Below are 195,308 nucleotides of genomic sequence, written 5' to 3' on the forward strand. Positions count from 1 at the left end.
CGATATCCGTGCCTGGATCGACACCTGGAACGACAACCCCAAGCCTTACGTCTGGACTAAGACCGCCGACCAGATCCTGGCAAGCATCGCCAACTACTGCAACCGAATTAATGACTCAGGACACTAGCCGGGCACCCTCGGCCGGGGCGTGGGGCTGCAGCCTGCCGTCGTGCATCAGATGCGTGACCGGGGCACCGCAGCGCAATATCGCGACGTCGGCGACGAGGCGCCGGTGACAACGCCACCAGACCGCCTCGCTGCACATGATCGCGGTGCGCTGCCGGTCGGCTTGCCCGAGCAGTTCGGCCAGGGCGGCGCCGAATTCCTCGCTGCGGGTGTAGGCGGCGTAGGCGGCGAACTGGGCGACGCGCCACCAGGTGTCGACGGTCTCGGTATCGGAGCCCAGACGCCGACGGCCGCCCAGTCGTGGCTCCCAGCGGTAGTTCAGTCCCGCCGCGGGGGCCCAGGTCTGCATCGCGGCGCGCTCGACATCGGGATTGTGCCGGCTGGCCGGGAAGCGGCGGATGTCGACGAGCATCCGCACCCCGGCGCCGTCGAGTAGCTCAATCAGCCCGTCACGCCGCAGCGTGCCGTGGCCGACGGTGAGAAGCCCGGTCATGCCGGGCGGTGCTCGACCGGATCGATGTCGGCGGACACCGCGCGTAGCGCCGGCAGTGGTGAGGCCATGCGCCGACGCTAGCGCGTGGGTCACGGGGCGGCTGAGCCGCCGAGGATGAAGGGGCGACTGAGCCGCCGAGGACGACGGGGGGCGGGCGTCAGTAGCGCAGGCGGTCCCCGGCGACGCGGACGTCGGCCCGGGCGTCCGGGTGGGCGATCGCGTGGATCGGGTGGGTCAGCACTGGATGCCGGCAGTGCGGGCACGATGCCTGAGCGCGGTTGGCCGAGCTGAAGGTCAGATGCCGACACTCGCTACATCGCACGACGTAGAACGCGCCGATCCAGTTGGCCAGCCCCAGGAAGATCGCCAGCGTCGTCAAGGTCGCGAGCACCGTGATGAGAACGATGGTGAGCACCGTATAAACCGTCATGACCTACCTCCAACAAAGACGTCTGACGGGTGCCTTTCACGGTACGCCTGGCCCGGCGTGAATCCGGCGGAATCGGAGGCGAATCCGCCGCTCAGGCCTTCCTGGCCCGCTTGTAGACCTTCTCGAGTTCTTTGCCCCGCAGGCCGTTGAGTTCCGCCTTGCGCACCTTGTGAACCACCAGTGGGCACCGCTTGCACCGCGGTTTGCTGCGGCAGCATTTCTTCTTGGGCTTGACGCCGGCGAGCTTGGTGGCTTTCACGTGACGGGAATCTCTCGTTTTCGCGATCGGTGCACTGCACTGCGACAATCACCGGCGTGAATTCTCGTCCGGACTTTCGCAACGTCGCCATTGTGGCCCACGTCGACCACGGCAAGACCACCCTGGTCGACGCCATGCTGCGGCAGTCCGGTGCGCTGAGCCACCGCGGCGATGACGCGATCGAACGCCTGATGGATTCCGGTGACCTGGAAAAGGAAAAGGGAATCACCATCCTGGCGAAGAACACGGCCGTCCACCGGCACCATCCCGACGGCAGCATGACGGTCATCAACGTCATCGACACCCCCGGTCACGCCGATTTCGGCGGTGAGGTCGAACGCGGCCTGTCCATGGTCGACGGCGTCGTGCTGCTCGTCGATGCCTCCGAGGGGCCCCTGCCGCAGACCCGTTTCGTGCTGCGCAAGGCACTGGCCGCGCACCTGCCCGTCATCCTGGTCGTCAACAAGACCGACCGCCCCGACGCACGCATCGCGGAGGTCGTCGAGGAAAGCCACGACCTGCTGCTCGACGTCGCCTCCGATCTCGACGAGGAAGCTCAGGCCGCCGCGGAGAAGGCTCTCGACCTGCCCACGCTGTACGCCTCGGGCCGCGCCGGCATTGCCAGCACCACAGCGCCGGCCAACGGGGAGAACCCCGACGGTGAGAACCTTGACCCGCTGTTCGACGTGCTGCTCGAGCACATCCCGCCGCCGCAGGGCGATCCCGAGGCGCCGCTGCAGGCCCTCGTCACCAACCTTGATGCGTCGGCCTTCCTCGGCCGCCTCGCGCTGATCCGCATCTACAAGGGCCGCATCAAAAAGGGCCAGCAGGTCGCGTGGATGCGCGATGTCGACGGCCATCCCGTCATCACGAACGCCAAGATCACCGAACTGCTCGTCACCGAAGGTGTGGAACGCACGCCCACCGACGAGGCCTTCGCCGGTGACATCGTCGCCGTCGCCGGCATCCCGGAGATCATGATCGGCGACACGCTCGCCGACCCGGACCACGCGCACGCACTGCCGCGTATCACCGTCGACGAGCCCGCGATCTCGGTGACGATCGGCACCAACACCTCGCCGCTGGCGGGCAAGATCTCCGGTCACAAGCTCACCGCCCGCATGGTCAAGAACCGCCTCGATGCCGAGCTGGTCGGCAACGTGTCCATCAAGGTCGTCGACATCGGCCGCCCCGACGCGTGGGAGGTGCAGGGGCGAGGTGAGCTCGCGCTGGCCATCCTCGTCGAGCAGATGCGCCGCGAAGGATTCGAGCTGACCGTCGGTAAGCCGCAGGTGGTCACCCAGACCATCGACGGCAAGCTGCACGAGCCGTTCGAAGCGCTGACCATCGACAGCCCGGAGGAACACCTCGGCGCCATCACCCAGCTGATGGCCGCGCGCAAGGGCCGCATGGAGCAGATGACCAACCATGCCGCCGGTTGGGTGCGGATGGACTTCATCGTGCCCAGCCGTGGCCTGATCGGGTTCCGCACGGACTTCCTGACGCTGACCCGCGGCACCGGCATCGCCAACGCGGTGTTCGACGGATACCGGCCCTGGGCGGGTGAGATCCGGGCCCGCCACACCGGGTCGCTGGTGTCCGACCGCAGCGGCCAGATCACGCCCTTCGCCATGATCCAGCTCGCCGACCGAGGCCAGTTCTTCGTCGAACCGGGCCAGGAGACCTACGAAGGCCAGGTCGTCGGGATCAACCCGCGCGCCGAGGATCTCGACATCAACATCACCCGCGAGAAAAAGCTGACGAACATGCGGTCCTCCACGGCCGACGTGATCGAGACGCTGGCCCGCCCGCTGGAGCTCGACCTGGAGAAGGCGATGGAGTTCTGCGCCGAGGATGAGTGCGTCGAGGTCACCCCCGAGATCGTGCGCGTGCGCAAGGTCGAGCTGACGGCATCGCTGCGGGCCCGGGCCAAGGCGCGCGCCAAAGCGCAGGCAAACAGCTGACCCCGGTGGACCGTCCGCCCCTGGCTACCCTGTAGAGCATGCTGACGACCCTGCGACGCGTCAGCGCCGGTGTCAGCGCGATCGGCATGACGTTGGCCCTGGTCAGCGGCTGTACGGTGAGTCCGCCGCCGGCGCCGCAGAGCACCGACACCACCGAGGTGACCCCTCCGCCGCCGATGAAGGCGACCCAGATCATCGTGGCGATCGATTCGATCGGGCCGGGCTTCAACTCTCATCTGCTCTCCGACCAGTCTCCGGTCAACGCCGCGATCAGTTCGCTCGTGCTGCCCAGTTCGTTCCGCCCGATACCCGATTCCCGGACCCCGACGGGTTCGCGCTGGGAGATGGACACCTCGCTGCTCGAATCAGCGGAGGTCACCAGTGAGAACCCGTTCACGGTCACCTACAAGATCCGGCCCGAGGCGCAGTGGACCGACAACGCCCCGATCGGCGCCGACGACTACTGGTATCTGTGGCGGCAGATGGTGAGCCAGCCCGGCACCGCCGACCCGGCCGGCTACGACCTCATCACCGGTGTGCAGTCGGTCGAAGGCGGCAAGACGGCCGTGGTGACGTTCTCCCAGCCCTACCCGGCGTGGCGCGAGCTGTTCAACGACATCCTGCCCGCCCACATCGTCAAGGACGTGCCCGGCGGGTTCGCCGCGGGGCTGGCCCAGACGCTCCCGGTGACCGGCGGGCAGTTCCGGGTCGACACCATCGACCCGCAGCGCGATGAGATCCTCCTGGCACGCAACGACCGCTACTGGGGCAAACCCGCCACTCCGGATCTGATCCTCTTCCGTCGCGGCGGTGCACCGGCCGCACTGGCCGATTCGATCCGCAACGGCGACACACAGGTCGCCCAGGTTCACGGCGGATCGGCGGTGTTCGCGCAGCTTTCGGCGATCCCGGATGTGCGCACCGCGCGGATCGTGACCCCGCGGGTCATGCACCTGACGCTGCGGGCGCAGCAGCCCATGCTCACCGACCCGCTGGTCCGCAAAGCCGTACTGGGCCTGCTGGACGTCGACCTGCTCGCCGCCGTCGGCGCCGGCGACGACAACACCGTGACACTGGCCCAGGCCCAGGTGCGCTCACCCTCGGACCCCGGCTACGTCCCGACCGCACCGAAGGCGATGACGCGCGAGGAGGCGATCGCGCTGCTCTCCGAGGCCGGCTACCAGATCGAATCGGCTCCGGCGCCCGAGCCGCTCGAGCCGCCTGCGCCGGCTCCGCCGGACAACAACCGCGGTCAACTCACCAAGGACGGTCAGCCGCTGACGCTGGTCCTCGGTGTCGCCGCCAACGACCCGACGTCAGTCGCCGTCGCCAACACCGCCGCCGACCAGCTGCGCAATGTCGGCATCGCCGCATCGGTGTCGGCGCTGGACCCGGTCACCCTGTACGGCGATGCGCTGGTGGACAACAGGGTCGATGCCGTGATCGGCTGGCACCCGGCCGGGGGAGACCTCGCGACCTCGCTGGCCTCGCGTTACGGATGCCCGGCGCTGGAGGCCACCCCGGTGCCGACCACCCCGGGAGCGCCGGCACCCACCTCGGAGACACCGGAGACACCGGATCCGTCACCGACGGGCACGGCCCCGGCACCGATCGGCACCACCCCGGGGCCGACCGGCACGATCCCGACGCAGACCCCGACGCAGACTCCGACCCAGGCCTCCGACACCGACCGGCTCGTGCAGGCACCCAGCAACATCACCGGCATCTGCGACCACAGCATCCAGCCGAGGATCGACGCTGCGCTGCGCGGTGACGCCGACATCGCCGACGTGATCGCCGAGGTCGAGCCGAGGCTGTGGGAGATGGCCACGGTGCTGCCGATCCTGCAGGACACCACGATCGTCGCCGCCGGCCCGAGCGTGCAGCACGTCAGCCTGACCGGCGCGGTCCCCGTCGGCATCGTCGGCGACGCCGGCAACTGGGTCAAACTTCCGCAATAGCCGCGGGCTCATTTCGCCGACGCAGCACCGCGAGGACGTACGCCGCGTAGGCGCCGACAGCGAACACCAGCAGCAGCCACAGCGGGGGACGGGCGAGCTCCCAGACGAACAACGCCGCGAACAACGGCGAGCGCTGCGTGATCGCCAGCACGCCCGCCGCGCAGCTCAACGACACGACCGCCACCGGCAACTGCGTTCCCGTCCACTGGTTCACCGCCAGCGCCACCAGCGAGCCGGCGGCCGCGCCGGTGGCCAGCGCGGGCGTGAGCAGACCGCCGACGGCGCCCGCACGCAGGAACAGCGTCGTCAACAACGGTTTGAGCAGCAGGATCAGAGCCGCCGAGGTCACCGTCAGCCCGGTGTTCATGCTGACCTCCAGGATGCTGCGGCCGTTGCCGGGTAACTCGGGAAGCCAGATCGAGCAGACGCCGGTCAGCAGGCCGGCCGCGGCGATTCCTGGAATCACCTTCCAGGACTTCAGTTTCAGCGTGGGGGCGGCGTGCATCAGCCGGTCGAACGCCAGGCCCGCCGCCACCGCCACCGGAGCCATCGCCAACGCCAGAAACCCGAGCAGATAGGACAGGCGGGCATCAGGCCAGGACAGCGGATGCTCCAGGTGGGTCACGGGCGCGGCGACCAGGACGGCGATGCTCGACGTGATCAGCGCGGTGCCCAGCGCGCGCGGATGCCAGGTGCGCAGCACGATGCCGGCCGCGAAAATCGCCCCGCCCAACGGCACGCTGTACACCGCGCCCAGCCCCGCGCCGGCCGCGCACGCCAGCAGGATCTTCCGGTCCGCCGCGGTGAGCGCGAGCCGGGAGACGGCGGTGTCACTCCACGCGGAGGCGAGCTGCCGCGGCGCACCCTCACGGCCCAGCGAGGCCCCGGAACCGACCAGCAGCACCTGCAGCCCTGCGTCAGCCGTCGCCGTCAGCGCAGCCCTGTCCCGGCGGCGCCGCAACGCCCACCACCCGCAACCGGCCAGGGCGCCGCCCAGCATCGGGCCGACGGCGCGGCGAATGTGGTTGCTGCCCTCGATACCGCTGAGCAGGGTGCCGAAGCTGTAGTGGTAGGTGAGGTACTCCACCGCGTGCAGCAGCAGCGTCGTGGCTGCGCCGGCCATCCCCGCGATCACACCGACGACGACAACGGCGCACCCGAACTGCACGGCGCGGCGGTTCACGAGCCGAATGTATGACAGGCCCGGCAACCGCGACGGCGAACGGGTTGGCAAGCTGGACCGAATGGAGACCCCGCGCCTGCTGTTCGTCCACGCCCACCCCGACGACGAGACCCTCGCCACGGGGGCGACGATCGCGCACTACGTCGGTCGCGGTGCGCAGGTGCAGGTGATCACGTGCACCCTCGGGGAGGAGGGGGAGGTCATCGGTGACCAGTGGGCGGGGCTGGCGGTCGACCGCGCCGACCAACTCGGTGGCTACCGGATCGGTGAGCTCACCGCCGCGCTGGCCGAACTCGGCGTCGACCGGCCGCGCTATCTGGGTGGGGCCGGTCGTTGGCGGGACTCGGGCATGGAGGGCACACCGGCCCGGCAGCAGCAACGGTTCGTCGACGGCGACGTCGCCGAACAGACCGCCGCGCTGGCCGCCGCGATCGACGAATTGCGCCCGCACGTCGTCGTCACCTACGACCCGAACGGCGGCTACGGACATCCGGACCACATCCACGTCCACCGGATCACGACGGCGGCGGTGGAGGCCGCGGCGTGGACTGTGCCGAAGCTCTACTGGACGGTGACGTCGGCGTCGGCGCTGACCGCCGGACTGGCCGCCCTCGGCGACGTGCCGGCCGGATGGATCCGGGTGTCCGCCGATGACCTGCCGCTGGTCGGCTACCCGGACGACGAGATCGACGCGGCCGTGGAACTGAGCGCACACACGCCGGCGCGGATCGCCGCGCTGCGGGCGCACGCGACGCAGGTCAGCGTCGCACCGGACGGGCGTGCGTTCGCGCTGTCGAACAACATCGCGCTGCCGGTCGACTCCACCGAGTACTACAAGCTGGCGGCGGGAACGGCCGGTGACCGTGACCACCGCGGCTGGGAGACGGACCTGCTTTCCGGGCTGTCCCTCGGTTGACGCCGCGTTGCGCGGGGTAAGCTGCCCGCAACCCAGCGCGCGGAAGGGAAGCACATGGACCCGGATCTGGATCCCAACCTGCAGCATTGGCAGGATCGTCTCGACAGCTTCCAATGGGTGGTCGGCTCGCTGGTTTCGGTGCTCGACAGCATCCCGACCTGAGGGCGCCGGCCTCGCCGGCCCCGGGCCGGCTTCGCGTGGTTGTCCTGGTGTTACTCGCCCTCGACGGCGTGCTCTCGGCCTTGATGGCCGTCTTCTTCCTTCCGCTGCGCATCGGTGGGGTCCCGTTCCCGGTCAGCGCGCTGCTCAGTGGACTGCTCAACGTCGCGCTGGTGTGGGCCGGGCTGCAGTGGACGACGGCGCCACGGCTGGCCGCTCTGCCCCTGTGGACCTGGCTTGCCACCGTATTCCTGTGCATGGCCGTCCGGCCCGGCGACGACATCGTCTTCGGCGGGACCGGGATCATGGAGTTCGGCACCGTCTTACTGGTCGTGCTCGGGGCGCTGCCGGCGGCGTGGTTGTTGACCAGGCACCCGCCCTCGGCGGGGGCGGGCACCGCCGGCCGCTCGGGGTGACTACTGTGATCCCTATGTCACGCGGACTGCGGACACATGGTGTTTCAGAGAGTGAGACGCGAGGATGATCCGCGACAATGCCGGGGTTATAGGGAAGTGGCTCTGAACACCCAGCGCGGTTCTGATCTGCCCAGCCCGATGGTTCCCCCGAAGGCCGGCGCGCCCAGCCCTGCCGCGTTGCGGCGGGTATTGAGGCGGGCCCGTGACGGGGTGGCTTTCAACGTCGACGAGGCCGCGATCGCGATGACCGCGCGTGGTGAGGATCTTGCTGACCTGTGCGCGTCGGCGGCGCGGGTGCGCGATGCCGGTTTGGATGCCGCCGGACGGCGGGGCGCGACGGGCCGGCTGCCGGTCAGTTATTCGCGCAAGGTGTTCATCCCGGTCACGCATCTGTGCCGGGACAAATGCCACTACTGCACGTTCGTCACCGTGCCCGGCAGGCTGCGCGCCGAGGGCCGGGGCATGTTCATGGAGCCCGACGAGATCCTCGACGTCGCCCGTCGCGGTGCCGAGTTGGGCTGCAAGGAAGCGCTTTTCACGCTCGGGGATCGCCCCGAGGACCGCTGGGACGAGGCGCGGCAGTGGCTCGACGAGCGCGGTTATGACTCGACGCTGGACTACGTGCGCGCGATGGCGATCCGGGTGCTGGAGGAGACCGGGCTGCTGCCGCACCTGAATCCGGGCGTGATGTCGTGGTCGGAGCTGTCCCGGCTCAAGCCGGTGGCCCTGTCGATGGGCATGATGCTGGAAACCACCTCGCGACGGCTGTTCGAGACCCGCGGGCTGGCGCATTACGGCAGCCCGGACAAGGATCCCGCGGTGAGGCTGCGCGCGCTGGACGACGCGGGACGGCTGTCGATTCCGTTCACCACCGGGCTCCTGGTGGGTATCGGTGAGACGCTGACCGAACGCGCCGAGACCGTGCACGCGATTCGCCGCTCGCACAAGGAGTTCGGCCACGTCCAGGAAGTGATCGTGCAGAACTTCCGGGCCAAGGACCACACCGTCATGGCGTCGGTCCCGGACGCCGGACTGGAGGATTTCCTGGCGACCCTCGCGGTCACCCGGCTGGTGATGGGCCCGAAGGTGCGCATCCAGGCCCCGCCGAATCTGGTGTCGCGGCAGGAGTGTCTGGCGCTGATCGGCGCCGGCGTCGACGACTGGGGCGGGGTGTCGCCGCTGACCCCCGATCACGTCAACCCCGAACGGCCCTGGCCCGCGCTCGACGAATTGGCCGAGGTGACCGCCGAGGCCGGATTCGATCTGGTGCAACGCCTGACCGCGCAGCCGCAGTACGTGCAGGCCGGAGCGGCGTGGATCGACCCGCGGGTGATGGGACACGTGGCGGCACTGGCCGATGCCGACACCGGGTACGCCCTCGACGTCAATCCGGCGGGTCGGCCCTGGCAGGAACCCGATGAGGCCACCGAGTCGCTCGGCCGTACCGATCTGCACTCGGCGATCGACACCGAGGGCCGGCGCACCGAGACCCGGTCGGATCTGGGCAGCGCATTCGGTGACTGGGAGTCGATCCGGGCGAAGGTCTCCGAGCTGGCTTCCCGGGCGCCCGAGCGGATCGACACCGATGTGCTGGCCGCGCTGCGCTCGGCCGAGCGGGACCCGGCAGGCTGCTCCGACGACGAGTATCTGGCGCTTGCGACGGCTGACGGTCCTGCCCTGGAAGCCGTTACCGCGCTGGCAGATTCGCTGCGACGCGACACGGTCGGTGACGACGTGACATTCGTGGTCAACCGCAACATCAACTTCACCAACATCTGCTACACCGGCTGCCGGTTCTGCGCGTTCGCCCAGCGCAAAGGCGACGCGGACGCGTACTCGCTGTCGGTCGACGAGGTCGCCGACCGCGCGTGGGAGGCCCACGTCGCCGGTGCCACCGAGGTCTGCATGCAGGGGGGCATCGACCCGGAGCTGCCGGTCACCGGCTACGCCGATCTGGTCCGGGCGGTCAAGAAGCGCGTGCCGTCGATGCACGTGCACGCGTTCTCGCCGATGGAGATCGCCAACGGGGTCACCAAGAGCGGACTGTCGATCCGGGAGTGGCTGACCAGCCTGCGCGAAGCCGGCCTGGACACCATCCCCGGCACGGCCGCCGAGATCCTCGACGACGAGGTGCGCTGGGTGCTCACCAAGGGCAAGCTGCCGACGTCGATGTGGATCGAGGTCGTCACCACCGCGCACCAGGTCGGTCTGCGGTCGAGCTCGACGATGATGTACGGCCACGTCGACACCCCGCGGCACTGGGTCGGACATCTGAATGTGTTGCGCGACATCCAGGACCGCACCGGCGGTTTCACGGAGTTCGTTCCGCTGCCGTTTGTGCACCAGTCCTCGCCGCTGTACCTGGCAGGCGGTGCGCGGCCGGGGCCCACCCATCGGGACAACCGTGCGGTGCACGCCTTGGCGCGGATCATGTTGCACGGCAGGATCTCTCACATCCAGACCAGCTGGGTCAAGCTCGGCGTCGAGCGCACGCAGGTGATGCTGCGCGGCGGCGCCAACGATCTCGGCGGCACCCTGATGGAGGAGACGATCTCGCGGATGGCCGGTTCTGAGAACGGCTCGGCCAAGAGCGTCGCCGAACTGGTCGCGATCGCCGAGGGCATCGGCCGCCCGGCCCGCCAGCGCAGCACCGACTACACCCCTCTCGCCGCCTGAGAGCGCGGCACTCGGCCCCCGGCACTCAGTAACGCGGGCGCACGCTCGGGGACATGCGCGCGGTGACACGTCGGGCTGGTAGGACGGAACCATGAAGCTGCGACGGGTGATCAAGGACGGCAGGCTGGAGTTGCAGTTGCTTGCGGCCGACGGCTCCTGGGTGCGCGCCGAGGGCCCGTCGCCGTTCGGCGGACGCGTGTTCGACGCCGAATGGGAGACGGTCGCCGCCCAGCGCCACCATGAGCTTTCCGGGCACGTCCTGCCCTTTCAGCCGGCGTCCTTCCGCGACTTCATGCTCTACGAACACCACGCGATCGATGCGGCCCGCGGATTGGTGCGCCGCTTCCATCCGGGGCAGGCCCGTGCCGCCGGGGTGATCGAGAAGCTGACACGGAAGCCGTTCCCGCTGTTCAAGCCGAAGCCGCTGTTCTACCGGCAGCCGATCTACTACATGTCCAACCACCTGAGCTTCGTGCCCTCCGGTACGCCCGTGGCGTTCCCGTCCTACTCGGCCGCGCTGGACTTCGAACTCGAGCTCGGTTTCGTGCTCGGGGCGCCGCTGCACAACGCGACCCCGCAGGAGGCCCTCGACGCGATCGGCGCCTTCGTCGTCGTCAACGACTTCTCCGCTCGGGACGTCCAGCGCAGCGAAATGGCCAGCGGGCTGGGGCCCCAGAAGGCCAAGCATTTCGCGTCGTCGATGTCGGCCGTGGCGGTGACCGCCGATGAGATCCTGCCGCTCATCGATTCGCTCACCGGAGCGGTGTCAGTCAACGGAACCAGGATCGGCACGGTCAGCACCCGCGGCATACAGTGGTCGATCGGCGAACTGCTCGCTCATGCCTCTCGCGATGAAAGACTCTATCCGGGTGAGCTTTTCGCGACCGGCACGCTGCCCGGGGGAAGCGGCATGGAAACCGGCCGCTGGTTGCGGCCGGGCGACCGGTTGACCCTGACGATCGATCAGATCGGCGACATCAGCCACCGGATCGAGGAGTGAACGCTCAGGTGATACCCACTGCGGCAGTGGGTATCACCCTTCTGGCCTCAGGCCTGCCTGGCGGCCTCGATCTCGAGGGTGATGATCACCTTGTCGCCGACGACCGCGCCGCCGGTCTCCAGCGGCATGTCGATGTCGATGCCGAAGTCCTTGCGGTTGAGCACGGCTGACGCCTCGAATCCGGCGACCTCGCCGTTGCCCATGCCGGGGTTCACGCCGTTGAACTCAAGCGTCAGCGAGATCGGGCGCGTGGATCCCTTGAGGGTGAAATCGCCGTCGAGGACATAGTTCTCGCCGTCGGGGCGGACAGCGGTGGAGACGAAGGTCGCCGTCGGGTACTTGTCGGTGTCGAAGAAGTCGGCGGACTTGAGGTGGGCGTCGCGCTGCTCGTTGCGGGTGTTGACCGAGTCGACGGCGATCTCTGCGCGCACCGACGGGATGCCGTCCTCGCCGACGGTGATCGCGCCGCTGAACGTGTCGAACGACCCCCTGACCTTGCTGACCATGAGATGGCGCACCGAGAAGTTGATCGACGAGTGGACCGGGTCAATGGTCCAGGTTCCGGCGGGCAGTGCGGTGGTAGCGGTAGTGGTCATGGGTGTCTCTTTCCTCGAAGTGGGTCGGTGTGGTCCGACGCGTACATCCGAGTTAAGCGGACTATGGTCCGAATTCATTCCCGCACGCCCGGCACGCCGGCCCGAATCTTCGGAGTCCGCCGCGGCGTGGGGTACTAGGCGAGCGGTATCTGCGACGTTTAGTATCAGTAACCACGCGCAACCCCTACCCGGGGCGGCGAGTAAGTTAGGGCACACTGAGACAGGTGTCCAACAACCGGCAGGGATACTTGCTGAGTTGGCCGCGGCTCGGCTGAGCCCTGCCTAGACAGCAGCCCCACTGGACAGGTAGTTCGAGAGGACTAGGAGTAGTTCGTGACGTACGTCATTGCTGAGCCCTGCGTCGACGTCAAAGACAAGGCGTGCATCGAGGAGTGCCCTGTCGACTGCATCTATGAGGGCGCACGCATGCTGTACATCCACCCGGATGAGTGCGTCGACTGCGGCGCCTGCGAGCCGGTGTGCCCCGTCGAGGCCATCTACTACGAGGACGACGTCCCGGATCAGTGGAGCGGCTACACCCAGATCAACGCCGACTTCTTCGCCGAGCTGGGCTCGCCGGGCGGCGCCTCGAAGGTCGGTCAGACCGACAACGATCCCCCAGCCGTCAAGGACCTGCCCCCGCGGGGCGAGGACTGAGCGACGTCCGTGTCTGCCCGCCGGCCACGGAAGTCGGCGTCCCTGCCCGTCTTCCCGTGGGACACCCTGGCTGACGCGACAGCGACCGCCCGGGCACATCCCGGCGGGATCGTCGACCTGTCCGTCGGGACCCCGGTCGATCCGGTCGCGCCGGTCATCCGCGACGCGCTGGCCGCAGCGAGCGCGTCGCCGGGATATCCGACGACGCATGGCACCCCGGCGCTCCGCGGGGCCGCGGTGTCCGCGCTGGAGCGCAGGTACGGGATCACCGGGCTCTCGCCGGTGGCGGTACTTCCGGCGATCGGGACCAAGGAACTGATCGCGTGGTTGCCCACGACGCTCGGCCTCAGCGCCGGCGACATCGTGGTGGTGCCCGAGCTGGCCTACCCCACCTACGAGGTGGGCGGGTTGCTGGCCGGTGCGGCGGTGGTCCGCGCGGACTCCCTGACCCAGCTGGGCCCGTTGGTGCCCGCGCTGGTGTATCTGAACTCGCCGAGCAACCCGACCGGCCAGATCCTCGGGATCGACCATCTGCGCAAGATCGTCGGGTGGGCTCGGGAACGGGGAGTGCTGATCGCCTCCGACGAGTGCTACCTCGGCCTCGGCTGGGACGCCGAGCCGGTCTCGGTGCTGCACCCGCAGGTCTGCGACGGCGACCACACCGGGTTGCTGGCCGTGCACTCGCTGTCGAAGACGTCGTCGCTGGCCGGTTACCGGGCGGGTTTCGTCGCCGGTGACCCGGCGGTGGTGGCCGAATTGCTGGCGGTGCGCAAGCACGCCGGCCTGATGGTGCCGACGCCGATCCAGGCGGCGATGGTGGCCGCGCTCGACGACGACGCCCATGAGCTGGAGCAGCGCGCGCGTTACCGGCGCCGCCGCGATGCGCTGCTGCCCGCGCTGCGGTCCGCCGGATTCACCGTCGACCATTCCGAGGGCGGGCTGTATCTGTGGGCCACCCGCGGCGAGCCGTGCCGCGACACCGTGGCGTGGCTGGCGGGCAAGGGCATCCTCGTCGCGCCCGGCGAGTTCTACGGGCCGCGCGGTGCCCGACACGTACGGGTGGCGCTGACCGCCACCGACGAGCGCATCGCCGCCGCCGTCGAGCGGCTCGGTTCTGCGGCCGGATCGTAGACCGAGCCTGAGGCCGGCGCGTCAGATCAGGCGCACACCGCCTCGGGTGAGTCGGGCCCTATCCGTGCGAGTTCGTATCGATCCGCGTTGGCAGCGGCGCGGCCGAACGTTCCGTCGCGCGCAGGCCCAGGGCCAGCACCAGCCGCTCGTCGGGGTCGTTCAGCGAGGTGCGCAGCAGTTTCTCCACCCGGCGGATGCGGTAGCGCACCGTGTTCGGGTGCACGTGTAAGCACGCGGCGACGACGGCGATGTCGCCGAAGCCGTCCAGGTAAGCCTGCAGCGTCGAGGCCATCAGTGGATCCTCGGCCCGCAGCCGCCGCACCCGCGGGTCCACCAGCCGGCCCTGGGTCGCGATGTGCGACACGATTTCGTCGAGCAGCACCGTCGGACGCGCCTGCTCCAGTGAGGTGACCAGACCGAATGCGCCGGGGTGTCTTTCGGCGCTGTCGAGCACTCGGTCGACCTCGGCCCGGACGGTCGCCGCGGCGGCCAGCCCCGGCAGCGGGGCGGTGACCGCACGCACCTGGAATCCGAGTTCTCGCGCCAGCGTGGACACCACGCCGTGCGCCCACGACGACAGCACCTCCGTGGCCCGCAGTTCGGGGAACAGCACGTACACTCGGTCGCCGGCCGCCGCCACCTGGGCATCTGGACGAAAAGCACTGGCGCTCAACGCCAGAACGTCCGTGGGCGGCGGTCCGCCGTGGCGGTGGAACCCGACCAGCGCGGCGCGTCCGTCGGCGGGGATGCCGAGCTCGCGGGCCAGCGCGGCGACGTCGTCGACGGCACCGCCTGCCACGCCGAGCAGCTGGTGCACACGCGCCGTGTGCTGGGACGGGGTCGCCGCCAGCCGCGACATGATCCGCGCCGCCAGCACCGCGCCGCCGCGCAGGATCTCCTCGGCGTCGTCGGCCCACGGGGCGGACCCCTGCTGCAGCCAGATGGTCCCCGCGAACCGCGGCGAGTGCGCCGGGTCGGCGGGCAGGTGGATGCCGGCGGCCAGCCGCGGCCTCAGGCCGAGCTCTGGACGTTCGGCGACGCGGACCACGTCGGGACCCGACCGCAACGCGTCGAAAATGCCCCACTGCCCGATCCATTCGAGATGCTCGGGCGGTCCGGCACGGCCGAGGATCGTCAGCCGGCGCAACTCGTCGGCTTCGTCGCTGGCCGAGTAGGCCAGCATGTGGCTGTCGGCGTCCTCGATGCAGACCATGCCCCGGGTCCGGTCGGCGATGGACTGTGCGAGGCCGAACAGGTCGGTGCTCGAGTCGCGCAGCGGGTCGCCGCGATCTCCGTGGTGTTCCAGGGCGTGGTTGACCAGACGGTACAGATGCTCCCAGCGGGCACAGGGGTCGACGGTGACGACGGCGGTGCCGAGCGCGGCCGCGCGGGCCACCGCCGCAGGGGTCGGCTCCTTGACGAAGATCGCGACCGGCCGGTCGGCATGCTGTTCCAGCCAGCACAGCGCCTCGGTGTCGGACACCCCGAGCAGGAAGAACAGGTCGGCCGATCCCGGGCCGACGGCCAGCCCCAACCTGATGTCGTCGGCGTCGACGAGCGCGACCGAGCTCACGGGCATGTCCAACCCGCGCGGTGCCTCGATCAGCGTGACCATGGTCCGATCCAGCGCCAGCAGCAGCTGGCCGAGGCCGAGACCTGCGAGCGTGGACACCATCGCCGCTCCTTTGTCCGATATCACCATCGAGTGTCCCACCGGTTGTCCATTCGGCCATCGATTTCGTGGGTGGAGTGGACCAGTCTCACGTCATGAACCCCATCACCGCCATCACCGATGTGCCGATGCCGGCCAACGAGCCGGTGCACAACTACGCCCCCGGATCCCCGGAACGTCATCGACTGGAGGACGCGCTGTCCGACCTCGCGGCGGAGCCGGTCGATCTGCCCCATGTCATCGGCGGGGAGCGCCGGATGGGTGCCGGCGCCACCATCGAGGTGGTCCAGCCCCACCGGCACGCCGAGCGTCTCGGCCTGTTGACCAACGCCGAGCACGCCGACGCCGAGGCCGCCGTCGAGGCGGCTGTCGCTGCCAAACCCGGATGGGAGGCCACCCCGTTCGACGAACGCGCCGCGGTGTTCCTGCGCGCGGCGGACCTGCTCGCGGGCCCGTGGCGGGAGAAGATCGCCGCCGCCACCATGCTCGGGCAGTCCAAGACCGCCTACCAGGCCGAGATCGACGCGCCGTGTGAACTCGTCGACTTCTGGAGGTTCAACGTCGCGTTCGCGCGGCAGATCCTGGCCCAGCAGCCGGTCAGCTCAACCGGGGTGTGGAACCGCACCGACTACCGGCCGCTGGAGGGCTTCGTCTACGCGATCACACCGTTCAACTTCACCGCGATCGCGGGCAACCTGCCGACCGCGCCCGCGCTGATGGGCAACACCGTGGTGTGGAAACCGTCGCCGACCCAGACGTTCGCGGCCTACCTGGTCATGGAGTTGCTCGAGGCAGCGGGTCTGCCGCCCGGTGTGGTCAACATGCTCACCGGGGACGGCAAGGCGGTGTCGGAGGTGCTGCTGGCCGACCGGAGGCTGGCCGGAATCCACTTCACCGGATCCACCGCGACATTTCAGCACCTGTGGCGCGAAGTCGGCGCCCACATCGAGCGGTACGACTCCTACCCGCGGTTGGTCGGCGAGACCGGGGGCAAGGACTTCGTCGTCGCGCACACCTCGGCGCAGCCGGAAGTGTTGCGCACAGCGCTGATCCGGGGTGCGTTCGACTACCAGGGACAGAAGTGTTCGGCCGCATCGCGGGCCTACATCGCGCGGTCGGTGTGGCAGAAGATGGGCGACGATTTCCTCGACGTCACCGAGTCGCTGCGCTACGGCGACATCACCGATTTGACCAACTTCGGCGGCGCGCTGATCGACGAACGCGCGTTCGCCAAGAACGTCGCCGCGATCGAACGGGCCAAGGACGCGGCCGGGGTCACCATCGCGGTGGGCGGCGAATACGACGACAGCGAAGGGTTTTTCGTGCAGCCGACGGTGCTGCTGTCCGACGACCCGGCCGACGAAGCGTTCAGCACCGAATACTTCGGCCCACTGCTGGCCGTGCACGTCTACCCCGACGAGGACTACGAGCGCATCCTCGACGTCATCGACACCACCGCCCGCTACGCGTTGACCGGCGCCGTGATCGCCGACGACCGCGCCGCGGTGCTCGCCGCCGAACAACGTCTGCGGCACACGGCGGGCAACTTCTACGTCAACGACAAACCGACCGGCGCGGTCGTCGGCCAGCAGCCGTTCGGCGGGTCGCGGGCCTCCGGAACCAACGACAAGGCCGGGTCCCCGCTCAACCTGCTGCGGTGGACCTCCGCGCGCTCGATCAAGGAGACGTTCGTGCCGCCGACCGACCACACCTACCCGCACATGGAGGCATGACCCATGGGCGTGTTCGACACCGTCGCCCGGCCGGTGATCCTGGCGGCGTCGCGTCGAGACGGGCTGCGGCGCGCCGCCGAGCGGATGCCGGTGACGCGAGAGGTGGTGCGCCGCTTCGTGCCGGGGGAGAGCCTCACCGATGCCATGACATCGGTGCGGCAGCTCCGCGAGTCAGGGCGGTTGGTGTCGATCGACCACCTCGGCGAGGACGTCGTCGACGCCGACACTGCCGGCGCGACCGTGACCGCGTACCGCGAGCTGATCGACGCATTGGATGCCCATGGTGAGACCGCCGCCGACATACGGCCGCTGGAGGTCTCGCTGAAACTGTCGGCGCTGGGCCAGGCGCTGCCGCGTGACGGCGACAAGATCGCGCTGGAGAACGCGCGCGCCATCTGCGAACGTGCGGCGCGCGCGGGGGTTTGGGTGACCGTCGACGCCGAGGACCACACGACCACCGATTCGACGCTGTCGATCGTGCGCGAGCTTCGGGTGGACTTCGACTGGGTGGGCACGGTGCTGCAGGCCTATCTCAGGCGCTCGCGGGCCGACTGCGCCGAATTCGCGGCCTCAGGAGCCCGAATCCGGTTGTGCAAGGGTGCCTACGACGAGCCGGCGTCGGTCGCGTTCCGGGACCGCGACGACGTCACCGACTCTTACCTACAGTGTCTGCGGATCCTGATGGCGGGCAACGGGTATCCGATGGTGGCCTCGCATGACCCTGAGGTCATCGGCGCGGTCCCCGGGCTGGCGCGCGAATTCGGCCGCGGCACAGACCGGTTCGAATACCAGATGCTGTACGGCATCCGCGATGGCGAGCAGCGCCGAATCGCCGAGTCCGGCAGCGCGATCCGGGTCTATGTGCCGTTCGGAACACAGTGGTACGGCTACTTCGTGCGGCGGTTGGCCGAACGGCCGGCCAACCTCGCGTTCTTCGTTCGCGCGCTGGTGGATTGACGCACTCAGGCGGGGTATGCGGCGACCGGCATGATCACCGTGCCCTTGCAGATGCCTTCCAGGATCTCGGTGCGCCACGTTCCGTACATCGTGCCGTCGGCGGTCGGGGCGTAGAACACCAGCGACCGGGCGGCGGCGTACTCACGCGGCACATCCGCGCCGCGGAAGCACTCCCACTGCCAGTTGTAGTTGAACACCCACTGCCGGCCGTCCCACGTGTACCGCGGCGGTTGGGGGATCGTCGGGTTCGACGGAGTCGGGCCGTCGGACGCGACCGCGACACACGTGCCCGCGCACGACGTGCTGAACGTGTACTGACCGCTGAAGTCGGGTTCGGGCTGGCGCGCCGCGATACTGGTGCCGAGCTTCTCGGACGCGAACGTCACCACCGTGTACCTGCCGCTCCAGTCGGGTGTCGCGGCGTCGGCGGTGGTCTCGGCGCACATGCACGCAGCCGCGACGAAAGTCGCGGAGGCAAGAGCACTACGCGCACGTCGCGCCGGCATGGCTCCCTCGCAGTCTGGTGGGTCTGGCAACACGAACGTAATTGCCCCACCCGTCAAGGTGCCTGATCGACACGGCCTGTTCGGGCACGGTTGGATCACGGCTTGGTATCGGCTTCCGTGTGCGAATGGCGTTCGCGCAGCCGGTATTCGGATGGTCAGTGACCACGCAGCAGCATCAGGGTCCAGGCTGCCAGGGTCTGGGCGTCGGTGATGATCCCGTCACGCATCATCTGCTCGACCTCGGCGCGAGCGAACCATGCACTGCGCATGTCCTGCTCCTCGTGCTCGCGCTCGTGCGGCCCCTCGCTGATACCGGTCGCCAGAAAGATCCGGCCCCGCTGGCTGCTCATCCCCGGTGCCACGTCCAGCAGCCCGATCTCGGTCATCGTCGACGCGACCAGGCCGGTCTCCTCGCGCAACTCCCGCGCGGCGAGCTCGGCGCCGTCGAGCTCGGCCTGCCCGGGGGCGGTGCCCTGCGGGAACTCCCACCGGCGCAACCCGATCGGGTAGCGGAACTGCTCGACGAGGTGGAAGCGGTCCCCGTCGCGCGGGATCACCAGCGCATAGGTCGGCTTGTCCACGACCGCGTAGATGCCGGCGCTGCCGTCGGCTCTGCAGATCTCGTCCTCGCGGATGGTCAACCAGTTGTTGCGGTACACCTCACGCGTGCCCAATGCCCGGATCGAATCCACCGCACCAGTATGACCACCCCCGGGGAGTAGCCTCGGTTCCTGTGTTGCTGGCGTCCTTGAATCCTGCGGCCGTGGCGGCGGGGGCAGATCTCGGTGATGCGGTGCGCATCGACGGGGTGTCGTTGAGTCGAAGCGACCTCGTGGGCGCGGCGACGTCGGTGGCCGAACGCGTCGCGGGCGCATCCCGTGTCGCGGTGCTGGCCACCCCGACCGCCGCGGCGGTGCTGGCGGTCACCGGCTGCCTGATCGCCGGGGTGCCCGTCGTACCGGTTCCCGCAGATGTGGGCGCCGCCGAGCGGCGTCACATCCTGGCCGACTCGGGTGCGCAGGCCTGGCTGGGCGATCTGCCCGGCGAGACAGACGGTCTGCCGCACATCCCGGTGCGGCTGCACGCCCGGTCCTGGCACCGTTATGCCGAGCCGCCGCCGGACGCGCCCGCGCTGATCATCTACACCTCGGGCACCACCGGTCTGCCCAAGGGGGTGGTGGTCAGCCGCCGCGCCATCGCCGCGGACATCGACATGCTCGCCCAAGCCTGGGAGTGGACGCCGCAGGACACTCTGGTGCACGGCCTGCCGCTGTACCACGTGCATGGTCTCGTGTTGGGACTGCTGGGATCCCTGCGGATCGGAAACCGGTTCGTGCACACCGGAAAGCCGAAACCGCAGGCTTACGCCCACGCGGTGGGCGAGCTTGGCGGGACGCTCTTGTTCGGGGTGCCGACGGTGTGGTCGCGCATCGTCGAGGACGGCGCCGCGGCACGGGCGCTGACGCCGGCCCGGCTGCTGGTGTCCGGCAGCGCGGCGTTGCCGGTCCCGGTGTTCGAGGGGCTCGCCGCGTTGAGCGGACACCGCGCCATCGAGCGCTACGGCAGCACCGAGACCCTGATCACGCTCAGCACGCTGGTCGCCGGGGAGCGCAGGCCTGGCTGGGTCGGGTTGCCGCTGGCGGGGGTGTCGACGCGGCTGGTCGCCGAGGACGGCACGGAACTGCCCCGCGACGGAGAGGCGATCGGGCAGCTGCTGGTGCAGAGCCCGACGCTGTTCGACGGCTACCTCAACCGCGCCGACGCCACCGCCGAGGTGCTCGGTGAGGACCGCTGGTACCGCACCGGCGATGTCGCGGTGATCGGTGCGGACGGTATGCACCGTATCGTCGGCCGCGAATCGGTTGACCTGATCAAGAGCGGCGGCTTCCGGATCGGGGCAGGGGAGATCGAGACCGTGCTGTTGGCACATCCCGACGTGCGCGAGGCCGCGGTGATCGGCGCGCCCGACGAGGACCTCGGACAGCGCATCGTCGCGTTCGTCGTCGGCGACGCCCGTCCCGACACGCTGATCGAGTATGTGGCGCAGCAACTCTCGGTTCATAAGCGGCCCCGCGAGGTACGGGTCGTGGACAGCCTGCCCCGCAACGCGATGGGAAAGCTGCTGAAGAAGGAATTGGCGCAATGGGTTTGAGGTTCAGCGAGGTCTGTGTCGACGCCAACGACGTGCGGGCACTGGCGGCCTGGTGGTCACAGGTGCTGGGCTGGCCGGCCGAGGGCACCGACGACGGTGACGTCGTGCTGCGGGCACCGGGCGGCGTCGGGCCGGACTGGTTGTTTCTCGAGGTGCCCGAGGGCAAGGCCGTCAAGAACCGCATTCATTTCGACTTCACCCCCGACGACCAGGACGCCGAGGTGGAGCGGGTGATCGCCCTCGGCGCTCGCCGGGTCGACATCGGCCAGGGCGAGCAGAGCTGGGTGGTGCTGGCCGACCCCGAAGGCAACGAGTTCTGCATCTTGGCGGCCGACGGGTGACCCGGCCCGCACGGCACGTTCCCGGGGCGCCTGCGACCCCGCGAGCGTGCGTGTCGGCGGCCGACACGCGGGCACAATCGGCGACTACACGCACGCTCGTCGCCACCCTCGGGGTGCTCGCCGTCGCACTGCTGTCGGGGTGCGGCCAGTCGCCGGACGTGATGCTGGTGCAGACCAGCATCGTGGTGCCGCCGGCGCCGCCACCGCCGGCACCGCCACCTGTCGAGCCGCTCACGATCGGCCCGGCGGCCGTCGACACCACCGGCGGCTGGCTCGCGGACGGAACCATGCTGTCACCGTTCGACACCGCCAATCCGATACTGTCGCAGCTGGATCCGGCTCTGCTGGCGGCAGTGCAAGAAGCGGCCAGGGCGGCGGAGGCCGACGGCGTGCAACTCGAAGTGACCTCCGGCTGGCGCTCCAAGGGCTTCCAGCAACGGTTGTTCGACGACGCCGTCCTGACCTACGGCAGCGCGCAGCGGGCCGCCGAATTCGTCGCCACCCCGGAAGTCTCCAAACATGTTGTGGGCCAGGCCGTCGACATCGGTCCGGCCGAGGCCGACCGCTGGATGATCGCCAACGGTCCGCGATTCGGGTTGTGTCAGATCTACGCCAACGAGATATGGCACTTCGAGCTCGTCGCGGACGACCAGGGGAACTGCCCGCCACTGAAACCGAACGCGGCCGGCTGAGAGCTAGGGCCGCGACGGAAAAGCCCTGCGCGACACCAGCGCCACCGCGAGTCCGGCCCCGATCAATGCGGCGCCGGCCCACGGTAGCGAGGACAGCCCCGTCGTCGCGAGCAGACCCGCCCCGATCGCCGATCCGCCCGCGATGCCCGCGTTGGCCGTCGCGTTGATCCAGGCGCCGGCACGTTCGGGAGCCACCGCCCCGGTGCGCACCGCACACGACTGGTAGATCGACGGGACCCCACCGAAAGCGGTGCTCCACACCGCGATCAGAGCCAGTGCCACCCCCACCGCAGACCACGGCCCCGCCAGAGCCGCCACCGCGACCGCGATGGTCGCGAGCAGCGCGAGCGTGGTCCGCCGCGGGTTCCGGTCCAGGCCCCGCCCCGCGTACCACAACCCGAGCAGGCCGCAGACGCCGCACATCAACAGGACCGGTCCCACCAGCGTCGGCCGCACTCCGCCGGCCATGAGTATCACGCTGATGAACGTGTACACGGTGAACTGTCCGAGAAACACCAGCATGTTCGACATCGCCACCGCGGCCAGCCGGCGCCTGCCTCCCGGCTGCGCCGCCGCCCCGGCCGCATCGTGGTCCACCGCGGGCAACACGCGGCTCAGCGCGAGGAATGTGAGTACCGACAGCACGGCCAGTACGACGAACGGCACGCGCCACCCGGCCGCGGTGCCCAGCGACGTCAGCACCGGTACTCCGAGCACCAACCCCACCGATGCGCCGCTGCCCGCCAGCGCGAGCGCCCTGCCGACGTGCGCACCGGACACCAGTCGCGGCGCGTACCCGATCACCAACGAGAAGAACAGAGCGTGCGTCACCCCGCCGACCGTGCGTCCCGCCGCGACGACGGCGAACGCGGGCGCGGCTGCGACCACCGCGTTGCTGATCGCGTAACCGGCCACGGTCGCCAGCAGCAGCGGCTTTCGGGCGAACCGCGACGTGATGGCGGTCAGCGGCACCGCCAGGGCGGCCACCATGACGGCATAGAGGCCGACCAGCAGCCCGGTCGCCGATTCGGACACCTGGAACGCGTCGGCCATCCGGGGGAGCAGGCCCACGGGCAGCATCTCGGTCGTCACCGCCAGGCACGACGCCGCCGCCAGCGACAGCAGGCCGGTGAGGTTCGTACGCAGGCCGGCGGTGCGCGGTGCGGTCAAGGTCACCGACGCAAATATACTCGGCTATCGAGTTTAATCAACTGCAATACTGTTCGGCGATGTCCGACGATCCCCGCCACGCCGCACACCTGCGGTGGGTCGGCGCCGCCCAGCTGCTGGGGGTGGTTCGTGCCGAACCCGGCATCACCCGCGCCGCCGCCGCGCAGCGCCTCGGGATCAGCAGCGGCGGTGCCACCGATCTGGTGGCGCGGTTGAGGCAGGCGCGGCTCCTCGACGAGGCGCCGGCACCCGCACAGGGCCGCGGCAGGCCGACGACGCTGCTGGTCCCGCATCCCGAGGGCCCGCTGGTGCTGGCGGCGGACCTGAGGGCCACCGACTGGCGGCTCGCGCTGGCCGGCCTCGACGGCGCCCCCAGGATCGTGGCCGGCGGGGCCTACGAGGATCCGGGCCTCGATGTCGCCCTCGCGACACTGACCGACGCCATCGGTGCGGTTTATCGACGAAAAGCCAAGCAGCTCAGTGCATTAGCGGTGTCGGTCGCCGGCACGGTGAGCGACGCGAAGCTGGTCCAGTTCACCCCGAGGGGCCGGCGCGACGTGGACTTGTCGCTGCTGACGAGCACGCTTCCGCGCCGCGCGGACGTGCCGATGCTGCTGGGCAACGACGCCACGCTGGCGGGTCTGGCCGAGGCCCGCACGGGGGCGGCCAGGGCGGCGGGCACGTCGCTGCATCTGATCGTCGCGACCGGTATCGGCGGCACGCTCGTCGTCAACGGCGAGCCGATGTCCGGCGCCCACGGTGCTGCTGGGGAGTACGGCCACATCCCGTTCGGCGACCCCGCACTGGCCTGCCCGTGCGGCGCGCGCGGCTGCTGGGACCTGACCGTGGACGGGCGCGCGCTGGCCCGGTACCGGGGCGACCCACCGCCCGACGATCCGGTCGACTACGTGCACCGCCTGCTCGGGCGCCCCGGCGACGACGTGGCCACCCGGCAGGCGTTCGAAGCCGTCGCGGCGTCACTAGGCCGCGGTATCGGCGGTCTGGTGAACCTGCACGACCCGGACGTGATCACCTTGGGCGGTGTCGGCGCGCTGCTGCGGGGAGCGGCGGCGGAGACCTTCGAGGCCGCCTACCTCGAAGGCCTGATGGCCTACCGTCAGGACGCCCCGCCCCCGGTGCGCGACGCGGAGCACGGTGAGGAGGGGTCACTGCGCGGTGCGGTGATCATGGCGATGGATCACGTCACCGCGCCCGCGGGACTGGCGGATTGGGCGCAGCGCCAGTCGATGTGAGCGTGCGTGAACTTCGTGAATCACCCGGCGTGTCGCTCGCAGGCGCGCACGCTCGCGCCACGGGGCGGCGCGCGCAGAACGGAGGGTCAGTTGGCGTGCAGCGCCTCGTTGAGCGTGATGCCCGTGCCGTCGCGCTTGACCACCTCGACGGCGCCGGTCACCGAATTGCGGCGGAACAGCAGGTTGTCGGCGCCGGAGAGTTCGCGGGCCTTGACCGTCTCGCCGTCTGATGTGGTGACCTTGGTGCCCGCGGTGACGTACAGGCCCGCCTCGATGACGCAGTCGTCGCCGAGGGAGATGCCCAGACCGGCGTTGGCGCCGAGCAGGCAGCGCTTGCCCACCGAGATCACCTGGGTGCCCCCGCCCGACAGCGTGCCCATGATCGACGCGCCGCCGCCGATGTCGGAGCCGTCGTCGACGACCACGCCCGCCGAGATCCGGCCCTCGACCATCGAACTGCCCAGCGTGCCCGAGTTGAAGTTGACGAAGCCCTCATGCATCACCGTGGTGCCGGGCGCCAGATGCGCGCCCAGGCGGACCCGGTCGGCATCGGCGATGCGGACCCCGGAGGGCAGCACGTAATCGACCATGCGGGGGAACTTGTCGACGCCGTAGACCGCGACCTGTCCACGCCGGCGCAGCCGGGCCCGCACCATCTCGAACCCGTCGACCGCGCAGGGTCCTTGACTGGTCCACACCACATTGGTGAGCACCCCGAACAGTCCGTCGGCGTTCAGCCCGTGCGGGGCGACCAGGCGGTGCGAGAGCAGGTGCAGGCGCAGGTACGCGTCGTAGGCATCGACAGCCTTGTCCGCCAGCGACCCGATCACCGTGCGGACGACGACGATGTCGACGTCGCGGTCCTCGTCGCGACCGGCGAGCGCCGCGAGCTCCTCGGGCACCTCGGCCACCGAGAGGCGCACCGTGCCGGGCTCGCCGTCGGAGGTCAGTTCAGAGGTCAGTTCGGAGGTCAGTTCCGGGGCGGGGAACCACGTGTCGAGAACCGATCCGTCGGCCGCGATGGTCGCCACGCCCACACCGGATGCTCCAGAAGCAGAAGTCACGGTGCTTCAGGTTACCGGTGGGCCTAGCATCGCTTCACAGGGTCCCGACCAGGTCAGGAGGCGAGCCACGACCGTCGATGTGACGCTGCGTCAACTGCGCTACTTCGCTGTTCTGGGCCAGGAGCTGAACTACCGGCGGGCCGCCGAGAAGCTGTTCATCACCCAGCCGGCGCTCTCGACCGCGATCAAGCAACTCGAGCACCAGTTCGGGGTCGTGCTGTTTCACCGCAACACCCGGGAAGTGGCCCTGACCGATCTGGGCGCGGCATGGCTGCCCCAGGTGCAGCAGGCGCTGTCCGGCGTGGACGCCGTCGTCGAGAACCTGATCATGCTGTCGGGCACCCGGCGGGGGGTGCTGCGGGTCGGCTACCTCATCGGCACCGGCGCCGACCTCTTGTTCCGGCTCGTCCGCCACTTCGAGGCCGCCTACCCCGACGTCACCGTCGAGCCTATCGAGTTCGATTTCGCCGACCCGACGGCCGGGCTGGCCGATGGCAGCACCGAGGTCGCCATCATTCGGCCCCCGGTCGACCTGCCCGAGCATCGGATGCTGATTCTCGACTCCGAGTCGTGGGTGGCCTGCCTGCCGCGCGATCACCGCCTCGCCGAACGTGCCGAGATCGAGATCGCCGAGCTGCTCGACGATCCGATCGTCTGCGCTCCGCTGACCGCGGGCACCTGGCGCGATTACTGGCTGGCGATGGACGTCCGCGGCAACCGGCCGCCGACCATCGCCGCCGTGGCGGCCACCTACGAGGCCGAGACCACAGCCATCGCCCGTGGGCTCGGTATCAGTTTCACCACCTCGTCGGTTGCCCGGTTCTACGACCGGCCCGGCATCGTCTACGTGCCGATCTCCGACCGGCCACCAAGTCACACCGCATTCGCGTGGAATCCCGCCGACCTGACCCCGCAGGCTGATGCGCTGGTCAGACACGTGCGCTCGGAATGGAGTTTCGGGGACTCCGATGCAGGTCAGGGGCCGCCGACCACCACTGATAACCCCAGGTTATGAGCAGATCAAAACTGCGAACTTCCGGTGTCCGCGCGGCGGCGGTTTTCTGTCTGCAGGTGTTCTTCCCGATGGCTTGACCTGGAGCGACCATGACCGATGCGATATCCCCACCCACTCATTCACAGCAGCGCCCCTGCACGCTGAGCGCCGAGGACGCCAAACTCGCCGAACTGGGCTACGACCAGAAGCTGGACCGTTCGGTGGGCACGCTGGCCTCGTTCGCGATCGGATTCGCGACCATCAGCGCCACCACGGCCGTGTTCACCGGCTTCGGCGCCGGCTACTTCACCGCGGGAGCGCCGTTCGTGTGGACGCTGCTGCTGGCAGGCGCGGTATTCGCGTTGTGGGCGTTCATCGCCGCCGACCTCACCGCAAAGCTGCCGCTGGCGGGCTACTCGTATCAGTGGATCAGTCGGATCAACGGTCCCGATCTGGCGTGGTTCACCGGCTTCATCGCCCTGATGGGTTGGGTCTGCGGCATGACCGGGGTCGGCTTCATCCTGTCCGGATACCTCGGCGGTCTGCTCGGCTGGAGCATGACGCAGACCACGCAGATCCTGCTCGCCATCGCGGTGGTGTTCGTCTGCGTGCTGATCAACATCTACGGTGTCCGGTTCGCCACCATGGTCAACAACATCGGCGTCAGCCTGGAGTTGGTGATCACCGTCGGCGCGACCGCACTGGTCGCGATCATCGCGTTCAGCGCACCGGAGAACCACCAGCCGATCTCGTCGCTGTTCACCGGTGGGGAGTCCGGTGACAAGGATTCCTACCTGCTGGCGTGGCTCGCGGCGGCACTCGGTCCGTTCTTCGGCCTCATCGGTGTGGAGTCCGGCGCCGACGTCGCCGAGGAAACCAAGGATGCGCGCCGCGTCGTGCCCAGGACGATGTTCTACGCCCTGGTCACCTCGATCGTCATCGAGTTCCTGATGTACGTCGTGTACGTGCTGGCCATCAAGGATCCTGCCGCGGTGCAGGCCAATTCGGCTGCGCCCATCGAGGAGATCATCACCCAGCAGGCCGGTCCCGCGGTGACCAAGGTCATCGTCGCGATCGCGCTGACGAACATCCTGGCGTGCCTGCTGGCCAACATCCTGGTCGCCACCCGGCTGACCTACTCGATGGCCCGCGACAACATGCTGCCGTTCTCCCATGTGTGGCGCCACGTGTCGACCAAGAGCAAGGCGCCGACCTACGCAGTCATCGGATTGGGTTGTCTGTCCACAGTTCTGCTGCTGTCCGCGCTGGTCAACGAGAAGGCGTTCAACTACATCATCGGCATCGCGTCACTGCTGTTCTTCTTCGTCTACATCCTGCAGACCATCGGCCTGCTGGTCGGCTACCGGCGCGGAACGATCCCCGCGGCCGAACCCGGCACCTTCGACCTCGGCAGATTCCGGCTGCCGCTCTACGTCACGGCGCTGGTGGTGTTCCTCGCCGTGGCGGTGGCCCTGCTGTTCCTGCCCCAATTCACCACGAACAAATGGGTTTTCCTCGGCATCGTCGTGATTGCCGCCGCTTGGTGGGCCACCGGCCTGAAGTCACGGCTGAGCCGCGGGGACGCCGGCGCCGATTACGCCAAGACTCACAGCGTGTGATCGCCGATCCCTGCACTGCGCTTCCACTCTCAACCCCCGATTCAATCCCCGATCCTGCGAAAGGACCGTCCCATGAGCGTCGACACCGGAACCTCCAATCTCGTCGCCGTCGAACCCGGTGCCATCAGAGAGGACACCCCACCGGGGTCGGTGATTCAGTACAGCGACTACGAACTCGATTACTCCAGCCCGTTCGCCGGAGGGGTGGCCTGGATCGAAGGCGAGTATCTGCCGGCCGAGGACGCCAAGATCTCGATCTTCGACACCGGGTTCGGGCACTCCGATCTCACGTACACCGTCGCGCACGTGTGGCACGGCAACATCTTCCGGCTCGGTGACCACCTGGACCGGCTGCTCGACGGAGCGCGCAAGCTGCGCCTGGACGCCGGTTACACCAAGGACGAACTGGCCGATATCACCAAGCGGTGCGTGTCGATGTCGCAGCTGCGCGAGTCCTTTGTCAACCTGACCGTCACCCGCGGCTACGGTAAGCGCAAGGGCGAGAAGGACCTATCCAAGCTGACCCACCAGGTGTACATCTACGCGATCCCGTACCTGTGGGCGTTCCCGCCCGCCGAGCAGATCTTCGGCACCACTGCCATCGTGCCGCGTCATGTCCGCCGGGCCGGGCGCAACACTGTCGACCCGACCATCAAGAACTACCAGTGGGGCGATCTGACCGCGGCCAGCTTCGAGGCCAAGGACCGCGGGGCGCGGACCGCAATCCTGCTCGACTCGGACAACTGCGTCGCCGAGGGGCCCGGCTTCAACGTCTGCGTCGTCAAGGACGGCAAGCTGGCGTCGCCGTCGCGAAATGCGTTGCCGGGCATTACCCGCAAAACCGTCTTCGAGATCGCCGACGCCATGGGGATCGAGGCCACGCTGCGTGATGTCACTAGCCACGAACTGTACGACGCCGACGAGATGATGGCGGTCACCACGGCGGGCGGCGTGACGCCGATCAACACCCTCGACGGCGTCGCGGTCGGCGACGGGAAGCCCGGCCCGGTGACGGTGGCGATCCGGGACCGCTTCTGGGCGCTGATGGACGAGCCGGGGCCCCTGATCGAGCCGATTCGGTACTGAGGGTGCCGGTGAGCGGCGGTGCGACGGGTTAACGTGGTCGTGTGCTGGACCTACACGGTGACCCGATCGCGTTGACGGCCGCGCTGGTCGACATCCCGAGCGAATCGCGCCACGAGAAGCGCATCGCCGACGAGATCGAGCAGGCGCTGCGCGAGCAGACCACCGGCTTCGAGATCGTCCGCAACGGTGACGCGGTCCTGGCCCGCACCGACTTCGGCCGCCCGTCCCGCGTGCTGCTGGCCGGGCACACCGACACCGTGCCCGCCGCCGGCAATCTGCCGAGCCGGCTGGCCGACGGAGTGCTGCACGGTTGCGGAACCTCGGACATGAAATCCGGCGACGCGGTGTTCCTGCATCTGGCCGCCACCGTCACCGAACCGGTTCACGACATCACGCTGGTCATGTACGACTGCGAGGAGATCGAGGCCTCCGCCAACGGGCTCGGCCGCATCGAACGCGAGCTGCCCGAGTGGCTGGCGGCCGACGTCGCGATCCTCGGCGAACCGTCGGGCGGCTTCATCGAGGCCGGCTGCCAGGGCACCCTGCGGGTGATCGTCAGCGCCACCGGCACCCGCGCCCACTCGGCCCGATCGTGGCTGGGGGACAATGCGATCCACAAACTCGGTGCGGTTCTGGCCCGCTTGGAGTCGTACCCGGCCCGCAGTGTCGACATCGACGGCTGCGTCTACCGCGAGGGACTGTCGGCGGTGCGCATCGACGGCGGGGTCGCCGGAAACGTCATCCCGGACGCGGCGAGCGTGACGGTCAACTTCCGGTTCGCTCCGGACCGCAGCGTCGAGCAGGCCTATGCCCACGTGTGCGAGGTGTTCGACGGGCTCGGCGTCGCAACCGAACTCACCGACTCCGCCGCCGGTGCGCTGCCGGGGTTGACGCGGCCCGCGGCTGCGGCACTCGTCGAGGCGGCCGGCGGCCGGGTGCGCGCCAAGTACGGCTGGACCGACGTGTCGCGGTTCGCGGCGCTGGGCATCCCGGCGGTCAACTACGGTCCCGGCGACCCGAATGTGGCGCACCGCGTCGACGAGCGCGTCGAGGTCGAGCAGATCACCACGGTGACGGACATGCTGAGGCGTTACTTAATCGGTTGACGGTGCCGCTAGCCTGGAAGCCATGCTGGGAGAAGACATCACCGGGTAGTACCCGGACGGGTCCCCTTTTTCGGTAGGCGTCACGCCGCGACCGTCGCCAGGCGTTACGCCCCAACGAGAGCATTCCCGCATGTCTTCTGTTGTGTGCAACCACCTTTCCTACTCCTGGCCCGACGGCACCAGCCAGTTCACCGACCTGACGCTCACCGTCGGTGCGGGCCGCACCGGGCTCGTCGCTGCCAACGGCGCCGGCAAGAGCACCCTGCTGCGGCTCATCGCCGGAGAACTGACTCCCACCGTCGGCGCCGTGACCGTCGACGGCGTGATCGGTTATCTGCCCCAGACCCTGCCGCTGCTCGACGACCGCAGCGTGGCCGAGATGCTCGGTGTCGCAGCGGTGATCGACGCATTGAACGCGCTGGCAGCAGGGGACCCGAGCACCCGCCACTTCGCGGTGATCGGCGACGACTGGGACATCGAGGAACGCACCCGGGTCCAGCTCGACCGGCTCGGTCTCGGGCGCATCGGTCTGAACCGGCCGCTGGGCTCGCTCTCCGGTGGTGAGGTCGTCAGCCTCGGCCTGGCGCGGGAGTTGTTGCGCCGCCCCGATGTGCTGCTCCTCGACGAACCGACGAACAACCTCGACGCCGACGCGCGGCACCGGCTCTACGACGCGCTCGACGATTTCACCGGGTGTCTGCTGGTGGTCAGCCACGACCGGGTGCTACTGGACCGGATGGACCGCATCGCCGAGCTCTACCGCGGCGAGGTGACCGTCTACGGCGGCGGCTTCACCGCGTATCGGGATGCGCTCGGGGACGCCCAGCGGGCGGCCCAGGGTGCGGTCCGCAACGCCGAGCTGATACTCAAACGCGAAAAACAGCACCGGCAACAGGCCAGGGAACGGGCCGACCGGCGCGCAGGCACCGCGGCCCGCACCCTCTCCGACGCCGGCCTGCCGAAGATCGTCGCCGGCGCCCGCAAGCGCCGCGCGCAGGAGTCTGCCGGCCGCTCCGACGAGGTGCACGCACGGCGGATCGACGACGCCCAGAGTCGGCTCGACGACGCCGAACGCACCCTGCGTGAGGACGAGGCACTGATGCTTGCGTTGCCTGCGACGCTGGTGCCGGCGGGCCGGAACATCGCTCGGCTCAACGGGATCCGGGTGTGTAGCGGTGGTCGCGACGTGCTCGGCGGTGTCGATCTGGCGGTGCGGGGTCCGGAGCGGATCGCGCTGACCGGACCCAACGGCGCAGGCAAAACCACGTTGCTGCGGAGTCTGCTCGGCGAGATCGCGCCCGACGCGGGCACCGTGGACGTCGCCGAGGGACGGGTCGCCTATCTGTCGCAGCGGTTGGATCTGCTCGACGAGGACCGGTCGGTCGCGCAGAACCTGGCCGCGTTCGCGCCCGGTCTGTCCGTCACCCGCCGTCATCATCTGTTGGCGCAGTTCCTCTTTCGTGGTGGCGTTGTCGACCTGCCGGTCGGCGCGCTGTCAGGAGGGGAGCGGCTGCGGGCGACGCTGGCGTGTGTGCTGTTCGCCGAACCTGCACCGCACCTGCTGCTCCTCGACGAACCGACCAACAACCTGGACCTGGTCAGCTCCGGGCAGCTGGAGAGTGCGTTGGCCGCCTATCGGGGCGCGTTCATCGTCGTCAGTCACGACGCGTCGTTCGTCGACGCGATCGGTGTGGATCGCGTACTTCGCCTGGCCCACGGCGTGCTGACCGAGATCTAACCGACGGCCGGCCGGGTGGGCGCTGGACGCGGTGGCGGCGCGGGCTGCGGAGCGGCACCGAACCCCGGAGGCGTCGCCGGCGCGGCGTCGCCGGCGACCTCACCGTCCCGGTCGGCCCGACGTTCGTCTTCCGGGTCCTGCTCGGCGCGGTCCGCGTCCCGGCCGGGGTCGGCCACCTCCGGCGCGCCGGGAACTTCCGGTGCGTCGGAAACGGCCCCCGCGCCGGGGACACCCGTGGCCGCCGAAGCTTGACCGGCCTGCGCGAAACCCTGTGCGAGGCCCTGGGTGAGCAGCTGCGGTAGTTGCGCGAACGGTTGAGCCAGCGCCGCGATCGGAGCCGCCAGTTGCTGGCCCACCTGACCGAGCTGGCCGAGTTGACCGACCGCCTGCCCGAGCGGGTCCGCCGCACCCCCGGCGGTACCGGCCGGGCCTGCCCCGCGCTCGGAGCGCGACATGTGGTCGGCGGCAGCACGGATCGCCTCCGCTCCGCGCTTGTCGCCCCGTTCGTAGGCCAGGGCCGCCTGCCGGAGCAGCTCGGAGATGGTGTCCCCGGCGGCCTGGGTGGTTGACATGGTGCCCGACCTGCTGCTGAGCGCCCCGGCCAGGGCCGTGTCGACCGCTGCGGCGATGCTGCCGTGGGACTGCGCGACTGCGGCCGGCCCGGGTGACCCGGCGACCAGGGAGCCCAGGCCGTCGGCCACGTTTCGGTGGACCTCGCCCAGCGAACGCACTCCACGGGTGTCCACCGACAACGGTTCGGTCATCGCGCGCCTCCAGATCGATCGCATCTGATTCTAAGAGCGCGCGTCAGGGGGGCCGGTCGGCAATATCGGCGCGGTCAGGCCGGGCCGGTGGGCGCGGCCAGCGCCGCCCGGCCGAACGCGCAGTCGAGCTCACCGCACAGCCGCGACAGGGTGTCCGCGGCCCGCGGGTCGCCCAGTTGCCGCGCGTCGGCCGCGGCCCGCAGCGCGACTGCCTGCTGTCCGCCACGCTCGGCGGCCTTCACGGCTTCGCGCGCAGCCGTCACGGCACCGTGCGCGTCGTGCCGCGCCGCAGTGGTCCAGGCCCGCGCCAGCGCCAGCTCGGGGGCGAACAGCATCGACTTCAACCCGTGCCGGGACTCGGCGCGCGCCAGCGCTTTTCCGGCCTCGACGGTCTGGCCGAGCCGGCCGAGCGCCTGCGCCAACAGCATCCATGCCAACGGACCCCACGAGTACCCGGTGGGGGCGAGCGTCGCTGCGGCCTCGCGGAGCAGCGGCACCGCGAGCGCGAGTTCCCCACGGGCGATCAACGCATCGCCGATCAGCACCTCACCTATCGCGCGGGCGGGTTGCCTGCGCTGGGCGAAATCGGTAATCCGCTGGGCCAATTCGAGCGCAAGGTCCGGCTCGCCGGTCATCAGCAGCGCCGTGGTCTGACCCAGCCCGCTGGTGAACCGCAGCAGACCCGGCTGCCCGGCGGCCAGTGCCTGCTCGGCGAGCACGTCGACGTCGGAGAATCTGCCCATCCGCGCCGAGCTGAGCGCCGCCGCCGACGCCGCCCATCCGACCGCCGTCTCGTCGGCATCAGGTGATGACAGCACCTCACCGGTGAGTTCGACTGCACGACTGAGGTTTCCGGCGTTCATCGCGAACGTCGCCGACAGCGCGTCAAGAGTCACGCGGGCCGCCGGTGAGCTCACCTTTTCGCGGGTGGCGCGCAGGAACGCGGTCGCGCGTTCCGGCTCGGACAGCATCCAGAACCGATTCGCCGCCGTCGGCAGCGCCCACGCCATCAGCTGGTCCTCGCTCAGCGCCGCCGGGTCGATCTCGGCCAGTACCGCATCGGCCTCCCGGCCGCGGCCCTGCCAGGCCAGCGCATATCCGAGCGTCAGGCGGCTGCTCAGATCCGGCGCCCTGTCCAACACCGCGCGGCCCAGCCGCTCGCACAGCTCAAGATCACCCAGCCGCAACGCATCCCGTGCCGCGGCGGACAGATCCGGCAGCGGCAGCGGACGGTCGCTGTCCAGCGCCAGCACGGCCAGGCGCAGCCGGCCCACCACGCCGATACAGCCGGTCGAGATCTGCGCGACCATCGCGGTCCGCAGCCGGCGCAGGTCGGGGCCGCCGAGTGCGTCACGGATCGCGTCGAGGAACAGCGGATGCGCCGGGCGCAGCTCGTCGTCCTCGACGACCACCGCGCCGGAGCGCAACGCATCGTCCACGGTGTCGAGGTCGGTCAGCGCCTCGGCGTCGGCTCGGCTCAGCGGATCCGACACGGCGAGGAACTCCAGGATGCGATGCGCACCGGCCGGCACCGCCGCGACGAACTCATCGATCCGCGTCATCAACCGGCCGTCGTCGTGGCCCGGCGGCTCCACGTCGACCCGCGCGACCAGGCCGTCCCGCCACAACGCCGCGATCTCGGCGGGCACCCCGACCCCGCCGGCGGTGGCGGTCAGCAGCAGCCGCGCCGTCCGACCGGCCGCGAGCTGGTACACCAGCGTCGCGGACAACGGGTCCAGCAGGTGCGCGTCGTCGACGACGATCAGGCGGCCGTCGCCGAGTGCGTCCCCGGCGGTCCGCAGAACCGTTGTGGTGGTGCCCGTCTCGGGGACTTCGAGCAGCCTCTCGAACGCCGCGAACGGGACGGACCGGCGCGACGCCGTCGCCCGCACCCGGTCGACCCGGGGGAAGTCGGCGCCCAGCCGGTCGGCGGCGTTGCGCGCCAACGTCGTCTTGCCGACGCCGGCGGGGCCGATCAGCACCGCCCCGGCGCGGGTCCGCACGCCGGCTTCGAGCTGCTCGAGAGCGGGTTCGGGCGGCGCGGTCACCCATCCGAGAGGCTGCGGCACATCGCGGAGTCTATGTGGCTAAGTTGGTGCTGTGTCCCGAGATCAAGATCGTGAGTGGGCTGTCTGCGTCTACTGCGCCTCGGGTCCGACGCACCCGGATCTGTTGGAGTTGGCGCGCACGGTCGGAGAGGGGATCGCCGAGCGCGGGTGGACGTTGGTCTCCGGCGGAGGCAACGTCTCGGCGATGGGCGCGGTGGCGACCGCGGCCCGCTCACGCGGCGGCTACACCGTCGGTGTCATCCCGAAGCGCCTGGTGCACCGGGAGGTCGCCGACACCGAGGCCGATGAACTCGTCGTCACCGACACCATGCGGGAACGCAAACAGGTCATGGAGGACCGCGCCGACGCGTTCCTCGCCCTGCCCGGAGGCATCGGCACGCTGGAGGAATTCTTCGAAGCCTGGACAGCGGGCTATTTGGGTATGCACACCAAACCGATCGTGATGCTCGACACTCTCGGGCACTACGACGGGCTGTTGGCCTGGTTGCGCGGGCTGGTCGGAAGCGGCTACGTCGCCGAGGACGCGATGCGGTGCCTCACCGTCGTCGACGACGTCGAAGCCGCTCTGTCCGCGTGTGCGCCCGGCTAAGTTGACCCACACATCGACGACGGAGGAAGAGCAGCAACTATGACGAACAGGTCGGGGACCCGGAGCAGCGTGGGGCTGCTCGACATCGCCAAGCAGGTACCAGGTCTGCTCATGGACACGCCGACCATCGTGCGTGGCGTCGTGACCGGGTTCGGGGCCCGCCCCAGTGCCAAGACGTCGATCGGCAAGGTCTTCCAGGACCGCGCCGCCCAGAACGCCAACAACGTGTTCCTGAGATTCGAAGACCGCGAGATCACCTACGGCGAGGCCAACGAGACCGTCAACCGGTACGCCGCCGTGCTGGCGGCGCGCGGGGTCGGCCACGGCGACGTCGTCGGCATCATGATGCGAAACTCGCCGGAGCCGGTGCTGCTGATGTTGGCCGCGGTCAAATGCGGTGCGATCTCCGGGATGCTCAACTACCACCAGCGCGACGAGGTGCTCAAGCACAGCCTGGGCCTGCTGTCGGCCTCGGTGGTCGTCGCCGAGACCGACTTCATCGAGCACATCACCGAATCCGGTGCCGACACCGACGGGGTGATCACTCTCGACGAGCTCAAGAAGCTGGCCGAGACCGCGCCGACCACCAACCCCGCCACCACCTCTGCCGTGCTGGCCAAGGACAAGGCGTTCTACATCTTCACCTCCGGCACCACCGGCATGCCGAAGGCCAGCGTGATGACGCACTACCGCTGGCTGCGCGCGCTGGCCGGCTTCGGCGGGCTCGGCATGCGCCTCAACAGCAACGACACGCTGTACTGCTGCCTGCCGCTCTACCACAACAACGCGTTGACGGTCGCACTGTCATCGGTGCTCAACTCCGGAGCGACGCTGGCGCTGGGCAAGTCGTTCTCGGCGTCGAAGTTCTGGGACGACGTGATCCGCTACGACGCCACCGCCTTCGTCTATATCGGCGAGATCTGCACCTATCTGCTCAACCAGCCCGAAAAGCCCACCGACCGCCAGCACAAAGTGCGGGTCATCTGCGGAAACGGTCTGCGGCCCGCCATCTGGGACGCGTTCACCGAGCGCTTCGGCATCAAGCGGGTCTGTGAGTTCTACGCCGCCAGCGAGGGCAACACCGCGTTCGTCAACGTCCTCAACATCGACAAGACCACCGGGATCTGCCCGTCCCCGATCGCGTTCGTCGAGTACGACGAGCACACCGGCGAACCGGTGCGTGGCGAGGACGGCCGGGTGCGCAAGGTCAAGAAGGGTGAACCCGGCCTGCTGCTGTCGAAGGTGAGCAACTTCCAGCCGTTCGACGGCTACACCGACGAGAAGGAGTCGGAGAAGAAGCTCGTCCGTGACGCGTTCAAGGAAGGCGACGTGTGGTTCAACACCGGCGACCTGATGCGCGCACAGGGCCTCGGGCATGCGGCGTTCACCGACCGGCTCGGTGACACGTTCCGCTGGAAGGGCGAGAACGTGGCCACGACCGAAGTGGAGGCGGCGGTGGCCACGCACCATCAGGTCGAGGAGTGCACCGTCTTCGGCGTCGAGGTGCCCGACACCGGCGGCCGGGCCGGGATGGTCGCGATCCAGCTCAAGGAGGGCCACGAGTTCGACGGCAAGGCGCTGGCCAAGACGGTGTACGAGAAGCTTCCCGGCTACGCGGTGCCGCTGTTCGTGCGAGTGGTGGAGGAGCTGGCGCACACCTCGACCTTCAAGAGCCAGAAGGGCGACCTGCGCAAGGAGGGCTACGGCGGCTCCAGCGGCGAGGGCGACGACGACGACGTCAAGGTCGACGATCCGCTGTACGTGCTGTCCGGCCGCGAGGAAGGCTACGTCGAGTTCTACGAGGAGTACCTGACCGAGGTGAAGGAGGGCAAGAAGCCCAAGTAGCCCGCGAGGGGTGATCACGCTGGAAAAGCGGGTCGGCGCGCGAAACGTAGCCTGAAGGCGTGCAGTCGACGTTTCTGGGACACCCCGTGGCCGGGGATCGCGCGCTGATCATGGCGATCGTCAACCGCACGCCGGACTCGTTCTACGACCGCGGCGCGACGTTCACCGATGAAGCCGCCAAGGAAGCCGCCCACCGCGTGGTCGCCGACGGCGCCGACATCGTCGACGTCGGCGGGGTCAAGGCGGGTCCCGGCGCGACGGTGGACGTCGACGAGGAGATCGCCCGCGTCGTGCCGTTCATCGAGTGGCTGCGGGCCGAGTTCCCCGACCAGGTGATCAGTGTCGACACCTGGCGCGCCGAGGTCGCCAAGCAGGCGTGCGCGGCCGGCGCGGACCTGATCAACGACACCTGGGGCGGGGCGGACCCCGCGCTGGCCGGCGTGGCCGCCGAGTTCGGCGCCGGATTGGTCTGCTCACACACCGGCGGCGCCGTGCCGCGGACCCGTCCGTTCCGGGTGAACTACGGCCTGACCGAGCGGGGAGTCGTCGACGACGTCATCGCCGAGGTGACGGCGGCGGCCGAACGGGCGGTCGCGCTCGGGGTGCGCCGGGACCGGATCGTCATCGATCCGACCCACGATTTCGGCAAGAACACTTACCACGGTCTTAGTTTGTTGCGTCATGTGAAAGACCTTGTAAACACTGGATGGCCGGTCCTGATGGCCCTGAGTAACAAGGATTTCGTCGGGGAAACTCTGGGTGTGGGTTTGACCGAACGCCTTGAGGGCACCCTGGCGGCCACCGCTCTCGCGGCGGCCGACGGGGCGCGGCTCTTTCGGGTGCACGAGGTCGGACCCACACGTCGGGTACTTGAGATGGTTGCGTCGATCAAGGGCGCCCGTCAGCCGAAACGCACGGTGAGGGGACTGGCATGACTGTGTTGTCTGATCGCGTCAACGATCTGGAAACGTTCGGTGTCGCCGACCATCGCTGGCTCAGCGAGCGCAGCTGGTGTCGGCCGAGCTGGACGGTGGCCGAACTGGAGGCCGCCAAGAAGGGCCGCACCGTGTCGGTGGTGCTGCCCGCGCTCAACGAGGAAGAGACGGTCGCCGGCGTCGTCGAGACCATCACCCCGCTGCTGGGCGGGCTGGTCGACGAGCTGATCGTGCTCGACTCCGGGTCCACCGACGACACCGAGATCCGGGCCGTCGCCGCCGGGGCCCGGGTGGTCGGCCGCGAGGTTGCCCTGCCCGAGGTCGCCCCGCAGCCCGGCAAGGGCGAGGTGCTGTGGCGGTCGCTGGCCGCGACGACGGGTGACATCATCGCCTTCGTCGACTCCGACCTGCTCGACCCCGATCCGATGTTCGTGCCCAAGCTGCTGGGCCCGCTACTCACCGCCGACGGCGTGCACCTGGTCAAAGGGTTCTACCGGCGCCCGCTGAAGGTCAGCGGGCGCGAGGACGCCAACGGCGGCGGCAGGGTCACCGAACTGGTGGCGCGCCCGCTGCTGGCCGCGCTACGCCCCGAGTTGATGTGCCTGTACCAGCCTCTGGGCGGGGAGTACGCCGGAACCCGGGAGCTGCTCACGGCGGTACCGTTCGCGCCCGGCTACGGCGTCGAGATCGGGTTGCTGGTCGACACCTACGACCGGCTGGGTCTGGACGGAATCGCCCAGGTCAATCTCGGCGTGCGGACACACCGCAACCGGCCGCTGACCGAGCTCGCGTCGATGAGCCGGCAGGTGATCGCCACGCTGCTGTCCCGGTGCGGGATCCCGGACTCCGGGGTTGGGCTCACCCAGTTCTTCGCCGACGGCGAGGACTACGCCCCGCGCACGTCGACGGTCTCGCTGACCGACCGGCCGCCGATGATCACGCTGCGCCCGCGGTAGCACTTCCCGCCGATGGCCGGGGCGTCCTGACCGGTCGATGTCGGCGCCATCCGGCAGTATCGAGGGGTGACTCTCGTTCTGCTGTACCTCGTCGTGCTGGTGCTCGTCGGGATCGTCCTGTTCGCCATCGGCAGTGTGCTGTTCGGTCGCGGCGAGACGCTGCCGCCGCTGCCGCAGGCCACCACCGCCACGGTGCTGCCCGCATCGGGCGTCACCGGTGCCGATGTGGACGCCGTGAAGTTCAGCCAGGCGCTGCGCGGCTACAAAACCAGCGAAGTCGACTGGGTGCTGGATCGACTGGCCCGTGAGCTCGACATGCTCCGCGGCGAGCTCACCACGTTGCGCGCCGCCCACGGTCTTGACGAGGCCGCCCACGGTCCCGAAGACGACCACGCGGTGTCGTCGCAGCGCGCCCGGGATGACGCGTGACCTCCGCGGCCGCCGATCCGCTGATCAGGTGCGGGTGGATCGACCGGTCACGGCTGTCGCCGGCCGATTATGAGCTGTATCGCGACTACCACGACACCGAGTGGGGTCGTCCCCTGCGCGACTCGGCGGCACTGTTCGAACGGGTCAGCCTCGAAGCGTTCCAGAGCGGGTTGTCCTGGCTGATCATCCTGCGCAAGCGGGACAACTTCCGCGCCGCCTTCGACGGGTTCGACGTCGAGCGGATCGCCCGCTACTCCGACCGGGACGTCGAGCGGTTGATGGCCGATCCCGGCATCGTGCGCAACCGTGCCAAGATCGACGCCACCATCGCCAACGCGCGAGTGGCCGCGGATATGGCCGACGCCGGCGAGGACCTCGGCGAGCTGCTGTGGTCCTTCGCGCCGGCCGACCGGGGGGCGCGGGCCCGGCCGGCGAGCATGTCCGAGATCGCCGCCGTCACCCCGGAATCGAAGGCGATGGCCAAAGAACTCAAGAAACGGGGGTTCCGGTTCGTCGGGCCGACGACGGCGTACGCGCTGATGCAGGCCACCGGGATGGTGGACGACCATGTCGACAACTGCTGGGTACCGCGCATCGGCGAAGGGCAGTGACCGTCGTGTCCGGGCAGCGGGAAGCCGTGGCGCGCGCACCGCGGTTGTGGTGGCGGCCATCCGCGCCAGGGAGTCAGCGCGCGAGGACCGCCTGTTCACCGACCCGTTCGGCGGTAGCACGCTCCCGCCGCGCCCGCAGATGTGCCGGGGGCGCCGCGCGGCTACTTGCTCAGGGCGGTCAAGAAGGACCGGGCCGGGGCACGATCCCCCTCATCACGGCAGCTATAGCCGGGTCTTCGCACACGAGCAGCCTCGGATAGGGAACAATAGAGCCCTGTAGCAGTTCAGAGCCGGGTGCTATCAGAGCACGTCGAAGGTGCGGGCCCGGCTCACGGACAGACCGGGCCCTGACGGGCACGCCCATGTGGAGGGAGCACTCGATGGCGGCGATGAAGCCCCGGACCGGAGACGGTCCACTGGAAGCAACCAAGGAGGGGCGAGGCATCGTGATGCGAGTACCACTGGAAGGCGGTGGCCGGCTCGTCGTGGAGCTCACTCCCGAAGAGGCCGCCGCGCTGGGCGACGAACTCAAGGGCGTGACAAGCTAGCCCGCTGTGTCCGCTAGACGGAGACCCTGCGGTAGATCTGCAGGGTCTCCTCGGCGATACGCGCCCAGGAGAACTCCTCGATGCACCGTTGGCGACCGGCGACCCCGTAGCGCCGCGCGCGGTCCGGGTCGTTGACCAGGGAGTTGACCGCTTCGGCCAGGCCGCGTTCGAACGACGCGGTGTCGTCGGGGTCGTAGTGCACGAGCAGGCCCGTCTTTTCGTGCGCCACCACCTCGGGAATCCCTCCGACGTCGGACGCCACCACCGCCGTCGCGCACGCCATCGCCTCGAGGTTGACGATGCCGAGCGGCTCGTAGACCGAGGGGCAGACGAACACGGTTGCCGCCGACAGGATTTCGCGAATCTTGGGGGTCGGCAGCATCTCCCGCACCCAGAACACCCCGGTGCGGGCGCGGGACAGTTCCTGCACCGCCGACGCGACCTCCTCGGCGATCTCCGGGGTGTCCGGAGCGCCCGCACACAGCACCAACTGCACGTCCGGCTCGAAGCGGTGCGCTGCCGCCACCAGATGCGCCACTCCCTTTTGCCGGGTGATCCTGCCGACGAACGCAACGATCGGCCGTTGCAGGTCGACACCGAGTTCAGCAAGCACCGATTCGTCGGGGTCCGGCTCGGCGGGATACCAGACCTCGGTGTCGATACCGTTACGCACCACGTGCACCCGGTCCGGGTCCAGCGCCGGATAGGTGCGTAGCACGTCCTGCCGCATCCCTGAACTGACCGCGATGACCGCGTCGGCGGCCTCCACTGCGGTCTTCTCCACCCACAACGAGATGCGGTAGCCGCCGCCGAGCTGCTCGGCTTTCCACGGCCGCATCGGTTCCAGAGAGTGCGCGGTGAGCACGTGCGGGACGTCGTAGAGCAGCGCGGCCAGGTGCCCGGCCATCCCGGTGTACCAGGTGTGCGAGTGCACGATGGTGGCCGCCGACGCGGCGTTGACCATGTTCAGGTCAGCCGACAGCGTGGCCAGCGCCGGGTTGGCTCCGGACAGCGCGGGATCGGGCTGCGCCACCGTGACCCCGGCCCGCGAAGCGCCCATACAGTGCACATCGACCTCGCACAGGTGGCGTAACTGGGCCACCAGTTCCGTGACGTGGACACCAGCACCGCCGTATACCTCGGGCGGATACTCCCGAGTCATCATCGCCACCCGCATCCTGTGACCGTATCCAACTTCGGAACCGGCCGCGCCGCATACCCAATTGTCTTGACGGACAGCCCGAGAAGCCGTCCGGGGCGGTATGCCGGCGCCACGCCCGGCGTGGCAATGACGGGAATGGGTGGCCGCGGTCTCCACGTGCGGATAGGTTGGCAGCATGAGGGAAGCGCCACATGTGTTGGGCATCGTCCTCGCCGGCGGAGAAGGCAAGCGTCTCTACCCGTTGACAGCCGATCGCGCCAAGCCCGCCGTCCCGTTCGGGGGCGGCTACCGGCTCATCGATTTCGTGCTCTCCAACCTCGTCAACGCCCGCTACTTGCGGATCTGCGTGCTGACTCAGTACAAGTCACATTCGCTGGACCGTCACATCTCGCAGAACTGGCGGCTGTCCGGGCTCGCCGGTGAATACATCACCCCGGTTCCGGCCCAGCAGCGGCTCGGCCCGCGCTGGTACACCGGTTCGGCGGATGCGATCTATCAGTCGATGAACCTGATCTACGACGAGGATCCGGACTACATCGTGATCTTCGGCGCCGACCACGTCTATCGGATGGACCCCGAGCAGATGGTCCAGCAGCACATCGAGAGCGGTGCGGGTGCCACCGTCGCGGGCATCCGGGTGCCGCGGGCCGAGGCCAGCGCGTTCGGCTGCATCGACGCCGACGACTCGGGGCGCATCCGCGGGTTCATCGAGAAGCCGGCCGATCCGCCGGGCACCCCCGACGATCCCGAGCAGACCTTCGTGTCGATGGGCAACTACATCTTCACCACCAAGGTGCTCATCGACGCGATCCGGGCGGACGCCGAGGACGACGACTCCGACCACGACATGGGCGGCGACATCATCCCCCTGCTGGTCGCCGACGGGATGGCCGCGGTGTACGACTTCAACGACAACGAGGTGCCCGGCGCCACCGAGCGCGATCACGGATACTGGCGCGACGTCGGAACCCTCGATGCGTTCTACGACGCGCACATGGACCTGGTGTCGGTGCATCCGGTGTTCAACCTCTACAACAAGCGCTGGCCGATCCGGGGCGGCGCCGAGAACCTCGCACCGGCGAAGTTCGTCAACGGCGGGTCCGCGCAGGAATCCGTGGTCGGCGCCGGCAGCATCATTTCGGCTGCGTCCGTGCGTAATTCGGTGCTGTCGTCCAATGTCGTCATCGACGACGGCGCGATCGTCGAAGGCAGCGTGCTGCACCCCGGGGTGCGCATCGGACGGGGAGCTGTCGTGCGCCACGCGATCCTGGACAAGAACGTGGTGGTCGGCCCAGGGGAGATGGTCGGGGTGGACCTCGACAAGGACCGCGAACGGTTCTCGATCAGCGCCGGCGGAGTGGTCGCGGTCGGTAAGGGCGTCTGGATCTGACCGCCGGTCAACCGGCCGGGACGCGGCGGGCGCGGTCGGACGCCGGCCACACGTAGGGCAGGTCGTCGGGCACGTCGGGGAACAGTGGCCGGTAGTGCGCCCAATCCTTGCGCACCAGCGCCGACCGATGGCTGAGGTGAAACGCGTCGTCCCCGAGCCAGGGCGGAAGCTCGCGAGCGGCGGCGAGTTCGTCGTACGGGCGGATCTGCGAGAGCCCCGTCCCGGCGGTGAGGTCACTGACCAGTGTCGCCGCGCATGTGTCACCGCGCCCCGATGCAGACCACACGGCGCACATCTGGAGCCCGTACCGGACCAGGGCCTCCTCGTAACCGGCCCACATCGCGGCGGCGGGATGGTGACGCCAGCCGTAGCCGCGACCGTCAGCGCCCGCAGAATCTGGATGGTCTCCACTCGCTGTTTGCCCAGCCGGCGGGCGTCCAGTACACGGGCCGAGTCGGCGAAGCCCGGATACGGCAGGAACGTCTGCATGGCGACGGGGTACCCAGTGGCGCGCGGTTCAGGTGGCGCGCGGGGAGCGACGGCGCCGGATCAACCGCACGGCGGCCCACGCCAGCGCGACGGTGATCACCAGGACGAGGATGGGGACCAGGATCGCGACGAAGGCCAGCCCGATGCTGATCACGTCCTCGGTGGTGCTCAGCACGGGTGCAGCGACCCCGCCCGTCGCGACGTTGGCCGCGGGCCGCACCGTCGACTTGGTCAGCGACACCGCCAAGGCCACCACTGCTCCGACCGCGACCGGGATCCACTGACCGGATTGGGCGAACGCTCCCGGGTCGGTGACCGCCGTCGTCTGGGCCGCGGTGCCGGAACCGAACACGATGCCGCCCGCGGTGGGACGGACGAACGTCTGCACGGTGTCGTTGACGGTGTCGAGCGCGGGCACCTTGTCGGCGACGATCTCGACGGCCAGCAGCACCGCGACGATCGTCATCACCCAGCCGTTCTCCAGCCAGGCCCAGCCCGCGGGCAGCGTGACCAGGTCGGTGAACCGCGCAAGCAGCCCGAGCGCGAGCAGCGGGATGTAGGCGTTCAGTCCCGCCGCCGTGGCCAGGCCGAACCCGGTGAGCAGCTCCATCCGATCAGTATGCGGCGATCGCCACATCCCGGGGACCAGCCGGTAACGCACCCGCTGGGGTCTCCTCGTCGAGGATGCGTGCCACCACCAGCCCGTACAGGCCGGTCGACGCCAGCGGCGGACCGGCTTGCACCCGCACGGTCACGGCCGCGTAGTGGTTCTGCACGATCACCAGCGCAGCCGCCCCCAGCCCGGCGGCCACCATGACGTTGCTGACGACAACCAGCCACACCGGCACCGACGACCAGCCGAACCGGTGATCCAGCGCCGACATCGCGAAGGTCACAGCGACAAGCGCCGTCGTCGCGGTGATGATGACCCGCTGGGCGGGCCGGGTCTCCGCGGCGAAGAACACCGCACCGACACCCTCGACGCGAGCGCTTGTGCGATCAGCTCCACGGTCGGCCTCCCGCCGATTTCAGACCGCGTCGCGGTTCCGGTACAGTCCGGCTGCGATCACCGCCAAAGCCGCTCCCACGCAGCACATCACGATCCAAGCGAGGGTGGGAACCTCGTTCGGGTAGGTGGTGTGGCCCACCGGCGAGAGGTCGAGCAGCCAGTCGGGCAGCCGCAGCAGTGCGCCGAGGTACAACGCGGCCACGACGAAAGTCACGGCCAGCCAGGCGGTCCAGGCCTGACGGAGCGCGACCGACAGCGCGGCGACGCCGGCCAGCACCGCCAGGGCCGGCACGAACGCCAGCCCGGCCACGGTGAGCCTGAGCACCGTGACGGGCTCACCGAGGGTCAGTCCGGCGCCGAGGCCGTTGCCCATGCCTGCGAAGAACATCAACACCGTCGCGCCGAGCACCGCCGAGGCCACCGCGCTCAACAACCACCGCTCTCGCGAAACCGCTCCTGCCAGAACCGCTTCGCCCAGACCGGACTGCTCGTCGCCGTACACGCGCAACACCGCGGACACCACGTAGGCGGCCGCAGCGGCGGCGAGGAACTGCGACATCGTCGTGTAGACCCCGTCCACTCCCTGGTCCGAGACGATCGCGGCGATCAGCTCGTTGTCCCGGGCGGCATCCAGCAGCGAGTCCGTCATCGAACCGAAGGCCAAGCCCGCGGCGAACAGGCCGACCGACCATCCGATCGTCTGACCGCGCTGCAAACGCAGGTGCAGCGCGAGCAGGCCCCGTACCGGCCGGGCGCCGGGGCGTTCACTCCTCGACGCGATCGTGCCTTCGTCGTACTGGCGGCGCGCCTCCAGCCCCGCCGCCGCGGCGATCAGGATCAGCGCCAGCAGTAGCAGCGGAATCAACGGCCACCAACGCAACTCGACGAAGGCCCGCATCTGCTGGGCCCACGCGATGGGCGAGACCCAGCTCAGAGGGCTGCCCGCCGGGTCGATGACATCGCCCACGCCGCGGATGAGCGCGGCCGCGGCGAGGACGGCCATGGCGGCTCCCGTTGCGGCCCGCGCCGACCGCCACATCTGCGCGGTGACTGCGGCGACGGCGCCGAACAGTGTGGCGACCGCGGTGACCCCGAGACACATTGCGGCGGAGTTCACCACGTCGAAGCCGTTGGCGGCCGTGGCCGCGGTCATCGTCGCGGCGAGAACGACGTTGACGGCCGCCACCACCGCCAGTGCCGCGGTGGTGCGCGCGTAGCGGCCGACGGCCGAGGACAGCACCAGTTCTGCTGTGCCGCTTTCCTCCTCGGCCCGGGTATGCCGAATTACCGTGAGCACGGCCAGGATCGACGTGGCAATGATCAGTGTGAGCATCAGTTCGTTGGCCACCATCGCACCGAGCTCGGTCTCTTTGACACCGAACATCGGCCCGCCCAGCATCATCCCGGCGGGGGTCTTCAGCAGGTCCACCCTGGCCTGGCGCTGAATCTCCTCAGGGTAGGCCAGCTCGATGGTGCCGGGGGAGTAGGCCATCATCGCGGTCAGGGCCACGATCCACACGGACAACCGGATGCGGTCACGCCGCAGCGCGAGGCCGACCAGCCGGGCGGTGCCCGTCCACGGTGAGCTCGACGTCCCGGAGGCGTGCCGTGGACCTCCGAAGCGCAACTCGACGGCGGTGCTCATCGCCCGGCCCCCTGATACTCGCGGAGGAACAGGTCCTCCAGCGAGGTCGGTGCGACGGTCAGCTCGTCGATGCCGAGGCTGCTGAGATCGGCCATGGCGCGGTCGAGATCACCACGGTCGACCGAGAACCGCAGATCCCCGTCGTCGGTGCGCAGGTCGTGGATATAGGGCGCACGTTCCAGTCGGCTGCGGTCCCCCCGGGTGCGTGCGGTGACGGTGGTGCGCATCAGATATCGCAGGTCTGCCAGTGCTCCGGACCGCACGGTCCGCCCGGCGCGCACGATGGTCACTGTGTCACAGAGCTTCTCGACCTCGGCCAGGATGTGGCTGGACAGCAGGACCGCTGCGCCCTGGCCGGCGACCTCGCGCACGCACTGCTGAAAAGCCTGTTCCATCAGCGGGTCCAGGCCCGAGGTCGGCTCATCCAGCACGAACAGTTCACTGCGGGTGCTGAACGCAGCGATGATCGCGACCTTCTGACGGTTGCCCTTGGAGTACGTGCGGGCCTTCTTGTGCGGGTCGAGTTCGAAGCGTTCGATGAGTTCGTCACGACGCGCCCGGTCCACGGTGTCCGCACCCCGCAGCCCGGCCAGGAAGTCGATGGCCTGCATCCCGGTCAGGTTGGGCCACAGAGTGACATCGCCAGGCACATAGGCGATCCGGCGATGCAAAGCGACCGCGTCGTGCCACGGATCACCGCCCAGCAGCGAGACCGTGCCGCCGTCGGCCCGCAGCAGCCCGAGCAGCACCCGGATGGTGGTGGACTTGCCGGAGCCGTTGGGGCCGAGGAATCCGGCGACGGTGCCGGGAGCGACGGTGAGGTCGAGTCCGTCCAGAGCCTTGGTGCGGCCGAAGGACTTTCGCAATCCCTGGATGTCTACGGCCGGTGTGCGGTCAGTCATCGTGCGCTCCTTCGGTGAATCCGATGCCTCGCTGCCGTTGAGCGAGGAACGCGTCGTACATGATGGAGTCGGCCATCAGACCGTTGGTGTAGAGCTCCAGGGCGGGCAGCACCATGTCCTCGCTGTAGTCGCGCAGCACCGCCCGCAGGTCTGTCGGGTCGTCGTGTAACTGCAGGTAGAGCAGGAAGCCGCCGCCGGCGGCCATCGCCAGGAATCGCGCCCTGCCCAACGGATCCGCGCTCGGCTTGACGGTGCCGGCCCGCACCCCCTCCTCGATGTACTGCTCGGCATTGTCGATCATGGTGCGCCAGAACGCTTTTGCCAGATCGCCACCGGACTGCATGCTGCGTACCAGGTAGGCCATCAGCGGGGCGTACTCCTCGATCTCGGCCATCTGGGCTAACCACGTCGCCGGATCGGAGGACTGGATCGTCTCGGTCTTGCTGGCCCGCACGGTCTCGGTGACGAAGTCGTCGCACGCCTTGCGCAGGCCCTCCTTGGAGCCGAAGTGATGGATCACCAGGCCGGGGCTGACACCTGCGGCCGCCGCGATCGCCCGCACGCTCACCCCGAAGCCATCGCGGCCGAAAAGGTCGACCGCGGCGTCGCGGATCCGCGCCACCGCGGTCAGATCATCTGCTGAACGCATGTTCAGTACATTAAACGCTCGTTCAGTAGGCGGTCAAGGATCAGACCCGTCAAGGATTCGTCAAGAAGCGCCGGAATAGCCGTTCCTGGTCACTCATACCGGAGGCCTGAGTGCAGCCGGCAACGCTATTCCGCGGGGGCGGGGAGTGGAAAGGGAAAAGCCTTAGTCCCGGGCAGCCACGAGCAGGCCGTCGCCGAGCGGGATGAGCACCGGCGTCAGCCGGTCGTCCTCGGCGATCAAACGGGCCGCCTCGCGCACCGCGGCGACCTCGCTGTCCTTGGCCGAGGCGTCACCGGCCCGGCCGCCGAGCGCGGAGCGGTGCACGACGATCGCGCCGCCGGGGCGCAGCAGTCGCACGCCTTCGGTGACGAAGTGGGGCTGGTCGGCCGGTGTGGCGTCGATGAACACCAGGTCGTAGGACTCGTCGGCCAGCCGGGTCAGCACCTCCTGGGCGCGGCCGCTGATCAGCCTGGTCCGGCCCGGGCCCACCCCTGCCTCGGTGAACGCCTGCTTGGCGATGCGCTGGTGCTCGGGTTCGACGTCGATGGTGGTGAGCACGCCGTCCTCGCGCATGCCCGAGAGCAACCACAGGCCGCTCACGCCGGCGCCGGTGCCGACCTCGACGACCGCGCGCGCTCCGGTCAGCTTCGCGAGCACACACAGCAGCGCGCCGACGGCGGGGGTCACCGCGCCGGCGCCGATGTCGACTGCGCGCTCACGGGCCGCGGCGACGATGTCGTCCTCAGAGATCGAGTGTTCGGCGTGGTTGACGATCGCTTCCGCCCGACGGGCCCGCGCGGTGGAATCGCCGGACTCGGCGCCGGGCTCGTCGGTGCTGGCCATGCCCGCAGCGTAGAGCCAAGTCCGCGTGGTCCGCGTGTGCGACACGCCCGGCCCGCGACGCCGGGAGCGTCTGTCGGGCAGGTCGGTTTCCGCTGGTCGAAAACGGGTAGCGATGTTTCTCAGGAAAAGTTCAGTTTGCTCATATGCCCGCCACACCAGCACAGGAGACGGTGATCGCATGACAGACGGCGCATTCAGCGCACGCACCGACTCCTCGCGTGCCGGGAACAAGGTCCCGGCACGTGTTGTTGTCGACAACGAGCAGCCGTCAACCGGGGGCCGCTCTCCGCACGACCTGGAGGTTCCGACGACCATCACACACGGCCCTGTCTCCGCTCCTGTGGCCGCTCCGGTGACCATGGCGCATCTGGAGCAGTTCACCGATGCCGAGTGGGTGGAACCGGCCGATGAGTTGACCGGCACGGCGGTGTTCGACGCCACCGGCGACAAGACCGCGATGCCGAGCTGGGATGAACTCGTCCGCCAGCACGCCGACCGGGTGTACCGCCTGGCCTACCGGCTCTCCGGCAACCAGCACGACGCCGAGGACCTGACCCAGGAGACGTTCATCCGCGTCTTCCGTTCGGTGCAGAACTATCAGCCGGGCACGTTCGAGGGCTGGCTGCACAGAATCACCACCAACCTGTTCCTCGACATGGTGCGCCGCCGCGGCCGGATCCGGATGGAGGCGCTGCCCGAGGACTACGACCGGGTGCCCGCCGACGAGCCCAACCCCGAGCAGATCTACCACGACTCCCGGCTGGGGCCGGACCTGCAGGCCGCACTCGACTCGTTGGCTCCGGAGTTCCGCGCCGCCGTTGTCCTGTGCGACATCGAGGGGCTGTCCTACGAGGAGATCGGCGCGACGCTCGGTGTCAAACTGGGCACCGTCCGCAGTCGTATCCACCGGGGCCGGCAGGCTCTGCGCGAGTATCTGGCCCGGCACGCCGAGGCCGGCGCCGCACAGGACGCCGCCAGGTCTGCCTGACATTCGGGCGATGCCGCCCAGCGCGCCGCGCTACATTCGAGGGCATAGTCGGCAGCACGCCCCACACGACGCCGAGCGGAGAGGAGTCAGGTGGTATTCGATCCTGGACATGCGTTCCGCCGGGCGTTCTCCTGGCTTCCGACTCAGCTCGCCTCGCAGACCGGTGATCCGGTTGGCCCACGCCAGTTCGGTTCGACAGAGCATCTGTCGATCGAGGCGATCGCGGCGTTCGTCGACGGCGAGCTGCGCATGTCGGCGCACCTGAGAGCCGCTCACCACCTGTCGTTGTGCCAGGAGTGCGCGCTGGAGGTCGATGCGCAGCGGCAGGCGCGCGAGGCGTTGCGCGAGTCACGCCCGGTCGCGATCCCGAGTGATCTGCTGGGTCTGCTGTCCCAGATTCCCCACCGCACTCCGGTCGAGAGGCCGCAGCCGGTGGAGCACCCGCAGTTGGCTGACGGCACCCAGCGTTCCCGCCGTAAGCGCCGGTAGGGTAGAAGCGAAAAATCGACCGCGATCGCTGACACGTCGCCGCGGGCGTCGGAAGGCTGCAGCGGGGTACGAAAGGGCGATGTACGGGTGACCAATCTGGACCAGACCGGTCGGGAACGCCTCGAGCCGCGGCCGGTGTCGCGTCCGCCGGTCGATCCGGCGGCTCAGCGTGCATTCGGCAGGCCCGCCGGGGTGAACGGTTCGTTCCTCGGCGCTGACAAGCATCGTGATCAGGGTGAGTACACTCCCACGGATCAGGCGCCGGATCCGGTGCTGGCCGAGGCTTTCGGCCGCCCCCACCCCGGCGGGGATTCGTTGCAGCGTCATCCCACCGACGCCGGCGCGCTGGAGGCCGAACGGGACGGCGATGACGACGGCGTCGACGATCCCTGGCGTAATCCGGGGGCGCCGGTGGCGCTGGGCACCCCGGCGCTGCCCCCGACCGGGTCCGCGCAGGCCACCGCCCCGATGGGCAAGCTCGGCGTGCGGGACGTGCTGTTCGGCGGCAAGGTGTCCTACACCGCGCTCGTCGTGCTCGGCATCGCGGCGCTGCTCATCGGTGTGGCCGGCGGCTGGGTGGGACGCACCACCGCCGAGGTGGTCTCGGCGTTCACCACGTCGAAGGTCACGCTGGAGACCAGCAGTTCCGGCGAGGGCGAGCCCGAGGGGCAGTTCGCCGAAGTAGCTGCGGCGGTGGCTGATTCGGTGGTGACGATCGAGGCGACCAGCGACCGAGAGGGATCGCAGGGTTCCGGCGTCGTCATCGACGGGCGCGGATACATCGTCACCAACAACCACGTGATCTCCGAGGCCGCCACCAACCCCAGCGAGTTCAAGATGTCGGTGGTGTTCAACGACGGCTCCGAGGTGCCCGCGAACCTGGTGGGTCGCGACCCGAAGACCGATCTGGCGGTGCTCAAGGTCGACAACGTCGACAACCTGTCGGTGGCCCGGATGGGTGACTCCGAGAAGTTGCGCGTCGGCGAAGAGGTGATCGCCGCGGGCGCCCCGCTAGGACTGAGGAGCACTGTCACGCACGGCATCATCAGCGCGCTGCATCGACCGGTCCCGCTGTCGGGTGACGGCTCGGACACCGACACGGTCATCGACGGCGTGCAGACCGACGCGTCGATCAACCACGGCAACTCCGGCGGTCCGCTGATCAACATGCGGTCTGAGGTCATCGGCATCAACACCGCAGGCAAGTCGCTGTCCGACAGCGCCAGCGGCCTGGGGTTCGCGATCCCTGTCAACGAGGTCAAGCAGGTCGTCGAGACGCTGATCAAGAACGGCAAGATCGCCCATCCCACACTCGGGCTGACCGCACGGTCGGTCAGCAACGACGTGGCCAAGGGGGCGCAGATCGCCGATGTCTCCCCGAACAGCCCGGCCGAGCGCGCGGGCATCCTGGAGAACGACGTGGTCGTCAAGGTCGGTGACCGCAAGGTCGCCGACGCCGACGAGTTCATCGTTGCGGTGCGTCAGCTCAAGATCGGCGAACCGGCACCCATCGAGGTACTCCGGGAGGGGCGCCCGGTCACGCTGACGGTGACGCCCAACGGCGACGACAGCACGTAGAGCCATGTTCGCGAACGTAGGCTGGGGCGAGATGCTGGTCCTGGTGATCGCCGGTCTGGTGATCCTCGGGCCGGAACGGCTGCCCGGCGCCATCCGCTGGACCGCGGACGCGGTGCGTCAGGTGCGTGACTATGTCACCGGTGCGACCACGCAGCTGCGTCAGGAACTGGGCTCGGACTTCGACGACCTGCGGGAGCCGTTGTCGGAGTTGCAGAAGCTGCGCGGCATGACGCCGCGCGCGGCGTTGACCAAGCATCTTCTCGACGGCGACGACTCGATCCTCACCGGCAAATTCGACCAGAACGGCAGGCCGACCGGCCCGCCGGAGAAGCCCCAGTCGGGCCCCGGTCCCGCGGCCGCGGCCCACGATGTCCGCGAGCCCGGCGCTCAGCCGTCATCAGGTGCGCCGACGCCAGGTGCGGCGACCCCGGGCGCGCCGTCTTCGGGTGGGACGGAGTCGCTTGCGACGCCGTTCGATCCCGACGCGACCTGATCGCCGCTGCGGAAACCTGGGCGAAACCGCGTTCCACGCGGTCCGGCCGCCCCGAAGGCCGCGTGGAATGCGGTTTCGGCGAACGGGGCCGGGGCGGCTAGCGGCCGGCGGGATCCAGTCCCAGCGACATCCCGGCCAGTCCACGCTTGCGGCTGGACAGTGCGTCGGCGATCTTGCGCAGTTCCTGACCGGCGGCGGAGTCGGGTGCGCTGAGAACCAGCGGCACGCCCGAGTCGCCGGCGGTCACCAGCGCCGGATCCAACGGCACTTGGCCCAGCAGCGGCACGTCGGCGCCGACGGCGCGGGACAGGCTCTCCGCGACGTGGCGGCCGCCACCCTCGCCGAACATCTTGATGACGGGGCCGTCGACCATGTTCTCCACCACGCCGGCGATGCGCTGACGGGTCTGCAGCGCGATCGCGCCGGCCCGTTCGGCCACCTCGGCGGCGGCCAGCTGCGGGGTGGTGACCACCAGGATCTCGGCGCCGGGGATCAGCTGAGCGACCGAGATCGCGATGTCTCCGGTGCCTGGAGGCAGATCGAGCAGCAGGACGTCCAGGTCGCCCCAGTAGACGTCGGCGAGGAACTGCTGCAGCGCGCGGTGCAGCATCGGTCCGCGCCACACCACGGGGGTGTTGCCCTGGGTGAACATCGCGATCGAGATGACCCGCACGTCATGGGAGACGGGTGGCAGGATCATCGAGTCGACCTGGGTGGGCCGATCGGTGGTGCCCATCATCCGAGGCACGGAATGCCCGTAGATGTCGGCGTCGAGCAGCCCGACCGACAACCCACGGGCGGCCATCGCGGCAGCCAGATTCACAGTGACACTGGACTTTCCGACACCGCCCTTACCGGACGCGACCGCGTAGACCCGGGTCAGCGATCCAGGTTGGGCGAATGGGATCACGGGTTCGCGGGAGTCACCGCGCAGTTGCCTGCGCAGTTCAGCCCGCTGCTCGTCGTTCATCACGTCGAGAGTGACCTTCACCGCGCCGGTGCCGGGGACGTCGCGCACCGCGCGGGTGACGCGGTCCGAGATCTCGGTCTTCTTCGGGCACGCCGCGGTGGTCAGGTAGATCTCGACGTGAACCGAGGAGTCGGGGTCGACCGTGACGTTCTTGACCATGCCCACTTCGGTGATCGGCCGCCGGAGTTCGGGGTCGATCACCTTGGCCAGCGCGGAACGGACCGCCGCTTCCAGGTCAGTCGGTGTAGATGTCATCACCGGCGAGTCTAGGCGCCGGACGGCCGGGCCCCCGAATGCGGGCGCCGGCGGTGCTCAGCCCACCGGGCCGGGCGCGGGTCCGGGTGCCGGACCGGGTGCCGGACCAGGCGCGGTCGGCATGTCGGGCACGGCGGCGGCCGGCGGCGCCGCCGGAGCGGGCGGCAGGCCGAACGGAGCCGCGGGCGCCGGGGCGGGTGCGGGGGGCGCCGCGGGCGGGAGGTCTTTGATGCAGAACACCGCGCACTCGGGCGCTCGCTGCTGTTGCTGCTGAATCCACGGCGGCACCCATGCCGGCGGCGGTGGGGCCACCGGTTCGGGCAACGCCTGCGGCGCCGGTCCGGGCAGCGGGCCGAGGCTTTGGCCCGGCACGAAGCCCGGCACGTTCTGGTTGATCTGGCTGGCCACATCGGTGCGGCTCATCAGGGGGATCAATGCCAGCGGATCGTTGGCGGGCAGGCCGGTCGCGTTGAGCGGAAGGCCCGGGCCGATGCCCTCTCGCCGGTCGAGGTGGCTGTTGGTGGTGGCCGCGGTGCTCAGCTCGGGAACCTCACCGGTGATCGGCGGTAGGTCGACCGGAACGACGCCGGTCGCGTATGCCGCGGCCCAGCTCAGCACGTTCTGGGCGTAGGCCATCGAGTTGTTGTAGCGCAGGATCGCGGCGATGACGTCGGGCTGATTGCGCAGGTTCATGTTGCCGCTGCACAGGTAGCGGGCCGCGGCCAGTGAGGCGTCGTACAGATTCTGGACGTCGGCCTTACCGTCGCCGTCACCATCGGAGGCATACCGTGACCACGTTCCGGGCAGGAACTGCATCGGCCCCATGGCCCGGGCGTAGATCACGCGATCGGCCGACCGGCTCTGCACGATGACCTCGTTGCCGGGCAGTGTGCCGTCCAGCGCGGGCCCGTAAATCGGCCGCACCGCGGTGCCGCGGGCGTCGGTGGCGCCGCCGTAGGCGTGCATCGACTCGATGCGCCCGATGCCGGCCAGCAAGTTCCAGCTCAGCCCGCAGCCGGGGTAGGCCGCCGCCATCATGGTCTCGGCGTTGCGGTAGGCGGCCAGCGCCGTCGACGGAATGCGAAGTGTGCCAGGCGAAGTGACGACCAGTGGCGGCGGGGGAGCCGACGAGCTGTTGGCCACGGTGCGCAACGGGGCCGGGGTCTTGGTGACAGCGACGACCGACGGGCCGGAACGGTCCGGTGCCGACGGGGCGACCGCGGCCAGTGGCATCACCGCCGAGTCGCGGCCGGGCTGGGTCGCCTGGGGAGCAGACGCGCCGACGGCTCCGGCGAGCACCAGTGGTGTGAGTACCGCGGCGACGCCGAATGCCGGCATCCGGACGAACTGCCCCGCGCGCCGCCGGGCCGCTGTGAGGGCCGATCCTCCCCCTATGTGCACTCGACCGTCCTAGCTGTCAGATCACCTGTGAATCAAGTCACCATACCTATTGGGCAACGTCGGTGTTACAGCAATGGGCGTGAGTGTCTCAGCCGGATTTCTTGGTCCTGCGTTCACCTGCGTCCTGTTTGCCGCTCTCGGGTCTGCCGGCGTCGGCGCGGGCGTGCAGATCCTGGATCAGCTCGCGGATCTCCTCCAGTTCGCGGCGCAGGTAGTCGCGGGTGGCGACCTCGCCGACGGCCAACCGCAGCGCCGCGAGCTCGCGGGCCAGGAACTCGGTGTCGGCCTTGGTCTGTTCGGCGCGTCGGCGATCCTCCTCCAGAGCGACCCGGTCGCGGTTCTCCTGGCGGTTCTGGGCGAGCAGGATCAGCGGCGCCGCATAAGCCGCCTGGGTGGAGAAGGCCAGGTTGAGGAGGATGAACGGGTACGGGTCCCATTGCCAGGCGAACGCGCCGAGGTTGAGCAGGATCCACACGATCACGACGATGGTCTGGATCGCGAGATAGCGGCCGGTGCCCAGGAACCGGGCGATCCGTTCGCTGAACCGGCCCACGGCCTCGACGTCCAGCCGGGGCGCCAGGCTCCGCGAGATCCTGGGGGTGTCCAGGCGCTGACGCGACGATGCGTCGCTCATGTGGCCTTCTCGGCGGTCACGATCACGGGCTCGGCCTCTCGTTCACGCCAGTCGTCGGGCAGCAGATGGTCCAGGACGTCGTCGACCGACACGGCCCCCAGCAGGTGGTTCTCCTCGTCCACCACCGGGCCGCACACCAGGTTGTAGGCCGCGAAATACCGGGTCACCGCGCCGAGCGAGTCCTCCGGGCCCAGCGTCGGCAGATCGGTGTCGATGATGCCGCTGACCAGCGCGGCGGGCGGCTCGCGGAGCAGCCGCTGGAGGTGCACGCACCCCAGGTAGCGTCCGGTCGGGGTGGCGGTCGGCGGCCGCACCACGAACACCAACGACGCCAGCGCCGGGGTCAGATCCGGGTCGCGGACCCGCGCCAGCGCCTCGGCGACGGTGGTGTCCGGGGCGAGTGCCACCGGTTCGGAGGTCATCAGACCGCCCGCGGTGTTCGGTGAGTGGCTCAGCAGCCGACGGACGTCCTCGGAGTCCTCCGGATCCATCCGGCGCAGGAACTGTTCGGCGTCGGCGGGCGTCATCGTGCCCAACAGATCGGCGGCGTCGTCGGGGTCCATCGCCTCGAGCACGTCGGCCGCCCGGTCGGTCTTGAGTTGGCGGAGCAGGGCCACCTGCTGGTCCACCGGCAGTTCCTGCAGCACATCGGCGAGGCGCTCGTCGTCGAAGGCGTTGATCACCTCGTAGCGCCGCTTGGCGGGCAGTTCCCGGATCGCGTCGGCCACCTCGACGGCGCGCTGGCCCTCGAACTGCTCCAGCAGCTGGGCCACTCCCTGATCGGGCATCGCCAGACCGGACGGGGTGAGGCCCTGCACGTTCTGCCATTCGACGGTGTAGACGTTGCTCCGCCGGCCCAGCCGGCGCTGCTGGCGCACCGCGACCTTGGTGACCATCCAGTCGCGGGTGCGGGTCTGTTCGATGGCGAGGTCGACGACCACCACGTCCACCCCGGCCAGTTCCGGCAGGTCCGGATCGTCGACGCGGACCCGGGTCTCGATCACCTGCCCGAGCACCAGCACCTCACCGGGCCGCTGGGAGAAGCGCCGCAGCGAGACGTTACCCGTCGACAGTGTGACCGCGCCCGGCTCGATGGCCGTGACGCGCAAAATCGGCACGAAAATTCTTCTGCGGGTGAGCAATTCGATGACGAGGCCGAGCACACGGGGTTGTTGGCGTACGACGCTGATGCCGACGACCACGTCACGGACACGGCCGATGGATTCGCCGTCGGGTCCGAGTACGACCATGCCCGCGAGACGAGCCGCATAGACCCTGTTGACCGACGCCATGGTTGTAAAGGGTAGAGAGTGTTGTTGTGGAAAACCGGTATCGACCCCGTCGGACGTGCCTGTCCGTGCCGGGCAGCAGCGCGAAGATGATCCAGAAGGCCAAGACCCTTCCCGCCGATCAGGTGTTCCTCGACCTTGAGGACGCCGTCGCCCCGGAGGCCAAGGCGCAGGCGCGCGAGCAGGTTGCCGCGGCGCTGGCCGAGCCGGGGTGGTCCGGAGCGCTGCGCGGGGTGCGCGTCAACGACTGGACCACCCCGTGGACGCATGCCGACATCATCGAGGTGGTCGCCAGGGCTGGGACCGCGCTGGACGTCGTGGTGCTGCCCAAGGTGACCGACGTGTCACACGTGTACGCCCTCGATCTCCTGCTCGGCCAGCTGGAGGCCACGCACGATCTGCCATTGGGGCACATCGGTATCGAGGCCCAGATCGAGGACGCCAAGGGGCTGACGAACGTCGACCTCATCGCCGCGGCACCCCGGGTCCAGGCCCTGGTGCTCGGTCCCGCTGATCTGATGGCGAGCCTGAACATGCGGACTCTGGAAGTCGGGGAGCAGCCCGAAGGGTACGGCGAGGGCGACGCCTATCACCACGTGTTGATGCGGATCCTGGTGGCGGCACGCGCCAACGGCATCGCCGCCATCGACGGCCCGTATCTGAAGGTGCGGGACGTCGAAGCGTTCCGGCGGGTCGCGGGCCGCTCGGCGGCGCTGGGCTACGACGGCAAGTGGGTGCTGCATCCCGACCAGATCGAGGCGGGCAACGAAATCTACAGCCCCCGTCAGGAGGCCTACGACCATGCCGAATTGATCCTGGAAGCCTACGAGTGGCACACCTCGAAGGCCGGCGGCGCCAGGGGAGCGGCGATGCTCGGCGACGAGATGATCGACGAGGCCAGCCGCAAGATGGCGCTGGTGATCGCGGGCAAGGGCAGGGCCGCGGGTATGCAGCGCAAGGGCGAGAGGTTCCAGCCGCCGAGCTAAGTGGTCCCGCGGGTCAGGAGCCCGAGCCGATGATGGCCAGGGTGGCGATGCCGCTGATCAGAAGGGTGAGCACACCGACGACGATGCCGGCGATCGCCAGCCCGTTGCCGTCCTGGTGGGTCTGCTTGATCTGGCCCATCGCCACGATGCCGAGCACGATCCCGACGATGGACCCCAGGCAACAGAACAGGCCGACGCACGAGGCCACCAGGGAGCCGATCGCCATGGTGTTGGTGCCCTGCGGGGGCGGCGGCCCGTAACCGAACTCGGCCCCGGTCCACCCGCCGGCGGGCGGATATCCGCCGGGTACGGCGCCGTACGGCGGCGGCGGGTAGGACGGGCCACCGAAATCCGGGGGCGGGTATCCCGGTGGGGCGTAGCCGGGGCCCGGGTAGGGCGCGGGCGGGCCGGCGTCGGGGTAGGGCGGCGGGTAACCGGCGGGCGGCGGATAGTCCGGCGCCGCGAACCCCCCGGGCGGCGGGTAGCCGGTGGTCGGCGTGTACGCCGGAGGCTGGTCGTACCCCGAGACCGGCGGCGGGTTGTATGCCGGCGGGTAGTTCTGCGGCTGCTCGGCCGCGGTGCCCTGGGTGTGCTCGATCGGAGGCGCTTCATAACCGGCCGAGGAAGGTTCGGACCCTCCCGTGGGGGAGTCGGACGATTCGCTACGGCCTGCGTCGTTGTCCGAATTTGTCATGCTGATCAACCTAGCCTAGCCGTGGGAAACCCGAGGTGAGCGCCGCGGCGGCACCTTCCGGGGGTGCCGCTCGTTGATCAGGGGACTAGCGTTACGTGGGCGTAGCGAAGGAGTGACGAGATGACCAGCCCGTTTCAGCCAGGACAGAATCCCGCTGCGGCGCCCGGCGGCCCGGCCACGGGACGTGGTCGCCCGGTAGGCCTTCCGACCCCGCCCAAGGGTTGGCCGATCGGTTCGTATCCCACCTATGCGGAGGCGCAGCGCGCCGTGGACTACCTGTCCGACCAAGAGTTTCCGGTCCAGCAGGTCACCATCGTCGGCGTGGACCTGATGCAGGTCGAGCGCGTCACAGGACGGTTGACGTGGCCGAAGGTGCTCGGCGGCGGGGTGCTCACCGGCGCCTGGCTGGGCCTGTTCATCGGTTTGATTCTCGGGTTCTTCAGCCCCAACCCGTGGAGTGCGCTCGTCACCGGGTTGATCGCCGGTGTGTTCTTCGGCCTGATCACCTCGGCGATCCCGTATGCGATGGCGCGCGGGACAAGAGATTTCAGTTCGACGCTGCAGCTGGTGGCCGGACGCTACGACGTGCTCTGCGACCCGCAGAACGCCGAGCGCGGCCGGGATCTGCTCGCCCGCCTGACCATCTGACTCCTGCGTCGTGCACCGCGGCGGCCTGCGGTGACGATGTTGCACTCGGCGACGCGTTGGCCCTAGTTTTGCCCCGCGGGACAATCCCGTCGCAGGGGCGGGTATCGGTGTGATGCCCGGGCCCGTGCGGTGAGAGGGAGCCGATGGCTGAGATCGTTTTGGACGGGGTGACCAAGAGTTACCCCGACGGCACGGCGGCTGTGCGCGACCTGTCGATCACGGTCGCCGACGGCGAATTCGTGATCCTGGTCGGGCCGTCGGGTTGCGGTAAGTCCACCACGCTCAACATGATCGCCGGACTCGAAGAGATCACCTCCGGCGAGTTGCGTATCGACGGTGAGCGGGTCAACGAGCGGTCGGTCAAAGACCGCGACATCGCGATGGTGTTCCAGTCGTATGCTCTCTACCCGCACATGACGGTGGGCGAGAACATCGCGTTCCCGCTGACCCTGGCCAAGCTGAACAGGTACGAGATCGCGCAGAAGGTCGAGCAGACGGCGAAAACCCTTGACCTGACTGCCGTGCTGGACCGTAAGCCGAGCCAGCTCTCGGGGGGTCAGCGCCAGCGGGTCGCGATGGGGCGCGCCATCGTGCGGAATCCCAAGGCCTTCCTGCTGGACGAGCCGTTGTCGAATCTCGATGCGAAGCTGAGGGGGCAGATGCGCACCGAGATCGCGCGTCTGCAGAAGCGGCTCGGGACGACGACGCTCTATGTGACCCATGACCAGACCGAGGCCATGACGCTCGGTGACCGGGTGGTGGTGATGTCGAGTGGCGCTGTGCAGCAGATCGGCACCCCCGAGGAGTTGTACCGCTCACCTGTCAACCTTTTCGTGGCCGGGTTCATCGGTTCCCCGGCGATGAACTTCTTCCCGGCCGCGCTGACCGAGCTCGGTATCCGGTTGCCTTTCGGTGAGATCCCGTTGACCGGAGCCGTCTACGAGCGGCTCAGGGATCACCGCTTCGCCGATGACCTGATCGCGGGGATCCGTCCAGAACACCTCGAGGACGCGGCCGTCATCGACGCCTATGCCAAGATCGGCGCCCTGGTGTTCGAGGTCACCGTCGAGATGGTGGAGACGCTGGGCGCCGACAAGTACGTCTACTTCGGGGTAGACGGCCCCGCGGCGCAGGCGGTGCAGCTGGCCGAGGTCGCCGCGGAGTCGGCGGCCGGTGAGAACGAGTTCGTCGCACGGTTTCCGGTGCATTCGGCGGCCAAGCCCGGGTCGACCGTGCAGCTGGCGTTGAATCCGGCCAACGTGCAGCTGTTCGATCCCCGTACCGGAAGCAACCTGTCCCTGCCGGAAGTGCGCGCATGACCGAGGTTCTCGACCTGGTTCGTGCGCATGTGCGGGATCACTTCGCCCGCAACGGCATCACCGCCGAGCCGGGCATTACCAGCGTCACCTTCCTGGGCACCGAACGCATCGACGTGCTGCGCTTCGCCGGGCCGGGAGATGCTGCGGTGCAGTATGTTTCGCTGGGGTGCTCGCGGCATCCGATGGTCGACCCGACCGACATGGTGGCCGATCCGGTGCAGGGTCCCCGTGCGGAGGTCGTGGTCGCGTTGCGTGGCCCCTCGCCTGCCGGGTTGTCGCGCTCGGTCGCGATCGTCGCGGCGGCCCCCGCGGTCGAGGGTCTGGTTCTGGCGCCCGACGCGCTGGTCGACCTCGAGACGCCGCTGTGGGAAGGCGCGCCGTTCACGGCGTTTCTGTTGGGCCACAGCGATATCGACGACGTCGTGTTGCCCGAGCCGTTGTCGCCGGTGACGCTGCTCTCGGCGGTGCCGATCACTCCGACGGAGGCGGCGTGGGTGCGACTCAAGGGTGCGGACGCGATGAGGGAGGCGTGGGTGCAGGACGGGGTCGATCCGACGGACCCACGGCGGCGAGCCGCCAATCCAACCTGAGCGGCGAGCCGCCAATCCAACCTGAGCGGCGAGCCGCCCCTGATTCGGCCGAGATTGCAGTCAGCGCGGGATCACCGCGAGATTCTGCGCGTGGAATGCGATTTCGGCGAGAATCAGAGCCAGTTGTTGCGCCGGAAGTTGCGGTACAGCAGCACGCACACCGTGGTCATCACCAGCAGGATCATCGGATAGCCGAATTCCCAGTGCAATTCAGGCATCGCGTCGAAGTTCATGCCGTAGATGCCTGCCATCGCGGTGGGTACGGCGGCGATGGCGACCCAGGCCGAGATCTTGCGCATGTCGACGTTCTGCTGCATCGCGACTTTACCGAGCGCGGCCTGCACCATCGAGCTCAGCATCTCGTCGAAGCTGGCGATGCGGTCGGCGGCTTTGATGGTGTGGTCGAGGACGTCGCGCATGTAGCGGCGGATCTCGGCGTCGACCAGATCGGCGTGGTCGCTGCCGATGCTCTGCAGATCGGTGGCCAGCGGGCTGACGGCCCGCCGCAGTTCGACGACCTCACGTTTGAGCAGGTAGATGCTCTCGATGTCGGTGCGCGCCTGCGGCGAGAAGATGTCCTCTTCCATGGCGTCGATGTCGTTCTCGATCAGATCGGTCACGTCGAGGTAGGTGTCGACGACCTGATCGGCGATCGCGTGCATCACCGCGTGCGGGCCGAGCCTCAGATTCGCCGGTGAGCTCTCCAGGCGTTTGCGCACCCCCGCGAGCCCGCCGTGTTCACCGTGGCGCACGGTGACGACGTAGTCCTTGCCGACGAAGATCATGACCTCGCCGGTCTCGACGATCTCGCGGGCCTTGGCCATCGAGTCGTGCTCGACATAGGTGACGGTCTTGAGGACCAAAAACAGCATGTCGTCGTAGCGCTCGAGTTTCGGGCGCTGGTGGGCGTGTACGGCGTCCTCGACGGCCAGTTCGTGCAGGCCGAAGACGTCGGCGACGGTCTGCATCTGTTGTTCGTCGGGTTCGTGCAGACCGATCCAGACGAAGGCCGCTTTCCCTTCGGCTTCGAGTTCGTGCACCTTGGCCAGCGCCGCGGCGTGGGTGTACTTGCCGGGCAACCGTTGGCCTTCGGAGTAGACGCCGCAGTCGACCATCGCCTGCGAAACCGGGAGGTGGATTCGCCTCGCGTCCGGACCGTCCTGACCTGCACCGCGCGCCGTGCCGGTAGGACGGCCCATCGACGGCGGCAACGCACGGAACGCCGGCATGTGCGACCTCCCCTCGTCAGGGCGCAGGGCTCGGACCTGCCCTTCGGGCACCGGCGAGAATCGTACGCGCCGGTCTGCGCCGTCGTTCTCACCGCGGGGGAACCCGTTCCGGTGAGTTCACGGGGTGGACTACCCTGACGCCCGTGTCGGAATCAGTGGGATCGGTCGAGCGCACGCCGCAGGTCGTCATCGAGGACAGCGAGATCTTCGAGGCTCACGAGGGCGGCAAGCTCTCGGTCGAACTGAAGTCGCCGCTGGACACCCAGCGGGCGCTGTCGATCGCATACACCCCGGGTGTGGCCCAGGTCAGCCGGGCGATCGCGGCGGACAAGACGCTGGCCGCGAAGTACACGTGGGCGAACCGGCTGGTCGCGGTCGTCAGTGACGGCAGCGCGGTGCTGGGGCTCGGGGACATCGGTGCGGCGGCGTCGCTGCCGGTGATGGAGGGCAAGAGCGCCCTGTTCAAGACGTTCGGCGGGCTGGACTCGATCCCGATCGTGCTGGACACCAACGATCCCGACGAGATCGTCGAGACGCTGATCCGGCTGCGGCCCAGCTTCGGCGCGGTGAATCTGGAGGACATCTCCGCCCCGCGCTGTTTCGAGATCGAGCGGCGTGTCATCGAGGCCCTGGATTGCCCGGTGATGCACGACGACCAGCACGGCACCGCGATCGTGGTGCTCGCCGCGCTGCACGGTGCGGCGAAGGTGCTCGACCGCGACATGAATACGCTGCGCGTGGTGATCTCCGGTGCCGGCGCCGCCGGGGTGGCGTGCGCGAACATTCTGCTGGCCAAGGGCATCGCCGACGTCACGGTGCTCGATTCCAAGGGGATCGTCCACACCGGCCGTGATGACCTGAACCCGTTCAAGGCCGCGCTTGCCGAGCGCACCAACCCGGCCGGCCGTACCGGGGGGATCGCCGAGGCGCTCGACGGCGCCGACATGTTCCTTGGTCTGTCGGCGGGTCTGGTCCCGGAGAACATCATCGCGACGATGGCGCCCAACGGGATCGTGTTCGCACTGTCGAATCCCGATCCCGAGATCCATCCGGACGCAGCCCGCAAATACGCGGCCGTGGTGGCGACCGGCCGCAGCGATTTCCCGAACCAGATCAACAACGTGCTGGCTTTCCCCGGGGTGTTCCGTGGGGCGCTGGATGCCGGCGCCCGGCGCATCACCGAGAAGATGAAGGTCGCTGCGGCCGAGGCGATCTTCTCGGTCGTCGGCGACGATCTCGCCGTCGACCATATCGTCCCGAGCGCGCTGGATCCGCGGGTGGGCCCCGCGGTGGCCGCCGCGGTTGCCGCCGCCTCTGAGGACTAGTCGACTGAGCCGCAACAGTTTTCGGGGCCCCTTGCTGCGGCTGGCGGCCGTGGTGATGGCCGGTGGGATACTGGCCGGGTGCGGTGGCCAGTCGTCGCCCCCGTCGATCCCGGTCGGCTCGCCGGCCGATCCGGAATCGCAGCTGATCGCCCACCTGTATGCGGCGGCGCTGCGTTATTACGGGAACCCGGCACACGTGACGGTGGCCGATGACCCGCTCGAATCGCTCGACCGGGACGAGGTGCAGGTGGCTCCCGGGTTCACCGGAACGCTGCTGGCGCGGTTCGCGCCCGACTCCGCGGCGCGGTCGGATGTGCAGGTCTACCGCACTCTGTTGTCGGTGCTGCCCGAGGGGGTCGCCGCCGGTGACTACACCACCTCGGCCGAGGACAAGCCGGCCGTGGCGGTCACCGAACAGACGGCGGACGACTGGGGCGGTCGCGACGTCGGCGCGATGGCCCGCCGCTGCGAGGGAATCTCGCTCGGCGCGGTCGCCGCGGTGCCGCACCCGTCGACGGTGGGGACGTGCTCCTTGGCACCGGCGCGGTCCTTCGCCGACGACGACGCCATGTTCGCCGCGCTCCGGGCCGGGCAGATCGACGCGGCGTGGACGACGACGGCGGCTCCCGATGTGCCCTCGCAGGTCGTGGTGCTGTCGGACAAGACGGCGTTGATCCGCGCCGAGAACCTGGTCCCGCTGTATCGGCGCAACGAGCTGACCGAGTCTCAGGTGCTGGCACTCAACGAGATCGCCGGTGTGCTGGACACCGGTTCGCTGGCGGACATGCGACGCATGGTCGCCGAGGGCACCGAGCCGGGTCTGGTGGCCGGGCAGTGGCTCGACGCCCACCCACTCGGCATCGGCAACTGAGCCTGGCCCTCACCGCGACCGTGCGTGTCTGCGGCGGACACGCCGTCGAGATCAGGCACTTTCCGCACGCTCGTCGCGCCGGCTCCGCACGCTCGAGAGGGCGAGCGGGCTACTTCGTCTTCGGTGTCAGCCGGGCCACGGCCTTGGGGAACAGGCTCTGGTATCCGGCGCCGACGACGCGGATGACGATCTCGAACATCTTCGCGTCGTTGCCCACCAAAATGCGGGCCTTGTTCTTGCGCACGCCGTCGAGGATGATCTTGGCGGCTTTCTCCGGGGTCGTGCTGGCGAGTTTCTTGTCGAAGGTCTTGGCCAGTTCCTCGGCGTCGAGCCCCTCGGCGGCGGTGGCGTTGCGTGCGATCGCGGTCTTGATGCCGCCGGGGTGCACACACGACACCTTGACCGGATGTCCGGCCAGTGCCATCTCCTGACGCAGTGCTTCGGTGAAGCCGCGAACGGCGAACTTCGCGGAGTTGTACGCCGCCTGGCCGGGCACCGAGAACAGGCCGAAGACGCTCGAGACGTTGACGACGTGTCCGTCGCCGGAGGCGATCAGGTGCGGCAGGAACGCCTTGGTGCCGTTGACCACACCCCAGTAGTCGACGTCCATCACCCGTTCCATGTCCTTGAACTGGCTGACCTCGATGTCGCCGGTGAACGCGATGCCGGCGTTGTTGTAGATCTGGTTGACCTTGCCGAAGTGCTCGGCGACGCTGTCGGCGTAGAGCAGGAACGCTTCGCGTTCGCTCACATTGAGGCGGTCGGCCTTCACCTGGGCGCCGATCGCCTTGAGCCGCTCCTCGGTGACCGCCAGGCCCTCGGTGTCGACGTCGCTGATCGCCACGTGCGCGCCGGAGCGCCCCAGTTCGATCGCCAGCGCCTGACCGATACCCGATCCGGCGCCGGTCACGACGACGACCTTTCCGGCAAAGCCCTCCATGTCAACTCCCTCGTGGTGTTCTACGCGTGTTGAGTTGGTGCGAGCTTACCGGTACCGCGGGTACCGATGCGGAATGGGTCACGGCGGTAATGACCGGAGCCGTCGCGACGACAGTCCGGGTATGAAGTTGACCTACCCGGCCGTCGCAGCGCTGTGCGCGTCGGCCGCCGCGGCCGCGACGCTCACCGCGGCCCCGGTCCACGCCGACACCGCGAACGACGTCTTCCTGTCGACGTTGCAGAACTACCGCCTCGGCGACATCGATCCGGCCACCGCGATGCGAGTCGGCCAGTCGGTGTGCCCGATGCTCGCCGAACCGGGGCAGAACGCGGCGAATGTGGCGGCCGACGTCGCCGACGCGCTCGGGCGCCCGCTGGGGCCCGCGACCATGTTCACCGGCTTGGCCATTCAGATCTTCTGCCCGCGCGCGGTCAATGCGCTCACCGACGGTGTGCCGTTCTCGTTCTTCCGCTGAGAGAACATCGGCGGCCCGTCCGGCCGCGCCCGCAGCCGACCGTGACCGTGCGCAAAGTGCGCACGATCCACGGCGTGTCGGCTGCAAACACGCACGCTCGCCGGAAGAAGCGCGCCGGGGCAGGAGGCGGCCCTCGGTCCTTACGCGAACGCTTCGTCGATGATCTCCTGCTGCTCGACTGCGTGCACCTTCGACGAACCCGACGACGGCGCCGACATCGCGCGCCGTGAGATCCGCTTGATGCCGGCGAACTTCTCCGGCAGCACCTCGGGCAGCGTCAACCCCAGCGTCGGCCAGGCGCCCTGGTTGGCAGGCTCCTCCTGCACCCAGAACTTCTCCTCGATGTTCGGGTACCGGTCCAGAGTCTCGGCCAGCCGTCGCTTCGGCAGTGGTGCCAGCTGCTCCAGGCGCACGATCGCCACGTCGTCGCGCTCCTGCTTGGCCTTGCGGGCCGCCAGCTCGTAGTACAGCTTTCCGCTGGTCAGCAGCAGCCGCTTGACCTTCGACCGGTCGCCGGTGCCCTCGGTGTAGGTGGGCTCCTCCAGCACCGACCGGAACTTGGCCTCGGTGAAGTCCCGCAGGTCGCTGACGGCGGCCTTGTTACGCAGCATCGACTTCGGCGTGAACACGATCAGCGGGCGGCGGATCCCGTCCAGGCCGTGGCGGCGCAGCAGGTGGAAGTAGTTCGCCGGTGTCGAGGGCACCGCGATCGTCATCGACCCTTCGGCCCACAGCTGCAGGAACCGCTCGATGCGGCCCGACGTGTGGTCAGGTCCCTGGCCCTCGTGGCCGTGCGGCAGGAGCAGCACCACGTCGGAGAGCTGGCCCCACTTGGCCTCGCCGGAGGAGATGAACTCGTCGATGATCGACTGCGCACCGTTGACGAAGTCGCCGAACTGGGCCTCCCACAGCACCAGCGCGTCGGGGTTGCCGACGGAGTAGCCGTACTCGAAACCGACGGCCGCGTACTCCGACAGCGCCGAGTCGTAGACCATGAACCGGCCGCCCGTCGGGTTGCCGTCGGCATCGACGGTCAGCAGCTCCAGCGGCGTGAACTCCCGGCCGGTCTTGCGGTCGATGATCACCGAGTGACGCTGGGTGAACGTGCCGCGCCGCGTGTCCTGGCCGGTCAGCCGGATGGTCTTGCCCTCGGCCAGGAACGAGCCCAGCGCCAGCAGCTCGGCGAACGCCCAGTCGACCTTGCCCTCGTAGGCCATCTCCCGGCGCTTCTCCAGCACCGGCTTGACGCGCGGATGCACGTTGAAGTCGTCGCCGAACGCCAGGTGCGCGTCACCGATGCGGGCCAGCAGGGACTTGTCGACGGCCGTGGTCATGCCGGCGGGCACCATCTGGTCGGACTCCACGGACTCACTCGGAGCGATCGTGTGTTTCTCCAGCTCACGGACCTCGTTGAACACCCGCTCGAGCTGGCCCTGGTAGTCGCGCAGCGCGTCTTCGGCTTCCTTCATCGAGATGTCGCCGCGGCCGATCAGCGCCTCGGTGTAGGACTTGCGGACACCGCGCTTGGTGTCGATCACGTCGTACATGTTCGGCTGGGTCATCGACGGGTCGTCGCCCTCGTTGTGGCCACGCCTGCGGTAGCACAACATGTCGATGACGACGTCCTTCTTGAACTTCTGCCGGAAATCGACGGCCAGCTTGGCCACCCACACCGCGGCTTCGGGGTCGTCGCCGTTGACGTGGAAGATCGGCGCGCCGATCATCTTCGCGACGTCCGTGCAGTACTCCGAGGAGCGGGAGTCGCTCGGCGAGGTGGTGAAGCCGATCTGGTTGTTGACGATGATGTGGAGCGTGCCGCCGGTGCGGTAGCCGCGTAGCAGCGCCAGGTTCAGCGTCTCGGCGACCACGCCCTGCCCGGCGAACGCGGCGTCGCCGTGCAGCATCATCGGCACGACCGAGAACTGCTCGGTGCCGTCGACCTCCTCGCCGACGTTCATCAGGTCCTGCTTGGCGCGGACGATGCCCTCCAGCACCGGGGCGACGGCTTCGAGGTGGCTGGGGTTGGCCACCAGCGAGACGTCGATGTCGTTGTCTCCGAACATCTGGATGTAGGTGCCGTTGGCGCCGAGGTGGTACTTCACATCGCCGGAGCCGTGCGCCTGCGACGGGTTCAGGTTGCCCTCGAACTCGGTGAAGATCTGGGAGTACGGCTTGCCGACGATGTTGGCCAGCACGTTGAGCCGGCCGCGGTGCGGCATCCCGATCACGACCTCGTCGAGTCCGTGCTCGGCACACTGGTCGATGGCCGCATCCATCATCGGGATGACGGTTTCGGCGCCCTCTAGCGAGAACCGTTTCTGCCCAACGTATTTGGTCTGCAGGAAGGTCTCGAACGCCTCGGCGGCGTTGAGCTTGCTCAGGATGTACTTCTGCTCGGCAACCGTCGGCTTCTCGTGCTTGACCTCGATGCGCTCCTGCAACCACTGCTGCTGCTCGGGCTCGAGGATGTGGGTGTACTCCACGCCGATGTGGCGGCAGTAGGCGTCCCGCAGCAGGCCGAGGATGTCGCGCAGCTTCTTGTGGGTCGCCCCGGCGAAGCCGTTCACCTTGAACTCGCGGTCGAGGTCCCACAGGGTCAGGCCGTGAGTGTTGACGTCGAGGTCGGGGTGGCTGCGGAATCGGGTCTTGTCCAGCCGCAGCGGGTCGATGTCGGCCATCAGGTGGCCGCGGTTGCGGTAGGCCGCGATCAGCTCGATGACGCGGGCGTTCTTGTCCTCGATGGAGTCCGGGTTGTCGATACGCCAGCGGACGGGCTCGTAGGGGATGCCCAGAGCGCGGAAGATCTCGTCGTAGAACTCGTCGTCGAGCAGCAGCTGGTGGATCGTGCGCAGGAAGTCGCCCGATTCGGCGCCCTGGATGATGCGGTGGTCGTAGGTCGACGTCAGCGTCATCAGCTTGCCGACGCCCAGCTCGGCGATGCGCTCCTCGCTCGCGCCCTGGAACTCGGCCGGGTACTCCATCGCGCCCGCGCCGATGATCGCACCCTGGCCCTGCATCAGGCGCGGCACCGAGTGCACGGTGCCGATGGTGCCGGGGTTGGTCAGCGAAATCGTCACGCCCGCAAAGTCTTCGGCGGTGAGCTTGCCGTCGCGGGCACGCCGCACGACGTCCTCGTAGGCGGCGATGAACTGCCCGAAGTGCATATTCTCGGTGTTCTTGATCGCGGCGACGACCAGGGAGCGCTTACCGTCCTTGCCCTGCAGGTCGATGGCCAGGCCCAGGTTGGTGTGCGCGGGTGTGACGGCAGTCGGCTTGCCGTCGGTCTCGGCGAAATGCCGATTCATGTTCGGGAACTTCTTGACCGCCTGCACGATCGCGTAGCCCAGCAGGTGGGTGAACGAGATCTTGCCGCCGCGCGTGCGCTTGAGGTGGTTGTTGATGACGATGCGGTTGTCGATCATCGCCTTGGCCGGGATGGCGCGCACGCTCGTCGCGGTCGGGACCTCCAGCGAGGCGGACATGTTCTTGGCCACGGCCGCGGCGGCGCCGCGCAGGACCTGGGTCTCGTCGTCCCCGGAGGTGGCCGCGGCCTTGGGCTTCGGCGCGGGCGAGGATTTGGCGTCGGACTTGTCGGTCCGGTCGGTCCTGTCGGTCCCGGTGCCCGACTTCGCGGGGGCTTTGTCCGTGGGTTTGGTGTCGCTCTTGGCGGGGGTCTTGTCCGCGGGTTTGGTCTTCGCTTTGTCGCTGGGCTTGGGTGTGTCGGTCCTGGTCGGCTGCCGACCGTTGGCGGTTTCCGGCGCCGGAGCCGGCGCGGGCTCCGGGGGAGCGGTCGGCCTGCCGTTGCTGCCGACAGACGACCCGCTTCCGCCGGGGGCGGGAGCGTCGTGCATGGGCTCGGGAGAGTAGTCGACGAGGAACTCGTGCCAACTCGGGTCAACCGATGACGGATCCTCGCGGAACTTGCGGTACATCTCTTCGACCAACCACTCGTTCTGACCGAATGGTGAAGGTGAGCTCACGGCTGCTTTTCGCCTCAATTCTTCGCTTCGGGCCAGCACCCCGCGGCAGCCGGCCACCCCTTTTCGACCCGGTGTGCGGTTACCCGCGTTTCAGCCGCCTCAAGGCTAGCGCTTCCGTCACCGACCCGACCAGGCAACGTACTTATGGTCATTGCGGTCACGCAGCGAGGACCGGCTGCGGCGAGTCGGATGCCCGCCGGGGCGCGCTACGAACGTTGTGGGGGCAGCAGATGCAGCAGGGAGGGCCAGCGGGTCGGCGGCTCGCCGAACGCCTTGTGCGCGTTGCCGACGATCCTCTTGCCCATCAACCGGTTGCCGACACCGCCGACGACGGCGCCGATCCCGACGGGCAGCATCTTGCCGAACGCCAACGCGCCGCGCTTGAGCGTGTAGCGCTTGACGAAATACCGCAGCAGCCGTGAGTTCAGCGTGGACAGGGCAGGCAGCGGCAGCGTCGCAGCGCCGTCGGACACCCACGCTCCGCTGGTGCGACGCGGACCGATGAGGTCGGCCACCGCGCGCTTGCTGTCCTCGCCGACGAGCACCGACAGCACGAGCGCGCGGCGGCGCTCGCGGTGTTCGGCGGGGATGCCGTGCACCTCGGCGACGGCGAGCACATACAGCGCCGTCGCCTCGAGGAAGACCACGGTCTCGCCGGCCACGGCCGACATCGCGACCAAGGTGCCGATGCCGGGATACGCGGCGGCGGACCCGACCGCCGCGCCGCTGGCCGTCACCGTCTCCATGTACTGCTTGTCCAGCCTGGCGATGATCTCGGCGGGGCCGGCTCCGCGATCGCTGTGCCGCAACCTCTCCACGTAGGCCTTGACGGCCGGCCCCTGCACGCGGGCTCCGCGCTCGATGATCTGGGAGAGCGCCTTGGCGGCGACGCCCGGATCCTCGTCGACGACCGCGGGCGGATTCTTGGCTCGTGACTTGGCACTCATGGGTGCGTCCTCCCTGTGAACCTGATCTCAGGCTAACGCGTAGACAACGAACGGCGACGGCGGCCACGTGCCCGGATGTGATCGCGGTCTCGGTCGGCGATCCGGGGAAGAAATTATTGGGAAGTGTCGCTAACCAAACAGTGGCAATATCCCCGGACGTGGATGTGAGGCAAACCGTGCTCGAAGCTCCGCCGAACCGCACCCGGATGATCGTGGTGCTCGGACTACTCGTGGCGTTGGGCCCGCTGACCATCGACATGTATCTGCCGGCCCTGCCGAGGATCGGTGAGGAGCTCTCGGTGTCCTCGTCGGTCACCCAGCTCACGCTGACCGGCACACTGGCGGGCCTGGCGATCGGGCAGCTGGTCATCGGTCCGCTGTCGGACTCGCTGGGCCGCCGCAGGCCGCTGTTCGCCGGCATCGTGGTGCACATGGCCGCCTCGCTGCTGTGCCTGTTCGCGACCAACATCACCGTGCTCGGCATCGCCCGCGGACTGCAGGGCATGGGTGCCGCGGCCGGCATGGTGGTCGCGATCGCGGTCGTCGGTGACCTCTACAAGGACAACGCCGCCGCGACGGTCATGTCGAGGTTGATGCTGGTGCTGGGTGTCGCGCCGGTGCTGGCGCCGTCGCTGGGCGCCGCGGTACTGCTGCACGGCTCGTGGCACTGGGTGTTCGCCGCGCTCGTGGTCATCGCCGGCGCGCTGCTGGTGATGGCGGTGCTGGGGTTGCCCGAGACACTTCCGGTCGACCACCGCCGTCCGCTCAAGGTGCGCGGCATCGCGATGACGTACCTGGAACTGCTCCGCGACGTGCGGTTCGTGATCCTGATGATGGTCGGCGCGCTGGGCATGTCGGGCCTGTTCGCCTACATCGCCGGTGCCTCGTTCGTGCTGCAGGGCCGGTTCGGCCTGGGACAGACCGCGTTCGCGCTGGTGTTCGGCGCCGGTGCGATCGCGCTGATCGGCACCACCCAGTGCAACGTCGTACTGCTCAAAAGGTTCACCCCGCAGCAGATCATGCTGTGGGCGCTGGTCGCGGCTTCGGTGTCCGGCGCGGTGTTCGTCGCGCTGGCCGCCGCGCACGTCGGCGGGCTGTTCGGTTTCGTGATCCCCGTGTGGGCCATCCTGGCCGCGATGGGCCTGGTGATCCCGAACGCGCCCGCAGTCGCTCTGATGCGCCACCCCGATGCCGCGGGCACCGCCGCAGCGCTGCTCGGCGCCGTGCAGTTCGGGATGGGAGCGGCGATCGCGCCGGTGGTCGGGGTGCTGGGCAACGACGAGCTCGCGATGGCCGTCGTGATGGCCGCCGGTGTCCTCGTCGCATTGACCGCGCTGCTGCTGACCGGCGTGCACCGCAACCCGTCACCGGCCGCCGTCACCGAGGAGGCGGTCGCCGAGTCCGCCTGAGCGCGCGGGCGTCCGCGCGCTGACTTGTCGGGGCTTCCGCCGGACCGTAGCGTCAGGCGCGACGATCATCTCCCCCCGAGTGAATTCTGGCTGACTGCACCATGTTCGAAACCGTGACGCCGCGTGCCAGGGGTGCCAACCCCTGGCACGCGTTGTGGGCACTGCTGGTCGGGTTCTTCATGATCCTGGTCGACGCGACGATCGTGCCCGTCGCCAATCCGGCGATCATGGCCCAGTTGAACGTCGACTACGACGCGGTGATCTGGGTGACCAGCGCCTACCTGCTGGCCTACGCCGTGCCGCTGCTGGTCGCCGGCCGGCTCGGGGACCGGTACGGGCCCAAGACCATGTACCTGCTCGGTCTGGCGGTGTTCACGGTCGCATCGCTGTGGTGCGGGCTTTCGGACAGCATCGCCATGCTGGTCGCCGCCCGGGTGCTACAGGGCGTGGGCGCGGCGCTGCTCACCCCGCAGACACTGACGGTGATCACCCGCACCTTCCCGGCGCACAACCGCGGCGTGGCGATGAGCGTGTGGGGCGCCACCGCCGGAGTCGCGACGCTGGCCGGACCGCTGGCCGGCGGGGTGCTGGTGGACACGCTGGGCTGGCAGTGGATCTTCATCGTCAACGTGCCGGTGGGCATCGTGGGCTTGGCCCTGGCGGTGTATCTGGTGCCGTCGCTGCCGACTCAGCGCCGGCAGCGCCTCGATCTGCCCGGGGTGGTGCTGTCCGGGGTCGGCATGTTCCTGATCGTGTTCGCGCTGCAGGAAGGCCAGGCCCACCACTGGGCCGCCTGGATCTGGGCCACCGTCGCCGTCGGTGTCGCGGTGATGGTGGTGTTCGTGTACTGGCAGTCGATCAACACCGGCGAACCGCTGATACCGCTGATCATCTTCCGGGACCGGAACTTCTCGATGTCCAACCTCGGGGTGGCGACGATCGGGTTCGTCGCCACCGGGATGATCCTGCCGCTGATGTTCTACGCGCAGGCGGTATGTGGCCTGACCCCGACGCAGGCGGCGGTGCTGACCGCGCCGATGGCCGTCGCGACCGGTGTGCTGGCGCCGGTGGTGGGCCGCATCGTCGACCGGGCCCATCCGCGCTCGGTGGTCGGGTTCGGCTTCTCCCTGATGGCGATCGGCCTGACGTGGCTGTCCATCGAGATGACGCCCACCACCCCGATCTGGCGGCTGGTGCTGCCGCTGACGGCGATGGGCGTGGCGATGGCGTTCATCTGGTCGCCGCTGGCGGCGACGGCGACCAGGAATCTGCCCCCGCAGCTGGCCGGTGCCGGTTCCGGTGTCTACAACACCACCCGGCAGGTGGGTTCGGTGCTGGGCAGTGCGGGCATGGCGGCGCTGATGGCCTCCGAGCTGTCGGCCAAGCTCCCGGGCGGCGCAGGCGGGCCCCCGCAGGGTGAGGGCCAGGTGGCGCGGTTGCCCGAGTTCCTGCACGCGCCGTTCGCCGCGGCGATGTCGCAGTCGATGCTGCTGCCGGCGTTCGTCGCGCTCTTCGGCGTCGTCGCGGCGCTGTTCCTGATGGACCTGATCCGGTCGGTGTCGCAGGCCGCTGCCGAGTCCGTCACCGAACCGGACCCGCAGTCCGATCCGGGCCCGGGGTACGACCCGGACCACGAGCTGTATTGGGCCGACGGCGAAGACGACTACATCGAGTACGAGGTGCCCTGGGAGGAGCGCAGCGGTGTGGTGGCCGACACCGACGTGCTGCGCCCGGTTGCCATTCCCGATCCGGACCGGGAATGGCGCAGCATCCTCGATCAGCTGATGGTCGACGACGAGCCGGACCGTAATGGCCGCAACGGCTTTCATCTTCCACACGACGGCGACGGCGACGGGGCGAGCGGCGCGCGGGGCAAGCACGCGCGCGGCTAGCCGCTCATCAGTCCGATCAGCTGTTCGTTGGTCTTGCGCAGCGCCACGGCGAGGGCGCCCAGCGCCTTGTCGCGCACCCGTTCCTTGCCCGGCGGGAACACCGGGAACAGGTCGCGCGCGGCGTTGAGGCGCGCCGACTTCAACCACTCCATCAGATCCTGGTCGTGCAACCAGCGCAACTGAGCGGCGTTGTCGGCCAACGTGTGCCGAAGCCAGTCGATCGGCGCGTCGGGGTGCGGGACCGGCACACACAACTCGTTGCGGGTGGCGTCGTCGGGGTAGGCGGCCTCTACGTGGGCGATGAACGCCGAGCTGAACACCTGCTGGCAGCTGCGCACGCTCTGCAGTGTGATGTGGTCGCCGTCGAACACCGGCACCGACGGAGGCCGGGGCAGCCCCTGGGTCGTGCAGTCCACATACAACGAGGGTGCGGGCACCGTCACCGTGCCCTCGCGCAACCGGATGTGGTCGTGGTCGACGTGATCGATGTGGCCGAGACGCACCACATCGCCGATTAGGCGCAGGTGCTCCAGTTCGCGTTCCGACACGATCGCGCAGTGGTACATGGTGGGGGTTATCGCGGGGTCGAGACGCAGCAGGATCCGGGCGTCCTCGAGCCCGGCGAAAAGATCGTCGAGCGAGCCCGCGTCGGCGATCACCTGCATCCGCACCGCGACGGAGTCGCGCAGCGCCTTGACGAACCGCGGCCCCGGCTGGATGTTGGCCCGGTTCAGCAGCCACGACTCGCGGGGCCTGACCCAGCGCACCTGCTCGGGTGGTACCCCGTTGCGCAGCAGCCACAGGCAGCAGTCCATCCCGGTCTTGCCGCCACCCACGATCGTGAAGTGCTCGTGGGCCGGCGCGCGGCGCGGCAGGTCGTTGGGGGCGGCCACGTCGATTCCGTCGGCGGCCGAGAACGGCGCCGCGCGCATCGACTGCACGACGGTCAGCAGATAGGTGGCGTCGACGGTCCGGCGCCGCACCGTCACGCGGCGCTGTTCTCCGTCGAGGGTGCGGAAGGTGTTGTCGCCCAGATACCGCGCCATCGGAAAGTAGGTGAGCCGTCCGGTGGGCAGCATGTGGTTGCGCATCACCTGGTCGTAGTAGGCGCACACCTCGTGGCCGGTGGCCAGTTCGAAGAAGCCCTCGTTCAGACCGCTGCGGTCCACCTCGTCCTCGTTGCCCAGCGACTGTGAGTTCACGCCGTAGTAGGCCGACGGCTGGTGCAGCCGCACGAACGGATATACCGAGTTCCAGTGCCCGCCGGGCTGGTGGTTCTCGTCGACGAGCGCGATCGTCGCGTCCGTCTCGCTCAGCAGTGTGTCGACGAACGCCATCCCCATGGCGCCCGCCCCTACGACAAGGTAATCAGCCTCGATCCCGGCCATCCTGTGCCAAGGTACCGGTCAGGAGAACAGCACCGCGGGATTCAGATAGCCGGTGGGGTCGAAGGCGGCCTTGACCGCGCGCATCGCGGCGATGTCCGCCTCGGTCCGCGCCATCGCCAGATAGTCGCGCTTACGGGTCCCCACGCCGTGTTCGGAGCTGACGTTGCCGCCGTGACGGGCGATCAGCGCCATCATCGCCGAGTACAGGTCGCGCTCCCGGTCATCGTGGAGGTTGCAGCGCACGATGTTCAGGTGCAGGTTGCCCTCGCCGATGTGGCCGAACAGCACCGGGATGGCCTCGGGCGCATGCTCGGCGATCAGGGCTGCGGCCTCGTCGGCGAACCCGCGGATAGCTGAAAGCGGAAGCGACACATCGAACTTCAGGGGCGGACCGTAGACGCCGAGCACCTCGGCCACGGCCTCGCGGACCTGCCACAGCCGCTGCTGGGCATTCGTGTCGACCCCGACGGCCGGCTCGTCGGCCAGCTCGGCGTCCTCCAGCGCGTCGGCCAGCCGGTCGGTGAGATCGGTGACGCCGGCCAGTTCGATCAGCAACTGCCACGCGCCAAGGACCGGCGCGGCGACCCCGGCATGCTCGGCGGTCAGCGCGCTGGCTCTGGCGTCGATCAGCTCCAGCGCGGCGATCCCCTCCATGTCGCGGAACACCCGGCCCGTCGCGATCAGGGCCTCCAGGTCGTCGAAACCGCAGATCGCGGTGACGCGCTGCCGGGGTGTCGGGTGCAACCGCAGGTCCAGCGCGGTGATCACCCCGAGCGTGCCCTCGGCGCCGACGAACAGCGACGCCAGGTCGTAGCCGGTGTTGTCGCTGCGGACCTGGCTGTGCCGGTGCACCACGGTGCCGTCGGGAAGCACCACGTCGAGCCCGAGGACCTGTTCACCCATGTTGCCGTAGCAGACCGTGCGCAGTCCCCCGGCGTTGGTGGAGGCCATCCCCCCGACGGTGGCCGAATCCCGCGCGGCGAGATCGACGCCGAACACCAAGCCCGCCGTCCCGGCCGCGCGCTGCACCTCGGCCAGTGTCACCCCCGCGCCGACGCGGACCCGGCGCTCGAGGACGTCGACCTCGCCGATGTCGCGCAACCGCTCGGTCGAGAGCAGCACGTCGTCGTGTTCGGGCACCGTGCCGGCGACCAACGAGGTGCGTCCGCCCTGCACGGTCACGCTCACACCGGCGTCGCGGCACGCCCGCAGCACGGCGGCCACCTCGTCGGTGGAACCCGGACGCACCAGCAGCGACGCCCGGCCCCGGTACCGCCCGGTGTGGTCGACGCTGCGTCCGGCGAGCACGTCGGGATCGGTGCTCACGTGGGTGGCCCCGACGATCGCGGTGAGCCGGTCGGACAGCGCTTCGGTCACTCCGTGGGTGTATCACATGCCGACAGCGACAGGAACGCGCCCAACTCGCTGAGGCGTTCCGGCGTGCCGGGCAGATATTCGGTGAGGTGGCGCGAGCGCACGATCACGGCAAGGTATTTCGCGCGGCTGACCGCGACGTTGAGGCGATTCCTGTTGAGCAGGAAGGCGATCCCGCGGGGCACGTCGTCCACCGAGGAGGCGGTCATCGACATGAACACCACCGGGGCCTGCTGACCCTGGAACTTGTCGACGGTCCCCGCCCGTACCTCGGTGAGCCCCACCGCATCGAGGTGGCGGCGGACCAGCGTCACCTGCGCGTTGTACGGAGTGACGACGAGGATGTCGCGCTGGGCCAGCGGCCCGGCGCCGTCCTCGTCGGACCATTCGGTACCGAGCAGTCCGGTGATCTCGGCGACGATGGCGGCGGCTTCCTCCGGGCTCTCGGTCGCGTTGCCGAGGTGGTCCAGGGCCAGTGTCCGCACACCCGGCGCGACGCCGGCCAGGCGGCGCGCGGCGGTGACGCTCTCCGCCGACAGCAGCCGTCCGTCGTAGGACAGCCGGGACACGGCCCGGCACACACCGGGATGCATGCGGTAGGAGCGGTCCAGGAAATAGCCCCGCTCGGGCGGCAGGGTGTGGTGGCCGTCGACCAGCCAGCCCAGCGCCGATCCGTCGACTGGTTCGGGATGGGTGCCCTGGCTGACTTGCGGGAGTTGCTGCGGGTCGCCGAGCAGCAGCACGTTGCGCGCCGACTGCGCCACCGCGACGGTGTTGGCCAGGCTGAATTGCCCGGCCTCCTCGATCACCAGCAGATCGAGGCTGTCGCGGGCGATCTTGGCGGCGTTGGCGAAATCCCACGCGGTGCCGCCGACGACGCAGCCGTCCTGGCACAGGAACTGCGCGTAGTCGTCGCGGTCCAGTGCGGTCCACCCGGTGGTGACGGTGTGCAGTTTCTTGCCGACCCGGGCGCCGTCCACGCCGGCCTTCATCACGTCGCCGAACAAGTTCTCCACCACCGCATGCGACTGCGCCACCACCCCGACCCGCCAGCCGTGCCGGTCGACCAGGGTCGCGATCACCTTGCCGGAGGTGTGCGTCTTGCCGGTGCCGGGCGGGCCGTGCACGGCCAGGTACGACGAGTCCAGGTCCAGCAGTGCTGCGGTGATGTCCGCGACGGCATCACCGGTGCGCGGCAGTGCCGAGCCGCTGCGCATCCGGGGCGGCCGGCGCAGCAGGATGTCGGTGAGTGCGTCGGCGGGCAGGTTCGGCAATCCGGCGGCCACCAGTTCCGCGGTCCGGGCGATCGAGTCCTGCAGCTGGGTGGTGCCGATCGGCGGTCCTGGGGTCAGCGCGAACGGCACCTGCGTGAACACCTCGCCGTTCTTGGGCTGCCGCTCGACGACGAGGACCTCGGTCGGCGCTTCCGGGTCGTCGCATTCGGTGACCTTCACCGCGCCGAACGCACGCCGGTCCGGGTCGTCGGACAGCCCGGCCGGCGACGGTGGGTCGTACAGCGCGTACATCTCTGCGGCGATCTCGCCGGCCGCGATCTCGCCGAACAACCGGACGTGCCGCTGCGGCTTGCGCGCCCTCGGCGGCGTGTGCCAGTCGGCAACGATCTCGTGGCGATCGGCGATGAAAACCCCGCTGTCGTCCGCCCATTCGTCGACCGGATTGTTCACCCGGTCGAAGTGCGCCCACCAGAACGGCTTGTCTTCGCGCTTGTGGAAACCCTTGGCAGCGGCGACCATCGCGACCGCGGCCTGCGCCGGGCTGCGGACCTCGATGCCGTCGCCGGCGAACTTGAGCAGTGTGCGCTCGACCCGGTCGGGCGCGGAGTCCGCGGCTTCGCGGCTGCCGGTGGTGGCCGACACCGGCGTCGGCCCCCGTGGCGGCACGCCCGACTCGATGGCGCGGGCCATCAGCCAGTCCCGGAGGCGCCGTGTCGAGCGGCAGTCGTAGCGGTTGTACTCCTCGATCTCCTTGAGCACGGTGGCGGCCTCGTCGGTGCGGCCCTCGTCGCGCAGCTCGCAGTAGCGGGCGTACTCGGTGATCGAGGCGGTGGCATTGGTGACCTCGCCGTCGCGCAGCTCGTTGCCCATGTAGAGCGGCTCCAACGACTTGATGCTGTAGTTCTCGGTGCCCACCCGGATGGTCTTGCGCACCAAGGGGTACAGGTCGACGAGCACACCGTCGCGCAGCAGTTCGTCGATCTCGCGCTCACCTTCGCCGTAACGCCCCGCCAGCCGCAGCAGCGTGCTCTTCTCGTAGGCGGCGTAGTGGTAGATGTGCATACCCGGGTGGCGGCGTCTTCGCTTGCGCACCATGGCGAGGAAATCCTTGAGCGCCTGACGTTCGTCGGGGCGGTTGTGCGCCCAGAACGGATGGAACTCGTCGTTGACCGTCAGCACGCCCCACAGGTACTCAAGCCCCCACTCACGGCCGTCGCCGGTCCACAGCGGGTCGCCCTCGAAATCGAAGAACAGGTCACCCCGGTCGACGTCGGGCAGCACCATCAGCGGCTGCGCGTCGACCAGTTCATACGGCGGCTTGCCGTCCACCCGGTCGGCGAGCTGAAGCCGGGCTTGCGCCGTCAGCGCCGTAACGGTACGAGCGGACAGCTCGGGCACCGGGCCGCGGTGGGCGGCCAGTTCCCGCATGGTGGTGATGTCCGCGTCGAGCAGCCGGGCCCGCTGGCTGACCCGCATTCCGGCGACGAGCAGCAGATCGTCGTGTGCGCGCACCTGCGGCTCACATTCGGAGCACCGGAAGCAGGCCCGGATGTGTTGGTCCTGCCAGCTCACCGGCCGCCCGCCGGACAGGTGGTCGTCGAGCAGCCGCTGCAGCGCGTCCCGCCGCGGCCGGTAGACCGGCAGCAGCTCGTCGACCGGGTAGCTGACGGTGGTGCCGTCGCCGAGCACCAGGTCTACTTCGTCGGCGACGGGAACGCCTGCGGCGGTGAGGGTTTCGGCGTAGGCTGCCATCTGCAGCAGCGCCTCGACCTTGACCGAGCGGGCCAGTTTGGTGTCGCGCAGGCGGTAACGCGGCCGGCCGGGGGTCCTGCCGGGGCCTTGCGGGTCCTCCAGGATCAAAAAGTCGGCGAACCCGACAAACCGGCCATCGAACATCGCGGCCTGATAGATGACCGGTGCCCGGCGTTCGATCGCCTGTCTGGTCTGCTCGGCGGCGGCCGTCAGTCCGGCGACCGTGTACTTGGGCCTGCCGATGATCGCGACGTCGGCCTCGTGCCGGAGGGCATCGAGGTGGCGCTGTTCGTGCTCGTCGCCGAGAGTTGCGGTGCGAGCCAGCAATTCGTCGTCGCCGGACACGGCGGGACCCCATCCCAGCCGCGCGTCGAACGAACGAAGCAGCGCGTACTCACAACGCGCCGCGGCGGCGAGGTCGGAGGCGCTGTAGACGACTCGGACCTCGTCAGCGTCGGTGGCGACGAACACGCAGTCACTGTAGGTGACGCCTCCGACAGCTCGCGGTCCCGCGAAACCGCCACCACGGTAGCGCGCGGCACCGATTCACTACGCTGTGTGCGCTTTCGCGAAACAGCCGCGACAAGCTAGCCGGGCGTGTTGCCGATCAGCTCGACCCCGCTGCCGTTCCACCGAAACTTCACCACGCTGTCCAGCCCGGGCACCCCGCCGGAGTACTTCAGCGCGACGGTGTCACCGGTGCTCTGGGTGGAGTCCAGGCCGTTGAACCCGTAGGTGTCGGGCACCCCGGTCGGGATGAACTTGCCTTGGTGGAACAGCAGCGCGCGGGTGTTCGGGTTCTCCGCGTTGGTGTTGGCTTTGATGATCACCGCGGACAGCTGCGCGCACTCGTTGTAGTTGCCCGCCAACGGCTCGGGGCTCCAGCCCTGGCTGCTGCGCGAGTCGCGTGGCAGCTCGTTGACAGCCCTGGCGATCTCGGGTGCGGCCAGATCGGTCGCGCACGGATCGTCGGCGGGCGCCGGGCCCGGCGGCGGACCGGACGGGGCCGGCGCAGCGGTCGTCGACACCGCGGCGGACGCTCCGGCGCTGGGCTCAGGAGTCTTGGAGACCGTGGAATCCCCGGAGCTGCAGGCGGTGGCGGTCAGCACTGCTGCCCCCAGCAGGAGGGAGCCGATGGTCGCCGCCCTTTTCACAGTTGCGCACCGTACCGGGCCGGGCCCGGGTGCAGGGGAAGGCGCGCAGGGGCGGGAACACCTCGCGACAAGCACTAGACTTCCACCACGATGACGTCGACGAATGCGGAGCCAGAGCCCGCGGACCTGACCTTTGCCGACCTGCGGATACACCCTTCGGTGCTGCAGGCGGTCGCCGACGTCGGCTATGAATCGCCTTCGCCGATCCAGGCGGCCACCATCCCGGCGATGCTGGAAGGGTCCGATGTCGTCGGGCTGGCCCAGACCGGGACGGGCAAGACCGCGGCGTTCGCGATCCCGATCCTGTCCAAGATCGACACCGACAGCCGCCATACCCAGGCCTTGGTCCTGGCCCCCACCCGTGAGCTCGCGCTGCAGGTCGCCGAGGCTTTCGGCCGGTACGGAGCTCACCTGCGGGTCAACGTGCTGCCGGTCTACGGCGGGTCGTCCTACGTGCCGCAGCTGGCGGGTCTCAAGCGCGGCGCCCAGGTCGTCGTGGGCACCCCGGGCCGAGTGATCGACCACCTGGAGAAGGGGAGTCTGGACCTTTCGCACCTGGACTATCTGGTGCTCGACGAGGCCGACGAGATGCTGCAGATGGGCTTCGCCGAGGACGTGGAGCGCATCCTCGCCGACACCCCCGAGTACAAGCAGGTCGCCCTGTTCTCGGCGACGATGCCACCGGCGATCAAGAAGATCACCGCCAAGTATCTGCACGACCCGGTCGAGGTGACGGTCAAGTCGAAGACGCAGACCGCCGAGAACATCACGCAGCGGTACTTCCTGGTGTCGTATCCGCGCAAGATGGACGCGCTGACCCGCCTGCTGGAGACCGAGCAGGGCGACGCGATGATCGTGTTCGTTCGCACCAAGCAGGCCACCGAGGAGGTGGCCGAGAAGCTGAGGGCCCGCGGTTTCGCGGCGGCGGCCATCAACGGCGACATCCCGCAAGCGGTCCGCGAGCGGACCATCTCGCAGCTCAAAGATGGGACCATCGACATCCTGGTCGCCACCGACGTCGCGGCCCGCGGCCTCGACGTCGAACGCATCTCGCATGTGGTGAACTTCGACATCCCGCACGACCCGGAGTCCTATGTGCACCGTATCGGGCGCACCGGACGCGCGGGCAGGTCAGGCACCGCGCTGCTGTTCGTGACGCCGCGGGAACGGCACCTGCTCGGCGCGATCGAGCGGGTGACCCGGCAGAAGCTCGTCGAGTCCGAGCTCCCGTCGGTGGAGGATGTCAACGAGAAGCGGGTCGCGAAGTTCCGTGACTCGATCACCGACGCGCTGGACAAGCCGGGCATCGACCTGTTCCGCACGCTGATCGAGGGCTACGAGCGCGATCACGACGTCCCGATGGCCGACATCGCCGCGGCGCTGGCCCTGCAGAGCCGTGACGGGGCGGAGTTCCTGATGACAGAACCCCCGCCGGAGAAGCGGCGAGAACGACGCGAGCGCGACGGTGAGGATCGGGCACCGCGTAAACCGCGCGAGCGGCGCAGCGACCTGGCGACGTACCGGATCGCGGTCGGCAAGCGGCACAAGGTCGCCCCGGGAGCGATCGTCGGAGCGATCGCCAACGAGGGCGGTCTGCACCGTAGCGATTTCGGGCACATCACCATCAACGTCGACCACTCGCTGGTCGAACTGCCGGCCAAACTGTCGCCCAAGACGCTGAAAGCGCTGGAGAACACCAGGATCCAAGGTCAGCTGATCAGTCTCCAACCCGACCGCGGGCCGAAACCGCATCGGGGGAAGCCCAAGTCCAAGTGACCCTGTCCGACCGGGACCGCCTGTCCCTCGGCGACGACGACGTCGGTGGGCTGGAGTCGGTCACGACGACCGGGCGCGTCGCGTCCCTGACGGGAATCCGCGCGGTCGCCGCGCTGCTGGTGGTGCTCACCCACGCGGCCTACACGACGGGCAAGTACCCGCAGGGCTTTGTGGGCCTCGTGTATTCGCGCATGGAGATCGGGGTGCCGATCTTCTTCGTGCTGTCGGGCTTCCTATTGTTCCTGCCCTGGGTGAAGGCGGCACACGCCGGTGATGCGCCTCCGTCGGTGCGCCGCTACGCCTGGCACCGAGTTCGGCGGATCATGCCCGCCTACGTCGTCACCGTCCTGGCCGCGTACCTGGTCTATCACTTCCGCACGGCGGGCCCGAATCCCGGACACACCTGGGAGGGCCTGTTCCGCAACCTCACCCTGACCCAGATCTACACCGACAACTATCTGTATTCCTTTCTGCATCAAGGCCTTACCCAGATGTGGAGTCTGGCCGTCGAGGTCGCGTTCTACGTGGCGCTCCCGGTGCTGGCCTACCTGCTGCTGGTGGTGCTGTGCCGGCGGCGGTGGCGTCCGGTCCTGTTGCTGACCGGCCTCGCGGCACTGGCTCTGGTGTCGCCGGCGTGGATGTGGTTGGTGCACAGCACGACGTTCCTGCCCGACGGGGCCAAACTGTGGCTGCCCGGATACCTGGCGTGGTTCGTCGGCGGCATGGTGTTGGCGGCGCTGCAGCCGTTGGGGGTCCGGGCTTACGCGCTGGCGTGTGTGCCGCTGGCGTTGATCTGCTACCTGATCGCGTCGACCCCGATCGCCGGTGAACCCACGACCTCGCCGGCGGAGCTGCGGGAGGCCTTGGCCAAGACGGTGTTCTACGCCGTGATCGCCACTCTGGTGGTGGCACCGCTGGCGCTGACCGACCGGGGCTGGTACCCGCGCCTGATGGCCAGCCGGCCGATGGTGTTCCTCGGTGAGATCTCCTACGAGATCTTCCTGATCCACCTCGTCACCATGGAACTGGTCATGGTGGAGATCCTGCGCTACCCGATCTACACCGGGTCGGTGTGGTTGCTGTTCTTCGGCACGCTCGCGGTGACGATCCCGCCGGCGTGGCTGTTGCACCGTTTCACCCGCGTCCGGTCTTGAGGAAGGGCCGGGCTCACCGATCAAGTTAGGTTACGCTTACCTGACACAGGGATCGAGGGGTGATGAGTCCATGACGGACACCAGGAAGTCGCGCGGATTCGCGGGCGCGGTGCTCAAGCTGTTGCGCGCCGGGGACTATGAGCTCACGGTCACCGGGCGGACCCAGGTCAGCCCGCATTACCTGCGGCTGAGTTTCCAGGCCGGCGGCCTGCTCACGGACCGTGCGCTGCACCCGACGATGTGGGTCCGGATGTGGTTCTCCGACGGCGACAAGCTGCATCAGCGGGGGTACACCCTGGTCAACCCCGATCCGCAGCACGACACCGTCGACGTCGAGTTCGCGCTGCACGACGGCGTCGCATCCCGCTGGGCCGAACAGGCCCAGCCGGGCGACACCATCGAGGTCACCGTGCTGGGCAGCAACTTCGCGCTGCCCGACCCGCGCCCGGCCGGCTATGTGATCGTCGGCGACACCGCGTCGCTGCCGGCGGTCAACTCGCTGCTCGACGCGATCGGCGACGCGCCCGCCCAGATCTTCCTGGAGGCTGCGCACGACGACGACCGGCAGCTCCCGGTGCGGCGCAGCGCCGACGTGACGTGGGTGGACCGCAAGAACGACGGCGAGGCGCTGGTGTCGGCGGTGGCCGCCTCGGCGTTCGACGCCTCCGACCGCTTCGGCTGGGTGGCCTGCGACAACCGCACCACCCGAGCGGTGGCCAAGCTGCTGCGGGAGGACTACAAGATTGCGCGCAAATCCATCAAGGCGCAGGCCTACTGGGTGGCGTGAGCTGTCGATGACCAGCTGGTGACGGCCTGTCGGCGAAGACGTCAATACCGGGCGTCGGCCGCGCTGACGCTGCGGAGAACCCAAGAAGCGTGGTTCCAGGACGGAGGGCAGCCTTGTCCGATTCAGTAGCGGATCCGGTGCGGCGGGACATCCTGCCGATCCCGGATCCCCAACATGTCGGATTGACGACATACGACGCCAAGGATCCGGACACCACCTATCCGCCGATCACGACGCTGCGGCCGCCCGAAGGCGCGCCCAATGTGCTGATCGTCCTGCTGGATGACGTCGGATTCGGCGCAAGCTCGGCGTTCGGTGGGCCGTGCCAGACCCCGACCGCCGAGCGGTTGGCGGCGAACGGTCTCAAGCTCAACAGGTTCCACACCACCGCTTTGTGTTCTCCGACGCGTCAGGCCCTGCTCACGGGTCGCAATCACCACTCCGTCGGCATGGGTGGTGTCACCGAGATCGCCACGTCGGCGCCGGGCTACTCCAGTATCCGGCCCAAGGACAAGGCTCCGGTGGCGGAAACACTTCGGCTCAATGGCTATTCGACCAGTCAGTTCGGCAAGTGCCACGAGGTGCCGGTTTGGGAGGTGTCGCCGGTCGGGCCGTTCCACCAGTGGCCGACCGGATCAGGGTTCGAGCACTTCTACGGGTTCATCGGGGGAGAGGCCAACCAGTACTACCCCGGACTGTACGAAGGCACCAAGCCGGTCGAACCCGAGAAGACTCCAGAACAGGGTTACACCCTCACCGAGGACCTGGCCGATCGCGCGATCACTTGGGTGCGCCAGCAGCAGGCGCTCACACCGGACAAGCCGTTCTTCATGTACTTCGCCCCCGGCGCCACGCACGCTCCGCACCACGTACCCCGGCAATGGTCCGACAAGTACAAGGGGAAATTCGACGACGGCTGGGACGTGTTGCGGGAGAACATGCTCGTCAACCAGAAAGCGCTCGGCGTCGTCCCCGACGACGCGGTGTTGACTGCGCGCCACGACGAGATACCCGCGTGGGACGACATGCCCGCCGAGCTCAAACCGGTGCTCGCGCGGCAGATGGAAATCTACGCCGGCTTCCTCGAACAGACTGACCACGAGGTCGGCCGGCTGATCCACGCGATCGACGAACTCGGCGCGCTCGACAACACGCTGATCTACTACATCATCGGTGACAACGGGGCCTCGGCCGAGGGCACGCCGAACGGCTGCTTCAACGAGATGTGCACCCTCAACGGGCTGGCCGGCATCGAGACGCCGGAGTTCCTGTTGTCGAAGATCGACGACTTCGGCACACCCGACGCCTACAACCACTACGCCGTCGGTTGGGCGCATGCGTTGTGCGGACCGTATCAATGGACCAAGCAGGTGGCGTCGCACTGGGGCGGCACCCGCAACGGGACCATCGTGGTTTGGCCGAACGGGATTGCGGCCAAGGGAGAGACCCGAGATCAGTTCCACCATGTGATCGACGTGGTGCCGACGATCCTTGAGGCCGCAAAACTCCCGGCGCCGACAGTGGTGAACAGCATCCAGCAGGCCCCGCTCGAGGGGGTCAGCATGATGTCCACGCTGCGGGATCGCGACGCCGCGGAGACGCACACCGTGCAGTATTTCGAGATGTTCGGCAACCGCGGGATCTACCACAAGGGCTGGACAGCGGTGACCAAGCACCGGACCCCGTGGATGGCCGACCAGCCGTCGCTCGACGAGGACATCTGGGAGCTCTACGCTCCGCAAGACTGGACCCAGGCACACGACCTGGCAGCGGAGCAACCGGAGAGACTTGCCGCGCTGCAACGTCTTTGGCTGATCGAAGCTGTCAAGTACAACGTCGTGCCTCTGGACGACCGGTCGTTCGAACGGTTCAATCCGGACATCGCCGGGCGCCCACAGTTGATCAAGGGCACGACCCAGACGCTGTTCTCCGGAATGCGGCTGCTGGAGAACTGCGTACTGAACATCAAGAACAAGTCGCATGCGGTAACCGCGGTGATCTCCGTGCCGGACGGAGGGGCCGAAGGTGTCATCGTCAGTCAGGGTGGCGGCGTGGGCGGTTGGTGCATGTACGCCCACGAGAAGCGGCTGAAGTACTGCTACAACTTTTTCGGTATCGAGTACTTCTACGTGACCGCGGACAGTCCCATTCCGCCGGGCCGGCATCACGTCGGATTCGAGTTCGTCTACGACGGAGGAGGTCTCGGTAAGGGCGGAAGCGTCACCCTCTACTGCGACGAAAAGCCGGTCGGGAGCGGACGAGTCGAGCGGACCGAGCCCTTGGCGTTCTCGGCCGACGAGGCCTGTGATGTCGGCTCCGACACCGGCTCACCGACGTCCCCGGATTATGGCCCGCAGGGTAATGGATTCAACGGTCGCATCGATTGGGTGAAGATCGACATCGGCCCGGACAGCCACGACCATCTCATCACCGCCCAGGACAGGTTCACCATCTCGATGGCGCGGCAATAGCCGGATTCACTGCGTGGCCTGAGCCGGCAGCACGATCGGCACCACGAACTCCTCGAGCATGCTGCGCTCGTCGGCCTCATCGCGGCCGGGGAACACCAGCAGCGACGTCATCACGCGCACCAGCCACCGCGCCCGGTGCGCGACCAGATGTGATTCGTCGGGCCCGAGCGAGATCACGAACGCCTCGGTGAGTGCTTTGATCACCTCGGACTGTTCGGCCATCTCTCCGCCGATGGGGCGCTGGGCGGTGGCGAACCACGATGCCAGAGCTGGACTCTGGCGTACGTTCTGCAGCGAGGCCAGCATGCCCTCGATCAGCCGTTCCCGCGGATCGGTGAAGGACATGACGTGGTCGGTCATCTCGCGGTAGAGCCGGTAGGCCTCACGGTGTACGTAGGCGGTGTAGAGCGCCTCGCGATTTTCGAAGTAGCGATACAGCGTGGCTCGGGAACATCCTGCCGCCGAGGCGATTTCATGCATACCGACCGTGGCTGCCGGTTGTTCGGCGAACAGTTCGCCGGCCGCGTCCAGGATGCGGTCGGCGGCCACCTCGGTGCGGCGGGCCGCCAGCCAGTCTCCAGCCATCAGCCCGTTACCGTGAACGGCACCGACAGGGGCCGTCGGACGTAAGAACCGCCGGCCCAGGTGATCCCAGACTCGTCGACCTCGAACTCCGGGATTCGGGTCAGCAACTCGGTCAGCGCCACCCGCGACTGCATCCGCGCCGCGGCGGCGCCCAGGCAATGGTGTGCCCCATGGCTAAAGGTCAGGATGTTGCGGGGCCGGCGGGTGACGTCGAGTTCACCGGCGTCGTCGCCGTACTGGCGTTCGTCGCGGTTGCCCGACCCGTACAGGAACATCACCCGACGGCCTTCCGGAATCGTGACGTCGCCGATCGTGACCTCACGCGTCACCGTGCGGCCCAGCATCTGTACCGGGGAGGTCAGCCGGAGGAACTCGTCGATGGCGTCGGGGATCAGGGTGGGGTCGCCGCTGAGCAGGGCGCGCTGGTCGGGGCGCTGGTGCAGCAGTTGCACCGATCCGCCCAGCATGCCGGTGGTGGTGTCGTTGCCGCCGGTGACCATCGTGAACGTGAACGCCAGAATCGACAGCACCCCGGAGATGTCGCCGTCGGAGCCGACACCGGCGGCCACCAGATGCGACACCGTGTCGTCCTCGGGGTCGGTGCGGCGCCGTTCGATGAGTGCGGTGAAATAGGCCATCATCTCGCCGAGTGCGTCCCCGACCGTCTCCAGCGCTCCAGCAAGACCGCCCACGCTGGTGTTGGCCGCCACGATGGCGTCGGTCCAGCCGTCGAACTTGGCCCGATCCTCGTCCGGCACACCGAGATAGTGGGCGACGACCATCGACGGCAGCGGCTTGAACAGCTCGGCGACGATGTCTCCACCGCCGTTGGCCTTGAGGCGTTCGATCCGTTCGACGACGTACGCGCGGACCTTGGGCTCGACCGCCTCGACCTGGCGCGGAGTGAAGCCCCGCGCAACCAGCTTGCGGAACTCGGTGTGCACCGGCGGATCCTGCATCACCATCGGCGGGTTGTCGGCCAGCCCGATCAGGTCCAGCTCGCCGTAGTTGACGGTCAGCCCGAGCGCCGAGGAGAACGTCTGGTGGTCGCGGGCGGCGGCCCAGATGTCGGCATGCCGGGACAGGACGTAATAGTCACCCGGTTCGGCAGCGTCCAGGCGGTCCTGCGGGACGACGTGGTGCACCGGGTCGCGATCGCGCAGCGCCCGGTACATCGGCCATGGATTCTGCCAGCTGTCCGCGTCGGCGAGCACGAACCGGGCAGGGGAGTTCTGAGACAAAGTCGCAGTCATGTCTTATGGGTACGACAATTGCCAGTGAATGTCAACTATCGCCGGCGTATCCGATCGCGTCGGTGTGGCGCGGCGCGGCGACGGAAATGCGTCGACGTCTCAGATCGCCGCGCCGGGGTTGAGGATGCCGTCGGGATCCAACGCCTGCTTGATGCGGCGGTTGAGCTCCATCACCTCGGGGCCGAGCTGACCGGCCAGCCACGGCCGCTTCAACCTGCCCACGCCATGCTCGCCGGTGATCGTGCCGCCCAGGCTGACCGCCAGATCCATGATCTCGCCGAACGCCTGCTGGGCCCGCTGCTCCATGGCCGCGTCGCTGGGGTCGAACACGATCAGCGGGTGGGTGTTGCCGTCGCCGGCGTGCGCGATCACCGAGATCATCAGGTCGTGCACGCCCGCGATCTTCTCGATGCCGCCGACCAACTCGGCCAGTGCCGGCAGTGGGACGCCGACATCCTCCAGCAGCAGCGTGCCCTTGGCCTCGACCGCCGGGATCGCGAACCGCCGGGCGACGACGAACGCCTCACCCTCGTCCGGGTCCGACGTCGAAAACACTTCCTTGGCACCGTGTTTGGTGAAGACCTCGGCCATGAACTCGGCGTCCTGCGCGCCGGAGGGTCCGCGGTCGTCGCTGGCGGCGACCATCATCGCCGCCGCGTCACGGTCCAGCCCCATCTTGAGCTTGTCCTCGACGGCGTTGATCGCCGCCGAGTCCATGAACTCCAGCATCGACGGCCGGATCCTGCCCGTGATGGTGACCACAGCGTCGGCGGCGTCCTCGACCGAGTCGAACGTCGCCACCACCGTGCAGGCGCCGCTCTGGGCGGGCAGCAGTTTGAGGGTCACCTCGGTGACAACGCCGAGCGTGCCTTCACTGCCGACGAACAACTTCGTCAGTGATAGTCCGGCAACGTCTTTGAGGCGGGGCCCGCCGAGCCGCAGGGCCGTGCCGTCGGCCAGCACCACCTGCAGGCCGAGCACGTAGTCGGTGGTCACCCCGTACTTCACACAACACAGCCCACCGGCGTTGGTGGCGATGTTGCCGCCGATGCTGCAGATCTCGAACGACGACGGGTCCGGCGGGTACCACAGCCCGTACTCGGCGACGGCCTTCTTCACCTCGGCGTTGAGCAGCCCGGGCTGGGCGACCGCAGTCCGGGTGACGGGATCGACGGTGATGTCACGCATCCTCTCGGTGGACAACACAATGCCGCCGTCGAGAGCCGTTGCGCCGCCGGACAATCCGGTGCCCATACCGCGCGGGACCACCGCGATCCGGTGGGCGGTGGCCCACCGCAGCACGGCCTGGACCTCCTCGGTGCGCCGGGGCCGCACCACCGCCAGCGGGGTACCCGCGCCCGGGTCGGCGGCGCGGTCCTGGCGGTAGGACTGCAGAATGTCGGGATCGGTCACGACCGTGCCCTCGGGCAGTTCGGCGATCAGGCTTGCCAGCGGTTGCACAGCCGCCAGTGTAGGTCTGCCCCGGACGCGGCCACGGCAAAGTCAGGCAATGCCCGAATCCGGTCTGGGCTCCAGATCCAGCTCGCGCAACGCCGGCAGGAACACCGCCACGACGCCGAGCGCCAGCATCGGCAACGACAGCGCGAGGAACGTGGTGTGCAGACCGGCCGCGTCGGCCAGCGGACCCGCCAGGATCAGCCCCAGCGGTCCGGCCGCGTAGGCCAGCGATCCCATCACCCCGACCACGCGGCCGCGCAGGTGTTGCGGGGCGCGGGTCTGCATCACGTAGTTGTAGATCGGTGCGATCGGGCCGTAGACGAACCCGACGACCGCGCACAGCACCAGGATCACCGGCAGCGGCGGCAGGAACGCGATCACGGTCATGGCCGCTCCCAGCGTCAGCACCGCGGCCAGCATCACGGTGCGCCGCCGCAGGTAGCGCGACATCACCGCATAGCCGAGGGCCCCGACGAGCCCACCGACGCTCAGCGCCATCAGCACCCACCCCAGTTGTGCGGGTTCATTGCGGTCTGTGAAGTACTTCGGGAACAGCACGCTCTCCATCGGCATGTACAGGCCGGTCGCCGCGAGGTCCACGAAGGCCAGCGTGCGCAAGACCTTGTTCTCCCACACGAAGCGCAGACCCTCGACGATGCCGGCCCACACCCCACCGGACATCGCCGACGGGTCGGGCCGCCCGGCGCCTTCCAGCTTCAGCGCGGCGATCGCGAGGATCGACAGCACGAATGCCCCCGCGGTCACCCACATCGTGTCGATGCCGCCGAGGGTGGCGATCAGCAGTCCGCCGATGCCGGGCCCGACGATGTAGGCCAGGTTGAACACCGCCTCGAAGACGCTGTTGGCGTGGTCGAGCGTCCACCCGGCGCGCCGCGCCGCCTCGGGGAGCATCGTCTCGCGGGCCGTCATCCCGGCGGGGTCGAAGAGCGCACCGAGCGCGGCGAGCGCCGCCAGCACCCCGACGTTGACGGCGTCGGCGCCGAACAGCAGCGCCAGCACCGGCACGGCGGCCACCGACACCGCCGACAGCGCGTCGGAGATCATCGACACCCGCCGGCGGCCGAGGTAGTCGACCGCCGCCCCGGCCAGCAGGGTAGCGGCCAGCAGCGGCAGCGTCCCCGCCATCGCGACGATCGACGCGTCGAGCGCAGAACCGGTGCGCTGCAACACCAGCCACGGGAACGCCACGATCGAGATGCCGTTGCCCGCGCCGGCCATCAGCGCCGCGAACAGGATCAGCAGCAGCGGGCCGCGCCTACTGGGCGCTCGGGTGGGCGTCATGGGTTATCGCCGGGAATCTAACAGCGCCGCGCCCCGCCGGCCACGGAATTTACTGCAGAAGGCTCGGTTTCGCGGCTACCACGTCGCCTCGACGTTGGTGGCGATCTGTTCGGCGATCCGCACCGCGGAGTCACCCGGATCGGCGCTGCACGTGTTGACGTCGACGATCACGTTGTTGCGGTGCACCAGCGCCCGCCCGCACCCCCAGCCCGGCGCCGCGGCGTCCTGCTGCATCGCCACGGTGCTCAACGTGCGCTCGCGCACGGTGATCTGACCGACCTTCCACTGCGTGCCGCTCTGGGTGTGGGTGTACTCATGGCAGGCCGGCCACTGCCGGACCGAGGCGTCGAAAAACTCGGCGGCCTTCTCCAGGTACGGGAAGAGCACCACCGACTGCTTGACGTAGTTCTTCCACGTGCTCTCGGCGCTGCCGTCGTTGAGGCTCTGATCGCGCTCGGCCTGGAACCCGCTGGCGGCGTAGACCCCCCACTCGGCCGCGCCGTCTACGGCGAGGCATTCCGGCGGCGACATGATCGCGCTGTGGTCGGCCATCGTCGCGCGTGACTCCGTCACCGTCATCGCCGGCACGCCCATCGCGGCGGCGGCGTCCTGCGGGCTGAGCAGCAGACCGCCCAGCTCGCGTTCGACCAGCGGCCGCGGAATCATTGTGCGGGTCGGGGTGGCCGACTCCGCGCTGCTAATCGTGTTCGCGCATCCGGTGACCACGATGCAGATGCCCAGGATCGCCGCTTTCGCCCGTCGCATAGTGTCCCCCAATCGAAACGCTGCGCGACCAATGGTGCGGGAGTGGCGATCGCCCGCGTGTGAGGGAAGCGGTGTTTCGTGATAACGATGAACGGTGCTTTCTGGTAACGAATGACGCGGCCGGGTAACGAATGATGCGTCCCTCGCAGCAACGGCTGCCGCACCCGCGCACCGGCGAACTGTTCACCTCGCCGGTGCGGCCGGGCAGCGGCTGGCCGGGTGACCCCGCGACGCGACGGACCGCGGTGGCGGCCACGCCGGCCGATGTGGCGGCGATCGCGGAGGCGGCCACAAGCCTCAAGCAGGTCGACGCCGGGATCTCGGTGTGCCGGGCCTGCCCGCGGCTGGTGCGTTGGCGGGAGGAGGTCGCCGTCGAGAAGCGCAGATCGTATGCCGACGAGCCGTACTGGGGACGGCCGGCGACGGGACTGGGGCCGGCGCGGCCCCGCATCTTCGTCGTCGGTCTCGCCCCGGCCGCGCACGGGGCCAACCGGACCGGGCGGGTGTTCACCGGGGATCGCTCTGGCGACTTCCTGTTCGCCTCGCTGTACCGCAGTGGTCTGGCCAACCAGCCGACGGCCACCGACAGCGGGGACGGGCTGGAGCTCATCGACGTCCGCGTGGCGGCCGCCGTACGGTGCGCGCCGCCGGGCAACGCGCCGGCTCCGGCCGAGCGCAGCACGTGCGCGCCGTGGCTGGACGCCGAGTGGCGGCTGGCCGGCGCCGGCGTGGGGGTGATCGTCGCGCTGGGCGGGTTCGCATGGCAGGCGGCGCTGGCGATGCTGCGCCGGGCGGGCGCGTCGGCCGGAACACCCGCGCCGAAGTTCGGGCACGGCGCCACGGCCGCGGTCCGGACGCCCCACGGGGACGTCACGCTGCTGGGCTGCTATCACCCCAGCCAGCAGAACACCTTCACCGGCCGGCTGACCCCAGAGATGATGGACGACATCTTCGCCACCGCCCGTGAGATATCGGCGTGACCGTCCTCGCTCAGCGACCCTCGCTCAGCGACAGAGTCCACGTCGAAATTCCGCCGGAAACCAGGGACGGAAACAGGGAACGGACCGGTACCGCGGGGCGTTGAATTGGGAATGCGGCTCTCAGTTCTCGACCTCGTACCCGTGCGCTCGGACCAGAGCACCTCCGACGCGATCGCCGCGTCGACGCTGCTGGCCCAGACCGCCGACCGGCTGGGATACACCCGCTACTGGGTCGCCGAACACCACAACATGCCATCGGTCGCGGCCACCAGCCCTCCGGTGCTGATCGCCCACCTGGCCGCGCACACGTCGACGGTGCGACTGGGTTCCGGCGGCGTGATGCTGCCCAACCACGCGCCGCTGGCGGTCGCCGAACAGTTCGCCCTGTTGGAAGCGGCCCACCCCGGACGCATCGACCTCGGCATCGGACGGGCCCCGGGCTCGGATCCGGTGACGTCGCTGGCGCTGCGCGGGGCGGCCGGCCGCGACGAACGCGACATCGAGGCGTTCCCCGAGTACCTCGACGACGTGGCCGCGCTGATGAGCAGCGAGGGAGTACGGGTGTCGCTGCCGCGCGACCTGATGCGCGACAACTACATCCTCAAGGCCACTCCTGCCGCGGTCACCGAACCGCGGCTGTGGCTACTGGGTTCGTCGATGTACTCCGCGCGTCTGGCCGCCGCCAAGGGTCTGCCGTACGTGTTCGCACACCACTTCGCCGACCATGGCACCGAGGAGGCGATGCAGTACTACCGCGACAACTTCCGGCCCAGCGAGCTGACTCCGGAGCCGGTCACGTTCCTGACGGTCAACGCCGTCGTCGCCGAAACCCGGGACGAGGCCATGCGCTTGATGCTGCCCAACCTGCAGATGATGGCGCGGCTTCGGACAGGGCAGCCGCTGGTGCCGATCGACCTCGTCGAGGACGCCGAAGCCCGGGACGTCGATCCGCGGGCCCGCGCCGTCATGGACGCCGGGCTGCGTCAGGCCGTGGTGGGCTCGCCCGCCGAGGCGGCCGGCCAGGTGCACGAGCTGGCTGAGAAGTTCGGCGTCGACGAGGTGATGGTGCATCCGGTGGCGTCGGCGTACCGCGGGGTCGACCCGGCGACCGCGCCGGCGCGCGAGACCACGCTGGAACTGCTGGCCAGGGAGATCTTTTAGCTCTTCGGTGTGAGCCGGACCAGCGGGATGCTGCGCGAGGTCCGTTTCTGATAGCCCTCGTAGCGGTTCGAGTTCCCGTCGTTGACCATCTTCCACAGCCGCGGATAGTCCGGATCGCCGGCGAGCACCGGGGTGGCGGTCACGGCCAAACGCCTTGGTCCGATGTTGATCTCGATATCCGGGTCAGCCTTCAGGTTGTGATACCAGCCGGGGGACTTCGGGTCACCGCCTTTGGAGGCGACGACGTAGTAGCTTGCGCCGTCGGGGAAGTACGACAGCGTGTTGGTGCGCGGCTTACCGGTCTTGGCGCCCACGGTGTGCAGCAGCAGCGACGGCGCAACGCCGGGCAGCGGGATGCGATGGCCTATGCGCCCGCCGGTGCTCTTGTACAGCTTGTCGTGCAGCATCAGCAGCCGAGTGCCGATGTTCTGTTCCACCCACTGCGCAATGCCCATGGGTCATTCTTTCTCGGCGGCATCGAGTTGCGCCAGTGCTTCGCGCAGCAGCCGTCCGGTCTCCTCGCGGTCGGGGTCGCGGCGTATCAGCATGCCCTTGGCGAACTTCACCTTGTCGCCGTCGCGCCGCGGCACCACGTGCAGGTGGACATGGAACACCGTCTGGAACGCGGCCTTGCCGTCGTTGACGGCGATGTTGTTGCCGTCTGCGTGCAGTCCCGACGCGCGGGCCGCCTTCGCGATGCGCTGACCCAACGTCGCCATTGCGGCCAGCGTCTGAGGCGGGGTGTCGGTCAGATCGGCGGTGTGCGCCTTCGGGAACACCAGTGTGTGTCCGCGGGTGAACGGCCGGATGTCGAGGATGGCGAGAAAGTCGTCGTCCTCGTGGATGCGGATGGCGGGGGCCTCACCGGCGACGATGGCGCAGAAGACGCAGGACATCCCGTGAGGTTAACGCCTACCCGTGCCGTGTGGCTCGATCGTTGAGGCGGCGGTCGCGCTCGTCGGCGGACATGTCCTCGATGCGGACCACGTCGGTGATCTGGCGCCAGGCGTCCAGTTTGCGGTCGAAGGACATGGTCTGCGCCGGGCTGGTCGACGGCAGCCGGCGGTAGCGCAGGGTGTCCCGCGCGCCGACGAGCCGGCCGTAGTTCTTCTCGGCGGCGGCGCCGTTGAAGTACACGTGGGTGATTTCGGGGTGCGCGGCGTAGAACCCGTCGAAGTCGTTGGGCGCCATGCTGTCCGGCTCGACGGCCGAGTCGAGGCTGCCGATCCTGCGGCAGTGCTTGAGCACATCCCACACCGCGACCCCGGCACCCGTCAGCGTGGCAACGCGGTGCTCGTACGGGCTTGCGGGGTCGAATCCGAACAGCTCGCCCATGATGGGCCAGAACGCATTGCGCGTGTAGGCGTAGTAGCGCTGCGCCTGCAGTGACGCGACACCGGGCATGTTGCCCAGAACCAGGATGCGGGCACCGGCCGCGGCGAGCGGCGGGAAGCTCTGCAGCGTCGGGGAGGTCATGTGCCCGACTATGCCGTATACCTTGGGCGGGTGGCCGAACACCTCGATCTGGAGACATCCGGGCTGCTCGATGGGCTCGAAGGCGCCGCGCGGGCCGAGCGTGCGGAGTTGATCCGCTGGCTGGCCGAACGCGGGGTCGGCCTCGACCAGATCCGCGGTAACCCGGCGCCCATGCTGCTGGCGTCGCGGCGCGTCATCGGTGACGACGGCCGGTACGTGTCGGCGCGGCAGGCCGCGTCGCAGGCCGGCGTCGACCTGGTGTTGTTCGAGCGGATTCAGCGCGCCATGGGACTGCCGCGAGTGGACGATCCCGACGCCGAGGTGTTTCTGCGTGCCGATGCCGAGGCGGCGAAGTTCACCCGTGATTTCCTCGACGTCGGGATCGATCCCGATGAGCTGGTGCAGATCACCAGGCTCCTCGGCGACGGGTTGTCCCGGGCGGCCGAGGCGATGCGCCATGCCGCGTTGGCCGCCGTGATACGCCCGGGCGCCACCGAATTGGAGATCGCACAGGCGTCCGAGAGCCTCGTGGCGAACGTGGCGCCACTGCTCGGTCCGATGATCCAGGAGGTCCTTCTGCTGCAGCTGCGCCACGCGATCGAGACCGAGGCCGTCAACGCGACCGAACGTGCTGAGGGACAACATCTGCCGGGTGCGCGGCTGGTGACGATCGGGTTCGCCGACCTGGTCGGGTTCACCAGGCTGGGCGAGGCGGTTCAGCCTGAGGAGCTGGAGCACCTGTCGCAGCGCCTGGCGGACATGACGCGCGAATTCGCGCTTGCCCCGGTGCGATTCGTGAAGACGATCGGTGACGAGGTGATGCTGGTCAGCCCGGAGCCGGCGCCGCTGCTGGAGACGATGCTGCGCCTGGTCGAGGAGACCGAGGACGAGGACGACTTCCCGCGGTTGCGTGCCGGTGTCGCGACCGGCATGGCGGTCAGCCGCGCCGGGGACTGGTTCGGCAGCCCGGTCAACCTCGCCGCCCGGGTCACCGGTGCGGCGCGGCCGGGGTCGGTACTGGTGGCCGAATCGGCCCGGGAAGCGATCGGCGACGACGAGCGGTTCACCTGGTCGTTCGCCGGGGCCAAGCACTTGAAGGGGATCAAATCGGATGTGAAAGCCTTCCGGGTACGTCGGCAGAGCTCTGAGAAACGCTGAAAACTCTTCTGCCACTTTGGTTTCTCTGGTCACGTGGCGGCATGGATCTGTCGGTGGTTCGAACTAGTGTTCGAGGTATGGAGTTGGTGTCGGAGGCGGTGGGGGCGATCGTCGAGCAGATCGGTGTGCTGTCCAAGGCCGCCGATGAGCTCTCGCACCGCGAGTTGGTCGGGCTGCTGGCCGAGCTGACCACGGTGTTGCGCAGCGTGCCGGCGCTCGAGCACAAGGTGTTGGCCCGGTTGATCGAGGAGACCGAGCCGCATCGGCTCGGGGAAGGATCGTGGAAGGGCGTTCTGACCACCTCGCTGCGGGTCAGTGGCGCCGAAGCGGGGCGGCGGTTGCGGCGGGCCAAAATGCTGGGGCCGCGGCGGGCGATGACGGGCCAGCCTCTTGCGCCGGTGTGGGAAGCCACCGCCGCCGCCCAGGCTCAGGGCTTGCTGGATGAGGAGCACATCACGGTGATCGCGAGGTTTCACCAGAAGCTGCCCGCCTGGGTGGATGTGGACACCCGCGCCGCCGCCGATGCCCAGCTGGCCGCCCTGGGCTCGGGTCTGGGCCCTGACGAGCTCGATGCGGCCGCGGGGCGGTTATTGATGATGATCGATCAGGACGGCCCCGAACCCGCCGACGACGAGGTGGCCCGGAAACGGTGGGTCAAGGTCGGCAAGCAGCAGCGTGACGGGTTTCGCAAGATCAGCGGCTACCTCGACGCCGAACTGGGCGCCTACCTGGAGGCCACCCTGGCCAAAGAGGCCGCCCCCGGGGCCAACATGCCCGACCAACAGCCGGGCGAGGATGGGGCACCGGAGACCGCGTGTGGCGATACCCGCACCGAAGGGCAGCGCAATCACGACGGCCTCAAAGCCCTGCTGCGCCGCACCCTGGAATCCGGGACGCTCGGCAGCCACAACGGCCTCCCGGTGACCGTCGTCAACGTACGGGTTTTACGTTGTAAATATCACCTGGTCAGATCGACCGGACGATTGCCTCGTAATGGCGGACCCGGCCGCGCCCGTCATAGATCGGGGTGAACGGGGTCTCGAATCGCATCTGTCGGTCGCCAATGGACACCGCGAGACACTTCTCCTTCGCCACCGCGGCAAACGATCGAGGTAGCAACACTCGGTAGACCGACATGAAGATCAGACGACCGCCGAAGTCTTCGGCCTTCCCGTTGATCGTCTCGGTCACCACGACGCCGTGAAACGTCTCGGTGTGCGCCTGGCCGTCACGGGTGTAGTTGACGGTGATCTTGTCGCGCCCGATCACTGCGCCCGCACCCGGTAGCGGTTGAGCACGATCTGTTCGGCGAGGTTCCAGCCCTGCCATCCACCGCGCAGCGACACGCTTCCGTAGTCGGTAGCGATCTGCTCGGGATTGGCGACGAGACGCGCTGTGGCGGTGACGATCACCGCGGCGATGTCCTCGGCCGGGTCAGCGCCGACGAAACCACGGCCCCGCGTGTAGGAACGGGCCAACGCCGTGATGATGGCGGCGTGGTCCCCGGCCTGAGCCATCAGGGCGGTGTCGTCACTGGCTCCGAGGAATGCGGCCACGTCGGCACCTGTCACGGCGGCCATCGGCGGTATCCTTTCGGTTGAGAACCCCCGCCAAGCTGTTCATGTTGCCCAAGCAACCCTTGCGGGGGTTTTCTGCTGTCTCGGTCGATCAGGCTTCGGTCAGCAGGGTCACGGCCTCGTCGTGCAGCAGCGCGGTGTCCCAGCGGCTCACCACACGGATACCGATGGAGTCGTAGTCGCCCCAGGTCTGGTCAAGAACCTTGACCTCGGCGTTCACGTCGCGGGCCACGACGACCTTGGACATGTCCACCAGCGCCACGCGGGCCTTACCCGGAGCGGTGCCGGTGTTGGCGATGTTGTCGGTGATGATCACCGGCAGCCCGAACAGCCGCAGCGCGGTGCCGTCCTGAATCGTCGTCGGGTCGATGAGGTACTGGGCCGAGTCGGCGGTGGTCTTGAGCTTGCGCACCGCGGCGAAACTGGCCGAGGTCATCACCCAATGGGTCGGGCTGACCTTGTTGGCCATCGCGGTAGCCCACCCGTCGATCAGGCTGTCGGCGTCGGTGAGGTCCAGGACGCCGGTGGCGATGCCGGACTGACGCAGGATGCCCTTGACGGTGTTCGACGTGCCCGCACCGTCCCACAGCGCCGCGTCGAGCGCGTTGGCCACGTCGGTGACCAGACGGGTCCGCAGCACGCTTTCCAGCCCGACGACCGAGGTGCGGATCAGCTCGTTGGAGAGCTTTACCAGCACCTTGAGGCCCTTGAGCGTGGACGGCAGCAGGGTGACCTCATCGAAAGCCACGTCGCCGTCGCTGATCTGGGCACCTTCGGCGACGAACCCGGCGCTCACGCCGTTGACGATGCGCGGCACCCGCACGGGGCTGGAACTGTCGAGCACGACCGGCCCCGCGGCCAGGAACGTCGATGCCTGTTCGAGCGGCTGGACCAGCAGGCTGGCGACCTGGGACTGAATCAGGGTGGAGTTGCCCGAAGTTACTTCGATGGCCATGAGTGAAAGTCCTTACACAGCAGTGGATTTCCGATCCGCTGCTTTGCGCGGAGCACCGACGGCCTCGAAGCGTCGGGACGGGATTGTCCCTGTCGATGCCCCGCGCAAAACAGCGGGGAATTGTGGACACCCTTGCCGCCAGGACAACTGTGGGGCCGGTCCGCCAGGAACCGACCCCACCAGCGTACCCCGCGGGGGTATCAGGTCATCGACTTGAGCGTGCCCAGCAGCGAGAACGGCTCCGAGGCACCACCGCGGTTGCCCTGACCGATGTCCCCGGACGGCCTGCGGCTGGCCAGGTGCGGTTTGTCGGTCAGCAGCGCGTCGATGGCTGCGGTCAGAGTCTCGGCGTCGTCCAGGTGCTCGGCGTCGAACGGCAGGTCGGTCGGGTCGGCCAGGCGGCCGGTGGCCCGGACCAGCTCGGTATGCAGCCGTGCGGCGTAGGCGTCGGCCTGCGCAGCGCGCTGCCGGTAGCGCCCGTTCTCCTGGCGCAGCCGCTCCACGACCGAGCGCGGGAACGTCTCGGCGTCGCCGTCGCCGGTGTCGGCGTCGTCGGTGCCCTCGGTGGCGGTGTCGTCGGTGTCCTCGACGGCCCCGGCGTCGGGGGTCTCGTCGGTGACCTCGACGTCGGTCTCGGTGGTGGCGGTCATGCTGACTTCCCTTCTGTAGTAACAACTTCCATCTGGCAGTTGCAATTGAAATGGCGCTTGAAGTGATGGCCCTTCGGGAACACCCGGCCGTCCTCGGCCCACCGCGTGCACCGCTCGCAGGGGTCGGCGTCGAGCACCCGCCGCCACCCGGTGACCTGAGGCAGCTTGTTGACGATCTCGACGACGATCTCGGCACCGGTTTCGAGCGGTTCGGAGCGGGCCAGCCGTTCCAGCCGCATCGCCGCCTTCTCGATGGGGTCCGGCTCGTCGGCGGGGTCCTCGTCGGTGTCGTCGCGGTCCTCGTCGGTGTCCGGTTCCTCGGCGGGCTCGTCGTCGGGCTCGTCGGCGGCGTCGTCCAGGTCATCGAGAATGGTCTCCACCGCCTTGATCAGCCGCTCGGTGTCGTCGGTGGGCGCGATGCCGGTCGGTGGCTGCGGGACACCCGTGGCCGCTTCGATCTGTGCCGCGACGAACAGATCGGCCAGGGTGGTCGCCGCCGCGTTGGCCGTGGCAATCACCGTCGCGATGGCCTCGGCTACCGCGTTAGACCCGGCGCTGCTCACCCGATAGGCCGCGTAGACGGTAAGAACGCCCTTGGCCGTCTCGGTGGCCAGATCGTCGGTGAGTTCCTGGTAATGCTCGACGCTGGTCACGCCGCACCGCCACCCTGGAGTAGCGACAGACCGGCCCCGTCGAGCGCCTCGGCGCGGCGGGCCACCCGGATCGCGGCGATCTCGTCGTCGGAGTAGCCCAACTTCGCCAGTGCATACGACGCGGGCAGCAACCCGGCCTGGTGGAGCTTCACCACGGCGTCGGCCTCTTGAGCCACGCTGCGGGTCGCGGCGTCGGCCCACTGGACCCGTGCCTCAACCTGCGTCGGATCGCGGCCGTCGCGGACGGCCACGATGAGCTTGGCCACCTGTTCCCAGGCGCGGCCGAAGGTGGCCTGTCGAGCCTCGGCCCGGGCGGTGAGGCTGGCCTCCGCGGCCCGCAGCGCGTCGGCGCTGGCCGGGTTGTCGGTGAACACCCCGACGTAGTGCGCCGGGAGCGTGGACACCGCCATGATCTGCCCGAGGATCACCCGGACGCTGGCCTCATAGCCGGACAGATCGGCGGCGTTGAGCTGACCAAACTTCGCGTTCTCCGACTCCGAGATCATCGCCCGATGGCCCTCCGGGATCGGGTTCACCTCGGTCATGATCGGCTGATTGTCCTCATCGAGCACGGGATCGCCGTCCTCATCGAGCAACGGTTCCTCGGTCAGCTCGATGCCGGTGGCCCACCGCCGCGGGCGGCCCACATATTCCGAGGTGACCATCATGTCGGCCAGGCTCTTGTTGAGCGCATCGACCAGCGGCTTGAGGTCGTCAATCTCGGAGCTACCCCAGTCACCGACGATTCTGTCGGTGTTCGACAACCGGACCACCGGCACCACGCCCAGCGGGTTGGGGATCACCTCGACGGTGTGAAACCCGTTGGCCACCGCGCCCTGTTGATCGGCCCGCAGGCGGCGAATCTCGTCAGGCGCGTAGACGACGGCCTCGGTGGTCTTGCGCGCCGTGTCCTCCCACCGTTTGACCGCGGCGACGATCTCGCGGCTACCGGGATCGGTCAGCACGGCGACCTGCTTGGCCGACTCGACGGTCACCCGCGGACGGCCAGCCCGGTCAGCCCACACGATGACGTAGGAGTCGCCCAGCAGCAGCGCCTCACGGTGCGCGACACCGCTGGTCTGATCGAGGTCGTTGCGCAGCCAGTCCGGCCACACGGCGGCAGCCTCCCCGGTGAACCCGGTCACCCGCAGCCGTTCGGCCAGCGCCGTCACGGCCAGCCGCGGCAGATTGCTCGACATGAGCCCGAACCTGTTGCCCAGCGCGATTTTCGCCTCCGGCGACAGGAACGCCAACGGCTGCTTGCCGTCGTAATAGCGGTCCAGATCGGCGTAGCGCGCCAGGGGCTCGTTGAGCCGCTGCAACAGGTTGGTGAGCAGTTCGGTCTGTGTCTGAGTTGGGACGGTCATGATGCGAAACTCCGTACTCTCTTGCGGTTCTTCTGCTGGTGGAACGCCGCCCGGTCGAACGCCACGATCGCGGCGACCGCGGCGTCGATCTTCCGAGGACTTCCGCGCTTGTCCTTGCTGACGAGATCGCCCAGCGGGGTCGATTTCGCCACGCAGTGCGCGACGTGGGCGGCCATCCGGGAATCGCCGTCATGGGTCACGGCTTTGGTGGCCACCGCCTGATACAGCCGGTCAGTTGCCGGGGCCATCCGCTGGGCGTTGGCGGTGTTCCATTCCAGGACGCGACGCTCACCGTGGCGCTGTGCCCAAGTCTCGATCTCCGAGCGCCAGCCCCAGGGGTCGGCGGCCAGCTCGATCACGTCGAACTTCTGAAACGCCATCTGCACGGCCATATCGACCTCGGCCCGCGGCACCCGCCAGCGCGGGTCGCCGGGGTTCTCCCAGATGCCCTCCAACCACAGGTACCCGTCGAGCGTGCAGCCGACGAGCGCCGTGCTGTCGCCGCTGGCGCTGCCGTCGAATGCCAGGACGACACGCTCGCGCGGACCCACAACCCGCGGACCCTCGCAGGCATCCCACATCCCCCAGGGCAACCACGACTCGACGCCGGTGACCCACTGGCCCAACCGAAGCTGCCGGAACACCGGCTCGCGCAGGGTTCGGCGCGCTGCCTCGATGCCGTCCTCGGCCAGGAACGGTTCCTCGCACGCCAGCGCCGGGTTGGCCGTCAGCCAGGCTTTGCGGTCGGTGGTCGGGCACCCGTCCGGGGCCGCGAACTCCCGGAAGTAGAACGAGGGGTCATCACCGGCGCGGCCATGCTCGACAAGCCGCCACATCACGCTGTCCGGCGAGCTGGCCGGGGTGCTGATCGCCAGCGTCAGCGACTCGGGCCGCTTGCCCGACACCGAGGTCACCGCCTCCCACACGGCCTCAGTCACGACGTGCAACTCGTCCACGATCAACAGCGACGGGTCGTGCCCGTGCAGCGCGCCGGGCTCGGCAGGCAGCGGCAGCAACATCGAATCGTTGTGCGGCACCACGATCTTGTCGGCGAACACCTGCGCCCGGTCGGCCAGCTCCGGGGTCAGCTCGATCATCCGCTTGGCCATCCGCAGCGTGATCGCGGCCTGGCGATGATCGCTGGCGACCACCAACACCTCGGCGCTCGGCGGGCCGACGAATAACTCAGCGACCGCCAGCATCGCCGCCAGGCCCGTCTTGCCGTTGGCACGGGCCACCGACACCAGGCCGGTACGGATACCCGCAGCGAACGCATCACGGACGATCTCGGTCTGAAACGTCCGCAGCCGCACCGGCTCACCGGCCCCGACACCCTTGGGCACCCGCAGGTATTCGGCGATGAACGCCAACCGTCGGCCAGCTCGATCATCCGGCAACCCGGACAGATCGAGCGGGGCAACCTTCACGGTGCCCTTCGGCCCGGCCCTCATCGCGGCACCCCGTTAGCTGTGGCCAGTTTGCTGTTTGCTGGCCGTCTGCGGATCGGCCCGAAATCGGTGTGTTTCTCAGACTTTGCCTCACCGCGCGGGTCTGATAGGCCCCGGGGAGGGGTCATCCCCCGGGTCACGCGCGAGGGGCGTGTTTGCTGGCCGCGTGCCGGTGTTTGCTGGGGCCGAGCGGCACCACGGGCGCGGTTGCACGGCGGGCAGACGACCTCGGCATCGACGCCCAGCCTGATGCGCTTCCCGGCGGCCCTGCGCTCCCACGCGCTGGGCAGGTGGTCGAGCTGCAAGTCCTCGGTGGCCCCGCAATCGGTGCACCAGGGCTGCAACCGCCTCGCGCGACGGCTCAGGCGGCTCCAGGACGCATCGTAACCCCGCTGGGCAGCCGACACCTTCGGCGACGACTTTCGGGCGTGTGCGGGGCACCTGGGGCCGTCTGTGGGCTCGCCACAGATCAGGCAGGGGCTCAGGGTCACTGCTCACCGTCCCACCGCAGCGGTGCGCCGTGCTTCTGGACGAAGTCAGCGATGAGCGCCGCCGCGTACTTGTGCTTACCTTCGGCGCGCAGCTTGAGCAGCATCTCGCCGAGGAACTGCTCGTCGGCCTCCCGGTCGGGCTGGCCGTCGATGTTGAGCACGATGCCGAAGAACTCCCGGATCACCTCGTCGTCATCGAGCACGCCATCGTCGTGGTCGTCGCCGGGAAGGATCTCTTCATGAGCCACAGCTTTAGCCTTTCGTAGTGGGGTGAAGCGGTTCAGTGAAGTTGGTCGTCCAGCGGTGGCCGCAGCCGCAGCGGTACACCGCTTCCATGCGCATTGCGGCACCCTCGACGCGGCACCGGATTTCGTCGGGTTCGCGGATGCTGTACCACCGCCCGCACGTCACCGCGCACCTGCCGCAGAAGTCGCACAGCCACTCGCACATGTCCTCGGTCGTCGTTGTCGTTGTCACCGCTGCCCTCTCATTCCTGGTCCAGTGCGCCAGTGCGCCGATGGGTTTTCACTTCCCGACCGCACCACACGTAGTGCAGTGCGTCGCTTCGCTATACGCACTGGCGCACTAGTGCGCCAGTTGTTTTCGGCGCACTCCGGCGCACTGGCGCACTGAAACCAAAACACCTGGTCAGCAATGGTTTTGAGTGCGCCGCGAGTGCGCCGCGGAAGTGCGTGTTTGAGTGCGCCGCGGGGCAATTTCGGCGCAACGCTCTGACCTGCGGTTTTCCTTGAGTGCGCCGCAGCGTTTGGCGCACTCATTTCGTCCCTCCCGTGGGAAAGGCGAAGGGGTCGGCGGGCGGTGAATCGACCGCTGCGGGCCAGAGCATCTGAGCGTTGCGGGCTCCGGTCTTGACGAACACAGAACCGTCCGCGAGTGCGGCGGTGATGGCAGCGCGAGCGCAGTTCCGGGTCACGTTGTGTTCGTCGATCAGGCGTGCCTCGGCCTGTCGCTTCGAGAGCTTGCCCGGTGCCGCGGTGACCATCGCCAGCAGCTCCGGCACGGCGGCGCGATCCTTCGATTCGCGACGGCTGCCGCCCTCGTACGTCAGGTGCCGGGTGGCGGCGTCGTATTCGAGGCGGCCCTCGGCTACGGCAACGTCGCGGCCCAGCGCCGAGAAGAACCTGGGCCGACTGTTGTCGTCGTCGGTCTCGTCACCCCCGCGAACGATCTTCCACAGCGCGTCCGGCCAGTCGAGCAGCCGGGAATCACCGCGGGCGCGCTCGTTGTGGTGGCCCATGTGAGTGATGACCATGCCCTCACCGGCCCCGATTTCGGCCAGCAGCGCATCGAAGGCCACCAGCACCCGGCCCGCGTCCTTGTCCTCGGAGAGCCCCAGGGCGTCGATCAGCGGGCGGATGCAGTCGAAGATCACCACATCAGCACCGGCCAGACGCCGCGCCCACTCCGAGCGGGTGGCCGGGTTGAGAATGTCGAATGAGGACACCGCCCCGCGCAGCGGCACCACGGTCACGGCGTCGGTGTTGATGATGTTCTGGTCGCCCAGCCACTTCCGCAACGTGCGGGGATCAAGCTCGGTGTCGATCAAAACCACCTTCTCCACCGGCATCACGTCGAAGCGACCGAACAGCGGGACGCCATCGACGAGGCTCTTGATCGTGTTGCCCACGGCGGTGGACTTGCCCGTCTTGTACTGGCCCGCGAACAGGACACGTCCACCGGCGGGCCACAGCCCCTCGACGCGATACCCCACGTCCTCGTCGGGCTGGTCAAGCAGCCCGGTCAGGCTGATTGGCTCAGGCGGCACCACAGCCGCATCCTCGGCGTTGATGCCACGCGCCCGTTCCCGGACACGCAGGCGACGAGCTTCGTGCCGCGCCGCGGCTTCATCCACCAGCGCGGCAATCCCGGGGGTCGAAAGAGCTTCCAGCGCAGCTATTTCGGCATCCGTCGCGCCCGCCTCGGAGAGCTGCCAGCCATTAGTCATCAGCGCCGGAGGTTTCGATCCAGACGGCACGCGCAGGGCGTTGTAGTGTTCCTGGTTCTCGACGATGTAGCGCGCCCACCGCTCGGGTCGGCCGACCAGCGCGGCGGTGTCGAACTTCGTTTGTTCGAGCCGCGTCTTACGCGCCTTGGCCGCTGCCTCCACTTTCTTTTCAGCGTCGCGTTCGGCGGCATGCTTGGCCGTCAGCTCGGGGCTGTCGCCGGGCCACTTTCGGCCCTCGGACGGTGCGTCCGTTGCCCCCACGGCCGCCCCGTTGCGGGTAGACTGCATGTTGTTCCTCTCCTCGGGAACTCGTGTGGTGATCTCGCCCCGCTGGACCGTCCGATTGCGCATCGGGTCCAGCGGGGCGAAGGGTTTTCAGGGCATGTAGCGGGCGTCACGGTATGGGTCACAGCACGACGAGCAGTGCGCTGGCTGCGCCGGTTCTTGATCCACGGAGTAGTCCGCGTTACCGGCGACTACTGCTGCCTCGATCAAGTCGCCGTCAGGCGAAACCACCATCGGTTTGCCGTCGGCGTTCCACGCGATGATGGGTCGAATCACGGTGGTATCGGCGAACCAGAACCAGACGCGGTGGCCCAACGTCTCGGGGATCATCGGCTGGCCCGCAGCAGTTGTGAGACGCGCTCGATCTGGGTCTCGGTCAGCGGGGGAAACAGATTCACCAACTGCACGATGTGCTCGTCGATGTCGTCGGCGGTGAACTCGCCGCCGTCATCGTTGCGGGCGCGTAGCCAGGCGTCGACCTCGGTGGGATCGAACATGAGTCGACCTCGAAGGCGGTGCGCGGGCAGGCCCTCGCGCACCCAGGCACGAACAGTCTGGTCGGTGCGCTTGACGGCGCGAGCAAGGTCTTGGGTGGTCAGAAGGCCACCGCGGACGAGTGTGGTTGTGGACATGCGGAACCTCGGGAGATCGAAGGTTCCGCGGCCGTTTCCTGAGCCGGGCCCCTAGAAAACCCTCTGGCTGCGCACGCGGTGTGTTGCTCTAGCTTGGTGTACCGCCCCGCTAGATCTATCCGAGATCGGCGGTTTTGGTGCCTCCGGCTACTGAGATGCTAGGTCCATCACCGGGGGTCGCTGCCAACTATAGATGATCCAGTGGAGTTGGCAACCATCGGAACACGTTGGGGCGCAATAACCCTCCCAACTCGGGTAACTCAATCCTGGCGCGGCTTGACGAACTCGATGCAGTCGCGGCGGAAGTAGCGGCCCTTCGGCGACGGGTTCACCACGACGGTGAACAGCTCGTCGATGACCTTGCCCTTCATGTCAGGAGATGCTGCTTCCCAACGGCTTTCGATCAATTCCGCGCCATCGGCGGTCATCGCGGCCAGCGGCGAAGTGCGCGCCAGATCGGCAAGCGTGGTGTCGATGGCGGCGACCTTGGCGCGCAGCTCGGCGGTGCCGCGCTTGAGCTGGCTGGCGTCGATAGCCCCCTCGGCGAACAGTCCGGCCAGCTCGTCAAGACGACCTTGCAGCGCGGCGCGTCGGGTCCGCAGATCATCCACGTCGATGACGTTGCCGCCGTCGCTGAGCTTGGAGACCAGCGCCTCGCCCCGGCGCAGGTATTCCAGGGCCACCGCCTCGACGTAGGCGTCGAGTTCGGGCTGGGACCGGGACAGGTGGGTCGCGGCGGTGCACCGGTAGTTGCTGAACGTCTTGCCGTTGGCGTGGGTGCTCACGGTGCGGTGCATCTTGGCTCCGCAGCGTCCGCAGATGTACCTGTAGCTGCCGATGTACTTGCGCTCGTAGCTCACCGCGCCCCCGCGGGTCGGGTCGCGCAGCACCGACACGAGGCCGCGATGGGTGTCGGCGTCGATGATCGCCGCCCACTTGCCGGGGCCGGTCTCCCTGCCGTTGTAGACGCGGATTCCGGCATAGCGGGGGTTCACCAACAGCCGCTTGAGGCGGCTGGTGTTCCAGGCCGCGCCGCGCACCGAGGTCACGCCGTCGGCATTCCACTTGCGGGCAATCTGGCGCAGCGACATGCCCGCGAGCGCATCGGCAGCGGCCTGCCGGACCAGCGCGGCCTCCGTGACGTCAATCTCACCGCCGTCGGTATAGCCAAAGCACCGCCGCGACGACCACCACATCCCGTCCTCGGCGCGCTGGGCGTTGGCCCGGCGCTGGCGCTCGGCCTTGTGCTCACTCTCGGCGCGGGCCACCGATCCCAGGATGCGCGCCAGCATCTTGCCGGTAGCCGTGGACAGATCGAGGTCGCCGCCGTTGACCGTACGGATCACCACGCCACGCGCTTCGGCAATGTCGATCAGCCGCTCTAGGTCCTTGAGGCTGCGATAGAGGCGGTCGGTGTGCCAGCACAACAGGGTGTCGAACTGATGGTTCTTGATCCCGTCGAGCATGTCCTCGAAACCCGGGCGGCGAGTGCCGCTATAGGCCGAGATGTCGTTGTCCTCGTAGACGGTGACGACCTCGACGCCCAGCTTGGTGGCGAGCGCGGTGCAGTCCTCGCGCTGGCGCGTCACCCCGGCCTCTTGGCCGGTGGGATCGTTGGAGATACGCAGGTAGATCGCGGCGCGCTGAGTGCTCATACTTACAACGGTAAACCCATACGTCGATGGTGATCGTCTCGACCACCCTGCAGGAACTGGAAAAGGGGGCCGGGGTGGCGGTCACCGGCGGCGGATCGCTGCTGCCGATGCCCGATCTGATCCGGATGGCCGCCCGCGCCCATCACTATCTGTACGTCTTTGACGAACACACCGGTCAAAGCCTCTACCTCGGCCGGGCCCAACGGCTGGCCAACGCCGCCCAGCGGATCGTCCTGCACGCTCGTGATCGTGGCTGCACCCGGCCCGGCTGCACCGTGCCGGGGTACTGGTGTCAGGTCCATCACGCGGTCGCGGACTGGAAAAACGACGGCCAGACCAACATCGACGACCTCACCCTGGCCTGCGGACCGCACAACCGGATGATCGAAACCACCGGCTGGACCACAAGCAAGAACGCCAAGAACCAGACCGAATGGCACCCACCACCCGAGCTGGATACTGGCCAACACCGCACGCAGCTGATCAATGGCTACCACCACCCCGAACACCACCTACTCCCCGACAACGAGGACGACGACGATCCGTGATCAGCGGGACGGCGTGAACGCGCGCAGCCGAAGGCTGTTGCTGACCACGAACACAGAACTGAAAGCCATCGCGGCGCCTGCGATCATCGGGTTGAGCAGCCCGGCAGCGGCCAACGGCAGCGCCGCGATGTTGTAGGCGAACGCCCAGAACAGGTTGCCCTTGATCGTGCTCAACGTCCTGCGGGACAACCGGATCGCGTCCGGCACCGCCCTCAGGTCGTTGCTGACCAGCGTCAGGTCACTGGCTTCGATCGCGACGTCGGTGCCGCTGCCCATCGCCAACCCGAGGTCGGCTTGCGCCAGCGCCGCTGCGTCGTTGACGCCGTCGCCGACCATCGCGACCACCTTGCCGCTGTCCTGGAGGCGTCTGACGGTGTCGACCTTGTCCTGTGGCAGCACGCCGGCGACCACCTCGTCGATGCCGACCTCGGCGGCGACCGCGCGTGCGACCGCCTCGTTGTCACCTGTCACCATGATCGGCGTCAATCCCAGCTGCTTCAGCAGCGAAATCCCCTCGGCGGAACTGGGTTTGATCGCGTCGGCAACCATCAGCACGCCGCGGGCGCGACCGTCCCAGCTCACCACGACCGCTGTCTGGCCGTCAGCTTCGGCGCGTGCCACCACGGCGTGGACGTCGTCGGGGATGTCGGCCGAGTGCTCCACCAGCAGGCGGGACCGGCCCAGCAGGACCGTCCGGCCGTCCACCTCACCGGACACCCCGAGGCCCCGCAGGTTGGTGAACGCCGCGACCTCGGGCAACTCGCCGAGCTTTTCGCGTGCGCCGGTGGCGATGGCACGGGCGATCGGATGCTCCGACGGGTTCTCCACCGCGCCGGCGATCCGCAGCACCTCGTCGGGCTGCTCCCCGTCGGCGGCGAACACGTCAACCAGCGTCATGTTGCCCGTCGTCACCGTGCCGGTCTTGTCGACGATCACCGTGTCCACCCGGCGGGTGTCCTCGAGCACCTCGGGACCCTTGATCAGGATGCCGAGTTGGGCCCCGCGGCCCGTGCCGACCATCAGCGCCGTCGGCGTCGCGAGGCCCAGTGCGCACGGGCACGCGATGATCAACACCGCGACCGCTGCGGTGAACGCCGCGGCCGGTGAGAACCCGCTGCCGATCCAGAAGCCCAGGGTGGCCACCGACAACGCGATCACGATCGGGACGAACACCCCGGAGATCCGGTCGGCCAGCCGCTGCGCCTGCGCCTTGCCGTTCTGTGCGTCCTCGACAAGGCGTGCCATCTGCGCGAGCTGCGTGTCGGCGCCCACACGTTCGGCACGCACCACCAGACGGCCGTCGACGTTCACCGTCGCTCCGACCACCTGGTCGCCGGGGGCCACCTCCGCCGGCACCGATTCGCCGGTCAGCATGGACGCATCGACCGCCGAGGCGCCCTCCAGCACCACGCCGTCGGCGGCGATCTTCTCGCCCGGCCGCACCACGAACTCGTCGCCGATCGCCAACTGGTCGATCGGAATGCGTTGCTCTGCACCGGCTCTGCGGACGGTGACCTCGCGGACGCCGAGCTCCAGCAGCGCCCGCAGCGCGGCTCCGGCACGTCGTTTGGCCCGCGCCTCGAAGTAGCGGCCCGCCAGGATGAACGTCGTCACCCCGGCGGCGGCTTCGAGGTAGATGTTGGCGCTGCCGTCGGTGCGGGCAATGGTCAGCTCGAACGGGTGCGTCATCCCCGGTACACCCGCCGTGCCCCAGAACAGCGCATAGACCGACCAGCCGAACGCGGCGAGCGTGCCGATCGAGACCAGCGTGTCCATCGTGGCGGCCCCGTGGCGCAGATTCGTCCACGCCGCCTGATGGAACGGCCAGGCGCCCCACACCACCACCGGCGCGGCCAGCGTCAGCGACAGCCACTGCCAGGAGGTGAACTGCAGCGCCGGCACCATCGCCATCGCGATCACCGGGATCGAGAGGACAACGCAGATCAGCAAGCGGCGCTTCAGCGCATCCGCCGGATCGTCGGGATCTGCGGCGGCATCTGCCGATTCGGCCGGGGGCTGCGGCAGCGCAGCCCGGTATCCGGCGGATTCGACCGCCGTGACCAGCTGTTCGGGGGTGATCTGCTGGTCGTATTCGACGCGCGCCTTCTCGGTCGCGAAGTTCACCGTGGCGCTGACGCCGTCGAGCTTGTTCAGCTTCTTCTCGACCCGCGCCGCGCAGGACGCGCAGGTCATCCCGCCGATGGTCAGTTCGACCGTGTTCATCGATGCACGCCTCCGTGATGGTCGCTCGTCGCGGGGGCCACGCCGTCGGGCGCCGGTCCGAAGGTATGGCCCACCCACAGCGATGCCGCGAACACCACGGCGAGCATGGCGAGGAAGGTGGCGATCTTCACCGGGGTGGTCATCACGGTCAGCTCGCCAGCGAGTAGCCGGCCTCTTCGACCGCCGCGCGGATGACCGAGGGGTCGACCGGGTCGTCACTGTCGATCGTGACCGTACCGTTGGTGACGTCGACGTCGACCCCGACAACGCCGGGGATGTGGACGAGCTCGGCGCGCACGGAGTTGGCGCACCCCCCGCAGCTCATTCCCTCGACGGTGATGGTGGTGGTGCTCATCGGGCTCCTCCCGCATTGTCGGAACTTTATGTACCATACCCCCCTAGGGTATCGAAGTCACACGAAGGGAGCGCAAGTTGCTAGCGAAACGCAGTCTGCAGGTCGGGGCGGGCGCAATGGGGGCCACCGTCGCTCTGCTGTTGTCCGGCTGCAGCGATGTGGGAACGCAGACCGCCGAAGATGACCACGCGACCCACGCACACGAGACGACCTCCCAGGCGGCCGCAGGTGAGCACGGCCACAACGAGGCCGATACGGCGTTCGCGCGCGACATGATCCCGCATCACGAACAGGCCATCGTGATGAGCGACATCATCCTGGCCAAACAGGGCATCGACCCCCGGGTGACGGAACTGGCCGCGCAGATCAAGGCCGCTCAGGGTCCGGAGATCGACACGATGCGTCAGTGGCTGAACCAGTGGGGCGCCCCTGCGGCCTCTGGCCACGAGGGCCACGACATGGGCGGCGACATGGATCACGCCGCGATGGGGATGATGACCGACGCGCAGCTGGAGCAGTTGCGTCAGGCGCAGGGCGTCGACGCCGCCCGTCAGTTCCTGACCGGGATGATCGCCCACCACGAAGGCGCGGTCAGGATGGCCCAGACCCAGGTGGACACCGGGCAGTCCGCGGACGCCACGCACCTGGCGCACGAGATCATCGACACCCAGCAGCGGGAGATCGCCACCATGAAGGAGATCCTGGGCTCCCTGTAGGTTCACCGGATGCGCATCCTCGTCCAGCGGGTGACCTCGGCTCGGGTGACGGTGGCCGGCGAGACTGTCGGCGAGATCCATCCACAACATCAGGGTCTGCTCGCGCTCGTCGGCGTCACGCACGACGACGACCCCGCCAAGGCCCGCCGGATGGCCGAAAAGCTGTGGTGGCTGAGGATTCTCGACGACGAGATGTCGGCCGCCGATGTCGGGGCGCCGATCTTAGTGGTCAGCCAGTTCACCCTTTACGGCAATACGGCCAAGGGGCGACGGCCGACGTGGAACGCCGCGGCGCCGGGTTCGGTCGCAGAGCCGTTGGTCGATGCGTTCGCCGCGGCGCTGGCCGACCTCGGCGCCGAGGTGACCTGTGGCGTCTTCGGCGCCGACATGCAGGTCGAGCTCGTCAACGACGGGCCGGTCACCGTGATGCTCGAACTGTGACCTACTGCGGGGTGGTGACCGGAATCCCTTCGGAGGGTTGGACGATCACGAACCCGTTGCCGTAGAACGACACCTGCATCGCCTCACCCGAGCCCCGGCCGATCAGCGCCCCGGCCTTGAAGCTGGTCTTGAGCTGCGTCTGCAGGTTCGCCGACCACGCGACCACGGCGTTGGTGTCGGCGAACGTCGGGGCCTCGGCGGCGTTGAGCACCACGGGCGGGCCGTCGGTGGTCAACGCCACCCATCCGGTGCCGCGCAGCATGGTGTTGAACAGTCCGCCTGCGACCATGCTGCCGCCCTTGACCCGCTCGATGTTCCAATCCAGGCTCGTAGAGAAGGCCAGCACGTTCTTGCCGCTGATCGACAGGCCGGAGTTCGTCAGGTTGAGCAGGTGCACGTCGTAGGCGCGGTCGGCCAGAAACACGTCCCCCTGCCCCTGGCACCGCATCAGCGGAAGGCCCTCGCCGGTCAGCGCCTTCTTCAGGAACTTCGAGGCGCCACCGCCCTCGAACGCGAAATCCACGTTGCCCTGGTAGGCGACCATCGAGCCCTGCCGGGCCATGAAGGGCTCGCCGAGTCGCACCCGGAGCAGTTTGGTGTTCTGGTTCGCGATCGGTTTGGCTTCCTTCTCGCTGAAGCGCCCGTCGACGAGATCGCCGCTGATCCCGGCGAATCCGTCCGCTCCGCCAGGAACCGCCTGCGCCTGATGCTGTCCGGGATGTTGCTGCGGCGCCTGTGGACCGGGTTGTTGCTGGGGCGCCCCCGGTCCGGGGGCGCCGCCCAGCGGCGCGCGCTGCAGTTGTCCGTGATGAGAGACCTGGTCCGTCCACTGCCGTCCGTCATGCCACCGGTAGTCGAACCGGCCCTCGGGATCGGGCTGCCAACTGCCTTGTCCGGGTCCTGTCATCGCCGCCTCCTCGGGTGGGTCGTCTTGGTTTCACCCTATGACCGTCGCGGCGGTGCTCAGCTGGCATTCTGGCGATATGGCCAAGGAAATCGACCGCCGGCGCGCCCAGGGCGCCTTGGCTGTCATCAAGGAGCATCCGGCGATGGTGTTGTTCGCGCTGTCACCGGCGCTGGCGGCGCTCGGGCTGGTGTGGTGGTTGCTGGGGGCGGGATGGGCGAGTGCGCTGTTCGTCGTTCTGGCTGTCGGCGGGGGTGTCCTCGTGCTCGGTAAGCGCTGACCTGCTGATTCAGCTCTCGGCGAACCCGGAACCGTCGCGCCTTTAACGGTGTAAGCATGTAATCATGCGACATCATCCTCATGGCCGACGCGCCGGCCGCTCCGGCGGCTGGCAGCAGGCCGATCAACCCGATGCGGCGGACGCCGGCGAATGGTTCGCCGGACGCCTGCCCGACGACTGGTTCGCCGGTGACCCCGAGGTCGTCGTCGACCGCGAGGAGATCACCGTCATCGGTCGTCTCCCTGAATCCGACAACCCCGAGAGCGAAGCCCGCGCCTCCGGTCGTGCCGCCCGCTTCCGCGAGCAGACCCGCGCCGAACGCATGCAGATCGCTGACGAAGCCGAGGCCCGGTACGGGCGCAAGGTGTCGTGGGGCGTCGAGATTCCCGGTGACGGTCAGCCGGAGCGAATCCTGTTCACCCACCTCGCGGTTCCTGTGATGACGCGGCTGCGGCAGCCTGAGCGCCGGGTGCTCGACACGCTCGTCGACGCGGGCGTCGCCCGGTCCCGCTCCGATGCCCTCGCGTGGTCGGTGCGGCTGGTCGGCGAGCACGCCGACGAGTGGCTGGGCAAACTCCGCGCCGCCATGCGCGAGGTCGACGACCTGCGGGCCGAGGGGCCGCAACTCTAGGCGCCCCGCCAGCCGGGGGTGACCGCCACGTACGTGGAGTTCAGCGCCGCGGTCTGCGACAGCGGGTCCACCGGCGTGCCGTCGACGAGCAGGTTGCGGTTGACGCCGTGGACTTCTGGTTCCGACTCCCCGCGGGGGTCGAAAACCTTTGAGCCCCAACCGTGATCGATGACGACGACGCCCCGCCGCGGTAGGTCGCTGACCGACGCGGTCACGCGGATCGCGCCGACGGGGGAGCGCACCGTGACGAGATCACCGTCACCGATCCCGAGCGCTTCCGCGTCGTCGGGATGGATGACGACCTCACTGCCTTTGCCCGACGGGTGCAGACCCGGCAGCTCGTTGAGCCATGAGTTCATCGAGTGCCGGTGGCGGCGGTTGCCGAGCTGGAACGGGTAGTCGGGCGGGGGCTGGGGTACCGGCGCGGCGAGCAGCTCACGGGTGCGGGCCACCAGCTGCGCCGGCGCGATCCGCACCTTCTTGTCCGGGGTGCGCAGCGCCTCGCGGAAGTGCCCGAACTCCCGCGGGCCGAGCACCCAGCCGTGCGGGTGTGCCACGACGTCGCGCCACCGGATCCGGCGGCCGCCGACCCTGCGGCTGGTCGCCACCAGCAGCCGGTCGACCCAACCGGGCCCGAATTTCAGTCCGGGTCTGCCGGTCAGGCGTGCAAGACGCCTGCTGGCGGTGACGAGAAGGTTCAGGCCCGGCGCCCCGAACAGCGGGCGGCCCATCGCCAGCGCCAGATCGACGAAGATGCGCCACTCCTGCCTGGCCAGCGGCGGCGGATCGACCGCCCGCACGCCGTAGTGAAGATACGGCTCGTCGTGCAGGTTGCTGGTGAACGCCAGCAGATCCTCGCGCTCCAGCCAGTGCACGGCCGGCAGCAGCCAGTGCGCATGGCGGTGACTCTCGCGCTGCACGAAATCGATCGCCACGAGCAGGTCGAGCTGGGCCAGGGCACGGTCGAGCTTTGCGCCGTCGGGTCCGGAGACCACCGGATTGCCGCTGTTGATCACCAGCGCCCGGATCTGGCCCCGCCCCGGCGTGGTGATCTCGTCGGGCAGCTCGCTCAACGCATGCGCGCCCGCCACCAGCGGCCGGCCCCGCAGCCGGCTGGTGTGCGGTTTCGTGCCCGCCAGGTTCGCCAGCCGTAACGCGTCGACATATCCCGGCTCGAACCGCCGCCCGCCCGGCCGGTCCATCCGGCCGGTGATCACATTCAGCACGTGGCCCAGCCATTCGGCGACGGTGCCTGCCAGGTGCAGCGAGACCCCGGTCCGGGTCACCACCATCGCCCGCGGCGCCGACGCGAACGCCGTTGCGACATCGGTGATTCGCCGCAACGGCAGACCGCAGCGGGCGGCCAGATCGTCGAGATCGGCATCCGCGACCAGCGCGCGCAGCGCGTCCATGCCCGCGGCCAGACCGGTGCAGTCGGCGCGGTGTTCCCGACCCGCGTCGAGGATGACCTTGACCATCGCCAGCAGCAGCGCCCAGTCCTGGCCCGGCCGCACCGGCAGGTGCACGTCGGCCTTGTCGGCGGACTCCGTGCGCAGCGGATCGACGACGACGATGGTGGCGCCCGGCTGTTGACGCGCCAGCGCGCGGCGCCATCCGCCCGGTACCGATTCCAGCCAGTTCCAGGCGCTCACAGCGGGATTGGCGCCGACCAGCAGGAAGTAATCACAGCTGTCGATGTCTGACACCGGTGCCAGCAGCGCCGAGCCGTACATCTGCTCGGCGACGACGTGCATGGCGTTCTGGTCGACCGACCCGACGGCGTACCGGTTGAACGTCCCGATCGCGTCGAGCCAGCCGTTCATGAACATCAGGTTCGACGACGAGTAGCCGGCCGGGTTCCCGTAGTAGGCGCCGACCGCGTCGGGGCAGTCGGCGTCGATCACCTCGTTGCACCGGGCGGCGATGTCGGCGATGGCCTCGTCCCAGCCGGTTTCGACGTAGTGGTCACCCACCCGCTTCATCGGCGCCAGGATCCGCCGGGGGTGTTCGACGACCTGATGGGCGGTGCGCCCTTTGGCGCAGAAGTCCCGCCAGCTGTGCGGGTTCTGCTTGTCCGCCGAGATCTTCACCACCCGGTTGCCCTCGACCGTGACCTCGACACCACACGAGGCCAGGCAGTACCGGCAGAAGGTGTGCACGGTCCGGCTCATGCCGCCCATGGTGCCCGAGCCGCGTGCGCCCGTCCCGCGAATGAGATTGAGCACAACGCTCACTCGTCAGCGGCCGGCCATCGTCCAGTACTCGCCGTGCCGGGCCATCAACTCGTCGTGGGTGCCGCGTTCGACGATCCTGCCCGCCTCCATGACCAGGATCGTGTCCGCATCCCGGATGGTGGAGAGCCGGTGCGCGATGATGAAGCTCGTCCGGTCCCGCCGCAGCCGGCTCATCGCCCGCTGGATCAGCACCTCGGTGCGGGTGTCCACCGAGCTGGTCGCCTCGTCGAGGATCAGCAGCCGCGGTTGCGCCAGCACCGCGCGGGCGATCGTGATGAGCTGCTTCTCCCCGGCGCTGATGTTGGTGCCGCTATCGTTGATCCGCGTGCCGTAGCCGTCGGGCAGGGTCTGCACGAAACGATCGACGTAGGCGGTCCGGGCCGCTTCGAGGACTTCGTCGTGGCCGGCCCCGGGACGGCCGTAGGCGATGTTCTCGTAGATCGTGCCGGCGAACAGCCAGGTGTCCTGCAGCACCATGCCGATGCGTGACCGCAGCGACTCGCGGCTCACCGAGGTGATGTCCACGCCGTCGAGCAGAATACGGCCGGCGTCGACGTCGTAGAACCTCATCAGCAGGTTCACCAGTGTGGTCTTGCCTGCGCCGGTCGGCCCGACGATCGCGACGGTGGTGCCGGGGTCGACGACAAGGGAGAGATCTTCGATCACCGGGACGTCGGCCCGGTAGCCGAACCGCACCCGGTCGAACTCCACCCGCCCGGTGCGTCCGTCGTCACCGGCCGGCAACGTGACCGGCGCATCCGGGGGCTCCTCCTCGGCGTCGAGGAGGTCGAAAACCCGTTCGGCGCTGGCGATCCCGGACTGCAGCGTGTTGTACATCCCGGCGATCTGGGTGAGCGGCTGGTTGAACTGGCGGACGTACTGGATGAACGCCTGGATACCGCCGAGCGTGATCTGCCCGGTGGCCACCTGGACCCCGCCGAGCACCGCGACCGCGACATAGCTCAGGTTGCCGATGAAGATCGTGGCCGGCGACACCAGCCCCGACAAGAACTGGGCCCCGAAGCTGGCGCGATAGACATCGTCGTTGAGTTCGGTGAACTGCTCCTCGGCCCGGGCGCGGTGGCCGAAGGTCTTGACGACGGTGAACCCGCTGTAGGTCTCCTCGATGTGCGCATTCAGCCGGCCGGTATTGGTCCACTGCGCGACGAACAGCGTGCGGGACCGCCGGGCGATCGAACGAGTCACCCACAGCGACAGCGGCACCGTGACCACCGTGAGCAGCGTCAGCAGCGGCGAGATCGTCAGCATCATCACCAGCACACCGATCACCGTCAGCACCGAGGTCAGCAGCTGGGTGATCGACATCGTCAGGGACTGCTGCAGGTTGTCGACGTCGTTGGTGACCCGGCTGAGCACCTCGCCGCGCTGCCGAGAGTCGAAATACCGCAGCGGCAGCCGGTGCAGCTTGTCCTCGACATCGGAGCGCAACATCACCATGGTGCGTTGAACCACCACGTTGAGCAGCCTGGCCTGCACCCAGACCATCAGGGCGGCAACCAGATACAAGCCCAGCGCCAACGCCAGCGTGCGCGCCACAGCAGCGAAATCCACCCCCTGCCCGGGCACGACGTCCATACCCGAGAGCAGGTCGGCGAACGTGCCGTCACCGCGAGCCCTGGCGGCCTCGACGGCCTGCTCCTTGGTCTGGCCCGTCGGCAGCTGCCGGCCGATGACGCCGTTGAACAGCAGGTCGGTCGCGTGCCCGAGGATGCGCGGGCCGATCACCCCGACGGCGATGCCGCCGATTCCGAGCAGCATCACCGCGACGGTCAGTCGGCGGTGTGGGGTCAGTCGTCGCAACAACCGCAGCGCCGACCCCTTGAAGTCCCGGGACCGGGTCTGCGGGGGCTCGTTCATCCGCATCGGGCGTGCCAGCGGGCCGCTCACCGCTCACCTGCCGGCACCGCTTGCGAGTCCGCGAACTCCCGGTAGGGCTGGCAGGTGCCGAGCAGGTGCTCGTGGGTGCCGGCGCCCACCACCCGCCCGTCATCGACGACGACGATCAGGTCGGCCGCGGAGACGGTCGAAATCCGTTGCGACACGATGATGACGGTGGCCGAGGCGGAGACCCCGCGCAGGTGGTCGCGGACCCGCGCGTCGGTGTGCACGTCCAGTGCGGAGAACGCGTCGTCGAACAGATAGATCGCCGGATCGCGAATCACCGCACGGGCGATGGCCAGCCGCTGCCGCTGACCGCCGGAGAAGTTCATCCCGCCCTGGGCCACCGGCATCGACAGCCCGTCGGGATGGGCGGCGACGAAGTCGTCGGCGCACGCGACGCGCAGCGCCGCCCACATCTGGTCGTCGGTCACGACCCGTCCCGGGGGCGCACCCAGGGCCAGATTGTCGGCGACGGTGCCGGAGAACAGGTAGCCGCGCTGGGGCACCAAGCCGATTGCCGCCCAGAGGTGTTCGATGTCCAGGTCGCGCACATCGACGCCGTCGACGCGCACCGCACCCGCGGTGACGTCGTAGAGCCGGCAGATCAGCGACACCAGGGTCGACTTGCCCGAACCGGTGGATCCGACGATCGCGGTGGTGGTCCCGGGCCGGGCCGTGAACGTGATGTCCTGCAGCACCGGACGGTCAGCGCCGGCGTAGCTGAACGTCGCGGCATCGAACCGGATTTCGCCGGCGATCGGTGCCGGCGTCGTCGCGGCGGGGGAGTTGGTGATCGCCGGTTCGGTCGCCAGCACCTCGGTGATCCGCTCGGCGCACACCGACGCGCGCGGAAGGATCACCAGGATGAACGTCGCCATCAGCACCGCCATCAGGATCTGCATGAAGTAGGACAGGAACGCGATCAGCGAACCGACCTGCATCTGACCGGCGTCGATGCGCATGCCGCCGAACCAGATCAGGGCCACGCTCGACACGTTGATCACCAGGGTGGTGGTCGGCAGCATCAGCGCCTGCCAGCGGCCCGCCTCCAGCACACTGTCGGACAGCGCCGTATTGGCCTCGGCGAATCGGTTGCGCTCGAACGGTTCCCGGGCGAACGCGCGAACCACGCGCAGACCGGTCAGCTGCTCGCGCATCACCCGGTTGATCCCGTCGATCTGGCCCTGCACGCGGCGGAAGATGGGTAGCAGGTGCGACACGATCCAGTAGTTGGCCAGCGCCAGCACCGGCACGCTGACCACCAGCAGCCACGACAGTCCCGCATCCTGGTGGATCGCCATCACGATGCCGCCGACGCTCATGATCGGCGCGGTGACCAGCATCGTGCACGTCAGCTGAACCAGCAGCTGGATCTGTTGCACGTCGTTGGTGGTGCGTGTGAGCAGGGAAGGGGCGCCGAAGCGGGCCGTCTCCTCCGCGGAAAAGCCCGTGACGTGGTGGAACATCGCCGAGCGCAGATCGCGGCCCACCCCCATGCCCGCGCGCGACCCGAAATACACCGCGCCCACCGCGCACACCACCTGCAGCGCGGTCACGGCGAGCATGACAAAGCCGAGTTCGACGATGCGGCGCAGGTTTCCCTGAGCCACACCGTCGTCGATGATCGCGGCGTTGACCGTCGGCAGGTACAGCGTGGCCAGTGTGCTGACCACTTGAAGCGCCGCGACGATCGTCAGCAGGCGGCGGTAGGGCCGTGCGTACCGGCGGAGCAGCCCCCAGAGCATCTCGCTACTGTCGCACACCGGCCGCGCCGCCCGAGGCCGGGGCGAGCGCGAACTCCACCTGAGAATCAGATAAAGAGGCAGGTCAGTCGGCATGTCGGTGGTTGAGGGCGAGGGCTGCCGCTACAGTGCATGGCGTGAACCCCAGCTTCCGCGGACACCGTCGGCCGACGGTGTCGGTCATCGCTCCCCGCGCGCGTGGGGCGCTGGCCGTCGCCGTCGCCGCCATGCTCCCCGTGCTCGCCGGGTGCTCGGACTCCGAGCCGCAGAACCCGGCCATGCCGTCGACCGAGGCTCCGCAGCAGAGCGTCACGCACGGACCGTTCTTCCCCGAGTGCGGCGGGGTCAGTGACGAGGAGATCACCAAGCAGACCGAGGTGCCCGGTCTGGTGAACACGGCCAAGACCTCGGTCGGATGCCAGTGGCTGTCCGGTGGATCGATTCTGGGGCCGCACTTCTCGTTCTCGTGGTTCCGCGGCAGCCCGATCGGCCGCGAGCGCAAGACCATGGAGCTGTCGCGGACCAGCGTGGAGGACATCAACATCGAGGGCCACGACGGCTTCATCGGGATCAACGAGGACCCCGACCCCGAGGTCGGCGTGAATCTGTGTGAGGTCGGCATCCAGTTCAACGACGATTTCATCGAATGGTCGATCAGCTACGCGCAGCCGCCCTATCCGGACCCCTGCGAGGTGGCCAAGGAGCTCACCCGCCAGTCGATTGTGAACTCCAAATGACCCGACGCCTGCTCACCGGGGCGGTCGCCGCTCTGGCCGGTCTGGCCGTGCTGACCGGCTGCACGCAGACGGTCGAAGGCACCGCCGCCAAATCCGGCACCGGCACAGTGCCCCGCAATGACAACTCCGAGCGCAAATACCCCAACCTGCTCAAAGAATGCGAGGTCCTCACCGAGGACATCCTCGCGGAGACGGTCGGCGCCGATCCGCTGGACATCCAGAGCACCTTCGTCGGTGCGATCTGCCGCTGGCAGGCCGCCAATCCGGCCGGTCTGGTCGACATCACCCGCTTCTGGTTCGAGACCGGCAGCCTGGACAACGAGCGCAGCGTGGCCGAGCAGCTGCAGTATCAGATCGAGAACCGGTCGGTCGCCGGCATCTCCTCGATCGTCATGCGGCCCAACGATCCCAACGGCGCGTGCGGGGTGGCCAGCGATGCCGCCGGCGTGGTCGGCTGGTGGGTCAATCCGCAGACACCCGGCATGGACGCCTGCGGCATGGCGATCAAGCTGATGGAGCTGACACTGGCCACCCGGACCTGACTGTCAGCGCGCTTCAGCGCGGGACGTGGAAGTCGACCAGCTCGGCGCCACGGAGCGCGAGCTGCTCCCACGCCGCACCGGTGCGCAGCACCGCGACCGCCGACGTCGGGAACTTCGCCGAAACCGCCTGATAGGCACTGTTGTCGGCGTCCGGGTTGGCGGCCAGCCCCAGCGCCAGCGACGACATCACCGGCTCGTGGCCGATGACCAGCAGCGTCGAGACGTCGCCGCCGAAACGGGTCGGCACGGCGTTGATCTCCTCGATCACGATGCCGGGAGTCGCATCGTAGATGCGGTCGACGTACTGCACTGGAGCGATGATCCCGGTGCGCTCCAGCGTCTGCCGGGTGCGCGTCGCCGTCGAGCACAGCACAGCGTCCACCTCGCCCACGTTCGTCCTGATCCAGTCGCCGGCCAGGGCTCCCTCACGGACGCCCCGCGCCGCCAGCGGGCGGTCGTGGTCGACGACCCCGTCCGGGTAGTCCGACTTGGCGTGGCGCAGCAACAGAAGGGTGCGTCGGCGGTCACTCATCCATCAACCGTAGGCCATGCCGGTGCGCGTCCACGGACTTGTCGGAGCCCGGCCCTACAGTAGCCATGCCATGACAGACACAGCCGGCGACGACGCGGAGGGGGCGGGGCGAGATGCGTTTTCTGCACACTGCTGACTGGCAGTTGGGGATGACCCGTCATTACCTCAACGGTGATGCGCAGCCGCGCTATTCGGCGTCCCGGCGCAGTGCAATCTGCGCGCTGGGGCAGCTCGCCGCCGAGGTCGGGGCCGAGTTCGTCGTCGTCGCCGGCGACGTGTTCGAGCACAATCAGCTCGCCCCACGTGAGGTCAGCACCGCCCTGGAGGCGATGCGCGCCATCTCGATCCCGGTCTATCTACTGCCCGGCAACCACGATCCGCTGGATGCGTCGTCGGTGTACACCAGCGCGCTGTTCGCCTCCGAGAAGCCCGACAACGTGGTGGTGCTGGACCGGCCCGGCGTCCACGAGGTGCGGCCGGGGCTTGAGCTGGTGGCCGCGCCCTGGTTCTCGAAGGCGCCCACCACCGACCTGGTCGGCCGGGTGCTCGACGAGCTCCCCGGCGGCACCGAGGTCACACGTGTCGTCGTCGGGCACGGTGCGGTCGACATCCTGGTGCCGGACAAGGACCGGGCGTCGCTGATCGGACTCGCGGCCGTCGAGGCAGCGATCGCCCGCGGCGCGGTGCACTATGTCGCCCTGGGGGACAAACACTCTCGGATGAGTGTCGGCGCCACCGGCAGGGTGTGGTACTCGGGCTCACCCGAGGTCACCAACTACGACGACATCGAACCCGATCCCGGCCACGTCCTGGTCGTCGACATCGACGAAACCGACGGGAGCCGACCGGTCCAGGTGGACGCTCGCCGGGTCGGCACGTGGCGGTTCATGTCGCTGCGGCATGCGGTGGACAACAGCCGCGACGTCGCGGACCTCGACATCAATCTCGACCAGATGCCCGACAAGGAGCGCACGGTGATCCGGCTGGGCCTGACCGGGTCCCTCACGGTGACCGACCGGGCTGCGCTCGACGCGTGCCTGGACCGGTATGCGCGGCTGTTCGCGGCGCTGGTGCCGTGGGACAAGCAGACCGACCTTGCGGTGATACCCGCCGACGGGGAGTTCGACGACCTCGGGATCGGGGGCTTCGCCGCGGCCGCTGTGGACGAGCTGGTGGCCACGGCACGGTCGGCCGGCGAGGACGCCGAGGACGCGCGCGCGGCGTTGGCGCTGCTGCTGCGGCTCACAGAAGGGGGCGCGGCGTGAAGCTGCACCGGCTGGTCCTGACGAACTACCGCGGAATCACCCACCGCGACATCGAATTTCCCGATCGGGGAGTGGTCGTGGTCAGCGGCCCCAACGAGGTGGGTAAGTCGTCGATGCTCGAAGCCCTCGATCTGCTGCTGGAATCCAAGGACCGGTCCAGCAAGAAAGAGGTCAAGCAGGTCAAGCCCACGCATGCCGATGTGGGCGCCGAGGTGACGGCCGAGATCTCCGCCGGGCCCTACCGGTTCGTGTACCGCAAGCGCTTCCACAAGCGGCCCGAGACCGAGCTGACCGTGCTGACCCCGCGGCGCGAACAGCTGACCGGAGACGAGGCGCACGACCGCGTTCGCGCCATCCTGGCCGAGTCCGTCGACCTCGACCTGTGGCAGGCGCAACGGGTCCTGCAGTCGGCGCCGACATCGGCCGCCGAGCTGGCGGGATGCAACGCGCTGTCCCGGGCGCTGGACGTGGTGGCCGGGGAGGTCGACGAGGTCCCGGCCGCGGGCGCCGCAAACGTCGAGAGCCTACTGATCGACCGGGTCGAGGAGGAGTACCGGCGCTACTTCACCAGCACCGGACGCCCCACCGGCGAATGGGCGGCCGCGACGGCGCGGTTGCGCGCCGCCGACGAGGATGTGGCGCGCTGCGCGGCAGCGATGGCCGAGGTGGACGAGGCGGTGCGCACCCACGCCAGGCTCACCGAGGACCAGGCCCGTCTCGCCGAGGAGTGCACGTCGGCCGTGCAGCGGCTCGACGGCGCGCAACGTGCGGCCCAGGTCCTGGGGGTGCTGCAGGGCGAGTTCGAGCAGGCGACGGTGCGTGCCGAGGCGGCCCGATCCGCGCACACCGTGTCCGTGGCGGCGCTGACCGAGCGGCGCCGGTCACGCGCCGACATCGACGAGCGGACCGCGGCCGTGGCCATGCTGCAGACCGAATCCGACACCGCCGCCGATGAATTGGACACCGCCAAGCAGATGCAGGTGGTGGCGGACGAGGCTGCCGAGCAGGCCCGCGCCGCGGTCAGCGCCAGCCAGGAGCGGGTCGACACCGCGCGTGCGGCGGTGCAGCGACTGGCGGACCGCGAGGAGCTCGACAGGCTCTCCACCCGCATCGCGACGATCGAGCGTCACGAACGCGAGCTCGCCACCGTGCAGAGCGATCTCGCGGCGATCACGCTCACCGACGCGCTGCTGGCCGACATCGAAACCGCCGCGGCCGCGGTCGACCGGGCCACCGCCGCCGTCGAACAGACCTCGGCCCGCATCGAGGTCAGCGCCGCCGCCGACGTCCAGGTGCTCATCGCCGGGCAGGAGGTGGTCCTACGTGCCGGTGAGACCTGGTCTGCGGCAACAGGATCAGCGACCGGTATCGACCTGCCCGGGGTGCTGTCGGTGCAGGTGGTGCCGGGCGCGTCCGCGGCGGTCACCCAGTCGGCGCTCGACGGAGCTACGGCGCGGCTGGCCGAATCGCTGCGACGGGCCGGGGTCGACGACGTCGACGCCGCCCGTGCGCTGGACCGGCGCCGCCGCGAACTCCGTGCCGCACGCCAGCAGGTGCGGGCCATCCTCGAGGCGCTGACCGCCGACGACTCTTTCGATGAGCTGCGGTCCCGCCTCGACGAGCTCCAAGCCCGGATGCCCGCCGTGGAAGGGCTTTTCGACAACGACGGGTCACTGGATCCGACGGCCCAGCGGCTGGAGCTCGTGGAGGCCACCGCGGCCCACCAGCAGGCCATCCGCGACTGTGAGACACAGCGCAAGGTCGCCGAGGAGGCCGGCCGACTGCTGGCCAAGCGGAGCCTGCACGCGGCCCGGTCGCTGGAGAAGTTGCAGGCCGCGCAGACCGAGCTCGCTGGCGCCGCGCAGCGGCTGGCCGACCAGCGCGCCGCCACCGGGGACGACGAGCTGGCCGTCAGAGCGCAAGCCGATGCCGAGGCGGTGGCCGCAGCCGAAGCGGTGGTCGCGCGGCTGGGCGGCGAGGTGGCGCGGCACGAGCCGGAGGCGGTCGCGTCGGCGCTCACCGCGGCCGAACGTGAGGCGTCGGCGGTGAGCGCGCGGCACGCCGAGGTGAGCGAGTCGCTGCGGGAGGTCTCCGCGCAGCTGAAGGTGTACGGCACCGAGGGGCGCAAGGGCCGCCTCGACGCCGCCGAGACCGAACGTGAGCGTGCCGAGGCCGAGTTCGGGCGTGTGCAGCGGCGCGCGCGGGCCGCCCAGCTGCTCAGGTCGGTGATGGGCCGGCATCGCGACGCGCTGCGCCAGCGTTATGTCGACCCATTCCGCGGCGAGGTGGAACGGTTGGGCCGCATCGTGTTCGGCGACAGCTTCGAGGTCGACGTGGATAGCTCGCTGCGCATCGGGCACCGCACGCTGTCCGGGCGGACCGTGCCCTACGAGTCGCTGTCCGGCGGTGCGAAGGAGCAGCTCGGCATCGTGGCTCGGCTGGCGGGAGCGACGCTGGTGGCCAAGGAGGACAGCGTGCCGGTGGTGATCGACGACGCGCTCGGCTTCACCGACACCGACAGGCTGACCAAGATGGCCGAGGTGTTCGACGCCGTCGCCGGCGACGGCCAGGTGATCATCCTGACGTGCAGCCCGCAGCGCTACGCCGGTGTGCAGACCGCGCGCCACATCGAGCTGATCGCCTGATCTCGGCGCACGCACCCCGCGACCGCGCGCCCTCCCCGCGAGCGTGCGTGTCTGCGGTGGAAACGCCGCGGAAAATCCGGCAAAAGCGCACGCTCACCGCCGGGAAACCCGTCAGAAGTACGCGTTGGCTGGAATCGCCGTGCCGTGCAACAGGTTCTCGCCGATCACCCTGGCCTTGTAGGCCACCGGATTGTGCAGGGTGATCGTGCGGATGTTGCGCCAGTGCCGGTCGAGGTTGAGCCGCCGGCTCGCCGCGCTGGCCCCGCCGAGTTCGAGCAGGCGCGTGGCGGCCTGCGGCGCGACCTCGTCGAGATGCACCTTCACCTTGGCCGCCTTGAGTTGAGCCTCGGCAGCCAGGTCGGCATCGGGCACGCCGTTGTTCTCCGAGGCCGTGGCGTCGGCGATCGCCGCGGCCGCGTCGAGCACCACAGCTCTCGCGACGTAAGCGGTGCCGGCGAGCTCACCGAGCTGGCGCTGCAACAGCGGATCATCGGTGGGGCGCTCGGCGACGGCATGGCTGAAGCTGCGGTCCCGTGAGCGCAACAGCGCCACACCGTCGTCGACCACCGACTCTAGGATCCCGGCAACCACCGCGTGGATGAACAGCTGCAGCGCCGCGTACTGCACAGTCGGCACCGGATCAGCGTCATAGGGTGTATCGCTGAGCACCTCCTCGGCGGATACGGCCACGTTCGCAAACGTCGTCGTCCCGGTGCCGGTCCGGCGCTGTCCGAACCCGTCCCAGTCGTCGACGATCTGCACGCCGTCGCGGTCGGCGGGCGCCACCACGGTGGCCACCGAGTCATGGTCGGTGGTCGCGGTGACGGTCAGGTAGTCGCAGAACAGCGTCCCGGTGCTGTAGTACTTCTCGCCGTCGAGGCGGAACCCGCCGTCGCCCGCCGGTAGCAACCTGGTGTTGAAGACGAGGCTGCCGACCGCGTGTGCGCCCTTCTCGCTGAACGCGTTCCCGAAGATTTTGCCCGCGGCGACTTTTCGCAGCCACTGCTGGGCGACCCGGGTGTCGGCGGTGCGCAGGCGCTCCTCGACGAACCAAAAGTGTGTCCGGAAGATGTGCGCCACAATGGGATCGGCGCGTGCGACGTCGATGACGGCGGCGAAGAGCTGGGGCGTTGTCAATCCCGGTCCGCCCAGCCCGGTCGGAAGCCGAAGCGTGCCGAAGCCGGCCCGTTTCAGCGCCGCCACCTGTTCAAAGGGATTCTCGTCGTTGAGGTCTCGATTCCGGGCTCCTTCACCGATCTGCTTGAGCAGGGCGGCGAATTCGGCAGAGCCGGGCAGCAGTGCGGTGATGTGATCCACAGAGGTCATGTCTTGGTTGTACTGACGGGACGGCCCGCGGCACACGCGTTTGGCTCAGCCCGAACGGAACGCTGCACGGGCGGGACGCCGTCGGTGACGGCCTCCGGGCACAATGGCTGTGATGACCATGAACGCCAGACGCCGCCGGGCGCACAACAGGCTTGCCGCGCAGCCCGGGGTGCGACGGGTCCGCAGGCCCGTCGGTCGGGGCGCCGACGAGTTCGACCTGTACTACGTGCGGACGGGGTGCCCGTCGGCCCATCCGGTGGTGGTCATTCCCGGCGGTCCGGGGGCCGCCTCCGTCGCGCTGTACCGGGCGTTCCGGCGGCACGCCGCGGCGGCCGGACTCGACGTCATCATGGTCGAGCACCGGGGGGTCGGCTTGTCCCGGCACGACGACACCGGCGCCGACCTGCCGCCTGAGGCAATGACGGTCGATGCCGCCGTGGACGACATCGCCGCGGTGCTCAACGCCGCCGACGTCGACAAGGCCGTCGTCTACGGCGCGTCCTACGGTTCGTATCTGGCCGCCGGGGTCGGCGTGCGGCATCCGGGCCGGGTTCACGCCATGGTGCTGGACTCGCCGCTGCTGTCGGCCGACGACATCGACGTGGTGCGCACACAGATCCGTCGGGTGCTGTGGGACGGCGCGGACGGCGATGCCGATCTGGCCGCCAAGGTGCGGCAATTGGACGCCGCCGGCGCACTGACGCCCCAGGCCCTGCTGCTGACCATCGGGTTGTATGAACTCGCAGGCCTCGACGCACTCAGCCGCCAGCTCGACCTGCTGCTGGCCGATCGGGACGGGCTGTGGAAGGTCGCCGCGTTCATCACCAAGCAGGTGACGGAACGCAAAACCCCATACCGGCACGAGCCCGATCTGGTCGAACGTATCGCCTACCGGGAACTGAACTACGGCGCGGTGCCCGACGGCGGACCGGTCGACCCGGCGGTCGCGCTGCGCGACATCGCCGGCGGCGACGTGCATTTCGATGCGCAACCCTACGATCTGCCGTCGGCGATGCCGGAGTTCACCTGGCCCACCGCGGTGGTGTCGGGCGGCCGTGACCTGACGACGCCGCCGCAGGTGGCGCACCGCGTCGCCGCCCTGATCCCGGATTCGGTGCTCGTCGAGCTGCCCACGGCCGGCCACAGCATCCTCGACACCCGCGAACGCGCGGCGCTGTCGATCTGCCAGGCCGTCCACGCCGGCCGTGCCGCCGAACTGTCCTCGCGGGCAAAGGAACTGGACGCTTTACCGGCCAATTTGACGGTGCGGCTGCTGGTCGGCGCACTCGCGGTGGCCGCGCGCGCCGAGTCCGCGCTGCCGGGCGTGCCTGCCCGGACGGCTACTTCATGAACCCGATCGCCGAGTAGTTGATGTCGCCGATGCCGGCGGGCCCGAAGTTGGCCAGGTTGCTGCGGACGGCGACATTTCCGGGGGCCTGGAACAGTGGCAGGCTGTGGCCGACCCCCCAGATCATCGTGTCGAGTTCGTTGGCCAGCACCCGTGCCTTGGCCGGATCCAGCTCGGACAGTGTCTCCTCGATCTTGGCGTCGATCTGCGGGCTGCCGATCTTGCCGTAGTTGCTCTCGCCGTTGGAGGCGTAGATCTGGGTCAGACTGGCGAGCGGGAAAGCATCACCGCCCCAGGCGAACTGGACCATGTCGAAGTTGCCCGGGGTGACGTAGTCGGTGAACAGCGAGCCGCCCGCGACCGGCACCAACTCGAGGTTGACCCCGACCTGCGCGAGCTGGTTCTGCGCGATCTGCGCCACCGCACGGGTGCTCGCCCCGTCGTAGAACACATCGCGCAGCGTCAGCCGTCGACCGTCCTTCTCCCGGAACTGGCCGTTCAGAGTCCAGCCCAGCGCATCGAGTTCGCGCTTGGCCGCCTCGGGGTCGAATCCGATGCTGTTGTCCTGGTAGCCCTCCTGGCCCGCCAGATAGATGTGGTTGTTCAACGCCGCCGGCGCGTCGGTGAGGCCACGCTGGGTGACGGCTGCGATCGCCTGGCGGTCCAAGGCTTTGGTGATCGCCGTGCGCAGTGCCGGATCGGACAGCGGTGAACCCTCGGCGCCGTTGATCGTCAGGTGATACCAGTTCGGGGCGGGCGCCCGCCGGATCGAGACCCCCTGCGCGCGCCGCGCACGTTCCAGGTCGTCCAGGGTGGCCAGGCCCACTGAGTCGATGGCGTTGTTCTCCAGCGCGGGGATCATCGCGGCGTCGTCGAGCACGGTGTAGGTGATGGAGTCCAGCAGCGGTGGCGTGCCCCACCACTTCGGGTTGCGGCTCAACATGATTCGCTGCGCGCCGCGATCGATCGTGCTGATCATGAATGGACCCGCCGACAGTGGCGCCGCGTTGAGCAGGCTCTTGTTGAACGCCTCCGGATCCTGGGTCACCTTCTTGGGCATCAGCATGGCGTTGCCGGCGAACATGCCGCGCCAGTCGGCGAAGTGCTTGGCGAACGTGATGACCGCCTGCCGATCGTCGACGCCCTTGGTGACCGAGGCGACCCGTTCGCTGCCGTTGGGGGAGGCGAACAGGTAGCGCTCGTCCTTGCCGCTGGTGGCGTTGATCTGGGCGGCGAGGTCCTCCCAGGTGATAGGGGTGCCGTCCGACCAGACTGCCTTCGGGTTGATCGTGTACGTGACGACCTGCGGCTCGGTGCTGGTCAGCTCGACGTCGGTGAAGTAGTCACTGTTGACCGTCATCTGGCCGTCGGGCTTGATGACGAACGCCCGCGGCAGCGTCGCGCGCAGCAACCGGCCGAGTTCCCCGAGATTGCCGTCGATGTGCAGATAATTGAGGTTCGGCGGGAAACCGGTCAGCGCCAGCCGCAGATTACCGCCCTGTTGGAGGGTCGCCGGGTCCTGGGGGTTGATGTCGGCGGTCGCGCCCAACTCCGCGTTGCCTCCGGCCGACGGGGCGTCGGACGGGCCGCTGGCGCACCCGGTCACGACCAGTGCCGCGACGCTCCCGACCGCGAGCAGACGCAAAATTGCACTTTTGATGGCCGAACGGTGCGATTTTGTGTCTGCTCGCGAATTCATAGACGTCGACTCTAACCGGGATCGGGTTGCGGGCGGGGCACCGCGGCCAGCAGCCGCCGCGTGTACTCGTGCTGCGGATGACCGAACACCTCGTCGCTGTCGCCCTGCTCGACGATCACGCCCTTGTGCATCACCGCCACCCGATGGGCCAGGTGCCGCACCACGGACAGGTCGTGGGAGACGAACAGATAGGCCAGCTCGAACCGGTCCTGCAGATCCAGGAGCAGATTGATGATGCCGGCCTGGATGGACACGTCCAGCGCGCTGACCGGCTCGTCGAGCGCCAGGATCTTCGGGCGCAGCGCGAGCGCCCGGGCGATGCCGATGCGCTGCTTCTGCCCGCCGGAGAACTCGCCCGGATAGCGCCCGGCGTCCTCACGGCGCAGCCCGACGACACCCAGCAGCTCGGCCACCCGATCGCGGATCGAGGTCTTGTCGAATCCATTGGCCTGCAAGGGTTCTGAGAGAACATCGAAGACCGGAAGGCGGGGGTCCAGCGACGCCACCGGGTCCTGGAACACCACCAGAAGATCCCCGCGCAGCGCCCTGCGTGCCCGCCGGTCCAACGTCGCGACGTCCCGCCCGAGCACCTCGATGGTGCCGCCCTGCGGGGCCGACAGGTCCAGGATCTGGTGCAGCGTGGTGGATTTGCCCGACCCCGACTCGCCGACGATGCCCAGCGTGCGGCCCTGCGGCAGTTCGAAGCTGATTCCGTCGACCGCGCGCACCTCGCCGATGCGGCGGCGCAGCACCACCCCCTTGGTCAGCGGGTACGTCTTGGTCAGGTCGGTGACGCGGAGCGCGACGGTCTCGGCGGACGGGGTGCTCTCGCGGTGCGGTGCGGTCGACACGTGGTAGATCTCGGCCGCGCTGCGCCCGACGACCTTCTCGTGCCGGATGCAGGCCACCCGATGGTGGGGGGCCACGGGCAGCAGTTCCGGCTCGGCGGCACGGCATTGGTCGATCGCCAGCGGGCACCGCGGCGCGAACGGGCAGCCGGGCGGCAGCGCGCTGACCGCCGGAGGCGCGCCCGGGATCGGCACCAGCCGGACACCCGGTGAGGCGTCCAGGCGGGGCGCCGATCCCAGCAGGCCCACGGTGTAGGGCATCCGGCGGTCGCGGTACAGGTCCGCCACCGGCGCGGTCTCCACGGCCCGTCCGGCGTACATCACCAGCGCGCGGTCGGCGAATTCGGCGACCACGCCGAGATCGTGGGTGATGATCAGCACGCCGGCGCCGGTGACATCGCGCGCGGTGCGCAGCACGTCGAGGATCTGGGCCTGCACGGTGACATCGAGCGCGGTGGTCGGCTCGTCGCAGATCAGCAGGTCGGGATCGTTGGCGATCGCGATCGCGATGACCACGCGCTGACGTTCACCGCCGGACAGCTCGTGTGGGAACGCCCGGGCCCGCTGCGCCGGCTGGGCGATCCCGACCATCTCCAGCAGTTCGACGGCCCGGGTCTGCGCCGCCCGCCTGTCGATACCGCGCTGATGAATGCGGATGGCCTCCGCGATCTGGTCGCCGACGGTGTAGACGGGCGTCAGCGCCGACATCGGGTCCTGGAACACCGTGCCGATCTTCGCGCCGCGCACCTGCGACATCTGCCGGTCGGTCAGCCCCAGCAGCTCCTCACCGTGCAGTCGCACCGAGCCGGACACCTCGGCGTATTCGGGGAGCAGACCGATGACGGCCATCGCCCCGGCGGACTTGCCCGCACCCGATTCCCCGACCAGCGCGACGACCTCGCCGGAGTCGACGTGATAGTCCAGCCCGCGCACCGCGGGCACCCGTTCACTGTCGGTCGGGAACGTGACCGTCAGCCCCCGCACCTCGAGCAGGCTCATCGGGGGATCTCTTTCTTCGTGCGGGCGCCCATAAGGTTGCGTGCCTTTCACGTGCGACGCCCCGCCGGCCGCACCCCGGGATCGAGTGCGTCGCGCAACCCGTCCCCGACGAGGTTGGCGCAGAACACGATCAGCACCAGCACCCCGGCCGGGAACAGGAACACCCACGGAAACGTCGTCACCGACCGGGTGCCGTCGGCGATCAGGGTGCCCAGCGAGACGTCCGGCGGCTGCACCCCGAAACCGAGGAAGCTCAGGCTGGTCTCGGCCAGGACGGCCAGGCCGACGTTCAGTGCGGTGTCGATGATCAGGATCGACGCGACGTTCGGGATGATGTGGTGGACGATGATGCGCCAGTGGCTCACACCCATGTACCTTGCCGCGGTGACGAATTCGCGTTCGCGCAGGCTCATCGTCATGCCCCGGACGATGCGGGCGCTGATCATCCAGCTGAACGCGACCAGCAGCAGGATCAGCCACAGGATGGTGCCGGATTCCCGGGTGCGCGGGGTGACGATCGCGATCAGCAGGAAGCTCGGGATGACCAGCAACAGGTCGACGATCCACATCAGCGCGGCGTTGCGCCACCCCCCGAAATACCCGGCGATCGCGCCCACGGTCGCCGCGACGAGCGTGGACAGGAACGCCACGCACACCCCGACCAGCAGCGATTTCTGCATGCCTCGCAGCGTCTGGGCCAGCAGGTCCTGACCGAGCGCGTTGGTGCCGAACCAGTGGGTGGTCGTCGGCGGCTGCTGCAGCGCGTAGTAGTCCAGGTCGGTGTGCGAGTAGGGCAGCAGCGGGGGCAGCGCCCAGCAGCTGATGAACAGCGCGGCCAACACGAACAGCGACACCACCGCGGGCCGGTTGCGCACGAACCTTCGCCACACCAGCGTGCGCCTCGATGCGAACCCGTTGTGGGCGCCGTCGGTCATCGCCTCGCTCATGACACCCGCACCCTCGGGTCGAGCGCGGCGTAGAGCACATCGGAGAGCAGCCCGGCCAGCAGCACCGTCAGTCCGGTGAACACCGTGATCGCGACGACGATATTGGTGTCCTGGGTGGCGATGCCCTGGATGAACCACTCGCCGATGCCGTGCCAGCCGAAGATCTTCTCGACGAACACCGCGCCGGTGAACAGCCCGCCGACCCCGTAGGCGAACAGAGTGGCCATCGGGATCAGCGCGGTGCGCAGCCCGTGCCGGAACAACGCCTGGCGCCGGGTCAGCCCCTTGGCCCGCGCGGTGCGGATGAAGTCCTGGCCCAGCACGTCGAGCATCGCGTTGCGCTGATAACGGCTGTATCCGGCCATCGCACCCAGCGCCAGCGTCAACGTGGGCAGCACGAGATGTTGCAGCCGGTCGACGAACTGGTTCCACGCGCCGCCCACAGCGTCCGACGACGTCTCCCCGGTGTACTCGAACAGCTGCACGCCCAGCGCCGAGTTCGCGTTCAGCGCAGCCAGGATCAGCAGGTTGGCGATCACGAATGTCGGTGCGCTCAGGATCAGCAGCGCCAGCGTGGTGATGACACGGTCGGACAGCCGGTACTGCCTGACCGCGCCCCAGGCGCCCGCCACCACGCCGAGAACGGTGCCGACGATCGACCCGATGATCACCAGCCGCAGGCTCACCCCGATGCGGCGCCACAGTTCGTCGCTGACGGGCTGACCTCCCACGGTGGTGCCGAAGTCTCCGCGGACGGCTCCGCCCAGCCAGTCCGCGTACCGCACCGGGATGGGCTTGTCGAGGTTCAGCTCGGCCGCCTTGGCGTCGATCACCGCCTGCGGGGGCCGCGGATTGCGTTCGAGCAGGCTGTCGAGCGGATCGAACATGACCGAGGTCAGCGTGAACGTCAGGAACGACGCCAGACCCAGCAACACGACGTAGTTGAGCAGCCGGCGCGCGAGAAAGCGGGTCATCCGATCGGTCCGCCGGGGGGCTGCATGCGCCCCAGGTTAGGAGATGTGTCGGGCCACAGCCCGCCGACGCGGCCCAGGCGTGGCGGTGTCGTCCCGGTTCAGCGGCGACCGCGCAGCGGGTCGAGCACCTCCGTCACCTCGGCCGTCATCCCGTTCTGCACCCCTCGGACCATCACGCTGTCGTCGACGGCGAACGCCGGGTCTTCGCCGGGCGCCGTCGACCAGGTCTGGGTGAACCCGTCGGCGCTGCGCACCGTGATCGAGCCCGGGGTGGTCGCCGTGACGACGCCGGTCTGGCTCAGCATCGTGACGAAGCCGCCGGCCCCGTCGGCGACCACCACCTGCCCGTGCAGCGGCGTCTCCTGCTGCGGCCTGGGGCCACCGGGTCCGAAGGGGGGCCGACCGGCGGGGCCGTCGGCGTGGTGGCCGGGCGGCGGGCCGCCCAACTGTGGTGACGATCTGCCCGACGCGGCGTAGATCGCGGCGCCACCGAGTACGGCGATCACGGCGGCGACGGCGACGGCCAGCAGTGTCCTGCGCCGCCCCCAGGGCCGCGGTTCCGGATCCCGGCCGCCCCGACGGTGTCGGGGTAGGGCAGGTGCTCGGCGCTCATGGAACCAGACTGGAGGTCCTTGATGTGGACCCGCTGTGCGTCGGCTCAGCGTTCGATATGGCCTTGCTTCACAGCCGGCACATAGCAACAGCACAGAGACCGCATAGCGCGCCGGGCGACAATGGACGCATGCCCGACCCGCAGAACGACCCCGGGGATGAACCCGCGCGCGGGGTGATGCGGCGCGCGGACGGCACCCCGATCCACGTGCTCGTGGTCGACGACGAAGCCGTGCTCACCGAGTTGTTGTCGATGGCGTTGCGGTACGAGGGCTGGGAGATCTCCACCGCGGGCGACGGCGCCACCGCCATCGCGATCGCCCGGCAGAACCCGCCCGATGTGGTGGTGCTCGACGTGATGCTGCCGGACATGAGCGGGCTGGAGGTGCTTCGCAGGCTGCGCGAGCAGATTCCCGGCCTGCCGCTGCTGCTGCTCACCGCAAAGGACTCCGTCGAAGACCGCATCGCTGGCCTGACCGCCGGAGGGGACGACTACGTCACCAAACCGTTCAGCATCGAGGAGGTGGTGCTCAGGCTGCGCGCGCTGCTGCGCCGCACCGGCGTGAGCACCGCGACGGGGGGAGCCAAGATCGTGGTCGGCGACCTCGTCCTGGACGAGGACAGCCACGAGGTGACCCGCGGGGGAGACCTGATCACCCTCACCGCAACGGAATTCGAACTGCTGCGGTTCATGATGCGCAACGCCAGACGTGTGCTGAGCAAGGCGCAGATCCTCGACCGGGTGTGGAGCTACGACTTCGGCGGCCGCTCCAACATCGTCGAGTTGTACGTGTCCTACCTTCGCAAGAAGATCGACAGCGGCCGCGAGCCGATGATCCACACGCTGCGCGGCGCGGGATATGTCCTCAAACCGGCGCGGTGAGCGAGCACCGACCGTGCTCCGTTCCCCCCGCAGTTGGTCGCTGCGCACCCGGCTGATCGTCACCCAGGTCCTGCTCATCGCCGCCGTGTGCGCCGGCATAGGTCTGGCCACCGAGTATGCGCTGCAACGCTTTCTGACCAACCAGCTGGACGAGCAGGTGATCGAGGCCGGCAGGCGCTCGACGGTGATCTTCGAGTTCGGTCCGCCCCCACCGCCTGGCATGGGCCATCGTCCGGGAATGCGTCCGCCGGGGGCGGCGCCGCCCCCGCCGGGTTCCGACGGGCGCGTGGTGATCCGCGACGACGACTGGCCCGGACCGGCGTTCCTGAACGCGCCCGGGCAGGCCATCCACACCGTGGGAGCGGTGGTGGCCGGCGGGCGCGCCGTCGAGGCGGGGGTGATCACGGCCGACGGTTCGCGTGCCGAGGTATCCGCGACGGCGGCGGGACAACTCGCCGCAGTGGCTGTCGACGGCCGGCCGCAGACGCTGGACCTCGACGGGCTCGGCCGCTACCGGGTGGTCGCCTTCCAATCCCACATTCCGGGCAGGACCGTGGTCGCCGGGCTACCGACCGCCGACGTGGACGACACCCTGTTATGGGTCGCGGTGATCTTCACCGCTGTCGGAGCGGTGGCACTGCTCGCCGCGGGCACGGCGGGCATCGGCATCGTCCGCCGCCAGCTGGCCCCGCTGGCGAGGGTCTCCGCCGCTGCACAGCAGGTCGCCGACCTGGAGCTCGACCGGGGCGAGGTGCGGTTGCCCACGCCGATCGTCGACGTCGAGCCCGCGTCCGCGCACACCGAGGTCGGACAACTCGGTGCCGCGCTGAACCGGATGCTCGACCGCATCGCGGGGGCGTTGTCCGCGCGGCACGCCAGCGAGACCCGGGTCCGCCAGTTCGTCGCCGACGCCAGCCACGAACTGCGCACGCCGCTGGCCGCGATCCGCGGTTATACCGAGCTGGCGCAGCGTCGACGCGCGCAGCTGCCTGAGGACGTCGCCCACGCGATGAACCGCGTGGAGTCCGAGACCGAGCGGATGACCCAGCTCGTCGAGGACATGCTGCTGCTTGCCCGGCTCGACGCCGGCCGACCGCTGGAACGGGAGACCGTCGACCTGACCCGTCTGGCGGTCGACGCGGTCAGCGACGCGCACATCGCCGGCCCCGAACACCGCTGGGAGCTCGACCTTCCCGACGAACCGGTCACGGTCACCGGCGACGAGCCCCGGCTGCGCCAGGTACTGGCCAACCTGCTGGCGAACGCACGGATCCACACCCCGCCCGGCACCGCCGTGTCTACCTCACTGACCGTCGGGGCCGGTGGACAGGCGGTGCTCACGGTGCTCGACGACGGGCCCGGCATTCCCGCGGACCTGCAGCCGGAGGTGTTCGAACGGTTCGCCCGCGGCGATTCGTCGCGCGCGCGGACAGGGTGGAGCACCGGGCTGGGACTGGCCATCGTCGCCGCCGTCGTGCGCGCGCACGACGGAACCATCGAACTGGACAGCGTGCCGGGCCGAACCCGGTTCGTGGTCACACTGCCCGGCGATTCACAGGCGGGGCACAGCCGCGGCCCATCGGACGCCTAGCGGCCGCGCCCACGATGGCGTGAGTGACCCTGCTGACCCCTGACGAGCTCGGGGCACCCTCTGCCGACGGCGCTACGCGAACCCTCACCCCACGGCGCCCCGCCCCGCGATTCCGGTGCCGCCCGCGCGCCGGTGCCCTCTGGCAAGCGGGGACCCTCGCCGCGCTGCTGCTCGCCACCGCCGTGCTGTACCTGTGGAACCTCGGCGGCAGCCGATGGGCCAACGCGTACTACTCGGCGGCCGTGCAGGCCGGCACCCAGAACTGGACCGCGATGTTCTTCGGTTCCAGCGACGCCGCGAACGCGATCACCGTCGACAAACCGCCCGCCGCGCTGTGGGTGATGACGGCCTCGGCACGGCTGTTCGGGTTCGGCCCGTGGAGCGTGCTCGTCCCGCAGGCCCTGATGGGGGTGGCCGCGGTCGCGGTGCTCTATCTCGCAGTCCGGCGGGTCAGCGGCCATGGCGCCGGGCTGCTCACCGGGTCGGTGCTGGCAACCACGCCTGTGGCGGCATTGATGTTCCGTTTCAACAACCCCGACGCGCTGCTGGTGTTGTCCCTCGTGGTCGCGGCGTTCTGCACGCAACGGGCGTGCGAGAAGGACACCGGCCGGTGGTGGCTGGTCGCGGCGGGCGCGGCGGTCGGCTTCGGGTTTCTGGCCAAGATGCTGCAGGCACTACTGGTGCTGCCGGCTTTGGCGACCGCCTATCTGGTCGCCGGGCACCGGCCGCTGGGACGCCGACTCGCCGACACGCTGGCCGCTGCCGGCGCCTTCGTGCTCTCGGCCGGCTGGTACCTCCTGCTGGTCGAATGGTGGCCCGACGAACGGCGGCCCTACATCGGCGGCTCGCAGACCAACAGCATCCTGGAATTGACCATGGGCTACAACGGTTTCGGGCGGCTGACCGGCGATGAGCCCGGCGGCCTCGGCAACCTGAACCACGACGTGGGATGGGGGCGGCTGTTCGGGTTCGGCATGGGGGCCGACGTCGCCTGGCTGCTGCCCGCCGCGATCGTCTGTCTCGCCGCCGGATTCGTGATCACCCGGGGCCGGCCGCGGACCGACCCCGCCCGCGCGGCACTGATCCTGTGGACCGGCTGGCTGGCCGTCACGGCGGTCGTGTTCAGCTTCATGAACGGCATCGTGCACCCGTACTACACGGTCGCGCTGGCCCCTGCGATCGGGGCTGTCATCGGCATCGGCGCAAACCTGTTGTGGCAGAACCGCCATGACGTTCGGGCCGCGACCGCGATGGCCGGCGCGGTGCTGATCACCGTGATCCTGGGGGCCGTGCTTCTGGCCCGGCAGATCGACTGGATGCCGTGGTTGCGTGCGGTGGTGGCCGTCGGGGGAGTGGGCGCGGCGGTACTGCTGCTCGCCGTCGCCCGGCTGCCGCGGCCGGTGGCGTCGCTGGCGGCCGCATCGGCTCTGATCTCCTGTCTGGTTGGTCCGGCCGCGTTCTCCCTCGCCACCGCTGCCTCGCCGCACAGCGGGGCGTTGCCTTCGGTGGGTCCGTCGCGCTCCGGCGGCTTCACCGGAGGCGGACTGCTCAGCGCGCCCCGCCCCCACCCCGATCTGCTGCGGATGCTCAGCGCCGACAGCGGCGAATCCATTTGGGCCGCAGCCGTCGTCGGCTCCAACAACGCGGCCGGATACCAACTGGCCGCACAGGTTCCGGTGATGGCGATCGGTGGGTTCAACGGCACCGATCCCGCGCCGACCCTCGAGCAGTTCATCGACGATGTCCACGCCGGGCGCATCCACTACTTCATCGCCGGCCCCTCACTGATGATGGGTCGCCCCTCCGGCGACAGCGGGCGGGATTCCGCAGCGATCCGCGAGTGGGTCGAGGCGCGCTACCCCGCGCTGACGATCGACGGGACCGCTGTGTACGACCTCACCCAGGAACCCCACGTCTCACAGCCGCCGCATAGCTCGGGCCCACGGTGAGCACACGTCCGCGAACCACCATGGCAGACATGACAGACACCGTCCTCGAACCCGGGTGCGCCGACCGTCTTTTCGCGGCCCGGCCGAATGCCGCGGTAGCGGCGCGCACCACCGGTGCACCCGTCCTCGACGTGGTCGTCCCGGTGTACAACGAGCAGGCCGCACTGGCGGCCTCCGTGCACCGGCTGCACCGCTACCTGCATGACTCCGTGCCGTTTCCGGCGCGGATCACCATCGCCGACAACGCCAGCGTCGACGACACCCCCCGCATCGCCGCGCAGCTGGCAGCGGAGTTGCCGAACGTGAAGGTGGTGCGGCTGGAGGAGAAGGGCCGCGGTCGCGCACTGCACCGGGTGTGGACGGAATCGGATGCGGCCGTACTGGTCTACATGGACGTCGATCTGTCGACCGATCTGGCTGCGCTCGCCCCGCTGGTGGCACCATTGATCTCCGGGCACTCCGACCTGGCGATCGGCACCCGGCTGGCCCGCGGCGCGCGCGTGCGGCGCGGACCCAAGCGCGAGATCATCTCCCGCTGCTACAACCTGATCCTGAAATCGACTCTGTCGGCCGGGTTCTCGGACGCCCAGTGCGGATTCAAAGCGATCCGGGCCGACGTCGCGGCGCAACTGCTGCCCTATGTCGAGGACACCGGATGGTTCTTCGACACCGAGTTGCTGGTGCTGGCCGAGCGCAGCGGGCTGCGCATTCACGAGGTTCCGGTGGACTGGATCGACGACCCCGACAGCCGCGTCGACATCGTGGCTACCGCCGCCGCCGACCTGCGGGGCATCGGCCGCCTGCTGCGCGGCTTGGTCACCGGTGCCATCCCGGTCAACACCATCGCCGCGCAGCTGGGCAACTCGCGCGCCGCGGCCGCCCCCGGTTCGCTGATGCGCCAGGTGGTGCGGTTCGGCACCGTCGGGGTCGCGTCCACCGCCGCCTACATCGTGCTGTTCGTGCTGCTGCAGGGGTGGGCAGGTGCGCAGCTGGCCAACCTGATCGCGTTGCTGCTCACCGCAATCGGCAATACCGCCGCCAACCGGCGCTTCACCTTCGGTGTCGGCGGCCGCGCGCACCTGGCCCGCAAGCACGTCGAGGGCTTGATCGTCTTCGGAATCGCACTGACCATCACCAGCGGGGCGCTCGGCCTGCTGCACGCCACCACCGAAACCGCGCACCACACCGTCGAACTCGCCGTCCTGGTGGCGGCCAACCTGCTCGCCACCGTTGTGCGTTTCGTCCTGCTGCGCGGCTGGGTCTTCCACCCGCGCCGCACCACCGCCGGAGGAACCCCCCGATGAGCGTCACCGCCGCCCCGCCGTCAGCTGCCACGGAAGCCGCCAGGCCGCAACGGCCGCGCTGGGTGCGGCCGGCGTTACTGGCCCTGCTGGTGGCCACCGCCGCGCTCTACCTGTGGGGGCTGGGCGCGTCGGGCTGGGCCAACCAGTACTACGCCGCGGCCGCTCAGGCCGGCACCCAGGACTGGAAGGCGTGGCTGTTCGGCTCGCTGGACCCGGGTAACGCGATCACCGTCGACAAGCCACCCGCCGCGCTGTGGGTGATGGCGCTGTCAGGCCGGCTGTTCGGCTTCACCCCGTTCACGATGCTGTTGCCGCAGGCGCTGATGGGGGTGGCCTCGGTAGGCATGCTGTTCGCGGCGGTACGCCGGGTCAGCGGCCCGGGCGCCGGTCTGATCGCCGGTGCCGCGCTGGCCGTCACCCCGGTGGCGGCGCTGATGTTCCGGTACAACAACCCGGATGCGCTGCTGGTGCTGCTGCTCGTGGTGGCTGCCTATCTGATGGTGCGGGCCGTCCAGACCGGGGCGGCGAAGTGGGTCGTGCTGGCCGGTGTCGTGCTCGGGTTCGCGTTCCTGACCAAGATGCTGCAGGCATTCCTGGTCGTGCCCGGGCTCGCGCTGGCCTTCCTGGTCGCCGCGCCGGTGGGGCTCTGGCAGCGGGTGGGCCGGCTGGCGGCCGGGGCGGGCGCGATGATCGTGACAGCGGGCTCGTTCCTGGCGCTGGTCAGTCTGTGGCCGGCGGATTCACGGCCCTACATCGGCGGCTCCACTGACAACAGCCTGCTGCAGCTGGCGTTGGGCTACAACGGTATTCAACGCGTCATGGGAGGAGAAGGCCCGGGCCCCGGCGGCCCGGACAGTCCGCCCGCAGGCCCCGGAGGGCCCGGTGTTCCCGGTGGGGGAGCCAATCTGTTCTTCGGTGGTGATCCCGGAATCGGCAGGCTCTTCGGCGCGTCGATGGGTGCCGAGGCGTCCTGGCTGCTGCCGGCCGCGCTGATCGGCCTGGTGGCGGCGCTGTGGTTCACCCGCCGCGCCGCCCGCACCGACGCCGTCCGCGCGAGCCTGCTGCTGTGGGGCGGCTGGGTGCTGGTCACCGCAGCGGTGTTCAGCTTCATGGACGGGATCATCCACCCGTACTACACGGTGGCACTGGCGCCGGGTGTCGCCGCACTGGTCGGCATCGCCGTCGCCGAGTTGTGGCGCGGCAGAGCATGTTCGCCGCAGCGGGCGGTGCTGGCGGCGATGTCGGCGGCGACGGGGGTGTGGGCGTTCGCGGTTCTCGCCCGCACACCGGACTGGCAGCCGTGGCTGCGGTGGACCGTCCTGGTCGGCTCCATCGTCGTTGCCGCTGTCATCGGGGCCGGCGTCCACCGGCTGGGCCGGGCCACTGCGGCGGTGGCGGCGGCCGCGCTCCTGCTCGCAATGGCCGCACCAGCGGCGTACGCGATCGTGACCGCAGCCGACTCGCACGAAGGCCCGATAGCGATGTCGGGTCCGCACCGAGCCGACGCGTTCGGGCTGCCCGGCGGGCCGGATGGTCCCGGTGGTCCCGACGGCCCGGGTGCTTCGGGCGCGTCGTTGGCAGACAACGCCGAACTGCAGCAGCTGCTGCGCGCGGCCGACAACCGCTGGGCCGCAGCCAGTGTCGGGTCGATGACGGCCGGCGACCTCGCGCTGCAGACCGGGGCGTCGGTGATGGCCATCGGCGGATTCACCGGCGGCGACGACTCACCGACGCTGGCGCAGTTCCAGAACTACGCGGCCGAGGGGCAGGTCAGATACTTCATCGCCGGCGGGCACCGCGGGCCGGGCGGGCACTCCGGGACCTCCGGCCAGATCACCGCCTGGGTGGCGCAGAACTTCACTCCGGTCGACGTCGGCGGGATGACCGTCTACGACCTGCAGAAGTGACGCGACCCCGGTGCCGATCTGCCTGATTCTGACCCGTGACTTCCGCCGCCGGCGCTGCTAGCTTCGCGCCATGTCGGCCACAGACGAGTACCTGAAGAACAACGAGGAATACGCCAACACGTTCACCGGCCCGCTGCCGCTGCCGCCCAGCAAGCACGTCGCGGTGGTCGCCTGCATGGATGCACGCCTGGACGTGTACCGGATCCTCGGCCTCAAGGACGGCGAGGCGCACGTGATCCGCAACGCCGGCGGCGTCGTCACCGACGACGAGATCCGCTCCCTGGCGATCAGCCAGCGGCTGCTCGGCACCAGGGAGATCATCCTGATCCACCACACCGATTGCGGCATGCTCACCTTCACCGACGACGGCTTCAAGCAACAGATCCAGGACGAGACCGGCATCAAACCGGAGTGGGCCGCCGAGGCGTTCCAGGACGTGGAGGAGGACGTGCGGCAGTCCCTGCGCCGTATCGAAGCCAGCCCGTTCGTCACCAAGCATGAGTCATCGCGCGGGTTCGTCTTCGACGTGGCCACCGGAAGGCTCACCGAGGTCACGCTCTGACCCGCCGAAATCGCATTCCACGAGATTTTCACTCGCGTTTTCCCTCGTGGAATGCAATTTCGGCCACCGCTCGTTGACACCCCGGACGGGCATCCGGCACAATTTCCGGTTATGGCCGTAAATCTGGTCAGATCTACCAACTTTACGAGGTATCCATGACCGTGACCGACGAGCTCGCGCACACCGCTGGACGTTACGAGCTGAGCCACCTGCGGGCCCTCGAGGCCGAGGCGATCCACATCATCCGCGAGGTCGCCGCCGAATTCGAGCGGCCGGTGTTGCTGTTCTCCGGCGGCAAGGACTCCATCGTGATGCTGCATCTGGCGATCAAGGCGTTCCGGCCCGGACGGCTGCCGTTCCCGGTGATGCACGTCGACACCGGGCACAACTTCGAAGAGGTGCTGGCCGCCCGCGACGAGCTGGTCGCCGAGTCCGGGGTGCGCCTCGTGGTGGCCAAGGTGCAGGACGACATCGACGCCGGGCGGGTGGTGGAGACGATCCCGTCGCGCAACCCGATGCAGACGTTCACGCTGCTGCGCGCCATCCGGGAGAACAAGTTCGACGCCGCGTTCGGTGGGGCCCGCCGCGACGAGGAGAAGGCGCGCGCCAAGGAGCGGGTGTTCAGCTTCCGCGACGAGTTCGGTCAGTGGGATCCGAAGAACCAGCGCCCCGAGCTGTGGAACCTGTACAACGGCAGGCACCGCAAAGGTGAGCACATCCGCGCGTTCCCGCTGTCGAACTGGACCGAATTCGACATCTGGTCCTACATCGGCGCCGAGAAGATCAAGCTGCCCTCGATCTACTACGCCCACCAGCGCAAGGTGTTCGAACGCGACGGCATGCTGCTGGCGGTGCACAAATACCTGCAGCCGCGCAAGGACGAGCCGATCGTCGAGAAGACCGTGCGGTTCCGCACCGTCGGTGACGTGACCTGCACCGGCTGTGTGGAATCCACCGCGGCGACGGTGTCGGAGGTCATCGCCGAGACCGCGATCTCGCGCCTGACCGAGCGCGGCGCCACCCGCGCCGACGACCGCATCTCCGAGGCGGGGATGGAAGACCGCAAACGTGAGGGCTACTTCTGATGGGGCGAGCGAAGCGACGGGGTTTGAACTGATGGGGCGAGCGAAGCGACGGGGTTTGAACTGATGGGGCGAGCGAAGCGACGGGGGAAATAAGATGACGACACTTCTGCGCATCGCCACCGCAGGCTCTGTCGACGACGGCAAGTCCACGTTGATCGGGCGGTTGCTCTACGACTCCAAGGCCGTCATGGAGGATCAGCTCGCCGCGGTGGAACGCACCTCCAAGGAGCGCGGGCACGACTACACCGACCTGGCCCTGGTGACCGACGGGCTGCGCGCCGAGCGTGAGCAGGGCATCACGATCGACGTCGCGTATCGCTACTTCGCCACGGCCAAGCGGAAATTCATCATCGCCGACACGCCGGGCCACATCCAGTACACGCGCAACATGGTCACCGGCACGTCGACCGCGCAGCTGGCCATCGTGCTGGTCGACGCGCGCCACGGGTTGCTCGAGCAGTCCCGCCGGCACGCGTTCCTGGCATCCCTGCTCGGTATCCAGCACATCGTGCTCGCGGTCAACAAGATGGACCTGATCGGTTGGGACCGTGAGCAGTTCGAGAAGATCCGCGACGACTTCCACGATTTCGCCGCGCGGCTGGACGTCCACGACGTCACAACGATCCCGCTGTCGGCGCTCAACGGCGACAACGTGGTCACCAAATCCGATGCGACGCCCTGGTACGAGGGTCCGTCACTGCTGGCGCACCTCGAAGAGGTCTACATCGCCGGCGACCGCAACCTCGTCGACGTCCGGTTCCCGGTCCAGTATGTGATCCGTCCCCAGACCCTCGAGCACCACGACCACCGCAGCTACGCCGGCACCATCGCCAGCGGCGTGATGCGCGTCGGCGACGAGGTGGTCGTGCTGCCGAGCGGCAAGGCCAGCACCATCTCGTCGATCGAAGGACCCTCCGGTCCGGTCGAGGAGGCTTTCCCACCGATGGCGGTGTCGGTCAGCCTGGCCGATGACATCGACATCTCGCGCGGCGACATGATCGCCCGGCCCCACAATCAGCCCCGCGTCACGCAGGACTTCGACGCGACGGTGTGCTGGATGGCCGACGGATCGGCGCTCGAACCGGGCCGTGACTACCTGATCAAGCACACCACCCGCACCACGCGGGTGAAGGTGACGGGTCTGGACTACCGGCTCGACGTCAACACCCTGCACCGGGACAAGACCGCCACGGCGCTGAAACTCAATGAACTGGGCCGGATCTCGCTGCGTTCGCAGGTTCCGCTGCTGCTCGACGAGTACAGCCGCAACTCGGCCACCGGCTCGTTCATCCTGATCGACCCGAACACCAACGGCACCGTCGCCGCCGGCATGGTGCTGCGCGACGGCGCCGCGCGGTCTTCAAGCCCCAACACGGTGCGCCACGAGTCGCTGTGCCGGCCCGAGGACCGGCTCAGCAAGGGCCGGACCGTGTGGTTCACCGGCCTGTCCGGTTCGGGTAAGTCGTCGGTGGCGATGCTGGTCGAGCAGAAGCTGATCGAAAAGGGGGTTCCGGCCTACGTTCTCGACGGCGACAATCTGCGGCACGGCCTGAACGCCGACCTCGGGTTCTCGATGTCCGACCGGGCCGAGAACCTGCGCAGGCTCGCGCATGTCGCGGCGATCCTGGCCGACTCGGGTCAGGTCGTGCTGGTTCCGGCGATCAGTCCGCTGGCCGAGCATCGGGAGCTGGCCCGCAAGGTGGCCACCGACGCCGGCGTCGACTTCTTCGAGGTGTTCTGCGACACCCCGCTGGAGGACTGCGAGCGGCGCGACCCCAAGGGTTTGTACGCCAAGGCCCGCGCCGGTGAGATCACGCACTTCACCGGGATCGACAGCCCGTACCAGCGGCCGAAGAACCCCGATCTGCGGCTCACCCCGGACCGCACCCCCGACGAGCATGCGGCTTCGGTGATCGAGCTGATCGAAGGCTGCACGTCGTGACCGATGACCACGCACTCGCCGCGCGGCTGGCGACCGAAGCCGGGAACCTGCTGCTCGACGTCCGTGGGGAGTTGGCCTCGGCATCCGCCCAGGAGCGGAAAGCGGCCGGAGACAAGCGATCTCACGACTTCTTGCTGGCCGCGCTCACTGCCGAGCGGCCCGACGACACCGTCCTGTCCGAGGAGGGGCCGGCAGAACAGGCCGAGCCGGCGCGGCTGTCGGCCCGGCGGGTGTGGATCGTCGACCCGCTCGACGGAACGCGGGAGTTCTCCGAGCTCGGCCGCACCGACTGGGCCGTGCACGTAGCTCTTTGGGAGCGCAACGGTAGCTCTGGTGAACTCGTCGCCGGCGCGGTCGCGTTACCCGCGCAGGGCGTCACGCTGGCCACCCCGACCGTGCCGGTGCCACCGGTGGCGCCCGCGGCGCCGCGCGTGGTGGTCTCCCGTACCCGCCCCCCGGCCGTGGCGCTGGAGGTCAAGGACGCGCTCAACGGCACGCTGGTCGAGATGGGTTCGGCCGGAGCCAAAGTCGCGTCGGTGGTGCAGGGGCTCTCCGACGTGTACGTCCATGCCGGTGGGCAACACGAATGGGACTCCGCGGCACCGGTCGCCGTCGCCCGCGCGGCCGGGCTGCACACCTCGCGGCTCGACGGGTCGCCGCTGGTGTACAACCGGCGCGACCCCCGGCTGCCCGATCTGATCGTGTGCCGGCCCGAACTCGCCGAGGCCGTCCTCGCGGTCACCGCGCGCTGAACCTTCACCGCCGACATGAGCGTCCCCCGATCCTGACACCGCGGAGCGGGTCGCAGTAGGCTGCGACGATGTCTGATCTTCCGACCCTGCGTTCACTGACGGGTCTGCCGCTGGCACCGGTCAGCCTGGCCGACTCGGCGCTGGTTCTCATCGACTGCCAGAACACCTACACCTACGGGGTGATGGAACTCGAGGGCGTGCAGGCCGCGCTGGACGAGGCGGCCGCGCTGCTCGAGCGCGCCCGCACCGCGGGCATCCCCGTCATCCACATCCAGCACGACGCCGGGCCCGGGTCGCCGTACGACGTCACCGCAGAGATCGGCGCGATCGTCGAGCGGGTGGCCCCGCGCGAGGGGGAGCCGGTGGTGGTGAAGAACTACCCGAACTCGTTCGTGCAGACCGACCTCGACGAGCGCCTCAAGGCGGTGGACGCCTCCAACCTCGTGCTGGGCGGGTTCATGACGCACATGTGTGTGAACTCCACCGCGCGTGGCGCGTTCAACCTCGGCTACGCGCCGACCGTGGTCGCCAATGCAACGGCGACCCGCGCGCTGCCCGGCATCGGGGACGAGACTGTACCCGCGTCGGCTGTGCACGCCGCCAGCCTGGCCGCGGTCGCCGACCTGTTCGCCGTGGTGGTGCCGGGCGCACAGGACATCCCCGACTGACCGGACGCGCGGGCTAGGGTTGGCCCATGCGGATGTCGGCCAAGGCGGAGTACGCCGTGCGCGCGATGGTCCAGCTCGCGACGGTGGACGACGGTGTCCTCGTCAAAACCGACGATCTCGCCAAGGCCCAGGGGATCCCGCCGCAGTTCCTCGTCGACATTCTGTCCGACCTGCGCACCGACCGGCTGGTGCGTAGTCACCGCGGCCGCGACGGCGGGTACGAGCTGGCCCGGCCGGCAGCCGACATCAGCATCGCCGACGTGCTGCGCTGCATCGACGGCCCGCTGGCCAGCGTGCGCGACATCGGCCTGGGAGATCTGCCCTATTCGGGGCCGACGGCGGCGTTGACCGACGTGTGGCGGGCGCTGCGGGCGAGCATGCGCTCGGTTCTGGAGCAGACCAGCCTGGCCGACGTCGCCTCCGGTGACCTGCCCGGCCACGTCCGGTCGATGGCCGACGACTACCGCGGCCAGGAAGAGGCGCGCGGACACTCGATCGGTTAGCGGGACGCGCCGGACCCGTACGGGCGGGTGAGGATCTCCAGGTAATGACCGCCTGGGTCCTGGAAGTACACGCCCCGTCCGCCGTCGTTGTGATTGACCTGACCCGGCTGCGCGCCCCGCGGGTCGGCCCAGTGCTCCAGACCGCGGTCCCTGATCTTTGCGTAGATGACGTCGAACTCGTCTTCGGAGACCAGGAACGCGTAGTGCTGCGGGTGAATCGGCTGATCGGCACCGACCTCGGCGTAGTCCAGGCTCGTGTCACCGACACTGACCACCAGGAAATGGCCGAACGGCTGCGGGTCGGGCAGATCGAACAGCTCGGTCAGGAACCTCGCTGACGCCCTCTTGTCCCGCGCCGCGACGATCGTGTGATTGAGGGTGATGGCCATCGCGATCCAGGATAAGACTGTCGGTGACCGCGGTTCCAGCGATCGGCGCCACGGGGCCGTGATACGAAGGGCTGGTGGTGTTCGATGTTCGCGACCTCACGGCGCCGGTGCTGGTGGCGCCGATGGCGGGCGGGCCGTCCAGCCCTGAGCTCGCCGCGGCCGCGTCGTCGGCGGGCGGTCTCGGATTCGTCGCGGCCGGTTACCTGACAGCCGACGCGTTCGCCGACCGCGTGGGTGCCGCGCAGCGACTCACCAGCGCCCCGCTGGGCGTCAATCTCTTTGTGCCGCAACCCAGTGCGGCCCGAGCGGCGGAGATCGACGCCTATGCCGGCGCGCTGGCCGGTGAGGCGCAGCGGTACGGCGTCAGCACCGGCGAGCCGCGGTTCGACGACGACGACTGGGACGCCAAGCTCGATGCACTGCTCGACCTGCGGCCCGCGCTCGCGTCGTTCACCTTCGGTCTGCCCGGCGACACCCAGCGACGCCGCCTCACCGAGGCGGGGATCACCACCGCGGCGACGGTCACGACGCTTGCCGAGGCGCGCCTGGCGGCCGGCGTCGGAGTCGACGTGCTCATCGCCCAGGGCCCGTCCGCGGGCGGGCACCGCGGAACCTTCGACGCGACCGCCGCGCCGTCACCGCAGCCGCTGGCCGAGCTGGTCACCGCGATCGGCGCCGAGCTCGAGCTCCCCGTGGTCGCGGCGGGCGGGCTGATGACCGGCGACGACGTGGACCGCGTCCGGCGTCTCGGGGCAGCCGCCGCGCAGTTGGGGACCGCATTCCTGCTCGCCGACGAGGCGGGCAGCAGCCCCGTGCACCGGGCCGCGCTGCAGGATCCGCAGTTCACTGAAACCGTTGTGACCAAAGCGTTCTCGGGACGTTATGCGCGCGGTCTGCGCAATCGGTTCATCGTCGAACACGACGCGGAGGCGCCGTTCGGCTATCCCGAGGTGCACTATCTGACCAGTCCGCTGCGCGCGGCGTCGGTGCGGGCCGGGGATCCGCACGCGGTGAACATCTGGGCGGGCACCGGCTTCCGCGCCGCCCGCCCGGGCACGGTCGGCGAGATCATCGCGTCGCTGATCGGTTGACAGCTCTTCTCGTCGCGTCCTGTCCTCACCGCTGGTCGTCGACGATGACGTCGCCGGACTCGGTGCGCGCCGTCACCACAGCCGCCGCGGCGTCACGGTCCCGGGTCTGCGGAACGCGCACCACCGTCGTGGCGCGGTCTGTTCCGGTCGTCGCGTCGACGAAGTAGGGTCCCGGCGGCGGCAGCGCGATCACGACGTCGCCGCGGTCGGTCTGGGCGTCCACGGTCACCGGCGCCTCAGCGAAGTCGACGCTGACGTCACCGGTGGTGGTGGTCGCCCGGAACGATTCGGCGACCGAGATTGGTTCCCGCGTGCTCACGTCACCGTGCTCGTTGGCGATGTCGATCCGGCGTGCCGAGCCGCTGAGGACCACCGCCCCGTCGACGATGCGGGCGTTGAGTTGGTCGAGGTCGGCCTGGGCGAACACCACCCCCACCTCCTGACGGATGGTCACGGTCAATCGGCGGGCGAGTTCGGGTGGCAGCACCAGCGTGATCTCACCGGCGCGGCCCCACTGCAGGAACTCCGACGGCTCCGCGTCGATGGTCACCCGTGCGGTGGCGCCGTCGGCGGTGACCGACAGCGGATCGGCGCCGGCGCGGGTGGAGTTGACCATGCGCATGTCCACCCGGGGCCCGCGGGACTCGCGGTCGGAGGTCAGCCGCACCGCCACCGGCACCGATCCGGTGTCGATCACCACTGACGTCACCGTGGCCGGCAGTGGCATCGAGTCCCTGACCACCCGGAACGAGCTGACGGTCACCGCGGCGGTCACCGACAGCGCGACGACGGCGGCGACCAGTGCCGCGGCCGCGAGAATGAGCAGCGTGCGGATCGCGGTGCGCCCGCCCGGCGAGAGCTGCGGGGGCGGCGACGCGGGCGGTGGCGGTGCGAGCGTGGTGGTCACGAGTATCCTTCCGTCGCTTCAGGATTCGAGGTAGCGCAGCACGGCGAGCACGCGGCGGTTCTCGTCGGGCGCGAGGTTCAGCTTGGCGAAGATCGACGCGATGTGCTTCTCGGCCGAACCCACCGAGATGTGCAGGGCGGCGGCGATCGCGGCGTTGGTCCTGCCTTCCGCCATCAGTTGCAGCACGTCGTGCTCGCGGGGCGTCAGCGCGTCGAGTGCGTTGCGGCGATGGGACCGGACCAGGATCTGGGAGACCACTTCGGGGTCGAGCACCGTGCCGCCCGACCCGACGACCTCGACGGCGTCCAGGAACGCCGGGACGTCGGCCACCCGGTCCTTGAGCAGATACCCGAATCCGCGGGTGTCCGAGGCGATCAGGTCGGCCGCGTAGCGTTCCTCGACGTAGTGCGACAGCACCAGCACCGGCGATTCCGGATTCTGGCTGCGCAGCAAGGCCGCGGCCCGGATGCCCTCGTCGGTGAAGGTGGGTGGCATCCGGACGTCGAGGATGGCCAGGTCTGGTCGCTGTTCGTTGACCAGGCGCAGCAGGTTGGTCGCGTCGGGCACGCCGGCGACGACCTCGTGCCCGGCGTCGGTGAGGATCCGTTCGATACCGGCCCGCAGCAGGGCCGAGTCCTCGGCGATCACGATCCGCATGGCAGCACCGCGGAGATGATCGTGGGTCCGGTGGGCTGACTGGCCACCGAGAAACTCCCCTGAGCCGCACGCACCCGTTCGTCGAGTCCGCGCAAGCCGGTGGCTTCCGTGTCGTCGTCGTCTTCGACGATGCGCGCCCCGCCGTGTCCGTCGTCGAACACGGTGACGTGCAACTGATTCGCCGCTTCGTCGAGACGGACGGTGACCGCGGCGGCCGACGCCCCGGCATGCCGGCTGACGTTGGTCAGCCCCTCGGCGACGACGAAGTACGCGCATGCCTCCACCTCGTCGGGCAGCCGTCGCGGCAGGTGCACGCTCAAAGTGGTGGGCACCCCGGAGTTGGTCGCCCGCTGTACCACCGCCGACAGCGCGGCGTCCAGGCCGCGGTCGGCCAGGATGGTCGGGGCGATCCCGCGGACCACGTTGCGCAGCTCTACCAGGGCGCTCTTGGCGTCGTCGTGCGCCTCGGCGATCAGCGCCTTGGCGGCAGGCAGGTCGGAGTCGAGTTTGGTCTGGGCCAGCCCTATCGTCATCGCCAGCGACACCAGCCGCGGCTGCACGCTGTCGTGCAGGTCGCGTTCGATGCGGTGCCGCTCGGTCTGCGCCGACGTGACCGCTCCCTGCCGGGCGTCGGCCAGCGCGCTGACCTTGTGCTGCAGTGCGGCGGTCGGTGACGGCGCCAGCAGCCAGCGGTCGATCACCGCGTCCAGGGTCGGGGCGAAGATCACCAGCGCCACCGCGGCGGCCAGTGCGACCACAGCCAGCAGCCACGCCACCGGGATGGGCAGGAACGCCAGACCGGCCTCGGGGTCGCTGTGCCCGACGGCGATGGCGAGGGCAGGAGCCAGGAACGCGAACACCGCCAGACCCAGCGCGATGGCGGTGACGAGCGCGTCGTAGATCATGCGCAGGTAGTGATGCGCGGCTGCCTTCCAGAACCAGGCGCTGCTGACGTCGAGCCAGAGCTGGTGGGCCCAGCGCTGGAATCCGGTGTACTGGGACAGGCGGCGCGCCGGGACGGCGATGCCCATGCCGAACACCGCTTCGCTGCGTACCCGCTCGACGTGATCGATGCCCCGGATCAGGTAAACGAACACGATGCCGGCCAGCACGGCACCGACGATGCTGGGGATCGACGATATGCCGATTACCAAGATCGCCAATGGAATCCAGAACCACACGGCGGCCAGCGCGCCGCCGGTGAGCAGCGATGCGCTCGCGGCGACGCTGAGCGTGCGGTGCTGCGGCGGCGGCACGGTCGCCGGTCCGTCGGGGGTGAACACCGGAACCCGGTCGGTGACAGCATCGGTGTCGGTGACTGCGGTCATGCCTCAAACCTAGGGATGGGGCCGCCGCGGCGACACAGCGTTTTCCCGAGAATGCTCCGGGGGATAACCCCACCCCCAGCCCGGCATTCTCCGCACGGTCGCGGTGACCATACTGACCCCATGACGAACCCGCCGCCGACGATCCTCGGCTACCTGGGGCCGAACTGGTTCGCGTCGGTGATGGGCACCGGCATCGTGGCGACCGCGGGCGCGTCACTGCCGGTGCAGATTCCGGGCCTGCGCGCATTCGCCTTGGTGGTCTGGGTGCTCTCGGCGCTGTGGCTGCTCGTGCTGATCTTCGCGACGTTCGCCCACTGGCTGCGCAACCCTGCGGTGGCCCGCAGCCACGTGCGCAACCCGCAGATGGCCCACTTCTACGGCGCGGCCCCGATGGCGCTGCTGACCGTCGGCTCCGGCGCGCTACTGGTGGGCCGGGATCTGATCGGGGAGCAGGCCGCGGTCGACGTGGCCTGGGTGTTGTGGACGGCAGGCACCCTTGGCGGTTTGTACACCGCGATGACCATCCCGTATCTGATGTTCACCCAGTACCGGGTGGAACCCGACGCGGCGTTCGGCGGCTGGCTGATGCCGGTCGTGCCGCCGATGGTGTCGGCGGCCACCGGCGGCCTGCTGCTGCCGCACATGGCCGAGGGGCCCGGCCGGGCCACCATGCTGTACGGCAGTTACGCGATGTTCGGGCTGTCGCTGGTCGCCTCGCTGATCATCATCACCATGGTGTGGAGCCGCCTCGCGCACTACGGCACCTCGGGCACGGCGCGGGTGCCCACGTTGTGGATCGTGCTGGGCCCGCTGGGTCAGTCCATCACGGTGGCAGGGCTTCTCGGTGCTGATGCGGCACTGGCCGTCGATCAACGGCTCGCCGACGGGATGAGCGTCTTCGCCGTGCTCTACGGCGTCCCGGTGTGGGGTTTCGCCGTGCTGTGGATCGGCCTCGCGACCGCGTTGACGGTGCGCACGCTGCGCCGCGGGATGCCGTTCGCGTTGACGTGGTGGAGTCTGACGTTCCCGGTCGGCACCTTTGTGACCGGCACCAGTCAGCTCGCCTTCCACACCGCGCTTCCGGCGTTCCGGTACGCGGCCGCGGTCGCGTACGTCGGGTTGCTGTGCACCTGGTTGCTGGTCGCGGTGCGCACAGTGCGCGGCGGAGTGCGCCTGTTCGCCCCGCCGGCCGCTGATCCGATCCGCGCCCACAAGGACCCGCCGGCCACGGCGCGCTGACAGCCCCCGGACCGGCCGTGCCAGAATCGCCTGCGTGCGTATCGGGATGACGATGCCGGTGATGGAGCCCGACCTCGACCGTGCGTCGTTGAGGTCGTGGGCGCAGCTGGTCGACGACGGGCCGTTCTCGTCGCTGTGCTGGGGTGAGCGGATCGCGTTCGACAATCCCGAGAGCCTGACCCTGCTCGGTGCGCTGGCGGCCTGGACGGACCGGGTCCGGTTGGTGACGACGGTGGTCATCCCGCAACTGCACGACCCCGTGATGCTGGCCAAGCAGCTGGCGACCGGAGACATGCTGTGTGAGGGCCGGTTGACCGTCGGTATCGGCGTGGGCGGGCGTCACGAGGATTACCGCGCCGTCGGGGCCGACCCCGCCACGCAGACGATGCGGGAGATGGCCGAGCGGGTGGCGGTCATGAAGCGGGTGTGGGCGGGGGAGAAGGTCACCGACTCGACGCTGCCGGTGGGTCCGCCGCCGGCGCAGCCCGGTGGGCCGGTGCTCCACGTCGGGACGCTCGGTCCCAAAACGGTGCGCTCCGCCGCGACGTGGGCGGACGGGTTGGCCGGCACGACGCTGGACTTGGACCTGGGCAAGCAGAATGAGCTGTTCGAGGTGGCGCGCCAGGCATGGCAGGGTGCCGGCAAGGCGAAACCGCATCTGGCGACGTCATTCTGGTTCGCCCTCGGTGACGGTGACGCACCCCGCGAACAGGTCCACCGCCACCTGCTGCGGTACATGAACTGGATCCCGGCCGAGTTCGTCGACGCGATGGCGCCGACCACCGGATTCGCCGGGACCGCCGAGGAACTCCACGACGTGCTGACCGGATTCGCCGAGATCGGCACCGACGAAGTGCATCTGATCCCCACCAGTTCGGACCTCGACCAGGTCCGCCGGGCAGCTGAGGTGATCGCCGACTTCGCCTGACCCGCGGTGGCAAGCTTTGAGCATGGAAACCACCGCCCTACCGCCGATCGTGTCGCGAGACGAATGGGAGCAGGCACGCGCCGAGCTGCTCGCCCGCGAGAAGGAGCTGACCCGTCTCAAAGACGCCGTCAGCGCCGCGCGGCGGCGCCTGCCGATGGTGCTCGTCGACAGCCCCTACCTCTTCGACACCGAGGCGGGCCCGTTGACGCTGCTGGATCTTTTCGACGGGCGGCGACAGCTGATCGTGCAGCACTACATGTTCGGATCGGACTGGGACGCAGGATGTTCCGGCTGCGCGATGATGGCCGACCACCTCGGCCCGCTGTCGCACCTGCACGCCAAGGACACGTCACTGGTGCTGGTGTCGCGGGCCCCGGTCGGCAAGCTGGTCGCGTTCAAGGACCGGATGGGCTGGGACCTGCCCTGGGTGTCCTCGGGCCGCACGAGCTTCAACGAGGATTTCCGCACCACCGTCGACGGCGAAGAGCGCCACTCCATCAGCGTGTTCCTCCGGGACGGCGATCGGGTGTTCCACACCTGGCAGACCTTCGATCGCGGCGAGGAGCCGTTCATGGTGGTTTTCGACCTGCTCGACCTCACGCCGTACGGGCGCCAAGAGGACTGGGAGGACTCACCGCCGGGCTGGCCGCAGCAGCCGACCTATGAATGGATCCGTCTGCACGACGAATACTGATGTGTTCGAGTCGCGACGTGACCCATTTCCAGGGCTTGTCTCAGTGCCCGGGCTCGACGCAGCGCTGACGAACTATTTCACCGGCCCGACCAACGGGTCCGGATCTGGTTCTAGACGGTGACGATCTCGTAGTCGCCGAGCTGACCGATCAGCACGTGCAGCTGGTCCTGCGTGGAGCCCAGGGTGTGCGAGATCGCGGTCAGCCGCGCCGCGTAGTGGCTGATCGGGTACTCGGCCGTCACGCCGATGCCGCCGTGCAACTGGATCGACTCCTGGGCGATGTGGCGCCCCGAGCGGCCGATCTGCAGCTTGGCGCGTGCCGCGATCGTCGGGTCCAGGTTGCCGTCGGCAACGGACATGTTCGCGTAGAACGTCATGCTGCGCGCCAGCTCAAGCGACACGTACATGTCGGCGGCCCGCTGGGTCAACGTCTGGAACTTGCTCAGCGTGACACCGAATTGCTTGCGCGCAGTGAGGTATTCGCTCGTCAGCCGCAGCGCCTCCTCCATCGCGCCGAGCGCCTCGGCGCACAGGCCGGCCGAGATCCGCACCAGGGCACGGCTGATCGCCTCGGAGGCGTCCACTGCCTCTCCCAGCGGTTCTGCGGCCACGGAGTCGAAGTCGACCTGAGCTCCGCGCTGACCGTCGAACGTGCGGTACGGCGTGCGCTTGGCCTGATCGTTGCCGGCGGTGTCGACGAGAAACAGGCCGGTGCCCCCGTCGGGCAGTGCGGCGCTGACCACCAGCGTGTCCGCGCAGTCACCGGCCAGCACCGGGTTCTTGCTGCCGCTCACCGTCCACGAATCACCCTGTCGGGCAGCCGTTGTCGAGACCTTTGCGGTGGGCAGGCGCATCCCCGGTTCCAGGTGGGCGAAGGCCAGCATCCGTTCGCCGCCGGCCACCTCGTCGAGAAGCGCCCGCTGCCCTTCGGTGCCGACCTCGGCGATCAGTGCGCCGGGTCCCAGCGCGGCGTGCAGCACCGGTTCCGGTGCCAGCCGGCGGCCGATCTCGGTGAGAACGACCAGCACCTCGATCTGTCCGCCCGCATCCTCGTCGAATCCCAGCCCGAGGACGCCGACCTCGGCCAGCTGTTTCCACACGTCGCGGCTCCAGCCGGGATCGGTGTCCACGGTCTTGAGGCGGCTCTCCGGGTCGTAGGTCCGTGAGAGCATCTCGCGGGTGGTGTCGCGCAGCAGGACCTGCTCTTCACTGAATTGGAAATCCATGTCTTAGCTCACAATCCGAGAATGGTCGACGCGATGATGGTGCGCTGGACCTCGTTGCTTCCGCCGTAGATCGAGGTCTTGCGGTAGTTCAGGTAGCGCGGTGCGGCGTCCTGCGCCCAGTCGGCCGATGCGATGCCGTGGCTTCCGAACGGCAGCGCGTCTGCGCCGGCGACCTCGACCAGCAGTTCGGTGGCGGTCTGCTGCAACTCGCTGGCCCGCAACTTGAGCACCGACGAGGCGGGGTTGGGTTTGCCGCCCTGCGAGCTCGACGCGACCCTCATCTGCGTCAGTTCCAGTGCCAGGACGTCGTTCTCGGTCTCGGCCAGACGGGCTGCGAACAGCGGGTCGTCGATCAGGCCGTTGGCCTTCGCGCGTTCCTTGACCTCGGAGAGCCGCAGTTTCGTGCGGCCGATCTGTGTGATCCCGGTGCGCTCGTTGCCCAGCAGGAACTTCGCGTACGACCACCCCTGGTTCTCCTCGCCCACGAGCTGATCGGCGGGTACCCGGACGTCTTCGAAGAACACCTCGTTGACCTCGTAGCTGCCGTCGATCAGCTTGATCGGCCGCAGCGTGACGCCGGGGGTGTTCATGTCGATGAGCAGGAAGGAGATGCCCGCCTGCTTCTTCGGCGCGTTCGGGTCGGTGCGCACCAGGCAGAAGATCCAGTCGGCGTACTGGCCGAGCGTGGTCCAGGTCTTCTGACCGTTGACCACGTAGCTGTCCCCGTCACGCAGCGCGGTGGTCCGCAGCGACGCGAGGTCCGAGCCGGCCTCCGGCTCCGAGAAGCCCTGACACCACCAGATGTCGACGGCGGCGGTGGGGGGCAGGAAGCGCTCCTTGAGCTCCTGGCTGCCGAACTCGGCGATCACCGGGCCGACCATCTTGGCGTTGAACGTCAGCGGCTCCGGCACGCTTGCCAGCTGCATCTCGTCGAGCCAGATCTGGTGCTGGATCGGCGTCCAGTCCTTGCCGCCCCACTCCACGGGCCAGTTCGGCACCATCAGCCCGTGGTCGTTGAGGATTTTGTTGGCCGTGACGACGTCGTCGCGGTTGGCTTCGGTGGCGGTGCGGGTCCGCTCGCGGATCTCCGCCGGGATCTTGGTGCGGTAGAAGGTGCGAAGCTCGTCGCGGAAGGCGGCTTCCTCGGGCGTCAGCGCCAGCTGCATGTTGCGGACTCCTGGTTCATCGGTGTACCAACCGCCAGACTAACCACTTGGTTGGGCCGCGAACACACGGGCACGCCAACCGTCACAGGATCGGGCGCAACACCACGATCCCGGGGACGGTCTGGAGGTACACCGACAGTGGTGTGTCGATGACCGCGTCGTCGCCCGGCAGCGAGGACGCGTTGCGGAAGACCGGTCCGTCCGGCGCCTGGACGAGGATCCCGACATGGGTGACGTCCAGGCCGCCGTCCTCGGCGTAGGCGCCGATGTAGTCGCCGCCGCGCAGACCGGCGATGACGCCGTCGGTCACCAGATCGCTGGGGATATAGGTGACGGTGCGCGGGACCACCGGCAGGCCCGGCAGATAGACCCCGCCGGAGTCCTTGCGGTTCAGCTGCTTGGCCGCGCGCACCGCGTCGTCGCTGAGGGAGGCCGTGACATCGGTGGCGATCGCCGGCGCGGACGCCGACCAATCGGTGAAGAAGTGTCTGCGGTTCTCGAACGACATCACACCGCCCTTGTAGCGGACGTGGGTGAGCCCGGCGAGGAACTCGTCGCGGTCGTGTGCCCGTTTGAAGGCCTCGACGTAGTCGGCGTAGGTGAAGCAATCGACCCGCTCCAGGTTCACCACGAGCTCTTCGGGTTCGCTCGCCGAACCGATGAGAGTGTTTGCGCCGTAGGGTGTTCCGAGGAAGCGAGCGGAGATCAGGCTGGGATCGGAGGTGTCGGCGGCCAGCATCGACTCCAGGATCTGCGCGCTGGCGGGGGAGATGTCGGCCGCCGGTGCGGCGTGCGTGCCCGCAGGGGGAGCCAGAATGCCGATCACGGCCGAGATCAGCGCGGCCAGCGTCAGCCGCGCCGCGCGACGGTTCGGTGTTGCTGAGCTCGGCACCGCATCTCCTCCCCGAGGTACTCCGGCCACTGTACGGGCCGCGATCGGTCAGACTGGTCGGAAGCGATCGCGCGATCCGGGAGGCGACATGAGCTGTGGTGAGGGGCGATGACCACCCGTGCCGGGGTGGTCCTCGCTGCAGCCGCGGCCGTCGCGCTGGTCAGCGGCGCGGTGTATGCGGCGACACCCACCCGGGATCCGGCGCACCGCACGGAGGTCGTGCAGGGGGCCCCGCCGGCACCCCCGGCCCCGCCGGCGCCACCGGCACCACCGCCGCAGGCTGGGGCGCAGCCGCGGCTGGCGACCGACCCGGTGCGACTGGTCGGCGACCTCGTCGACGACGAACTCGCGTTGCGCGATCCGTCGTCGCCCGAAGACGTGCTGCTCGCCGCCGCTCGGCGCCAGCAGGTGGCGTACCGGGTGCTGGGGCGCCACCCGGAGTGGGACGCCGTGGTGCGGCCGCGGGTGCCCGCGCACCTGGTCGACGCGTACGACCGCAACGTCGACGCGCGCAGGCAACTGACCGCGATGGGCAACGGGCGGGGCAGGCCGACCTTGCCGGCCTGGCGGATCAAGGCCCCCGCGCCGGCCCAGGAACTGCTCAGGTACTACCGCGAGTCCGAGGCCGCGTCCGGGGTGGCGTGGAACTACCTGGCGGCCATCAATCTGGTGGAGACCGCATTCGGGCGAATCGCCGGAGTCAGCACCGCGAACGCGCAAGGGCCGATGCAGTTCCTGCCGTCGACGTTCGCGACCTACGGTGCGGGCGGCGACATCGCCGCCGACCGCGACAGCATCATGGCCGCCGGCCGGTTTCTGGCCGCCCACGGCTTCGCGCGTGACCGTGATGCCGCGCTGTACCGGTACAACAATTCGAACCGCTACGTGCGCGCGGTGACGCACTACGCGACGGTGATCGGCACAGATCCCGGCGCGTTCAAGGGCTATTACCGCTGGGACGTCTACTACCTCAGCAGTGCGGGTGACGTGGTGCTGCCCGTCGGCTACGCGGCCACCGAGCCGATCCCTGTCGACAGATATCTGGCCGACCACCCGCAGTAGGGTGGCACCCGACCAGGGGCAGGCTGGCGTCCAGCAAACCTTGACCGTTGCACTACGCGGCTTCGGCTACCTGACATCCGGGGATCATCGCGCCCGGCTTGGTGGCTGAGCTAATTAGGCGAGCGTGGTTGTCGCAGATGGGCGAAATTTTCTGGCCATCCTGCAAGTGAATTCGGAACTTTCGGGGTACCCGGTCGCTCACCAGAGCAATGTGCAGCGTGTGCGGGCAGCAACGCCACCCAGTCGAAAGGACCAAAAGCTGATGACCGCGGAAGGACTGTCTCACGACGAACTCCTCGCCGAGAGCGCCATCGCGCTCCCCGACAAGGAGGTCGTCTCGATTCTCGATTTGAACGCCGATGTCGACGTCGCGATCGACGCCGCCTCCCCGATCGACCTTGCGGCCGCGGCGAACCTGAATGTGGCGGCGCCGATCGACGCCGCGGCAGGGGCGAACGTGCTGACCTACGGGTCCGGCAGCCAGGCGGTGGTGGATCAGGGCACGTCGATCGAGCAGATGCTCGACGCCGATGCCTACGCCACCTCGACCCAGGTGAGCGGCATCGACCAGGGCGGCATGGATACCGACAACGACGTGGACGGCACCGACGGCACGGATGGCACCGGCGGCACGGATGGCACCGGCGGCACGGGTGGCGCCGATGGCACCGACGACGGGACCGGGGCCGTCGTCGACACCAGTCCCGGCGCTCTGCTCGACGGCAACCTGCTCAACGTCAACGTCAACGTCGACCTGGATTCCGACCTCGCGGCCCCGATCAGCGGCGCCGTCGCGGCCAACGCGAACGTGGCCGCGCCGATCAACGCCGGTGTGTCGGCCAACATCGGTTCCATCGACTCGGATGCGATCTCCGTCGCCGAACAGGACGCGATCATCAAGCAGACCGTCATCGGTGAGGCCGTGGCTCAGGCCGATCAGGACTCCACGATCAGCCAGGGCGACGGTGACGCCGGCGGCACCACCTCCGATGTCGGCTCCGCGGGTGACAGCGGGTCGGCCGGTGACTCCGGATCCTCCGACGGCGGCCCCACCGCGGGCTGATCAGCCGACCTTCCAGGCCTTCCAGGGGGAGTACGACCGTGACCACCATGGGTGTCGAGCCCACGCATGCTCACCTGCGGCGCGCTGACGGAGTCGATTTGATCGGAGCGATGCCAGGCTCCGGTTATCGGGTGCCGCCGGCGCTGGTGCGTCGCGGTGACGGCCAGACGGTGCAGCTCACCCCGTTGCTGTACGCCATCATCAGCGAGATCGACGGGCAGAAGACCGCCGCGGAGGTGGCCGCGGCGGTCAGCGCGTCCACCGGCCGCACCGTCTCCGAGGACAACATCACCCACCTGGTCGACAAGCAGCTGCGGCCGCTCGGGTTGGTGACGCTGCCCGACGGTACGCAGCCCGTGACCAAGAAGCGAAACCCCTTGTTGGGTCTGCGTTTCCGCTATGCGGTTACCGATGCCGAGCGCACCCGCAGGCTCACCGATCCGTTCCGGGTGCTGTTCCGGCCGTGGGTGGTGTTGCCCGCGCTGGCGGCGTTCGCGGCGGTCTGCTGGTGGGTTTTCTTCGAGAAGGGCCTGGCGTCGGCGGCCCACGACGCGTTCCAGCGGCCGGGCCTGCTGATCCTCGTCTTCGTCGTCACCATCGTCTCGGCCGGTTTCCACGAATTCGGTCACGCGGCGGCCGCCCGCTACGGCGGGGCCACGCCCGGGGTGATGGGCTTCGGTGTGTACCTGGTCTGGCCCGCGTTCTACACCGACGTGACCGACTCCTACCGCCTCGGCAGGGCAGGACGGTTACGGACCGATCTGGGCGGGCTGTATTTCAACGCACTGGTGGCCATCGCGATCACCGGGCTGTGGCTGTGGCTGCGCTACGACGCACTGCTGCTCGTGGTCGCCACGCAGATCCTGCAGATGCTGCGCCAGCTCGCGCCTCTGGTGCGATTCGACGGCTACCACGTGCTGGCCGACCTGACCGGGGTGCCCGACCTGTATTCGCGCATCAAGCCGACACTGCTCGGTGCACTGCCGTGGCGCTGGGGTGACCCGCAGGCCCGCCAGCTCAAGGCATGGGCGCGCATCGTCGTCACGCTGTGGGTGCTCGTGGTCGTTCCGCTGCTGCTGGCCACGGTGGCGATCGCGGTGTGGGCGCTGCCCAGACTGCTCGGGTCGGCGTGGGCGAGCCTGGTCACCCAGCGCGACGTGTTCGTCACGGCGTGGGCCGACGGAGACATCGTGCAACTCGTGGCCCGCGTGCTGGCGATGATCGCGATCGTGATCCCGGTGGCCGGAATCCTGTACATGCTGGCCCGTCTCGTGCGTCGCACCGTCGCCGGTACCTGGCAGGCCACCGCGGGCAAACCTCTGCTGCGGATGCTCGCGCTGGTCGCCGGAGTCGGCGTGCTCTGTGGCGTCGCGTACGCCTGGTGGCCGGGCGAACAGAGATACCGGCCGATTCAGCCGTGGGAACGCGGAACCATCGGGGACATCGTCTATGCGTTGCAGACCGACCGCATTCCGCAAGGGGCGCAACGCGATTCCGCCGCCGCGACAGGTGCGGCGCACCGGCTCGTCAGCGGTCAGCGGGGCGTCATGAACGTCGTGTGGGACACCCGCACGGCGATGCCCACCCAGGATTCGCCGCAACTGGCACTCGTGTTGAGGCCGCGGACGTCCCCGCCGGTGATGAACGGCGGCAGCGGAAGTGGCGGCGGGGCCGGTACGGCCGCCGTGCTCGGATCCACCGACACCACGGACGGCTGGGTGTTTCCGGTCGATAAGCCGCTCGCCCCGGAACCCGGCGATACACAGGCGCTGGCGGTCAATACCACCGACGGCACCACGGTCTACGAAGCCGCATTCGCGATGGTCTGGGTCACCGACAACACCGACGCGATGAACGTCAACGAGGCGCAGGCCTACGCATCGTGCAATTCGTGCGCCGCCGTCGCGGTGGCCTACCAGGTGGTGTTCGTCGTCGACAGCGACGACGGCGACGACAACGTCGCCGCCCCCCAGAACCTGGCCGGCGCCCTCAACTACGAATGCGTCAACTGCTTGACCTATGCGCTGGCCCGACAGCTCTTCATCACCCTCGACGAGCCGTTGTCGAAAGACGCGATGGACGACCTCGACGCGGTGTGGGCCGAGGTCGCGCACTTCGCCAAGGAGATCGAGGCCGGCACTGTGCCACCCGAAGAGATCGAGACTCGGCTGGAGGCGTACACCCAGCAGATCATGGGCGTCGTGCAGACCGCCGCGCCCACCGCGTTGCCGCAGCAGACCGCTTCCTCGACGGCGCCGACCACGCCCACCTCCACCAGCGTGACGACGACCACAAGCGCTCCCGCGACCACGACGCCCTCCACCACGCCGCCTGCGACGACCGCCCCCACGACGACTGCGCCTGCCACGACCGCGCCGCAGACGACTTCGGCGGTGGCACCGTCGACCTCCGCCGCGCCGACGACGGTGAGCAGTGAGGCGACAGAGCCGACCGGCGAGACCTCAGCGGCGGACACGGGTGAATCGTCCTCGGCCACGGAAGCCGGCAGCGCTGACCACTCGACGTCGAGTACGTCCGGCAGCGAGACCGGCCAATGAACAGGGCCCGGGCAGCGGGGATCACCTGACGGGCCACGATCTGTGCGCTGGCCGACGCTGAGAAGAATCAGCCCTGCGGATCCGCTGAAACCGGTATGTCAGCGCCGGTTCAGCGCGAGAATTCATGTCATCTCGTGCAGGGGGTGGCCATGGATTTGGCATTTCGGTCCACACTCAAACTGGCGGTCGCGGTGGTCGGCGCGAGCAGCATCGCGCTGGCGCCCGGCGTCGCCCCCCTGCCCGACCTGTGGCACCCGCAGAATCAGAACTTCGCCGCGCAGTACACGGTTCCGCAACAGACCTCGCTGACGCTGCGTGCCCCCGACCTGCAACTGGCGGCGGCGGTGGAGGCGCTGCTTCTGGATCCCACCCCCACCCTCGTGCCGACGCCGGGGCTCGTCGCGCTCGCCAACGCGATCGACAACGCCTACAACGTGATCGAGCCGTGGGTTCGGTACGGATTCGAGGTCGCCTCCGACGTGGTCGCCTGGATCCCGTGGGTCGGGATCTTCGCCAACCAGATCATGGTCGTCTACAACTTCGTCGAGTCACTGATCAACAGCGGGGTGTTCAACACCACCGATTGGCTGAGGGGCCAGGGATCGGCACTCAAGAATGTCGCCGACTGGGTCGTCGATCTCGGCCTCGCAGTGGTCTGGCTGGGAATCGACGAGGTGGGTGCGTGGATTCCATTGCCGCCGATCGGTTTCTACCCACCGAGACCTCCGGCGGCTGACCTTCCGGAAGGATTTCTGGGCAACGCCGTGGTCGGAGCGTCGCATCTGCTGGCTGATGTGTCCAACGCCATCTGGGACATCTGGGAACCGATCCGTGGCGGCATCGACTGGGCAGTCGGCGTAGCAAGCGATGTGCTGGACGCGGTCTCCTGGATTCCGTTCGTTCCGTTGATCAACTTCGAAGTGACCGAGGGCTGGGATCTGATCGCCGGTGGCATCGACGCGCTCACGGGATTCGCACACGACATGATCGACGCCGGCGATCAGTTCGTCACCGACACCCTGCAAGGTGACGGTTTGATCGCCGCAATCGTCAACGCTTTCGACAACACCGTTTTGTCCATCGCCACCCGCACCGGCGAGGCATGGCAGGCGTTCGTTGATTGGGTGGACGCCCAGATCAGTTTATTCCTCAATCCGTTCGGCACGACCGGTACCACCACCGAGGAGACGCCGCAGCCATCGGAGGGACCGGCGGACGAGTCGGACGAACAACAAAGCTCGGCCCGCAGCATGTCTCCGGTCGAGCCCACCGTGACCGGCGCCCCAGCGCGGCGGTTGACGGTCGAGGGCACGGACGGCGCGGCCGTCGTCGAAGAGGGGGCGGCTGAGGAAAACGGAGCCGATCCGCTGCAGGCGTCGGGTGCGGACCCGACCGGGCAAGCACCGGGCCCGGCCGAGCAAGCAACGGGTGCGGACAGCCAGGCACCGGTCGTCGGCGATGACGAGGTGGTCACGCTCGGACCGTCCGATTCGGCCGACGGCATCCCGGAAGACGCCGAGGGAGAAGCGCCGGACGACGTCCTCGGCGGCGCGCTGGAAGACACCGACGATCCCGAGGCGAGCGAGGCGTCGATCGGCGATGCCGACGACGCGCTGGAAACCGCAGAAACCGAAGGGGACAGCGAAACAGGAGAAGCCGACGACACCGACGGCGCCCCATCTGCCACAGACAACTCGGGTGGCGTGTCGGGCGACGCGCAGACGTCGAGTGGCGCGCAGGAGGCCGCCTAGGCCAGTCGCGGCACGTTGGATCCGGCGGGGCTCAGTCCTACGATTGAGGACACGCACGGGGTCGGGGATCAGGTCAAGGGAGGCCCTACGATGCGAACCAGACTGATCGTTGCCGGGGCGGCGCTGTCACCGCTGGCTTCGCTGGTCCTGCTGTCACCGGCGCTCGCCCGTGCGGCGGAGTGCGGCGTCGGGACGGTGTACGACCCCGCCACGAACACGTGCGTCGTCGCGCCGGTTCCTCCACCGCCGCCCCCGCCCCCTCCACCGCCGCCGCCATGGAACGGTGACCCGACGCCAGGATTCTCCATCGGCATCTGCGCGCCGATTCCGTTCGTATCGATCTGCACCGGGATCTGAGCGGGCTTCGGGGGCGGCTTCGGGGGAACGCGCCGGCCCGCCCAGCGGATACCCTGGGCCGATGGCCGAGTCGATATCCGCGAAGCGCACTGCCGATGCTGTGGCGAAATTCGTTGCAGCGCAACGCTTCACGCGGGAAGAGGTGTTGGGCGAACCGAGCCCGGTGCCTGCGGAGGCGGGTGTGCACGGCTGGTGGTTCAAGACGATCCCGGGCGACATCGACGTGTCGGGATGCGAACAGCGGGACGGCTGGACGCTGCTGTATGTGGGCATCTCCTCCGGGCCGCCCCGGCCGGACGGCAACCCGCGGGCGCCACAAGATCTCCGCAAGCGCATCCGGTACCACTTCGGTGCCGGCAATGCCAGCGCCGACGGGTCCACGCTGCGCAAGTCGCTCGGCGTGCTGCTCGGCGGTGAGCTCGGGTTCGCGCTGCGCCGGATCGGGTCGGGCAAGCGCATGACGTTCGCCGGTGGCGAGAGCGTCCTGACACAGTGGATGGCCGAGAACGCCGCGGTGTCGTGGGTGCTGCACCCCGAGCCCTGGCACCTCGAACGCAAGCTGCTCGGTGCGCTCGATCTGCCGCTGAACTTCCAGGACAACGAGCGCAACGCGTTCGCACCCGAGCTCAAGAGGCTGCGCCGGGAGGCCGCCGTCAAAGCCGGAAAGATGCGCGTGCTCGCGGAATGGTCGTAGCTTCTCGCGCACGGAAACGCCGCGCGCCCGCACGCCGGAGGTGCGAGGCTTGCTGCCATGCCTCCGCCCTCGACCCGGATTTCCCGCCTCGCCGAGAAACAGGCGCGTCTCGCGCGGAGCTGAACGCGCTGCTCGACGCCACCCCGCTGGCGACGATAGCTCTGGTGCGTGACGGCCATCCGGTGGCTTTCCCCACCGGATTCGCCCGCGTCGAGGACTCGGTGGTGATCCATGGCTCCACCGGGTCGCCGTGGATGCGCGCCGTCGCCGACGGGGCCGCGGTGGCGGTGTCGGTGACGACGCTGGACGCAGTAGTGGTGGCGCGCAGCGCGTTCGAGTCGTCGTTCCACTACCGCAGCGCGGTGCTGTTCGGGACGTTCGAGGTGGTCGATGCCGAGCAGAAGGTCGCAGACCTGGAAGCACTGACCGACACCTTCATCCCGGGGCGGGTGGCCGAGCTGCGCCCCAGCAGCCGCAAGGAACTGGCCGCCACCATGGTGTTGCGGCTCGCGATCGCTGACGGCAACTGGTCGCTGAAGGTGAGCGACGGCTGGCCCGACGACCCCGAGGAGGACATCGCCGCGGGCGCCTGGGCCGGCGTGGTGCCGGTGAGCACCGGCTACGGAGAGCCCCGGCGCGCCCCCGACTGCCCCGCGGACGTGCCGATGCCGCAGTCGGTGCTGGCGATGACAGGCGAAGCGATCCGTCGCAGGCCTTAGGTGTCGCCGGTCACGGGTCGGACGGAATCAGCGGAGGATGTGTCGCACGTTCGGGAGAATCCCGGTGTCACCTGGGCGAATGGAGTGCCCCCGGCAGGATTCGAACCTGCGGCCTTCTGCTCCGGAGGCAGACGCTCTATCCCCTGAGCTACGGGGGCGCGAGCTGAACAGCTGCGCCGTTGGGCTCCGATAGCGTAGCGCATGCCGGCAGTGGAAACGGATTCGGTTCGTGAACAGCCCAGACCATAGGATGGTTCCCCGTGACCCCTGCCGATCTGGCCGAGCTGCTCAAGGCCACCGCTGCCGCGGTGCTGGCCGAGCACGGCCTCGACGCCGCCGCGCTGCCCGCCACCGTCACCGTCGAGCGTCCGCGTAACCCCGAGCACGGTGATTACGCGACCAACCTCGCGCTGCAACTCGGCAAGAAGGTCGGCGTCAACCCCCGCGAGCTGGCCGGCTGGCTGGCCGCCGCGCTGGCCGACAAGGACGGCATCGCCGCGGCCGAGGTCGCCGGTCCGGGCTTTGTGAACCTGCGCATCGAGGCGTCCGCGCAGAACGTGATCGTCGGCGACGTGATCGCCGCGGCCGCCGGCTACGGGCACTCCGCGGTCCTCGGCGGCCAGAAGGTGAACCTGGAGTTCGTCTCGGCCAACCCGACCGGCCCGATCCACATCGGTGGCACCCGCTGGGCCGCCGTCGGTGACGCGCTCGGCCGGCTGCTGAGCACGCAGGGCGCCGAGGTGGTGCGCGAGTACTACTTCAACGACCACGGCGCGCAGATCGACCGCTTCACCAACTCGCTGATCGCGGCTGCCAAGGGTGAGCCGACCCCCGAGGACGGATACGCCGGTACCTACATCGCCGACATCGCCGCGCAGGTCCTGGCCAACGAACCCGGGGCGCTGACACTGCCCGAGGCCGAGATGCGGGAGACGTTCCGGTCGATCGGGGTGAACCTGATGTTCGACCACATCAAGGAATCGCTGCACGAGTTCGGCACCGACTTCGACGTCTACACCCACGAAGACTCGATGCACACGTCCGGCCGTGTCGAGCAGGCCATCGCCAAGTTGCGCGAGACCGGCAGCATCTACGAGAAGGACGGTGCGGTCTGGCTGCGCACCACCGACTTCGGTGACGACAAGGACCGCGTCGTCATCAAGAGTGACGGCCAGCCCGCCTACATCGCCGGTGATCTCGCGTATTTCCTGGACAAGCGCAAGCGCGGCTTCGACCTGTGCATCTACATGCTCGGCGCCGACCATCACGGCTACATCGCCCGGCTCAAGGCGGCCGCGGCGGCTCTGGGTGACGACCCCGACACTGTCGAGGTGCTCATCGGCCAGATGGTCAACCTGCTCCGCGACGGGCAGCCGGTCCGGATGAGTAAGCGCGCGGGCACCGTGATCACGCTCGACGACCTGGTCGACGCCATCGGGGTCGACGCGGCGCGCTACGCGCTGATCCGCAGCTCGGTGGACACCCCGATCGACATCGACCTGGAGCTGTGGTCCTCGGCGTCCAACGAGAACCCGGTCTACTACGTGCAGTACGCGCACGCCCGCCTCTCGGCATTGGCCCGCAACGCCGCCGAACTGGGCGTCGTCGCCGACACCGCACACCTGGACCTGCTCACCCACGACAAGGAGGGCACGCTGATCCGCAACATCGGCGAGTTCCCCCGGGTACTCAGGACCGCGGCGAATCTGCGTGAACCGCACCGTGTTTCGCGTTACCTGGAGGATCTGGCCGGGGATTACCACCGGTTCTACGACTCGTGCCGGGTGCTGCCCCAGGGCGACGAGGCCCCCGGCGAGCTGCACGCGGCGCGGCTGGCGCTGTGCGCGGCGACCCGCCAGGTCATCGCCAACGGACTGGCCATCCTGGGCGTCAGCGCCCCGGAGCGGATGTGATCGCCCATCCGGCCGGTCCGCGCCACGCCGACGAGGTGCATCCCGTGGCGACACCGGACCGCCCCGAGCAGCCTGCCGACGTTCTCCGGCTGGCGCCGAATGTGTGGCCGCAGCACGCCGTTCGCGGCGACGACGGTGTCGTATCGATCGCCGGAGTGCCGGTCACCGAGATCGCCGCGGAGTTCGGCACCCCGGTATTCATCATCGACGAGGACGATTTCCGGTCCAGGTGCCGGGAGATCTCTGCCGCATTCGGCGGCGGCGAGTACGTGCACTACGCCGCGAAATCGTTCCTGTGCACCGAGGTGGCGCGCTGGATCGACGAGGAAGGCCTTTCACTCGACGTCGCCAGCGGCGGTGAACTGGCGGTCGCGCTGCACGCCGGTTTCCCGCCCGGCCGGATCGCCCTGCACGGCAACAACAAATCGGTCGCCGAGCTGACGGCCGCCGTCGAACACGGTGTCGGTCACGTGGTGGTCGACTCCATGATCGAGATCGACCGGCTCGACCGGATCGCCGGCGAAGCCGGTGTGGTCCAGGACGTGCTCGTCCGGGTCACCGTCGGTGTCGAGGCCCACACCCACGAGTTCATCTCCACCGCGCACGAGGACCAGAAGTTCGGGCTGTCGCTGGCCAGCGGCGCGGCGATGGCCGCGGTGCGCCGCGTGTTCGAGACCGACAATCTGCGCCTGGTCGGCCTGCACAGCCACATCGGTTCCCAGATCTTCGACGTCGCCGGCTTCGAGGTGGCCGCGCACCGGGTGATCGGGCTGCTGCGCGACGTGGTGGCCGAGTTCGGTGTGGAGAAGACCTCGCAGATGTCGATCGTCGACCTCGGCGGGGGACTTGGCATCTCCTATCTGCCGCAGGACAATCCGCCGCCAATGGGTGAGCTCGCCGACAAGCTGCTCACGATCGTGCGCAACGAGTCCGCCGCCGTCGGGCTGCCCGCCCCGCGGCTGGTGGTGGAGCCCGGTCGTGCCATCGCGGGCCCGGGAACCATCACCCTTTACGAGGTCGGCACCGTCAAGGACGTGGCGGTGTCCGCGGACAAGAATCGGCGCTATGTCAGCGTCGACGGTGGGATGAGCGACAACATCAGAACCTCGCTCTACGGCGCCGAGTACGACGTCAGGCTGGTGTCGCGCAACAGCGCCTCGGCGCCGACCCTGTCTCGGGTGGTCGGCAAACACTGTGAGAGCGGCGACATCGTGGTGCGTGACGCGTGGTTGTCCGACGACGTGGCGCCGGGGGACCTGCTCGGCGTCGCGGCCACCGGCGCATACTGCTATTCGATGTCGAGCCGCTACAACCTGATCGGCCGGCCGGCCGTGGTGGCCGTGCGCGACGGGCGGGCACGCCTGATCCTGCGCCGGGAGACGGTCGAGGACCTCTTGAGTCTGGAAGTGAGTGAGGTGAAGCGGTGAGTGACGAGATCGGCGTAGCCGTACTGGGGCTCGGCAACGTGGGCAGCGAAGTGGTGCGCATCATCAGCGAGAGCGCCGCCGACCTGACCGCGCGCATCGGGGCGCCGCTGGCGGTCCGGGGGATCGGGGTGCGGCGCGTCGACGCCGACCGCGGCGTGCCGGTGGAGATGCTGACCGACAACATCGACGAACTCGTCTCGCGCGACGACGTCGACATCGTCGTCGAGCTGATGGGCCCGGTCGAGCCCGCGCGCAAGGCCATCCTCGCCGCGCTCGAACAGGGCAAGTCCGTGGTCACCGCCAACAAGGCGCTGATGGCGGTGGCCGCCGGTGAGCTGGCCCAGGCCGCCGAGCACGCACACGTCGACCTGTACTTCGAGGCGGCCGTGGCCGGTGCCATCCCGGTGATCCGCCCGCTGACCCAGTCGCTGGCCGGCGACACCGTGCTGCGGGTGGCCGGCATCGTCAACGGCACCACCAACTACATCCTGTCCGAGATGGACAGCACCGGCGCCGACTACGCCTCCGCACTCGCCGACGCGTCCGCGCTCGGGTACGCCGAGGCCGATCCGACCGCCGACGTGGAGGGCTACGACGCGGCGGCCAAGGCCGCGATCCTGGCGTCGATCGCGTTCCACACCCGGGTCAGCGCCGACGACGTCCACCGCGAGGGCATCACCAAGGTCACCTCGGCCGATTTCGCCTCCGCACGCGCGCTGGGCTGCACGATCAAGCTGCTCGCCATTTGCGAGCGGCTCACCACCGATGATGGGCAACAACGGGTTTCGGCGCGGGTGTACCCGGCGCTGGTGCCGCTGGAGCATCCGCTGGCTTCCGTCAACGGCGCGTTCAACGCGGTCGTCGTCGAAGCCGAGGCCGCCGGGCGGCTGATGTTCTACGGTCAGGGCGCCGGTGGCGCGCCGACCGCGTCGGCGGTGCTCGGCGATCTGGTGATGGCCGCGCGCAACCGGGTGCAGGGCGGTCGCGGCCCGCGCGAATCCAAATACGCCAAGCTGCCGGTCGCGCCCATCGGGCTGATCCCGACGCGCTACTACGTCAACATGAACGTCGCCGACCGTCCGGGCGTGCTGTCCGCCGTCGCGGCCGAGTTCAGCAAGCGCGAGGTCAGCATCGCCGAGGTGCGTCAGGAAGGCATGGTCGACCAGGGCGGTCAGCGCTGCGGCGCCCGCATCGTCGTGGTCACCCACCAGGCCGCCGATGCGGCCCTGTCCGAGACCGTCGAGGCCCTCGCCGATCTCGAGGTTGTCCAGAGCATCAACAGCGTCCTGCGGATGGAAGGGACCACAGAGTGAGTACCACCCGAGCCGTGCATCAGCCCTGGCCCGGTCTGATCGAGGCATACCGGGACCGGCTGCCCATCGAGGACAGCTGGACCACCATCACGCTGCGCGAGGGCGGCACCCCGCTGTTGCCGGCGCCTCGGCTGTCCGAATACACCGGCTGCACCGTGCATTTGAAGGTCGAGGGGCTCAACCCGACCGGCTCGTTCAAAGACCGTGGCATGACGATGGCCGTCACCGAGGCGGTCTCGCGCGGGCAGCAGGCGGTGCTGTGCGCGTCGACCGGCAACACCTCCGCCTCGGCCGCCGCCTACGCAGCCCGCGCCGGGATCACATGCGCGGTGCTGGTGCCGCAGGGCAAGATCGCGATGGGCAAGCTGGCCCAGGCGGTCATGCACGGCGCCAAGATCATCCAGATCGACGGCAACTTCGACGACTGCCTTGAGCTGGCCCGCAAGCTCACTGCGGACTTCCCGACGGTCTCACTTGTCAACTCGGTCAACCCGTTCCGCATCGAGGGCCAGAAGACCGCGGCGTTCGAGATCGTCGACGCGCTCGGTGACGCCCCGGACGTGCATGCGCTTCCGGTCGGCAACGCCGGCAACATCACCGCCTACTGGAAGGGCTACACCGAGTATCACCGCGACGGTCTTGCCACGAGGCTGCCCCGCATGCTGGGCACCCAGGCGGCCGGGGCCGCGCCGCTGGTGCTCGGTGAGCCGGTGAGCGATCCCGAGACCATCGCGACCGCGATCCGGATCGGTTCGCCCGCGTCGTGGACTTCGGCAGTGGAGGCGCAGCAGCAGTCCGACGGGCGCTTCCTGGCCGCCACCGACGAGGAGATCCTCGCCGCCTACCATCTGGTCGCCCGTGCCGAAGGGGTGTTCGTCGAACCGGCGTCGGCGGCCAGCATCGCCGGCCTGCTGAAGTCCATCGAAGACGGCTGGGTCGCCAAGGGTTCCACTGTCGTTTGCACCGTCACCGGCAACGGACTCAAAGACCCCGACACCGCGCTCAAAGGCATGCCCGCGGTCATCCCCGTGCCCGTCGACCCGGTCGCGGTCGTCGCCAAGCTCGGTCTGGTTTAGGACCCGTTGACCGTGACCCGCACCCTGCCGCCCGGTCTGGCGGCCACCGCCGTGGTGGCCGCCTCCAGCGCCAATCTCGGACCCGGCTTCGACAGCATGGGGCTGGCGCTCAGCCTCTACGACGAAATCGTCATCGAGACAACAGAATCAGGTCTTGTCGTCGAGGTCGAGGGGGAAGGCGCGGGCCAGGTTCCGCTGGACGCATCGCATCTGGTGGTGCGTGCCATTGAGCGTGGCCTGCGTGAGACCGGAATGGCCGCACCCGGTTTGATCGTGCGGTGCCGCAACGACATTCCGCACTCTCGCGGACTGGGCTCCTCGGCCGCGGCAGTCGTCGGCGGACTGGCGGCTGCCAACGGCCTTGCCGTGCAATCCGATTCCGATCCGATGTCGCCGGAGCGGTTGGTGCAGGTGTCCTCGGAGTTCGAAGGGCACCCGGACAACGCCGCCGCCGCGGTGCTCGGTGGCGCGGTGGTGTCCTGGACCGAAGCCGGGGACGGAGAGCCGCGGTACGCCGCTGCGCCGATCCGGCTGCACCCCGACATCACGGTGTTCGCGGCCATTCCGCAGGTGCGCTCGTCCACGGCGGAGACGCGGGTGCTGCTGCCTGAGCAGGTCTCCCACACAGACGCCCGGTTCAACCTCAGCCGCGTCGCGCTGCTGGTCGTCGCGCTCACCGAACGGCCCGATCTGTTGATGGCGGCCACCGAGGATGTGCTCCACCAGCCGCAGCGTGCCCCCGCGATGCCGGCGTCGGCGGAATACCTCGCCGTCCTGCGGCGTTGTGGGGTGGCAGCAGTGCTGTCCGGGGCAGGCCCCACAGTGTTGGCACTCAGCACCGATCCCGAATTGCCCGCACAGGCTCTCCAGTACGGTGCGGACAACGGGTTCACGGTGAAGAAGATGTCCGTCGGAGCGGGAGTGACATGGACCTCCGGCGTGGCGGCGCGCAGCTAGATCGACGCGCTTATCGGGAGTAACAGAAGCAACATGCGAATCATGATGTTTCTTGCGTCCATGCCGGATGCGGGTTATTGTCGGTTTCGTCCAGAAATCGCAGCGTCTTCACCTGCGCCGACACTAGGACGACTCTTCTTTCAGGTGTTCAATTTTGTGGACTGACGGCTCGCTGTATCGCGGCGAGACCTGGCGATCACCGTTGCGGTGGCAATGGTGTGACCTCGGCGTTCAGCGGATCAGCTGAGCGCACTGAACCCTCGCGTGACCTGATCAGCGAGGGAAGAAAGGAAATCCGTGACTGATACGGACCTCATCACGGCTGGCGGCTCCGACAGCGGCGAGCTGCCTGGCACCGTGAGCGCAGACATTTCGTCACCCGCCGATGCAGGAGCGCCCGCTGCGGCGCCCGCCGCGGGTGATGCGCAGGCGGCCGCACCGGCCCGGCGCGGCGCTCTGACCAGCATGGTGCTGCCCGAACTGCGCGCTCTCGCCAAGGAGATCGGCGTCGAAGGCGCCTCCGGCATGCGCAAGAGCGAACTGATCGCGGCCATTCGTGAACGCCGCGGCGAAGCCAAGGACAAGCCGCAGGCCAAGAACGGCACCGCCGAGCAGCCGCCCGCCGCCGACACTGCCGTGCCGATTCAGCCCGCCGAACAGCCGGCGGACGAAGGCGCCTCCCAGGAGAACGCCGACGGGCAGCCCCAGACCCGCCGCCGCGAGCGTCGCGGGTCCTCGCGTGAGCAGGGCGGCCCCCGGGCCGGCGGGCAGACCGGCGAACAGGCCGATGACGACGCAGCCGAGCAGAACAAGCAGGACCGGACCGACGCCGGTCAGCCGGAGTCCGGTCAGGCCGAGGGCCGTAAGAAAGCCCAACAGGACCAGCAGGGTGGCCGCGAAGGCCGCGACGGCAGGGACAACCAGAACGCCGGTCAGGGCAGGGGCCAGGGCGGCGGTCAGACCGCGAAGTCCGATTCGGAGGCGGACACCCGCGCCGACGGCGGCGACCAGCAGGGCGGTCAGAATCGTGGCCGCTCGACCGACACCAGCGACGACGACGGCGACGGCCGTCAGGGGCGGCGTGGTCGCCGGTTCCGCGACCGCCGGCGGCGCGAGCGCGGTGGCGACGGGGGTGGCGGCGGTGACCGCGAGACCGAACTGCGCGAAGACGACGTCGTGCAGCCCGTCGCCGGCATCCTCGACGTGCTCGATAACTACGCGTTCGTCCGCACCTCGGGATATCTGGCCGGGCCGAACGATGTGTACGTCTCGATGAACATGGTCCGCAAGAACGGCCTGCGCCGCGGCGACGCCGTGACCGGTGCCGTTCGCGTCCCCCGTGACAACGACGGCGGCGACAAGAATCCGCGGCAGAAATTCAACCCGCTGGTTCGCCTCGACACCGTCAACGGCAAGCCCGTGGAGGAGGCCAAGAAGCGGCCCGAGTTCACCAAGCTCACCCCGCTGTACCCGAACCAGCGGCTGCGCCTGGAGACCAGCTCCGACAAGCTGACCACCCGCGTGATCGACCTGATCATGCCGATCGGCAAGGGCCAGCGCGCCCTGATCGTGTCTCCGCCGAAGGCCGGTAAGACCACGATCATGCAGGACATCGCCAACGCGATCACCCGCAACAACCCCGAATGCCACCTCATGGTCGTGCTCGTCGACGAGCGTCCCGAGGAGGTGACCGACATGCAGCGTTCGGTCAAGGGCGAGGTCATCGCGTCCACCTTCGACCGGCCGCCCTCAGATCACACGCAGGCCGCCGAGCTGGCGATCGAGCGGGCCAAGCGCCTGGTCGAACAGGGCAAGGACGTCGTGGTGCTGCTGGACTCGATCACCCGGCTGGGCCGCGCGTACAACAACGCGTCGCCGGCGTCGGGCCGCATCCTGTCCGGTGGTGTGGACTCCACCGCCCTGTATCCGCCGAAGCGGTTCCTCGGCGCGGCGCGCAACATCGAAGAGGGCGGCTCGCTGACGATCATCGCCACGGCCATGGTCGAGACCGGCTCGACCGGTGACACGGTGATTTTCGAAGAGTTCAAGGGCACCGGTAACGCCGAGCTCAAGCTTGACCGCAAGATCGCCGAGCGCCGGGTGTTCCCGGCGGTGGACGTCAACCCGTCGGGCACCCGCAAGGACGAGCTGCTGCTCTCGCCCGATGAGTTCGCCATCGTGCACAAGCTCCGCCGCGTGCTGTCCGGGCTCGATCCGCATCAGGCCATCGATCTGCTGATGAGCCAGCTGCGTAAGACCAAGAACAACTACGAGTTCCTGGTCCAGGTGTCGAAGAACACCCCCGGCGGCGCCGACAACGACTAAGTGGTGCGGTGTGGTCGCCCGTGCCGAGCACGGCCGGCCACACCGGGCCTCACAGGTAGGGGTCGGTGATCTCGCGCAGCGATAGAAGCGCTGTGCGCATCGCATCGAAAGCCTTGTCGCCCAGGTGCTTCCGCCATTCTTGCTCGATGCGTGCCACCTCCGCTCCGGCCCGCCGGCACAGCTCGGCCCCCTTGTCGGTCAGTGTCACCACACGCGCCCGGGCGTCCGAGGGATCCGGCAGGCGCGTGACGTACCCTGCACGCTCGAGTTGGTCGATCAGCGCACCCGCGGTCTGCTTGGTCACCCGGGCCTGTTCAGCCAGGTCGGTCAGCCGCATCCCGGCCGGGTCCAGCCGCTGCAGCAGCCGTGACTGCGCAACCGTCACGTCGTCCACCCCCGACCGGGCCAGCGCGGCCATCACCCGACTCTGAACCTCGCGGTGGGCGATGTACATCAGCACCGCGGTGCCGGGCTGGGAATCCATGCGTTGACTTTAGTGCGAGATACTGACTAAATTCGTCAGTGAAACTGACTAAAAACCACCTCGGGGGTGACCGTGGACAGCAACGCCGTCTGGCATCACATCGACACGGAGCGGTCCGAGCTCGCCGACCTCCTCGACGAGATCGACGCCGGCGACCCGGCGCTCTGGGACTCGCCGTCGCTGTGCGCCGGCTGGACCGTCCGCAACGTCGCCGCCCATCTCACGCATTCGACGATCAGCACCCCGCGCATGCTCGTGGAGGCCGCGCGCAGTGGCTTCCGCTTCAACGCCGTGGTGAACCGGATGGCGGTCACCGACGCCAGGGCGCCCGCCGAGATCGCGGCGAATCTGCGTGCCGTCGTCGGCAGCCGGCGCCACCCGCCTGGAACCACCGCGCTCGAACCGTTGATCGACGTGCTGGTCCACACCCAGGACATCTGCATTCCGCTCGGCGTCGACCGGCCCATGCCCGTCGATGCCGCGGAATGCAGATGTCCGCGGCCGCCGAACGTGTCTGGGCGACGGGCTTTCCGTTCCACGCCCGCCGCCGGCTGGCCGGAACCCGCCTGGTCGCCACCGATGCCGACTTCGTCGCCGGCGACGGCCGCGAGGTTGCGGCGCCGATCAGTGCCCTACTCCTGCTGATGACCGGACGTCAGACCGCCCAGCAACTCGGCTAGCTCAGCTCCCGGCTGGATCGCTGCGCAGGGCCGCAACCAGGTAGCGGCGGGCATGCCGCAGCACCGATTCGCGATTGTCGACGTCGCACTTCTCGCCCGGGACCGTGGCCAGGCTCATCATGATCCGGGCAATCCACTCGGCGGCCTCGGCGCGATCGGTGCCCGGGTGGATCTCACCGCGCTCGACAGCGGCCTGCACGTAGGGCTCCCAGAACGCCGCGATCTCGGGGATGAGTCCCCGCACGCCCAGTCCGACGCATGCGGTGAAAGCCTCCGGCTCCTCCTGGCGCAGCTTGAGCACCAGCGCTCCGGGCGCCTCGGATTCCCTGCGCGCCAGTTCCACCCCCGCCGCGATCTGCTCGTCGAGTCCGGTCAGCGTGTCGAGGCGGGTGCGGGACTCGGTCCAGAACGCGTCGTTGAGGCGGACGATCGCGGCGCCGAGAAGTTCGTTCTTGTCGGGGAAGTGGCGGTAGAGCCATCCGCGGCTGACGCCGGCCACCTCGGCGACCTCGGAAACGGTGGTCGCGCGAATCCCCTTGGCAATCAGGCACTGTTCGGCCGCATCGATCAACCGGTCCCGGACCGGCCTGATCTCGGGCTTAGCCCCCGAATTCGGCACTGGATTCGCTACGGCGGCGGCGTTCATCAACATATCTTCGCAAATGAACGGGGCGGGACGGCTGAGGTACGCTTCGTCCGGCCGGAACAGTAGACAGTTTTCTTGATCTGTTCATTTGGAGGTGGACCGGGTTTGGCCGAGACAGTGCAGCAGCTGCTGCGGGAACGCGCGGACAGCGACGCCGTCGCGGTCACCTACGAGGGACGCACCTGGACCTGGCGGGAGCACCTCGACGAGGCCGCTGCCCAAGCGGCGGCCCTGATCGGCGCGGCAGACCCCGATCGGCCCCTGCATGTCGGGGTGCTGCTCGGCAACACTCCGGACATGCTCACCGCGATGGCCGCGGCCGGGCTGGGCGGCTACGTGCTGTGCGGGATCAACAACACGCGCCGCGGCGAAGCGCTCGCCCGCGACATCCACCGGGCCGACTGCCAGTTCTTGATCACCGACGGCGATCACCGGAACCTGCTCGACGGCCTCGACCTCACCGGGGTGCGGGTGCTCGAGGTCGGCACCCCGGCATGGAAGGAGCTTACCGTCGCGGCCGGACCTCTGACGCCACACCGAGAGGTCGCCGCGACCGACACATTCATGCTGATCTTCACCTCGGGCACCAGCGGGGACCCCAAGGCCGTGAAGATGATGCAGGCGATGGTGGTGCTGGCCGGCGCGGCGCTGGTGGGCCGCTACCAGCTCACCTCCGACGACGTCTGCTACCTGTCGATGCCGCTGTTCCACAGCAATGCGGTGCTGGCCGGCTGGGCCGTCGCGGTCAACTCCGGCGCCGCGATGGCTCCCGCGCACTTCAGCGCGTCGCGCTTCGTCGACGACATCCGCCGCTACGGCGCCACTTACATGAACTACGTCGGCAAACCGCTGGCCTACATCCTGGCCGCTCCCGAGCGGCCTGACGACATCGACAACCCGCTCCGGGTGGCGTTCGGTAACGAGGCCACCGACCGCGACATCGCCGAGTTCTCCCGCCGTTTCGGGTGCGACGTGTGGGACGGCTTCGGATCCACCGAGAACGCGGTCACCGTGACCCGCGAGGAAGGCTGTCCGCCCGGCTCCATCGGCAAGGGCTTTCCCGGCGTCGCCATCTACAACTCCGCAACCCTCACCGAGTGCGCAGTCGCCGAGTTCGACGAGCACGGCGCGCTGCGCAACGCCGACGACGCGATCGGGGAGCTGGTCAACACCCAGGGCGCCGGGATGTTCGCCGGCTACTACAACGACCAGGACGCCACCGACGACCGGATGCGGCACGGCATGTTCTGGTCCGGCGATCTTGCCTACCGGGACGCCGACGGCTGGATCTACCTCGCCGGCCGCACCGCGGACTGGATGCGGGTGGACGGCGAGAACATGACCGCGGCCCCGATCGAGCGCATCCTGATCCGGCAACCGGCCATCAGCATGGTGGCGGTGTACCCGGTGCCCGACGAGTTCGTCGGCGACCAGGTGATGGCCGCGATCGTGCTGCAGGACGAGGCGAGGCTCACCCCCGACGAGTTCGCCCGGTTCCTGGCCGCCCAGCCCGACCTGTCACCGAAGGCGTGGCCCCGGCACGTGTGGATCGCCGACGAGCTGCCGAGCACGGCCACCAACAAGATCCTCAAACGCGAGCTCATCGCGATGGGGGTGCGGCCCGCGGGCCGGACACTGTGGCGACGCGACGGCTCCGGCTACCGCAGGGTCGCCGACCAGGAATAGTGGACGCCGACCGCGCGTTTAGGCTGCTGGCGGTTGACCTGGCATAATCAGTGCCAGTCTGCCGGCTTCCGGCCGGGTGGACCGCCGACACCTCGGTTCCGGTTCACGCCGCAGCCTCCCAGAACGGGGAGGGCGACCCGGGGCCACGATCGAAGAGGAAACCATGAAATCGGGCATTCATCCTGACTACGTCGAGACCACCGTGCTGTGTGGTTGTGGGGCGACCTTCAACACCCGCAGCACCAAGCAGAGCGGCCAGATCACCGTCGAGGTCTGCTCGCAGTGCCACCCGTTCTACACCGGTAAGCAGAAGATCCTCGACAGCGGCGGTCGCGTCGCCCGCTTCGAGAAGCGCTACGGCAAGCGCACCAAGTAGCTGCCGCAACGGCGCCCGCTCTGCTGCATATGCGCAGGCCGGGCGCCGTTTCGCGCATCAAGGAGAGTCCAGACCGACCGCTGAGGAGGCGAGATGACCGAGACCGCGCCGGCGATCGAGGCGATCCTCGCCGAGCACGCCGAACTGGAGGCCCGCCTGGCCGAGCCCGAGTTGCACGCCGACCCGGGCGCCGCCCGCAAGGTGGGACGAAGGTTCGCGCAGGTGTCGCCGATCGTGGCCACCTACCGCAAGCTCGACGCGGCCCGCGGTGACCTGGAGGCGGCCCGCGAACTCGCCGCCGACGACGCGTCTTTCGCCGCCGAGGTCGACGAACTCACCACCAAGGTGGCCGAGCTCGACAACCAGCTGACGGACCTGCTGGCGCCGCGCGACCCGCACGACGCCGACGACATCGTGCTGGAGGTCAAATCCGGCGAGGGCGGCGAGGAGTCTGCGCTGTTCGCCGCGGACCTGGCCCGGATGTACATCAGATACGCCGAGCGGCACGGTTGGACGGTCACGATGCTGGGGGAGACCACCTCCGATCTGGGCGGCTACAAGGACGCCACGTTGTCGATCGCGAGCAAGGGTGATTCCGCCGACGGTGTGTGGTCGCGGCTCAAGTTCGAAGGCGGCGTGCACCGGGTGCAACGGGTGCCCGTCACCGAGTCGCAGGGCAGGGTCCATACCTCGGCCGCCGGTGTCCTGGTCTATCCCGAGCCCGAGGAAGTCGAACAGGTCCAGATCGACGAGTCGGATCTGCGCATCGACGTGTACCGCAGCTCGGGCAAGGGCGGACAGGGCGTCAACACCACGGACTCGGCGGTGCGCATCACGCACCTTCCCACCGGCATCGTGGTGACGTGCCAGAACGAGCGGTCGCAGCTGCAGAACAAGGCGCGCGCGATGCAGGTGCTCGCGGCCCGTCTGCAGGCGCTGGCCGAGGAGCAGGCGCAGGCCGACGCTTCGGCCGACCGCGCCAGCCAGATCCGCACGGTGGACCGCAGCGAGCGCATCCGCACCTACAACTTCCCCGAGAACCGGATCGCCGACCACCGGATCAACTACAAAGCGCACAACCTCGACCAGGTTCTCGACGGCGACCTCGACCCGTTGTTCGATGCCCTCGCCGCCGCCGACAAGCAAGCCCGGTTGCAGAACACGTGAACGTAGCCGACCGGCCGGTGACGATGCGTCAGTTGATCGACGACGCCGCCGACGTGCTGGCCGCAGCCGGGGTCGGGTCGCCGCGGGTCGACGCCGAGCTGCTGGCCGCCCACGTGGCAGGCATCGACCGGGGTCGCCTCAGATTCACAGAGCCCGACGACGCGTTCGCCGCGCGGTTCCGTGACCTGGTGGCCAGGCGCGCTGATCGCGTACCGCTGCAACACCTCACCGGCGTTGCCGCGTTCGGATCCGTCACCGTGCAGGTCGGGCCCGGCGTGTTCATACCGCGCCCCGAAACCGAGGCTCTTCTGGAATGGGTGCTGGCGCAGCGGCTTCCGGCGCGGTCGCGGATCATCGATCTGTGCACCGGCTCCGGTGCGCTGGCACTGGCGCTGTCGGTGAACTTCCCAAAGGCCGAGGTGATCGCCGTCGACGACTCCGATTCCGCGCTGCAGTACGCGCACCGTAATGCCTCCGGCACGGCCGTTTCGGTGATCCGGGCCGACGTCACCGCCGAGGACACGCTGAGCGAGCTCGACGGCGCGGTCGACCTGCTGGTCGCCAACCCGCCCTATATTCCCGTCGGTGCCGAGCTCGAACCTGAAGTGGCGCAACATGATCCACACCATGCGTTGTTCGGCGGCGCGGACGGGATGTCGGTGATCGACCGCATCGTCGACGTGGCGGCACGACTGTTGCGGCCGGGCGGGCGATGCGGCATCGAACACGACGACACCACTTCCGGACTGACCGTCGCGGCGTTGTCCGCAACCGGGGCATTCACCGACGTCACGGCGCGACACGACCTCACCGGCCGGCCGCGTTTCGTGACCGCGGAACGGGCCGGGTGAGAGGCTGATCAACGTGAACCAGCGAGAAGCGGAGGCGGATCGCGTATGAGCGACGTGATCTTCGACTGCACCGATCCCGCGCAGCGAGAGGCCGGTATCGCGTCGGCGATCAGTGCGCTCAAGGGCGGTCGACTGGTCGTGATGCCCACCGACACCGTGTACGGCATAGGTGCCGACGCGTTCGACAGCGACGCGGTCGCGGCGCTGCTGGCGGCCAAAGGCCGTGGACGCAACATGCCCGTGCCCGTGCTCGTCGGCTCGTGGCACACCATCCAGGGCCTGGTCTATTCGGTTCCCAACAGCGCCAAGGAGCTGATCCGGGCGTTCTGGCCGGGTGCGTTGAGCCTGGTGGTGCACCAGGCCCCGTCGCTGCAGTGGGACCTCGGTGACGCGAACGGCACCGTGATGCTGCGGATGCCGCTTCATCCCGTCGCGATCGAACTGCTGCGCGCCGTCGGACCGATGGCCGTGTCCAGCGCCAACATCTCGGGCCATCCCCCCGCGGTCACCGCCGTGCAGGCCCGCGAGCAACTCGGCGATCGCGTCGAGGTCTACCTCGACGGAGGCCCTGCCGAACAGCAGGCGGCGTCGACGATCGTCGATCTCACCGGACCGCACCCGCGGGTGCTGCGGGAAGGCCCGGTGTCAGTGGACGCGATCGCCGGTGTGCTCGGCGTCGATGCAGCGACCCTGACCACCCCGCCGGATTGATCTGGAGTTCTGTGCAACTGGGTTCGGCGTCCGAGACGGTCGCGCTGGCAGGGGAGAGCCTCATGGCGCTCTCCGACCGCGGCGCGGGGGTGCCGCTGCGCGAACTCGCGCTGGTCGGTCTGACCGCCGCGATCATCACCTATCTGGCCACCGGCCTGGTACGGGTGCTCGCTACCCGCTGGGGTGCGGTGGCCTACCCCCGGGAACGCGACGTGCACCTGCAGCCCGTCCCGAGGATGGGCGGCTTGGCGATGTACGTCGGCGTCGTCGCGGCCGTGCTGCTGGCGTCGCAGCTACCGGCGCTCACCCGTGGCTTCGTGTACTCGTCGGGGATGCCTGCGGTCGTGGTCGCGGGCGGGCTGATCATGGTGGTCGGACTCATCGACGACCGCTGGGGCCTCGACGCGCTGACGAAGTTCGCCGGCCAGATCACCGCCGCCAGCGTGATGGTGACCATGGGTGTGGCCTGGAGCGTGCTCTACATCCCGATCGGCGGGGTCGGCACCATCGTGCTCGACCAGGTGGCGTCCATCCTGCTGACGCTCGCGTTCACCGTTGCCCTCGTCAACGCGATGAACTTCGTCGACGGCCTCGACGGGTTGGCGGCCGGTCTCGGCCTGATCACCGCATCCGCGATCTGCATGTTCTCGGTCGGCCTGCTTCGCGACCACGGCGGCGATGTGCTGTTCTACCCGCCCGCGGTGATCTCCGTCGTGCTCGCCGGCGCCTGCCTGGGATTCCTGCCGCACAACTTCCACAAGGCGCGGATCTTCATGGGTGACTCCGGATCCATGCTGATCGGCTTGATGCTGGCGGCCGCGTCCACCACGGCCGCGGGCCCGATCTCGCAGACCGCCTACGGCGCGCGGGACGTCTTCGCGCTGCTCTCTCCGTTCCTACTGGTGGTGGCCGTGGTGTTCGTGCCCGCCCTGGACATGCTGCTGGCCATCATCCGGCGCACCCGCAAGGGGTTGAGCCCGTTCAGTCCCGACAAGATGCACCTGCACCATCGGCTGCTGGAGATCGGTCACTCGCACCGCCGGGTGGTGCTGCTCATCTACCTGTGGGTCGGTATCGCCGCGCTGGGCGCCGCCAGCACGATCTTCTTCGATCCGCGGCACACCGGAGCGGTGATGGCGGGTGCGGTCGTGGTCGCGATCGTCGTGACGCTGATCCCGTTGCTGGGCCGCCGAAACGGTGCGCCGGACGAGGTGTACGACAAAAAGTAGTAGGCCCTCTTTTGTGGCCCTCACCATGTGTTAGGGTTCAATAAGAACCCGAAAAAAGACCTCGCGGGTTGCCGGCCTCCGGGCGGTTCGATGGCATCGATCAGAGCATCGGCCGGGCTGGCGCAATGACCACATTTGGACCGAAACAGGGAGCAACCCCTTGGGTGATTCCAGCGCGCCCGACGCCCTCCGTTACGCTACGGGCGCCACGCACAGGACGCTCGGGAAGTTCCCATCGATGCTTGATGACCGCCGGATTGAGGTGAAGCAGTGACGACGCCAGCGCAAGATGCGCCGTTGGTGTTTCCGTCCGTTGCTTTCCGACCCGTGCGTCTGCTCATCGTGTGCGTCGCGCTGACCGCGGTTGCACTTCTGGCCTCAGGGTTCACCGGCAATATCCTCTTCGGCGCGTTCTTCGGCCTCGGCCTCGGCCTGGGGCTGGTCAACGCCCTGCTCGTGCGCCGGGCCGTGGAGTCCATCACCGCCGAGGAACACCCCTTGAAGAAGAAGATGGCGGTGAACTCGGCGACACGTCTACTCGTCATCACCGCCGTCGCGCTGACCGTCGCGTTCCTGTTCCGGGAACACGGCGGCATCGCCGTGCTCTTCGGCCTCGCGATCTTCCAGGCGCTGCTCGTGATGAGCACGAGCATCCCCGTCCTGAAAAAGATCCGCAGCGACGGGCTGAACGTGCTCGACACGGATTCGAAGGATTGATCTGACCTACATGAACAAGCTGGTCCAGTTGAACGGGAAAAGACGGGAAGCATGACCGAATCCATCCTCGCCGCGGAGGAAGGTGGCGCCGCCATTCACGTCGGGCACCACGTCCTGGTGTTCGAACTCTTCGGTATGACCTTCAACGGCGACACGATCCTGGCCACCGCCGTTTCGGCGCTGATTGTCATCGCGCTGGCGTTCTACCTCAAGTCAAAGGTCACCGCCACGGGTGTGCCGAGCGGCGTGCAATTGTTCTGGGAGGCCCTGACCGTCCAGATGCGTCAGCAGATCGAGAGCGCGATCGGGATGAAGGTGGCGCCGTTCGTGTTGCCGCTGGCGGTCACGATCTTCGTGTTCATCCTCGTCTCGAACTGGCTCGCCGTGCTGCCACTGCAGTACGGCGGCGCCGACGGCGCGGCGGCCGAGCTGTACAAGGCGCCGGCCTCGGACATCAACTTCGTGCTCGCGCTGGCGCTGTTCGTGTTCATCTGCTACCACGCCGCAGGTATCTGGCGCCGCGGCGTGATCGGACACCCGGTCAAGGTCGTCAAGGGCCACGTCGCGTTCCTTGCGCCGATCAACATCGTCGAGGAGCTCGCCAAGCCGATCTCGCTGGCCCTCCGACTTTTCGGCAACATCTTCGCGGGCGGCATCCTCGTGGCCCTCATCGCGATGTTCCCCTGGTACATCCAGTGGTTGCCGAACGCCGTCTGGAAGACCTTCGACTTGTTCGTCGGCCTGATCCAGGCATTCATCTTCTCGCTGTTGACGATCCTGTACTTCAGCCAGTCGATGGAGCTGGAACACGAAGACCACTGAGAGCACTGAGCTTCACTACCGCTAAGTCCCTACGAGCAACGATCACGAACTCTGGCGGCACCGCCCCCAGTTATCAAGGAGGATAAGAGAATGGAAATCGACCCCAACGCCATCATCACGGCTGGTGCGCTGATCGGCGGCGGTCTGATCATGGGCGGCGGCGCGATCGGTGCCGGTATCGGTGACGGTATCGCCGGTAACGCCCTGATCGCCGGTATCGCTCGCCAGCCTGAGGCTCAGGGCCGGCTGTTCACGCCGTTCTTCATCACGGTTGGTCTGGTCGAGGCGGCCTACTTCATCAACCTGGCCTTCATGGCGCTGTTCGTCTTCGCCACTCCGGGCCTGCAGTAATCCACCGGCATGGGTGAGCTCACCACATCTCTCGTCGCCGCCGAAGAGGGCGGAGGGACCAGTAACTTCCTGATCCCCAACGGCACGTTCTTCGCCGTCCTGCTCATCTTCCTGATCACGCTCGGCGTGATCTCGAAATGGGTTGTGCCGCCGATCAGCAAGGTCCTGGCCGAGCGTGAGGCGATGCTGGCCAAGACCGCTGCCGACAACCGCAAGTCGGCCGAACAGGTCGCGGCGGCGCAGGCGGACTACGACAAGACAATGGCCGACGCCCGCAGCGAGGCTTCGTCGATCCGCGATGAGGCCCGTGTCTCGGGCCGCCAGGTGGTCGACGACAAGCGGGCAGCGGCCAGTGGCGAGGTCGCCGAGACGGTGCAGTCCGCGGACGAGCAGTTGTCGCAACAGGGTTCGGCCGCCCGGTCGGATTTGCAGTCCTCCGTCGACGGCCTGTCCGCGACGCTGGCCAGTCGGATCCTGGGCGTCGACGTGAATTCAGGTGGGAGTCGTTAGATGTCGATCTTCATCGGACAGCTGATCGGCTTTGCCGTCATCGTGTTCATCATCGTCAAGTGGGTCGTGCCGCCCGTGAAGGGGCTGATGCAACGGCAGCAGGAGGCTGTGCGGGCCGCCCTGGCCGAGAGTGCCGAAGCGAGCAAGAAGCTCGCCGACGCCGACGCGATGCACGCCAAGGCGGTCGAGGACGCGAAGGCGGCAGGGGCCAAGGTCACCGAAGAAGCGCGGCAGGATTCCGAGCGGATCGCCGCTCAGCTTGCCGAGCAGGCCGACGCTGAAGCCGAGCGGATCAAAGCCCAAGGCGCCCAGCAGGTTCAGCTGATGCGCCAGCAGCTCATCCGGCAGCTGCGCACCGGTCTCGGTGCGGAGTCCGTCGAGAAGGCCACCGAGATCGTCCGCAACTATGTGTCCGATCCGGCCGCGCAGTCCTCGACGGTCGACCGCTTCCTCGACGATCTGGATGCGATGGCTCCGTCATCGACGGTGCTCGAGGCGGGTGCGTCGCTCAATCTGCGCGCCGCCAGCCGCGAGGCGCTCGCCGAAGTGGTCAAGAAGTTCGAGTCGCTCGCGGAGAATGCCGACTCCGGCGCTCTGACCGCGTTGGCCGACAACCTGGCCGCGGTGGCCAAGGTGCTCCTCGACGAGCCCACGCTCACCAAGTACCTCGCCGAACCGGCCGACGATGCCACCGCGAAGGAGCGGCTCGTCGAGCGGTTGTTCGGCGGCAAGGTCGACGACGCCACGCTGGATCTGCTCAAGACCGCCGTCGCGCAACGCTGGTCCAGCGAAGCGAACCTGGTCGACGCGATCGAGCATGTCGCCCGGCTGGCGCTGCTGGTCCGCGCAGAGCGTGACGGGCAGAGCGAAGAGGTCGAGGACCAGCTGTTCCGGTTCGGCCGGTTGCTCGACTCGCAGCCGCAGCTGAGCAGGCTGTTGGCCGACACCACGGTGCCTGCCGACAAGCGTGTCAACCTGCTGACGAAGGTCCTCGACAGCAGCGACGGTGTCAACGACACCGCCAAGGCGCTATTGACGCAGACCGTCGACCTGATTCGCGGTGAATCCGCCGACGACGCGGTCAACGACCTCGCCGAGCTCGCGGTGTCCCGGCGTGGCGAGGCCGTCGCCCAGGTCACCGCAGCGGCCGACCTCACCGACGCGCAGCGCAACCGGTTGACCGAGGTGCTGAGCCGGATCTACGGACGCCCGATGTCGGTTCAGCTCGACATCGATCCCGAGGTTCTCGGCGGGCTCCTGATCACGGTCGGTGACGAGGTCATCGACGGTTCCATCTCCTCGCGGTTGGCCGCGGCCCGCACCGGGCTGCCGGACTGACCGCCCCAGAACTCGAGCAGTAACAAACACGAAGGCAGGAACGAAAAGCCATGGCAGAGTTGACAATCTCGGCTTCTGACATCGAAGGGGCGATCGAGGACTACGTCTCCTCCTTCACCGCCGAGTCCGACCGTGAAGAGATCGGCATCGTCGTCGACGCCGGCGACGGCATCGCCCACGTCGAGGGTCTGCCCTCGGTGATGACGCAGGAGCTGCTGGAGTTCCCCGGTGGGGTTCTGGGCGTCGCACTGAACCTCGACGAGCACAGCGTGGGCGCCGTGATCCTGGGTGACTTCGAGAAGATCGAAGAGGGCCAGCAGGTCAAGCGCACCGGCGAGGTGTTGTCGGTGCCGGTCGGTGACGCGTTCCTCGGCCGCGTGGTGAACCCGCTGGGGCAGCCGATCGACGGTCAGGGCGACATCGAGTCCGACACCCGGCGCGCACTGGAACTGCAGGCTCCGTCGGTGGTTCAGCGCCAGGGCGTGTCCGAGCCGCTGCAGACCGGTATCAAGGCCATCGACTCGATGACCCCGATCGGGCGCGGCCAGCGCCAGCTGATCATCGGTGACCGCAAGACCGGCAAGACCGCCGTCTGTGTCGACACCATCCTCAACCAGCGTGAGGCGTGGGAGACCGGCGACCCCAAGCAGCAGGTGCGTTGCGTCTACGTCGCCATCGGCCAGAAGGGCACCACGATCGCGTCGGTGAAGCGCGCTCTCGAAGAGGGCGGTGCGATGGAGTACACCACCATCGTCGCGGCCCCCGCCTCCGACGCCGCCGGCTTCAAGTGGCTGGCGCCCTACACCGGTTCGGCCATCGGCCAGCACTGGATGTACGACGGCAAGCACGTCCTGATCGTTTTCGACGACCTGTCCAAGCAGGCCGACGCCTACCGCGCAATCTCGCTGCTGCTGCGTCGCCCGCCGGGCCGCGAGGCGTTCCCCGGTGACGTGTTCTACCTGCACTCCCGGCTGCTGGAGCGTTGCGCGAAGCTGTCCGACGAGCTCGGCGGCGGGTCGATGACGGGTCTGCCGATCATCGAGACCAAGGCCAACGACATCTCGGCGTTCATCCCGACCAACGTCATCTCGATCACCGACGGTCAGTGCTTCCTGGAGTCCGACCTGTTCAACCAGGGCGTGCGTCCGGCCATCAACGTTGGTGTGTCGGTGTCCCGTGTCGGCGGTGCCGCGCAGATCAAGGCCATGAAGGAGGTGGCGGGCTCGCTGCGTCTGGAGCTGTCGCAGTACCGCGAGCTGGAGGCGTTCGCCGCGTTCGCCTCGGATCTTGATGCCGCCTCCAAGGCGCAGCTGGATCGTGGTGCTCGCCTGGTCGAGCTGCTCAAGCAGCCCCAGTACACCCCGTACCCGGTCGAGGACCAGGTCGTCGCGATCTACCTCGGCACCGGCGGTCACCTGGATTCGGTTCCTGTCGAAGACGTGGCGCGTTTCGAGGCGGAACTGCTCGAGCATTTGAAGGCCTCGCACAGCGACATCCTGCAGAGCATCCGCGAGAGCAAGAAGCTCTCCGAGGAGGTCGAGGAGAAGCTGGTCAACGTCATCAACGAGTTCAAGAAGGGCTTCTCGGCTTCCGACGGCAGCTCCGTGGTGGTCAACGAAGCCGAGGCTGAGGCGATGGACGAGGCAGACGTCGAGAAGGAATCCGTCAAGGTCCGCAAGCCGGCCCCCAAGAAGTAGGACCGGGAAGGTCTGGAGAGCTAGATGGCTGCAACACTGCGCGAGCTCCGTGGGCGCATCCGTTCCGCCGGGTCGATCAAGAAGATCACCAAGGCCCAGGAACTGATCGCCACGTCGCGAATCGCCAAGGCGCAGGCCCGAGTCGAGGCGGCTCGGCCCTACAGTGCTGAGATCACCAACATGCTCACCGAGCTCGCGAGCGCCAGCGCGCTGGATCATCCGCTGCTCGTCGCCCGGGAGAACCCGCGGCGGGCCGCTGTGCTGGTGGTGTCCTCGGACCGCGGGCTGTGCGGCGCGTACAACGCGAACGTGCTCCGGCAGGCCGAGGAGCTGTTCTCGCTGCTGCGCGAAGAGGGCAAGGAACCGGTCCTGTACGCCGTCGGGCGCAAGGCATTGGGCTACTTCAGCTTCCGTCAGCGCCAGGTGGTCGAGTCCTGGACCGGGTTCTCGGAGCGTCCGACGTACGAGAACGCCCGCGAGATCGCCGACACCCTGGTGACGGCCTTCATGTCGGGCGCCGACGATGAGGGTGACGACGCGGGTGCCGACGGCATTCTGGGTGTCGACGAACTGCACATCGTCTTCACCGAGTTCAAGTCGATGCTGTCGCAGTCGGCAGCGGCACGCCGCATCGCCCCGATGGTCGTCGAGTACGTCGGCGACGAGCAGCCCGAGGAGGGCCCGCACACGCTGTTCTCGTTCGAGCCGGATCCCGAGACCCTGTTCGACGCACTGCTGCCGCGCTACGTCGCCACCCGCGTGTACGCCGCGTTGCTCGAAGCAGCGGCCTCGGAGTCGGCTTCGCGCCGGCGCGCCATGAAGTCGGCCACCGACAACGCCGACGATCTGATCAAGGCGTTGACCCTGGCGGCCAACCGCGAGCGCCAAGCGCAGATCACCCAGGAAATCAGCGAGATCGTCGGCGGCGCCAACGCACTGGCCGACGCCAAATAGTCTGAGAAGCAAGCCCCTTTAGGAAGCGAAGAGAAAATGACAGCTACCGCCGAAAAGACTGCCGGCCGCGTCGTTCGGATCACCGGTCCCGTGGTCGACGTGGAGTTCCCGCGTGGCTCCGTACCCGAACTGTTCAACGCGCTGCACGCCGAGATCTCTTACAAAGAGTTGTCCAAGACGCTGACGCTGGAGGTCGCGCAGCACCTGGGCGACAACCTGGTCCGCACCATCTCGATGCAGCCCACCGACGGCCTGGTCCGTGGTGTGGAGGTCACCGACACCGGTTCCTCGATCTCGGTGCCCGTCGGCGACGGCGTCAAGGGTCACGTCTTCAACGCCCTCGGTGACTGCCTCGACGAGCCCGGCTACGGCAAGGACTTCGAGCACTGGTCGATCCACCGCAAGCCCCCGGCCTTCGCGGAGCTCGAGCCCCGCACCGAGATGCTGGAAACCGGCCTGAAGGTCGTCGACCTGCTCACCCCGTACGTGCGCGGCGGCAAGATCGCCCTGTTCGGCGGTGCGGGCGTGGGGAAGACGGTGCTCATCCAGGAGATGATCAACCGCATCGCCCGCAACTTCGGTGGTACCTCGGTGTTCGCCGGCGTGGGGGAGCGCACCCGTGAGGGCAACGACCTGTGGGTCGAGCTCGAGGACGCCAACGTGCTCAAGGACACCGCGCTGGTGTTCGGCCAGATGGACGAGCCGCCGGGCACCCGTATGCGCGTCGCGCTCTCGGCGCTGACGATGGCGGAGTTCTTCCGTGACGAGCAGGGTCAGGACGTGCTGTTGTTCATCGACAACATCTTCCGGTTCACGCAGGCCGGCTCCGAGGTGTCCACCCTGCTCGGCCGTATGCCGTCCGCGGTGGGTTACCAGCCGACCCTGGCCGACGAGATGGGCGAGCTGCAGGAGCGCATCACCTCGACCCGTGGCCGGTCCATCACTTCGATGCAGGCCGTGTACGTGCCCGCCGACGACTACACCGACCCGGCGCCGGCCACCACCTTCGCCCACCTCGACGCGACCACCGAGCTCTCCCGGTCGGTGTTCTCGAAGGGCATCTTCCCCGCGGTGGATCCGCTGGCGTCGTCGTCGACGATCCTCGACCCGGCCGTCGTCGGTGACGAGCACTACCGCGTGGCCCAGGAAGTCATCCGAATCCTGCAGCGCTACAAGGACCTTCAGGACATCATTGCGATTCTCGGTATCGACGAGCTGTCCGAAGAGGACAAGCAGCTGGTGAACCGGGCGCGCCGTATCGAGCGTTTCCTGAGCCAGAACATGATGGCCGCCGAGCAGTTCACCGGCCAGCCGGGCTCCACGGTGCCGTTGAAGGAGACCATCGAGGCCTTCGACAAGCTCACCAAGGGCGATTTCGACCACCTGCCGGAGCAGGCGTTCTTCCTCATCGGCGGTCTCGACGATCTGGCGAAGAAGGCCGAGAGCCTCGGCGCCAAGCTGTGAGTGTGGCGGGCACCGGCGCGTTGAGCGTCTGCGCGAAGAGCATTCAGCGGAAGGTGGTGCGGCATGGCTGACCTGCACGTCGAGATCGTCGCCGTGGAGCGCGAGCTGTGGTCGGGGGACGCGACGTTCGTGTTCACCCGCACCACCGCCGGTGAGATCGGCATCCTGCCCCGCCACATCCCGCTGGTGGCGCAGCTGGTCGACGACGCCATGGTGCGGGTCGAGCGCGAAGGTGAGGACGATCTGCGCATCGCCGTCGACGGCGGATTCCTGTCGGTCACCGAGGAAGCGGTTCGGATCCTCGTCGAGAACGCGGCGTTCGAGTCGGAGATCAACGCCGACGAGGCCAAGCAGGACGCGGAGTCCGACGACGAGCGGACCGCGGCATGGGGTCGCGCGCGCCTGCGCGCCCTGGGCCAACTGGACTGACTGCCGATGAGCGCGTCCATGCTGTTCATGGTCGCGCTCGTCGGTGTCCTTCTGCTCGTCGTCATCACGCTGTCCTACCGGCTGTGGAAACTGCGGCAGGTTGGCGGTACCGCCGCGATCCTGCGGGATTTTCCCGCGGTCGGTGGCCACGGTTGGCGGCACGGAGTGATGAGATATCGGGGTGGAGAAGCCGGGTTCTATCGGCTGTCAAGCCTGCGGTGGTGGCCCGACCGCACTCTGAGCCGGCGCGGGCTCGAGATCGTCGCCCGGCGTTCACCACGGGGCGACGAATTCGACATCATGACCGACGAGATCATCGTCCTGGAGCTGCGCGACACGAGCCCTGAGCGTGGTCGCGGCTACGAGATCGCCTTGGATCGAGGCGCTCTGACGGCATTCACATCCTGGCTGGAGTCCCGCCCGTCTCCCCGGGCGCGCCGGAGATCCTACTGAGTCCTCCTACTGACGCTGCCCGCCCGGCTGCCACAGCACGTCCCCGTCGGGGTTGGCCACTCGCGACAGGATGAACAGCAGATCCGAGAGCCGATTCAGATACTTGGCGGGCAGCACGCTGACCGCGTCGCCGTGGGTCTCGACGGCGTGCCAGGCGGACCGCTCTGCCCGGCGGGTCACGGTGCGGGCCACGTGCAGCAGCGCCGACAGCGCGGTGCCGCCGGGCAGGATGAACGAGTTCAGCGCCGGCAGGCCCTCGTTGAATTCGTCGCACCAGGCCTCCAGACGGTCGATATAGCTCTGCTGGATGCGCAGCGGCGGATATTCGGGGTCGGCCACCACCGGCGTCGACAGATCGGCGCCTGCATCGAACAGGTCGTTCTGGATCTGGCGCAGAACCTCGAGAATCCGCTCGTCAGGGTGGCCGAGCGCGACCGCAACCCCGATTGCGGCGTTGGCTTCGTCACAGTCGGCGTAGGCCGACAACCGTGCATCGTTCTTGGAAACCCGGCTGAAATCGCTGAGCCCGGTGGTGCCATCGTCGCCGGTCCGCGTATAGATCCGCGTCAGGTGCACTGCCATGCCAAAACGGTACCGGGCCGTGCCCTTCGGCCGCGGCTCGGCAGCCTGACATGGCCCAGCACGCTGTTTACACTGACCGGCGTGAGCGAGCGTTTCGTGGTGACCGGCGGTTGCCGGTTATCGGGCGAAGTGGCCGTCGGGGGCGCCAAGAACAGTGTGTTGAAGTTGATGGCCGCGGCGCTGCTCGCAGAGGGCACCAGCACGATCACCAACTGTCCCGACATCCTCGACGTCCCGTTGATGGCCGAGGTGCTGCGCGGACTCGGCGCAACCGTGGAACTCGATGGAGACGTCGTCCGGATAACCTCGCCCGACGAGCTCAAGTACGACGCCGACTTCGCCGCGGTCCGCCAATTCCGCGCGTCGGTGTGTGTGCTGGGACCACTGGTCGGCAGGTGCAAGAAGGCGAAGGTGGCGCTTCCCGGCGGTGATGCCATCGGGTCGCGGCCCCTGGATATGCACCAGGCGGGTCTGCGTCAGCTCGGTGCCAGGTGCAACATCGAGCACGGTTGCGTGGTGGCCGAGGCCGATTCTCTGCACGGCGCAGAGATCCAGTTGGAGTTCCCGTCGGTCGGTGCGACCGAGAACATCCTCATGGCCGCCGTCCTGGCCGAGGGGGTCACGACGATCCACAACGCCGCGCGCGAACCGGACGTCGTCGACCTGTGCACGATGCTCAACCAGATGGGCGCCCAAGTCAGCGGTGCGGGATCGTCGACACTGACGATCACCGGCGTCGACCGGCTCTACCCGACCGAACACCGGGTGATCGGCGACCGGATCGTCGCGGCCACCTGGGGGATAGCCGCGGCGATGACGCGCGGGGATATCTCGGTGACGGGCGTCGACCCGGCGCACCTGCAGCTGGTGCTGCACAAGTTGCACGACGCCGGCGCCACGGTGACCCAGACCGACGACGGTTTCCGGGTCGTTCAATACGAGCGTCCGAAGGCGGTCAACGTCGCGACGCTGCCGTTCCCCGGCTTCCCGACCGACCTGCAGCCGATGGCGATCGGCCTGGCGGCGGTCGCGGACGGCACATCGATGATCACCGAGAACGTGTTCGAGGCCCGCTTCCGCTTTGTCGAAGAGATGATCCGGCTCGGAGCCGACGCCCGCACCGACGGTCACCATGCCGTGGTGCGGGGGATTCCCCAGCTTTCCAGTGCGCCTGTGTGGTCTTCCGACATCCGCGCGGGCGCTGGGCTGGTGCTCGCAGGCCTGGTCGCCGACGGCGACACCGAAGTTCACGACGTGTTCCACATCGATCGCGGCTACCCGAAGTTCGTGGAAAATCTGCTCAGCCTCGGCGCCGAGATCGAGCGGGTAAGCTAGATCTTGTGCGGCTGTAAAACGGCTGCGCCCCTCTGACCAGCGGATTTGACTTCGAAAGAAGGCAAGTTCTAATCTAATCGAGTCGCCGCGGAAACGCGGAGAACAGAGTCTTGACTAGCTGGACGAGATAGTTTAAGCTGGCAGGGTTGCCCTGAAAAGGGTCGGTCACAAGACTCGGGCGTGTTGTTTGAGAACTCAATAGTGTGTTTGGTGGTTTTTGTTTGTTGTTTTTTGGCCTGCCTCTTTTTCCCGTTTAGGGGTGGGTTGTTTTTGGATGCCAGTTTTTGGTGTCTTGTTTGATGA

At 68.8% G+C, this 195,308-nt stretch carries 176 protein-coding genes, 1 tRNA gene and 5 pseudogenes; 105 read left to right on the forward strand and 77 right to left on the reverse strand.

What is annotated here, in order from left to right:
* Nucleotides 1–127 (forward strand): annotated as a pseudogene (locus ACTWP6_RS05765) (IS630 family transposase); the annotation flags it as partial.
* Here ACTWP6_RS05765 and ACTWP6_RS05770 read toward each other — a convergent pair.
* From ACTWP6_RS05770 to ACTWP6_RS05780, 3 genes are all read right to left on the reverse strand, one after another.
* On the reverse strand, nucleotides 116–619 hold the full coding sequence (locus ACTWP6_RS05770; RefSeq protein WP_443187111.1) for a DUF488 domain-containing protein: 504 nt from the start codon (nucleotides 617–619) through the stop codon (nucleotides 116–118). The pseudogene ACTWP6_RS05765 and the gene ACTWP6_RS05770 sit on opposite strands and share 12 nt — an antisense overlap.
* A 157-nt stretch (nucleotides 620–776) precedes the next feature.
* Nucleotides 777–1,049 (reverse strand): hypothetical protein, encoded by a 273-nt coding sequence (locus tag ACTWP6_RS05775; protein WP_260754767.1) that lies wholly within the window; start codon nucleotides 1,047–1,049, stop codon nucleotides 777–779.
* A gap of 91 nt (nucleotides 1,050–1,140) precedes the next feature.
* The gene (locus ACTWP6_RS05780; protein WP_260754766.1) at nucleotides 1,141–1,308 is read right to left on the reverse strand and encodes a hypothetical protein; all 168 of its coding nucleotides are present in this window, start codon (nucleotides 1,306–1,308) and stop codon (nucleotides 1,141–1,143) included.
* A gap of 56 nt (nucleotides 1,309–1,364) precedes the next feature.
* Here ACTWP6_RS05780 and typA point away from each other — a divergent pair, with 56 nt between their 5' ends.
* Both typA and ACTWP6_RS05790 read left to right on the forward strand, forming a co-directional pair.
* Entirely contained in the window at nucleotides 1,365–3,272 is a 1,908-nt protein-coding gene (typA, locus tag ACTWP6_RS05785) for a translational GTPase TypA (protein WP_260754765.1), read from the forward strand.
* 38 nt (nucleotides 3,273–3,310) lie between these two features.
* Nucleotides 3,311–5,233: an ABC transporter family substrate-binding protein gene (locus ACTWP6_RS05790; protein WP_260754764.1), complete on the forward strand. Its 1,923-nt coding sequence runs from the start codon at nucleotides 3,311–3,313 to the stop codon at nucleotides 5,231–5,233.
* Here the strand turns inward: ACTWP6_RS05790 and ACTWP6_RS05795 are convergent.
* Complete coding sequence (locus ACTWP6_RS05795; protein ID WP_443187112.1) at nucleotides 5,217–6,416, reverse strand: chloride channel protein; 1,200 nt, start codon at nucleotides 6,414–6,416, stop codon at nucleotides 5,217–5,219. The two genes, ACTWP6_RS05790 and ACTWP6_RS05795, sit on opposite strands and share 17 nt — an antisense overlap.
* Before the next feature lie 61 nt (nucleotides 6,417–6,477).
* Between ACTWP6_RS05795 and mshB the strand changes: the two genes are divergently transcribed.
* From mshB to ACTWP6_RS05815, 4 genes are all read left to right on the forward strand, one after another.
* Nucleotides 6,478–7,332 carry an N-acetyl-1-D-myo-inositol-2-amino-2-deoxy-alpha-D-glucopyranoside deacetylase gene (mshB, locus tag ACTWP6_RS05800; RefSeq protein ID WP_443187113.1) on the forward strand — a complete coding sequence of 285 codons (855 nt, stop codon included), beginning with the start codon at nucleotides 6,478–6,480 and terminating at the stop codon, nucleotides 7,330–7,332.
* 113 nt (nucleotides 7,333–7,445) lie between these two features.
* On the forward strand, nucleotides 7,446–7,907 hold the full coding sequence (locus ACTWP6_RS05805) for a hypothetical protein (RefSeq protein ID WP_443187114.1): 462 nt from the start codon (nucleotides 7,446–7,448) through the stop codon (nucleotides 7,905–7,907).
* 138 nt (nucleotides 7,908–8,045) lie between these two features.
* Entirely contained in the window at nucleotides 8,046–10,583 is a 2,538-nt protein-coding gene (locus ACTWP6_RS05810) for a bifunctional FO biosynthesis protein CofGH (protein ID WP_443187177.1), read from the forward strand.
* Nucleotides 10,584–10,674: 91 nt separating this feature from the next.
* Nucleotides 10,675–11,583 (forward strand): fumarylacetoacetate hydrolase family protein, encoded by a 909-nt coding sequence (locus tag ACTWP6_RS05815; protein WP_443187115.1) that lies wholly within the window; start codon nucleotides 10,675–10,677, stop codon nucleotides 11,581–11,583.
* Between the two features lie 47 nt (nucleotides 11,584–11,630).
* Here ACTWP6_RS05815 and ACTWP6_RS05820 read toward each other — a convergent pair whose 3' ends face one another.
* Nucleotides 11,631–12,179, reverse strand: a complete 549-nt coding sequence (locus ACTWP6_RS05820; RefSeq protein ID WP_443187116.1) for a YceI family protein — start codon at nucleotides 12,177–12,179, stop codon at nucleotides 11,631–11,633.
* Between the two features lie 333 nt (nucleotides 12,180–12,512).
* Between ACTWP6_RS05820 and fdxA the strand changes: the two genes are divergently transcribed.
* Nucleotides 12,513–12,836, forward strand: coding sequence for a ferredoxin (gene fdxA, locus ACTWP6_RS05825; RefSeq protein WP_443187117.1), 324 nt, complete (start codon nucleotides 12,513–12,515; stop codon nucleotides 12,834–12,836).
* Nucleotides 12,837–12,845: 9 nt separating this feature from the next.
* Complete coding sequence (dapC, locus tag ACTWP6_RS05830; protein WP_443187118.1) at nucleotides 12,846–13,967, forward strand: succinyldiaminopimelate transaminase; 1,122 nt, start codon at nucleotides 12,846–12,848, stop codon at nucleotides 13,965–13,967.
* A gap of 58 nt (nucleotides 13,968–14,025) precedes the next feature.
* On the opposite strand, the gene ACTWP6_RS05835 is transcribed toward dapC, so the two are convergent.
* Nucleotides 14,026–15,642 carry a PucR family transcriptional regulator gene (locus tag ACTWP6_RS05835; RefSeq protein ID WP_443187119.1) on the reverse strand — a complete coding sequence of 539 codons (1,617 nt, stop codon included), beginning with the start codon at nucleotides 15,640–15,642 and terminating at the stop codon, nucleotides 14,026–14,028.
* A gap of 101 nt (nucleotides 15,643–15,743) precedes the next feature.
* Here ACTWP6_RS05835 and pruA point away from each other — a divergent pair, with 101 nt between their 5' ends.
* Complete coding sequence (gene pruA, locus ACTWP6_RS05840; RefSeq protein ID WP_443187178.1) at nucleotides 15,744–17,372, forward strand: L-glutamate gamma-semialdehyde dehydrogenase; 1,629 nt, start codon at nucleotides 15,744–15,746, stop codon at nucleotides 17,370–17,372.
* A gap of 3 nt (nucleotides 17,373–17,375) precedes the next feature.
* Nucleotides 17,376–18,329 carry a proline dehydrogenase family protein gene (locus ACTWP6_RS05845; RefSeq protein WP_443187120.1) on the forward strand — a complete coding sequence of 318 codons (954 nt, stop codon included), beginning with the start codon at nucleotides 17,376–17,378 and terminating at the stop codon, nucleotides 18,327–18,329.
* Between the two features lie 5 nt (nucleotides 18,330–18,334).
* On the opposite strand, the gene ACTWP6_RS05850 is transcribed toward ACTWP6_RS05845, so the two are convergent.
* Complete coding sequence (locus ACTWP6_RS05850; protein WP_443187121.1) at nucleotides 18,335–18,835, reverse strand: hypothetical protein; 501 nt, start codon at nucleotides 18,833–18,835, stop codon at nucleotides 18,335–18,337.
* A gap of 155 nt (nucleotides 18,836–18,990) precedes the next feature.
* Nucleotides 18,991–19,527: an NUDIX domain-containing protein gene (locus ACTWP6_RS05855; protein WP_260754753.1), complete on the reverse strand. Its 537-nt coding sequence runs from the start codon at nucleotides 19,525–19,527 to the stop codon at nucleotides 18,991–18,993.
* A 41-nt stretch (nucleotides 19,528–19,568) separates the two neighbouring features.
* On the opposite strand from ACTWP6_RS05855, the gene ACTWP6_RS05860 reads away from it, so the two are divergent.
* From ACTWP6_RS05860 to ACTWP6_RS05870, 3 genes are all read left to right on the forward strand, one after another.
* Nucleotides 19,569–20,987, forward strand: a complete 1,419-nt coding sequence (locus tag ACTWP6_RS05860; protein ID WP_443187122.1) for an acyl-CoA synthetase — start codon at nucleotides 19,569–19,571, stop codon at nucleotides 20,985–20,987.
* Nucleotides 20,978–21,328: a VOC family protein gene (locus ACTWP6_RS05865; RefSeq protein WP_443187123.1), complete on the forward strand. Its 351-nt coding sequence runs from the start codon at nucleotides 20,978–20,980 to the stop codon at nucleotides 21,326–21,328. Before ACTWP6_RS05860 ends, ACTWP6_RS05865 begins: the two co-directional genes overlap by 10 nt.
* A gap of 161 nt (nucleotides 21,329–21,489) precedes the next feature.
* Nucleotides 21,490–22,020: a M15 family metallopeptidase gene (locus tag ACTWP6_RS05870; RefSeq protein WP_260758236.1), complete on the forward strand. Its 531-nt coding sequence runs from the start codon at nucleotides 21,490–21,492 to the stop codon at nucleotides 22,018–22,020.
* 3 nt (nucleotides 22,021–22,023) lie between these two features.
* Here the strand turns inward: ACTWP6_RS05870 and ACTWP6_RS05875 are convergent, their stop codons facing one another.
* Nucleotides 22,024–23,196, reverse strand: coding sequence for an MFS transporter (locus ACTWP6_RS05875; protein WP_443187124.1), 1,173 nt, complete (start codon nucleotides 23,194–23,196; stop codon nucleotides 22,024–22,026).
* A gap of 53 nt (nucleotides 23,197–23,249) precedes the next feature.
* Here ACTWP6_RS05875 and ACTWP6_RS05880 point away from each other — a divergent pair, with 53 nt between their 5' ends.
* Nucleotides 23,250–24,443 (forward strand): ROK family transcriptional regulator, encoded by a 1,194-nt coding sequence (locus ACTWP6_RS05880; RefSeq protein ID WP_443187125.1) that lies wholly within the window; start codon nucleotides 23,250–23,252, stop codon nucleotides 24,441–24,443.
* An 86-nt stretch (nucleotides 24,444–24,529) separates the two neighbouring features.
* On the opposite strand, the gene dapD is transcribed toward ACTWP6_RS05880, so the two are convergent.
* Nucleotides 24,530–25,507, reverse strand: coding sequence for a 2,3,4,5-tetrahydropyridine-2,6-dicarboxylate N-succinyltransferase (gene dapD, locus ACTWP6_RS05885; protein ID WP_443187126.1), 978 nt, complete (start codon nucleotides 25,505–25,507; stop codon nucleotides 24,530–24,532).
* A gap of 79 nt (nucleotides 25,508–25,586) precedes the next feature.
* Between dapD and ACTWP6_RS05890 the strand changes: the two genes are divergently transcribed.
* The 5 genes from ACTWP6_RS05890 to ACTWP6_RS05910 all read left to right on the forward strand — a co-directional run bounded on the left by ACTWP6_RS05890 (nucleotide 25,587) and on the right by ACTWP6_RS05910 (nucleotide 32,050).
* Nucleotides 25,587–26,522, forward strand: a complete 936-nt coding sequence (locus tag ACTWP6_RS05890; protein WP_443187127.1) for a LysR family transcriptional regulator — start codon at nucleotides 25,587–25,589, stop codon at nucleotides 26,520–26,522.
* An 89-nt stretch (nucleotides 26,523–26,611) separates the two neighbouring features.
* The gene (locus ACTWP6_RS05895) at nucleotides 26,612–28,120 is read left to right on the forward strand and encodes an APC family permease (protein WP_443187128.1); all 1,509 of its coding nucleotides are present in this window, start codon (nucleotides 26,612–26,614) and stop codon (nucleotides 28,118–28,120) included.
* Nucleotides 28,121–28,192: 72 nt separating this feature from the next.
* A complete protein-coding gene (locus ACTWP6_RS05900) occupies nucleotides 28,193–29,206 on the forward strand; it encodes an aminotransferase class IV (RefSeq protein ID WP_260754745.1) in 1,014 nt (337 codons plus the stop codon).
* A gap of 41 nt (nucleotides 29,207–29,247) precedes the next feature.
* Nucleotides 29,248–30,312, forward strand: coding sequence for a succinyl-diaminopimelate desuccinylase (gene dapE, locus ACTWP6_RS05905; protein ID WP_260754744.1), 1,065 nt, complete (start codon nucleotides 29,248–29,250; stop codon nucleotides 30,310–30,312).
* Nucleotides 30,313–30,442: 130 nt separating this feature from the next.
* Nucleotides 30,443–32,050: an ABC-F family ATP-binding cassette domain-containing protein gene (locus tag ACTWP6_RS05910; RefSeq protein WP_260754743.1), complete on the forward strand. Its 1,608-nt coding sequence runs from the start codon at nucleotides 30,443–30,445 to the stop codon at nucleotides 32,048–32,050.
* On the opposite strand, the gene ACTWP6_RS05915 is transcribed toward ACTWP6_RS05910, so the two are convergent.
* Nucleotides 32,047–32,814 carry an ESX-1 secretion-associated protein gene (locus ACTWP6_RS05915; protein WP_260754742.1) on the reverse strand — a complete coding sequence of 256 codons (768 nt, stop codon included), beginning with the start codon at nucleotides 32,812–32,814 and terminating at the stop codon, nucleotides 32,047–32,049. The genes ACTWP6_RS05910 and ACTWP6_RS05915 overlap by 4 nt on opposite strands.
* A 74-nt stretch (nucleotides 32,815–32,888) precedes the next feature.
* Nucleotides 32,889–34,883, reverse strand: coding sequence for an AAA family ATPase (locus tag ACTWP6_RS05920; RefSeq protein WP_260754741.1), 1,995 nt, complete (start codon nucleotides 34,881–34,883; stop codon nucleotides 32,889–32,891).
* 31 nt (nucleotides 34,884–34,914) lie between these two features.
* Between ACTWP6_RS05920 and ACTWP6_RS05925 the strand changes: the two genes are divergently transcribed.
* The 7 genes from ACTWP6_RS05925 to ACTWP6_RS05955 all read left to right on the forward strand — a co-directional run bounded on the left by ACTWP6_RS05925 (nucleotide 34,915) and on the right by ACTWP6_RS05955 (nucleotide 40,796).
* Entirely contained in the window at nucleotides 34,915–35,472 is a 558-nt protein-coding gene (locus ACTWP6_RS05925; RefSeq protein WP_260754740.1) for an LOG family protein, read from the forward strand.
* Between the two features lie 39 nt (nucleotides 35,473–35,511).
* Entirely contained in the window at nucleotides 35,512–37,317 is a 1,806-nt protein-coding gene (gene fadD6 / locus ACTWP6_RS05930; protein ID WP_260754739.1) for a long-chain-acyl-CoA synthetase FadD6, read from the forward strand.
* Between the two features lie 110 nt (nucleotides 37,318–37,427).
* Complete coding sequence (folP, locus tag ACTWP6_RS05935; RefSeq protein WP_260758235.1) at nucleotides 37,428–38,252, forward strand: dihydropteroate synthase; 825 nt, start codon at nucleotides 37,428–37,430, stop codon at nucleotides 38,250–38,252.
* On the forward strand, nucleotides 38,249–39,208 hold the full coding sequence (locus ACTWP6_RS05940; protein WP_260754738.1) for a glucosyl-3-phosphoglycerate synthase: 960 nt from the start codon (nucleotides 38,249–38,251) through the stop codon (nucleotides 39,206–39,208). Before folP ends, ACTWP6_RS05940 begins: the two co-directional genes overlap by 4 nt.
* A gap of 66 nt (nucleotides 39,209–39,274) precedes the next feature.
* Nucleotides 39,275–39,637, forward strand: coding sequence for a DivIVA domain-containing protein (locus ACTWP6_RS05945; protein ID WP_260754737.1), 363 nt, complete (start codon nucleotides 39,275–39,277; stop codon nucleotides 39,635–39,637).
* Nucleotides 39,634–40,248, forward strand: coding sequence for a DNA-3-methyladenine glycosylase I (locus ACTWP6_RS05950; RefSeq protein WP_313901333.1), 615 nt, complete (start codon nucleotides 39,634–39,636; stop codon nucleotides 40,246–40,248). Before ACTWP6_RS05945 ends, ACTWP6_RS05950 begins: the two co-directional genes overlap by 4 nt.
* A gap of 380 nt (nucleotides 40,249–40,628) precedes the next feature.
* Nucleotides 40,629–40,796: a DUF3117 domain-containing protein gene (locus ACTWP6_RS05955; protein ID WP_003931055.1), complete on the forward strand. Its 168-nt coding sequence runs from the start codon at nucleotides 40,629–40,631 to the stop codon at nucleotides 40,794–40,796.
* 13 nt (nucleotides 40,797–40,809) lie between these two features.
* Here the strand turns inward: ACTWP6_RS05955 and glgA are convergent, their stop codons facing one another.
* Entirely contained in the window at nucleotides 40,810–41,973 is a 1,164-nt protein-coding gene (glgA, locus tag ACTWP6_RS05960) for a glycogen synthase (RefSeq protein WP_260754736.1), read from the reverse strand.
* A gap of 160 nt (nucleotides 41,974–42,133) precedes the next feature.
* On the opposite strand from glgA, the gene glgC reads away from it, so the two are divergent.
* Nucleotides 42,134–43,348, forward strand: a complete 1,215-nt coding sequence (glgC, locus tag ACTWP6_RS05965) for a glucose-1-phosphate adenylyltransferase (RefSeq protein WP_260754735.1) — start codon at nucleotides 42,134–42,136, stop codon at nucleotides 43,346–43,348.
* Nucleotides 43,349–43,355: 7 nt separating this feature from the next.
* Here the strand turns inward: glgC and ACTWP6_RS05970 are convergent.
* The 7 genes and pseudogenes from ACTWP6_RS05970 to ACTWP6_RS06000 all read right to left on the reverse strand — a co-directional run bounded on the left by ACTWP6_RS05970 (nucleotide 43,356) and on the right by ACTWP6_RS06000 (nucleotide 48,885).
* A pseudogene (locus ACTWP6_RS05970) lies at nucleotides 43,356–43,837 on the reverse strand (MSMEG_6728 family protein).
* A gap of 28 nt (nucleotides 43,838–43,865) precedes the next feature.
* Nucleotides 43,866–44,447 (reverse strand): DUF4126 domain-containing protein, encoded by a 582-nt coding sequence (locus ACTWP6_RS05975; RefSeq protein ID WP_260754734.1) that lies wholly within the window; start codon nucleotides 44,445–44,447, stop codon nucleotides 43,866–43,868.
* Between the two features lie 4 nt (nucleotides 44,448–44,451).
* Entirely contained in the window at nucleotides 44,452–44,802 is a 351-nt protein-coding gene (locus tag ACTWP6_RS05980) for a hypothetical protein (protein ID WP_260754733.1), read from the reverse strand.
* A 63-nt stretch (nucleotides 44,803–44,865) separates the two neighbouring features.
* Complete coding sequence (locus tag ACTWP6_RS05985) at nucleotides 44,866–46,491, reverse strand: ABC transporter permease (protein ID WP_260754732.1); 1,626 nt, start codon at nucleotides 46,489–46,491, stop codon at nucleotides 44,866–44,868.
* A complete protein-coding gene (locus tag ACTWP6_RS05990) occupies nucleotides 46,488–47,393 on the reverse strand; it encodes an ABC transporter ATP-binding protein (RefSeq protein WP_260754731.1) in 906 nt (301 codons plus the stop codon). Before ACTWP6_RS05990 ends, ACTWP6_RS05985 begins: the two co-directional genes overlap by 4 nt.
* Nucleotides 47,386–48,042 carry a TetR/AcrR family transcriptional regulator gene (locus tag ACTWP6_RS05995; protein ID WP_260754730.1) on the reverse strand — a complete coding sequence of 219 codons (657 nt, stop codon included), beginning with the start codon at nucleotides 48,040–48,042 and terminating at the stop codon, nucleotides 47,386–47,388. Before ACTWP6_RS05995 ends, ACTWP6_RS05990 begins: the two co-directional genes overlap by 8 nt.
* A gap of 162 nt (nucleotides 48,043–48,204) precedes the next feature.
* The gene (locus ACTWP6_RS06000; RefSeq protein WP_260754729.1) at nucleotides 48,205–48,885 is read right to left on the reverse strand and encodes an O-methyltransferase; all 681 of its coding nucleotides are present in this window, start codon (nucleotides 48,883–48,885) and stop codon (nucleotides 48,205–48,207) included.
* Nucleotides 48,886–49,063: 178 nt separating this feature from the next.
* On the opposite strand from ACTWP6_RS06000, the gene sigE reads away from it, so the two are divergent.
* The 4 genes from sigE (at nucleotide 49,064) to tatB (ending at nucleotide 52,433) form a co-directional block, all read left to right on the forward strand.
* Nucleotides 49,064–49,873: an RNA polymerase sigma factor SigE gene (gene sigE, locus ACTWP6_RS06005; RefSeq protein ID WP_260754728.1), complete on the forward strand. Its 810-nt coding sequence runs from the start codon at nucleotides 49,064–49,066 to the stop codon at nucleotides 49,871–49,873.
* 90 nt (nucleotides 49,874–49,963) lie between these two features.
* A complete protein-coding gene (gene rseA / locus ACTWP6_RS06010; RefSeq protein WP_260754727.1) occupies nucleotides 49,964–50,362 on the forward strand; it encodes an anti-sigma E factor RseA in 399 nt (132 codons plus the stop codon).
* 87 nt (nucleotides 50,363–50,449) lie between these two features.
* The gene (htrA, locus tag ACTWP6_RS06015) at nucleotides 50,450–51,940 is read left to right on the forward strand and encodes a serine protease HtrA (protein ID WP_260754726.1); all 1,491 of its coding nucleotides are present in this window, start codon (nucleotides 50,450–50,452) and stop codon (nucleotides 51,938–51,940) included.
* A gap of 4 nt (nucleotides 51,941–51,944) precedes the next feature.
* Nucleotides 51,945–52,433 (forward strand): Sec-independent protein translocase protein TatB, encoded by a 489-nt coding sequence (gene tatB / locus ACTWP6_RS06020; protein WP_260754725.1) that lies wholly within the window; start codon nucleotides 51,945–51,947, stop codon nucleotides 52,431–52,433.
* 97 nt (nucleotides 52,434–52,530) lie between these two features.
* Here tatB and ACTWP6_RS06025 read toward each other — a convergent pair whose 3' ends face one another.
* The 4 genes from ACTWP6_RS06025 to ACTWP6_RS06040 form a co-directional block, all read right to left on the reverse strand.
* The gene (locus tag ACTWP6_RS06025; protein WP_260754724.1) at nucleotides 52,531–53,658 is read right to left on the reverse strand and encodes an Mrp/NBP35 family ATP-binding protein; all 1,128 of its coding nucleotides are present in this window, start codon (nucleotides 53,656–53,658) and stop codon (nucleotides 52,531–52,533) included.
* Between the two features lie 57 nt (nucleotides 53,659–53,715).
* Nucleotides 53,716–55,059: a lytic transglycosylase domain-containing protein gene (locus tag ACTWP6_RS06030; RefSeq protein WP_443187129.1), complete on the reverse strand. Its 1,344-nt coding sequence runs from the start codon at nucleotides 55,057–55,059 to the stop codon at nucleotides 53,716–53,718.
* 88 nt (nucleotides 55,060–55,147) lie between these two features.
* Nucleotides 55,148–55,693, reverse strand: a complete 546-nt coding sequence (locus tag ACTWP6_RS06035; RefSeq protein ID WP_260754722.1) for a DUF1003 domain-containing protein — start codon at nucleotides 55,691–55,693, stop codon at nucleotides 55,148–55,150.
* Nucleotides 55,690–56,985 carry a magnesium transporter MgtE N-terminal domain-containing protein gene (locus ACTWP6_RS06040; protein ID WP_443187130.1) on the reverse strand — a complete coding sequence of 432 codons (1,296 nt, stop codon included), beginning with the start codon at nucleotides 56,983–56,985 and terminating at the stop codon, nucleotides 55,690–55,692. The genes ACTWP6_RS06035 and ACTWP6_RS06040 overlap by 4 nt, the downstream gene beginning before the upstream one ends.
* 26 nt (nucleotides 56,986–57,011) lie before the next feature.
* Between ACTWP6_RS06040 and ACTWP6_RS06045 the strand changes: the two genes are divergently transcribed.
* Nucleotides 57,012–57,968: an HpcH/HpaI aldolase/citrate lyase family protein gene (locus ACTWP6_RS06045; protein WP_260754720.1), complete on the forward strand. Its 957-nt coding sequence runs from the start codon at nucleotides 57,012–57,014 to the stop codon at nucleotides 57,966–57,968.
* 13 nt (nucleotides 57,969–57,981) lie between these two features.
* Here ACTWP6_RS06045 and ACTWP6_RS06050 read toward each other — a convergent pair whose 3' ends face one another.
* Nucleotides 57,982–58,662 (reverse strand): DUF4190 domain-containing protein, encoded by a 681-nt coding sequence (locus tag ACTWP6_RS06050; RefSeq protein WP_260754719.1) that lies wholly within the window; start codon nucleotides 58,660–58,662, stop codon nucleotides 57,982–57,984.
* A gap of 120 nt (nucleotides 58,663–58,782) precedes the next feature.
* Between ACTWP6_RS06050 and ACTWP6_RS06055 the strand changes: the two genes are divergently transcribed.
* The 3 genes from ACTWP6_RS06055 (at nucleotide 58,783) to ACTWP6_RS06065 (ending at nucleotide 61,219) form a co-directional block, all read left to right on the forward strand.
* A complete protein-coding gene (locus ACTWP6_RS06055) occupies nucleotides 58,783–59,310 on the forward strand; it encodes a general stress protein (protein ID WP_260754718.1) in 528 nt (175 codons plus the stop codon).
* Nucleotides 59,311–59,453: 143 nt separating this feature from the next.
* Nucleotides 59,454–60,629: an ABC transporter ATP-binding protein gene (locus ACTWP6_RS06060; protein ID WP_260754717.1), complete on the forward strand. Its 1,176-nt coding sequence runs from the start codon at nucleotides 59,454–59,456 to the stop codon at nucleotides 60,627–60,629.
* Complete coding sequence (locus ACTWP6_RS06065; protein ID WP_443187131.1) at nucleotides 60,626–61,219, forward strand: suppressor of fused domain protein; 594 nt, start codon at nucleotides 60,626–60,628, stop codon at nucleotides 61,217–61,219. Before ACTWP6_RS06060 ends, ACTWP6_RS06065 begins: the two co-directional genes overlap by 4 nt.
* A 113-nt stretch (nucleotides 61,220–61,332) precedes the next feature.
* On the opposite strand, the gene corA is transcribed toward ACTWP6_RS06065, so the two are convergent.
* Entirely contained in the window at nucleotides 61,333–62,448 is a 1,116-nt protein-coding gene (corA, locus tag ACTWP6_RS06070) for a magnesium/cobalt transporter CorA (RefSeq protein ID WP_443187132.1), read from the reverse strand.
* Nucleotides 62,449–62,591: 143 nt separating this feature from the next.
* On the opposite strand from corA, the gene ACTWP6_RS06075 reads away from it, so the two are divergent.
* Both ACTWP6_RS06075 and ACTWP6_RS06080 read left to right on the forward strand, forming a co-directional pair.
* Nucleotides 62,592–63,773, forward strand: a complete 1,182-nt coding sequence (locus ACTWP6_RS06075; RefSeq protein ID WP_443187133.1) for an NAD(P)-dependent malic enzyme — start codon at nucleotides 62,592–62,594, stop codon at nucleotides 63,771–63,773.
* Nucleotides 63,774–63,828: 55 nt separating this feature from the next.
* Nucleotides 63,829–64,644: a glycine betaine ABC transporter substrate-binding protein gene (locus tag ACTWP6_RS06080; RefSeq protein WP_260758232.1), complete on the forward strand. Its 816-nt coding sequence runs from the start codon at nucleotides 63,829–63,831 to the stop codon at nucleotides 64,642–64,644.
* Between the two features lie 109 nt (nucleotides 64,645–64,753).
* Here the strand turns inward: ACTWP6_RS06080 and ACTWP6_RS06085 are convergent, their stop codons facing one another.
* Nucleotides 64,754–65,584 carry an SDR family NAD(P)-dependent oxidoreductase gene (locus tag ACTWP6_RS06085; RefSeq protein ID WP_443187134.1) on the reverse strand — a complete coding sequence of 277 codons (831 nt, stop codon included), beginning with the start codon at nucleotides 65,582–65,584 and terminating at the stop codon, nucleotides 64,754–64,756.
* Nucleotides 65,585–65,705: 121 nt separating this feature from the next.
* Here ACTWP6_RS06085 and ACTWP6_RS06090 point away from each other — a divergent pair, with 121 nt between their 5' ends.
* Entirely contained in the window at nucleotides 65,706–66,059 is a 354-nt protein-coding gene (locus tag ACTWP6_RS06090; RefSeq protein ID WP_443187135.1) for a DUF732 domain-containing protein, read from the forward strand.
* Between the two features lie 140 nt (nucleotides 66,060–66,199).
* Here ACTWP6_RS06090 and ACTWP6_RS06095 read toward each other — a convergent pair whose 3' ends face one another.
* Nucleotides 66,200–69,991: a multifunctional oxoglutarate decarboxylase/oxoglutarate dehydrogenase thiamine pyrophosphate-binding subunit/dihydrolipoyllysine-residue succinyltransferase subunit gene (locus ACTWP6_RS06095; protein ID WP_260758231.1), complete on the reverse strand. Its 3,792-nt coding sequence runs from the start codon at nucleotides 69,989–69,991 to the stop codon at nucleotides 66,200–66,202.
* A gap of 254 nt (nucleotides 69,992–70,245) precedes the next feature.
* Nucleotides 70,246–70,986, reverse strand: a complete 741-nt coding sequence (locus ACTWP6_RS06100; protein ID WP_443187136.1) for a hypothetical protein — start codon at nucleotides 70,984–70,986, stop codon at nucleotides 70,246–70,248.
* A gap of 140 nt (nucleotides 70,987–71,126) precedes the next feature.
* On the opposite strand from ACTWP6_RS06100, the gene ACTWP6_RS06105 reads away from it, so the two are divergent.
* The gene (locus ACTWP6_RS06105) at nucleotides 71,127–72,395 is read left to right on the forward strand and encodes a multidrug effflux MFS transporter (protein ID WP_396884615.1); all 1,269 of its coding nucleotides are present in this window, start codon (nucleotides 71,127–71,129) and stop codon (nucleotides 72,393–72,395) included.
* A 101-nt stretch (nucleotides 72,396–72,496) separates the two neighbouring features.
* Nucleotides 72,497–74,287, forward strand: coding sequence for an MFS transporter (locus tag ACTWP6_RS06110; protein ID WP_260754711.1), 1,791 nt, complete (start codon nucleotides 72,497–72,499; stop codon nucleotides 74,285–74,287).
* Here the strand turns inward: ACTWP6_RS06110 and ACTWP6_RS06115 are convergent.
* The 4 genes from ACTWP6_RS06115 to ACTWP6_RS06130 all read right to left on the reverse strand — a co-directional run bounded on the left by ACTWP6_RS06115 (nucleotide 74,284) and on the right by ACTWP6_RS06130 (nucleotide 81,190).
* On the reverse strand, nucleotides 74,284–75,675 hold the full coding sequence (locus ACTWP6_RS06115; protein WP_260754710.1) for an NAD(P)/FAD-dependent oxidoreductase: 1,392 nt from the start codon (nucleotides 75,673–75,675) through the stop codon (nucleotides 74,284–74,286). The genes ACTWP6_RS06110 and ACTWP6_RS06115 overlap by 4 nt on opposite strands.
* Nucleotides 75,676–75,693: 18 nt before the next feature.
* Nucleotides 75,694–77,040, reverse strand: a complete 1,347-nt coding sequence (locus ACTWP6_RS06120; protein ID WP_260758229.1) for an FAD-binding oxidoreductase — start codon at nucleotides 77,038–77,040, stop codon at nucleotides 75,694–75,696.
* 8 nt (nucleotides 77,041–77,048) lie between these two features.
* Nucleotides 77,049–80,507 carry a TM0106 family RecB-like putative nuclease gene (locus tag ACTWP6_RS06125; RefSeq protein WP_260754709.1) on the reverse strand — a complete coding sequence of 1,153 codons (3,459 nt, stop codon included), beginning with the start codon at nucleotides 80,505–80,507 and terminating at the stop codon, nucleotides 77,049–77,051.
* Nucleotides 80,508–80,623: 116 nt separating this feature from the next.
* Nucleotides 80,624–81,190, reverse strand: a complete 567-nt coding sequence (locus ACTWP6_RS06130; protein WP_260754708.1) for an LppP/LprE family lipoprotein — start codon at nucleotides 81,188–81,190, stop codon at nucleotides 80,624–80,626.
* Nucleotides 81,191–81,280: 90 nt separating this feature from the next.
* Between ACTWP6_RS06130 and ACTWP6_RS06135 the strand changes: the two genes are divergently transcribed.
* From ACTWP6_RS06135 to ACTWP6_RS06150, 4 genes are all read left to right on the forward strand, one after another.
* Nucleotides 81,281–82,966, forward strand: coding sequence for a DEAD/DEAH box helicase (locus ACTWP6_RS06135; RefSeq protein ID WP_260754707.1), 1,686 nt, complete (start codon nucleotides 81,281–81,283; stop codon nucleotides 82,964–82,966).
* Nucleotides 82,967–82,986: 20 nt separating this feature from the next.
* Nucleotides 82,987–84,120, forward strand: coding sequence for an acyltransferase family protein (locus ACTWP6_RS06140; protein ID WP_443187179.1), 1,134 nt, complete (start codon nucleotides 82,987–82,989; stop codon nucleotides 84,118–84,120).
* A 70-nt stretch (nucleotides 84,121–84,190) separates the two neighbouring features.
* Nucleotides 84,191–84,907, forward strand: a complete 717-nt coding sequence (locus tag ACTWP6_RS06145; protein ID WP_443187137.1) for a siderophore-interacting protein — start codon at nucleotides 84,191–84,193, stop codon at nucleotides 84,905–84,907.
* A 113-nt stretch (nucleotides 84,908–85,020) separates the two neighbouring features.
* Complete coding sequence (locus tag ACTWP6_RS06150) at nucleotides 85,021–87,378, forward strand: arylsulfatase (protein WP_443187138.1); 2,358 nt, start codon at nucleotides 85,021–85,023, stop codon at nucleotides 87,376–87,378.
* Between the two features lie 6 nt (nucleotides 87,379–87,384).
* On the opposite strand, the gene ACTWP6_RS06155 is transcribed toward ACTWP6_RS06150, so the two are convergent.
* The 5 genes from ACTWP6_RS06155 to ACTWP6_RS06175 all read right to left on the reverse strand — a co-directional run bounded on the left by ACTWP6_RS06155 (nucleotide 87,385) and on the right by ACTWP6_RS06175 (nucleotide 92,741).
* Nucleotides 87,385–87,963, reverse strand: a complete 579-nt coding sequence (locus tag ACTWP6_RS06155) for a TetR/AcrR family transcriptional regulator (protein ID WP_260754704.1) — start codon at nucleotides 87,961–87,963, stop codon at nucleotides 87,385–87,387.
* Nucleotides 87,963–89,216, reverse strand: coding sequence for a cytochrome P450 (locus ACTWP6_RS06160; protein WP_443187139.1), 1,254 nt, complete (start codon nucleotides 89,214–89,216; stop codon nucleotides 87,963–87,965). Before ACTWP6_RS06160 ends, ACTWP6_RS06155 begins: the two co-directional genes overlap by 1 nt.
* 99 nt (nucleotides 89,217–89,315) lie before the next feature.
* On the reverse strand, nucleotides 89,316–90,677 hold the full coding sequence (locus ACTWP6_RS06165) for an FAD-binding oxidoreductase (RefSeq protein ID WP_260754702.1): 1,362 nt from the start codon (nucleotides 90,675–90,677) through the stop codon (nucleotides 89,316–89,318).
* A 42-nt stretch (nucleotides 90,678–90,719) separates the two neighbouring features.
* A complete protein-coding gene (locus ACTWP6_RS06170; RefSeq protein ID WP_443187140.1) occupies nucleotides 90,720–91,976 on the reverse strand; it encodes an MFS transporter in 1,257 nt (418 codons plus the stop codon).
* Between the two features lie 75 nt (nucleotides 91,977–92,051).
* Nucleotides 92,052–92,741: a sensor domain-containing protein gene (locus ACTWP6_RS06175; protein ID WP_443187141.1), complete on the reverse strand. Its 690-nt coding sequence runs from the start codon at nucleotides 92,739–92,741 to the stop codon at nucleotides 92,052–92,054.
* 131 nt (nucleotides 92,742–92,872) lie between these two features.
* Between ACTWP6_RS06175 and ACTWP6_RS06180 the strand changes: the two genes are divergently transcribed.
* Together ACTWP6_RS06180 and ACTWP6_RS06185 are read left to right on the forward strand one after the other, a co-directional pair.
* Nucleotides 92,873–93,721 (forward strand): uracil-DNA glycosylase, encoded by an 849-nt coding sequence (locus ACTWP6_RS06180; RefSeq protein ID WP_443187142.1) that lies wholly within the window; start codon nucleotides 92,873–92,875, stop codon nucleotides 93,719–93,721.
* 111 nt (nucleotides 93,722–93,832) lie between these two features.
* Nucleotides 93,833–94,882: an LLM class flavin-dependent oxidoreductase gene (locus tag ACTWP6_RS06185; RefSeq protein ID WP_443187143.1), complete on the forward strand. Its 1,050-nt coding sequence runs from the start codon at nucleotides 93,833–93,835 to the stop codon at nucleotides 94,880–94,882.
* Here ACTWP6_RS06185 and ACTWP6_RS06190 read toward each other — a convergent pair.
* From ACTWP6_RS06190 to ACTWP6_RS06200, 3 genes are read right to left on the reverse strand one after another with little or no spacing between them, the layout of a single operon-like run.
* Nucleotides 94,879–95,337 carry a nitroreductase family deazaflavin-dependent oxidoreductase gene (locus ACTWP6_RS06190; RefSeq protein WP_260754697.1) on the reverse strand — a complete coding sequence of 153 codons (459 nt, stop codon included), beginning with the start codon at nucleotides 95,335–95,337 and terminating at the stop codon, nucleotides 94,879–94,881. The genes ACTWP6_RS06185 and ACTWP6_RS06190 overlap by 4 nt on opposite strands.
* A gap of 3 nt (nucleotides 95,338–95,340) precedes the next feature.
* A complete protein-coding gene (locus ACTWP6_RS06195; RefSeq protein WP_443187144.1) occupies nucleotides 95,341–95,778 on the reverse strand; it encodes an HIT family protein in 438 nt (145 codons plus the stop codon).
* A gap of 16 nt (nucleotides 95,779–95,794) precedes the next feature.
* Nucleotides 95,795–96,358, reverse strand: a complete 564-nt coding sequence (locus ACTWP6_RS06200; RefSeq protein WP_443187145.1) for a DNA-deoxyinosine glycosylase — start codon at nucleotides 96,356–96,358, stop codon at nucleotides 95,795–95,797.
* Between the two features lie 30 nt (nucleotides 96,359–96,388).
* On the opposite strand from ACTWP6_RS06200, the gene ACTWP6_RS06205 reads away from it, so the two are divergent.
* On the forward strand, nucleotides 96,389–97,516 hold the full coding sequence (locus ACTWP6_RS06205) for an adenylate/guanylate cyclase domain-containing protein (RefSeq protein ID WP_443187180.1): 1,128 nt from the start codon (nucleotides 96,389–96,391) through the stop codon (nucleotides 97,514–97,516).
* A 77-nt stretch (nucleotides 97,517–97,593) separates the two neighbouring features.
* A pseudogene (locus tag ACTWP6_RS06210) lies at nucleotides 97,594–98,448 on the forward strand (DUF222 domain-containing protein); the annotation flags it as partial.
* A 34-nt stretch (nucleotides 98,449–98,482) separates the two neighbouring features.
* Here ACTWP6_RS06210 and ACTWP6_RS06215 read toward each other — a convergent pair.
* The 11 genes from ACTWP6_RS06215 to ACTWP6_RS06265 form a co-directional block, all read right to left on the reverse strand.
* Entirely contained in the window at nucleotides 98,483–98,785 is a 303-nt protein-coding gene (locus tag ACTWP6_RS06215; RefSeq protein ID WP_443187146.1) for a hypothetical protein, read from the reverse strand.
* Nucleotides 98,782–99,096, reverse strand: a complete 315-nt coding sequence (locus tag ACTWP6_RS06220) for a hypothetical protein (RefSeq protein WP_443187147.1) — start codon at nucleotides 99,094–99,096, stop codon at nucleotides 98,782–98,784. Before ACTWP6_RS06220 ends, ACTWP6_RS06215 begins: the two co-directional genes overlap by 4 nt.
* An 88-nt stretch (nucleotides 99,097–99,184) precedes the next feature.
* Complete coding sequence (locus ACTWP6_RS06225) at nucleotides 99,185–100,048, reverse strand: phage major capsid protein (RefSeq protein ID WP_443187148.1); 864 nt, start codon at nucleotides 100,046–100,048, stop codon at nucleotides 99,185–99,187.
* 200 nt (nucleotides 100,049–100,248) lie between these two features.
* Nucleotides 100,249–100,698, reverse strand: a complete 450-nt coding sequence (locus tag ACTWP6_RS06230) for a hypothetical protein (RefSeq protein WP_443187149.1) — start codon at nucleotides 100,696–100,698, stop codon at nucleotides 100,249–100,251.
* Nucleotides 100,695–101,351, reverse strand: coding sequence for a hypothetical protein (locus ACTWP6_RS06235; protein WP_443187150.1), 657 nt, complete (start codon nucleotides 101,349–101,351; stop codon nucleotides 100,695–100,697). Before ACTWP6_RS06235 ends, ACTWP6_RS06230 begins: the two co-directional genes overlap by 4 nt.
* Nucleotides 101,348–102,718: a phage portal protein gene (locus ACTWP6_RS06240; protein WP_443187151.1), complete on the reverse strand. Its 1,371-nt coding sequence runs from the start codon at nucleotides 102,716–102,718 to the stop codon at nucleotides 101,348–101,350. The genes ACTWP6_RS06235 and ACTWP6_RS06240 overlap by 4 nt, the downstream gene beginning before the upstream one ends.
* Nucleotides 102,715–104,169, reverse strand: a complete 1,455-nt coding sequence (locus tag ACTWP6_RS06245) for a terminase large subunit domain-containing protein (protein ID WP_443187152.1) — start codon at nucleotides 104,167–104,169, stop codon at nucleotides 102,715–102,717. The genes ACTWP6_RS06240 and ACTWP6_RS06245 overlap by 4 nt, the downstream gene beginning before the upstream one ends.
* Before the next feature lie 484 nt (nucleotides 104,170–104,653).
* A complete protein-coding gene (locus tag ACTWP6_RS06250) occupies nucleotides 104,654–104,905 on the reverse strand; it encodes a hypothetical protein (RefSeq protein WP_443187153.1) in 252 nt (83 codons plus the stop codon).
* Nucleotides 104,906–105,432: 527 nt separating this feature from the next.
* Complete coding sequence (locus tag ACTWP6_RS06255) at nucleotides 105,433–106,911, reverse strand: AAA family ATPase (RefSeq protein ID WP_443187154.1); 1,479 nt, start codon at nucleotides 106,909–106,911, stop codon at nucleotides 105,433–105,435.
* A 323-nt stretch (nucleotides 106,912–107,234) separates the two neighbouring features.
* Nucleotides 107,235–107,540, reverse strand: coding sequence for a helix-turn-helix domain-containing protein (locus tag ACTWP6_RS06260; protein ID WP_443187155.1), 306 nt, complete (start codon nucleotides 107,538–107,540; stop codon nucleotides 107,235–107,237).
* 260 nt (nucleotides 107,541–107,800) lie between these two features.
* Entirely contained in the window at nucleotides 107,801–109,195 is a 1,395-nt protein-coding gene (locus ACTWP6_RS06265; RefSeq protein ID WP_443187156.1) for a recombinase family protein, read from the reverse strand.
* Between the two features lie 29 nt (nucleotides 109,196–109,224).
* On the opposite strand from ACTWP6_RS06265, the pseudogene ACTWP6_RS06270 reads away from it, so the two are divergent.
* Nucleotides 109,225–109,743: pseudogene (locus tag ACTWP6_RS06270) on the forward strand (DUF222 domain-containing protein); the annotation flags it as partial.
* On the opposite strand, the gene ACTWP6_RS06275 reads toward ACTWP6_RS06270, so the two are convergent.
* From ACTWP6_RS06275 to ACTWP6_RS06285, 3 genes are read right to left on the reverse strand one after another with little or no spacing between them, the layout of a single operon-like run.
* Nucleotides 109,744–111,966 (reverse strand): heavy metal translocating P-type ATPase, encoded by a 2,223-nt coding sequence (locus ACTWP6_RS06275; RefSeq protein WP_443187157.1) that lies wholly within the window; start codon nucleotides 111,964–111,966, stop codon nucleotides 109,744–109,746.
* Nucleotides 111,963–112,109, reverse strand: a complete 147-nt coding sequence (locus ACTWP6_RS06280; protein ID WP_260754692.1) for a hypothetical protein — start codon at nucleotides 112,107–112,109, stop codon at nucleotides 111,963–111,965. The genes ACTWP6_RS06275 and ACTWP6_RS06280 overlap by 4 nt, the downstream gene beginning before the upstream one ends.
* A 5-nt stretch (nucleotides 112,110–112,114) precedes the next feature.
* A complete protein-coding gene (locus tag ACTWP6_RS06285) occupies nucleotides 112,115–112,321 on the reverse strand; it encodes a heavy-metal-associated domain-containing protein (RefSeq protein WP_260754691.1) in 207 nt (68 codons plus the stop codon).
* A 77-nt stretch (nucleotides 112,322–112,398) separates the two neighbouring features.
* On the opposite strand from ACTWP6_RS06285, the gene ACTWP6_RS06290 reads away from it, so the two are divergent.
* Both ACTWP6_RS06290 and dtd read left to right on the forward strand, forming a co-directional pair.
* The gene (locus ACTWP6_RS06290) at nucleotides 112,399–113,037 is read left to right on the forward strand and encodes a DUF305 domain-containing protein (protein WP_443187158.1); all 639 of its coding nucleotides are present in this window, start codon (nucleotides 112,399–112,401) and stop codon (nucleotides 113,035–113,037) included.
* 9 nt (nucleotides 113,038–113,046) lie between these two features.
* Complete coding sequence (gene dtd / locus ACTWP6_RS06295; protein WP_443187159.1) at nucleotides 113,047–113,478, forward strand: D-aminoacyl-tRNA deacylase; 432 nt, start codon at nucleotides 113,047–113,049, stop codon at nucleotides 113,476–113,478.
* A 1-nt stretch (nucleotide 113,479) separates the two neighbouring features.
* Here the strand turns inward: dtd and ACTWP6_RS06300 are convergent, their stop codons facing one another.
* Nucleotides 113,480–114,385, reverse strand: coding sequence for an AIM24 family protein (locus ACTWP6_RS06300; RefSeq protein WP_260754688.1), 906 nt, complete (start codon nucleotides 114,383–114,385; stop codon nucleotides 113,480–113,482).
* Between the two features lie 76 nt (nucleotides 114,386–114,461).
* Here ACTWP6_RS06300 and ACTWP6_RS06305 point away from each other — a divergent pair, with 76 nt between their 5' ends.
* The gene (locus tag ACTWP6_RS06305) at nucleotides 114,462–114,662 is read left to right on the forward strand and encodes a hypothetical protein (RefSeq protein WP_443187160.1); all 201 of its coding nucleotides are present in this window, start codon (nucleotides 114,462–114,464) and stop codon (nucleotides 114,660–114,662) included.
* A gap of 64 nt (nucleotides 114,663–114,726) precedes the next feature.
* The gene (locus tag ACTWP6_RS06310; RefSeq protein WP_260754686.1) at nucleotides 114,727–115,293 is read left to right on the forward strand and encodes a hypothetical protein; all 567 of its coding nucleotides are present in this window, start codon (nucleotides 114,727–114,729) and stop codon (nucleotides 115,291–115,293) included.
* On the opposite strand, the gene ACTWP6_RS06315 is transcribed toward ACTWP6_RS06310, so the two are convergent.
* The 3 genes from ACTWP6_RS06315 to ACTWP6_RS06325 form a co-directional block, all read right to left on the reverse strand.
* Nucleotides 115,290–117,464, reverse strand: a complete 2,175-nt coding sequence (locus ACTWP6_RS06315; protein ID WP_443187161.1) for a molybdopterin-containing oxidoreductase family protein — start codon at nucleotides 117,462–117,464, stop codon at nucleotides 115,290–115,292. The two genes, ACTWP6_RS06310 and ACTWP6_RS06315, sit on opposite strands and share 4 nt — an antisense overlap.
* 66 nt (nucleotides 117,465–117,530) lie before the next feature.
* On the reverse strand, nucleotides 117,531–119,435 hold the full coding sequence (locus ACTWP6_RS06320) for an ABC transporter ATP-binding protein (RefSeq protein ID WP_443187162.1): 1,905 nt from the start codon (nucleotides 119,433–119,435) through the stop codon (nucleotides 117,531–117,533).
* Nucleotides 119,432–121,174, reverse strand: a complete 1,743-nt coding sequence (locus tag ACTWP6_RS06325; RefSeq protein ID WP_443187163.1) for an ABC transporter ATP-binding protein — start codon at nucleotides 121,172–121,174, stop codon at nucleotides 119,432–119,434. Before ACTWP6_RS06325 ends, ACTWP6_RS06320 begins: the two co-directional genes overlap by 4 nt.
* Nucleotides 121,175–121,299: 125 nt before the next feature.
* Here ACTWP6_RS06325 and ACTWP6_RS06330 point away from each other — a divergent pair, with 125 nt between their 5' ends.
* Entirely contained in the window at nucleotides 121,300–121,908 is a 609-nt protein-coding gene (locus tag ACTWP6_RS06330; protein WP_260754684.1) for a DUF3558 domain-containing protein, read from the forward strand.
* Complete coding sequence (locus ACTWP6_RS06335; RefSeq protein WP_443187164.1) at nucleotides 121,905–122,450, forward strand: DUF3558 domain-containing protein; 546 nt, start codon at nucleotides 121,905–121,907, stop codon at nucleotides 122,448–122,450. The genes ACTWP6_RS06330 and ACTWP6_RS06335 overlap by 4 nt, the downstream gene beginning before the upstream one ends.
* A gap of 13 nt (nucleotides 122,451–122,463) precedes the next feature.
* Here ACTWP6_RS06335 and ACTWP6_RS06340 read toward each other — a convergent pair whose 3' ends face one another.
* Nucleotides 122,464–122,982, reverse strand: coding sequence for a SixA phosphatase family protein (locus tag ACTWP6_RS06340; protein WP_443187165.1), 519 nt, complete (start codon nucleotides 122,980–122,982; stop codon nucleotides 122,464–122,466).
* 113 nt (nucleotides 122,983–123,095) lie between these two features.
* Here ACTWP6_RS06340 and ACTWP6_RS06345 point away from each other — a divergent pair, with 113 nt between their 5' ends.
* A complete protein-coding gene (locus ACTWP6_RS06345; protein ID WP_260754681.1) occupies nucleotides 123,096–124,247 on the forward strand; it encodes a metallophosphoesterase family protein in 1,152 nt (383 codons plus the stop codon).
* Nucleotides 124,244–126,892: an AAA family ATPase gene (locus tag ACTWP6_RS06350; protein WP_443187166.1), complete on the forward strand. Its 2,649-nt coding sequence runs from the start codon at nucleotides 124,244–124,246 to the stop codon at nucleotides 126,890–126,892. Before ACTWP6_RS06345 ends, ACTWP6_RS06350 begins: the two co-directional genes overlap by 4 nt.
* 111 nt (nucleotides 126,893–127,003) lie before the next feature.
* Here the strand turns inward: ACTWP6_RS06350 and ACTWP6_RS06355 are convergent, their stop codons facing one another.
* Nucleotides 127,004–128,218 carry an acyl-CoA dehydrogenase family protein gene (locus ACTWP6_RS06355; RefSeq protein ID WP_443187167.1) on the reverse strand — a complete coding sequence of 405 codons (1,215 nt, stop codon included), beginning with the start codon at nucleotides 128,216–128,218 and terminating at the stop codon, nucleotides 127,004–127,006.
* A 112-nt stretch (nucleotides 128,219–128,330) separates the two neighbouring features.
* Here ACTWP6_RS06355 and ACTWP6_RS06360 point away from each other — a divergent pair, with 112 nt between their 5' ends.
* Nucleotides 128,331–129,569, forward strand: coding sequence for an alpha/beta fold hydrolase (locus ACTWP6_RS06360; RefSeq protein ID WP_443187168.1), 1,239 nt, complete (start codon nucleotides 128,331–128,333; stop codon nucleotides 129,567–129,569).
* Here the strand turns inward: ACTWP6_RS06360 and ACTWP6_RS06365 are convergent.
* The 5 genes from ACTWP6_RS06365 to ACTWP6_RS06385 all read right to left on the reverse strand — a co-directional run bounded on the left by ACTWP6_RS06365 (nucleotide 129,559) and on the right by ACTWP6_RS06385 (nucleotide 135,539).
* Entirely contained in the window at nucleotides 129,559–131,265 is a 1,707-nt protein-coding gene (locus tag ACTWP6_RS06365) for an ABC transporter family substrate-binding protein (RefSeq protein WP_443187169.1), read from the reverse strand. The two genes, ACTWP6_RS06360 and ACTWP6_RS06365, sit on opposite strands and share 11 nt — an antisense overlap.
* Before the next feature lie 11 nt (nucleotides 131,266–131,276).
* Nucleotides 131,277–133,112: a dipeptide ABC transporter ATP-binding protein gene (locus ACTWP6_RS06370; RefSeq protein WP_443187170.1), complete on the reverse strand. Its 1,836-nt coding sequence runs from the start codon at nucleotides 133,110–133,112 to the stop codon at nucleotides 131,277–131,279.
* A 47-nt stretch (nucleotides 133,113–133,159) separates the two neighbouring features.
* Nucleotides 133,160–134,047, reverse strand: coding sequence for an ABC transporter permease (locus ACTWP6_RS06375; protein WP_443187181.1), 888 nt, complete (start codon nucleotides 134,045–134,047; stop codon nucleotides 133,160–133,162).
* An 8-nt stretch (nucleotides 134,048–134,055) separates the two neighbouring features.
* Nucleotides 134,056–135,033 (reverse strand): ABC transporter permease, encoded by a 978-nt coding sequence (locus ACTWP6_RS06380; protein ID WP_260754675.1) that lies wholly within the window; start codon nucleotides 135,031–135,033, stop codon nucleotides 134,056–134,058.
* A 98-nt stretch (nucleotides 135,034–135,131) separates the two neighbouring features.
* Nucleotides 135,132–135,539, reverse strand: a complete 408-nt coding sequence (locus ACTWP6_RS06385; RefSeq protein ID WP_260754674.1) for a hypothetical protein — start codon at nucleotides 135,537–135,539, stop codon at nucleotides 135,132–135,134.
* A 284-nt stretch (nucleotides 135,540–135,823) separates the two neighbouring features.
* Here ACTWP6_RS06385 and ACTWP6_RS06390 point away from each other — a divergent pair, with 284 nt between their 5' ends.
* From ACTWP6_RS06390 to ACTWP6_RS06440, 11 genes are all read left to right on the forward strand, one after another.
* The gene (locus ACTWP6_RS06390; protein WP_260758224.1) at nucleotides 135,824–136,528 is read left to right on the forward strand and encodes a response regulator transcription factor; all 705 of its coding nucleotides are present in this window, start codon (nucleotides 135,824–135,826) and stop codon (nucleotides 136,526–136,528) included.
* Nucleotides 136,506–138,119 (forward strand): sensor histidine kinase, encoded by a 1,614-nt coding sequence (locus ACTWP6_RS06395; RefSeq protein ID WP_260754673.1) that lies wholly within the window; start codon nucleotides 136,506–136,508, stop codon nucleotides 138,117–138,119. Before ACTWP6_RS06390 ends, ACTWP6_RS06395 begins: the two co-directional genes overlap by 23 nt.
* 23 nt (nucleotides 138,120–138,142) lie before the next feature.
* On the forward strand, nucleotides 138,143–140,068 hold the full coding sequence (locus tag ACTWP6_RS06400; RefSeq protein WP_396884610.1) for a glycosyltransferase family 39 protein: 1,926 nt from the start codon (nucleotides 138,143–138,145) through the stop codon (nucleotides 140,066–140,068).
* Nucleotides 140,069–140,088: 20 nt separating this feature from the next.
* The gene (locus ACTWP6_RS06405) at nucleotides 140,089–141,372 is read left to right on the forward strand and encodes a bifunctional glycosyltransferase family 2/GtrA family protein (protein ID WP_260754672.1); all 1,284 of its coding nucleotides are present in this window, start codon (nucleotides 140,089–140,091) and stop codon (nucleotides 141,370–141,372) included.
* On the forward strand, nucleotides 141,369–143,279 hold the full coding sequence (locus ACTWP6_RS06410) for a glycosyltransferase family 39 protein (RefSeq protein WP_260754671.1): 1,911 nt from the start codon (nucleotides 141,369–141,371) through the stop codon (nucleotides 143,277–143,279). The genes ACTWP6_RS06405 and ACTWP6_RS06410 overlap by 4 nt, the downstream gene beginning before the upstream one ends.
* A gap of 70 nt (nucleotides 143,280–143,349) precedes the next feature.
* A complete protein-coding gene (locus tag ACTWP6_RS06415) occupies nucleotides 143,350–143,841 on the forward strand; it encodes a beta-class carbonic anhydrase (RefSeq protein ID WP_260754670.1) in 492 nt (163 codons plus the stop codon).
* A gap of 155 nt (nucleotides 143,842–143,996) precedes the next feature.
* Nucleotides 143,997–144,926 (forward strand): sulfate adenylyltransferase subunit CysD, encoded by a 930-nt coding sequence (gene cysD / locus ACTWP6_RS06420; protein WP_443187171.1) that lies wholly within the window; start codon nucleotides 143,997–143,999, stop codon nucleotides 144,924–144,926.
* Nucleotides 144,927–145,020: 94 nt separating this feature from the next.
* The gene (gene cysN, locus ACTWP6_RS06425) at nucleotides 145,021–146,868 is read left to right on the forward strand and encodes a sulfate adenylyltransferase subunit CysN (RefSeq protein ID WP_260754669.1); all 1,848 of its coding nucleotides are present in this window, start codon (nucleotides 145,021–145,023) and stop codon (nucleotides 146,866–146,868) included.
* Nucleotides 146,865–147,620, forward strand: a complete 756-nt coding sequence (locus ACTWP6_RS06430) for a 3'(2'),5'-bisphosphate nucleotidase CysQ (RefSeq protein WP_443187172.1) — start codon at nucleotides 146,865–146,867, stop codon at nucleotides 147,618–147,620. Before cysN ends, ACTWP6_RS06430 begins: the two co-directional genes overlap by 4 nt.
* Nucleotides 147,621–147,688: 68 nt before the next feature.
* Complete coding sequence (locus ACTWP6_RS06435; protein ID WP_443187173.1) at nucleotides 147,689–148,288, forward strand: cysteine hydrolase family protein; 600 nt, start codon at nucleotides 147,689–147,691, stop codon at nucleotides 148,286–148,288.
* A gap of 26 nt (nucleotides 148,289–148,314) precedes the next feature.
* Nucleotides 148,315–148,791 carry an Rrf2 family transcriptional regulator gene (locus ACTWP6_RS06440; protein WP_260754666.1) on the forward strand — a complete coding sequence of 159 codons (477 nt, stop codon included), beginning with the start codon at nucleotides 148,315–148,317 and terminating at the stop codon, nucleotides 148,789–148,791.
* Here ACTWP6_RS06440 and ACTWP6_RS06445 read toward each other — a convergent pair.
* On the reverse strand, nucleotides 148,788–149,180 hold the full coding sequence (locus tag ACTWP6_RS06445; RefSeq protein WP_443187174.1) for a VOC family protein: 393 nt from the start codon (nucleotides 149,178–149,180) through the stop codon (nucleotides 148,788–148,790). The genes ACTWP6_RS06440 and ACTWP6_RS06445 overlap by 4 nt on opposite strands.
* A gap of 74 nt (nucleotides 149,181–149,254) precedes the next feature.
* Between ACTWP6_RS06445 and ACTWP6_RS06450 the strand changes: the two genes are divergently transcribed.
* Complete coding sequence (locus ACTWP6_RS06450; protein ID WP_260754664.1) at nucleotides 149,255–150,271, forward strand: nitronate monooxygenase; 1,017 nt, start codon at nucleotides 149,255–149,257, stop codon at nucleotides 150,269–150,271.
* Between the two features lie 25 nt (nucleotides 150,272–150,296).
* On the opposite strand, the gene ACTWP6_RS06455 is transcribed toward ACTWP6_RS06450, so the two are convergent.
* Genes ACTWP6_RS06455 through ACTWP6_RS06465 form a run of 3 tightly spaced genes read right to left on the reverse strand, consistent with a single transcriptional unit; the run spans nucleotide 150,297 to nucleotide 153,163 of the window.
* Complete coding sequence (locus ACTWP6_RS06455) at nucleotides 150,297–151,178, reverse strand: DUF4097 family beta strand repeat-containing protein (RefSeq protein ID WP_260754663.1); 882 nt, start codon at nucleotides 151,176–151,178, stop codon at nucleotides 150,297–150,299.
* Nucleotides 151,179–151,196: 18 nt separating this feature from the next.
* Nucleotides 151,197–151,835, reverse strand: a complete 639-nt coding sequence (locus tag ACTWP6_RS06460; protein ID WP_260754662.1) for a response regulator transcription factor — start codon at nucleotides 151,833–151,835, stop codon at nucleotides 151,197–151,199.
* A complete protein-coding gene (locus tag ACTWP6_RS06465) occupies nucleotides 151,823–153,163 on the reverse strand; it encodes a sensor histidine kinase (RefSeq protein WP_260754661.1) in 1,341 nt (446 codons plus the stop codon). The genes ACTWP6_RS06460 and ACTWP6_RS06465 overlap by 13 nt, the downstream gene beginning before the upstream one ends.
* Before the next feature lie 120 nt (nucleotides 153,164–153,283).
* Between ACTWP6_RS06465 and ACTWP6_RS06470 the strand changes: the two genes are divergently transcribed.
* From ACTWP6_RS06470 to ACTWP6_RS06480, 3 genes are read left to right on the forward strand one after another with little or no spacing between them, the layout of a single operon-like run.
* Nucleotides 153,284–154,402, forward strand: coding sequence for a TDT family transporter (locus ACTWP6_RS06470; protein ID WP_260754660.1), 1,119 nt, complete (start codon nucleotides 153,284–153,286; stop codon nucleotides 154,400–154,402).
* Between the two features lie 46 nt (nucleotides 154,403–154,448).
* Complete coding sequence (locus ACTWP6_RS06475) at nucleotides 154,449–155,330, forward strand: LLM class flavin-dependent oxidoreductase (protein WP_260758222.1); 882 nt, start codon at nucleotides 154,449–154,451, stop codon at nucleotides 155,328–155,330.
* A 22-nt stretch (nucleotides 155,331–155,352) separates the two neighbouring features.
* Entirely contained in the window at nucleotides 155,353–156,024 is a 672-nt protein-coding gene (locus ACTWP6_RS06480) for a DUF899 domain-containing protein (protein ID WP_260754659.1), read from the forward strand.
* A gap of 110 nt (nucleotides 156,025–156,134) precedes the next feature.
* On the opposite strand, the gene ACTWP6_RS06485 is transcribed toward ACTWP6_RS06480, so the two are convergent.
* The 3 genes from ACTWP6_RS06485 to ACTWP6_RS06495 form a co-directional block, all read right to left on the reverse strand.
* On the reverse strand, nucleotides 156,135–157,250 hold the full coding sequence (locus tag ACTWP6_RS06485) for an acyl-CoA dehydrogenase family protein (RefSeq protein ID WP_260754658.1): 1,116 nt from the start codon (nucleotides 157,248–157,250) through the stop codon (nucleotides 156,135–156,137).
* Nucleotides 157,251–157,258: 8 nt separating this feature from the next.
* Nucleotides 157,259–158,416, reverse strand: coding sequence for an acyl-CoA dehydrogenase family protein (locus tag ACTWP6_RS06490; protein WP_260754657.1), 1,158 nt, complete (start codon nucleotides 158,414–158,416; stop codon nucleotides 157,259–157,261).
* Between the two features lie 82 nt (nucleotides 158,417–158,498).
* Nucleotides 158,499–159,308, reverse strand: coding sequence for a DUF1460 domain-containing protein (locus ACTWP6_RS06495; RefSeq protein ID WP_260754656.1), 810 nt, complete (start codon nucleotides 159,306–159,308; stop codon nucleotides 158,499–158,501).
* Nucleotides 159,309–159,416: 108 nt separating this feature from the next.
* Between ACTWP6_RS06495 and ACTWP6_RS06500 the strand changes: the two genes are divergently transcribed.
* The 7 genes from ACTWP6_RS06500 (at nucleotide 159,417) to ACTWP6_RS06530 (ending at nucleotide 167,512) form a co-directional block, all read left to right on the forward strand.
* A complete protein-coding gene (locus ACTWP6_RS06500; RefSeq protein ID WP_260754655.1) occupies nucleotides 159,417–160,370 on the forward strand; it encodes a lytic transglycosylase domain-containing protein in 954 nt (317 codons plus the stop codon).
* A 262-nt stretch (nucleotides 160,371–160,632) separates the two neighbouring features.
* Nucleotides 160,633–161,433, forward strand: coding sequence for a peptidoglycan-binding protein (locus tag ACTWP6_RS06505; RefSeq protein ID WP_260754654.1), 801 nt, complete (start codon nucleotides 160,633–160,635; stop codon nucleotides 161,431–161,433).
* 47 nt (nucleotides 161,434–161,480) lie between these two features.
* Nucleotides 161,481–163,991, forward strand: a complete 2,511-nt coding sequence (locus ACTWP6_RS06510; RefSeq protein WP_260758221.1) for a hypothetical protein — start codon at nucleotides 161,481–161,483, stop codon at nucleotides 163,989–163,991.
* Between the two features lie 149 nt (nucleotides 163,992–164,140).
* Complete coding sequence (locus ACTWP6_RS06515) at nucleotides 164,141–165,742, forward strand: hypothetical protein (protein ID WP_260754653.1); 1,602 nt, start codon at nucleotides 164,141–164,143, stop codon at nucleotides 165,740–165,742.
* Nucleotides 165,743–165,832: 90 nt separating this feature from the next.
* Nucleotides 165,833–166,099 (forward strand): hypothetical protein, encoded by a 267-nt coding sequence (locus ACTWP6_RS06520; protein WP_260754652.1) that lies wholly within the window; start codon nucleotides 165,833–165,835, stop codon nucleotides 166,097–166,099.
* Between the two features lie 61 nt (nucleotides 166,100–166,160).
* On the forward strand, nucleotides 166,161–166,793 hold the full coding sequence (locus ACTWP6_RS06525) for a GIY-YIG nuclease family protein (RefSeq protein WP_260754651.1): 633 nt from the start codon (nucleotides 166,161–166,163) through the stop codon (nucleotides 166,791–166,793).
* 164 nt (nucleotides 166,794–166,957) lie between these two features.
* A complete protein-coding gene (locus tag ACTWP6_RS06530; RefSeq protein WP_443187175.1) occupies nucleotides 166,958–167,512 on the forward strand; it encodes a pyridoxamine 5'-phosphate oxidase family protein in 555 nt (184 codons plus the stop codon).
* Between the two features lie 85 nt (nucleotides 167,513–167,597).
* Here the strand turns inward: ACTWP6_RS06530 and ACTWP6_RS06535 are convergent.
* Nucleotides 167,598–167,670 (reverse strand) — tRNA-Arg (locus ACTWP6_RS06535).
* A 102-nt stretch (nucleotides 167,671–167,772) separates the two neighbouring features.
* Between ACTWP6_RS06535 and argS the strand changes: the two genes are divergently transcribed.
* The 6 genes from argS (at nucleotide 167,773) to rho (ending at nucleotide 176,523) form a co-directional block, all read left to right on the forward strand.
* Nucleotides 167,773–169,425, forward strand: a complete 1,653-nt coding sequence (argS, locus tag ACTWP6_RS06540) for an arginine--tRNA ligase (protein WP_260754637.1) — start codon at nucleotides 167,773–167,775, stop codon at nucleotides 169,423–169,425.
* A gap of 44 nt (nucleotides 169,426–169,469) precedes the next feature.
* Nucleotides 169,470–170,852 (forward strand): diaminopimelate decarboxylase, encoded by a 1,383-nt coding sequence (gene lysA / locus ACTWP6_RS06545; protein ID WP_260758219.1) that lies wholly within the window; start codon nucleotides 169,470–169,472, stop codon nucleotides 170,850–170,852.
* Nucleotides 170,849–172,165: a homoserine dehydrogenase gene (locus ACTWP6_RS06550; RefSeq protein ID WP_260754636.1), complete on the forward strand. Its 1,317-nt coding sequence runs from the start codon at nucleotides 170,849–170,851 to the stop codon at nucleotides 172,163–172,165. The genes lysA and ACTWP6_RS06550 overlap by 4 nt, the downstream gene beginning before the upstream one ends.
* Complete coding sequence (gene thrC, locus ACTWP6_RS06555) at nucleotides 172,162–173,241, forward strand: threonine synthase (RefSeq protein WP_260754635.1); 1,080 nt, start codon at nucleotides 172,162–172,164, stop codon at nucleotides 173,239–173,241. Before ACTWP6_RS06550 ends, thrC begins: the two co-directional genes overlap by 4 nt.
* 12 nt (nucleotides 173,242–173,253) lie before the next feature.
* Nucleotides 173,254–174,198: a homoserine kinase gene (gene thrB / locus ACTWP6_RS06560; RefSeq protein WP_260754634.1), complete on the forward strand. Its 945-nt coding sequence runs from the start codon at nucleotides 173,254–173,256 to the stop codon at nucleotides 174,196–174,198.
* 465 nt (nucleotides 174,199–174,663) lie between these two features.
* Nucleotides 174,664–176,523: a transcription termination factor Rho gene (gene rho / locus ACTWP6_RS06565; RefSeq protein ID WP_443187182.1), complete on the forward strand. Its 1,860-nt coding sequence runs from the start codon at nucleotides 174,664–174,666 to the stop codon at nucleotides 176,521–176,523.
* Nucleotides 176,524–176,572: 49 nt separating this feature from the next.
* Here the strand turns inward: rho and ACTWP6_RS06570 are convergent, their stop codons facing one another.
* A complete protein-coding gene (locus ACTWP6_RS06570) occupies nucleotides 176,573–177,007 on the reverse strand; it encodes a MarR family winged helix-turn-helix transcriptional regulator (RefSeq protein ID WP_260754632.1) in 435 nt (144 codons plus the stop codon).
* 72 nt (nucleotides 177,008–177,079) lie between these two features.
* On the opposite strand from ACTWP6_RS06570, the pseudogene ACTWP6_RS06575 reads away from it, so the two are divergent.
* Nucleotides 177,080–177,687 (forward strand): annotated as a pseudogene (locus tag ACTWP6_RS06575) (maleylpyruvate isomerase family mycothiol-dependent enzyme).
* A 1-nt stretch (nucleotide 177,688) separates the two neighbouring features.
* Here the strand turns inward: ACTWP6_RS06575 and ACTWP6_RS06580 are convergent.
* On the reverse strand, nucleotides 177,689–178,333 hold the full coding sequence (locus ACTWP6_RS06580) for a TetR/AcrR family transcriptional regulator (RefSeq protein ID WP_260754631.1): 645 nt from the start codon (nucleotides 178,331–178,333) through the stop codon (nucleotides 177,689–177,691).
* Nucleotides 178,334–178,438: 105 nt separating this feature from the next.
* On the opposite strand from ACTWP6_RS06580, the gene fadD1 reads away from it, so the two are divergent.
* The 16 genes from fadD1 (at nucleotide 178,439) to ACTWP6_RS06660 (ending at nucleotide 193,088) form a co-directional block, all read left to right on the forward strand.
* Nucleotides 178,439–180,019 (forward strand): fatty-acid--CoA ligase FadD1, encoded by a 1,581-nt coding sequence (fadD1, locus tag ACTWP6_RS06585; RefSeq protein WP_443187176.1) that lies wholly within the window; start codon nucleotides 178,439–178,441, stop codon nucleotides 180,017–180,019.
* Between the two features lie 163 nt (nucleotides 180,020–180,182).
* Nucleotides 180,183–180,395, forward strand: coding sequence for a 50S ribosomal protein L31 (gene rpmE, locus ACTWP6_RS06590; RefSeq protein ID WP_260754629.1), 213 nt, complete (start codon nucleotides 180,183–180,185; stop codon nucleotides 180,393–180,395).
* Between the two features lie 93 nt (nucleotides 180,396–180,488).
* On the forward strand, nucleotides 180,489–181,562 hold the full coding sequence (gene prfA, locus ACTWP6_RS06595; RefSeq protein WP_260754628.1) for a peptide chain release factor 1: 1,074 nt from the start codon (nucleotides 180,489–180,491) through the stop codon (nucleotides 181,560–181,562).
* A gap of 23 nt (nucleotides 181,563–181,585) precedes the next feature.
* Nucleotides 181,586–182,413, forward strand: coding sequence for a peptide chain release factor N(5)-glutamine methyltransferase (prmC, locus tag ACTWP6_RS06600; RefSeq protein WP_443187183.1), 828 nt, complete (start codon nucleotides 181,586–181,588; stop codon nucleotides 182,411–182,413).
* Between the two features lie 45 nt (nucleotides 182,414–182,458).
* On the forward strand, nucleotides 182,459–183,124 hold the full coding sequence (locus tag ACTWP6_RS06605; RefSeq protein ID WP_260754627.1) for an L-threonylcarbamoyladenylate synthase: 666 nt from the start codon (nucleotides 182,459–182,461) through the stop codon (nucleotides 183,122–183,124).
* Nucleotides 183,125–183,186: 62 nt separating this feature from the next.
* A complete protein-coding gene (locus ACTWP6_RS06610) occupies nucleotides 183,187–184,353 on the forward strand; it encodes a glycosyltransferase family 4 protein (protein ID WP_260754626.1) in 1,167 nt (388 codons plus the stop codon).
* 270 nt (nucleotides 184,354–184,623) lie between these two features.
* Nucleotides 184,624–185,070: an ATP synthase subunit I gene (locus ACTWP6_RS06615; protein WP_260754625.1), complete on the forward strand. Its 447-nt coding sequence runs from the start codon at nucleotides 184,624–184,626 to the stop codon at nucleotides 185,068–185,070.
* Nucleotides 185,071–185,121: 51 nt separating this feature from the next.
* Nucleotides 185,122–185,892, forward strand: a complete 771-nt coding sequence (gene atpB / locus ACTWP6_RS06620) for a F0F1 ATP synthase subunit A (protein ID WP_260754624.1) — start codon at nucleotides 185,122–185,124, stop codon at nucleotides 185,890–185,892.
* A 96-nt stretch (nucleotides 185,893–185,988) separates the two neighbouring features.
* Entirely contained in the window at nucleotides 185,989–186,243 is a 255-nt protein-coding gene (locus tag ACTWP6_RS06625; protein ID WP_197420417.1) for a F0F1 ATP synthase subunit C, read from the forward strand.
* Nucleotides 186,244–186,252: 9 nt separating this feature from the next.
* A complete protein-coding gene (locus ACTWP6_RS06630; RefSeq protein WP_260754623.1) occupies nucleotides 186,253–186,753 on the forward strand; it encodes a F0F1 ATP synthase subunit B in 501 nt (166 codons plus the stop codon).
* Complete coding sequence (locus ACTWP6_RS06635) at nucleotides 186,754–188,091, forward strand: F0F1 ATP synthase subunit B/delta (protein WP_260754622.1); 1,338 nt, start codon at nucleotides 186,754–186,756, stop codon at nucleotides 188,089–188,091.
* A 50-nt stretch (nucleotides 188,092–188,141) separates the two neighbouring features.
* Nucleotides 188,142–189,788 (forward strand): F0F1 ATP synthase subunit alpha, encoded by a 1,647-nt coding sequence (gene atpA, locus ACTWP6_RS06640; protein WP_260754621.1) that lies wholly within the window; start codon nucleotides 188,142–188,144, stop codon nucleotides 189,786–189,788.
* A 24-nt stretch (nucleotides 189,789–189,812) separates the two neighbouring features.
* Nucleotides 189,813–190,742 carry a F0F1 ATP synthase subunit gamma gene (locus ACTWP6_RS06645; protein WP_260754620.1) on the forward strand — a complete coding sequence of 310 codons (930 nt, stop codon included), beginning with the start codon at nucleotides 189,813–189,815 and terminating at the stop codon, nucleotides 190,740–190,742.
* Nucleotides 190,743–190,778: 36 nt separating this feature from the next.
* Nucleotides 190,779–192,206, forward strand: a complete 1,428-nt coding sequence (gene atpD, locus ACTWP6_RS06650; RefSeq protein WP_260754619.1) for a F0F1 ATP synthase subunit beta — start codon at nucleotides 190,779–190,781, stop codon at nucleotides 192,204–192,206.
* Nucleotides 192,207–192,269: 63 nt separating this feature from the next.
* A complete protein-coding gene (locus tag ACTWP6_RS06655; protein ID WP_260754618.1) occupies nucleotides 192,270–192,635 on the forward strand; it encodes a F0F1 ATP synthase subunit epsilon in 366 nt (121 codons plus the stop codon).
* 6 nt (nucleotides 192,636–192,641) lie between these two features.
* On the forward strand, nucleotides 192,642–193,088 hold the full coding sequence (locus tag ACTWP6_RS06660; RefSeq protein ID WP_260754617.1) for a DUF2550 domain-containing protein: 447 nt from the start codon (nucleotides 192,642–192,644) through the stop codon (nucleotides 193,086–193,088).
* 6 nt (nucleotides 193,089–193,094) lie between these two features.
* Here ACTWP6_RS06660 and ACTWP6_RS06665 read toward each other — a convergent pair whose 3' ends face one another.
* Nucleotides 193,095–193,670 (reverse strand): cob(I)yrinic acid a,c-diamide adenosyltransferase, encoded by a 576-nt coding sequence (locus tag ACTWP6_RS06665; RefSeq protein WP_260754616.1) that lies wholly within the window; start codon nucleotides 193,668–193,670, stop codon nucleotides 193,095–193,097.
* Nucleotides 193,671–193,751: 81 nt separating this feature from the next.
* Between ACTWP6_RS06665 and murA the strand changes: the two genes are divergently transcribed.
* On the forward strand, nucleotides 193,752–195,005 hold the full coding sequence (gene murA / locus ACTWP6_RS06670) for a UDP-N-acetylglucosamine 1-carboxyvinyltransferase (RefSeq protein WP_260754615.1): 1,254 nt from the start codon (nucleotides 193,752–193,754) through the stop codon (nucleotides 195,003–195,005).
* Nucleotides 195,006–195,308 lie beyond the last annotated feature (303 nt).

The organism is Mycobacterium sp. 4D054 (assembly GCF_052245755.1).
Classification (GTDB): Bacteria; Actinomycetota; Actinomycetes; order Mycobacteriales; family Mycobacteriaceae; genus Mycobacterium.

Excerpts from the sequence above, each read along its gene's own strand:
- ACTWP6_RS05770 (WP_443187111.1), bottom strand. The coding sequence starts at position 619 with ATGACCGGGCTTCTCACCGTCGGCCACGGCACGCTGCGGCGTGACGGG.
- ACTWP6_RS05775 (WP_260754767.1), bottom strand. The coding sequence starts at position 1,049 with ATGACGGTTTATACGGTGCTCACCATCGTTCTCATCACGGTGCTCGCG.
- ACTWP6_RS05790 (WP_260754764.1), top strand. The coding sequence starts at position 3,311 with ATGCTGACGACCCTGCGACGCGTCAGCGCCGGTGTCAGCGCGATCGGC.
- mshB (WP_443187113.1), top strand. The coding sequence starts at position 6,478 with ATGGAGACCCCGCGCCTGCTGTTCGTCCACGCCCACCCCGACGACGAG.
- ACTWP6_RS05805 (WP_443187114.1), top strand. The coding sequence starts at position 7,446 with ATGGGTGGTCGGCTCGCTGGTTTCGGTGCTCGACAGCATCCCGACCTG.
- ACTWP6_RS05810 (WP_443187177.1), top strand. The coding sequence starts at position 8,046 with ATGGTTCCCCCGAAGGCCGGCGCGCCCAGCCCTGCCGCGTTGCGGCGG.
- ACTWP6_RS05815 (WP_443187115.1), top strand. The coding sequence starts at position 10,675 with ATGAAGCTGCGACGGGTGATCAAGGACGGCAGGCTGGAGTTGCAGTTG.
- ACTWP6_RS05820 (WP_443187116.1), bottom strand. The coding sequence starts at position 12,179 with ATGACCACTACCGCTACCACCGCACTGCCCGCCGGAACCTGGACCATT.
- ACTWP6_RS05835 (WP_443187119.1), bottom strand. The coding sequence starts at position 15,642 with ATGGTGTCCACGCTCGCAGGTCTCGGCCTCGGCCAGCTGCTGCTGGCG.
- ACTWP6_RS05845 (WP_443187120.1), top strand. The coding sequence starts at position 17,376 with ATGGGCGTGTTCGACACCGTCGCCCGGCCGGTGATCCTGGCGGCGTCG.
- ACTWP6_RS05850 (WP_443187121.1), bottom strand. The coding sequence starts at position 18,835 with ATGCCGGCGCGACGTGCGCGTAGTGCTCTTGCCTCCGCGACTTTCGTC.
- ACTWP6_RS05865 (WP_443187123.1), top strand. The coding sequence starts at position 20,978 with ATGGGTTTGAGGTTCAGCGAGGTCTGTGTCGACGCCAACGACGTGCGG.
- ACTWP6_RS05870 (WP_260758236.1), top strand. The coding sequence starts at position 21,490 with ATGCTGGTGCAGACCAGCATCGTGGTGCCGCCGGCGCCGCCACCGCCG.
- ACTWP6_RS05880 (WP_443187125.1), top strand. The coding sequence starts at position 23,250 with ATGTCCGACGATCCCCGCCACGCCGCACACCTGCGGTGGGTCGGCGCC.
- ACTWP6_RS05895 (WP_443187128.1), top strand. The coding sequence starts at position 26,612 with ATGACCGATGCGATATCCCCACCCACTCATTCACAGCAGCGCCCCTGC.
- ACTWP6_RS05900 (WP_260754745.1), top strand. The coding sequence starts at position 28,193 with ATGAGCGTCGACACCGGAACCTCCAATCTCGTCGCCGTCGAACCCGGT.
- ACTWP6_RS05910 (WP_260754743.1), top strand. The coding sequence starts at position 30,443 with ATGTCTTCTGTTGTGTGCAACCACCTTTCCTACTCCTGGCCCGACGGC.
- ACTWP6_RS05915 (WP_260754742.1), bottom strand. The coding sequence starts at position 32,814 with ATGACCGAACCGTTGTCGGTGGACACCCGTGGAGTGCGTTCGCTGGGC.
- fadD6 (WP_260754739.1), top strand. The coding sequence starts at position 35,512 with ATGACGAACAGGTCGGGGACCCGGAGCAGCGTGGGGCTGCTCGACATC.
- folP (WP_260758235.1), top strand. The coding sequence starts at position 37,428 with ATGGCGATCGTCAACCGCACGCCGGACTCGTTCTACGACCGCGGCGCG.
- ACTWP6_RS05940 (WP_260754738.1), top strand. The coding sequence starts at position 38,249 with ATGACTGTGTTGTCTGATCGCGTCAACGATCTGGAAACGTTCGGTGTC.
- ACTWP6_RS05955 (WP_003931055.1), top strand. The coding sequence starts at position 40,629 with ATGGCGGCGATGAAGCCCCGGACCGGAGACGGTCCACTGGAAGCAACC.
- glgA (WP_260754736.1), bottom strand. The coding sequence starts at position 41,973 with ATGCGGGTGGCGATGATGACTCGGGAGTATCCGCCCGAGGTATACGGC.
- glgC (WP_260754735.1), top strand. The coding sequence starts at position 42,134 with ATGAGGGAAGCGCCACATGTGTTGGGCATCGTCCTCGCCGGCGGAGAA.
- ACTWP6_RS05975 (WP_260754734.1), bottom strand. The coding sequence starts at position 44,447 with ATGGAGCTGCTCACCGGGTTCGGCCTGGCCACGGCGGCGGGACTGAAC.
- ACTWP6_RS05985 (WP_260754732.1), bottom strand. The coding sequence starts at position 46,491 with ATGAGCACCGCCGTCGAGTTGCGCTTCGGAGGTCCACGGCACGCCTCC.
- ACTWP6_RS05990 (WP_260754731.1), bottom strand. The coding sequence starts at position 47,393 with ATGACTGACCGCACACCGGCCGTAGACATCCAGGGATTGCGAAAGTCC.
- ACTWP6_RS05995 (WP_260754730.1), bottom strand. The coding sequence starts at position 48,042 with ATGCGTTCAGCAGATGATCTGACCGCGGTGGCGCGGATCCGCGACGCC.
- ACTWP6_RS06000 (WP_260754729.1), bottom strand. The coding sequence starts at position 48,885 with ATGGCCAGCACCGACGAGCCCGGCGCCGAGTCCGGCGATTCCACCGCG.
- sigE (WP_260754728.1), top strand. The coding sequence starts at position 49,064 with ATGACAGACGGCGCATTCAGCGCACGCACCGACTCCTCGCGTGCCGGG.
- tatB (WP_260754725.1), top strand. The coding sequence starts at position 51,945 with ATGTTCGCGAACGTAGGCTGGGGCGAGATGCTGGTCCTGGTGATCGCC.
- ACTWP6_RS06025 (WP_260754724.1), bottom strand. The coding sequence starts at position 53,658 with ATGACATCTACACCGACTGACCTGGAAGCGGCGGTCCGTTCCGCGCTG.
- ACTWP6_RS06035 (WP_260754722.1), bottom strand. The coding sequence starts at position 55,693 with ATGAGCGACGCATCGTCGCGTCAGCGCCTGGACACCCCCAGGATCTCG.
- ACTWP6_RS06040 (WP_443187130.1), bottom strand. The coding sequence starts at position 56,985 with ATGGCGTCGGTCAACAGGGTCTATGCGGCTCGTCTCGCGGGCATGGTC.
- ACTWP6_RS06050 (WP_260754719.1), bottom strand. The coding sequence starts at position 58,662 with ATGACAAATTCGGACAACGACGCAGGCCGTAGCGAATCGTCCGACTCC.
- ACTWP6_RS06055 (WP_260754718.1), top strand. The coding sequence starts at position 58,783 with ATGACCAGCCCGTTTCAGCCAGGACAGAATCCCGCTGCGGCGCCCGGC.
- ACTWP6_RS06060 (WP_260754717.1), top strand. The coding sequence starts at position 59,454 with ATGGCTGAGATCGTTTTGGACGGGGTGACCAAGAGTTACCCCGACGGC.
- ACTWP6_RS06065 (WP_443187131.1), top strand. The coding sequence starts at position 60,626 with ATGACCGAGGTTCTCGACCTGGTTCGTGCGCATGTGCGGGATCACTTC.
- corA (WP_443187132.1), bottom strand. The coding sequence starts at position 62,448 with ATGCCGGCGTTCCGTGCGTTGCCGCCGTCGATGGGCCGTCCTACCGGC.
- ACTWP6_RS06080 (WP_260758232.1), top strand. The coding sequence starts at position 63,829 with ATGGCCGGTGGGATACTGGCCGGGTGCGGTGGCCAGTCGTCGCCCCCG.
- ACTWP6_RS06085 (WP_443187134.1), bottom strand. The coding sequence starts at position 65,584 with ATGGAGGGCTTTGCCGGAAAGGTCGTCGTCGTGACCGGCGCCGGATCG.
- ACTWP6_RS06090 (WP_443187135.1), top strand. The coding sequence starts at position 65,706 with ATGAAGTTGACCTACCCGGCCGTCGCAGCGCTGTGCGCGTCGGCCGCC.
- ACTWP6_RS06095 (WP_260758231.1), bottom strand. The coding sequence starts at position 69,991 with ATGTACCGCAAGTTCCGCGAGGATCCGTCATCGGTTGACCCGAGTTGG.
- ACTWP6_RS06100 (WP_443187136.1), bottom strand. The coding sequence starts at position 70,986 with ATGAGTGCCAAGTCACGAGCCAAGAATCCGCCCGCGGTCGTCGACGAG.
- ACTWP6_RS06110 (WP_260754711.1), top strand. The coding sequence starts at position 72,497 with ATGTTCGAAACCGTGACGCCGCGTGCCAGGGGTGCCAACCCCTGGCAC.
- ACTWP6_RS06115 (WP_260754710.1), bottom strand. The coding sequence starts at position 75,675 with ATGGCCGGGATCGAGGCTGATTACCTTGTCGTAGGGGCGGGCGCCATG.
- ACTWP6_RS06135 (WP_260754707.1), top strand. The coding sequence starts at position 81,281 with ATGACGTCGACGAATGCGGAGCCAGAGCCCGCGGACCTGACCTTTGCC.
- ACTWP6_RS06145 (WP_443187137.1), top strand. The coding sequence starts at position 84,191 with ATGACGGACACCAGGAAGTCGCGCGGATTCGCGGGCGCGGTGCTCAAG.
- ACTWP6_RS06155 (WP_260754704.1), bottom strand. The coding sequence starts at position 87,963 with ATGGCTGGAGACTGGCTGGCGGCCCGCCGCACCGAGGTGGCCGCCGAC.
- ACTWP6_RS06160 (WP_443187139.1), bottom strand. The coding sequence starts at position 89,216 with ATGACTGCGACTTTGTCTCAGAACTCCCCTGCCCGGTTCGTGCTCGCC.
- ACTWP6_RS06170 (WP_443187140.1), bottom strand. The coding sequence starts at position 91,976 with ATGACGCCCACCCGAGCGCCCAGTAGGCGCGGCCCGCTGCTGCTGATC.
- ACTWP6_RS06175 (WP_443187141.1), bottom strand. The coding sequence starts at position 92,741 with ATGCGACGGGCGAAAGCGGCGATCCTGGGCATCTGCATCGTGGTCACC.
- ACTWP6_RS06180 (WP_443187142.1), top strand. The coding sequence starts at position 92,873 with ATGATGCGTCCCTCGCAGCAACGGCTGCCGCACCCGCGCACCGGCGAA.
- ACTWP6_RS06185 (WP_443187143.1), top strand. The coding sequence starts at position 93,833 with ATGCGGCTCTCAGTTCTCGACCTCGTACCCGTGCGCTCGGACCAGAGC.
- ACTWP6_RS06190 (WP_260754697.1), bottom strand. The coding sequence starts at position 95,337 with ATGGGCATTGCGCAGTGGGTGGAACAGAACATCGGCACTCGGCTGCTG.
- ACTWP6_RS06195 (WP_443187144.1), bottom strand. The coding sequence starts at position 95,778 with ATGTCCTGCGTCTTCTGCGCCATCGTCGCCGGTGAGGCCCCCGCCATC.
- ACTWP6_RS06200 (WP_443187145.1), bottom strand. The coding sequence starts at position 96,358 with ATGACCTCCCCGACGCTGCAGAGCTTCCCGCCGCTCGCCGCGGCCGGT.
- ACTWP6_RS06220 (WP_443187147.1), bottom strand. The coding sequence starts at position 99,096 with ATGGCCGCCGTGACAGGTGCCGACGTGGCCGCATTCCTCGGAGCCAGT.
- ACTWP6_RS06225 (WP_443187148.1), bottom strand. The coding sequence starts at position 100,048 with ATGGCCATCGAAGTAACTTCGGGCAACTCCACCCTGATTCAGTCCCAG.
- ACTWP6_RS06230 (WP_443187149.1), bottom strand. The coding sequence starts at position 100,698 with ATGACCGCCACCACCGAGACCGACGTCGAGGTCACCGACGAGACCCCC.
- ACTWP6_RS06240 (WP_443187151.1), bottom strand. The coding sequence starts at position 102,718 with ATGACCGTCCCAACTCAGACACAGACCGAACTGCTCACCAACCTGTTG.
- ACTWP6_RS06245 (WP_443187152.1), bottom strand. The coding sequence starts at position 104,169 with ATGAGGGCCGGGCCGAAGGGCACCGTGAAGGTTGCCCCGCTCGATCTG.
- ACTWP6_RS06255 (WP_443187154.1), bottom strand. The coding sequence starts at position 106,911 with ATGCAGTCTACCCGCAACGGGGCGGCCGTGGGGGCAACGGACGCACCG.
- ACTWP6_RS06260 (WP_443187155.1), bottom strand. The coding sequence starts at position 107,540 with ATGTCCACAACCACACTCGTCCGCGGTGGCCTTCTGACCACCCAAGAC.
- ACTWP6_RS06265 (WP_443187156.1), bottom strand. The coding sequence starts at position 109,195 with ATGAGCACTCAGCGCGCCGCGATCTACCTGCGTATCTCCAACGATCCC.
- ACTWP6_RS06275 (WP_443187157.1), bottom strand. The coding sequence starts at position 111,966 with ATGAACACGGTCGAACTGACCATCGGCGGGATGACCTGCGCGTCCTGC.
- ACTWP6_RS06280 (WP_260754692.1), bottom strand. The coding sequence starts at position 112,109 with ATGACCACCCCGGTGAAGATCGCCACCTTCCTCGCCATGCTCGCCGTG.
- ACTWP6_RS06285 (WP_260754691.1), bottom strand. The coding sequence starts at position 112,321 with ATGAGCACCACCACCATCACCGTCGAGGGAATGAGCTGCGGGGGGTGC.
- dtd (WP_443187159.1), top strand. The coding sequence starts at position 113,047 with ATGCGCATCCTCGTCCAGCGGGTGACCTCGGCTCGGGTGACGGTGGCC.
- ACTWP6_RS06300 (WP_260754688.1), bottom strand. The coding sequence starts at position 114,385 with ATGACAGGACCCGGACAAGGCAGTTGGCAGCCCGATCCCGAGGGCCGG.
- ACTWP6_RS06305 (WP_443187160.1), top strand. The coding sequence starts at position 114,462 with ATGGCCAAGGAAATCGACCGCCGGCGCGCCCAGGGCGCCTTGGCTGTC.
- ACTWP6_RS06310 (WP_260754686.1), top strand. The coding sequence starts at position 114,727 with ATGCGACATCATCCTCATGGCCGACGCGCCGGCCGCTCCGGCGGCTGG.
- ACTWP6_RS06315 (WP_443187161.1), bottom strand. The coding sequence starts at position 117,464 with ATGAGCCGGACCGTGCACACCTTCTGCCGGTACTGCCTGGCCTCGTGT.
- ACTWP6_RS06325 (WP_443187163.1), bottom strand. The coding sequence starts at position 121,174 with ATGCTCTGGGGGCTGCTCCGCCGGTACGCACGGCCCTACCGCCGCCTG.
- ACTWP6_RS06335 (WP_443187164.1), top strand. The coding sequence starts at position 121,905 with ATGACCCGACGCCTGCTCACCGGGGCGGTCGCCGCTCTGGCCGGTCTG.
- ACTWP6_RS06340 (WP_443187165.1), bottom strand. The coding sequence starts at position 122,982 with ATGAGTGACCGCCGACGCACCCTTCTGTTGCTGCGCCACGCCAAGTCG.
- ACTWP6_RS06345 (WP_260754681.1), top strand. The coding sequence starts at position 123,096 with ATGCGTTTTCTGCACACTGCTGACTGGCAGTTGGGGATGACCCGTCAT.
- ACTWP6_RS06355 (WP_443187167.1), bottom strand. The coding sequence starts at position 128,218 with ATGACCTCTGTGGATCACATCACCGCACTGCTGCCCGGCTCTGCCGAA.
- ACTWP6_RS06360 (WP_443187168.1), top strand. The coding sequence starts at position 128,331 with ATGACCATGAACGCCAGACGCCGCCGGGCGCACAACAGGCTTGCCGCG.
- ACTWP6_RS06365 (WP_443187169.1), bottom strand. The coding sequence starts at position 131,265 with ATGAATTCGCGAGCAGACACAAAATCGCACCGTTCGGCCATCAAAAGT.
- ACTWP6_RS06370 (WP_443187170.1), bottom strand. The coding sequence starts at position 133,112 with ATGAGCCTGCTCGAGGTGCGGGGGCTGACGGTCACGTTCCCGACCGAC.
- ACTWP6_RS06375 (WP_443187181.1), bottom strand. The coding sequence starts at position 134,047 with ATGACCGACGGCGCCCACAACGGGTTCGCATCGAGGCGCACGCTGGTG.
- ACTWP6_RS06380 (WP_260754675.1), bottom strand. The coding sequence starts at position 135,033 with ATGACCCGCTTTCTCGCGCGCCGGCTGCTCAACTACGTCGTGTTGCTG.
- ACTWP6_RS06390 (WP_260758224.1), top strand. The coding sequence starts at position 135,824 with ATGCGGCGCGCGGACGGCACCCCGATCCACGTGCTCGTGGTCGACGAC.
- ACTWP6_RS06395 (WP_260754673.1), top strand. The coding sequence starts at position 136,506 with ATGTCCTCAAACCGGCGCGGTGAGCGAGCACCGACCGTGCTCCGTTCC.
- ACTWP6_RS06405 (WP_260754672.1), top strand. The coding sequence starts at position 140,089 with ATGGCAGACATGACAGACACCGTCCTCGAACCCGGGTGCGCCGACCGT.
- ACTWP6_RS06410 (WP_260754671.1), top strand. The coding sequence starts at position 141,369 with ATGAGCGTCACCGCCGCCCCGCCGTCAGCTGCCACGGAAGCCGCCAGG.
- ACTWP6_RS06415 (WP_260754670.1), top strand. The coding sequence starts at position 143,350 with ATGTCGGCCACAGACGAGTACCTGAAGAACAACGAGGAATACGCCAAC.
- cysD (WP_443187171.1), top strand. The coding sequence starts at position 143,997 with ATGACCGTGACCGACGAGCTCGCGCACACCGCTGGACGTTACGAGCTG.
- cysN (WP_260754669.1), top strand. The coding sequence starts at position 145,021 with ATGACGACACTTCTGCGCATCGCCACCGCAGGCTCTGTCGACGACGGC.
- ACTWP6_RS06435 (WP_443187173.1), top strand. The coding sequence starts at position 147,689 with ATGTCTGATCTTCCGACCCTGCGTTCACTGACGGGTCTGCCGCTGGCA.
- ACTWP6_RS06440 (WP_260754666.1), top strand. The coding sequence starts at position 148,315 with ATGCGGATGTCGGCCAAGGCGGAGTACGCCGTGCGCGCGATGGTCCAG.
- ACTWP6_RS06445 (WP_443187174.1), bottom strand. The coding sequence starts at position 149,180 with ATGGCCATCACCCTCAATCACACGATCGTCGCGGCGCGGGACAAGAGG.
- ACTWP6_RS06460 (WP_260754662.1), bottom strand. The coding sequence starts at position 151,835 with ATGCGGATCGTGATCGCCGAGGACTCGGCCCTGCTGCGGGCCGGTATC.
- ACTWP6_RS06465 (WP_260754661.1), bottom strand. The coding sequence starts at position 153,163 with ATGACCGCAGTCACCGACACCGATGCTGTCACCGACCGGGTTCCGGTG.
- ACTWP6_RS06470 (WP_260754660.1), top strand. The coding sequence starts at position 153,284 with ATGACGAACCCGCCGCCGACGATCCTCGGCTACCTGGGGCCGAACTGG.
- ACTWP6_RS06475 (WP_260758222.1), top strand. The coding sequence starts at position 154,449 with ATGACGATGCCGGTGATGGAGCCCGACCTCGACCGTGCGTCGTTGAGG.
- ACTWP6_RS06480 (WP_260754659.1), top strand. The coding sequence starts at position 155,353 with ATGGAAACCACCGCCCTACCGCCGATCGTGTCGCGAGACGAATGGGAG.
- ACTWP6_RS06485 (WP_260754658.1), bottom strand. The coding sequence starts at position 157,250 with ATGGATTTCCAATTCAGTGAAGAGCAGGTCCTGCTGCGCGACACCACC.
- ACTWP6_RS06490 (WP_260754657.1), bottom strand. The coding sequence starts at position 158,416 with ATGCAGCTGGCGCTGACGCCCGAGGAAGCCGCCTTCCGCGACGAGCTT.
- ACTWP6_RS06500 (WP_260754655.1), top strand. The coding sequence starts at position 159,417 with ATGACCACCCGTGCCGGGGTGGTCCTCGCTGCAGCCGCGGCCGTCGCG.
- ACTWP6_RS06505 (WP_260754654.1), top strand. The coding sequence starts at position 160,633 with ATGACCGCGGAAGGACTGTCTCACGACGAACTCCTCGCCGAGAGCGCC.
- ACTWP6_RS06510 (WP_260758221.1), top strand. The coding sequence starts at position 161,481 with ATGGGTGTCGAGCCCACGCATGCTCACCTGCGGCGCGCTGACGGAGTC.
- ACTWP6_RS06515 (WP_260754653.1), top strand. The coding sequence starts at position 164,141 with ATGGATTTGGCATTTCGGTCCACACTCAAACTGGCGGTCGCGGTGGTC.
- ACTWP6_RS06520 (WP_260754652.1), top strand. The coding sequence starts at position 165,833 with ATGCGAACCAGACTGATCGTTGCCGGGGCGGCGCTGTCACCGCTGGCT.
- ACTWP6_RS06525 (WP_260754651.1), top strand. The coding sequence starts at position 166,161 with ATGGCCGAGTCGATATCCGCGAAGCGCACTGCCGATGCTGTGGCGAAA.
- rho (WP_443187182.1), top strand. The coding sequence starts at position 174,664 with ATGGTGCTGCCCGAACTGCGCGCTCTCGCCAAGGAGATCGGCGTCGAA.
- ACTWP6_RS06570 (WP_260754632.1), bottom strand. The coding sequence starts at position 177,007 with ATGGATTCCCAGCCCGGCACCGCGGTGCTGATGTACATCGCCCACCGC.
- ACTWP6_RS06580 (WP_260754631.1), bottom strand. The coding sequence starts at position 178,333 with ATGAACGCCGCCGCCGTAGCGAATCCAGTGCCGAATTCGGGGGCTAAG.
- rpmE (WP_260754629.1), top strand. The coding sequence starts at position 180,183 with ATGAAATCGGGCATTCATCCTGACTACGTCGAGACCACCGTGCTGTGT.
- prfA (WP_260754628.1), top strand. The coding sequence starts at position 180,489 with ATGACCGAGACCGCGCCGGCGATCGAGGCGATCCTCGCCGAGCACGCC.
- prmC (WP_443187183.1), top strand. The coding sequence starts at position 181,586 with ATGCGTCAGTTGATCGACGACGCCGCCGACGTGCTGGCCGCAGCCGGG.
- ACTWP6_RS06605 (WP_260754627.1), top strand. The coding sequence starts at position 182,459 with ATGAGCGACGTGATCTTCGACTGCACCGATCCCGCGCAGCGAGAGGCC.
- ACTWP6_RS06610 (WP_260754626.1), top strand. The coding sequence starts at position 183,187 with ATGGCGCTCTCCGACCGCGGCGCGGGGGTGCCGCTGCGCGAACTCGCG.
- atpB (WP_260754624.1), top strand. The coding sequence starts at position 185,122 with ATGACCGAATCCATCCTCGCCGCGGAGGAAGGTGGCGCCGCCATTCAC.
- ACTWP6_RS06630 (WP_260754623.1), top strand. The coding sequence starts at position 186,253 with ATGGGTGAGCTCACCACATCTCTCGTCGCCGCCGAAGAGGGCGGAGGG.
- ACTWP6_RS06635 (WP_260754622.1), top strand. The coding sequence starts at position 186,754 with ATGTCGATCTTCATCGGACAGCTGATCGGCTTTGCCGTCATCGTGTTC.
- atpA (WP_260754621.1), top strand. The coding sequence starts at position 188,142 with ATGGCAGAGTTGACAATCTCGGCTTCTGACATCGAAGGGGCGATCGAG.
- ACTWP6_RS06645 (WP_260754620.1), top strand. The coding sequence starts at position 189,813 with ATGGCTGCAACACTGCGCGAGCTCCGTGGGCGCATCCGTTCCGCCGGG.
- atpD (WP_260754619.1), top strand. The coding sequence starts at position 190,779 with ATGACAGCTACCGCCGAAAAGACTGCCGGCCGCGTCGTTCGGATCACC.
- ACTWP6_RS06655 (WP_260754618.1), top strand. The coding sequence starts at position 192,270 with ATGGCTGACCTGCACGTCGAGATCGTCGCCGTGGAGCGCGAGCTGTGG.
- ACTWP6_RS06660 (WP_260754617.1), top strand. The coding sequence starts at position 192,642 with ATGAGCGCGTCCATGCTGTTCATGGTCGCGCTCGTCGGTGTCCTTCTG.
- ACTWP6_RS06665 (WP_260754616.1), bottom strand. The coding sequence starts at position 193,670 with ATGGCAGTGCACCTGACGCGGATCTATACGCGGACCGGCGACGATGGC.